The sequence below is a fragment of the Streptomyces sp. NPDC039480 genome, from assembly GCF_055597165.1.
Genome location: NZ_JBVITX010000005.1, coordinates 109,681 through 339,133, shown reverse-complemented (window position 1 = coordinate 339,133; position 229,453 = coordinate 109,681). Strand labels below are relative to the sequence as shown.

The 229,453-nt window shown below is 72.2% G+C and carries 189 protein-coding genes, 4 tRNA genes, 1 other RNA gene, 4 pseudogenes and 1 riboswitch (1 of these 199 cut by a window edge); of the genes and pseudogenes, 107 read left to right on the top strand and 91 right to left on the bottom strand.

From position 1 onward, the window contains the following. Window positions 1–282, top strand: the final stretch of a protein-coding gene (ddaH, locus tag ACZ56E_RS18455) for a dimethylargininase (RefSeq protein WP_471215292.1). Its footprint begins 552 nt before the window's first position; only the last 282 of its 834 coding nucleotides appear in the window; the start codon falls outside the window, past its left edge; its stop codon occupies window positions 280–282. Here ddaH and ACZ56E_RS18450 read toward each other — a convergent pair. Continuing rightward, window positions 279–2,279 (bottom strand): glycoside hydrolase, encoded by a 2,001-nt coding sequence (locus ACZ56E_RS18450; protein WP_471215290.1) that lies wholly within the window; start codon window positions 2,277–2,279, stop codon window positions 279–281. The genes ddaH and ACZ56E_RS18450 overlap by 4 nt on opposite strands. A 190-nt stretch (window positions 2,280–2,469) precedes the next feature. On the opposite strand from ACZ56E_RS18450, the gene ACZ56E_RS18445 reads away from it, so the two are divergent. Continuing rightward, complete coding sequence (locus tag ACZ56E_RS18445; RefSeq protein WP_471215287.1) at window positions 2,470–2,973, top strand: hypothetical protein; 504 nt, start codon at window positions 2,470–2,472, stop codon at window positions 2,971–2,973. A gap of 1 nt (window position 2,974) precedes the next feature. Here ACZ56E_RS18445 and ACZ56E_RS18440 read toward each other — a convergent pair whose 3' ends face one another. From ACZ56E_RS18440 to ACZ56E_RS18430, 3 genes are all read right to left on the bottom strand, one after another. Continuing rightward, window positions 2,975–3,991 carry a small ribosomal subunit Rsm22 family protein gene (locus ACZ56E_RS18440; RefSeq protein ID WP_471215285.1) on the bottom strand — a complete coding sequence of 339 codons (1,017 nt, stop codon included), beginning with the start codon at window positions 3,989–3,991 and terminating at the stop codon, window positions 2,975–2,977. 349 nt (window positions 3,992–4,340) lie between these two features. Further along, a complete protein-coding gene (locus ACZ56E_RS18435) occupies window positions 4,341–5,516 on the bottom strand; it encodes a serine hydrolase domain-containing protein (protein WP_471215283.1) in 1,176 nt (391 codons plus the stop codon). After that, window positions 5,471–6,760, bottom strand: a complete 1,290-nt coding sequence (locus tag ACZ56E_RS18430) for a multidrug effflux MFS transporter (protein WP_471215280.1) — start codon at window positions 6,758–6,760, stop codon at window positions 5,471–5,473. The genes ACZ56E_RS18435 and ACZ56E_RS18430 overlap by 46 nt, the downstream gene beginning before the upstream one ends. A 33-nt stretch (window positions 6,761–6,793) precedes the next feature. On the opposite strand from ACZ56E_RS18430, the pseudogene ACZ56E_RS18425 reads away from it, so the two are divergent. Beyond that, window positions 6,794–7,999 (top strand): annotated as a pseudogene (locus ACZ56E_RS18425) (glycosyltransferase); the annotation flags it as partial. Between the two features lie 1,055 nt (window positions 8,000–9,054). Here ACZ56E_RS18425 and ACZ56E_RS18420 read toward each other — a convergent pair. Continuing rightward, entirely contained in the window at window positions 9,055–10,689 is a 1,635-nt protein-coding gene (locus ACZ56E_RS18420; protein WP_471215279.1) for an alkaline phosphatase D family protein, read from the bottom strand. Window positions 10,690–10,822: 133 nt separating this feature from the next. Here ACZ56E_RS18420 and ACZ56E_RS18415 point away from each other — a divergent pair, with 133 nt between their 5' ends. Continuing rightward, window positions 10,823–11,596 carry an SDR family oxidoreductase gene (locus tag ACZ56E_RS18415; protein ID WP_471215277.1) on the top strand — a complete coding sequence of 258 codons (774 nt, stop codon included), beginning with the start codon at window positions 10,823–10,825 and terminating at the stop codon, window positions 11,594–11,596. A 141-nt stretch (window positions 11,597–11,737) separates the two neighbouring features. After that, window positions 11,738–12,208, top strand: a complete 471-nt coding sequence (locus ACZ56E_RS18410; protein WP_468600464.1) for a lamin tail domain-containing protein — start codon at window positions 11,738–11,740, stop codon at window positions 12,206–12,208. A gap of 54 nt (window positions 12,209–12,262) precedes the next feature. On the opposite strand, the gene ACZ56E_RS18405 is transcribed toward ACZ56E_RS18410, so the two are convergent. Continuing rightward, window positions 12,263–12,586: a nuclear transport factor 2-like protein gene (locus ACZ56E_RS18405; protein WP_471215275.1), complete on the bottom strand. Its 324-nt coding sequence runs from the start codon at window positions 12,584–12,586 to the stop codon at window positions 12,263–12,265. Between the two features lie 176 nt (window positions 12,587–12,762). On the opposite strand from ACZ56E_RS18405, the gene ACZ56E_RS18400 reads away from it, so the two are divergent. From ACZ56E_RS18400 to ACZ56E_RS18380, 5 genes and pseudogenes are all read left to right on the top strand, one after another. Next, window positions 12,763–13,317 (top strand): DoxX family protein, encoded by a 555-nt coding sequence (locus tag ACZ56E_RS18400; protein WP_471215273.1) that lies wholly within the window; start codon window positions 12,763–12,765, stop codon window positions 13,315–13,317. A 22-nt stretch (window positions 13,318–13,339) separates the two neighbouring features. Further along, window positions 13,340–13,780: a MazG-like family protein gene (locus ACZ56E_RS18395; protein ID WP_471215272.1), complete on the top strand. Its 441-nt coding sequence runs from the start codon at window positions 13,340–13,342 to the stop codon at window positions 13,778–13,780. Further along, entirely contained in the window at window positions 13,770–14,546 is a 777-nt protein-coding gene (locus ACZ56E_RS18390) for an SAM-dependent methyltransferase (protein ID WP_471215270.1), read from the top strand. Before ACZ56E_RS18395 ends, ACZ56E_RS18390 begins: the two co-directional genes overlap by 11 nt. A 30-nt stretch (window positions 14,547–14,576) precedes the next feature. After that, on the top strand, window positions 14,577–15,119 hold the full coding sequence (locus ACZ56E_RS18385) for an MOSC domain-containing protein (protein WP_471215269.1): 543 nt from the start codon (window positions 14,577–14,579) through the stop codon (window positions 15,117–15,119). A gap of 141 nt (window positions 15,120–15,260) precedes the next feature. After that, window positions 15,261–15,941: pseudogene (locus tag ACZ56E_RS18380) on the top strand (YqeB family protein); the annotation flags it as partial. An 86-nt stretch (window positions 15,942–16,027) separates the two neighbouring features. Here ACZ56E_RS18380 and ACZ56E_RS18375 read toward each other — a convergent pair. The 3 genes from ACZ56E_RS18375 to ACZ56E_RS18365 are packed head-to-tail and all read right to left on the bottom strand — an operon-like array spanning window position 16,028 to window position 27,911. After that, window positions 16,028–23,275, bottom strand: a complete 7,248-nt coding sequence (locus ACZ56E_RS18375; protein ID WP_471215268.1) for a MupA/Atu3671 family FMN-dependent luciferase-like monooxygenase — start codon at window positions 23,273–23,275, stop codon at window positions 16,028–16,030. Next, the gene (locus ACZ56E_RS18370; RefSeq protein ID WP_471215266.1) at window positions 23,272–26,613 is read right to left on the bottom strand and encodes a type I polyketide synthase; all 3,342 of its coding nucleotides are present in this window, start codon (window positions 26,611–26,613) and stop codon (window positions 23,272–23,274) included. The genes ACZ56E_RS18375 and ACZ56E_RS18370 overlap by 4 nt, the downstream gene beginning before the upstream one ends. Further along, window positions 26,610–27,911, bottom strand: coding sequence for an MFS transporter (locus ACZ56E_RS18365; protein WP_471215264.1), 1,302 nt, complete (start codon window positions 27,909–27,911; stop codon window positions 26,610–26,612). Before ACZ56E_RS18365 ends, ACZ56E_RS18370 begins: the two co-directional genes overlap by 4 nt. 258 nt (window positions 27,912–28,169) lie before the next feature. On the opposite strand from ACZ56E_RS18365, the gene ACZ56E_RS18360 reads away from it, so the two are divergent. After that, window positions 28,170–28,388: a response regulator transcription factor gene (locus ACZ56E_RS18360; RefSeq protein ID WP_468600484.1), complete on the top strand. Its 219-nt coding sequence runs from the start codon at window positions 28,170–28,172 to the stop codon at window positions 28,386–28,388. 43 nt (window positions 28,389–28,431) lie between these two features. Here the strand turns inward: ACZ56E_RS18360 and ACZ56E_RS18355 are convergent, their stop codons facing one another. Together ACZ56E_RS18355 and rnpB are read right to left on the bottom strand one after the other, a co-directional pair. After that, the gene (locus ACZ56E_RS18355) at window positions 28,432–29,811 is read right to left on the bottom strand and encodes a DEAD/DEAH box helicase (RefSeq protein ID WP_471215261.1); all 1,380 of its coding nucleotides are present in this window, start codon (window positions 29,809–29,811) and stop codon (window positions 28,432–28,434) included. Window positions 29,812–30,093: 282 nt separating this feature from the next. After that, an RNA gene (gene rnpB / locus ACZ56E_RS18350) (RNase P RNA component class A) lies at window positions 30,094–30,499 on the bottom strand. A gap of 148 nt (window positions 30,500–30,647) precedes the next feature. Between rnpB and ACZ56E_RS18345 the strand changes: the two genes are divergently transcribed. Both ACZ56E_RS18345 and ACZ56E_RS18340 read left to right on the top strand, forming a co-directional pair. Then, window positions 30,648–31,541, top strand: coding sequence for a MerR family transcriptional regulator (locus ACZ56E_RS18345; protein WP_471215259.1), 894 nt, complete (start codon window positions 30,648–30,650; stop codon window positions 31,539–31,541). Beyond that, on the top strand, window positions 31,538–32,209 hold the full coding sequence (locus tag ACZ56E_RS18340; RefSeq protein WP_471215257.1) for a hypothetical protein: 672 nt from the start codon (window positions 31,538–31,540) through the stop codon (window positions 32,207–32,209). The genes ACZ56E_RS18345 and ACZ56E_RS18340 overlap by 4 nt, the downstream gene beginning before the upstream one ends. Here ACZ56E_RS18340 and ACZ56E_RS18335 read toward each other — a convergent pair. Then, the gene (locus tag ACZ56E_RS18335) at window positions 32,191–33,633 is read right to left on the bottom strand and encodes an RNB domain-containing ribonuclease (RefSeq protein WP_471215254.1); all 1,443 of its coding nucleotides are present in this window, start codon (window positions 33,631–33,633) and stop codon (window positions 32,191–32,193) included. The two genes, ACZ56E_RS18340 and ACZ56E_RS18335, sit on opposite strands and share 19 nt — an antisense overlap. Before the next feature lie 700 nt (window positions 33,634–34,333). On the opposite strand from ACZ56E_RS18335, the gene yaaA reads away from it, so the two are divergent. Then, entirely contained in the window at window positions 34,334–35,140 is an 807-nt protein-coding gene (yaaA, locus tag ACZ56E_RS18330) for a peroxide stress protein YaaA (protein WP_471215252.1), read from the top strand. A 76-nt stretch (window positions 35,141–35,216) separates the two neighbouring features. Further along, the gene (gene eda, locus ACZ56E_RS18325) at window positions 35,217–35,834 is read left to right on the top strand and encodes a bifunctional 4-hydroxy-2-oxoglutarate aldolase/2-dehydro-3-deoxy-phosphogluconate aldolase (RefSeq protein WP_471215250.1); all 618 of its coding nucleotides are present in this window, start codon (window positions 35,217–35,219) and stop codon (window positions 35,832–35,834) included. Here eda and ACZ56E_RS18320 read toward each other — a convergent pair. The 3 genes from ACZ56E_RS18320 to ACZ56E_RS18310 are packed head-to-tail and all read right to left on the bottom strand — an operon-like array spanning window position 35,831 to window position 38,907. Continuing rightward, window positions 35,831–37,291: a bifunctional RNase H/acid phosphatase gene (locus ACZ56E_RS18320; protein WP_471215248.1), complete on the bottom strand. Its 1,461-nt coding sequence runs from the start codon at window positions 37,289–37,291 to the stop codon at window positions 35,831–35,833. The two genes, eda and ACZ56E_RS18320, sit on opposite strands and share 4 nt — an antisense overlap. A gap of 12 nt (window positions 37,292–37,303) precedes the next feature. Beyond that, window positions 37,304–38,047, bottom strand: a complete 744-nt coding sequence (locus ACZ56E_RS18315; protein WP_468601784.1) for a zinc ribbon domain-containing protein — start codon at window positions 38,045–38,047, stop codon at window positions 37,304–37,306. Beyond that, window positions 38,044–38,907, bottom strand: a complete 864-nt coding sequence (locus ACZ56E_RS18310; protein ID WP_471215245.1) for a Nif3-like dinuclear metal center hexameric protein — start codon at window positions 38,905–38,907, stop codon at window positions 38,044–38,046. Before ACZ56E_RS18310 ends, ACZ56E_RS18315 begins: the two co-directional genes overlap by 4 nt. Before the next feature lie 261 nt (window positions 38,908–39,168). Between ACZ56E_RS18310 and ACZ56E_RS18305 the strand changes: the two genes are divergently transcribed. After that, entirely contained in the window at window positions 39,169–40,398 is a 1,230-nt protein-coding gene (locus ACZ56E_RS18305) for a hypothetical protein (protein WP_471215243.1), read from the top strand. A gap of 44 nt (window positions 40,399–40,442) precedes the next feature. Then, window positions 40,443–40,616, top strand: a complete 174-nt coding sequence (locus ACZ56E_RS18300; protein ID WP_468600532.1) for a hypothetical protein — start codon at window positions 40,443–40,445, stop codon at window positions 40,614–40,616. 93 nt (window positions 40,617–40,709) lie between these two features. Here the strand turns inward: ACZ56E_RS18300 and ACZ56E_RS18295 are convergent, their stop codons facing one another. The 3 genes from ACZ56E_RS18295 to ACZ56E_RS18285 all read right to left on the bottom strand — a co-directional run bounded on the left by ACZ56E_RS18295 (window position 40,710) and on the right by ACZ56E_RS18285 (window position 43,701). After that, window positions 40,710–41,651: a 3-oxoacyl-ACP reductase gene (locus ACZ56E_RS18295; protein ID WP_471215241.1), complete on the bottom strand. Its 942-nt coding sequence runs from the start codon at window positions 41,649–41,651 to the stop codon at window positions 40,710–40,712. Between the two features lie 63 nt (window positions 41,652–41,714). Continuing rightward, window positions 41,715–42,791 carry a Zn-dependent alcohol dehydrogenase gene (locus tag ACZ56E_RS18290; RefSeq protein WP_471215239.1) on the bottom strand — a complete coding sequence of 359 codons (1,077 nt, stop codon included), beginning with the start codon at window positions 42,789–42,791 and terminating at the stop codon, window positions 41,715–41,717. A 55-nt stretch (window positions 42,792–42,846) separates the two neighbouring features. Next, window positions 42,847–43,701 (bottom strand): MaoC/PaaZ C-terminal domain-containing protein, encoded by an 855-nt coding sequence (locus tag ACZ56E_RS18285; protein ID WP_471215237.1) that lies wholly within the window; start codon window positions 43,699–43,701, stop codon window positions 42,847–42,849. A gap of 300 nt (window positions 43,702–44,001) precedes the next feature. Between ACZ56E_RS18285 and ACZ56E_RS18280 the strand changes: the two genes are divergently transcribed. From ACZ56E_RS18280 to ACZ56E_RS18270, 3 genes are all read left to right on the top strand, one after another. Further along, window positions 44,002–44,964: an ABC transporter ATP-binding protein gene (locus tag ACZ56E_RS18280; RefSeq protein ID WP_471215233.1), complete on the top strand. Its 963-nt coding sequence runs from the start codon at window positions 44,002–44,004 to the stop codon at window positions 44,962–44,964. After that, entirely contained in the window at window positions 44,964–45,683 is a 720-nt protein-coding gene (locus tag ACZ56E_RS18275) for an ABC transporter permease (protein WP_471215231.1), read from the top strand. Before ACZ56E_RS18280 ends, ACZ56E_RS18275 begins: the two co-directional genes overlap by 1 nt. A 68-nt stretch (window positions 45,684–45,751) precedes the next feature. Further along, window positions 45,752–46,990: a sensor histidine kinase gene (locus ACZ56E_RS18270; RefSeq protein ID WP_471215228.1), complete on the top strand. Its 1,239-nt coding sequence runs from the start codon at window positions 45,752–45,754 to the stop codon at window positions 46,988–46,990. Window positions 46,991–46,995: 5 nt separating this feature from the next. Here the strand turns inward: ACZ56E_RS18270 and ACZ56E_RS18265 are convergent, their stop codons facing one another. Then, a complete protein-coding gene (locus ACZ56E_RS18265) occupies window positions 46,996–47,406 on the bottom strand; it encodes a hypothetical protein (RefSeq protein ID WP_471215226.1) in 411 nt (136 codons plus the stop codon). Window positions 47,407–47,427: 21 nt separating this feature from the next. Between ACZ56E_RS18265 and ACZ56E_RS18260 the strand changes: the two genes are divergently transcribed. After that, window positions 47,428–48,060 (top strand): response regulator, encoded by a 633-nt coding sequence (locus ACZ56E_RS18260; protein ID WP_471215676.1) that lies wholly within the window; start codon window positions 47,428–47,430, stop codon window positions 48,058–48,060. Between the two features lie 34 nt (window positions 48,061–48,094). Here the strand turns inward: ACZ56E_RS18260 and ACZ56E_RS18255 are convergent, their stop codons facing one another. Continuing rightward, the gene (locus ACZ56E_RS18255; protein WP_471215224.1) at window positions 48,095–49,573 is read right to left on the bottom strand and encodes an MFS transporter; all 1,479 of its coding nucleotides are present in this window, start codon (window positions 49,571–49,573) and stop codon (window positions 48,095–48,097) included. Window positions 49,574–49,708: 135 nt separating this feature from the next. Further along, a complete protein-coding gene (locus tag ACZ56E_RS18250) occupies window positions 49,709–50,893 on the bottom strand; it encodes a lipid-transfer protein (protein WP_471215222.1) in 1,185 nt (394 codons plus the stop codon). Window positions 50,894–51,347: 454 nt separating this feature from the next. On the opposite strand from ACZ56E_RS18250, the gene ACZ56E_RS18245 reads away from it, so the two are divergent. The 5 genes from ACZ56E_RS18245 (at window position 51,348) to ACZ56E_RS18225 (ending at window position 57,097) form a co-directional block, all read left to right on the top strand. Next, the gene (locus tag ACZ56E_RS18245; RefSeq protein ID WP_471215220.1) at window positions 51,348–53,087 is read left to right on the top strand and encodes an MFS transporter; all 1,740 of its coding nucleotides are present in this window, start codon (window positions 51,348–51,350) and stop codon (window positions 53,085–53,087) included. A gap of 98 nt (window positions 53,088–53,185) precedes the next feature. After that, a complete protein-coding gene (locus tag ACZ56E_RS18240; protein ID WP_471215673.1) occupies window positions 53,186–53,836 on the top strand; it encodes a class I SAM-dependent methyltransferase in 651 nt (216 codons plus the stop codon). A gap of 52 nt (window positions 53,837–53,888) precedes the next feature. Then, on the top strand, window positions 53,889–54,914 hold the full coding sequence (locus tag ACZ56E_RS18235; RefSeq protein ID WP_471215217.1) for an N-acetylmuramoyl-L-alanine amidase: 1,026 nt from the start codon (window positions 53,889–53,891) through the stop codon (window positions 54,912–54,914). Window positions 54,915–55,095: 181 nt separating this feature from the next. Continuing rightward, on the top strand, window positions 55,096–55,968 hold the full coding sequence (locus ACZ56E_RS18230) for a hypothetical protein (protein ID WP_471215215.1): 873 nt from the start codon (window positions 55,096–55,098) through the stop codon (window positions 55,966–55,968). Window positions 55,969–56,086: 118 nt separating this feature from the next. Continuing rightward, window positions 56,087–57,097, top strand: coding sequence for an LLM class F420-dependent oxidoreductase (locus tag ACZ56E_RS18225; RefSeq protein ID WP_471215212.1), 1,011 nt, complete (start codon window positions 56,087–56,089; stop codon window positions 57,095–57,097). Between the two features lie 18 nt (window positions 57,098–57,115). Here ACZ56E_RS18225 and ACZ56E_RS18220 read toward each other — a convergent pair whose 3' ends face one another. Next, window positions 57,116–57,667: a hypothetical protein gene (locus ACZ56E_RS18220; RefSeq protein ID WP_468600559.1), complete on the bottom strand. Its 552-nt coding sequence runs from the start codon at window positions 57,665–57,667 to the stop codon at window positions 57,116–57,118. A 140-nt stretch (window positions 57,668–57,807) separates the two neighbouring features. Here ACZ56E_RS18220 and ACZ56E_RS18215 point away from each other — a divergent pair, with 140 nt between their 5' ends. Further along, the gene (locus ACZ56E_RS18215; RefSeq protein ID WP_398297226.1) at window positions 57,808–58,101 is read left to right on the top strand and encodes a hypothetical protein; all 294 of its coding nucleotides are present in this window, start codon (window positions 57,808–57,810) and stop codon (window positions 58,099–58,101) included. Here ACZ56E_RS18215 and ACZ56E_RS18210 read toward each other — a convergent pair. From ACZ56E_RS18210 to ACZ56E_RS18200, 3 genes are read right to left on the bottom strand one after another with little or no spacing between them, the layout of a single operon-like run. Further along, entirely contained in the window at window positions 58,095–59,189 is a 1,095-nt protein-coding gene (locus ACZ56E_RS18210) for a prenyltransferase/squalene oxidase repeat-containing protein (protein WP_471215205.1), read from the bottom strand. The two genes, ACZ56E_RS18215 and ACZ56E_RS18210, sit on opposite strands and share 7 nt — an antisense overlap. Continuing rightward, window positions 59,186–59,938: a class I SAM-dependent methyltransferase gene (locus ACZ56E_RS18205; RefSeq protein WP_471215201.1), complete on the bottom strand. Its 753-nt coding sequence runs from the start codon at window positions 59,936–59,938 to the stop codon at window positions 59,186–59,188. Before ACZ56E_RS18205 ends, ACZ56E_RS18210 begins: the two co-directional genes overlap by 4 nt. Beyond that, window positions 59,938–61,311 carry a glycosyltransferase family 4 protein gene (locus ACZ56E_RS18200; protein WP_471215198.1) on the bottom strand — a complete coding sequence of 458 codons (1,374 nt, stop codon included), beginning with the start codon at window positions 61,309–61,311 and terminating at the stop codon, window positions 59,938–59,940. Before ACZ56E_RS18200 ends, ACZ56E_RS18205 begins: the two co-directional genes overlap by 1 nt. A gap of 217 nt (window positions 61,312–61,528) precedes the next feature. Between ACZ56E_RS18200 and ACZ56E_RS18195 the strand changes: the two genes are divergently transcribed. Next, on the top strand, window positions 61,529–62,158 hold the full coding sequence (locus ACZ56E_RS18195) for a TetR family transcriptional regulator (RefSeq protein WP_468600567.1): 630 nt from the start codon (window positions 61,529–61,531) through the stop codon (window positions 62,156–62,158). A 47-nt stretch (window positions 62,159–62,205) separates the two neighbouring features. Here ACZ56E_RS18195 and ACZ56E_RS18190 read toward each other — a convergent pair whose 3' ends face one another. Next, a complete protein-coding gene (locus tag ACZ56E_RS18190; protein ID WP_471215193.1) occupies window positions 62,206–62,439 on the bottom strand; it encodes a ferredoxin in 234 nt (77 codons plus the stop codon). Continuing rightward, window positions 62,439–63,905 (bottom strand): aldehyde dehydrogenase, encoded by a 1,467-nt coding sequence (locus ACZ56E_RS18185; RefSeq protein WP_471215189.1) that lies wholly within the window; start codon window positions 63,903–63,905, stop codon window positions 62,439–62,441. The genes ACZ56E_RS18190 and ACZ56E_RS18185 overlap by 1 nt, the downstream gene beginning before the upstream one ends. Window positions 63,906–64,102: 197 nt before the next feature. Here ACZ56E_RS18185 and ACZ56E_RS18180 point away from each other — a divergent pair, with 197 nt between their 5' ends. The 7 genes and pseudogenes from ACZ56E_RS18180 to ACZ56E_RS18150 all read left to right on the top strand — a co-directional run bounded on the left by ACZ56E_RS18180 (window position 64,103) and on the right by ACZ56E_RS18150 (window position 72,835). Next, complete coding sequence (locus ACZ56E_RS18180; protein ID WP_471215185.1) at window positions 64,103–65,164, top strand: MBL fold metallo-hydrolase; 1,062 nt, start codon at window positions 64,103–64,105, stop codon at window positions 65,162–65,164. A 30-nt stretch (window positions 65,165–65,194) separates the two neighbouring features. After that, a riboswitch (cobalamin riboswitch) is annotated at window positions 65,195–65,292 on the top strand. A gap of 141 nt (window positions 65,293–65,433) precedes the next feature. Next, window positions 65,434–66,651, top strand: a complete 1,218-nt coding sequence (locus tag ACZ56E_RS18175) for a prenyltransferase/squalene oxidase repeat-containing protein (RefSeq protein ID WP_471215182.1) — start codon at window positions 65,434–65,436, stop codon at window positions 66,649–66,651. 35 nt (window positions 66,652–66,686) lie between these two features. Continuing rightward, window positions 66,687–67,316, top strand: a complete 630-nt coding sequence (locus ACZ56E_RS18170) for an SCO2322 family protein (protein ID WP_471215671.1) — start codon at window positions 66,687–66,689, stop codon at window positions 67,314–67,316. A gap of 40 nt (window positions 67,317–67,356) precedes the next feature. After that, window positions 67,357–68,475: pseudogene (locus ACZ56E_RS18165) on the top strand (energy-coupling factor transporter transmembrane component T); the annotation flags it as partial. Window positions 68,476–69,362: 887 nt separating this feature from the next. Next, window positions 69,363–71,183, top strand: a complete 1,821-nt coding sequence (locus tag ACZ56E_RS18160) for an ABC transporter ATP-binding protein (RefSeq protein ID WP_471215180.1) — start codon at window positions 69,363–69,365, stop codon at window positions 71,181–71,183. Continuing rightward, window positions 71,180–72,034, top strand: coding sequence for an ECF transporter S component (locus ACZ56E_RS18155; protein ID WP_471215178.1), 855 nt, complete (start codon window positions 71,180–71,182; stop codon window positions 72,032–72,034). Before ACZ56E_RS18160 ends, ACZ56E_RS18155 begins: the two co-directional genes overlap by 4 nt. Window positions 72,035–72,379: 345 nt before the next feature. Continuing rightward, on the top strand, window positions 72,380–72,835 hold the full coding sequence (locus ACZ56E_RS18150) for an aggregation-promoting factor C-terminal-like domain-containing protein (protein WP_468600581.1): 456 nt from the start codon (window positions 72,380–72,382) through the stop codon (window positions 72,833–72,835). A 110-nt stretch (window positions 72,836–72,945) separates the two neighbouring features. On the opposite strand, the gene ACZ56E_RS18145 is transcribed toward ACZ56E_RS18150, so the two are convergent. Further along, window positions 72,946–74,115, bottom strand: coding sequence for a steroid 3-ketoacyl-CoA thiolase (locus tag ACZ56E_RS18145; protein WP_468083312.1), 1,170 nt, complete (start codon window positions 74,113–74,115; stop codon window positions 72,946–72,948). A 276-nt stretch (window positions 74,116–74,391) separates the two neighbouring features. Here ACZ56E_RS18145 and ACZ56E_RS18140 point away from each other — a divergent pair, with 276 nt between their 5' ends. Beyond that, complete coding sequence (locus tag ACZ56E_RS18140; protein WP_471215176.1) at window positions 74,392–75,651, top strand: cytochrome P450; 1,260 nt, start codon at window positions 74,392–74,394, stop codon at window positions 75,649–75,651. 118 nt (window positions 75,652–75,769) lie between these two features. Next, window positions 75,770–77,401, top strand: a complete 1,632-nt coding sequence (locus ACZ56E_RS18135) for a hypothetical protein (protein WP_471215174.1) — start codon at window positions 75,770–75,772, stop codon at window positions 77,399–77,401. On the opposite strand, the gene ACZ56E_RS18130 is transcribed toward ACZ56E_RS18135, so the two are convergent. Next, window positions 77,352–79,409, bottom strand: coding sequence for a bifunctional glycosyltransferase 87/phosphatase PAP2 family protein (locus ACZ56E_RS18130; RefSeq protein ID WP_471215173.1), 2,058 nt, complete (start codon window positions 79,407–79,409; stop codon window positions 77,352–77,354). The two genes, ACZ56E_RS18135 and ACZ56E_RS18130, sit on opposite strands and share 50 nt — an antisense overlap. 503 nt (window positions 79,410–79,912) lie before the next feature. On the opposite strand from ACZ56E_RS18130, the gene proP reads away from it, so the two are divergent. Next, window positions 79,913–81,433 carry a glycine betaine/L-proline transporter ProP gene (proP, locus tag ACZ56E_RS18125; protein WP_471215669.1) on the top strand — a complete coding sequence of 507 codons (1,521 nt, stop codon included), beginning with the start codon at window positions 79,913–79,915 and terminating at the stop codon, window positions 81,431–81,433. Between the two features lie 670 nt (window positions 81,434–82,103). On the opposite strand, the gene ACZ56E_RS18120 is transcribed toward proP, so the two are convergent. Then, on the bottom strand, window positions 82,104–83,237 hold the full coding sequence (locus tag ACZ56E_RS18120; protein WP_471215171.1) for a serpin family protein: 1,134 nt from the start codon (window positions 83,235–83,237) through the stop codon (window positions 82,104–82,106). 116 nt (window positions 83,238–83,353) lie between these two features. On the opposite strand from ACZ56E_RS18120, the gene ACZ56E_RS18115 reads away from it, so the two are divergent. Then, window positions 83,354–84,031, top strand: a complete 678-nt coding sequence (locus tag ACZ56E_RS18115) for an O-methyltransferase (RefSeq protein ID WP_471215169.1) — start codon at window positions 83,354–83,356, stop codon at window positions 84,029–84,031. A gap of 42 nt (window positions 84,032–84,073) precedes the next feature. Here ACZ56E_RS18115 and ACZ56E_RS18110 read toward each other — a convergent pair whose 3' ends face one another. Then, the gene (locus ACZ56E_RS18110) at window positions 84,074–84,466 is read right to left on the bottom strand and encodes an FHA domain-containing protein (protein ID WP_471215167.1); all 393 of its coding nucleotides are present in this window, start codon (window positions 84,464–84,466) and stop codon (window positions 84,074–84,076) included. Window positions 84,467–84,591: 125 nt separating this feature from the next. Here ACZ56E_RS18110 and ACZ56E_RS18105 point away from each other — a divergent pair, with 125 nt between their 5' ends. The 4 genes from ACZ56E_RS18105 to ACZ56E_RS18090 all read left to right on the top strand — a co-directional run bounded on the left by ACZ56E_RS18105 (window position 84,592) and on the right by ACZ56E_RS18090 (window position 86,511). Beyond that, window positions 84,592–84,996, top strand: coding sequence for a DnaJ family domain-containing protein (locus ACZ56E_RS18105; protein WP_468600595.1), 405 nt, complete (start codon window positions 84,592–84,594; stop codon window positions 84,994–84,996). 131 nt (window positions 84,997–85,127) lie between these two features. Next, window positions 85,128–85,775, top strand: coding sequence for a hypothetical protein (locus ACZ56E_RS18100; RefSeq protein WP_471215165.1), 648 nt, complete (start codon window positions 85,128–85,130; stop codon window positions 85,773–85,775). Further along, the gene (locus ACZ56E_RS18095; protein ID WP_471215164.1) at window positions 85,768–86,172 is read left to right on the top strand and encodes a hypothetical protein; all 405 of its coding nucleotides are present in this window, start codon (window positions 85,768–85,770) and stop codon (window positions 86,170–86,172) included. The genes ACZ56E_RS18100 and ACZ56E_RS18095 overlap by 8 nt, the downstream gene beginning before the upstream one ends. Before the next feature lie 12 nt (window positions 86,173–86,184). Next, window positions 86,185–86,511, top strand: coding sequence for an antibiotic biosynthesis monooxygenase family protein (locus tag ACZ56E_RS18090; protein ID WP_468303909.1), 327 nt, complete (start codon window positions 86,185–86,187; stop codon window positions 86,509–86,511). A 94-nt stretch (window positions 86,512–86,605) separates the two neighbouring features. On the opposite strand, the gene ACZ56E_RS18085 is transcribed toward ACZ56E_RS18090, so the two are convergent. Beyond that, window positions 86,606–88,675, bottom strand: a complete 2,070-nt coding sequence (locus ACZ56E_RS18085; RefSeq protein ID WP_471215162.1) for a DHA2 family efflux MFS transporter permease subunit — start codon at window positions 88,673–88,675, stop codon at window positions 86,606–86,608. Between the two features lie 1,660 nt (window positions 88,676–90,335). On the opposite strand from ACZ56E_RS18085, the gene ACZ56E_RS18080 reads away from it, so the two are divergent. Next, window positions 90,336–91,130: a peptidoglycan-binding domain-containing protein gene (locus tag ACZ56E_RS18080; protein ID WP_471215160.1), complete on the top strand. Its 795-nt coding sequence runs from the start codon at window positions 90,336–90,338 to the stop codon at window positions 91,128–91,130. 50 nt (window positions 91,131–91,180) lie between these two features. Here the strand turns inward: ACZ56E_RS18080 and ACZ56E_RS18075 are convergent, their stop codons facing one another. Next, entirely contained in the window at window positions 91,181–91,864 is a 684-nt protein-coding gene (locus tag ACZ56E_RS18075; protein WP_471215158.1) for an HAD-IA family hydrolase, read from the bottom strand. Between the two features lie 205 nt (window positions 91,865–92,069). Further along, a complete protein-coding gene (locus tag ACZ56E_RS18070) occupies window positions 92,070–92,648 on the bottom strand; it encodes a TMEM165/GDT1 family protein (protein WP_471215156.1) in 579 nt (192 codons plus the stop codon). 560 nt (window positions 92,649–93,208) lie between these two features. Between ACZ56E_RS18070 and ACZ56E_RS18065 the strand changes: the two genes are divergently transcribed. The 4 genes from ACZ56E_RS18065 (at window position 93,209) to ACZ56E_RS18050 (ending at window position 98,344) form a co-directional block, all read left to right on the top strand. Next, on the top strand, window positions 93,209–93,862 hold the full coding sequence (locus ACZ56E_RS18065; protein ID WP_471215667.1) for an HNH endonuclease family protein: 654 nt from the start codon (window positions 93,209–93,211) through the stop codon (window positions 93,860–93,862). A 133-nt stretch (window positions 93,863–93,995) separates the two neighbouring features. Then, window positions 93,996–95,657 carry an alkaline phosphatase D family protein gene (locus ACZ56E_RS18060; protein ID WP_471215154.1) on the top strand — a complete coding sequence of 554 codons (1,662 nt, stop codon included), beginning with the start codon at window positions 93,996–93,998 and terminating at the stop codon, window positions 95,655–95,657. A 187-nt stretch (window positions 95,658–95,844) separates the two neighbouring features. Continuing rightward, window positions 95,845–97,806, top strand: a complete 1,962-nt coding sequence (locus ACZ56E_RS18055; RefSeq protein ID WP_471215152.1) for an FAD/NAD(P)-binding protein — start codon at window positions 95,845–95,847, stop codon at window positions 97,804–97,806. A gap of 79 nt (window positions 97,807–97,885) precedes the next feature. Further along, on the top strand, window positions 97,886–98,344 hold the full coding sequence (locus tag ACZ56E_RS18050; RefSeq protein ID WP_471215150.1) for a DoxX family protein: 459 nt from the start codon (window positions 97,886–97,888) through the stop codon (window positions 98,342–98,344). 61 nt (window positions 98,345–98,405) lie between these two features. On the opposite strand, the gene ACZ56E_RS18045 is transcribed toward ACZ56E_RS18050, so the two are convergent. Further along, entirely contained in the window at window positions 98,406–98,990 is a 585-nt protein-coding gene (locus ACZ56E_RS18045) for a superoxide dismutase family protein (protein ID WP_471215148.1), read from the bottom strand. A 252-nt stretch (window positions 98,991–99,242) separates the two neighbouring features. On the opposite strand from ACZ56E_RS18045, the gene ACZ56E_RS18040 reads away from it, so the two are divergent. Next, window positions 99,243–99,866 (top strand): DedA family protein, encoded by a 624-nt coding sequence (locus ACZ56E_RS18040; RefSeq protein ID WP_468600614.1) that lies wholly within the window; start codon window positions 99,243–99,245, stop codon window positions 99,864–99,866. A gap of 875 nt (window positions 99,867–100,741) precedes the next feature. Here the strand turns inward: ACZ56E_RS18040 and ACZ56E_RS18035 are convergent. Next, window positions 100,742–100,963: a DUF2277 domain-containing protein gene (locus ACZ56E_RS18035; RefSeq protein WP_062769581.1), complete on the bottom strand. Its 222-nt coding sequence runs from the start codon at window positions 100,961–100,963 to the stop codon at window positions 100,742–100,744. Window positions 100,964–101,102: 139 nt separating this feature from the next. On the opposite strand from ACZ56E_RS18035, the gene ACZ56E_RS18030 reads away from it, so the two are divergent. Together ACZ56E_RS18030 and ACZ56E_RS18025 are read left to right on the top strand one after the other, a co-directional pair. Then, complete coding sequence (locus tag ACZ56E_RS18030) at window positions 101,103–101,456, top strand: hypothetical protein (RefSeq protein ID WP_468600615.1); 354 nt, start codon at window positions 101,103–101,105, stop codon at window positions 101,454–101,456. A gap of 83 nt (window positions 101,457–101,539) precedes the next feature. Beyond that, window positions 101,540–101,836 (top strand): hypothetical protein, encoded by a 297-nt coding sequence (locus ACZ56E_RS18025; protein WP_468600616.1) that lies wholly within the window; start codon window positions 101,540–101,542, stop codon window positions 101,834–101,836. 87 nt (window positions 101,837–101,923) lie between these two features. Here ACZ56E_RS18025 and ACZ56E_RS18020 read toward each other — a convergent pair whose 3' ends face one another. Both ACZ56E_RS18020 and ACZ56E_RS18015 read right to left on the bottom strand, forming a co-directional pair. Beyond that, window positions 101,924–102,814 (bottom strand): DUF2382 domain-containing protein, encoded by an 891-nt coding sequence (locus ACZ56E_RS18020; protein ID WP_471215144.1) that lies wholly within the window; start codon window positions 102,812–102,814, stop codon window positions 101,924–101,926. A 296-nt stretch (window positions 102,815–103,110) separates the two neighbouring features. Further along, window positions 103,111–103,182: transfer RNA gene (locus ACZ56E_RS18015), tRNA-Val, on the bottom strand. A gap of 187 nt (window positions 103,183–103,369) precedes the next feature. On the opposite strand from ACZ56E_RS18015, the gene ACZ56E_RS18010 reads away from it, so the two are divergent. The 4 genes and pseudogenes from ACZ56E_RS18010 to ACZ56E_RS17995 all read left to right on the top strand — a co-directional run. Next, window positions 103,370–104,173 carry a DUF4097 family beta strand repeat-containing protein gene (locus ACZ56E_RS18010; protein ID WP_471215142.1) on the top strand — a complete coding sequence of 268 codons (804 nt, stop codon included), beginning with the start codon at window positions 103,370–103,372 and terminating at the stop codon, window positions 104,171–104,173. A gap of 79 nt (window positions 104,174–104,252) precedes the next feature. After that, the gene (locus tag ACZ56E_RS18005) at window positions 104,253–105,776 is read left to right on the top strand and encodes a hypothetical protein (RefSeq protein ID WP_471215140.1); all 1,524 of its coding nucleotides are present in this window, start codon (window positions 104,253–104,255) and stop codon (window positions 105,774–105,776) included. Between the two features lie 59 nt (window positions 105,777–105,835). After that, the gene (locus ACZ56E_RS18000) at window positions 105,836–106,471 is read left to right on the top strand and encodes a bifunctional 4-hydroxy-2-oxoglutarate aldolase/2-dehydro-3-deoxy-phosphogluconate aldolase (protein ID WP_471215138.1); all 636 of its coding nucleotides are present in this window, start codon (window positions 105,836–105,838) and stop codon (window positions 106,469–106,471) included. Window positions 106,472–106,641: 170 nt separating this feature from the next. Then, window positions 106,642–107,574 (top strand): annotated as a pseudogene (locus tag ACZ56E_RS17995) (sugar kinase); the annotation flags it as partial. A 587-nt stretch (window positions 107,575–108,161) separates the two neighbouring features. Here ACZ56E_RS17995 and ACZ56E_RS17990 read toward each other — a convergent pair. The 4 genes from ACZ56E_RS17990 to ACZ56E_RS17975 all read right to left on the bottom strand — a co-directional run bounded on the left by ACZ56E_RS17990 (window position 108,162) and on the right by ACZ56E_RS17975 (window position 113,445). After that, window positions 108,162–108,392, bottom strand: a complete 231-nt coding sequence (locus ACZ56E_RS17990) for an FmdB family zinc ribbon protein (protein ID WP_471215136.1) — start codon at window positions 108,390–108,392, stop codon at window positions 108,162–108,164. A 9-nt stretch (window positions 108,393–108,401) separates the two neighbouring features. Continuing rightward, window positions 108,402–109,205 carry an HAD family hydrolase gene (locus tag ACZ56E_RS17985; protein WP_471215664.1) on the bottom strand — a complete coding sequence of 268 codons (804 nt, stop codon included), beginning with the start codon at window positions 109,203–109,205 and terminating at the stop codon, window positions 108,402–108,404. Between the two features lie 5 nt (window positions 109,206–109,210). Further along, window positions 109,211–112,132, bottom strand: coding sequence for a phosphoribosyltransferase domain-containing protein (locus ACZ56E_RS17980; protein ID WP_471215134.1), 2,922 nt, complete (start codon window positions 112,130–112,132; stop codon window positions 109,211–109,213). Between the two features lie 128 nt (window positions 112,133–112,260). Continuing rightward, complete coding sequence (locus ACZ56E_RS17975) at window positions 112,261–113,445, bottom strand: HpcH/HpaI aldolase/citrate lyase family protein (protein ID WP_471215132.1); 1,185 nt, start codon at window positions 113,443–113,445, stop codon at window positions 112,261–112,263. 248 nt (window positions 113,446–113,693) lie between these two features. Between ACZ56E_RS17975 and ACZ56E_RS17970 the strand changes: the two genes are divergently transcribed. Further along, on the top strand, window positions 113,694–114,572 hold the full coding sequence (locus ACZ56E_RS17970; protein WP_471215130.1) for a TerD family protein: 879 nt from the start codon (window positions 113,694–113,696) through the stop codon (window positions 114,570–114,572). A 32-nt stretch (window positions 114,573–114,604) separates the two neighbouring features. On the opposite strand, the gene ACZ56E_RS17965 is transcribed toward ACZ56E_RS17970, so the two are convergent. From ACZ56E_RS17965 to ACZ56E_RS17940, 6 genes are all read right to left on the bottom strand, one after another. Next, window positions 114,605–115,345 (bottom strand): TerD family protein, encoded by a 741-nt coding sequence (locus ACZ56E_RS17965; protein ID WP_471215128.1) that lies wholly within the window; start codon window positions 115,343–115,345, stop codon window positions 114,605–114,607. A gap of 156 nt (window positions 115,346–115,501) precedes the next feature. Further along, complete coding sequence (locus tag ACZ56E_RS17960; protein WP_468600634.1) at window positions 115,502–116,644, bottom strand: DUF475 domain-containing protein; 1,143 nt, start codon at window positions 116,642–116,644, stop codon at window positions 115,502–115,504. 64 nt (window positions 116,645–116,708) lie between these two features. Beyond that, a complete protein-coding gene (locus tag ACZ56E_RS17955) occupies window positions 116,709–117,284 on the bottom strand; it encodes a TerD family protein (RefSeq protein ID WP_471215127.1) in 576 nt (191 codons plus the stop codon). A 131-nt stretch (window positions 117,285–117,415) separates the two neighbouring features. Further along, window positions 117,416–117,991 carry a TerD family protein gene (locus tag ACZ56E_RS17950; protein ID WP_362994506.1) on the bottom strand — a complete coding sequence of 192 codons (576 nt, stop codon included), beginning with the start codon at window positions 117,989–117,991 and terminating at the stop codon, window positions 117,416–117,418. Window positions 117,992–118,104: 113 nt separating this feature from the next. After that, a complete protein-coding gene (locus tag ACZ56E_RS17945) occupies window positions 118,105–118,563 on the bottom strand; it encodes a peroxiredoxin (RefSeq protein WP_468600638.1) in 459 nt (152 codons plus the stop codon). Between the two features lie 189 nt (window positions 118,564–118,752). After that, window positions 118,753–119,184: a DUF3052 domain-containing protein gene (locus ACZ56E_RS17940; protein ID WP_468600640.1), complete on the bottom strand. Its 432-nt coding sequence runs from the start codon at window positions 119,182–119,184 to the stop codon at window positions 118,753–118,755. Between the two features lie 368 nt (window positions 119,185–119,552). Here ACZ56E_RS17940 and aceE point away from each other — a divergent pair, with 368 nt between their 5' ends. Further along, a complete protein-coding gene (gene aceE / locus ACZ56E_RS17935) occupies window positions 119,553–122,285 on the top strand; it encodes a pyruvate dehydrogenase (acetyl-transferring), homodimeric type (protein WP_471215125.1) in 2,733 nt (910 codons plus the stop codon). 96 nt (window positions 122,286–122,381) lie between these two features. Then, window positions 122,382–123,206 (top strand): potassium channel family protein, encoded by an 825-nt coding sequence (locus ACZ56E_RS17930; protein ID WP_471215122.1) that lies wholly within the window; start codon window positions 122,382–122,384, stop codon window positions 123,204–123,206. 145 nt (window positions 123,207–123,351) lie between these two features. Here the strand turns inward: ACZ56E_RS17930 and ACZ56E_RS17925 are convergent, their stop codons facing one another. Beyond that, window positions 123,352–123,744 (bottom strand): peptidase inhibitor family I36 protein, encoded by a 393-nt coding sequence (locus ACZ56E_RS17925; protein ID WP_471215120.1) that lies wholly within the window; start codon window positions 123,742–123,744, stop codon window positions 123,352–123,354. Between the two features lie 218 nt (window positions 123,745–123,962). Further along, window positions 123,963–125,573 carry an MFS transporter gene (locus ACZ56E_RS17920; protein ID WP_471215118.1) on the bottom strand — a complete coding sequence of 537 codons (1,611 nt, stop codon included), beginning with the start codon at window positions 125,571–125,573 and terminating at the stop codon, window positions 123,963–123,965. 157 nt (window positions 125,574–125,730) lie between these two features. On the opposite strand from ACZ56E_RS17920, the gene ACZ56E_RS17915 reads away from it, so the two are divergent. From ACZ56E_RS17915 to ACZ56E_RS17905, 3 genes are all read left to right on the top strand, one after another. Next, a complete protein-coding gene (locus ACZ56E_RS17915; RefSeq protein ID WP_471215661.1) occupies window positions 125,731–126,393 on the top strand; it encodes a TetR family transcriptional regulator in 663 nt (220 codons plus the stop codon). Between the two features lie 152 nt (window positions 126,394–126,545). Then, window positions 126,546–127,757, top strand: a complete 1,212-nt coding sequence (locus tag ACZ56E_RS17910; RefSeq protein ID WP_471215116.1) for an alpha/beta hydrolase — start codon at window positions 126,546–126,548, stop codon at window positions 127,755–127,757. Window positions 127,758–127,832: 75 nt separating this feature from the next. Then, window positions 127,833–128,714 carry a DUF4429 domain-containing protein gene (locus ACZ56E_RS17905; RefSeq protein WP_471215114.1) on the top strand — a complete coding sequence of 294 codons (882 nt, stop codon included), beginning with the start codon at window positions 127,833–127,835 and terminating at the stop codon, window positions 128,712–128,714. Window positions 128,715–128,750: 36 nt separating this feature from the next. Here ACZ56E_RS17905 and ACZ56E_RS17900 read toward each other — a convergent pair whose 3' ends face one another. Together ACZ56E_RS17900 and ACZ56E_RS17895 are read right to left on the bottom strand one after the other, a co-directional pair. After that, window positions 128,751–129,767 (bottom strand): aldo/keto reductase, encoded by a 1,017-nt coding sequence (locus ACZ56E_RS17900; protein ID WP_471215113.1) that lies wholly within the window; start codon window positions 129,765–129,767, stop codon window positions 128,751–128,753. Window positions 129,768–129,772: 5 nt separating this feature from the next. After that, window positions 129,773–130,195, bottom strand: coding sequence for a MerR family transcriptional regulator (locus ACZ56E_RS17895; RefSeq protein WP_468600656.1), 423 nt, complete (start codon window positions 130,193–130,195; stop codon window positions 129,773–129,775). 114 nt (window positions 130,196–130,309) lie between these two features. Here ACZ56E_RS17895 and ACZ56E_RS17890 point away from each other — a divergent pair, with 114 nt between their 5' ends. Beyond that, a complete protein-coding gene (locus tag ACZ56E_RS17890) occupies window positions 130,310–131,131 on the top strand; it encodes a serine hydrolase domain-containing protein (RefSeq protein ID WP_468600658.1) in 822 nt (273 codons plus the stop codon). A gap of 53 nt (window positions 131,132–131,184) precedes the next feature. Here ACZ56E_RS17890 and ACZ56E_RS17885 read toward each other — a convergent pair whose 3' ends face one another. Further along, complete coding sequence (locus tag ACZ56E_RS17885) at window positions 131,185–131,847, bottom strand: pirin family protein (RefSeq protein WP_471215110.1); 663 nt, start codon at window positions 131,845–131,847, stop codon at window positions 131,185–131,187. Between the two features lie 163 nt (window positions 131,848–132,010). Between ACZ56E_RS17885 and fasR the strand changes: the two genes are divergently transcribed. The 5 genes from fasR to fabF all read left to right on the top strand — a co-directional run bounded on the left by fasR (window position 132,011) and on the right by fabF (window position 136,864). Then, complete coding sequence (fasR, locus tag ACZ56E_RS17880) at window positions 132,011–133,150, top strand: fatty acid biosynthesis transcriptional regulator FasR (RefSeq protein WP_362998357.1); 1,140 nt, start codon at window positions 132,011–132,013, stop codon at window positions 133,148–133,150. Between the two features lie 89 nt (window positions 133,151–133,239). Further along, window positions 133,240–134,151, top strand: a complete 912-nt coding sequence (locus ACZ56E_RS17875; protein WP_471215108.1) for an ACP S-malonyltransferase — start codon at window positions 133,240–133,242, stop codon at window positions 134,149–134,151. 28 nt (window positions 134,152–134,179) lie between these two features. Then, complete coding sequence (locus ACZ56E_RS17870; RefSeq protein WP_471215107.1) at window positions 134,180–135,184, top strand: beta-ketoacyl-ACP synthase 3; 1,005 nt, start codon at window positions 134,180–134,182, stop codon at window positions 135,182–135,184. A 98-nt stretch (window positions 135,185–135,282) separates the two neighbouring features. Then, window positions 135,283–135,531, top strand: coding sequence for an acyl carrier protein (locus ACZ56E_RS17865; protein WP_398297354.1), 249 nt, complete (start codon window positions 135,283–135,285; stop codon window positions 135,529–135,531). Between the two features lie 70 nt (window positions 135,532–135,601). Beyond that, entirely contained in the window at window positions 135,602–136,864 is a 1,263-nt protein-coding gene (fabF, locus tag ACZ56E_RS17860; protein WP_471215105.1) for a beta-ketoacyl-ACP synthase II, read from the top strand. A 57-nt stretch (window positions 136,865–136,921) separates the two neighbouring features. Here fabF and ACZ56E_RS17855 read toward each other — a convergent pair whose 3' ends face one another. Next, a complete protein-coding gene (locus ACZ56E_RS17855; RefSeq protein ID WP_398297358.1) occupies window positions 136,922–137,416 on the bottom strand; it encodes a DUF3145 domain-containing protein in 495 nt (164 codons plus the stop codon). A gap of 341 nt (window positions 137,417–137,757) precedes the next feature. Here ACZ56E_RS17855 and ACZ56E_RS17850 point away from each other — a divergent pair, with 341 nt between their 5' ends. Both ACZ56E_RS17850 and ACZ56E_RS17845 read left to right on the top strand, forming a co-directional pair. Beyond that, window positions 137,758–138,666 (top strand): SGNH/GDSL hydrolase family protein, encoded by a 909-nt coding sequence (locus ACZ56E_RS17850; RefSeq protein WP_471215103.1) that lies wholly within the window; start codon window positions 137,758–137,760, stop codon window positions 138,664–138,666. Window positions 138,667–138,711: 45 nt separating this feature from the next. Further along, on the top strand, window positions 138,712–139,701 hold the full coding sequence (locus ACZ56E_RS17845; protein WP_471215101.1) for an aldose epimerase family protein: 990 nt from the start codon (window positions 138,712–138,714) through the stop codon (window positions 139,699–139,701). Between the two features lie 21 nt (window positions 139,702–139,722). Here the strand turns inward: ACZ56E_RS17845 and ACZ56E_RS17840 are convergent, their stop codons facing one another. Continuing rightward, the gene (locus ACZ56E_RS17840; RefSeq protein WP_471215099.1) at window positions 139,723–142,164 is read right to left on the bottom strand and encodes a beta-glucosidase; all 2,442 of its coding nucleotides are present in this window, start codon (window positions 142,162–142,164) and stop codon (window positions 139,723–139,725) included. A 139-nt stretch (window positions 142,165–142,303) separates the two neighbouring features. On the opposite strand from ACZ56E_RS17840, the gene ACZ56E_RS17835 reads away from it, so the two are divergent. Beyond that, window positions 142,304–142,906, top strand: a complete 603-nt coding sequence (locus ACZ56E_RS17835) for a TetR/AcrR family transcriptional regulator (RefSeq protein ID WP_471215098.1) — start codon at window positions 142,304–142,306, stop codon at window positions 142,904–142,906. On the opposite strand, the gene ACZ56E_RS17830 is transcribed toward ACZ56E_RS17835, so the two are convergent. After that, window positions 142,844–143,248: a RidA family protein gene (locus tag ACZ56E_RS17830; RefSeq protein ID WP_471215097.1), complete on the bottom strand. Its 405-nt coding sequence runs from the start codon at window positions 143,246–143,248 to the stop codon at window positions 142,844–142,846. The genes ACZ56E_RS17835 and ACZ56E_RS17830 overlap by 63 nt on opposite strands. A 53-nt stretch (window positions 143,249–143,301) precedes the next feature. After that, window positions 143,302–144,120, bottom strand: coding sequence for an NAD(P)-dependent oxidoreductase (locus ACZ56E_RS17825; RefSeq protein WP_471215093.1), 819 nt, complete (start codon window positions 144,118–144,120; stop codon window positions 143,302–143,304). A 58-nt stretch (window positions 144,121–144,178) separates the two neighbouring features. Between ACZ56E_RS17825 and ACZ56E_RS17820 the strand changes: the two genes are divergently transcribed. From ACZ56E_RS17820 to ACZ56E_RS17810, 3 genes are all read left to right on the top strand, one after another. Continuing rightward, entirely contained in the window at window positions 144,179–145,141 is a 963-nt protein-coding gene (locus ACZ56E_RS17820) for a LysR family transcriptional regulator (protein ID WP_471215091.1), read from the top strand. An 82-nt stretch (window positions 145,142–145,223) separates the two neighbouring features. Beyond that, window positions 145,224–146,120: an aminoglycoside phosphotransferase family protein gene (locus ACZ56E_RS17815; RefSeq protein ID WP_471215659.1), complete on the top strand. Its 897-nt coding sequence runs from the start codon at window positions 145,224–145,226 to the stop codon at window positions 146,118–146,120. Window positions 146,121–146,249: 129 nt separating this feature from the next. Next, window positions 146,250–147,014, top strand: a complete 765-nt coding sequence (locus ACZ56E_RS17810; protein WP_471215656.1) for a hypothetical protein — start codon at window positions 146,250–146,252, stop codon at window positions 147,012–147,014. Window positions 147,015–147,066: 52 nt separating this feature from the next. Here ACZ56E_RS17810 and ACZ56E_RS17805 read toward each other — a convergent pair whose 3' ends face one another. Further along, entirely contained in the window at window positions 147,067–147,663 is a 597-nt protein-coding gene (locus ACZ56E_RS17805) for a TetR/AcrR family transcriptional regulator (RefSeq protein ID WP_471215087.1), read from the bottom strand. A 139-nt stretch (window positions 147,664–147,802) separates the two neighbouring features. On the opposite strand from ACZ56E_RS17805, the gene ACZ56E_RS17800 reads away from it, so the two are divergent. Continuing rightward, window positions 147,803–148,069 (top strand): hypothetical protein, encoded by a 267-nt coding sequence (locus ACZ56E_RS17800; RefSeq protein ID WP_471215083.1) that lies wholly within the window; start codon window positions 147,803–147,805, stop codon window positions 148,067–148,069. Between the two features lie 59 nt (window positions 148,070–148,128). After that, window positions 148,129–149,415 (top strand): pyroglutamyl-peptidase I, encoded by a 1,287-nt coding sequence (locus tag ACZ56E_RS17795; RefSeq protein WP_471215082.1) that lies wholly within the window; start codon window positions 148,129–148,131, stop codon window positions 149,413–149,415. On the opposite strand, the gene ACZ56E_RS17790 is transcribed toward ACZ56E_RS17795, so the two are convergent. After that, window positions 149,373–150,191, bottom strand: coding sequence for an EI24 domain-containing protein (locus ACZ56E_RS17790; RefSeq protein ID WP_471215079.1), 819 nt, complete (start codon window positions 150,189–150,191; stop codon window positions 149,373–149,375). The two genes, ACZ56E_RS17795 and ACZ56E_RS17790, sit on opposite strands and share 43 nt — an antisense overlap. Before the next feature lie 150 nt (window positions 150,192–150,341). Between ACZ56E_RS17790 and ACZ56E_RS17785 the strand changes: the two genes are divergently transcribed. Beyond that, window positions 150,342–152,924, top strand: a complete 2,583-nt coding sequence (locus tag ACZ56E_RS17785; RefSeq protein WP_471215077.1) for a M14 family zinc carboxypeptidase — start codon at window positions 150,342–150,344, stop codon at window positions 152,922–152,924. 74 nt (window positions 152,925–152,998) lie between these two features. After that, the gene (locus ACZ56E_RS17780; protein ID WP_471215075.1) at window positions 152,999–154,159 is read left to right on the top strand and encodes a serine hydrolase domain-containing protein; all 1,161 of its coding nucleotides are present in this window, start codon (window positions 152,999–153,001) and stop codon (window positions 154,157–154,159) included. 114 nt (window positions 154,160–154,273) lie between these two features. On the opposite strand, the gene ACZ56E_RS17775 is transcribed toward ACZ56E_RS17780, so the two are convergent. After that, the gene (locus tag ACZ56E_RS17775; RefSeq protein ID WP_384263452.1) at window positions 154,274–154,702 is read right to left on the bottom strand and encodes an organic hydroperoxide resistance protein; all 429 of its coding nucleotides are present in this window, start codon (window positions 154,700–154,702) and stop codon (window positions 154,274–154,276) included. 81 nt (window positions 154,703–154,783) lie between these two features. Next, complete coding sequence (locus ACZ56E_RS17770) at window positions 154,784–155,815, bottom strand: NADP-dependent oxidoreductase (protein WP_468600694.1); 1,032 nt, start codon at window positions 155,813–155,815, stop codon at window positions 154,784–154,786. A gap of 144 nt (window positions 155,816–155,959) precedes the next feature. On the opposite strand from ACZ56E_RS17770, the gene ACZ56E_RS17765 reads away from it, so the two are divergent. Further along, entirely contained in the window at window positions 155,960–156,415 is a 456-nt protein-coding gene (locus ACZ56E_RS17765) for a MarR family winged helix-turn-helix transcriptional regulator (RefSeq protein ID WP_471215072.1), read from the top strand. A gap of 422 nt (window positions 156,416–156,837) precedes the next feature. Here the strand turns inward: ACZ56E_RS17765 and ACZ56E_RS17760 are convergent, their stop codons facing one another. The 3 genes from ACZ56E_RS17760 to ACZ56E_RS17750 form a co-directional block, all read right to left on the bottom strand. After that, complete coding sequence (locus ACZ56E_RS17760) at window positions 156,838–157,506, bottom strand: SCO2400 family protein (protein ID WP_471215071.1); 669 nt, start codon at window positions 157,504–157,506, stop codon at window positions 156,838–156,840. A gap of 107 nt (window positions 157,507–157,613) precedes the next feature. After that, the gene (locus tag ACZ56E_RS17755; protein ID WP_471215070.1) at window positions 157,614–159,314 is read right to left on the bottom strand and encodes a PucR-like N-terminal domain-containing protein; all 1,701 of its coding nucleotides are present in this window, start codon (window positions 159,312–159,314) and stop codon (window positions 157,614–157,616) included. Window positions 159,315–159,320: 6 nt separating this feature from the next. Next, window positions 159,321–159,473, bottom strand: coding sequence for a hypothetical protein (locus tag ACZ56E_RS17750; RefSeq protein WP_471215069.1), 153 nt, complete (start codon window positions 159,471–159,473; stop codon window positions 159,321–159,323). A gap of 225 nt (window positions 159,474–159,698) precedes the next feature. On the opposite strand from ACZ56E_RS17750, the gene pgfA reads away from it, so the two are divergent. From pgfA to ACZ56E_RS17695, 11 genes are all read left to right on the top strand, one after another. Next, complete coding sequence (gene pgfA / locus ACZ56E_RS17745) at window positions 159,699–160,733, top strand: cell envelope lipid trafficking protein PgfA (protein ID WP_471215068.1); 1,035 nt, start codon at window positions 159,699–159,701, stop codon at window positions 160,731–160,733. 206 nt (window positions 160,734–160,939) lie between these two features. After that, window positions 160,940–162,115 carry a glycosyltransferase family 4 protein gene (locus ACZ56E_RS17740; protein WP_471215066.1) on the top strand — a complete coding sequence of 392 codons (1,176 nt, stop codon included), beginning with the start codon at window positions 160,940–160,942 and terminating at the stop codon, window positions 162,113–162,115. Then, the gene (locus ACZ56E_RS17735) at window positions 162,112–162,831 is read left to right on the top strand and encodes a class I SAM-dependent methyltransferase (protein WP_398297401.1); all 720 of its coding nucleotides are present in this window, start codon (window positions 162,112–162,114) and stop codon (window positions 162,829–162,831) included. The genes ACZ56E_RS17740 and ACZ56E_RS17735 overlap by 4 nt, the downstream gene beginning before the upstream one ends. Next, on the top strand, window positions 162,828–167,219 hold the full coding sequence (locus ACZ56E_RS17730; protein WP_471215065.1) for an alpha-(1->3)-arabinofuranosyltransferase: 4,392 nt from the start codon (window positions 162,828–162,830) through the stop codon (window positions 167,217–167,219). Before ACZ56E_RS17735 ends, ACZ56E_RS17730 begins: the two co-directional genes overlap by 4 nt. Continuing rightward, on the top strand, window positions 167,216–168,613 hold the full coding sequence (locus ACZ56E_RS17725) for a condensation protein (protein ID WP_471215063.1): 1,398 nt from the start codon (window positions 167,216–167,218) through the stop codon (window positions 168,611–168,613). The genes ACZ56E_RS17730 and ACZ56E_RS17725 overlap by 4 nt, the downstream gene beginning before the upstream one ends. Next, the gene (locus tag ACZ56E_RS17720) at window positions 168,610–169,347 is read left to right on the top strand and encodes a class I SAM-dependent methyltransferase (RefSeq protein WP_471215061.1); all 738 of its coding nucleotides are present in this window, start codon (window positions 168,610–168,612) and stop codon (window positions 169,345–169,347) included. Before ACZ56E_RS17725 ends, ACZ56E_RS17720 begins: the two co-directional genes overlap by 4 nt. A gap of 14 nt (window positions 169,348–169,361) precedes the next feature. After that, window positions 169,362–170,270, top strand: coding sequence for a DMT family protein (locus ACZ56E_RS17715; protein ID WP_471215059.1), 909 nt, complete (start codon window positions 169,362–169,364; stop codon window positions 170,268–170,270). Continuing rightward, window positions 170,267–170,494 carry a Trm112 family protein gene (locus ACZ56E_RS17710; RefSeq protein WP_365355986.1) on the top strand — a complete coding sequence of 76 codons (228 nt, stop codon included), beginning with the start codon at window positions 170,267–170,269 and terminating at the stop codon, window positions 170,492–170,494. Before ACZ56E_RS17715 ends, ACZ56E_RS17710 begins: the two co-directional genes overlap by 4 nt. 13 nt (window positions 170,495–170,507) lie before the next feature. Continuing rightward, window positions 170,508–171,311 (top strand): FkbM family methyltransferase, encoded by an 804-nt coding sequence (locus ACZ56E_RS17705; protein ID WP_471215058.1) that lies wholly within the window; start codon window positions 170,508–170,510, stop codon window positions 171,309–171,311. Next, window positions 171,292–171,888: a hypothetical protein gene (locus ACZ56E_RS17700; protein ID WP_471215057.1), complete on the top strand. Its 597-nt coding sequence runs from the start codon at window positions 171,292–171,294 to the stop codon at window positions 171,886–171,888. Before ACZ56E_RS17705 ends, ACZ56E_RS17700 begins: the two co-directional genes overlap by 20 nt. 138 nt (window positions 171,889–172,026) lie before the next feature. Continuing rightward, window positions 172,027–173,268, top strand: coding sequence for a beta-ketoacyl-[acyl-carrier-protein] synthase family protein (locus ACZ56E_RS17695; protein ID WP_471215055.1), 1,242 nt, complete (start codon window positions 172,027–172,029; stop codon window positions 173,266–173,268). Window positions 173,269–173,286: 18 nt separating this feature from the next. Here ACZ56E_RS17695 and ACZ56E_RS17690 read toward each other — a convergent pair whose 3' ends face one another. Then, the gene (locus tag ACZ56E_RS17690) at window positions 173,287–174,120 is read right to left on the bottom strand and encodes an ATP-grasp domain-containing protein (protein ID WP_471215654.1); all 834 of its coding nucleotides are present in this window, start codon (window positions 174,118–174,120) and stop codon (window positions 173,287–173,289) included. A gap of 186 nt (window positions 174,121–174,306) precedes the next feature. Between ACZ56E_RS17690 and ACZ56E_RS17685 the strand changes: the two genes are divergently transcribed. The 3 genes from ACZ56E_RS17685 (at window position 174,307) to ACZ56E_RS17675 (ending at window position 176,952) form a co-directional block, all read left to right on the top strand. Continuing rightward, on the top strand, window positions 174,307–175,212 hold the full coding sequence (locus ACZ56E_RS17685; RefSeq protein ID WP_471215053.1) for a LysR family transcriptional regulator: 906 nt from the start codon (window positions 174,307–174,309) through the stop codon (window positions 175,210–175,212). Window positions 175,213–175,312: 100 nt separating this feature from the next. Further along, window positions 175,313–175,882 (top strand): cysteine dioxygenase family protein, encoded by a 570-nt coding sequence (locus ACZ56E_RS17680; protein WP_468556338.1) that lies wholly within the window; start codon window positions 175,313–175,315, stop codon window positions 175,880–175,882. Then, window positions 175,882–176,952, top strand: coding sequence for a YeiH family protein (locus ACZ56E_RS17675; protein ID WP_471215051.1), 1,071 nt, complete (start codon window positions 175,882–175,884; stop codon window positions 176,950–176,952). Before ACZ56E_RS17680 ends, ACZ56E_RS17675 begins: the two co-directional genes overlap by 1 nt. A gap of 9 nt (window positions 176,953–176,961) precedes the next feature. Here the strand turns inward: ACZ56E_RS17675 and ACZ56E_RS17670 are convergent, their stop codons facing one another. From ACZ56E_RS17670 to ACZ56E_RS17660, 3 genes are all read right to left on the bottom strand, one after another. Continuing rightward, window positions 176,962–178,020, bottom strand: coding sequence for an esterase-like activity of phytase family protein (locus ACZ56E_RS17670; protein ID WP_471215050.1), 1,059 nt, complete (start codon window positions 178,018–178,020; stop codon window positions 176,962–176,964). 72 nt (window positions 178,021–178,092) lie between these two features. Then, the gene (locus ACZ56E_RS17665) at window positions 178,093–179,403 is read right to left on the bottom strand and encodes an acyltransferase family protein (RefSeq protein WP_471215049.1); all 1,311 of its coding nucleotides are present in this window, start codon (window positions 179,401–179,403) and stop codon (window positions 178,093–178,095) included. After that, window positions 179,400–181,805, bottom strand: a complete 2,406-nt coding sequence (locus ACZ56E_RS17660; RefSeq protein ID WP_471215048.1) for a glycosyltransferase — start codon at window positions 181,803–181,805, stop codon at window positions 179,400–179,402. The genes ACZ56E_RS17665 and ACZ56E_RS17660 overlap by 4 nt, the downstream gene beginning before the upstream one ends. 218 nt (window positions 181,806–182,023) lie before the next feature. On the opposite strand from ACZ56E_RS17660, the gene ACZ56E_RS17655 reads away from it, so the two are divergent. Then, window positions 182,024–183,562 (top strand): acyl-CoA synthetase, encoded by a 1,539-nt coding sequence (locus ACZ56E_RS17655; RefSeq protein ID WP_471215046.1) that lies wholly within the window; start codon window positions 182,024–182,026, stop codon window positions 183,560–183,562. 59 nt (window positions 183,563–183,621) lie between these two features. On the opposite strand, the gene ACZ56E_RS17650 is transcribed toward ACZ56E_RS17655, so the two are convergent. Next, window positions 183,622–187,410: a S8 family serine peptidase gene (locus ACZ56E_RS17650; protein ID WP_471215045.1), complete on the bottom strand. Its 3,789-nt coding sequence runs from the start codon at window positions 187,408–187,410 to the stop codon at window positions 183,622–183,624. Between the two features lie 1,213 nt (window positions 187,411–188,623). On the opposite strand from ACZ56E_RS17650, the gene ACZ56E_RS17645 reads away from it, so the two are divergent. Then, entirely contained in the window at window positions 188,624–188,947 is a 324-nt protein-coding gene (locus ACZ56E_RS17645; RefSeq protein WP_471215043.1) for a hypothetical protein, read from the top strand. Continuing rightward, window positions 188,947–190,815 (top strand): glycosyltransferase family 4 protein, encoded by a 1,869-nt coding sequence (locus ACZ56E_RS17640; RefSeq protein WP_471215041.1) that lies wholly within the window; start codon window positions 188,947–188,949, stop codon window positions 190,813–190,815. Before ACZ56E_RS17645 ends, ACZ56E_RS17640 begins: the two co-directional genes overlap by 1 nt. 728 nt (window positions 190,816–191,543) lie before the next feature. Here the strand turns inward: ACZ56E_RS17640 and ACZ56E_RS17635 are convergent. From ACZ56E_RS17635 to ACZ56E_RS17600, 8 genes are read right to left on the bottom strand one after another with little or no spacing between them, the layout of a single operon-like run. After that, the gene (locus ACZ56E_RS17635; protein ID WP_471215039.1) at window positions 191,544–192,059 is read right to left on the bottom strand and encodes a hypothetical protein; all 516 of its coding nucleotides are present in this window, start codon (window positions 192,057–192,059) and stop codon (window positions 191,544–191,546) included. Further along, window positions 192,056–193,759 carry a type IV secretory system conjugative DNA transfer family protein gene (locus ACZ56E_RS17630; protein WP_471215038.1) on the bottom strand — a complete coding sequence of 568 codons (1,704 nt, stop codon included), beginning with the start codon at window positions 193,757–193,759 and terminating at the stop codon, window positions 192,056–192,058. The genes ACZ56E_RS17635 and ACZ56E_RS17630 overlap by 4 nt, the downstream gene beginning before the upstream one ends. After that, entirely contained in the window at window positions 193,759–195,309 is a 1,551-nt protein-coding gene (locus ACZ56E_RS17625) for a type VI secretion protein (protein WP_471215036.1), read from the bottom strand. Before ACZ56E_RS17625 ends, ACZ56E_RS17630 begins: the two co-directional genes overlap by 1 nt. Then, window positions 195,309–196,832: an SCO6880 family protein gene (locus ACZ56E_RS17620; protein WP_471215034.1), complete on the bottom strand. Its 1,524-nt coding sequence runs from the start codon at window positions 196,830–196,832 to the stop codon at window positions 195,309–195,311. The genes ACZ56E_RS17625 and ACZ56E_RS17620 overlap by 1 nt, the downstream gene beginning before the upstream one ends. Window position 196,833: 1 nt before the next feature. Further along, a complete protein-coding gene (locus ACZ56E_RS17615) occupies window positions 196,834–198,774 on the bottom strand; it encodes a hypothetical protein (RefSeq protein WP_471215033.1) in 1,941 nt (646 codons plus the stop codon). Continuing rightward, window positions 198,764–199,549 (bottom strand): hypothetical protein, encoded by a 786-nt coding sequence (locus ACZ56E_RS17610; protein ID WP_471215031.1) that lies wholly within the window; start codon window positions 199,547–199,549, stop codon window positions 198,764–198,766. The genes ACZ56E_RS17615 and ACZ56E_RS17610 overlap by 11 nt, the downstream gene beginning before the upstream one ends. Before the next feature lie 2 nt (window positions 199,550–199,551). After that, window positions 199,552–199,968, bottom strand: a complete 417-nt coding sequence (locus ACZ56E_RS17605) for a hypothetical protein (RefSeq protein WP_471215029.1) — start codon at window positions 199,966–199,968, stop codon at window positions 199,552–199,554. A 10-nt stretch (window positions 199,969–199,978) separates the two neighbouring features. Beyond that, window positions 199,979–200,803 (bottom strand): hypothetical protein, encoded by an 825-nt coding sequence (locus ACZ56E_RS17600; protein WP_471215027.1) that lies wholly within the window; start codon window positions 200,801–200,803, stop codon window positions 199,979–199,981. A 323-nt stretch (window positions 200,804–201,126) separates the two neighbouring features. Here ACZ56E_RS17600 and ACZ56E_RS17595 point away from each other — a divergent pair, with 323 nt between their 5' ends. From ACZ56E_RS17595 to ACZ56E_RS17575, 5 genes are all read left to right on the top strand, one after another. After that, window positions 201,127–202,245, top strand: coding sequence for a C40 family peptidase (locus tag ACZ56E_RS17595; RefSeq protein ID WP_471215025.1), 1,119 nt, complete (start codon window positions 201,127–201,129; stop codon window positions 202,243–202,245). A gap of 29 nt (window positions 202,246–202,274) precedes the next feature. Further along, window positions 202,275–202,823: a hypothetical protein gene (locus ACZ56E_RS17590; RefSeq protein WP_471215023.1), complete on the top strand. Its 549-nt coding sequence runs from the start codon at window positions 202,275–202,277 to the stop codon at window positions 202,821–202,823. Window positions 202,824–202,837: 14 nt separating this feature from the next. Next, on the top strand, window positions 202,838–202,960 hold the full coding sequence (locus ACZ56E_RS17585) for a hypothetical protein (protein ID WP_471215021.1): 123 nt from the start codon (window positions 202,838–202,840) through the stop codon (window positions 202,958–202,960). Window positions 202,961–203,404: 444 nt separating this feature from the next. Beyond that, window positions 203,405–204,442, top strand: coding sequence for a rod shape-determining protein MreB (gene mreB / locus ACZ56E_RS17580; RefSeq protein ID WP_471215020.1), 1,038 nt, complete (start codon window positions 203,405–203,407; stop codon window positions 204,440–204,442). Between the two features lie 86 nt (window positions 204,443–204,528). Further along, window positions 204,529–206,361, top strand: coding sequence for a GAF domain-containing protein (locus ACZ56E_RS17575; protein ID WP_471215018.1), 1,833 nt, complete (start codon window positions 204,529–204,531; stop codon window positions 206,359–206,361). 47 nt (window positions 206,362–206,408) lie between these two features. Here ACZ56E_RS17575 and ACZ56E_RS17570 read toward each other — a convergent pair whose 3' ends face one another. The 3 genes from ACZ56E_RS17570 to ACZ56E_RS17560 all read right to left on the bottom strand — a co-directional run bounded on the left by ACZ56E_RS17570 (window position 206,409) and on the right by ACZ56E_RS17560 (window position 209,741). Then, on the bottom strand, window positions 206,409–208,370 hold the full coding sequence (locus ACZ56E_RS17570; protein ID WP_471215652.1) for an ABC transporter permease: 1,962 nt from the start codon (window positions 208,368–208,370) through the stop codon (window positions 206,409–206,411). Between the two features lie 59 nt (window positions 208,371–208,429). After that, window positions 208,430–209,227 carry a molybdate ABC transporter substrate-binding protein gene (gene modA, locus ACZ56E_RS17565; RefSeq protein ID WP_471215016.1) on the bottom strand — a complete coding sequence of 266 codons (798 nt, stop codon included), beginning with the start codon at window positions 209,225–209,227 and terminating at the stop codon, window positions 208,430–208,432. A 115-nt stretch (window positions 209,228–209,342) separates the two neighbouring features. After that, complete coding sequence (locus tag ACZ56E_RS17560; RefSeq protein WP_398298488.1) at window positions 209,343–209,741, bottom strand: molybdopterin-binding protein; 399 nt, start codon at window positions 209,739–209,741, stop codon at window positions 209,343–209,345. 161 nt (window positions 209,742–209,902) lie between these two features. On the opposite strand from ACZ56E_RS17560, the gene ACZ56E_RS17555 reads away from it, so the two are divergent. Further along, the gene (locus tag ACZ56E_RS17555; RefSeq protein WP_471215014.1) at window positions 209,903–210,970 is read left to right on the top strand and encodes a YihY/virulence factor BrkB family protein; all 1,068 of its coding nucleotides are present in this window, start codon (window positions 209,903–209,905) and stop codon (window positions 210,968–210,970) included. A gap of 119 nt (window positions 210,971–211,089) precedes the next feature. Here the strand turns inward: ACZ56E_RS17555 and ACZ56E_RS17550 are convergent. The 3 genes from ACZ56E_RS17550 to ACZ56E_RS17540 all read right to left on the bottom strand — a co-directional run bounded on the left by ACZ56E_RS17550 (window position 211,090) and on the right by ACZ56E_RS17540 (window position 211,525). After that, a tRNA-Ile gene (locus tag ACZ56E_RS17550) sits at window positions 211,090–211,166 on the bottom strand. A 208-nt stretch (window positions 211,167–211,374) separates the two neighbouring features. Beyond that, window positions 211,375–211,447, bottom strand: a tRNA-Asn gene (locus ACZ56E_RS17545). Window positions 211,448–211,452: 5 nt separating this feature from the next. Beyond that, window positions 211,453–211,525: transfer RNA gene (locus tag ACZ56E_RS17540), tRNA-Asn, on the bottom strand. A 185-nt stretch (window positions 211,526–211,710) separates the two neighbouring features. On the opposite strand from ACZ56E_RS17540, the gene ACZ56E_RS17535 reads away from it, so the two are divergent. The 4 genes from ACZ56E_RS17535 to ACZ56E_RS17520 all read left to right on the top strand — a co-directional run bounded on the left by ACZ56E_RS17535 (window position 211,711) and on the right by ACZ56E_RS17520 (window position 217,361). Further along, window positions 211,711–212,025: a YtxH domain-containing protein gene (locus ACZ56E_RS17535; protein ID WP_362996808.1), complete on the top strand. Its 315-nt coding sequence runs from the start codon at window positions 211,711–211,713 to the stop codon at window positions 212,023–212,025. A 96-nt stretch (window positions 212,026–212,121) separates the two neighbouring features. Further along, complete coding sequence (locus ACZ56E_RS17530; protein WP_471215012.1) at window positions 212,122–213,549, top strand: xylulokinase; 1,428 nt, start codon at window positions 212,122–212,124, stop codon at window positions 213,547–213,549. Window positions 213,550–213,705: 156 nt separating this feature from the next. Beyond that, window positions 213,706–215,439 carry an ABC transporter ATP-binding protein gene (locus ACZ56E_RS17525; protein WP_471215011.1) on the top strand — a complete coding sequence of 578 codons (1,734 nt, stop codon included), beginning with the start codon at window positions 213,706–213,708 and terminating at the stop codon, window positions 215,437–215,439. Next, window positions 215,439–217,361, top strand: coding sequence for an ABC transporter ATP-binding protein (locus tag ACZ56E_RS17520; protein WP_471215009.1), 1,923 nt, complete (start codon window positions 215,439–215,441; stop codon window positions 217,359–217,361). The genes ACZ56E_RS17525 and ACZ56E_RS17520 overlap by 1 nt, the downstream gene beginning before the upstream one ends. 28 nt (window positions 217,362–217,389) lie before the next feature. On the opposite strand, the gene ACZ56E_RS17515 is transcribed toward ACZ56E_RS17520, so the two are convergent. From ACZ56E_RS17515 to ACZ56E_RS17495, 5 genes are all read right to left on the bottom strand, one after another. Beyond that, complete coding sequence (locus ACZ56E_RS17515) at window positions 217,390–218,682, bottom strand: RNA polymerase sigma factor (RefSeq protein ID WP_471215007.1); 1,293 nt, start codon at window positions 218,680–218,682, stop codon at window positions 217,390–217,392. Between the two features lie 141 nt (window positions 218,683–218,823). Continuing rightward, window positions 218,824–220,722 carry a DNA primase gene (gene dnaG / locus ACZ56E_RS17510; protein WP_468600853.1) on the bottom strand — a complete coding sequence of 633 codons (1,899 nt, stop codon included), beginning with the start codon at window positions 220,720–220,722 and terminating at the stop codon, window positions 218,824–218,826. 43 nt (window positions 220,723–220,765) lie between these two features. Beyond that, window positions 220,766–222,028, bottom strand: coding sequence for an NAD(P)/FAD-dependent oxidoreductase (locus ACZ56E_RS17505; protein ID WP_468600855.1), 1,263 nt, complete (start codon window positions 222,026–222,028; stop codon window positions 220,766–220,768). A 180-nt stretch (window positions 222,029–222,208) separates the two neighbouring features. After that, window positions 222,209–223,552, bottom strand: coding sequence for a deoxyguanosinetriphosphate triphosphohydrolase (locus ACZ56E_RS17500; RefSeq protein ID WP_471215004.1), 1,344 nt, complete (start codon window positions 223,550–223,552; stop codon window positions 222,209–222,211). An 89-nt stretch (window positions 223,553–223,641) separates the two neighbouring features. Further along, window positions 223,642–224,556 (bottom strand): sirohydrochlorin chelatase, encoded by a 915-nt coding sequence (locus ACZ56E_RS17495; protein WP_471215002.1) that lies wholly within the window; start codon window positions 224,554–224,556, stop codon window positions 223,642–223,644. A 391-nt stretch (window positions 224,557–224,947) separates the two neighbouring features. Between ACZ56E_RS17495 and ACZ56E_RS17490 the strand changes: the two genes are divergently transcribed. Together ACZ56E_RS17490 and ACZ56E_RS17485 are read left to right on the top strand one after the other, a co-directional pair. Continuing rightward, window positions 224,948–225,565: a SanA/YdcF family protein gene (locus tag ACZ56E_RS17490; RefSeq protein WP_471215650.1), complete on the top strand. Its 618-nt coding sequence runs from the start codon at window positions 224,948–224,950 to the stop codon at window positions 225,563–225,565. A gap of 255 nt (window positions 225,566–225,820) precedes the next feature. Beyond that, window positions 225,821–227,914: a molybdopterin oxidoreductase family protein gene (locus ACZ56E_RS17485; protein ID WP_471215000.1), complete on the top strand. Its 2,094-nt coding sequence runs from the start codon at window positions 225,821–225,823 to the stop codon at window positions 227,912–227,914. A 36-nt stretch (window positions 227,915–227,950) separates the two neighbouring features. Here ACZ56E_RS17485 and ACZ56E_RS17480 read toward each other — a convergent pair whose 3' ends face one another. From ACZ56E_RS17480 to cutA, 3 genes are all read right to left on the bottom strand, one after another. Beyond that, window positions 227,951–228,184 (bottom strand): DUF6355 family natural product biosynthesis protein, encoded by a 234-nt coding sequence (locus tag ACZ56E_RS17480; RefSeq protein ID WP_471215648.1) that lies wholly within the window; start codon window positions 228,182–228,184, stop codon window positions 227,951–227,953. 256 nt (window positions 228,185–228,440) lie between these two features. Then, window positions 228,441–228,881, bottom strand: a complete 441-nt coding sequence (locus ACZ56E_RS17475) for a gamma-glutamylcyclotransferase family protein (RefSeq protein ID WP_471214998.1) — start codon at window positions 228,879–228,881, stop codon at window positions 228,441–228,443. Further along, window positions 228,878–229,213, bottom strand: coding sequence for a divalent-cation tolerance protein CutA (cutA, locus tag ACZ56E_RS17470; RefSeq protein WP_468600867.1), 336 nt, complete (start codon window positions 229,211–229,213; stop codon window positions 228,878–228,880). Before cutA ends, ACZ56E_RS17475 begins: the two co-directional genes overlap by 4 nt. Between the last annotated feature and the right edge of the window lie 240 nt (window positions 229,214–229,453).

Here is a 229,453-nt window from a genome sequence, read left to right as displayed (position 1 = left end):
GCGGCGGACGACGTCATGTACTACCCGCAGGCCTTCTCCCCCGGCAGCCGGGCGGTGCTGCGGCGGCTCTTCCCCGACGCGCTGATCGCCGAGGAGCCCGACGCCGAGGCGCTCGGGCTCAACGCCGTCTCCGACGGGCTCCACGTGCTGCTTCCACAGGCCGCGCTCGGCCTCTTCGACCCCCTGCGCGAGCGCGGCTACGAACCGATCGGGATGGACCTGACCGAGCTGCTCAAGGGCGGCGGCAGCGTGAAGTGCTGCACGCAGGAACTGCGGGGCTAGCCCTTCCGCAGCTCCGCCGGGCAGAGCCGGCGCGGCTTGTCGTCGCCCTTGAGGCGGGCGTCGGCACAGCCGCCCGGCAGTCCCCCGTACGCCTTGGTGCCGAAGTTGGCCGTCACCGTCAGCGTGCCCTTGCCGAAGACCGTGCGCTGGACGGTGCGGTCCTTGGTCAGCTGACGGAAAGAGGTGAGCTGTTCGGTGCCCGCGGCCTTGTGCAGGGGCGAGAAGTACTTCTGGAGGGCGGCCAGTTCGGCGCCGTGCTTCTTCAGCGAGGGGCCGTCGAGGACGTAGTTGAGGGGGGTGTTGTAGAGCATGGCGAGCAGGGCGCGGGGGGTCTTCTGGGCGGGCAGCTTCTCGTACGAGAGTTCCCAGCGCTCGGTGTTGACCAGCGAGCCGTGCAGCGCGGTCTCGTAGAGCGGGACGCGGTAGCGGGGGTCGTACATCGCCTTGGCCAGGCCGGCGGGCAGGTCGACCGGCTTGAAGAAGACGCCGGGCGCGTTCTCGGGGTAGTAGCCGCCCCACTTCTCGCGGTCCTTCTGGAGCTTCCACATGCCGTCGGCGACCGGGGTGCCGCCGCCGTGGTCGAAGGCGAGCGTCTTGTTCGCCCAGGCCTGCGCGGTCTCGGAGCCGAGGACGAGGCCCTTGTCGGCGATGCGCCGCATGCGCGCGAGGCGGTGCTCGCGGTCCTCGGCCTTGGTCATCCGGTGGCCCTTTCCGTGGTCGCGGAAGAGCTCGCCGGTGGCGTCGACGTCGAGGAAGTAGCTGTCGGCGCCGTTGGCGACCATGGAGCGGGTGCGGTCGGCGAGGTAGTGGTGCGTCTTCTCCGCCTTCTCGAAGGCGGACGAGCTGAGGTAGCAGCCGCGGCCGCCGAAGCCCGTCACCGGCTCGCCCTTGGCGTCACGGACGCAGAAGTCCGGGTGGACCGTGCCGGGCCAGACGGAGTTCGGGGCGTCGGCGGTCTTCGGGTCCTGGCCGTTGGCGAAGGAGTCGTAGGGGCCGATGAGGTACCCGGCCTTCTTCGCGGCGCCCACCGCCGCCTTGTCCGGGTACGGCTTCCCGTCGTAGCCGAGCCACATGCGGTCGACGCCCAGCTTGCGCAGCTCCTCGATCCCGGCGCGCTTGCGGGCGTCGCCCCAGGTGTAGGCGTGGAAGGCGCCGAGGAGCTGCCCGGTGGCGGGGTTCTTCGCGATCTTCCGCTTCAGGCTGCCGAGCCGGCCGCGTTCGGCGAGGTAGGAGCGGTAGTCGGCGGCGGGTGCGACGGCGTTGCCGTCGGTCAGGGCGAAGGTGACGGTGTAGTCGCGGGTGCCCTCTCCGCGGTCGAAGGTGTGCTCGGCGGTGGTGCGCAGCCGCCCTCCGGGGGCGGTGAAGCCGAGGCTCGTGCCGATGTCGGTGGGGGTGAGGTAGCTGACGCCTGCCCGCTTGCCGAGGGAGTAGCCCCACAGCGGCAGCGTCAGGCCTTCGCCCACGTCGACGGTGCTGCCCGCGAGTTCGCCCTCCCCCTTGGTCCAGAACGCGTCCTTGACGGGGATGTCCAGGCCCTCCCCGCGCGGGAGTTGGAGGGCGCTGGCGGCGGTGTCGGTGCCGGTGACGGGCCAGCTGACCGAGGTGTCGCGGTGGGCCTTCATGCTGAGGGAGAGGCGGCCGTGGTCGGTGCGGGCGGTCACGTCGATGCCGCGCTCGGGGTAGCTCCAGCGGGCCCGGCCGGTGCCGGTGCGGGTCACCGGGCCCGGCTTGCCGAGGTCGGTGCCGGCGGCGTCGGAGAGGGCGAGGTCGCGGCCGTCGCGGGTGCGGGCGCGGACGGCGAGCGTCGCGGTGTCGACGACGGCGGTGCCGCCCTTGACGGCGAGTTCGACGTGCCGGCCGTGCGGCGGCTCGGCTCCGGCGGTGAAGGCGTACGTGGTGGCTCCGGCGGCGACGACCGCGAGAGCGACGGACAGGGCGAGGAATCGGGTCTCCGACCGCCTGCGGGCGTGGCCGGGCGAACTGCTCTTGGTTGGCATGGAGATGTGGATAGTCGCCGCCTCTAAGAACCTTTTAAGAAGCGGGGCAGTTCAGCCACCTGGCCGAGGACGTGCTAACAATACGGGCGCACAGGTACGCAGACAGTCCTGTGCGAACGCGTCACCACAACCAAACAGTTGGGTCCACGGGGGCCCAGGGGGAAGAAGAGGTATCAGCGCAGTGAACCGTATGCGCACGTCCGCCGCAGTACTGGCCACCGCGGGGGCCCTGACCGCCGCTCAGCTCGGCCTCGCCGGGTCCGCGTCCGCCGCGTCCGGCCCGACCGCTCCGAAGGCCGCTCCGAAGGCGTCGGCGTCTCCGAGTGCCGTCTCCGGCTGCCCGATCGACATCGTGTACACCTCCCGTTTCCAGGTCGACCGGAACGGCTGGGTCACCAACGGGGGTCTGTACTTCGGCATCAAGAACAAGAGCACGAAGAGCTTCAAGAAGGTCAGCTTCACGGTGACCAACGTGAAGAACGTCCGCTTCGGCCGGGCGACGCCGAAGGGCGGCAAGGTCACCCACAAGACGTCCAAGACCGTCACCGTGTACGACAAGAGCCTGGCGGGCAAGGCCAAGCTCGGCGTCAAGGTGCGCACGCGCCTGCTGAACACCAGGTCCTACAAGGTGAAGTTCTCCGTGCGCGGCACGGGCTGGAACTGCGCCGTCAACCAGGGCACCTGGGGCGCGTGAGTCACTGCGCGGGCGGGGGCGGCCACGCGTCGCCCCAGTCCGCGTCGCGCGCCGCGCGGTAGAGGGGGCCGTGGCGCTTGGTCACGGTCTCCTTTCGCAGGGACTCCTCGACCCCGCACAGGTCGAGGAGCACCTGGCCCTTGCGGATCTGCGGGCGGCGCACCACGCGGGCGGGCGCGGGGTCCGGGTCGAAGCGGACCGCCGCGACGTAGCTGAACTTCTCGTCCTCGTACGCGAGGGAGCCGCCCTTGACCTGGCGGTGCAGGGACGACCTGCTGACCCGTGCCGAGAAGTGGCACCAGTCCGTGCCGGGTTCGATGGGGCACGCCGAGCTGTGCGGGCAGGGCGCGGCGATCCGGTAGCCCGCGGCGATCAGCCGGTCGCGTGCCTCGATGATCCGTCCGTAGCCGTCGGGGGTGCCGGGCTCGATGACGACGACGGCCTGGGTCGCCGCTTCGGCGGCGGCGTCGACGACGGAGCGGCGGTCGGCGTCCGTGAGCTCTCCGAGGACGTACGAGATGGTGACGAGAGCGGTGCTCTCGATGGTGAGCGTCGATCCGATACGGGAGCGCTGCCACTGTGCGGTGCTCAGCCCGGGTGTCGTCCCGGCCAATTCCTTCCCGAGTGCCAGCGCGGGCTCGGCCCAGTCCAGGACCGTCACCGGGCGTTCCCCCGCCCAGGTCGCCGCGACCGCCCAGGTCGCCGCGCCGGTCCCGCCGCCGACGTCCACGTGGCTGCCGGGCGCCCAGCCCTCGGACGCCGCGTCCGCGAGGGCGGCCAGCGCGGCACGGACGGCCTCGAAGGTCGCGGGCATGCGGTACGCGGCGTACGCGACGACGTCCGCGCGGTCGCGCAGGATCGGGGCGTCGGTCGGGGTGCGGCCCCGGTAGTTGGCGATCAGCCGGTCGACGGCCTGGGTCGCCTGCTTGGGCGGGAGACCGTCCAGGAGGCCGGCGAGCGCGGTGCGCAGGGTTTCGGCCGGGGGGTGGGGGGGTGCCGGGGGGATCGGGGCGTTCACCCGGTGATTCTACGGGGGCGCTGCGCTGGCGGGGGCGGGGCGCTGCGCTGGCGGGGCGGGGGCGGGGGCGGGCCTGAGCCGACCCGGCCCCCGGCCCCCGGCCCCGGCCTCCGGCCTCCGCGTCTGCCCCATGCCGCCCGTCTGGCGGGTGCGGGCCCGGGTGGGCTGGTCGCGCAGTTCCCCGCGCCCCTGGAACCTTCGGTGCCCGGCGCCGTCGCTCGTGCCCTCGCGTCTGCCCCATGGCGGCTGTCCGGCGGGTGCGGGCCCGGGTGGGCCGGTCGCGCAGTTCCCCGCGCCCCTGGGGCCTTCGGTGCCCGGCACCTTCCCGTGCCGGCCCCGTGCCCCCGCGCTAACGGCCCCGGGCCGCGCGGGCTAGGTGCGTGGCGGCTGTTGAGCGGGGGGTGTTGTTTGGGGGGCGGCGGCGGGGGTGGACCGTGTTGGCCAGGAGGATCAGGAATGTGTCCGTTGCCGGGTCGAGGGTGAGGGAGGTGCCGGTGAAACCCGTGTGGCCCGCCGCGCCGCGGCCCGCGAGTTCGCCCATGAACCAGGGCTGGTCGATGGCGAAGCCGAGGCCGTCGCCCGCCAGCATCAGCTCGACGAAGTCGGGGCCGAGGATCCGGGCCCTGCCGTACGAGCCGCCGCACAGCAGCGTGCGGCAGAGCACCGCGAGGTCGCGGGCGGTGGAGAAGAGGCCGGCGTGCCCGGCGACCCCGCCGAGCGCCCAGGCGTTCTCGTCGTGGACGGTGCCGCGCAGCATTCCGCGGTCGGCCTTCGCCCAGGGCCTGCGCTGGTCCTCCGTGGCCGCGGCGTCGGGGCACGGGCCGAAGCCGGTGGCGGTCATGCCGAGCGGGCGCGTGATGCCCTCGCGGATGAGCGCGTCGAGGGGGCGGCGGGTGAGGCGCTCCAGGATGTGCTGGAGCAGGAGCATGTTCAGGTCGGAGTAGACGTATGCGCCCGGCTCGGTGGCCGGGGCCTCCGCGCGCAGGGCCGCGAGGCGTGCGGCGGCGTCCGGGCAGTCGTACAGCGGCAGTTCGGGCCGCAGCCCCGAGGTGTGGGTGAGGAGCTGGCGGACGGTGAGGCCGTGCTCGGCGGCGGCCGTGAACTCGGGAACGTACGCCCCGACGAGCGCGTCGATGCCGAGCGTGCCGCGCTCCAGCTGCTGCACGGCGGCGATCGTCGTGAAGAGTTTGGTGAGGGACGCCAGGTCGAAGGGGGTGCTGGTGCGCGTCGGCACGCGCCACTCGCGGGGCAGCTCGACGCCGGCGTCGCTCTCCGGGTCGTACGAGGCGTACCGCACCGCCCAGCCCGCCGCCTCCTCCGCGGCGATCACGGGGCCGCGGCCGACGAGGACCACGGCGCCCGCGCACCAGGGGCGCGGCCCGCGCGTCAGGTCGCGCACCTCCGTGACGAGGCGGCCGATCTCGTCGGGGTCGAGGCCCGCGCGGTCCGGTGTGCCGGGGCGCAGGAGTCTTGGTGCGCTCAGTGGTCCGCCTCCTGGGTCGGCGTGTGCTGCCAGGGGCGGCACAGTCCCACGAAGCACGCGACGGCGGCCAGTGCGCAGACCAGTTGGACGACGGCCATCGGGACGGCGGTGTCCTCGCCGGCGATACCGACGAGCGGGGAGGCGACCGCGCCGATGAGGAAGGAGGAGGTGCCGAGCAGCGCGGAGGCGGAACCCGCGGCGTGCGGGGTGCGGATCAGCGCGAGCGACTGGGTGTTGGGCAGGGTGAGGCCCATCGACGACATGAGGACGAAGAGCCCGGCGGCGACGGGGAACAGGCCGACGTCGCCGAGGACGCCGGTCGTCATGAGCAGCAGGGCGATCGCGGCGGTCGTGATCATCGCGAGGCCGACGGCGAGGACCTTGTTGAGGCTGATCCGGCCGACCAGGACCTTGCCGTTGAGCTGGCCCGCGGCGATCAGTCCGATGGAGTTGACGCCGAAGAGGAGGCTGAAGGTCTGCGGGGACGCGCCGTAGATCTCCTGGATCACGAAGGGCGAGGCGGAGATGTACGCGAAGAGCGCGGCGAAGGCGAAGCCGCCCGCGATCATGTAGCCGGCGAAGACGCGGTCGGCGAGGAGCGACCTCATGGTGCGCAGCGCCTCGACGGTGCCGCCGCCGTGCCGCTTCTCGGGGGCGAGGGTCTCGGGCAGGCGGCGCCAGACGAGCAGGGTCAGCGCGGTGCCGACGACGGTGAGGACGACGAAGATGCCGCGCCAGTCGGTGAAGCGGAGGACCTGGCCGCCGATGAGGGGGGCGGCGACGGGGGCGACGCCGGAGATCAGCATCAGGGTGGAGAAGAAGCGGGCCATGGCCACGCCGTCGTACAGGTCGCGGACGACGGCGCGGGCGATGACGATGCCGGCGGCGCCCGCGAGTCCCTGGAGGAGGCGGAAGCCGATGAGGAGCTCGGCGGTGGGCGCGAAGGCGCAGGTCGCGGTGGCGATCACATAGACGAGCAGCCCGACGAGGAGAGGGCGGCGGCGGCCCCACCTGTCGCTCATCGGGCCGACGACGAGCTGGCCGAGCGCCATGCCGAGGAGGCAGGCGGTCAGGGTCAGCTGGATGGTGGCGGCCGGTGCGCTCAGGGCGTCGGTGACCTCCGGCAGCGCCGGTAGGTACATGTCCATGGAGAGCGCGGGGACGGCGGTGAGGCCGCCGAGGACGAGGGTGACGAGGGCTCCGGTACGACGGAGGGCGACGGGGCCGTGTGGCTCCGCCGCCTCTGTTATCCGGTTTTCTGCCGTTGTCTGCCCGCGCTCAGGCATCGCGCCCCTCCCGGTCGATCGGATCCGCCTTCCATGGTCGCAGCTCCCGGCGCGTGGTCGGGACGCATATATGACGCCGTAGGGGCCGGATATGTGACGTCAGCACGCTTCACTCGTTTAGCAACATCGCCGGGCAATTCGGGCCCCGGCTCCGACCGCCGATCTGGACAAGGCTCGATGCGAATCTCCTTTCTGCTGCAGAACGCCTATGGAATCGGTGGCACCATCCGCGCCACTTTCAATTCCGCCAGTGCCCTCGCCGAGCGGCACGACGTCGAGATCGTCAGCGTCTGGCGCCCGCGCGACCGGCCCAGTCTGCCGCTGGGCGGGAAGGTCCGGCTGCGGCACCTGATCGACAGCCGGCCGCACTCGCCGCGCAACGACCTGGGCCACGGGCTGCTGGGCGAAGCTACCTCGCTGGTGCCGCCCGCCGAGGCGCGGGGCGCGGGTTTCGACCGGCTCACCGACCGCCGGGTGGCCCAATTCCTGCGCCGTACCGACACCGACGTGGTGGTGGCGACCCGGCCGGGTCTGGTGATGTACCTTGCCGAGTTCGGCCGCGACCACTACCTGAAGGTCGGTCAGGAACACCGCGTGTACGGGACGCACGAGCCCGGGATCCGCGCCGCCCAGGACGCCGCGATCGCCTCCCTCGACGCGCACACCACCGTCACGGAGGCGGACGCCGTCACGCACCGCAGGCACCTCGCGGCCGCGGGCACCCCGATCGTGTCCGTCCCCAACGCCTCACCGCCGCCGCCCCTCACCACCGCGTCCGACGGCGAGGCCCGGCTCGTCATCGCCGGCGGGCGTCTCATCCCGGTGAAACGGTACGGCCTGCTGGTGGACGCCTTCGCGACCGTGGCCGCCGCGCACCCTGAGTGGAAGCTGCGGATCTACGGCCGCGGCCCCAAGCACGCGCCGCTGCGCGCCCGCATCGACGAACTGGGCCTGAGCGACCACGTCTTCCTGATGGGCGCCATCCCCTCCCTCGCCACCGAGTGGGCGAAGGGGTCGATCGCCGCCGTCACCTCGCGCGAGGAGTCGTTCGGGATGACCATCGTGGAGGCCATGCAGTGCGGCACCCCGGTGGTCGCCACCGACTGCCCCCACGGGCCCGCCGAGATCATCCGGGACGGCGAGGACGGCCTGCTCGTCCGCTCGGGCGACAGCGCGGCCGTCGCCCGGGGCCTGCTCAGGCTCATCGAGGACGCCGACCTGCGCCGCGCCATGGGCGGCGCCGCCCGGCGCAACGTCGAGCGGTACGCGCCCGACAACATCGCCCGGCGCTACGAGGAACTCTTCACCGAGCTGCGCGCCGCCTCCCCGCCCGCCCCGGTACCGCTCGACTGCCGGCTGCTGGCCGGTGCGGGGCGGGCCCGGGCGGCCGTCCGGCAGGCCGTGCGGCGGACCCTGCGCGGGGCGGGGCGGCGGCGTCCGGCGGGCCCGGCGCTGCGTCCGCGCTCGACCTGCGCCGTGAACGCGGCGGGCGATCTCGTCGTACGTCTGGACCGGGCCGGCATGCCCGGCACCGCGTTCACGCTGACGGCGACGCTCCGCGGCTCCGAGGGCCGGGACGACCGGCTGGTCGAGGTGCCGCTGCGACGGCCGGAGACCGACGACGAGCCCTGGACGGCCGTGCTGGAGCGCCGCGCCCACCCGCTCGCCGAGGGCCGCTGGGACTTCCACGTCGTCCGCTCCGACGACGGCGCGCGGCGCCGGGTCGCCGCCACGACGGTCGACCAGCGCGGCCTGCTGAGCCTGCGGGCCGCGCCGGACGCGCCGTTCGACTGGTGGATCCCCTACGCGACCGTCAAGAACAACCTCTCCGTGCGGGCCTGGCGCCGCCCCGCGCACGCGGAGGCCCACACGGTGACCACCGACGGGACGTCGTGCGCGGTCGAAGGGACGCTGTACGGCGCGGAGTTCGCTCCGGGGCAGTCACCCCGGCTCCTCGCCGTGCCGCGCCACGACCCCGCCGCCGCCTTCGAGGCCGATGTGACAACGTCGGGGAAGGACCGTTTCCGCTTCTCCCTGGCGTACTCCCGGGTGCCGGCCGCCGGCGAGGGCGCCGCCCCGGAGACGTGGGACCTGGCGCTGGCCCTGGCCCCCGGGGCCGAACCGGTCCGCCTGGCGCGCATCGTCGGTGACGTCGTCGCCCGCAAGCGGACCGACGTGTATCCGGCCGGGCACCTCGGCGAGGAGGCCGGTGCAGCCGTCTCCGTGCGGCCCTACTTCACCGTGAACAACGACCTGGCCCTGGCGCGCAGGACACCGCGGGAGTCCGCCGACGGCTACGCGGGCCGCAGCCCCGGGTCGCCCGCCTCCGTCACGAACGACGCCGCCGTCCTGATGGGGGCGCCCGGCGTCGTCACCGCCGACACCGTCTTGAAGTCCGCGCGCGCCGAGTCGGTGCCGAGGGCGACCGTCACGTAGCCGCGGCGGCCGTTGTAGAACTTCAGGTGCGGGTTGGCCTTGGTGTAGGTGTCCCAGTTGGCCGGCTTGTCCGCGCCGTCCTTGCCGCTGGCGATGGACGTGGCGACGATCTCCGTGCCGACGGTCTTCGAGGACGGGTCGTCGAAGTCGGCCTTGACGTCGAAGGCGTAGCCGACGTGCACGTCACCGGTGAGGACCATGAGGTTCTCGATGTCCGCGGAGCGCGCTCCGGCGAGGACCCGCTTCCGGGAGGCCCGGTAGCCGTCCCAGGCGTCCATGGAGAGCTTGGCCTGCGCGTTGAGGTCGAGCTTGCGCTGGGAGAAGGTGACCTGCTGCGGGACCACGTTCCACAGCGCGCGCGAGCGCCGCCAGCCGTCGATGAGCCAGCGCTCCTGCGTGGCGCCGGTGATGGTGCGCCTCGGGTCGTCCGTCTCGGGGCCCGGGACGTGCGCCTTGTCGCCGTACGCCTGGTCGGAGCGGTACTGCCGGGTGTCGAGGATGTCGAACTGGGCGAGGCGGCCCCACTTCACGCGCCGGTAGAGCCGCGCGTCGGGCCCGCTCGGCAGCTGTCCGCGGCGCAGCGGCTGGTTCTCCCAGTACGCGCGGTAGGCGGCGGCGCGGCGGAGCAGGAACTCGGCGGGCGGGTTGCCGTTCTCGTCGATGTCGTCGGCGTAGTTGTTCTCGGCCTCGTGGTCGTCCCAGGTGACGACGAAGGGGTGCGCGGCGTGGGCGGCGCGCAGGTCCGGGTCGGACTTGTAGAGGGCGTACCGCAGGCGGTAGTCCTCCAGGGTCTGCGTCTCCTTGTTGAAGTGGGCGGGCAGGGTGCGGTCGGTGTAGTTGCGGGCGCCGCCGACCGCGTTGACGGCGTATTCGTAGAGGTAGTCGCCGAGGTGGAAGACGACGTCGACGTCGTCCTGCGCCAGGTGCTTGTACACGGTGAAGTAGCCGTCGTGGTACGCCTGGCAGGAGACGGCGGCGAGGGTGAGGGCGCTGCTGCGGCTGCCGGTGGGCGGCGCGGTGCGGGTGCGGCCGGTCCCGCTCACCCAGCGGCCGGTCCTGAAGCGGAAGTAGTAGGTGCGGCCGGCGTCGAGGTGGTCGGCCTCGACGTGCACGGTGTGGTTGAACTCGGGGTGGGCGGTGACCTTGCCGCGTCTGGCGACGCGCCGGAACCTGGCGTCGTGGGCGAGCTCCCAGTCGACGGTGACGCGCTCGCGGGGCAGGCCGCCGTCGGGCTCGTACGGTGCGGGGGCGAGCCGGGTCCACAGCAGGACGGAGGAGGGCAGCGGGTCGCCGGACGCGACGCCGAGCGTGAAGGGGTTCTTGGTGATGCGGCGGGCGTCGAGCTCGGCGGCGCCCGCGACGCCCGCGGTGGGCAGGTTGGTGGCGAAGGCGAGCGTGGCGGCGGCGCCGGTGACGGTGAGGAACCTGCGGCGCCCCAAGTGGCGCGCGGCGGCACGGAGTTCCGGTGCGTGATGCTGGCCTGCGGGTGTCATGTGGCCCTCCCCTGACGATTGCTGTCAGGGGCATGTAAGTGGCGGGGGACGACGCAGGACTGTCGCGTACACAACAGCCGCATGGCGGGCGGATGATGTCCGCGTGGCCGGCCCTCCCGTACGCTGCGGGGCCATGAACGCTGAGCGAACTGCATCGCCGAAGACCGCCGTGGTGACCGGGGCCGGCTCCGGAATCGGCCGCTCCGTCGCCCTCGAACTGCTCGCCGCGGGGTGGTCCGTGGCGCTCGCGGGGCGCCGCACGGAGACGCTGGAGGAGACGGCCGCCCTAGCGCCGGAGGGGGGCGGCGGCGTCCTGTGCGTCCGCACGGACGTGTCGCGGCCCGAGGACGTCGCGGCGCTCTTCTCCCGGGTACGCGCGGACTTCGGGCGCCTGGACCTCCTCTTCAACAACGCCGGCACGTTCGGCCCCGGCGGTGTGCCGGTCGAGGAGCTGCCCTACGAGGCGTGGCGGCACGTCGTCGACACCAACCTGAACGGCGCGTTCCTGTGCGCGCAGGCGGCCTTCCGGCAGATGAAGGAGCAGGACCCGCAGGGCGGGCGGATCATCAACAACGGATCCATCTCGGCCCACGCCCCGCGCCCGAACTCGGTGGCGTACACGGCGACGAAGCACGCCCTCACGGGCCTGACGAAGTCACTGTCGCTGGACGGCAGGCCCTACCGGATCGCGGTCGGCCAGATCGACATCGGCAACGCCGCGACCGACATGACCGAGCGCATGCAGTCCGGCATCCTCCAGGCCAACGGGCAGCTGGCGACCGAGCCGGTGATGGACGTGGCGGACGTGGCGCGCACGGTGCGGCACATGGCGGAGCTGCCGCTGGAGGCCAACGTCCAGTTCGCGACGGTGCTCGCCACCAACATGCCGTACGTCGGGCGGGGTTGACGCACAGGCGGCCGGGGCGACGCACACGCGGGCCGGGGCCGATATCTGCACAAGTGGAATGGGGCATACCGCATCAAGGCCGGTCGGGGATCCCCGTATGCTCGGCTTCTCTCCACGAGAACTTCACACTTGGAGCACTCCTTGCGCATACGCACCACGGCCCCCGCCGTCCTCACCGCCACCGCCCTGTCGGTGGCCCTGCTCGCCGCGTCCCCCGCGTCGGCGGCGACGGCACGCCACCAGGGCGGGCTGCACCTCGGTTCCATCCAGTACGACAGCCCGGGCCGGGACACCCGCTCGAACGCCTCGCTGAACGCGGAGTGGGTGAACATCCACAACAACACCCGCTCGGCGATCCAGCTCAAGGGCTACAAGCTGAAGGACGACACCGGCTACACGTACACCTTCGGCAGCTACAACATCGGCGCCGGCAAGACCGTCAAGGTCCGCACCGGCAAGGGCACCAACGCCTCCGGCGTGCGCTACTGGGGCCGCACCAACTACGTCTGGAACAACACGGGCGACAAGGCGCGCCTCATCAAGCCGAGCGGCGCGCAGCAGGACTCCTGCTCATGGGCGCGGCTCGGCTCCGGTTCCGTCAGCTGTCACTGACCACCAGCTGTCACTGACCGCCGTCAGGCACTGACCACCACACCGGAACGGTGGTCAGGCCTGACCCGTCTCGAAGCGGGAGATCTTGCCGTCGTCGACGGTGAACCGCCACTTCGTGCGCATCTCGCCCCAGGTGTCGTTGCGGTACGAGACGATCAGCACGCGGCCGCCGTCCGACTCCGTCTCGACGTCCATGTGTCCGTTGGAGGAGAAGACCTCGCGGTCCGTCCAGTCCGCGACGTCCCGGTCGGAGCCGTCGTCCGACATGGTCGCGCCGGGCGCGAGCAGGGCTTCGAAGGCGGCCTTGTCGTGGGCGTTCACCGCGGCGACGAAGGACCGGACCGTGGGGTCGGAGAGACGGTTCACCTGAATACTCATGGGCTTACGGTCACACCGGTCGGCGCGCGTCGCCACCGGTGCCGTTCGCCCTCCCCCGGCCGCTCCCCGCGTATCACCCGGACGGACCGGCGGGCCGGGTGGCGCGGGCCGGTCCGGTGGACGGTGGAGGCGGACGTATCCGCCACCCCGCCGAGGGGCCGAACCGGGAGTTCCCCATGACCACCTGCTCGTGTCCGGACCGCCGAGACGTCGGGCTGCTGCTGCTCCGCGCGGGCACCGGCGGAGTGCTCGCCGCGCACGGCGCCCAGAAGCTGTTCGGCTGGTTCGGGGGCGGGGGCGTCGAGGGCACCGGCGCCTTCATGGAGTCCGTCGGCTACGCGCCGGGCAAGGTGAACGCCGTCGTGGCGGGGCTCGCCGAGGCGGGCGGCGGTGTGCTGCTCGCCCTCGGCCTCGCGACCCCCGCGGCGGGTTCGGCGGCGGCGGGCGCGATGGCCGGTGCCACGGCCGTGCACTCGCCGAACGGCTTCTTCAGCCAGGGCGGCGGCTACGAGTACCCGGCGTTCCTCGGCATGGTCTCCGCCGCGCTCGCCGTCACGGGGCCCGGCCGCTACTCCGCCGACCACGCCCTCGGCCACTCCCTGAACCGCGCCTGGATGGTCCCTGCCGCGCTCGCCGGCACGGCGGTCGGGGTGCTCGTGACGCTGGGAGCCCGGAAGAAGACCGTCCGGGCGGCGGGAGCAGGGGGCGAAGGCGGCTCGTCCGACGTGTAGCCGCCGTGGCAGGCTGCGGGGCATGGACGACGATCAGCGGGACGCGCCGGCGCCGGTGAGGGCCCCACAGGATGCGTGGGAGACCGTCGACCGCCTCTACGAGTGGCTGGATTCCCACAATCGCAGGGCGCCCCAAGAGGCGTTGCTGCTGCGGATGCTGAAGCTGTCGGAGGAGGTCGGCGAGGTCGCCCAAGCGGTCATCGGCGCCACCGGACAGAACCCGCGCAAGGGCACGACCCACACCTGGGACGACGTGCAGGCAGAACTCTGCGACGTCATCGTCACGGCCATGGTCGCCCTGCGCACCCTCACGCCGGACGCGGCGGACGTCTTGGCCACGCACCTGCGCCGCGTGGACCGGCGGGCGAGGGAGGGCGGGGACGGCTCGGGTGGCGGGGACGGCACCAAAAGCGCTGGCCAGGGCTCCGGTTGGCCGGTTAGCGTGCCGGAGCATGACCACTGATACCGATCTTCCCCCGCGCCTCACCCGTCTCACCTTCCACGGGCCGCTCTCCGAGGCCCGCGCGGACCGGCTGGTGGAGCGGCTGGCGGCGGCAGGTCCGCGTACCGTTCTCGACATCGGCTGCGGCTGGGGCGAGTTGATGTTGCGCGTCCTCGAAGCCGTGCCGGAGGCGACCGGTGTCGGTGTCGACCTCAAGGGTGAGGATCTGGCGCGCGGCCGCGAGAACGCCGTGGCGCGTGGGCTCGACGGCCGGGTCGTCTTCGCCGAGGAGTCGGCGACGGGCACCACCCGCGGCCCCGCCGACGTCGTGCTGTGCCTCGGCGCGAGCCAGGCCCTCAGCTCCGCCGAGCCGCCCCGGACGACGACCGAGGCGCTGCACGCCCTGCGCCGCCTGGTGAATCCGGGCGGCCGCGTCGTGCTCGGCGAGGGTTTCTGGCAGCGCGAGCCCACCGCCGGGGAGCTCGCCGCGATGTGGCCGGACGCCGACGCGGGCGAGCACCTGGCGCTGGGCGATCTGGTGGACGCGGCGATCGAGGCGGGGTTCCGCCCGCTGTGGGTGGAGACGGCGAGCGTCGAGGAGTGGGAGGACTTCGAGTCCGGCTACCGCTCCGACGTCGAGGAGTGGCTCGCCGCGCACCCCGGCCACGCGCTGGCCGCCGAGACCCGCGAACGCGTCGACGCACAGCGTTCCTCCTGGCTGCGCGGCTATCGCCGGGTGCTGGGCATCGCGTATTTGACCTTGGTGCCGGTCGAGCCGGTCGGCTGAGAGCGGCTGGGGTCGCGCACCATGGATGCCATGGACGCCATGGTCACTGCCGTCAGCAGCAACGGAACGTACTCCTTCTCCAAGCCGAACCGCGAGAGCGTCACGCTGCTCGCGGGCCTCGGCGTCGAGGGGGACGTACATGCCGGTACGAAGGTGAAGCACCGCTTCCGTGTCGCCAGGGATCCGGAGCAGCCGAACCTCCGCCAGGTCCACCTCATGCACGAGGAGCTCTTCGACGAGCTGGCGGACGACGGCTACGCCGTGGCGGCGGGCGAGCTCGGCGAGAACATCACCACGCGCGGCATCGACCTGCTCGGCCTGCCCGTGGGCGCGCTCCTGCACCTCGGTGACGAGGCCGTCGTCGAGGTCACGGGCCTGCGCAACCCGTGCCGCCAGATCGACGGCTTCCGGGCCGGTCTGATGAAGAAGGTCGTCGGCCGTGACGCGTCCGGGGGCGTCCGCCACAAGGCCGGCGTGATGAGCGTGGTCCTGCGGGGCGGCGAGGTCCGGCCCGGCGACGCGATCGGGATCGTCCTGCCGGAGGGCCCGCGCCGCCCGCTGAAGACGGTCTGACCCGGCACCCTTCCGCCCCCGCCCCCATCCCTGTGCCTACCGAAGTAGGGCCGCCACCGACTTTCGGCCGCTGTGCGGGGCCCCTGCCGGCTCCTAGCGTCCGTAGGGAAGACGGTCGGCACGGGGAACGGAGTCCATGGGATGGCTGGCAAAGAGCTCGTCGGGGCGCGGCGGGGCACGACCACGGAGCTCGGGCATCCGCGGGGGGATCTGCTGCTCCTGCTCGTGGGCCTGCCTCTTCTCGGGCTGCTGCTCGGCCTCGTCGTGCCGCGGCTCGCCCGCTGGGCCGCCGGGTCGCCGGTGCTGCCGTGGCGGGACGGCATCGAGTTCGTCGGCAGGCTCGACGCGCCCTGGCAGACCGCGCTCGTGATGGCGGCCGGCCTGGTGGCGGGGCTCGTCCTCGCCTTCCTGGCGATCGCCGAGACGGTGTCGATGAAGCTGACCGACGCGCGGGTGCACGTCGAACAGGACGGCGGGACGCGGACCTTCGAACGCGCCGCGATCTCGGCCGTCTTCCTCGACGGCAAGCATGTGGTGCTGCTCGGCACGGACTCCGGCGAGCTCGTGCGGGGCGAGCCCAGTGCGCGGGCCGCCGCGCTGGCCGCCGCGTTCCGCGCGCACGGCTACCCGTGGCGGGACGGCGACCCGCACGCGTCGCTGTTCCACCGCTGGATCCCCGGCACCCCGGACCTGCCCGCCGAGGTCCACGCGCTCCTCGCGGCACGCAAGGCCGCGCTGAAGCGGAACGCCCCGCGGGACGCCAGGGACCTGGTCGAGACGGTGCGGGGGCTCGGTTTCGTCGTACGCGACGAGGGGGCGGAGCAGTACTGGCGCCCCCTCGTCGGGGGTACGGGCGGAGCCGGGTCGGAAGACGAAGGGGGCCCGGTGACCGCGCCGACTGGACGATGTCACCGGCCGCCTGCGGGGGCGCCTCCGTCCCGTAGCGCCTCGGCCGTCTCCCTCGCCAGGAGTTCGACGTACGCGCCGGTCCAGGCCTCGACCGTGGTGCGGTCCCACAGGTCCGTCGAGTACTCCAGATAGCCGGAGAGCACGTCGCCCGTGGGGATCAGGCCGAAGTTGAACTCGGAGCGCGCGCCCGGGACCGCGAGATCCTCGACCGCCGTGGTCACGCCCGGCAGCTCGATCTCCGTCTCCAGGGAGCTCTGGTACTGGAACCCGAGCGGCAGCCGTTCGGGCACTCCCGTGCCCAGTGCGGCGCTCACGTCCGCCGCCACCGCGCGGATCGGCGCCGCGTGGTCGATGGCCCCGACCGCGCTGCGCGCCACCTGGTCCACCAGCGCCCCGAACGACGCGGCCTCGCCGCCCCGCACCCGCAGCGTGAAGGACGACACCGTGCAGGCCGCGAGGGCCTCGAACTCGCGCCGCTCGCGGTTGGCGTAGGAGATGCCGAGCACGACGTCAGGGCCCTCCCCCACCTCCGCGACAAGGCGTGCCAGCGCGGCCGCCGTCACGACGAAGGGCGTCGTGCGGTGCCGCCGCGCCAGCGCCTCGACGTCGGCGCGCACGGCCCGGTCCACGCTGAACAGGACCACGTCCCCGGCCCCGCTCAGCTCCGTCGGACGGGGCCTGTCCAGCGGCAGCGGCATGCTGAAGGGCGCGCCCTTCAGCTGACGCGTCCAGTAGTCGACAAGGCGGCCCTTGTCCTGCGTACGGCTCCGCTCGCGCTGCCAGCGCGCGTACTCGCCCGGCTGCGGCACGTCTTCCGGAAGGCCGTGCGGGGTGCCGGTGGCCGCCGCCCGGTAGAGCGCGGCGAGCTCCCGCAGCAGGACGCTGACCGACCAGCCGTCGCAGGCCGCGTGGTGCAGGACGAAGAGCAGCGACCACCGGTCGCGTCCGGTGCGCAGCAGGCGGAGGACCGGCGCGAGTTCCGCCTCGATGTCGAAGGGGGTCGCGGCCACGTCCGCGGCCGTGCGTTCCGCCTCCTCGTCGGCGGCGGCCTCCGAGCCGTGCCGTGCGAACAGATCCTCCTCGGGCAGCTCCACCGGCCGGGCCCGCAGCGCCTCCTGCCACCACTCCCCGCCGTCCGCCACGAAACGGGTGCGCAACGCCTCGTGCCGGGCGACGAGCTGTGTGAGCGCGGTCCGCAGGGCCGGTACGTCCAGGGCTCCCGTCAGGGTGAGCCGCATCGCCACGTTGTAGATCTGCGGGCGGGGGTGAGTGCGGTGCCGGGTGATGAAGGCGCCCTGCTGGGCGGTGACGGGGGCGCGTCCCAGGACGTCCGCCTCTCCCCCGGCGTCTCCTGCGAGGTACGCCGCCATCGCCCGCAGCGTCGGCTCCTCGTAGAAGCGTGCCACGGGGTACTCCGTGCCGAACTCCTCCCGCACAAGGTTCGCCAGCCGGATCGCCGTGATCGAGTGGCCGCCCAGCTCGAAGAAGGACGCGTCGGAACCGATCGACGCCGCGTCCACCTCGAACTCCGCCGCCCAGAGCCGCTTGAGACGGACTTCAAGGTCTGGTGCCGAGGGCGCGGAGGGTGCGGCGTGCGTCGGGGGTGGTGGGGCGGTGGAGGTGGTGAGGGCGGGGGTGGGGAGTGCGGTGCGGTTCACCTTGCCGTTGGGGGAGACGGGGAGTTCGGGGAGCACGGCCCAGGCGTGGGGCACCAGGTGGTCCGGGAGACGGGCCGCGAGTTCCGCCGTCAGACGGTCGGCCAGTTCCCGGTCCCTTGCCGGGGCGGGCGACGCGGGTACGACGTAGGCCGCGAGGTAGGCGGCGTCCCGGCGGTCGCGGTGGGCCAGGACGAGGGCGTCACGGATTCCCGGCAGGCCGTTGAGCAGGCGCGTGACCTCCTCGGGTTCGACGCGGTGGCCCCGTATCTTCACCTGGTCGTCGGCCCGGCCCCGGAACTCCAGCGTCCCGTCGCCGGTCCAGCGGACCAGGTCGCCCGTGCGGTACATCCGCCCTTCGGCGCCCAGCGGGTCGTCGACGAAGCGCTCCGCCGTGAGGTCCGGCCTGCCCAGGTATCCGGCGGCGACACCGGGTCCGCCGACGTACAGCTCCCCCACCTCACCGGCGGGCACCTCACGGCCGCGCTCGTCGAGCACCCGCAGGGTGACGTTGTCGACGGGGCGGCCGATCGGGACGGGGCCGTCGGACGGTTCCGGTTCCACTGTCGCGACCGTGCACAGGACGGTCACCTCGGTGGGGCCGTAGACGTTCACCGTCTCGTACGGGACGCCGGGGCGCGGGCGGGTGCGCAGTACGTCGCCGCCCAGCAACAGGTGCCGCAGCGGCGGCTGTTGCGGCTCGGGGAGCGTGAGGACCGCCTCGCCGAGCGCCGTCGGCAGGATGGAGAAGGTGATCCGCCGGTCCGCGTACCAGCGGGCCAGCGCCGCCGGGTCCTTGCGGACCGCCTCGTCGGCCACGACGACCGTGGCGCCCGCCGTCAGCGCCGGCCAGATCTCCAGCACGGCCGCGTCGAAGCCCTGGCTGCAGACGGCGGCACTGCGGTCGTCGGCGGTGAACCCGAACCGCTCGTGGTGCCACTGGCAGAGGTCCACGACGGCCCGGTGCGGGACGGCCACGCCCTTGGGGGTGCCGGTGCTGCCCGAGGTGTAGATGACGAAGCAGAGGGAGTCGGGGGTGGGCGGTGCCCCGGCTGAGCCGCTCAGGGGCGCCGGGGGCGTGTCAGTGATGGTGGCGTCGGTGGCGGTGGCTGCGGTGACGTCCAGCAGTGTCGTCCCGGTCGGCCATGTCGGTCGTACGCCCGCGTCTCCGGCCTGCGCCGCCCCGTCCACGACCACGATCCGCGCGCCGCTCTCCGCCAGGATGGTCTCGGCCCGCGCCCTGCCCTGTGCTGGGTCCAGCGGCACGTATCCGTGCCCCGACTTGAGGGCCGCGAGCATCGCGACGATCAGGTCGGCGCCGCGCGGCAGCCACAGTGCGACCGGCGCGCCGCCGCCGTCCGCGGTCCGCAGCGCGGCCGCCAGGCGCTCGGCACGGGCGTTCAACTCGCCGTACGTCAGCGTCACTTCGCCGCTGATCACCGCGGTGCGGTCCGGGGCGACCTCGGCCCACCGTGACGCCAGGGAGTCGACGGTGCTGCGCGTCCGCTGCCGGACGGGCCCCTGCCGCCACTCCCGCGGCACGGCGGCCGGCACGCTCCCGACCTTGGCCCCCACCGCCTCCGCGAGGACGTCGCGGAACGTCCCGAAGAGCGCGTCGACCGTCGCCTCGTCGAAGAGGTCGGTGTGGTACTCCAGATGGCAGCGGATGCCGTCGGGCCGGTCGGTGAAGTACACGCTGAGGTCCGTCAGCGCCTTGTCGGGCCCCGAGTCGAGCGGGGTCGCCCGCACGCCGGGCAGGTCGAAGCGGAACGGGTCGCCGGTCTCGAACTCGGCGAGCGTCTGGAAGACGGGCGTCCGGTCGAGCGTGCGGGCCGGCGCGAGCTCCCGTACGACCGCCTCGAACGGCACGTCCGCGTGGTCGTACGCGTCCAGGGCCACCCCTCGCACCCGGTCGAGGAGCGTGCCGAAGTCCGGGTCGCCGGAGAGGTCGAGGCGCAGCGCGAGGGTGTTGACGAAGAAGCCGACCACGTCCTCGTACTCGGGGGTGCGGTCGGACATCGGGGTGCCGATGACCAGGTCGTCCTGGCCGGTGACGCGGCGCAGTGCGGCCGCGTAGCCGGCGAGCAGGGTCATGAAGAGGGTGCTGCGGTGCTCGCGCGCGAACCGACGGATCCCGTTGGAGAGTTCGGGGTCGAGTGTGCGGAACAGGGCGCGGCCGTGGGAGGTCATGACGGCGGGCCGCGGCCGGTCGGTGGGCAGTCGCAGCACGGGCAGGTCGCCGTCCAGCGTCTTCTTCCAGTACGCGAGGTCCTCGGCCGCCTTCGGGCCGTCGAGCGCGGCGCGCTGCCCGCGGGCGTGATCGGCGTACGTACGGGCGAGGGCGGGGAGTTCCGGGGCCGGTGCGCCCGGCAGGTGGGCGCGGTACAGGGCGGAGACGTCGCGGGCGAGCACGGCGGCCGAGGCCGCGTCCATCACGATGTGGTGCAGGGAGAGGACGAGGACATGCCGCCGCTCACCGAGCCGGACGAGACGTGTGACGAACAGGGGGCCGTTCGCGAGGTCGAAGCGGCGCTCGCTCTCGGCCTTGAGCACGGCGGCGACGGGGTCGCCGGCCCCCGTGCCGTCGACGACCTCGAAGTCCACCTCGCCCGGCGGCAGTGTGAACTGCCGTGCTTCACCCGCCACTTCACGGAACACCGTGCGCAGCTGGTCATGCCGTTCGGCGAGGTCGGACAGGGCGGCGCGCAAAGCGGGGACGTCCAGCGGGCCTTCGAGCTCGATGGCCTTGGTCTCGTTGTACGCGGTACGGCCCGGCAGCATCCGCTCCAGGAACCAGACGCGCTGCTGACCGGGCGACAGGGGTGCCCCGCCGCCGTCGGTCACCGGCTCCGCGCCAGGAACCGGCTCCGGTTCAGGAGGCGCCACGTACGCCCGGCGCAGCCCGTCGAAGTGGGTCAGACCGTCCCGCAGCGCGGCGGGTGCGACGCCGAAGTCGACGAGTCCGACAATCTCGTCGGCGCCCGCGGCGCGCACCGCGTCCACGACGGGCCGCACGCTCTCGGGGCTGCCGATGAGGGCCCTCTGGTCGCAGTAGCGGTCGTAGGCGCGGCGGAAGACCACGTCCAGGTCGTCCTCGGTCATCGCCGACAGGTCGATCCGGTGGCCCAGGCTGTTGGCGACGTTGCCGAAGAGGGAGAGGGAGGAGCGCATGTACCGCGACAGCGGCTCGCGCGCCTCGGCACGGGCCGTCGCGTGGTCCTCGGCGAGGTAGGTGTGCAGCAGCACGGCCACGTGCCCGGCGTCCGGGTCCAGGCCGCACTCGGCGCGCGTGCGGCGGTAGAGGGCGATGTTGTCGCGGAGCTGCTCGACGCTCTGCGTCATGAGGTTGGTGACGATGCCCACGTCGTGGCGTGCGGCCAGCTCGTACGACGCCGGGTTGCCGACGACGGCCGTGTACATCGGCGGGTCGTCCTGGACGGGCCGGGGGAAAAGGCGCAGGTCGCTCTCGCCGTTCCCGGTGGTGCGGCGCACGGGCTCGCCGCGCCACAACTGCCTCACCTGCGCCACCTGTTCGTACATCATTTCCCGGTGCGAGCCGAAGCGCTCGGGGAAGAAGACGAAGTCGTCGGCGTTCCAGCCACTGGCGCAGCCGATGCCGATGCGGCCGCCGGAGAGGTTGTCGACCATCGACCACTCTTCGGCGACGCGGATCGGGTCGTGCAGCGGCAGCACCACCGAGCCCGCGTTGATGCGGACGCGGCTCGTCTCACGGGCGAGCGCGGCGGCGAGCACGACGGGGTTGGGGAAGAGACCGCCGAAGGAGTGGAAGTGCCGTTCGGGGATCCACAGGGAGTGGAAGCCGTTGCGGTCGGCGAACCGGGCCGTCTCCAGGAGGTGGTCGTACTTGCCGTGCCGGGGGCTCGCCTCGTCCTGCGGGTAGTCGCCGAAGAAGTAGACGCCGAAGTCGAGGGGGCGGGAGGTTTCCGGCTGCTCCTGCTGGAGGGCGGCCGCGCTGTTCCAGGCCATGGCCTGGGGCTTGGGCTTCGGTTCGGCCTTCGGCCTGGTCTGCGGCTTGGTGGAGGGCTTGGTGGGGCTGCCGAGAGGGAAGCCCGCCGCGCGCAGCTCGCGCAGGGAGTCCTTCACCGCGTCCACGATGAACTCGACGTCTCCGTCGGAGTGTTCGGTGGACAGGAAGAAGTTGCGCCACTCCCACACGTGCACGCCGCGCAGCATGAGGTGGTGGTAGAGCAGCTCCATGTCCGCGCGGTGCTCGAAGCGGAACATCGAGCCGAAGTGGCTCATGCTCAGGGCGAACCCCTCCGCCTCGAAGAAGGCGTTGAGTGTGGCGGCCATGGCGTCGGTGCGGGCGTTAAGGCGCTCCTGGAGCCGCGGACTGTGCTCCTTGAGGTGGGCGAGTACGGCACGGGTGGCGACCATCGACACCGGGTGCTGGATGTACGTACCGCCGAAGAACGTGGTGTCGGCGCGCGGGTAGCTGTCGTCACCGTACTGCCAGTGGCCGCCGTCGATGCCGTCCATGATGTCGGCACGGCCCGCGATGGCGCCGATGGGGAAGCCGCCGCCGAGGAGCTTGCCGTACGTGGCCAGGTCAGGCGTGACGCCGTAGAGCTCCTGGGCGCCGCGCGGCGCGGGGCGGAAGCCGGTCAGCATCTCGTCGAAGAGCAGCACGATGTTGTGCCGCCGCGTCAGTTCGCGCAGCCGGCGCACGAACTCGGCGGGCCGCAGCGAGGGGTGGCGGCTCTGCACCGGCTCCACGACGACCGCCGCGATGCCGGCGGCCTCCCGCTCGATGACGGCGAGGCTCTCCTCGCTGCCGTACGGCAGGACGAGCAGGTCGGCGACGGCGTTGTGCGGGACGCCCGCGGACATCGGCACGGTGGTGAGGCCGTCGCCGCCGGTGTGCGGGGAGCGGCCGAGCACGTTGTCGTTGTGGCCGTGGTAGGCGCCCTCGAAGGTGATGATGCGGGAGCGTCCGGTGGCGGCGCGGGCGAGCCGGATGGCCGCGGAGTTCGCCTCCGTACCGGAGTTGGCGAAGGCGACGCGCTCCATGCCGGTCAGCTCGGCGAGCAGTTCGGCGGCCTCGCCGGTCTCCACGTTGCGCGGGCCGAGCTGGATGCCGCGCGAGAGGTGCTCGCGGACCGCTTCGGTGACGAAGGCGGGCTCGTGGCCGAAGAGCAGGACGCCGAAGCCCATGGTGATGTCGACGTAGCGGTTGCCGTCGACGTCCTCCAGCCAGGAGCCCTTCGCCCGCCGCCCCGCGATGGGGTACAGCATCTCCTTCGTACTGCTGCGGAATCCGACCGCCGCCCTGCTGTCGGCGAGCACGCGGCGGTAGCGCTGGGTGATGCTCTTCGAGGTGGGCGTCTTGGCGGTGTAGCGGCGGACGAGGTCGTCCAGGTGGGCCCGCTGGCTGTCGGAGGCGTTGCCGCGGAGCATGCCGGAGCCGCGGGACACCTCCAGGCGGGGGCCGTGCTGGGCCGGGCGCGGCGCGGGAGTCTCCTCGGCCGCTGTCGTCGTCCCCATCTGCTCGGTGATGCGCCGCGAGAGCTCGGCCATCGCGGCGAGGTCCGCGTCGACCGCGGCGGAGACGGAGCCGGGGCGCGCGGTCATCGGTCCCCCCGCGCGGGCTGCGAGGGCTGCGTTGTCTGTGCCGTCTGTGCCGTCTGTGCCGCGAGCAGCTGGGAGAGCTGGCCCATGAGTTGCAGCTGCATTTGGGTGAGCTGGTGCACCTGGCGTACGAGGTCTTCGACCTCCTGCCGGGTGGCGTACTCCATGGACGCCACGGGGGCGGGGGCGGGTGGCGGGGCCGTGGGCGCCGCCTGGACCGGCGGCTCCGGCAGCGGCTCGGAGAACCGTTCGGATTGCGGCTCGGAGAACCGTTCGCGCTGCGGCTCGGAGAACCGTTCGCGCTGCGGCTCGCCGCGTCCCGCCCCCGCCTTCCCCGCGATGATCTCCGCGAGCCCCCGCGCCGTGCCCGCCTCCTCGAAGAGCTCCCGCATCGACACCTTGACCTGGTGCTCCTCCTCCAGCTCCCGGAGCACCCCGATCATCTGGAGCGAGTCCGCGCCGAGGTCGAAGAAGGAAGCGTCCTCGGCTATCTCGCTCGTGTCGTAGCTGAGGTGCTTCGCGGTGACCTTGATGATGTGCTGGAGCACGCGCTCGACCGCTGCCTCGTCCTGTGCCACTTCCGCCCCACCCCTTGCCGGTTGTTCGGGTTGTACGGGCCGGGGAAGGAAGTTCTCCGGCCCTGTCCAGTAGTCCTTGTGCTGGAATCGGTAGCCGGGCAGGGGGATCCTGCGCCCCGTCCCGCCCATGAAGGCCCGCCAGGCGACGGGCGCCCCGGCCCGGTACAGGCCGGCGGCCGCGTCCCACAGCGGTTCGAGGCCTGCGCCGCGCCGCAGCGACGGAAGGGCCGCCCGGCCGGGGAGCTCCCGGCGCGCGAGGCCGCTGAGCGTCGTGTGCGGGCCGATCTCGACCAGCGCGCCCACGCTGTCGTACGCCGCCGTCCCCAACTCCCGCAGTACGTCCGCGAAACGCACCGGCTCACGCGCCTGCCGTACGAAGTAGTCGGCGTCCGGCACCCAGCCGGGCGGCCGGGTTCGCCCGTCGAGACCGCTCACGAACGGCACGTCGGCGGGGCGCGGTCGCACGTCGGCGGCCAGCTGCCGCAGCCCGTCGAGTGCCGGGTCCATGAGGGCGGTGTGGAAGGCGTGCCGCACCGGGAGTTCCCGTGCGTGGACGCCGCGCTCGGCGAGCAGTTCCGTCAGCCGTTCCATGGCCGCCACCGGGCCCGCGAGCACCTGGTTGTGCTCGCCGTTGATGACGGCGAGCTCCACACCGGGCACCTCGGCGGCCAGCTTTGCCGCCGTGGCCGTGTCCGTCGGTACCGCGGCCATCGCGCCGGGCTCGCACCTGAGCCGCATGAGCCTGCCGCGGCCCGCGGTCAGCCGCAGCCCGTCCTCGATCGACAGCACGCCCGCCGCGTACAGCGCGCCGTACTCCCCCACGCTGTGCCCGGCCACGACGTCCGGCGCGATCCCGGCCTCCCGCCACAGGCGGACGAGCGCGCACTGCAGCGCGAAGAGCGCGGGCTGCGCCACCTCGGTGGGCCAGACCGGCTCCTCCTCGCCCGCTTCCCGGGGCCGGAGCAGCGGGCCGAGGAGGCTGTCGCCGCCGGTGCGTTCGGCGAACTGCCGCTCGCAGGCGTCCAGGACCTCGCGTACGACGGGAAAGCGCTCGTGGAGCGCGCGGGCCGCGCCCCGGTGGAGGCTGCCCTGCCCCGTGAAGAGGAACCCGGCGCCACCCGCGCCCGGTGTCCGGGGCCCGGGCCGTGCGAGCCAGTCGTCCAGGGCGCCGGTGAGCGCGGCCACGGTGTCGCCCCGCACGGCGATCCGGTGTTTGCGGTGGGCGCGGCCGAGGGCCTGGGTGGTCACGAGGTCGGCGAAGTTGGTCCCGGGGTGTGTGCGCAGGTGGTCGCGGAGGGCCGTGGCGTTGGCGGCGAGCGCGTCCTCGGTGTGGCCCGCGACCAGGAGGAGGCCCGGGGGCGGTGGGGCGTCGGCAGGCCGGGGCGGGGGCTCGGGGGCCTCTTCCAGGACGACGTGGACGTTGGTGCCGCCGACGCCGAACGAACTGACGCACGCCCGGCGCGGCACATCGCTCTTCGGCCACGGGCGGGCGGATTCGGGGATGTAGAACGGGCTGGCCGCGAGGTCGAGGGCGGGGTTGGGGCGGCGGAAGTTGGCCATCGGCGGGATGACGCCGTGCCGCAGTACGAGGAGGGCCTTGACCAGGCTCGCCAGGCCCGAACACACGTCGAGGTGACCGATGTTGGCCTTGACCGAGCCGAGCGCGCAGTACCCCGTACGGTCGGTGTCGGCGCGGAACGCGGCGGTGGCGCCCTCGAACTCGATGGGGTCGCCCTTGAACGTGCCGGTGCCGTGCGTCTCCAGGTAGCCGATGGTGCCCGCGTCGACGCCCGCCCGCGCCAGGGCTCGGCGGATCGCGCCGCGCTGGCCGTCGGCGCTGGGCGCGGTGAACGCCTTCTTGTCCGCGCCGTCGTTGTTGACCCCCCAGCCCCGGATGACGCCGTGGATGTGGTCGCCGTCCGCGAGAGCCCGGTCGAGGCGCTTGAGGACCACCGCCACGACGCCCGTGCCGCCGACCGTGCCGTCCGCGTCGGCGTCGAAGGGCCGCAGCCGGCCGCTCTTGGAGAGGATGGACCCCTTGACGTACTGGTAGCCGATCACCTGCGGCACGTGGAGTGCGGTGGCACCGGCGACAGCGATGTCACACTCTCCGGCGACCACGGACTGCGCCGCGAGGTGGACCGCGGTGAGCGAACTGGAGCATGCCGTCTGGACGTTGACGGCGGGGCCTGTGAGGCCGAGGCGGTAGGCGGCGCGGTTGGCGGTGAAGTCGGTGAAGTTGCCGATGGTGACCTGGAGTCCGGCGACCCAGTCCGCGAGGCCGCCCCGCAGGACGTTGTTCTGCAGATAGGTCTGGAGGGAGTAGAGGTGGTAGCCGGTGCTGGCGTACACGCCGACGTCGTGACCGCGGCCGTCCCGATCCGCGGCCGCCCCCTCGTCGCCGCCCGCGTACCCGGCGTTCTCCAGCGCGTGGTGCACGCACTCCAGGAACAGCCGCTGCTGCGGGTCGGTGATCCGGGCCTCGTGCGCGCTCATCCCGAAGAACCCGGCGTCGAACCCCGCGATGCCGTCGAGGACCCCGCTCGCCCCGACGAACTCCTCGGCCCGGTACGCCTCTTCGGGCACTCCGGCGGCGGCCAGCTCGGCGTCGGTGAAGCGGCGGATGCGGTCGGCGCCGTCGTGGATCGTGCGCCAGAACTCCTCCGGCGTGTCCGCGCCGGGCAGCCGGAAGGACATGCCGACGACGGCGACGGTGACGTCGGGGCCGGGGGCGGGGGTGGAGGCGGAGGCGGAGGTGGTCATCGGGGCTCACTCTCGCTTTTCACGGGGTTCCCGGGCTTCGTCGACGTGCCGCCCTCCGGCGGCGGTGCCGCCGTACCCCGTCGGCCCTGCCGCACCATGACGACGAACATCCCGAGGCACAGGGCGATCGCGAGACCGTGCAGCAGACCCACCACTTGGAACGGCGAGAAGTGGTCCAGGAGCGCACCGCTGACCAGCATCCCCAGGCCGAAGCCGGTGTTCTCGACCGACGCGGACAGCCCGAAGAGCCTGCCCCGCTGCTCGTCGGGGGCCGCCTGGAGGCGGGTGACGTACGCGATCTCGGTGAGTCCGTCGGCCATGCCCGCCACCAGGGCGGCCGCGACCGCCACCCCCGTGGGCAGTCCGGCGAAGACCACGATGAACGCGGCCGACATCACACACGCCCCGACCGCGAACGCCCGCTCCCCCGGCCCCTGCCGGCCGCCGCGCCCGCCCCACCGCCCGCACACCTGCTGCATGACGATGTTGCCGATGGCCCACGTGGCCCAGAACTGGCTGATGAACGTGGCCGGATGGGACGGGTCGAGGTCGCTGGAGTACACGGGCAGGGCCACGTTGTGGGACGACGACCCGAGGCCGTCGGCGGCCCGGAGCGCGATCATGAGGGCGAGGACGGGGGCGGCCCGCAACAGAAGCAGCGCCCCGGCCCCACGCCGCTCCGCCTTCCGCCCGGCGCCCTCTTTCCCACCGGAGCCCTCGGAGCCCGTGGAGTCTCCTGCCTCCGCCCTCGTACGGATCGGGAGCGAGAGCAGCACGCACGCGGAGACGGCGAAGGAGGCGGCGTCCAGGGAGATGGCGGCGACGTATCCCAGTTGGGCGACCACGACACCCGCGGAGGCGAAGCCGGCGATCATCGCGAGCGAACGCCCGGTCGCGAGCAGCGAGTTGGCGCGCAGCCGCAGATCGCTGCCGACGATCTCGGGGATGCTGCTGCGCAGCGCGACGCCCGACAGGGTCGAGCAGAAGCCGGTCACCACGGCCAGTACGTAGAGAAGCCCCGCCCGTCCCGCGTCGGGGGCGATCAGCAGCGCTATCATGGCGGCGCACTGCGTCAGATCGGCACCGACCATCAACCTCTTGCGGTCGTACGCCGAGACCAGCCGACCGCTCACAAAGCCGGACACGACGCTGGTCAGCAGGCGTACGGCCATGAAGATCCCCGCGGCCAGGGCGCTGTCGGTCACCTCGTAGACGAACACGTTCAGGGCGACCATGTTCAGGTAACTGCCGTACGCCGAGACGGCGTTACCCGCGACGAGCAGGCGAAAGTGGAGCAAGCGTTCCCCCCTGGTCCGCGCCGGGCTGCCATTCAGACCGTGTACGGCTGCCGCTCAGCCGAGACCGCCTTCACACTCGCCCGCACCGAAGCACGCCTACAGTCACCCGAATTGGGGACTTGACACCGTCGATGGCGCTCAGTAGCGCAGCGTTTCCCCTGGGTACGCGGGGATTCCTTTCTGTTTCTCCACGAGCGTGGTTAGATCACGTTGCGGCCACAGCCGCCGTACGTGTTGACAGTCCCTCCCGGAGGGAAGATGCCAGTAGACAGCCGCCCGCAGAACGCACCGGCGTTGTCCCACAGGGAGCGTCAGGTGTTGGCCCACATCGCGGCAGGCCTCTCCCACAAGCAGGTCGCCAGACGTCTGGGCATCAGCGTGCACACCGTGAGCACGTATCTGCGCCGCATCCGCAGCAAGCGCACCGCGCCCACGGTGGCCCATCTGATCCACCTCAGCCACACCGAGAACTGCTAGCGCCTGCCCGGCGGATCATGTCGCGGGGCGCGGGCCCGAGCCGTCAGCCGCCGCGCCGCACCCGGGCCGCCTTGCGGGCCTCCGCGAGCTTGCGGGCCTCGCTGCCCTTGCGGGACTTGCCGCCCGCACCGCCGCCACCCGTGCCGCGGGAGGCGTCCTTGCTGGAACCGAGGCCGCGGAACGGCGTGTTGACGTTCTTGGGGCGGGTCTCGGCGGGCCCGCGGTCGAGCGGGGTGCCCGAGGGAGCCTTCGCCCCGGTGATCCTGCTCAGCTCCGCCTCGCCCGAGCGCACCTTGGTGACCTTCGGCTCGATGCCGGCCTCCGCCATCAGCTCGCTCATCTCGCGGCGCTGGCCGGACAGCACCAGGGTGACCACACGGCCGGACTCGCCGGCCCTCGCGGTGCGGCCCGCGCGGTGCAGATAGTCCTTGGGGTCGGTCGGCGGGTCGACGTTCACCACCAGGTCGAGGTCGTCGACGTGCAGCCCGCGGGCCGCGACGTTCGTCGCCACGAGCGCGGTGACCTGGCCGCCCTTGAACTGCGCGAGGGTCCGGCTGCGCTGCGGCTGGGACTTGCCGCTGTGCAGGGCCGCGGCGTGCACTCCGCTGTCCCGCAGGTGCTTGGTGAGCCGGTCGACGGCGTGCTTGGTGTCGAGGAACAGCAGGACGCGGCCGTCGCGGGCGGCGATCTCCGTGGTGACGGCGTACCGGTCGGGGCCGTGGACGACCAGGACGTGGTGGTCCATCGTCGTGACCGCGCCCGCCGACGGGTCGACCGAGTGGACGACGGGGTCGTGGAGGTAGTCGCCGACCAGCTGGTCGACGTCACGGTCCAGGGTGGCCGAGAACAGCATCCGCTGACCGTCGGGGCGCACCTGGTCGAGGGCCTCGGTGACCTGCGGCAGGAAGCCCATGTCGCACATCTGGTCGGCCTCGTCGAGGACGGTGATCCGGACCCGCTCCAGACGGCAGGCCTTGCGCTCGATGAGGTCGTGCAGCCGGCCGGGGGTGGCGACGACGACCTCGGCGCCGTCGCGCAGCGCGGCGACCTGGCGGCCGATCGAGATGCCGCCGACGACGGTGGCGAGACGCAGCCGCAGCGCCTCGGCGTAGGGCGTGAGCGCCTCGGTGACCTGCTGCGCCAGCTCGCGGGTGGGCACGAGGACCAGCGCGAGGGGCTGCTTCGGCTCCGCTCGCCGCCCGGCGGTCCTGGCGAGCAGCGCCAGCCCGAAGGCGAGCGTTTTGCCGGACCCGGTGCGCCCACGCCCCAGGACGTCGCGTCCGGCGAGGGCGCTGGGGAGGGTGGCGGACTGGATGGGGAAGGGCTCGCGCACCCCAAGCCGGTCGAGCGCCCGCAACAGCTCACCGGGCAGCTCGAGCTCGGCGAAGGAGGAGGGGCGGTCGGGGGTGTCCTGGTGATTCACGGTGAGCCTTCCGGAGGGAAACGTGGGGGACGTACCGAGGAAGGCTCGGCAGGTGTCGAACGGCTGTCGCCGGGGCGCCCGGCGGCGGACGTGAACGGCTGTCCATCCGGACCCGGCACGGATGAAGGACCACGAATCCGCCACACCACCCTGACCGCCAGCCCTATGACCTGCGACTGACACCCCCGGGCCATGGCATACCGCCCACCCCTTACACCCTACCTCCCGGCACCCCTCCACCGGAGTGGCCTCCGCCGGACCGGACGAATGAGGCGAATGAGGCAGACGAGTCGGGCTGTACGCCGGGTTCTGTACCGCGGGTCCTCGCGGACGTCGCGGTGACGGCCATCCATCTAGGGCCGGCATTGCTGCCGGCCTCGTGCGGTCTACCCGCGGACTCGGGCGGGCAGCCCTCGAACGTCCGCGCAGAGCGCGTTTCACGGCGCTCCTTTTGACCTTGCTCCAGGTGGGGTTTACCTAGCCGCCTGAGTCACCTCAGGCGCTGGTGGTCTCTTACACCACCGTTTCACCCTTACCGGGGGCCGGAGCCCTCGGCGGTCTGTTCTCTGTGGCACTGTCCCGCGGGTCACCCCGGGTGGCCGTTAGCCACCACCTTGCCCTGTGGAGCCCGGACGTTCCTCGGGAAGGGCCCCCGAAGGGGTCTTCACGCGGCCGCCCGCCCGGCTCGTCTGCCGTGCCGACCATGGTACCCGGCGGGTCCACGGGCCGGACGCCACGCCCGACCTACCGCCGTCGCCGTCGCGCTCGTCCTCGCCCTTGCACTCGCCGTCGTGCGTGCTTGACCTTGCCGCAGCGTCAACGTTTCTACTGAGGTCATGCGGATCGGAGAACTCGCCGGCCTGGTCGGCGTCACCACGCGTGCCATCAGGCACTACCACCACCAGGGTCTGCTGCCGGAGCCCGAGCGGCGGCCCAACGGCTATCGCGAGTACGGGCTGCGGCACGCCGTCGTGCTGGCCCGCGTCCGGCGGCTGACCGAGCTCGGTCTGGGTCTCGCCGAGGTGCGGGACGTGCTCGCGGCCGACGCGGGCCGCGAGCTCGCCGAGGTCCTCACCGAACTGGACGCGGACCTCGCCCGGCAGGAGACCGCCATCCGGGAGCACAGGGCGCGGCTGCGGGCCCTGCTCGACGACGCGGAGCGCGGCCGCCTGTCGCCCGAGGGCCCCGTCTCCCCCGAACTGGCCGACTTCTTCGGCGAGATGGCCCGTGCGTCGGAGGGGCGGCAGGGCCCGGAGTCCGTGATGGCCGCGAAGGACCGCGAGTTCCTCGTCCTGCTCGACACCACCGCCTCGCCGGAGGACCGGGACGCCTTCCTCGCCGCGATGCGGCCGGCGCTCGGCACGCCCGGTGCGGTGGAGCGGGCCCACGAGGTGTACGCGCGGCTCGACGCCCTCGCCGAGGCCGACCTCGCCGCCCCCGGCACGGATGCCGCCGTGGACGAGGCAGCCCGAACCCTCGCCGACGCGCTGCCGGACTCGCTCCTGGCGGAGCTGGGGACCGAGGGCGCCGAGGCGCTCGCGGAGGGCCGCGGGAGCCGCGACGACGGGTTCCTCGAAGCGTTCTTCGCCGACCTCGCACCCGCGCAGGCCGAGGCCGTACGCCGCGCGATGCGGCTGCTGGTGCGCCGCGGAACAGAAGCGGACGAGAGGGCGGACGAGGGGTCGGGAGGGGCGGCGGAAGGGCCGGCGGAAGGGAGGGGGTCGGGATGAGTCCGCGAACAGGGGGTGCCTGGGTGGCGAAGGTCCTTCGGGCGGCCGTGCCCGCACCCCTTCGGCGGCTCGTCGGGCATGAGGTGCGCGTCCTGACCAGCCTCCTGATGTGGGTGGCCCGGCGGCAGCACGGGGTGCGTCCGGCGGTCGGCGACCGTGCCTTCGGGCACGCCCGCGGGCAGGCGGCGATCATGTACGGCCTGACCTTCGTCTGTGTCGTCGAGGCGTTCGGGATGTCCGTGCTGCTGCGGCACTGGCCGACCCTCCACGCCGTCGTGCTGGTCGTCGACGTCTACAGCGTGGTCCTGATGATCGGCATCCACGCCGCGTCCGTGACCCGCCCGCACGTGCTCTCGCGGGACGCACTGCGGGTGCGCCAGGGCGCGCACCGGGACCTGCGGATACCGCTGGCGCTGATCTCCGCCGTACGTGCCGAGCGCCTGTTCACGCACGAGGCCGCCGACGGCGTGCTCGACATGCCGGTCGCGTCGACGACCTCACTCACCCTGGAGCTCGCCCGGCCCGTCACCGACGTCGGCTTCCTGGGGAAGCGGCGCGAGGTGACGACGGTCCGGCTGCACGCGGACGACCCGGCCCAACTCCTCACGGCGCTGCGGGAACGCCTCGCGGCGCTCGACCGCAACCGCCCTCACACAGGGGCGAACTGAACCTTCGCCGTGCCGGGGTCGGCCTGGGTGAGCCGGACCCGCACCCGCTCCCCCAACGGCAACTCCGCCGAGCCGCCCACGACGCGGGCCACGATCGCCGGGTCGGTCAACTGCACGGTACCGGCGGCCGGTTCGCTCTCCTTCACGTCCACCACCACCGCGTCGAAGACCTCCCCGACCCGCTCCTTCAGCAGAGCGGCCTCGACGATGTCCACGCACTCCCGCTCCACGGTGTTGCCGCGCCGCGCCCCGTCCGCCATCTCCTTCGGCAGCTCGTCCAGGCCGGCGAGCACCCACTCCGGGGGCGGCGCGTCGGCGCAGGCCGCGAGGGCGAGCTCGGAGGCGTAACGGTCGACGAGGCGGCGCAGGGGGGCGGTGCAGTGAGCGTAGGGGGCGGCGACCGCGGCATGGGTGGTGAGCTCGGGGATCCTGCCACCGCTGAACGGTGTGTAGCCCGCGCCGCGCAGCAGCGTCGTGCACTCCTGGAGGAAGGCGGCGTGGTGCGGCTCGCGCGGGTCGAGGGAGCGTACGAGCCGTGCGTACGGCATGTGGTGGGGCCAGTCGATGTGCAGCGCCTTCGCGGTGCGGCGCAGCCGGCCCACGGCTCCGTCGGGGGCGCTCGGCAGCGTCCGCAGGATGCCCGCACCCGAGGCGATCATGAGCTCGGCGGCGGCCATGCCGGTGAGCAGGGAGATCTGCGCGTTCCAGCCGTCGGCGGGGAGCGGGGCGCGGAAGGCGAGTTCGTACGTTCCGTCGTGCTCGACGATCTCCTGCTCGGGCACGCCGAGCGAGATCCCGCCCCGCTCGACCTCTTGCCGCTCGCGGAGCAGCCCGATGTCCCGCAGCAGCGCGACCGGCTCCTCCGCGGTGCCGTCGTCGATGGCTTTCTGCACGCCTTCGTAGTCGAGCTTCGCCCGGCTGCGTACGAGGGCACGGCGCACGTCGGTCGCCACGGCACGCCCGTCCGCGTCGAGGTCGACGGTCCACAGCACGGCGGGACAGCTCTGGCCCGGCAGCAGGCTGGCGGCGCCCTCACTCAGCGCGGCGGGGTGCAGCGGGACCTTCCCGTCGGGGAAGTACAGGGTCGTGACCCGCCGGTGCGCCTCGGCGTCCAGCGGACCGCCCGGCGCGACATACGCGGCTACGTCCGCGATCGCGTACCTCACCCGGAAGCCGCCGCCGTCGCGCCGCGCCAGGTGCATGGCCTGGTCCAGGTCGACGGAGGTGGGCGGGTCGACGGTGAAGAGAGGGATGTCCGTGGCGTCGTACTCCGGCAGCCGGGGCGCGGCGGCGGCGCGCTCCGCCTCCGCGAGGACGTCGGCGGGGAAGTCGCCGGGCACGTCCAGTCTCGTACGCAGATCACGCAGCGCGGTGCGCAGCGGGGCGTCGGGGGTGGTGGGGATGTGGAGGTGGCGGCGGGGCATGTCCCGAGCGTAGGGCCGCGCCGGTCTTCCGGCACGCGCTTGCTCTTCTCTCATCGCCGGCCGTCCGCCGCTTCCGGGCCCGGGCCCGGGGCGGGTGGGCTCTGCCCCTGCGACGTCCCGCCGGGGTAGGGGCGGGTGGGTGGGTCTGTTCTGCGCCGTCCTGCGGGGGTAGGAGCCCCAAGCCCGCCGCTTCGCGGCGGATGCCTCCCACCCACCCGTTTGCCCCGCGCCGTTTCGCGGGGGTAGGGGCGGGTGGGCGGGTGTTCCCCCGCGACGTCTCGCGGGGGTCAGGGCGGGTGGGTGGGAATCACCCCGCGACATCCTGCGGGGGTAAGGGCGGGTGGGTGGGGGTACCCCCGCGACGTCCCGTGGGAGTGGGGCGGGTAGGCGGGTGGGCGCCCGCAGCGGCCCACCGAGGCATGGGCGGAGGTGCCCCCGCGACGGCCCACGGGAACGGGGCAAGGCCCGCCACCGGGCCGCAGCCGCCAGCGCGCCCGAGGGGACGTGGGGGTATGTGCGAACGGAGCACCGAGCCCACCATGGCGTCTTTGTTCGGGCAGCGCGGCGCAGGGATGGCGAGTACGCACATACCCCCGCGGCCCCGCCCCACAGAGGAAGCGTAGGCGCAGACGCCAGAAGTCGACCCGTACGCTTTTACAGGGGCCGCACCCCTCCCCCGTACCGCTTAAGGAGTCCGATCGTGCTCGTCCTGTTGCCGCCGTCCGAAGGCAAGGCTCCCTCCGGCCGAGGCGCGCCCCTCAAGCCGGAGTCCCTTTCACTGCCGGGGCTCGCCGACGCGCGGCAGACCGTTCTCGACGAGCTCGTCGAGCTGTGCGCCGCGGACGAGGAGAAGGCCCGCACCGTGCTCGGCCTCAGCGAAGGCCTGCGTGGCGAGGTCGCGAAGAACGCCGGGCTGCGCACGGCCGGCGCCCGCCCTGCCGGGGAGATCTACACCGGCGTGCTGTACGACGCCCTCGACCTCGCCTCCCTCGACGCCGCCGCCAAGCGCCGCGCCACCCGCTCGCTGCTGGTCTTCTCCGGTCTGTGGGGCGCCGTCGGCGTGGGCGACAAAATCCCCTCCTACCGCTGCTCGATGGGCGTGAAGCTGCCGGGCACCGGCGCCCTCGGCGCGTACTGGCGTACGCCGATGGCCTCCGTCATGCCCGACGCGGCCGGCGACGGACTCGTCCTGGACCTGCGGTCGTCCGCGTACGCGGCGGCGTGGAAGCCGAAGGGTGAGCTCGCCGGCCGGACGGCGACCGTACGTGTGCTGCACGCGCAGCTCGACGAGAAGACCGGCACCGAGAAGCGTTCCGTCGTGTCGCACTTCAACAAGGCGACGAAGGGCCGCATCGTCCGTTCCCTGCTGACCACGGGGACCGAGCCGAAGGACCCCGCCGAGCTGGTCGAGGCGCTGCGCGACCTGGGGCACGTGGTGGAGGCGGAGGCACCCGCCAAGCCGGGCAAGCCGTGGGCGCTGGACGTGGTGGTGCGGGAGATCCACTGACCGGCCCTGACTTAAAGGATTGCAGCATGTGCAATGGGCTTTGCGCATGCTGTTCCCGCCGGTGCAGGATGCCTTCATGACCTCCTCCGTACTGGACCTCGCCCCCGTCATCCCCGTAGTCGTCGTCTCGGACGTCGACGACGCCGTGCCCATGGCGCGGGCCCTGGTCGCGGGCGGGCTGCCCGCGATCGAGGTGACCCTGCGGACGCCGGTCGCGCTCGACGCGATCTCGGCGATCGCCGCCGAGGTGCCGGACGCGGTGGTCGGCGCGGGGACCGTCATCACGGCGCGGCACGTCTCCGACTCCGTGGCGGCGGGGGCCCGCTTCCTCGTCAGCCCCGGCTGGACGGAGTCGCTGCTGGCGGCGATGCAGGGCTCCGGCGTGCCGTTCCTGCCGGGCGTCTCGACGACCTCGGAGGTCGTGGCGCTCCTCGAACACGGCGTACAGGAGATGAAGTTCTTCCCGGCGGAGGCGGCCGGCGGCACCGCCTACCTGAAGTCGCTGGGCGCCCCGCTCCCCCAGGCCCGGTTCTGCCCGACGGGCGGGATCACGGCGGGCACCGCGCCGACGTACCTCGGGCTGAAGAACGTCGGCTGTGTGGGCGGCAGTTGGATGCTTCCCGCCGACGCGGTCGCGGCCAAGGACTGGGACCGCGTCGAGTCCCTGGCACGCGAGGCGGCGGCGCTGCGCTAGCGCAGGTGCGACGTGTCGTTCAGGAGGCGGAGCGAGGCGTTGCCGTCGGCGTAGTACGCCACGGCAGACACCGATGCCGCCGAGAGTTCCATGCGGAACAGGGACTCCGGCGGGGCGCCGAGCGCGAGCCGCACCAGCGTCTTGATGGGCGTGACGTGCGTGACGAGCAGGACCGTGCGTCCCGCGTACGCGCCGATCAGCCGGTCGCGCGCCGCCGAGACGCGGCGGGCGACCGCCGCGAAGGACTCGCCTCCCGGGGGTGCCGCGTCCGGGGACGCGAGCCAGGCGTTGAGCTCGTCGGGGTGGCGCTCGCGCGCCTCACCGAAGGTGAGTCCCTCCCAGGCCCCGAAGTCCGTTTCGCGCAGGTCCTCTTCGAGGTGTACGTCGAGTCCCAGGCGGGCGGCGACGATGCGGGCGGTCTCCTGGCAGCGCCTGAGCGGCGAGGAGACGACCTCCTGGATGGTGCCGCGCGCGGCAAACGCGGCCGCGGCCCGCTCGGCCTGCCCACGCCCCACGTCCGACAGGCCGGGATCGGACCCCCCGCTCCCGGAGAACCGCTTCTGCGGCGTGAGCGCGGTCTCACCGTGCCGCAACAGCACGAAGGTCGCGGGAGCACCGAGATCAGCGGCCGCGGCCCACCCCACAGGCGAAGCGGAAACATTCCGCGCCGCCCGAACATCGACGCGCTCCCCCGTGCCCGCCCCGGAGGCGGGAAGGGGCGCGCCGGAGGGCACCGGCTCGACGGCAGGCGCGGACGCGAAGGCGCCGTGCCCCGAAATGGAACCGCCCCGGGCCGAAGCGGAGGCATCCAAACCCTCAGCACCCCCGCCCGAAGCCGAAGCGCCCACAGGCGGAGTCGTCGTTCCGGCGGAAGTCTGGGTCCCCCGAGCCGCCGTCGCCAGGGCCGCGCGCGCCAGCGCCGCGCCCGCCGCCGCGTCGCCCGGCGGCGTCCCAGCCGCGTCACCCGGCTGGCCCGGCGCCCCCGCCGCCGCCCGCGCAGCGGACATGTCGAGGGCCGCCGTCGAGTTCGACGGCTCCCACTGCTTGCCCCGCTTGCCCGCGTCCATCGCCTCGTTGGCGAGTCGGTCCGCGTGTTTGTTGCGGTCGCGGGGGATCCACTCGTACGTCACCCGGGAGGCGGGGAAGACCCGTGCGGCCTCCGCCGCGAGCGGCTTCATGTCGGGGTGCTTGATCTTCCAGCGGCCCGACATCTGCTCGACGACGAGCTTGGAGTCCATGCGGACGTGCACCGAGGCGGCCGGGTCGAGCCGGTGGGCGGCCTTGAGGCCGGCCACCAGGCCCTTGTACTCCGCGACGTTGTTCGTCGCGACGCCGATGTACTCGGCGGCCTCCATCAGGGTCTCCCCCGTGGCCGCGTCGATGACGACCGAGCCGTAGCCCGCGGGCCCCGGGTTGCCCCGTGACCCGCCGTCGGCCTCGACGATGAACTCCCGCATCCCAGAGGGTCCTTACAGGCCGGACTCGGACGTACGGACCAGGATGCGGCGGCAGTTCTCGCACCGCAGCACGGTGTCCGGGGACGCCGCCTTCACTTCGTTGACCTCGGTGATGTTGAGCTCCAGACGGCAGCCCTCGCAGCGCCGCTGGTAGAGCTTGGCGGCACCGACGCCGCCCTCCTTCACGCGCAGCTTGTCGTACAGCTTCAGCAGGTCGGCCGGGATGGAGGCCGCCACGACCTCGCGCTCCTTGCCGACGGTCGCGGCCTCGCCGTCGATCTCCTCGAACGCGGCGTCACGCCGGCCCGTCGCGTCGTCGATCTTCGACTGGACCGAGGAGACCCGCTCGGTGAGCTCGGCGACCCGCTCCTGGGCGGACTCGCGGCGCTCCATGACCTCGAGGACGACGTCCTCCAGGTCACCCTGGCGCTTGGCGAGCGAGACGATCTCCTTCTGGAGGTTCTCCAGGTCCTTGGGGGAGGTGACCGCGCCGGAGTCGAGGCGCTGCTGGTCGCGGGCCGCGCGCTGACGGACCTGGTCGACGTCCTGCTCCGCCTTGGTCTGCTCGCGGGCGCAGTCGCTCTCCTCGGTCGTCGAGGCGACGAGCAGGTCACGCAGTTGCGTGAGGTCCTTGGTCAGCGACTCGATCTCGGCGTGCTCGGGCAGGGACTTCTTCTTGTGCGCGAGCTGCTGCAGGCGTACGTCCAGGGCCTGGACGTCGAGCAGTCGGATCTGGTCGGCGGGCGCGGCGTTCAGTTGGGGGCTCCAGAGGATTGAGAGGTGTCGGCAGAGGTGGACGCCGCGTGGGCGGTCCAGGGATCGGTGACCGTCTTCGAGACGTGGACGCGCAGTCCCCATCCGTTCCGGTCGGAAATCTCGTCGAGCTGGGCTGCGGCCAGCTCGCACCAGGGCCACTCGGTGGCCCAGTGCGCCGCGTCGAGCAGCGCGAGAGGCGTGCGTTCGCGGGCCTCGGACGCCGGGTGGTGGCGCAGGTCCGCGGTGAGGAAGGCGTCCACGCCGGCGGCGCGCACGTCGTCGAAGAGGCTGTCGCCGGAGCCGCCGCTGACCGCGACGGTACGGATCGGCGCGGCGGGGTCGCCGGCGACGCGGATGCCCTGCGCGGTGGCGGGCAGCCGCTTCGCGGCGCGCTCGGCCAGCTCGCTCAGGGTCAGGGGGTGGTCGAGTTCGCAGATCCGGCCGAGGCCGCGGCGGCCGTGCGGATCGGCGGGGTCCGGCACGAGGGGGCGTACGACGCGGAGGTCGAGGGCGCCCGCGAGGGCGTCGGAGACTCCGGGGTCGGCACGGTCGGCGTTGGTGTGCGCGACGTGCAGCGCGACGTCGTGCTTGATCAGCTCGTGGACGACGCGGCCCTTGAAGGTGGACGCCGCCACCGTCGTCGTACCCCGCAGATAGAGGGGGTGGTGGGTGACCAGGAGCTGGGCTCCCAGCGCGACCGCCTCGTCGGCGATCTCCTGGACGGGGTCGACGGCGAAGAGGACCCGGGAGACCTCCGCTTCGGGGTCTCCGCACACCGTGCCGACCGCGTCCCAGCTCTCGGCCAGTTCGGCGGGCCACAGGGCGTCGAGCGCGGCGATGACTTCAGACAGACGGGGCACGAAGAAAGGCTACCTTCCCGCCGCCCTCGGCATGTCGTGCGTCACTCGCCGCTACCGGACCACCACGGAGGGCCTCAGCAGGGGGCGCGCCGAGCCGCGCGAGCGACCGGCCGACGGCGCGGAAGAGCCCCGCGCAGCACAACCGCTCCCGCCCCCTCAGGCGAATCCGGACATCTCCACCCTTCTGTGTGAAGCGGACGCTCGTCGGTGCCACGTCAGTGCGTACGAAAACTAGCTTCGGGGCCGGAGGTGACACCCACGATGACAGCGCCACCAGCACCACCGGCGCCCCCGGCGCCGCCACCGACGCGGGCCCGCGCCCGCGTCCGTACCCCCGCCCGCGCCGCGGGGTGCACGATCGCGGCGGACGGGTCGTACGCCGCGCGCCTCGCCCGTGCCGCGGGCGCACCGGACTCCTGGTATCCCGAACGCTGGACCCTCGGCTCCGCCGAGCCGTACGCCGTGCCGCTGCCCGGCAACCAGCCGGAGGAGCCGGCCACGGAAGTGCTCCCGATGGCCGACGGCCGTGTCCTCATCCACCGCGTGGTGGGCGAGCGGCACACCTTCGCCCTGCTGTACCCGACGGGCCCGGCCACCGGTGAGGTGCCGCTGGGGGCCGTGGAGTGCGGCGAGCTGAGCCTGCTGCCGCCCGCGCCGGGCGGCACTCGCGCGTACGCCCTCGCACCCGGCGCGCGTGCCTCGGACGTCTGGCTGGTGGCGGGCGGCTCCTTCGGGCCGGAGCACCTCGCCGAGGTGCCCGGCCGGTGTTCGGGCGGCGTCTGGCTGGACGGCACGGACCGGCTGCTCGCCCTGGACCGCGAGCTGGACGGCCGCACCAAGACGGTCGCGGTGGACCTGGAGCGCGGCGGCGAGGTCTCCCCGCTGCTCCAGATCTCCGAGGACAGCGACGACCGGCTGCTGCTCGCCGACGCGGGCAGCGGCCTGCTCCTGATCCGCTCCGACGCCCCGGGCGAGCACCGCCTGGGCTGGGGCGTCCTCGGCGGTACGCGGCCGGTCCGCTTCCCCGAGAGCCTGCGGCTGCCGGGCCTGACGGCGACACCGTTCGCGATCCAGCCGGGGCAGGTGCTCACGCCGGAGTCCTGCGGGGTGGCGCTGCGGATCGACGGCCCGGCGGCAGGAGGCGGTGCGGGCCGCGGAAGCGGGGGCAGTTGGCTCGGGCTGTGGCGGCCGGCCCGGCGGCAGGTGCAGCAACTGGCCGCGCCGCCGGGGTGGTTGACCGGGTCGGGGTGGTGGACGCGGGACGGCACCCTGTGCCTGCCGTACGCGACGGGCGCGGTGCCGTGCGGAGTGGCCCGGGTGCGGGGCCCCGCACCCCCCGCCCCCGACCCCGCGCCCGCCTCCACATCCGCCCCCGCCCCCACCCCGGAACCCACCCCGCAGCCACCTCCGGCGCACCCCACGAAGCCCGCGGCGGCACGCCCCGTACCGCTGCAGCAGGCACCCCTCGGCGGGCGGACGGCGGGCGGTTAGACTCGCCCGGCTGTACGAACGATCTTCTTTACGGGGTGAATGGCTTGACTATGACCGAGACCGTCACGGAGACACAGCAGAACACCGCGCCACAGCGGCCGGCGACCGTGCCCACCGGCGCGCACGCCGGCGCCGGCAGGCACCGGGGACCGGTGGCCGAGCACGACGAGGCGACGGCGCCGCGGGGGCGGCACCGCAGGCAGGACCAGCAGTCCTGACACCGGGTGGCTCGTCGCAGAAAGGTCTCGCCCCACGCCGTCACGAGCGGCACGGGGCGGGGCCTTTCTCCGTCTCTCCGGCTCGGGGTGGGCTCAGCCCCGCTTGAGGCCCAGGACCTCCGCCGCCGCGAACGTCTCGTTCGCCGGGCGTTCCGCGTAGTAGGGGGAGAGCGCCCCGTCCAGCTCGTCGAAGGTGAACGTCTCCTTCGCCGCGTCGAACTTCGCCGCCACCTTGGGCCGCTCGACGACGGCCACCATGCCGCCGTGGACGACGAGCAGCTGGCCGTTGACCCGCCCCGCGGCGGGTGACGCCAAATACCCCACCAGCGGGGCGACATGCTCGGGCGCCAGCGGGTCGAGCCGTCCTTCCGACGGCTCCTCGAACCCGGCGAAGACGTCCTCCGTCATTCGCGTACGGGCCCGGGGGCAGATGGCGTTGGCGGTCACCCCGTACTTGGCGAGGGCCAGCGCCGTCGACGTCGTCAGGCCGACGATGCCGCCCTTCGCCGCCGCGTAGTTGGGCTGGCCCGCCGACCCGGCGAGGAAGGCCTCGGACGAGGTGTTGACGATCCGGCCGTGGACCGGGCCGCCCGCCGCCTTGGAGCGCTCGCGCCAGTGGGCCGACGCGAAGTGGGTGGTGTTGAAGTGGCCCTTGAGGTGGACGCGGATGACCGAGTCCCACTCGGACTCGCTCATCGAGAAGATCATCCGGTCCCGCAGGATGCCCGCGTTGTTGACCAGGATGTCGAGCTTTCCGTACGTCTCGACCGCCGACCGCACCAGACCGCGGGCCTGCTCGTGGTCCGCGACGTCGCCGGTGTGGGCGACGGCCTGCCCGCCCGCCGACCTGATCTCGGCCGCGACCTCCTCGGCGGGCGCCGCCGACGACTCACCCGAGCCGTCGCGCCCCGGCTGCCCGAAGTCGTTGACGACGACGCTCGCGCCGAGCCGGGCCAGTTCCAGCGCCTCGGCACGGCCGAGCCCGCGGCCCGCACCGGTGACGATCGCGGACAGACCCTCAAGTGGCAGTGACATCAAAGTCCTTCCGGAGCTGGTCCTGGCGAAACTGGGTCTTTGCGGAGGTAGGGCCTTGCGGGGTCAGATCTCTATGCAGGTGCGCAGCGCGACGCCCGTGCGCATCTGGTCCAGCGCCTCGTTGACCTCGGCGAGCTGCACGCGGTGCGTGATCATCCCCGTCAGGTCGATGCGTCCCGCCCGCCAGAGCGCGATGGCCCGCTCGTACGACGTGAGGACGTCCCCTCCGCCGTACATGGAGGGCAGGATGCGCTTCTCGTCGAAGAACAGCTCGAACATGTTGAGCTGGAGATGGTCGTCCATGGCGCCCGCGCCGACGACGCAGAGCGTGCCGCCGCGCCGCGTCGTCTCGTACGCCGTGCGGGTCGTGGCCGACTTGCCGACGACCTCGAAGACGTAGTCGAAGCCCTCGCCCGCGGTGATCCGCTGCTTGGCGTCGGCCAGTTCGTCGGGCGGCACCGCCTCCGTGGCGCCGAACGCGAGCGCCGCCTCCCTGCGCGACGCGACCGGGTCGACCGCGACGATCTGCGCCGCGCCCTTGAGCCGGGCGCCCTGGATCGCGGAGATGCCGACGCCGCCGCAGCCGATCACCGCGACCGACGAACCGACCGCCACGTCCGCGGTGTTGACGGCCGCGCCGAGCCCCGTCGTCACACCGCAGCCGATCAGCGCCGCGATGTCGAAGGGCACGTCGTCCGGGATCGGCACGGCGCACCCGGCGTCGACGACGACCTCCTCGGCGAACGTGCCGGTGCCCGCGAAACCGAAGACGTCACCGCCAGGGCGCTTGAAGTTGGGGGTGCCCGCGTTCATGAACCCGGCGAGACAGAGGTGGGTCTGGCCGCGTTTGCAGGCGGGGCAAGTGCCGCAGGCGGGCAGCCAGCAGAGGAGGACCCGGTCGCCCTGGGCGAGGCCGCTCACGCCGTCGCCGACGTCGACGATCTCGCCGGCGCCCTCGTGGCCGGGGACGAAGGGGGCGGGCTGCGGTAGCACACCGCTCATCGCCGAGATGTCGGAGTGGCAGAGCCCGGTCGCCCGGACCCGGATCTTCACCTTGCCGGGGCCGAAGCCCGCCGTCTCCAGGTCGTCGAGGACTTCGAGCTTCTCCTGGCCTGTCTCGTGCAGTACGGCTGCGCGCATGGTGCGGCTCCTCTCGTACGAAGACGTATTCGACGCCTCAGACGCGTTCGACGCCTCAGGCGTGTTCGACGACCGTGTCGGCGAGGACCGGCGCGTCGTCCCGCTCGACCGCCGTGACCGTGGCCTGGACGCGGCCCTCGGTGCGCCACATGCGGATCCGCAGCGTCTCGCCGGGGAAGACGACGCCGGTGAAGCGGGTGCTGTAGCCGCGGACGCGGGTCACGTCCCCGCCGAGCTGGGTGTCGACGACGGCCTTGAGCGTCATTCCGTAGGTGCACAGGCCGTGCAGGATCGGCTTGTCGAAGCCGGCGAGCGCGGCGAACTCGGGGTCGGCGTGCAGCGGGTTCCAGTCCCCGGAGAGGCGGTAGAGGAGCGCCTGGTCCTCGCGGACGGGGCGCTCGACCTCCAGGTGGGGGTCGCCCTCGGGTGCGGGCGCACGCGTGGAGGGCCCGCGATCGCCGCCGAATCCGCCCTCGCCGCGTACAAAGATCTGTGCGTCGCTCGTCCACAACGGGCCGTCGTCGTCGGCGACTTCGGAGCGCAGGACGAGGATCGCGGCCTTCCCCTTGTCGTAGACGGCGGCGACCCGGGAGGTGGTGACGGCCGCGCCCCTGACCGGGATGGGGCGGTGCAGCGTGATGCTCTGGCCGCCGTGCAGGACTGCGGCCAGGTCCACCTCGATGCCGGGTGCGGAGAGCCCGCCGACGACGCCCATGCCCGCGCCCGCGACGGTGGCGAAGCTGGGCAGGACGTGCAGCCGGGACTCCAGGGTGTAGCGCAGCTCGGCCGGGTCCGTGGCGGGCAGTCCGGCGCCGATGCCCAGGTGGTAGAGCTGGACGTCCTTGTGGTCCCAGGCGATCTCGGCGGACCGGGGCTCGGCGGCCATGGCCTTCTCGGCGTCGATGGGCATCGGGGGGCAGCTCCTTGGGCCGACGGGAGAAGACCTCGGTGCGACCGTCCGCACCGTCGGCCGCACCGAGGTCGTGACAGGGCCGGAGGCCGCTTTCGCGAACGGTCCGCGAACCGGCCGGTTCTAGAACGCGTTCCAGTCCGGCGAACCCATGTATAGCCGAGGCCCCAGCACTTGTGAACCCTCCTGACGCGACGTCAGATCCCGGACCCGCCGACCGGCGACGGTGACATTTGTACCGGCCGGGTCCGTACAACCGCATCTGCCGCCGCCCCGCCCCGGCTTCGTAGCGTCGTGGTCATGAAGAAGACATCAGTCGCAGCCATGACGAACGCATCGGAGGGCGGGCCCGCCGTGGCGTTCGAAGGCGCCGTCAAGACCTTCGGCGGGGTCCGCGCCGTGGACGGCGTCGACCTGCGGATCGGGCGGGGCGAGACCGTCGCGCTGCTCGGCCGCAACGGAGCGGGCAAGTCCACCACGCTCTCCCTCCTGCTCGGCCTGAACGACCCCGACGCGGGCACGGTCCGGCTCTTCGGCCGCTCCCCGGCGCACGCCGTGGCCGCCGGCCTGGTCGGCGCGATGCTGCAGGAGGGCCGCCAGGTGCCGCGCGTCACCGTCCGCGAACTGGTCTCCTTCGTGGCCCGGACGTACCCCCGGCCGATGTCCGTCGCCCGCGCCCTCGACCTCGCGGGCATCGCCGGACTCGCCGACCGGCGCGTGGACCGGCTGTCCGGGGGCCAGAGCCAGCGGGTGCGGTTCGCCGTGGCGCTGGTCGGCGACCCGGCGCTGCTCGTGCTGGACGAGCCGACCGCCGCCCTCGACGTAGAGGCCCGCAACGCCTTCTGGACCTCGATGCGCACCTACGCGCGGCGCGGCCACACCGTCCTCTTCTCCACCCACTACCTGGAGGAGGCCGAGGCGCACGCCGACCGGATCGTCGTCCTCGACCGCGGCAGGGTCGTCGCCGACGGCACCGGGGACCGGCTGCGGCGCGCCGCCGGCGGCAGCCTCGTCTCCGTCGACCTGGCGGGCGGCGGCACGGCCGGACTCGCCGAGCTGCCCGGGGTGCGCTCCCTGGAGGTGCGGGGCGGCCGGGCCCGGCTGCGTACCGACGACTCGGACGCGACGGTCCTCGCGCTCGCCTCGCTCGGCGCGATCCGGGGTCTCGAGGTCGCACCGGCCTCCCTGGACGACGCGTTCCTCGCCCTCACCTCCGACCGCCCGACAGCCTCCGCCTCCCCGACCGCTCTGGAGACCTTCTGATGCTCGCCTACCTCCGACTCGAGATCCGCAGGACGCTGCGGGACGCCGGCTATGTGATCTCGGCGGTCGCGATGCCGGTCATGATGTACCTGCTGTTCACCAACGTCGGCGGGGACGACGCGGACGCCTGGAAGACGCAGTCGATGATCGGCATGGCCGCGTACGGTGCGCTGGGCGCGGCCATGAACGCCGGCACCGGCGTCGCCGAGGACAAGTCCGTCGGCTGGCTGCGGCAGCTCAGGGTCACGCCGATGACCCCGCGCCAGGTCGTCGCGGGCCGGGCCCTGAACGGTTCGGTGACCGTGCTCCCCTCGATCGCCGCGGTATTCGTCGCGGGCGGCCTGGTCAACGGCGTACGCATGGACGCCTGGCAGTGGGCGGCGGCCACGCTGCTGCTGTGGCTCGGCTCGCTGCCGTTCACCTTCCTCGGGCTCGGCAACGGCTACCGCCTCACCGCCCAGTCCACCGGTGTCGTCAACGTCGCCTGCAACCTCGGCCTCGCGGTCCTCGGCGGCCTGTGGTTCCCGACCGTCCTGTTCCCCGACTGGCTGCGCACCGTCGCGGACTACACGCCCACCCACCGGTTCGCGGATCTCGGCGTCGCGGTGACCGAGCACGAGGCGCCGGGCCTCGTCACCGTGGCGGTCCTGCTCTGCTGGCTGCTCGCGTTCGGTTCGTACGCTGTTGTGTCGTACCGGCGGGCCGCGCGCACCGCGTGAGCCGTACGAGCCGTATGAGACGCGCGAGCCGTACGAGCCGTACGAGCCGGAGGACGAGGAACGTAGACATGCCCTGGAAGAACAAGGTCAGCTGCCGGATGCACGAGTGGCGGCGCGCCCGCCGGGCGTGGAAGTCCGAGTGGGCGGAGGCCAAGCCCGCCTGGCGCGCGAAGAAGAAGGCGGGCGAGATCCCTCCGCACGAGTTCGGTCCGCCCAACGGCTTCGCCCTGCTGCCCTGGCTGCTCATGGGCATGGGCGCCTTCTCGCACCTTTTCCAGGGCAAGACGCCCAACCCGTGGATCGCGGGCGTGGGCCTGCTCGCCTTCAACTCCCTCTACATCGCCGTCGTGTTCCGTGCCTTCGACAAGGAGAAGCGCACGGCACCCGCCACGTTCGGGGCCCTCGGCGCCCTGGCCGTGCTCACCGTCGCCCTCGCCGCGGGCTACGGCGGCAACTGGCTGATGTTCTTCCCCCTCCTCGGCCTCGCCACCGGAGCCGTCGTGCGGGGGCGCGGCCTCGGCCCCGTGGGGCTGGGCCTGAGCACGCTCGCCGGGGTCGTCGGCGGCTTCCGGGACGGCTGGGGTGCGGTGAACATCGCCTACGGCACGTTCCTCTCGACGATGGTGACCGCCGCGATCCTCTCCCTGTCCGAGGCCGTCCGTGAACTCCGCGCCACCCGCGAGGAACTGGCCCGTACCGCCGTCGAGAAGGAACGTCTCCGCTTCTCCCGGGACCTGCACGACCTGCTCGGCCACACGCTCTCCGTGATCGTGGTGAAGGCGGAGGCCACCCGCCGCCTTGCCCCCCGCGATCTGGACGCGGCGCTCGGCCAGGTCGCCGACATCGAGTCCGTCGGCCGACAGGCGCTCACCGAGATCCGCGAGGCCGTCACCGGCTACCGCGAGGGGAGCCTCGCCACGGAGCTCGACCGCGCCCGCGATCTGCTCGGCGCGGCGGGCATCGACACGGTCGTACGCCAGTCGGGCCCGCCCCTCGCCCCGCAGACCGCGGCGCTCCTCGGCTGGGTGGTCCGCGAGTGCGCCACGAACGTGGTACGCCATTCCGGCGCCACCCACTGCGAGATCGAGGTCACCGGCACCCCCGAACAGACCCGCCTGGACATCACGGACGACGGCCGCGGCGGGGGTGCCGGGGCACCCGGCACCGGCCTGAAGGGCCTGACCGAACGCCTCACGACAGCCGGCGGCTCCCTCACCTCGACCCCGACCCCCGGCACCGGCTTCCACGTCACAGCGATCCTCCCGGCCACCGAGGCGGCCCCCGCCCCCGCCAGGCAAGAGCGGTGAGCGGCTCACCACCCGGCCCTCAACTCGTCCTTGACCAGCGCCCGGAACCTCTCGGCCACGTCGTTCATCCTGGCCAGGTCCTCCTGGTCGGCGGCGGCACGCCACTCGTGGATGAACTCCCGGGCCTCGTCGCTGCCGAAGGTGAAGAGGCCGATCAGCGCATCGGCACTCATCTCGACCCGTCTCTCCGTGGTCCAGTAGGCGTCTCTCCGCTCCTTGAGGAGACGCGCACGCTGTTCCGCCTCCCGTGCCTGAGTGACCATGCGCTCGGTGTGCGATCTGCCCTGCGCACCGGTCAGCCAGGTGAAGACCACCCCTGTGATCCCGGCTGTGCCGGTGATGAGGGGCGTCAGCCATTCCCCGCCCATGCCGCCATGGTGCCGCCGGACGAGACGGCGCGCACCCACACCGGTCATACCCTGTTCCCCGTGAACGAGATGCCGCAGGACCACCGCCCCACCAGCTCCATCAGGGTTCTCCTCGCCGAGGATCAGGGCATGATGCGGGGTGCGCTCGCGCTGTTGCTCGGGCTCGAGGCGGACATCGAGGTCGTCGCGCAGGTCGGGGCGGGCGACGAGATCGTGGACGCGGCGCTGGCCGCCCGGCCGGACGTGGCGCTGCTCGACATCGAACTCCCGGGCCGCAGCGGCCTGGACGCCGCGGCCGAGCTGCGCGAGGAGTGCCCGGACTGCCGGGTCCTCATCCTCACCACCTTCGGCAGGCCCGGCTATCTGCGCCGGGCCATGGAAGCGGGCGCGGTCGGCTTCCTGGTCAAGGACGGGCCCGTCGAGGAGCTCGCCGAGGCGGTCCGGCGGGCGCTGCGGGGCGAGACGGTGATCGACCCGGCGCTCGCCGCGGCCGCGCTGAGCGCGGGTCCGAACCCCCTGACCGGCCGCGAGGCCGACGTCCTCAAGGCCTCCGTGGACGGCGCCACGGTCGCCGACATCGCGGGCAGGCTGCATCTGTCGGAGTCGACCGTACGGAACTATCTGTCCGCCGCGATCGGCAAGACGGGGACGCGGAACCGGATGGAGGCGGTGCGGGAGGCCCGGCAGCAGGGGTGGCTGTGACCCCCTGTCCCTCTCCCCTCACCCCCTCACCCCCTCAGTCCTGTGAGGAGCTTCGCTGCTTCGGCATCCACAGGAGCAGCACCACCACACCCGCCAGCAGAATGAACCCGCTCGTGCGGAACGCCATCGCGTATCCGTCCGTGAGCGCCTGCCGCGACGCCGAGCCGTTCATCTGCGCGGCGGCCACCGTGGACAGCACCGCGAGGCCGAGCGCGCCGCCCATCGTGCGGGAGGTGTTGACCAGGCCGGAGACGAGCCCCGCGTCGCCGGCCGCCGCGCCCGAGGTGGCGAGTGAGGCGAGCGGCGTCGTGGCGAGGCCCGCGCCGAGCATCATCGCCATGCCGGGCAGCAGGATCGACGTCACGTACGCCCCGTCGACCGTCATCGCGAGCGACTGCCAGCCGAAGCCCGCCGCGGCCACGAGGATGCCGAGGACGGAGACGCTCTTCGCGCCGATCACCGGCATCAGGCGCGGCGCGAGCATCGAGCCGAGGACGACGGTGAGCGAGGACGGCATGAGGGCGAGGCCCGCCTTCAGCGGGGAGTAACCGAGGACGTTCTGGGTGTAGAGCGTCATGAACATCCACATGGCGAACATGCCGCCGCCGCACACGAACATCGCGGCGTTCGCCGCCGACACCGTCCGCACCTTGAACAGCTTCAGCGGCATCAGCGGCGCCTTCGTGCGCGACTCCACCACGAGGAAGGCCGCGAGGAGCGCGAGCCCGGCGGCCAGGGGCACCAGGGTCGACGCGGCCGTCCAGCCCTTCTCCTCGGTCTGCACGATGCCGTACGCGAGGGTGGCGAGTCCGGCCGTGACGAGGACCGCGCCCGGCACGTCCAGGCGGCGCGTCCGGTCGGCCCTGCTCTCGGTGAGCCAGGCCAGGCCCGCGACGATCACCAGCGCGCCGACCGGCACGTTGATCAGGAGCACCCAGCGCCAGGAGAGCAGGTCGGTCAGGACGCCGCCGACCAGACCGCCCGCCGCGCCGCCGCCCGCGCCGACCGCCGACCAGACGCCGATGGCCCGCGCCCGCGCCGGGCCCTCGGGCACCGCGGAGGTGAGGATCGTCAGCGTCGACGGTGCGAGGACCGCGGCGCCGAGGCCCTGCACGGCCCGGGCCGCGAGGAGCTGCCACTCGGCCTGCGCGAGGCCGCCGCCGAGGGAGGCGGCGGTGAAGAGGCCGAGCCCCACGAGGAACATGCGCTTGCGTCCGAAGAGGTCCCCGGCCCGCCCGCCGAGCAGCATGAAACCGGCGAAGGCTATGGAGTACGCGTTGACGACCCACTGCAGACCGATGGCGCTCATGCCCAGGTCGGACCGCATCGACGGCAGCGCGGTGTTCACCACGGACACGTCGAGGACGACCAGGAACTGGCCGGCGCAGGCGGTGAGCAGGACCGCCCACACCGGGACGGGCTTCCGCGGCGAGCGAGCGGACCGGGAGGGGGAGGATACGGGGGCCGTACCGGCTGTGTAAGTGGTGGAGGGCGTCTGGACCATGACAGCCATCCTCTCAAGCGGAATTCGAGCGACGCATCGGGCGTTCGCTCCTTCCCCTCTGGTCCCAGAGGCCTAGGTCGAACGCCCCGCCGGTCGAACGCCCCGCCCGCCCCGCTACCCGCGAGGCAGCGTCACCACCGCCGCCTATCCGCGCAGCAGTGTCACCACCGCCGCCCCGCCGAGGCCGATGTTGTGCGCGAGCCCCACCCGCGCCCCCTCGACCTGGCGCGCCGCCGCCTCGCCGCGCAGCTGCCAGGTCAGCTCGGCGATCTGTGCGATGCCGGTCGCGCCCAGCGGGTGGCCCTTGGAGATGAGGCCGCCGGAGGGGTTCACGACCCAGCGTCCGCCGTACGTCGTCGCGCCGCTCTCGACGAGCTCTCCCGACTCGCCGGGCGCGCACATGCCGAGCGCCTCGTACGTCAGGAGTTCGTTGACGGAGAAGCAGTCGTGCAGCTCGACGACGTCCACGTCCTCGATGCCGAGCCCGGACCTCTCGTACACCTGGCGCGCCGCCTCCCGCGACATCGGCTGTCCGACGGCGTCGACGCAGGACCCGGAGGCGAAGGACTCACCGGTGTCGGTGGTCATGGCCTGGGCGGCGATCTCCACCGCGCGCCCCGCGAGGCCGTGCCGCTCCACGAACCGCTCCGAGACCACGACCGCCGCCGCCGAGCCGTCCGACGTCGGGGAGCACTGGAGCTTGGTGAGGGGGCGGTGGATGGTCCTGGCGGCGAGGATCTCGTCGACGGTGTACGCGTCCTGGAACTGGGCGTACGGATTGTTCACCGAGTGCCGGTGGTTCTTGGCGCCGACCGCGGCGAGCTGTGCCTCGGTAGTGCCGTACTTCTCCATGTGCTCGCGGGCCGCGTTGCCGAAGATCTGCGCGGTGGGCGGGGTCATCTCGAAGCCGTGGCGCGCGGCCATGACGCCGTAGTGGCGGGCGACGGGAGACGTCGCGAAGTCCCCCTCGCCCCCGCCTCCCAGCGCCCCGCGCGTCATCTTCTCGAAGCCCAGCGCGAGCACGCAGTCGCTGAGGCCGCCCTCGACGAACTGGCGGGCCAGCATGAGCGCGGTCGACCCCGTCGCGCAGTTGTTGTTGACGTTGTAGACGGGGATGCCGGTGAGGCCCAGTTCGTAGACGGCGCGCTGTCCTGCCGTCGAGGCCTGGAAGCAGTAGCCGACGGCGGCCTGCTCGATGCGGTCGTACGTGATGCCGGCGTCCGCGAGCGCCTTGTCGCCGGCCTCCTTCGCCATGTCCCAGTACTGCCAGTCCCGCGTCTCGGGCTTCTCGAACCGGGTCATCCCGACACCAACGACGTACGCCTTCACGAAAGTCCTCCAGTCATGGGACGGGTCACGGGATCAGTCACGGGGCAGACCGAGGATCCGCTCGGCGACGACGTTGAGCCGGACCTGTGTTGAGGCGGGGAGGCTGCCAGGGGCGTGGGGCCCTCCCCTGCGGATGCCGCGCGGGTGAGCCAGCCGCGGGTCGCCGATGCCAACTCCCCTTGTTCTCGCGTGATTTCGATGCCCATCGCGACCTCCCTGCGCATCCTCGCCGGTGGCAGCTGCCGGGACGGAGGCAGAGTAGAACACGTTGCAATCTGACGGAAGGTCAGGTGGGGTTGCCGTGCACGCGGGGGGCACCCCGGTAGCTGATGACTCGGTTAACAGCGGGTCAAGAATTCCCCTCGTACGACATCCGTCGGAATAGTCGCCCCGGGATACAGGTTCGACGTACAAGTACCTGCCGAACCCGACCTTCCGCCGGAGGCCCCCACCTATGTCGATGTCGACGACCCACCCACGCGGCATACGCGGAGTCGTCCCCGTACTCGCCTTCTCCGGCATCGTCGTCGCGGTCATGCAGACCCTGCTCGTGCCGGTCATCAAGGACCTGCCCGCACTGCTCGACACCTCGCCGTCGAACGCCACCTGGGTCATGACGTCGACCCTGCTCGCGGGCGCCGTCTCCACGCCGATCATGGGCCGCCTCGGCGACCTCTACGGCAAGCGGAAGATGCTGCTCAGCAGCCTCGCCGTGATGGTCGTCGGCTCACTGGTCTGCGGTTTCACCGACAACCTCATCGTGATGATCGTGGGCCGCGCCCTCCAGGGCTTCGCCATGGGCGCCATCCCGCTCGGCATCGGCCTGATGCGCGACGAGCTGCCCCGCGAGAAGCTCGGCTCGGCGATGGCCCTGATGAGCTCCTCCATCGGCGTCGGCGGCGGCCTCGCCCTCCCGCTCGCCGCGCTCACCGCGCAGCACGCCGACTGGCACGCCCTCTTCTTCGGCGCGGCGGGCCTCGGCGTCCTCGCCATCGTCCTGACCCTCGTCTTCGTCCCGGAGAGCCCGGTCCGCGCCCAGGGCACCTTCGACGTACTCGGCGCGTTCGGACTCTCCGCCGGCCTCGTCCTCTTCCTCCTCCCCATCACCAAGGGCAGCGACTGGGGCTGGTCCTCGGCCCTGACGCTCGGCCTCTTCGGCGCCGCCGCCGTCGTCCTCGTCCTGTGGGGCGTGATGGAGCTGCGCCTGAAGGCCCCGCTGGTGGACCTGCGCACCACGGCCCGCCGCTCGGTGCTCTTCACCAACCTCGCCTCGATCATGGTCGGTGTCGCCTTCTACGCCGTCTCGCTCGTCCTGCCCCAGCTCCTCCAGCTGCCCTCGGCGACCGGCTACGGCCTCGGCCAGTCGATGGTCGTCGCGGGCCTGTGCGTGATGCCGCTCGGCCTGACGATGATGTTCACCGCCCCGGTCTACGCCCGCCTCTCGGCGAAGTACGGCCCGAAGGTCACCCTCATCCTCGGCATGCTGATCATCGCGATCGGCTACGGCGCCGGCCTCGGCCTGATGAGCGCCGCCTGGCAGACCGTCGTCATCTCGGTGCTCCTCGGCGCGGGCATCGGCCTCGCCTACTCCTCACTGCCCGCCCTCATCATCGGCTCGGTCGACCCGTCCGAGACGGGCGCGGCCAACGGCCTCAACACGCTGATGCGCTCGATCGGCACGTCGGTGTCGAGCGCCGTGATCGGCATGGTCCTCGCCAACACCGCGGACCACGTCGGCGGCGTCGCCGTGCCCACCATGCACGGCTTCCGCGTCTCGTTCCTGATCGCCACGGGAGCGGTCGCCGTCGGCCTGCTCTTCGCCCTGCTGCTGCCCTCCGCACGCCGCTCCACGACCACGCAACTGCGGGCGAGCAGCGAGGAGGACGCCAACCTGGAGCGCGCCACCGAGGCGCTCGCCGGCTTCCACGGCCAGGTGCGGGACGCGGCCGGGACGCCCGTGCCCCGCGCGAAGGTGACGCTCATCGACCGCAGGGGGCAGCAGGCGGGCGCGGCCCTGACGGACGACGGCGGACAGTACGAGCTGGCGGTGCCCGGGGACGGTTCGTACGTCCTGGCGGTGCGCGCCGCGGGTCACGGGCCGCTGGCCTCGGCGGCGGCCCACCCCGGCGAGAACCGCCCGGTCCGGATGGACCTCGCCCTGCCGCGCGAGAGCGAGAGCGACGTCCCGGCCTGAGCGAGGCAACCGCCATGTACCCCCGTCACCACAGTGGCGGGGGTGCCGTGCATCATGAGCCGGACCACCCCACCCCCGCACACGCCCCGGAGGAAGCCATGGCCGCCGAGCCCAAGCCGGAGATTCTCGCCGCCTTCGAGGCCGCCAAGGGCTTCATGCCCCGCGACGAGGGGCTCGCGCTGTACGCGGCCGCGACGGAAGCCGCGGCGCTCGGCCTGCCCCTCCTGGAGGTCGGCACGTACTGCGGCCGCTCCACGATCCTGCTGGCGGACGCGGCCCGGCAGGCCGGCGTCGTCGCGATCACCGTGGACCACCACCGCGGCAGCGAGGAGCAGCAGCCCGGCTGGGAGTACCACGACCCGGAGACGGTGGACCCCGAGGTCGGCCGGATGGACACGCTGCCCACCTTCCGCCGCACGCTGCACAGGGCTGGCCTGGAGGACCACGTGATCGCGGTCGTCGGGCGCTCGCCGCAGGTGGCGAAGGCGTGGGGCGGCGCGCTCGGCCTGGTCTTCATCGACGGCGGCCACACGGACGAGCACGCCACGGCCGACTACGAGGGCTGGGCGCCGCACGTCGCGGAGGGCGGGCTGCTCGTCATCCACGACGTGTTCCCCGACCCGGTCGACATCATGACCGGGCAGGCGCCCTACCGCGTCTACCTCAGGGCCCTGGAGTCCGGCGCGTTCACCGAGACGGCGGTGACGGAGTCGCTGCGGGTGCTGCGCCGGACGGGTCCGGGGATCTGACCGTCGCCGCGTACCCGAGCGGGGATCCGGCCCCACGGATAGGCTCGCCCTCGTGTCGTACGTAGGTCCGGAATTCGATCCGTCCCAGCCGCCCAAGCGCCGCATCGGCCGTCCACTGACGGTGGCCGTCGCCGTGCTCGTACCGACGTGTCTGGCGGGCTGGCTCATCCACCAGGCGACGAGCGGGTCCGACGGGAACGAACCCGCGAGATCGCTGCCGGCGTCGTCGAGCGCGTCCGCCGGAAAGGACGCGTCCGCCTCCTCGGGAACCGGCGAGCCCGGCGGGCCCAGCAAGCCCGGCGGGGAGGAGGAAAAGGGTAAAGACGGCAAGAGCGGCAAGGGCGAGGGCGGCGACGACAACGATTCGGCCACGAAGACGCCCCCGCGCCGGCCCGCCGCCGACGGCCCCCTCAAGGGCAAGGTCGTCGTGGTCGACCCCGGCCACAACCCCGGGAACTTCCGTCACACGGCGGAGATCAATCGCCAGGTCGACATCGGGACGAACCACAAGGAGTGCGACACGACGGGCACGTCGACCAACGACGGCTACACCGAGGCGAAGTTCACCCTGGACGTCTCCCGTCGCCTGCGCGTCCTGCTCGAAAAGCAGGGCGCCACGGTCAAGTTCACCCAGGACGGCGACCGCCCCTGGGGCCCGTGCGTCGACGAGCGCGCCCGGATCGGCAACAAGGCCAACGCCGACGCGGTGGTCTCCATCCACGCCGACGGCTCAGGCGCCGGAAACCGCGGCTACCACGTGATCCTGCCCGCGAAGGTGAAGTCCGGCGCCGCCGACACCTCCGCGATCGTCGCCCCCTCCGCCGAGCTGGGCGAACGCATCGCCGGAGCCTTCGTGGGCGCGACCGGCAGCGCCCCCTCCAACTACGTCGGCGGCGGCACCGGCCTCGACGTCCGCAAGGACCTCGGCGGCCTCAATCTCTCCACCGTTCCCAAGGTGTTCATCGAGTGCGGCAACATGCGGGACGCGAAGGACGCGGCGCTGCTGAAGAGCGGCGAGTGGCGTCAGAAGGCGGCGCAGGGCATTTCTGAGGGAATCGCGGGATTCCTGCGGAAGTAGAGGTGAACGTCTTCGCGATGAAGCGTGGACGTCTTTATCCCGAGCAGACACCCCGCGTGTCCGGACGATATTGTCCTCCCTACGATGAGGGGCCACCCCCGCGCTTCGCGCACCGCGACACGAACGCGACTACGGCGACAGCGACGCCTCCACTGACGAGACGACTGACGAAGGACCTGAAGTGAATTTCCGCTCCCTCACTCGAGGCGACGGCGTGGTGATCGGAGCAGCGGTGTTGCTCTTCATTGCATCGTTCCTCGACACCCTTGACGCCGAAGGCGGCGACAGCGACAAGCTGCCGAACGCCTGGGACAACGGCAACCTGCTGCTCAGCGTGTACCTGCTCGGCATCATCGGTGCCGTACTCATCGTCGTGGGCCGCGCGCTGCCGCAGCAGCGCAAGGTCGCGGGCCTGGACCTCGGTCAGCTCGGTGTGGCGTTCGCCATCGCCGCCGCCTGGAGCTCGCTCGGCGCGATCTTCGACACCGACCAGTCCTATGGCTTCTACTTCGACCTCGGCGCCGGCGGCGGCGAATCGCCCGACGCCGGTGTCGGCCTCATCCTCGGCCTGATCGCCGCCCTCGTGCTCGCCGCCGGTGCGGTCGCGGGGCTGATCGTTCCTGCGCTGAAGGCGCCCCTCATGGGCGGCCCGAAGCCGATGGCCCCGCAGCCCTACGGCGGCCAGCCGCAGGGTGGCTACGGCTACCCGGGCGCCGGCGCGGGCCAGCCGCAGCCGGGTGCGCCCTACGGCGGTCAGCCGGGTCAGCCGCAGGGCGGCCAGTCCTTCGGGGGGCAGCCCCAGCCGCAGCCGCAGGCCGGGCAGACCCCGCCGCCCGCGCAGGCGCAGCCGGCCGGTGACTTCTCGCCGTTCTGGTTCGCCGTGCCGGTGCCGCGTCCGCTGTACGCGGAGGACGGCTCGCCCACGCCGATCGCCGAACTGGCGCCCGGCACCTGGTACTTGGCCGTCGAGCAGCGCGGACCCGGCCTGGTGGCCCAGACGCAGGACGGCCGTCGCGGCGTGCTGCAGGACACCACGGGGATCCAGCGCGGCTGATCCCACGCACTCGCGGTACCGCGGCCCCTCGCCCTTCCGGGCGGGGGGCCGTTGTCGTACAGTCCCTCCCTGACGTACCACCTCTGACGCACCGTCAGCCGACCACGGAGGCACGCCCATGCGGCTCGGGCTCGCACTCGGTTACTGGGGGCGTGGCCCCGATCCCGGGCACGTCGCCCTTGCCCAGGAAGCCGAGCGGCTCGGATACGACTCCGTGTGGACCGCCGAGGCGTGGGGCTCCGACGCCTTCACGCCGCTGACCTGGATCGCCGCGCAGACCTCGCGGATCAGGCTGGGGACGGCCGTCGTGCAGATGGCGGCGCGCTCCCCCGTGACCACCGCCATGCACGCGCTGACCCTGGACCACCTCTCCGGTGGGCGGTTGATGCTCGGTCTCGGGCTCTCCGGGCCGCAGGTGGTGGAGGGCTGGTACGGGCGGCCGTTTCCGAAGTCGCCGCTGACCGCGACGCGGGAGTACGTCGAGGTGATCCGGCAGGTCCTGCGGCGCGAGGGGCCGGTGGAGGTGGCGGGCCGCTTCCACACCCACCCGTACGACGGACCGGACGGCACCGGTCTCGGCAAGGCCCTCAAGTCGATCACCCACCCGCTCAGGGCCGGCCTGCCCGTGCTGCTCGGCGCCGAGGGGCCCAAGAACATCGCGCAGACCACGCGGATCGCGGACGGCTGGCTGCCGCTGTACTGGTCGCCGTTGCGGACGGATGTGTACGAGGCGTCGCTCACCGACGTCCCCGAGCGCTTCCTGATCGCCCCGATGGCCCGCGCCAAGGTCTGCGACGACGTCGCCGAGGGGCTGCTGCCCGTCAAGGCCATGCTCGGCTTCTACATCGGCGGAATGGGGCACTCCGCCCGCAACTTCCACGCCGATCTGATGGCCCGCATGGGGTACGAGGAGGAGGCCCGGCACATCCAGGAGCTGTTCCTCGCGGGGCGCAGGGAGGAGGCGGTCCTCGCCGTGCCCGACGCCTTCGCGGACGAGATCTCCCTGGTCGGGCCGCGGGCGCGGATCGCGGAGCGGCTCGAGCTGTGGCGCAAGGGCCCGGTGACGGACCTGCTCGTGCTCGCCCCGGACCCGCACACCTTGCGGGTCCTCGCCGAGCTCAACTCCTAGCGTCCGCGCCGGTGCGCGTCAGCCCTTCGCCAGCTCGCCCGCCGACGGCACCTTGTCCTTGACCTCGGCGCCCGCGCTGCTGCCCGCGCCCTTCACGTCCTTGATGATGTCGTCGAAGGAGTTCACGACCGAGTCCGTCCCCTCGCCCTTGCGGAGCTTGGAGGGGAGGTCCTTCAGGGCGTCGATGCCGGAGGTCAGCGGGGCCACCGCCTTGGAGAGGGTGGGGTCGCCCTTCGCGTTCTTCGTCGCGGCCTTCAGCCTGTTGTACGTGAACGCGCCCGCGAGGCCCGCCTTGACCAGGGCGAACTTGCGGCCGTTGGCGCCCTTCTTGAACTTGCCCGCGCGGTACGGCTTCACGATCCACTGGTAGGTCGCCCCCGCGGCGAGCCCCGCGTTGGCGACGAAGCGGGTCTTGGCGAACTTCTGCTTCTCGGCGCTGCTGCTGGTGGACGGCGCGGACGCGGTGGCGGTGTCCTCGCCGCTGCCGCCGCAGGCCGTCGCACCGGCCAGCAGGGTGCAGCAGAGCGTGAGGGAAACTCCGGCGCGGCGGACGGTTACGGTGCTGGGCACGGCAGGGCCTCCAGGCGTGGGCTGAGCGGGCGCGCGGAAGCGCGCGGACCTGCTCGCACCCTCACCCGGGCCGCCGTGCCCCGCCACCGGAGTGGACCCGAACGGGTTTCGAACGGCGGCTTCCCCGGTACCCGGAGGCCATGTCTCCCACGCGGAACTCCCACGGCAGCACCGCGGCACGGGTCATCGCGCTCGTCGCCGACATCATGGCCGCCATCCTCGGCCTGTGGATCCTGATGTACCTGCTGGACGCGAACCGCGCCAACGACCTCGTCCAGTTCATCCACGACGCGGCCCGCTGGCTGGCAGGCTGGTCCCACGACCTGTTCACATTCGATGAGACCTGGGCGAGGGTCGTCGCGGGCTACGGCCTCGCCGCCGTCGTCTACCTGTTCATCGGCCACGCGGTAGCGAACCGCCTGCGCCGCTACTGAGGCGACTGTCCGGGCGGCTCGCAGCACTCCGGAGCGAGCCCCCGCGGCAGGTGCTCGCCCGAGAAGACCGCGCAGGTCGCCTCGTCGCCGCCCAGGGCCGCCACCGCGAGGAGCAGGGAGCCCGCCGTCCAGGTGGTGAGTTCCTCGGGCCAGATCGCCTTGTCGTCGAAGACATAGCCCGTCCAGTACAGGCCCGACTCCGGGTCGCGCAGGTGCTGGATGGACTGGAGGATCTCCAGGGCGCGGTCGGACTCGCCCAGGATCCAGAGCGCGAGGGCCAGTTCGGCGCTCTCGCCGCCGGTGACCCACGGGTTCGGGACCACGCAGCGCACCCCGAGGCCGGGGACGACGAAGCGGTCCCAGCCCTCCTCTATCCGGGACTTGGCCTCCGCGCCGGTCAGCGCGCCACCGAGGACCGGGTAGTACCAGTCCATCGAATAGCGGTCCTTGTCGAGGAACCGCTCGGGGTGGCGGCGGATCGCGTGCCCGAGGGCGCCGGCCGCCAACTCCCAGTCGGGCTGCGGCTCGTCGCGCTGCTCGGCGATGGCGAGGGCGCAGCGCAGCGCCTGGTGGATGGAGGAGGAGCCGGTGAGGAGCGCGTCCGTGACGGGCGTGCCGTCGTCCTCCCGCTTCCAGCCGATCTGGCCGCCCGGCTGCTGCAGCGCCAGGACGAACTCGACGGCGGCGACCACGGCGGGCCACATGCGGTCGAGGAACGCCTCGTCGCCGGTGGAGAGGTAGTGGTGCCAGACGCCGACCGCGAGGTACGCGCAGAAGTTGGTCTCGCGGCCGCGGTCGGTGACGTCGTGCGGGTCGCCGTCGGCGTACGCCGCGTACCAGGAGCCGTCCGGGTTCTGGTGGCGGGCGAGCCACTCGTAGGCGCGCTCGGCGGCCGCGTGTTCGCCCGACGCGTCGAGCGCCATCGCGGCCTCGGTGTGGTCCCACGGGTCGAGGTGGTGGCCGCGGAACCACGGGATGGCGCCGTCCTCGCGCTGGACTGCGAGGATGCCGCGTACCGTCGCCGCTGCCTGACCGGCCGTCAGGACGCCGGGCAGGACGAGGTGTTCGGTCCGCTCCGGGCTCGTCACTTGGCGGCCGCCGCGGCGTCGGCCGAGGCCTTCGGCAGGTGCGGCTTGGTGGCGTAGGCGACGAAGCTCTTGCCGACCACGGGGTTGAGCAGCTGCTCGGCGACGCGGGTGGCGAGGGGCTTCTTCATGATGTCCCAGACCAGGAGCTTGTGGTACGCGCGCACCGGCAGCGCCTTGTCGTTGTCGACGCCGAACGCGCACTTGAGCCACCAGTACGGCGAGTGAAGCGCGTGCGCGTGGTGGGTGCCGTACGGCTTGAGGCCGGCTTCCTTCATCCGCCCGAGCAGCTCGTCCGCCTTGTAGATGCGGATGTGGCCGCCCTCGACCTCGTGGTAGGCGTCGGAGAGGGCCCAGCAGACCTTCTCGGGGCCGTAGCGCGGGACGGTCACCGCGATGCGGCCGCCCGGCTTGAGGACGCGGACCATCTCCGCGAGGACGCCCTTGTCGTCGGGGATGTGCTCCATGACCTCGGAGATGATCACGACGTCGAAGGACTCGTCGGGGAAGGGGAGGTTGAGCGCGTCGCCCTCCATCGCGGTGGCGGTCGCGCCCGCCGGTGCCTCGCCCGCCTCCTCCATCGCGGCGAACCACTTGGCGACCTCGCGGATCTCCTCGGTGTTCTGGTCGAGGGCCACCACCCGCGCGCCGCGCCGGTAGCACTCGAAGGCGTGCCGGCCCGCGCCGCAGCCCAGGTCGAGGACGCGGTCGCCCGCGGCGAGCGGGAAGCGGGTGAAGTCGACGGTCAGCATCAGCGATGGCTCCCGGAGTGCGTCGAGTACGTCGTGGTGGCCGCGGCGCGGCCGGGATTCGTGGTCGCGGCGCGGGCGATGGCCTCGCGGTAGCGGTCGGCGGTGCCCTTGGCGGCCTGGGCCCAGGTGAACTTGGCGAGGACCCGCTCCCGGCCCGCCGCGCCGAGCCGCGCCCGCAGCCCGGGGTCGCCGAGCAGCCGGTTAAGGCCGACCGCGAGGGCGCCCGCGTCGCCGGGCGGGACCGCGAGGCAGGTCTCGCCGTCGGGGCCCGCGACCTCCGGGATCGCGCCGCCGGTGGTGGCGAGGAGCGGGGTGCCGGTAGCCATCGCCTCGGCCGCGGGGAGCGAGAACCCCTCGTACAGCGAAGGAACGCAGGCGACCTGCGCCGAGCGGACGAGGTCGACGAGTTCGGCGTCGGTGATGCCCTTGACGAACTCGACGGCTCCTTCGAGGCCGTAGCGCTCGATGGCCTGGGCGACGGGCCCGTCCTCGGCGCGTTTGCCGACGACGACGAGGTGGGCGCCGGGGTGTTCGGCGCGGACCTTGGCGAGCGCCTCGACGAGGTGGACGAGGCCCTTGAGCGGCACGTCGGCGCTGGAGGTGGTCACGATCCGGCCCGGCACTTCCGGGACGGCCGGGTCCGGCGAGAAGAGGCCGGTGTCGGCGCCGATGTGGACGACGCTGATCCGGTCGTCGCGGACGCCGAGGTGGTCGATGATCTCCTGGCGGGAGGTGCCGGAGACGGTGAGGACCGAGGGCAGACGGCGCGCGACGCGCTTCTGCATGCGGGTGAACGCGTACCAGCGGCGGACGGAGGCGCGGCGCTTCCAGTCGGGCGCGGCGTCCAGCTCCAGCTGCCGGTCGACGGTGATGGGGTGGTGGATGGTGGTGACCAGGGGCGCGCCGAGGTCGCCGAGCAGGCCGTAGCCGAGGGTCTGGTTGTCGTGCACGACGTCGAAGTCGCCGCGCCGGGCGCGCAGATGCCGCCGGGCCCGCAGGCTGAACGTGACGGGTTCGGGGAAGCCGCCGGTCCACATCGTCGCCACTTCGAGGGCGTCGACCCAGTCGCGGTACTCGTCGCGCTTGGGCGTGCGGAAGGGGTCGGGCGAGCGGTAGAGGTCGAGGCTGGGCAGCTCGGTGAGCTTGAGCCCCGCCAGGCCCGGGCCCTCGTCCAGGACGGGATAGGGCTGCGCGCCGATCACTTCGACGCTGTGGCCGAGCCGGGCCAGTTCGCGCGAGAGATGGCGTACGTAGACGCCCTGTCCCCCGCAGAACGGGTTCCCTTTGTACGTGAGGAGAGCGATGCGCAACGGGCGCTCGCCGTCGGTGCCTGAGCCCTTTCGGGGGCCTGCCTCCATGGCCTCAGCGGTCACCTCTCGGCCCCCTTCTCCCTGCAGTTCTCCGCGAGGTTACGCCGGGACGGTAATCTAGAACAAGTTTCAGACTTGATCGCTGAATGATCGCTGGACGAGCTTTGAATCTACCGGCAGGTAGGCGAGGTGTAAGGCCCGGATCAGGTGATTCGCGCCACCACGGGGTCCCTGCCATGCTGTGCGATCTCGCGAGGCGTTCTTTCGGAGGGGCATCGACATGACAGCGGAAGTCAAGGCGGCGAACCCTGCGGCGCCGCCCCTCACCGAGCGCCAGGAGGCGCGCCGCCGCCGCATCCTGCACGCCAGCGCCCAACTGGCCAGCCGGGGCGGCTTCGACGCCGTGCAGATGCGCGAGGTCGCCGAGGCCGCCGGGGTCGCCCTCGGCACCCTCTACCGCTACTTCCCCTCCAAGGTCCATCTGCTGGTCGCCACCATGCAGGACCAGCTGCAGCACATGCACACGACCATCAGGAAGCGCCCGCCGGCCGGCGAGACGCCCGCCGAGCGCGTCGCGGAGACGCTGATGCGGGCCTTCCGCGCGCTGCAGCGCGAGCCGCATCTGGCGGACGCGATGGTGCGGGCCCTGACCTTCGCGGACCGCTCGGTGAGCCCCGAGGTCGACACGGTGTCCCGGCTGACGACGGCGATCATCCTGGACGCGATGGGGCTGACGGAGACGCCGACCGCGCAGCAGCTGTCCGCGGTGCGGGTCATCGAGCACACCTGGCACTCGGCGCTGATCACCTGGCTCTCGGGGCGGGCCTCGATCGCCCAGGTGAAGATCGACATCGAGACGGTGTGCAGACTCATCGACCTGACGGCGGAGACCCGTACGCCCGCGCCGTGATCGAGCCGAACAGGGCGCGGGCGTACGGCGGTCGGTGCTCGTCCGTCCTACTCCTCCGGCGGGAAGACGATCTCGCCGCCGTCCACGAGGGCGATCGTGATCGCCTCGACCGGGCAGCCCTCCGCGGCCTCCAGGATCTTTTCGTTGGCGTCGGTCTCGGCCGCGGTCGGGTGCGACTGGCGGGCGGTGTCCAGCTCGAAGCCGCCGGGCGCGGTGAGCACGCACATCCCGGAGCCGATGCACACCGACCGGTCGACCTCGACGTGCCAGCGGTCACCCATCAGGCGCCACTCCCCTCATAGCCGGCGGGGAGGTGGATCATCTTGTGCTCGAAGTACTCGCCGTACCCCTCGGGTCCGAACTCGCGGCCGAGGCCGGAGTTCTTGTAGCCGCCGAAGGGGCCGAGCATGTCGAGGCTGAAGGTGTTCACGGAGTACGTTCCGGTGCGCACCTGCCGCGCGATGTCGATGCCGTGCTCGACGTCGGCGGTCCATACGCTGCCGCTGAGCCCGTAGTCGGAGTCGTTGGCAATCTGCACCGCCTCGCTCTCCTCGCCGTACGGCAGCAGACAGATGACGGGCCCGAAGATCTCCTCGCGGGCGATGCGCATGGAGTTGTCGACGCCGCCGAACAGCGTCGGCTCGACGTACCAGCCCTGGTCGAGGCCGGGCGGCCGGCCGCCGCCCGCGAGGATCTTGGCGCCCTCCTCCTGGCCGATGCGGATGTAGTCGAGGGACCGCTGCTGCTGGCGGCGGGCGACCAGCGGGCCGAGTTCGGTGGCGGGGTCGAGGGGGTCGCCGACCTTCAGGGCGGACGCGGCGGCGGCGAAGGCCTCGGCGAACTCGTCGTAGCGGCTGCGCGGTACGAGGATGCGGGTCTGGGCCACACACGCCTGGCCGTTGATCATCCAGGCGAAGGGCGTGATGCCCGCGACCGCGCTCGCCGCGTCGGCGTCCGGCAGGACCACGGCGGCCGACTTGCCGCCCAGCTCCAGCGTCACGCGCGTCAGGTTGCGGGCGGCGACCTCCATGACGCGCTTGCCCGCGGCGACGGACCCGGTGAAGGAGACCTTGTCGACGTCGGGGTGCCCGACGAGGTACTCGCTCACCTCGCGGTCGGCGGAGACGATCGAGAGGACCCCCTCGGGCAGCCCCGCCTCCGCGGCGAGCTCGGCGAGGATGTACGCGTCGAGGGGCGCCTCCGGGGAGGTCTTGAGGATCACCGGGCAGCCGGCGAGCAGCGCGGGCGCCAGCTTGGCGGCGGCGGTGAACTGCGGGACGTTCCACGGCACGACGGCCGCGACGACGCCCATCGGCTCGCGCCGGACGAGGATCCTGCCGAGGACCCCGTCGCGCGTCTCCTCGTACCGGAAGTCGCGGGCGACGGTGATCGCGGCGTCCCACACCATCATCGCGGCGAGCGCCTGCACCATCACGCTGGAGGTGTAGGGGGTGCCGTTCTCGGTGCTGATGACGCGGGCGATCTCCTCGTGGCGTACCGCGAAGCCGTCCTTGATCCTGGTGATGACCTCGATGCGCTCGTCCAGGGTCATCCGCGGCCAGGGGCCGTGCTCGAAGGCCCTGCGGGCGGCGGCGACGGCCCGGTCGACGTCGGCGGGGGCCGCGTGCGGCACGCGCGCGAAGACCTCTCCGGTGTGCGGGGAGACGACATCGATGACGTCCTTGCCGAGCGGGTCCACCAACTCCCCGCCGATGAACAGCTGTCCGTGTTCCACGAGCTCGGTCATGGCTGACTGCCTCCTGGCGGGCGGTTCCTGACACCGTTTCAGAACTGATACCAGTTCTAGTTGGCGGAGTCCACGAGCGGAAGGGGCAACTCGCCTCGGAGTCGGCCGACTTGGGCGGCCATTGAAACTAGTTCTAGTTATAGTGGCGGCACCCGGCGACGACAGTGGCGGCACCCGGCGACGAGAGACGAGGCCCCATGACCCCGACCCCGCAGGTGACGGACCCGCCGGTGATCGAGCACGGCGGCGGCGTCTGGAGCATCAAGGTCCCGATCCCCGACAACCCCCTCGGCTTCACCCTCGTCCACCTCCTGGACACCGACGCGGGGCCCGTCCTCATCGACACCGGCTGGGACGACCCGACGTCCTGGGACACCCTCACCGCCGGGCTCGCCGCGTGCGGCGTCGCGGCCGACGATGTGCACGGCGTCGTCATCACCCACCACCACCCCGACCACCACGGGCTCTCCCAGCGGGTCAGGGACGCCTCCGGGGCGTGGGTCGCCATGCACGAGGCCGACGCGGCCGTGGTCCACCGCACCCGCTCCAGCCCGCCGGACCGCTGGTACGCGTACCTGGTCGACAAGCTCACGGCCGCCGGCGCCCCCGCCGACCACATCGCCCCGCTCGTCCGCGCCAGGGACGAGGGCCGCCCCCGCAAGCTCCCCGGCCTGGCGCCCGCCCTGCCCGACCGCTCCATCACCCCCGGCGAACTCCTCGCCCTGCCGGGACGCAGGCTGCGTGCGATCTGGACGCCCGGCCACACACCGGGCCACGTCTGCCTGCACCTGGAGGAGGACCACCCCACGGGCCTGCCCGGCAACGGCCGCCTCTTCTCCGGCGACCACCTGCTGCCCGGCATCACCCCGCACATCGGCCTGTACGAGGACCCCGACGCCGAGACTGCCACGGACCCCCTTGGTGACTACCTGGACTCCCTGGAGCGCGTCGGCCGCCTCGCCCCCGCCGAGATCCTGCCTGCCCACCAGCGCGCGTTCACCGACGCCCCCGCCCGCGTCCGCGAGCTCCTGGCCCACCACGAGGACCGCCTGACCGGACTCCTCGCCCTCCTCGCCGAGCCCCTCACCCCCTGGCAGATCGCCGCGTGCATGGAGTGGAACCGCCCCTGGGCCGAGATCCCCTACGCCTCGCGCAACATCGCGGTCTCGGAGGCCGAGGCTCATGTGCGGCGTCTGGTGAAGCTGGGGCGCGCGGAGGCCGTGGCGGGGAGCGATCCGGTCACGTTCGTGGCGGTGTGACCCGGGCCGCGCGCGGACCGGCCGGTAGAGTGGGCGCGTCGTCCTCACGTCCACGCAGGGGGAAGCCGGTGCGAATCCGGCGCTGACCCGCAGCCGTGAACCACGGAACGTGGTGAGCCGGAATGCCCAGCGGGACGTGACCGGCTCGCTTCATCGGGACCCCCGATGAGCGGCACCGTCGAGGTATACGGAGCCGGAGCCGCCCGGTAGCCGTGCTCGCACGCGCCGTGCCGCCCCGCTCCCCGCAGGGAGAGGCAACCCGCCGCATCATGAACGTTCGCCGCAGCGCCGCGGTCCTGGCCGCCGTCGCCGTGTTCGGCTCGGTGGCATCACCGGCCGCCTTCGCGGACGACGCAAAGCCGTCGCCCTCGACCGCGCTCCCCTCGGGCCTCTACGGCAAGGGTGACCCCAAGTTCGACGGCGTCTTCCGCCAGTCGTACGCCCTGCTCGCCCAGCACACCGGAGGCGTCAAGCCCGCCACGAAGGCCGTGGACTGGCTGACCGGTCAGCAGTGCGCGAGCGGCGGCTTCGCGGCCTACCGCGCCGACGCGAGCGAGCCGTGCGACTCCAAGACGCCGGTGGACAGCAACTCCACCGCCGCCGCCGTGCAGGCACTCGCCGCGCTCGGCCACCAGGACGCGACGGTCAAGAAGAGCGTCCAGTGGCTGAAGTCCGTGCAGAACCAGGACGGCGGCTGGGGCTACAACCCGGGCCTGCCCACCGACGCGAACTCCACCGGCATCGTGATCGGCGCCCTCGCCGCGGCGGGCCAGAACCCCGCGTCCGTGAAGTCCCAGGACGGCAAGTCCGCGTACGACGCGCTGCCGAAGCTCGTCATGGACTGCGACAAGGAGAAGGGCGCCTTCGGTCTCGCCGACGCCAAGTCCGGGAAGCTCGCGCCGAACGCCGACGCCACCGCGGCCGGTGTGCTCGGCAGCCTCGGCAAGGGCCTGGTCGTGTCGCCCCCCAAGAAGCGCGAGACCTCCGCGCCCAAGTGCGCGAAGCCGGACACCGCCGCGCAGGCCGCGAGCAACGGCACCGGCTATCTGCTGGACACCCTGGGCAAGACGGACGACCACCTGATCGGCGCCCCCGACGTGCCGGACGTCGGCAACACCACCGACGCCGTGGTCGCCCTCGCCGCCGCCGGGCAGCAGGAGCAGGCGAAGAAGTCCGCCGAGTGGCTCGCGAAGAACTCCGCGGACTGGGCGAAGAAGGGCGGCCCTGCCGCGTACGCCCAACTGGTCTTCGCCGCGCACGCGACCGGCATGGACCCGCGCGACTTCGGCGGCGCCGACCTCGTCAAGCAGCTGAACGCGCAGGGCCCGGCCCCGCAGGACGCGGACTCCTCCGCCGAGGCGGACGCGGACGACAAGAAGGACGACGACGGCGGCGTCAGCATCTGGTGGATCATCGGCGTCGGCATGGTCGCGGGCATCGGCATCGGCTTCCTGTACAGCGGCAACCGCAAGAAGCAGCAGCCGTGACGCGCGGCCGGGTGCGGCTCGGCGCGGCGGCGGGGATGTTCCTCGCCGCCCTGCTGACCCTCCTCGCCGTCGCGCCCGCCCAGGCCGCCGGCTACCGCTACTGGTCGTTCTGGGAGCGGGACGGCGACCAGTGGACGTACGCCAGCCAGGGGCCGGGCACCGCACGCCCCGAGGACGGTGACGTGCAGGGGTTCCGCTTCTCCGTCTCCGACGACTCCCAGGACTCCGCCCGGCCGCGCGGCCCCGCCGACTTCACGGACATCTGCGCGAGCACGCCCGCCGAGGACGGCCGCAAGCGGGTCGCGCTGGTCATCGACTTCGGCCTGCCGAAGGACGCGCCCAAGGGCGAGACACCGCCCGCGCCCCGGCGGGCCTGCGCGCAAGTCGCCCCCGACGCCACCAGCGCCGACGCACTCGCTTCCGTAGCCAAGCCGCTGCGCTACGACACCAAGGCACTGCTCTGCGCCATCGACGGCTACCCGAAGTCGGGCTGCGGCGAGCAGGTCTCCGGGGACGGCACCGACCGGCAGGAGACGACCACCGAGCGCGAACCCGACACGGACGAGGACGACGGCGGACCCTCCCTCGGCCTGATCGCCGGGATCGCCGCCGTCGCGCTGCTCGGCGGTGCCGGGATCTGGCAGGCCCGGCGCCGCCGCGGCTGAGCGGCCCCGAACCCCCGACGGACACGGACAGCAGAGCACCATGACCGACCACGGCAGCAGCGCGCCCGGACGCCTCCGGCGCCGCCTCGCCCCCGAGGCGCACCGGAGCAACGCCCTGCACCCGGGCGCCTGGTGGGTGTGGGCCATCGGCCTGGGCACCGCGGCGTCCCGCACGACCAATCCGCTGCTGCTCGGCCTGCTGATCGGCGTCGCCGGCTATGTGGTGGCGGCGCGGCGGACGTCGGCGCCGTGGGCGAAGTCGTACGGCGCGTTCGTGAAGCTGGGCCTGGTCGTCATCGCGATCCGCCTTGTCTTCGCGATCGTGCTCGGCTCACCCATCCCCGGCACGCACACCGTCGTCACCCTGCCCGAGGTGCCGCTGCCCGACTGGGCGAAGGGCGTGCGGATCGGCGGCCGCGTCACGGCAGAGGGCCTGGCCTTCGCGCTCTACGACGGGATCAGGCTGGCCGGCCTGCTCATCTGTGTCGGCGCCGCGAACGCCCTGGCGAGCCCGGCCCGGCTGCTCAAGTCGCTGCCGGGGGCGCTGTACGAGGTGGGGGTGGCGGTGGTCGTGGCGATGACCTTCGCCCCGAACCTCATTACCGACGTCCAGCGGCTGCGGGCGGCCCGGCGGCTGCGCGGCCGCCCCGACAGCGGAATCCGCGGACTCCTCCAGGTCGGCCTTCCCGTCCTGGAGGGCGCGCTGGAGCGGTCGGTCGCGCTGGCCGCCGCGATGGACGCGCGCGGCTTCGGGCGCACGGCGCCCGTCCCCGCGGGGATCCGCAGGACGACGGCCGTGCTGACACTCGGCGGCCTGATGGGCGTGTGCGTGGGGACGTACGGCCTCCTGACCGCGCAGGGCACCGTCTACGGCCTGCCCTTCCTGCTGGCCGGACTGCTCGCCGTCCTCACGGGCCTGCGACTCGGCGGCCGCCGCTCGGTACGCACCCGCTACCGTCCCGACCCGTGGGGCCCGCGCGCCTGGCTGGTCTCCGCATCCGGAATCGCGGTGGCGGGCCTCATGATCTGGTCCGCCTCCCACGACCCAACGGCACTGCACCCCGGCGTCGTCCCCCTACAAGCCCCGACGCTGCCGCTGTGGCCGGCGGCGGCGGTACTGATCGGACTACTTCCGGCGCTCGTGGCGCCGGTCCCGGCGGAGAACATGTCCCGTGGCGTTGGGGCTGCCGGGCGCGTCGGGGCCGCCGAGGCCACCGGGACCGTCGGGGCTGCCGGGGCTGCCGGGGCTGCCGGGGCCACCGGACCCGCCGAGGCCGCCGGATCTGTCGGGGCCACCGGTGCTGCCGGACCCGCCGAGGCCACCGGGGCCACCGGGGCCACCAGGGTCACCGGGGCTGCCGGGGCCACCGGGGCCACCGGGGCCGCCGGGCCCGCCGGTCGCGCCAGGCGGACCCCGGAGCACGCCGGCAACCCGGAGCCCGGAGACCCCGAAACGCCCGAAGCCCCCGACAAACCGGTTCCGGGACACGCCGACGATCCGACCCGGGAGCGCCGCGGCAAACCGGCCGCGACACAGGGCGCCGGACCGGGCCCGGAACACACCGACAACCCCACCCCGCAGCACCCCGGCAAACCGGGCTCCGAACACGCCGACAACCCGACCCCGGAACACCCCGGCAAACCGGCCGCGACACACACCGCCGGACCAGACCCAGAACACCCCGACAACCCGACCAACCCCGGCAAACCGGCCGCAGCACACGCCGCCGGACCAGACCCGGAACACACCGACAACCCCACCCCGGAACACCCCCGCAAACCGACCGCGGGGCACCCCGGCAAACCGGCCGCGACGCACGCCGCCGGACCGGGCTCGGAACACGCCGACAACCCCGCCCCGCAGCACCCCGGCGAACCGTCCACCCGGACCGGTGATCCGACCGCCCCAACCCCCGCCCGACCCGCAACCCCCGCCCCCGCACAACGGCCTTCTCCCGCCGCATGGCGCACAGCCCCCGCACGACGGGGCGGCGAGTCGACCACGCCCGCGCCCTCTACGCCCCCTACACCCCCCGAGGAGACCTCATGATCCGCTTCGAGGATGTGTCGGTGGCGTACGAGGGGGCCGCCGGGGACACCGTGCGCGGGGTCGATCTCACCGTTCCGGAGGGCGAGCTCGTGTTGCTTGTCGGGCCGTCCGGGGTCGGCAAGTCGACGCTGCTCGGGACCGTGAGCGGGCTCGTGCCGCACTTCACGGGAGGCACCCTGCGCGGCCGCGTGACCGTGGCGGGGCGCGACACCCGTACGCACAAGCCGCGCGAGCTCGCCGACGTCGTCGGGACCGTGGGCCAGGATCCGCTCTCGCACTTCGTGACCGACACCGTCGAGGACGAGCTGGCGTACGGCATGGAGTCGCTGGGGCTCGCCCCGGACGTGATGCGGCGGCGCGTCGAGGAGACCCTCGACCTGCTCGGCCTCGCCGACCTGCGCGACCGCCCCATCGCGACCCTGTCGGGCGGCCAGCAGCAGCGCGTCGCCATCGGCTCGGTCCTCACCCCGCACCCACAGGTCCTCGTCCTCGACGAGCCGACGTCCGCACTCGACCCGGCCGCCGCCGAAGAGGTCCTCGCCGTACTGCAACGGCTCGTCCACGACCTGGGCACCACGGTCCTGATGGCCGAGCACCGCCTGGAGCGGGTGGTGCAGTACGCGGACCAGGTGCTGCTCCTCGCCGCGCCGGGCGAGCCTCCGGTGCTCGGCGACCCGGCGACGCTGATGGCCCGCTCCCCCGTCTTCCCGCCGGTGGTAGCGCTCGGCCGCCTCGCGGGCTGGTCGCCGCTGCCGCTGACCGTCCGGGACGCGCGGCGCAGGGCGGGCGGGCTCCGGGAGCGGCTCGCGGCGGCCGGTCCGCCGCAGGACACGCCTGCCGAACCCGTCGCCGCGGGTGGGCTCCGCGAGCAGCTCGCGGCGGCCGGTCCGCCGCGGGACACGCCTGCCGAACCCGTCGCCGGGCAAGCCCCCGGCCTGTGGTCCCGGCTCCGCAAGGAACGTACGGCTCTTACACCTCGTACGTCTCGTACAACCCCTCGTACGTCTCGTATAACCCCTCGTACATCCGAAGCGGACACAGCCGCCGCCCGCGTCGAGCGCCTCGCCGTGCGCCGCGGCCGCGTCGAGGCGCTGCGCCGCGTCGACCTGACCGTCACGCCCGGCGAGACCGTCGCCCTGATGGGCCGCAACGGCGCCGGGAAGTCGACCCTTCTCTCCGCCCTCGTCGGCCTGCTGGAGCCCACCTCCGGCACGGTCCGGGTGGGCGGCGCGATCCCCCACCGCACGGCCCCGCGGCAGCTGATCCGGCACGTCGGCCTCGTCCCGCAGGAACCGCGCGACCTGCTGTACGCGGACACCGTGGCCGCCGAGTGCGCCGCCGCCGACCATGACGCCGACGCGCCACCGGGGACCTGCCGCGCCCTGGTGAGCGAGCTGCTGCCCGGCATCGCCGACGACACGCACCCCCGTGACCTCTCCGAGGGGCAGCGGCTCGCGCTCGCCCTCTCGATCGTCCTGGCCACACGGCCGCCCCTGCTCCTCCTGGACGAGCCGACCCGCGGCCTCGACTACGCGGCCAAGGCGCGGCTGGTCGGCATCCTGCGGGGGCTCGCCGCCGAGGGGCACGCGATCGTGCTGGCCACGCACGACGTGGAGCTGGCCGCCGAGATCGCCCACCGCGTGGTGATCCTCGCGGACGGCGAGGTCGTCGCGGACGGTCCGACCGAACAGATCGTCGTGTCGTCGCCGTCCTTCGCGCCGCAGGTCACGAAGATCCTCGCCCCGCAGGAGTGGCTGACGGTGGCGCAGGTGCGGCAGGCGCTGGCACCGGCACTGGACGAGGAGGGCGCGTCGTGAGGGCCGTGCGGAAGGACCCCCTCGCGCCGGACGGCCCGCGCCGGGTGCGGCCCATCCGGCTCGGCCTCCGCTCGGTCGCCGCGCTCGTGCTGGTCAGCGCGGTGGGCGTGGCCGCGTTCGGGTGGCCGCTGCTCGCGGACGGCGGTTCGGGGCTGAGCGATCACGCGCAGGACGCGCCGTGGCTGTTCGCGGCGCTGCTCCCGCTGCTGCTCGCCGTCGTGGTGGCGACCATCGCGGACGTCGGGCTCGACGCGAAGGCCATCGCGATGCTGGGCGTGCTGGCCGCGGCCGGTGCCGCGCTGCGGCCGCTGGGCGCGGGGACGGCGGGCATCGAGCCGATGTTCTTCCTGATGGTGCTGAGCGGCCGGGTGCTCGGGCCCGGCTTCGGGTTCGTGCTCGGGGCGGTGTCGATGTTCGCGTCGGCGCTGCTGACCGGTGGTGTCGGGCCGTGGATGCCGTTCCAGATGCTGTCGATGGGGTGGGTCTGCATGGGCGCGGGGCTGCTGCCGGGCCCCGACACCCTGCGCGGACGCCGTGAGCTGTGGCTGCTCGCGGCCTATGGAGCGGTCTCCTCCGTCCTGTACGGCACGGTGATGAACCTCCAGGGCTGGCCCTATCTCGCCGGCGGGGCCACCGGGGTGTCCTTCGTGCCGGGCGACCCGCTCGTGGACAACCTCGGCCGTTTCGTCGCGTACTGTCTGGCGACCTCGCTCGGCTGGGACCTGCCGCGGGCCGTGGTCACCGTGCTGCTGAGCCTCGCGCTCGGCCCCGCCGTCCTGAAGGCGCTCCGGCGGGCCACGCGCCGGGCGGCGTTCGAGGCGCCGGTCACATTCGAGGCCCCGAAAGCGTGAGGGAATCGACGCGGGCCGTCACATCGAGGTCCCGCGAGCGTGAGGCGGCCCACAGGACCTTGGTCCTCTACGAAAGAGGCCAGTAGCCCACACGTCTTGACGTACACGCATCAATACCCGCTCTGACCTGGGCATTGAGAGCCACGCCACACAATGGACATTTGGCGCGGGTGCGGCTTCCACTAGTAAACAGGGTCATTGCGGCGAGGGCTCGGGCCTGTTTCTCTGGATGAGTCGCAAGGCGCCGACAGCCCACCCGGGCCTCGGCGCCGCCGCATGTCCCCCACACTTCCGTGTGCCACGGCGTGCGCCGCGACCGCCCCGTTCCCCACCGGAAGGTCCTCTGTGTCCGCCTCGCTCATCCGCCGCATCGCTTCCCCGAAGAAGGCCATCACCGGCGGCCTCGTCGCCGCCGCCGCTTCCGGCATGGTCTTCGCCGCGGCCCCGGCCCAGGCAGCCACCCCGACCACCACGAAGGCCGCCGCCCCGGCCGCCGCCCCCGCCGCGGCGCCCGCCTCCGCCAAGGCGATCGCCAAGAAGATGATCCCGGACCCGGCGCAGTACGCCGCGTTCGACAAGATCGTCTCGCACGAGAGCGGCTGGAACCCGAGCGCGACCAACTCCTCGTCCGGCGCCTACGGCCTGGTCCAGGCCCTGCCCGGCTCGAAGATGGCCTCCGCGGGTGCCGACTGGAAGACCAACCCCGAGACCCAGATCGAGTGGGGCCTCAAGTACATGAACGAGCGCTACGGCAGCCCGACCGGCGCGTGGAGCCACTGGCAGGCCAACGGCTGGTACTGAGCGTTGCGACAGGCGCCTGAACGGTTCCACTGAGCACCGCAGAATCACCGGCTCCGCCGAGTTCGTCCTCAATCGCCGGACAGGCTGTTCCTGTCCGGCGATTCGTATGTCTACAGCCGCTGAATGATCGTCCCCGTCGCCACCGCCCCGCCCGCGCACATGGTGATGAGGGCGAACTCCTTGTCCCTGCGCTCCAGTTCGTGCAGGGCCGTCGTGATGAGGCGTGCCCCTGTCGCCCCGACCGGGTGGCCGAGGGCGATCGCTCCGCCGTTCACGTTGACCTTCTCGAGGTCCTGCTCGAAGACCTGCGCCCAGCTCAACACCACTGAGGCGAAGGCCTCATTGACCTCCACGATGTCGATGTCCTTCAGGGACATCCCCGCCTTGCCCAGCACCGCGCGCGTCGCGTCGACCGGTCCGTCCAGGTGGAAGTGCGGGTCGGCGCCGACGAGCGCCTGCGCGACGATGCGCGCCCGCGGCTTCAGCTTCAGGGCGCGCGCCATCCGCTTGGACGCCCACATGAGGGCGGCCGCGCCGTCCGATATCTGCGAGGAGTTGCCCGCGGTGTGCACGGCGGTCGGCATGACCGGTTTGAGGCCGCCGAGGCCCTCCATCGTGGTGTCGCGCAGCCCCTCGTCGCGGTCCACGAGCCGCCACATGCCCTGCCCTGCGGCCTGTTCCTCCTCCGTGGTGGGCACCTGCACGGCGAACGTCTCGCGTTTGAAGCGCTCCTCGGCCCAGGCGACGGCCGCCCGCTCCTGCGAGATGAGGCCGAGCGAGTCCACGTTCTCGCGGGTGAGGCCGCGTTTGCGGGCGATGCGCTCGGCGGCCTCGAACTGGTTGGGCAGGTCGACGTTCCACTCGTCGGGGAAGGGCTTGCCCGGTCCGTGCTTGGAGCCGGAGCCGAGCGGCACCCGCGACATCGCCTCGACGCCGCAGCTGATGCCGACGTCGATGACACCGGCCGCGACCATGTTGGCGACCATGTGGCTCGCCTGCTGCGAGGAGCCGCACTGGCAGTCCACGGTGGTGGCCGCGGTCTCGTACGGCAGCCCCATGGTGAGCCATGCCGTGCGCGCCGGGTTCATGGACTGCTCCCCGGCGTGCGTCACCGTGCCGCCGACGATCTGCTCGACGCAGTCGGCGTGGATGCCGGTGCGGCCGAGGAGTTCGCGGTAGGTCTCACCGAGCAGATAGGCGGGGTGGAGATTGGCGAGCGCGCCTCCGCGCTTGCCGATGGGCGTGCGCACTGCTTCGACGATGACGGGTTCCGCGGCCATGGGCTCGTCCTCCCTCTCCACGTCCCGCGAGCCGTCCCGGCGGCTCGCGAGTAGAACTAGTACGCGTTCTAGTTCCGTTCAGCAGTCTGCGGAGCGGAGCCCCGGTGCCGCAAGGGTCTTGCACGCACCTTGCGCAGGATCCGCACGCAACCGGACCCGCTCTGGGCCTTGCCTCTTGTAGAACCCGTTACTACCTTGCGGGCCAAACCTTCTGATGGACCGTCAGGACATCGTCCGGGCCGTCCGCCGGAACCCCGTTCACGCCTGGAGTTGCCGATGCCCTGTCCAGCGCTGCCCGACGGGTTCGACTTCACCGACCCCGACCTGATCCAGGACCGGATCCCCCTGCCGGAGTTCGCGCAGCTGCGGCGGACGGAGCCGGTGCACTGGGTGACCCAGCCGTACCGCATCTCCGGCTACGACGACGCGGGGTACTGGGCCGTCACGCGGCACGAGGACGTCAAGTACGTCTCCACGCACCCGGAGCTGTTCTCCACCAACGTCAACACCGCGATCATCCGCTTCAACGAGTCGATGGACCGGGACCGGATCGAGGTCCAGAAGCTGATCATGATCAACATGGACCCGCCCGAGCACACCCGCGTCCGGCAGATCGTGCAGCGCGGCTTCACGCCCCGCGCCATCCGGTCCCTGGAGGACGCGCTGCGCGCCCGCGCCCGCTCCATCGTCGAGACGGCGCTCGCCGGCGCGGCCGACGACGGCTCCTTCGACTTCGTGACGAACGTCGCCTCCGAGCTTCCGCTGCAGGCCATCGCCGAGCTGATCGGCGTGCCCCAGGCGGACCGCTCCAAGATCTTCGACTGGTCCAACAAGATGGCGGCGTACGACGATCCGGAGTACGCCATCACCGAGGAGATCGGCGCCGAGGCGGCCATGGAGATCGTCGCGTACGCGATGAACCTCGCCGCGGCCCGCAAGGAGTGCCCCGCCCAGGACATCGTCAGCCAGCTGGTGGCCGCCGAGGACGAGGGCAACCTCTCCTCCGACGAGTTCGGCTTCTTCGTGATCCTGCTGGCGGTGGCCGGCAACGAAACCACCCGCAACGCCATCACCCACGGCATGCACGCCTTCCTCACCCACCCGGACCAGTGGGAGCTCTACAAGCGCGAGCGCCCCGCCACGACGGCGGAGGAGATCGTGCGCTGGGCGACCCCGGTGGTCTCCTTCCAGCGGACGGCCACCCAGGACACCGAGCTCGGCGGCGCGCGGATCAAGAAGGGCGACCGGGTCGGCATCTTCTACTCCTCGGCCAACCACGACCCCGACGTGTTCGAGTCGCCGGAGAAGTTCGACATCGGCCGCGACCCGAATCCGCACCTCGGCTTCGGCGGCGGCGGCCCGCACTTCTGCCTCGGCAAGTCCCTCGCCGTCCTGGAGATCAACCTCATCTTCAACGCGATCGCCGACACCATGCCCGGCCTGCGCCTGACCGGCGACCCGCGCAGACTCCGCTCCGCCTGGCTCAACGGCGTCAAGGAGCTCCAGGTCAGCACCGGCCGCGCCGCCCGCCCATGAGCCGATAGAGCGCCATAAGGCGACCTATCAGGTCAATCACCTTTACGGAACCAACGTTTCCGTTGCATGAAGCGTCTTGAGAAGTGAACCTTGGCTTCCCAGGACACGAACGGAAACGGTGACCGTGGTCTCTGCCGACGTCTCGCTCGCCCCGTCCGGCACTGCGTCCACCGGCCGGAATCCCCCGCTCCGGCAGTTCCTCCGGCGCTATCGCGTACCGCTCCTGGCCACCGTCCCCACCCTTCCCCTGTACGCCGTGTGGGTGGCGTTCCTCGCCACGGGCGGCGGCGACCTCGCGGCGCAGGAGGCCTGGGCGCGGTTCGCCTCCGAGCATGGCACGGCCGCGTACAACCTCTTCTGGTACGGCGGCATGCACACCGCCAACTACAGCCTGATCTCGCCCTATCTGATGGCCGCCCTCGGCGTGAAGACCGTGACGGCGGTGTCGGGGATCGCGGGCGCCTGGCTGGTCGCCGTCCTGATCGAGCGCACCGGCATCCGCAGACCGCTGTGGCCCGCGGTGCTCGCCTCGCTCGCCGTCTGGTGCAACGTCGCATCCGGCCGTACGACGTTCGCGCTCGGTCTCGCCTTCGGCCTCGCCGCCTGTGTCGCCCTGGTGGGCCGCCGGCGCACGGTCGCCGCGGTGGCGTGCGCGGCCCTCGCCACCATGGGGTCCCCGGTGGCGGGGCTCTTCCTCGTCGTGGCGGGCGCCGGCTACTTCTTCGTACGCGACTGGGTGCGCTCCGCGGCGCTGATCCTGCCGCCGTTCGTCGTCGTCGCGGCGACCACGGTGCTCTTCCCGTTCACCGGCGAGCACCTGATGCCCTTCGACCGGATCTTCCCGCCGGTGCTGTTCAGCCTGGCCCTCATCATGGCGGGGCCGCGCGACTGGCGGGTGCTGCGGTGGGGCGCCGGTGTCTACGCGGCCGGCACCGTCCTCACGTACCTCATCCCCTCCCCGATCGGCACCAACGTCGAGCGGCTCGCGGAGCTGGTCGGTCCCGCCGTGCTGCTCGCCGCGCTGCTCGCCCCCGGCCTGAACCGGGCCCGGCGGATCACCCTGACGGTGGCGCTCGTGCTGTCCTCGGCCTGGGTGGCGCAGAAGACCCTCGACGACCTGCGGGTCTCCACGAAGGTGCCGAAGTGGGCGGTCGACACCCACGGCGTGGTGCGGGAGCTGGAGCGCCTGGAGGCCAACCGCACCCGCGTCGAGGTCGTGCCGACCCGCAACCACCGCGAGGCCACCGCCCTCGCCCCGTACGTGAACATGGCGCGCGGCTGGAACCGCCAGCTCGACATCGAGCGCGGCCGCCTCTTCTACGACGGGTCGTTCTCGGCGGCCAGCTACCGCAAGTGGCTCGACAAGTGGGCCGTCGGGTACGTCGTGCTGCCCGCGGGCAAGCCGGACGGCTTCGCCGAGGACGAGGCGGAGCTGGTGGCGAGCGGCCCGAAGTGGCTGGAACCGGTGTGGAAGGACGCGCACTGGCAGATCTTCCGGGTGAAGGACCCGGTGCCGCTGGTCTCGGAGCCCGCGGCCGTCGTCCGCTCCACGGGGTCGAACGTGGTGGTGCGGGTGCCCGAGCGCGGCTCGGTGACGGTACGCCTCGTGTACTCGCCGTGGCTCCGGGCGGAGGGCGCCTGTCTGAAGCGGCACGGCGAGTTCACGCGGCTGTCGGTGCCCGCGCCGGGCACCTACGAGATCAGCTCGGGGTACGGTCCTTCGCGGGGTCGTCCTTCGACGTGCCGGTGACCGGCTCCCTCACGGGCGTCTTGCGCGGCTGCCGGACCCGGGGCCCGGACAGCAGATAGGTGAGGCCGAAGCCCGCGCCCACGACGGCCGCGCCGCCCACCGCGTCCAGGATCCAGTGGTTGCCGGTGCCGACGATCGCGCAGACCGTGAAGAACGGGTGCAGCAGGCCGAGCGCCTTCATCCACCACCGGGGCGCGACGACCGCGATGATCAGGCCGCACCACAGCGACCAGCCGAAGTGCAGCGACGGCATCGCCGCGTACTGGTTGGTGAGCGCGGTCAGCGTGCCGTAGTCCGGCTGGGTGAAGTCCTGCACGCCGTGCACCGTGTCGATGAAGCCGAGCTCCGGCATCAGGCGCGGCGGGGCGAGCGGATAGGCCCAGAACCCGATGAGCGCGAGGACCGTCGCGAAGCCGAGCGCGGAGCGCGCCCAGCGGTAGTCGGCGGGGCGGCGCACATACAGCACCGCGAGGACGCTCAGCGGCACCAGGAAGTGGAACGACGTGTAGTAGAAGTTGAAGAAGTCCTCCATCCAGCCGGTCCGCGCCGTCAGATGGTTGAACCAGTGCTCGATGTCGATGAACAGGAACTGCTCGATCGCGTGGACCTGCTCGCCGTGCTGCTCGGCGGTGGCCCGGCCCCCGGAGATCGTGCCGCCCGTCGCCGCGAGCCTGACCTGCTGGTACGCGGAGTAGCCGACGCGGATCAGGAGCAGTTCGAGCAGGAGGTTCGGGCGGGTCACGACGCGCCGCCAGAACGGGACGAGCGGCACCCACTTCCAGCGCGCCGGGACGGGCGCCGCGTAGTCCGTGGGGATCGGGCTCCGGTACTGCGGGTGGGTCCGCGAGAGGAACGGCACGACGGTGGCCGCGGCGAGCGCCGCGATCAGCACGATGTTGTCCCTGATCGGCTCGGTGACCGGCATGTTCGGCAGCATCATCTTGGCGGGCAGCGTCGACACGAGGACGACGGCCACCGGCCACATGTACCGGTCGGACTGGCGCTTGCCGACCCGGCCGACCACCGCGAAGAGCACCCACAGGAGCTGGTGCTGCCAGGTCGTCGGCGAGACCGCGACCGCGACACAGCCGGTGATCGCGACGGCGAGGAGCAGCTGCCCGTCCCGCGCGTACCGCACGGCGCGGCGCAGGCCGACGACGACAAGGGCGGCGCTCAGGGCCAGGAAGAGCCCGATCTCCAGCGGCCCTTCGAGGCCTGCGCGGAGCAGCATGCCGTGCAGCGACTGATTGGCGTTGGCGTCCGGGTTCCCGCCCAGGCCCGCGCCGCCGAGGTGGTGGAACCAGTACGTCGACGAATCGCTCGGCATCGCCGCCCAGGCGAGCGCGGTGCAGGCGGCGAAGCCGGCGCCGGTGGACGCGGCGGCCTTCCTGCGTCCTGTGCACCAGAGCAGCGCGGCGAAGAGCAGCATGGTCGGCTGGAGGGCCGCGCCGATGCCGATGAGGACGCCGCTGGTCCGCTCGCCGCGGACCGCGAAGAGGCCGAGCAGGACGAGCAGCACGGGCAGGATGCTGGTCTGGCCGAGGTGCAGGGTGTTGCGGACCGGCAGCGACAGCATGAGCAGGCTGACCGCCACGGGGGCGGCGAGCAGGGAGGTGCGCCGGGTGACCGGCTGGGGCAGGGCGCGGGCGGCGATCAGGCCGAGCGCGACGACGAGGCCGAGCGTGCCGAAGGTCCAGGCCCAGCCGAGCGCCTGCTCGCCGGAGCGCGCGAGTGGCTTGAGGACGAGGCCAGCGAAGGGGGTGCCGGTGAACTTGTCCGCGTCGTAGAAGGAGCCCTTCACGTGCAGGACGCCCTCCGGCCCGATCCAGGTCTCCAGATCGGTGAGGCGCTCGCCCGCGGGGGTCCGCAGGACGTCGGTCGCCTGCCGGATCGCGAGGACGGCGGCGAGCAGCCAGAGGACGACGCGGGCCACTCCGATCCGCGACTCGGGTCCGCCGGCCGGCCCTGCTCCCAGGGCGCCGCCACTCCTGTGTTCAACGTTCGCCACGCCCCGTCGACCCTCCCGCCCCGTTCGTCCTGTCTGCGGCCTTGTCCAAGCCCCTCATGTGAGACGCACGCAACCACCATTTCACCTGGCAGCCACATCGCTTTCTATCGGCTTTCCGGGCACCGCGCCCGGCCGCGACCGCCGCCCGGGGCCGGTAATCGGCCCCCGACCTGCGGTTCCGGTGCAGCTCCTGTGCGGTTCGCGTGCGCTTGGCGTGCCGTACGCGTGCGGTTCCGCGCCGGGGCGGCGACATAGATCACATACAGACCTAGTCTCTCCTACCGGGCGAAAAGACGTTTGGCCTGGACAACGGCGGTTTCGGTGCGGTGTGCGGCCGCCCGGGCACCCACCGTAATGATGCCCCTTGCACCTATGGTCGCTTTTCGGGCCGCCCCGGTTTCCGGGTGCGGCCTTGTCCTTGTCGTCGACCGAAAGAGGCGAGCGAACCCTTGGCGAGCGCCACACCCGTCGCACTACGCAAGCCGGAGTCCTCGCAAGGACACCTGCCCGGAGCCGGGCCCGGCCCCCGGGGAGAAGCGGCTCAAGACGGCACCGCGGTTCAGGAGGTCACCGTCACCGACCCCGCGATGGTCAGGCGCGCGGTGAAGGCGGCCGCCCTCGGCAACGCGATGGAGTGGTTCGACTTCGGTGTCTACAGCTACATCGCCGTCACCCTGGGCAAGGTCTTCTTCCCCTCGGGCAACCCGACGGCCCAGCTGCTCTCCACCTTCGGCGCCTTCGCCGCGGCCTTCCTGATCAGGCCCCTCGGCGGCATGGTCTTCGGGCCGCTCGGCGACCGCGTGGGCCGCCAGAAGGTCCTCGCGCTGACCATGATCATGATGGCGGCGGGCACGTTCGCGATTGGCTTGATCCCTTCCTACGCGTCGATCGGCGTGTGGGCGCCGGTGCTGCTCCTCGCGGCGCGCCTGGTGCAGGGCTTCTCCACGGGCGGCGAGTACGCGGGTGCCTCCACCTTCATCGCCGAGTACGCCCCCGACAAGAAGCGGGGCTTCCTCGGCAGCTGGCTGGAGTTCGGCACGCTGGCGGGCTACATCGGCGGCGCGGGCCTCGTCACCCTGATGACGGCCCTGCTCTCCTCGGACGACCTGCTCTCCTGGGGCTGGCGCATCCCGTTCCTGATCGCGGGCCCGATGGGCCTGATCGGCCTCTACCTCCGCATGAAGCTGGAGGAGACCCCGGCCTTCGCCGCCGAGCTGGAGAAGGCCCACAAGGACGAGCAGACCCGGGCGAAGGTGCGCCTGCGTGACATGGTCACCGGCCAGTGGAAGGCGCTCCTCCTCTGCATGGGCCTGGTCCTGGTCTTCAACGTCACGGACTACATGCTGCTGTCGTACATGCCGAGCTATCTGACCAGCGAGCTCGAGTACGACGAGACGCACGGCCTGCTCGTCATCCTGGCCGTCATGGCCCTGATGATGTGCGCCCAGCCGTTCATGGGGGCGCTCACGGACCGCGTGGGCCGCCGCCCGGTGATCGCCGCGGGCTGCGCGGGTTTCCTGCTGCTCTCCGTCCCCGCCATGCTCCTGATCCGCGACGGCTCCCTGTGGGCGATCGCGCTGGGCCTCGGCGCGCTCGGCATGCTCCTGGTCTGCTTCACGGCCTCGATGCCGTCGACGCTCCCGGCCCTCTTCCCGACCAAGGTCCGCTACGGCTCCCTGTCCATCGGCTTCAACATCTCCGTCTCGGTCTTCGGCGGCACGACGCCGCTGGTCGTGACGGCACTGATCGGGGCGACGGGCGACAAGATGATGCCCGCGTACTACATGATGGCGGCGGCCGTGGTGGGCGGCATCGCCGTCTGGTACATGACGGAATCGGCCCGCACTCCACTCCCCGGCTCACCTCCGGCGGTAGAAACGGAGGCAGAGGCAAGGACCCTCAGGAACGCGGCCCTCTCCGACTCCACCGGTTCCGCCTCCGCCGGGTCCGCCGCACCCTCTGCCCTCTCCGGCTCCGCTGGCCTCTCTGGCTCCGCTGGCGCCTCTGGGTCGTCCCGCGTCTGAGGAGCGGGAGGCGGGGCGGGCCTCAGGAGGCCGGGCCGCGTGCCGGGGGCCGGCTCCCCCAGCTCCTCCCGCGCCTAAGGAGCGGGAGGCGGGGCGGGGCCTCGGGGGCCTAGCTCCTCCGGCTCCTCAGCCCCTCTAGCTCACCTCGCGTCTGAGGACCGGGAGGCCGGGCAGCACGCAGGGTCTGGCCCCTCCGGTCCCTCCACCTCCCCCGCGCCTGAGGAGCATGATGCGAGGCGGGGCCTCCGAAGGCCGGACCGCGCGCCGGGCCTGACTCCTCCGACTCCTCGACTCCCTCAGCTCCTCCCGCTCCCAGCTCCTCACCGTCTGAGGAGCCAGAGGTGCGGCGGGGCCTCGGGAGGCCGGGCCGCGTGCCGGGCCCTGGCCCCACCGACTCCTCGGCTCCTCCCGCATCTGAGGAGCGGCAGGTGCGGCGGGCCCCGGAAAACCGGGCCGCGTGCCGGGGCCTGGTCCCACCGGCCCCCCAGCCCTCCAGCTCCCCCCACGTCTGAGGGGCGGGGCCTCGAGAGGGCCGGGCAGCGTGCCGGGGGCGGGGCGGAGTTGTGGGTCCGGTGAGGTGCGGGGCCACCGTGGTCTCCGGCGAGACGGGCCGCCCGGGCCAAGCAAGTCGCCGAGCGGACGTCGGAACGGGGCCGTCGGAGGCGGAGGGTTACGGGCTGTTGGGGCGTCCCGCCTGCCAGCCCGTGAACAGCGGCACCTTCGCCGGCCCGTCGAGTACGACGACGCCGAAGGGGCGGTCGAAAGTGATCCGCTCCACGCGCCGTGGGCGATACGCCGCGCCGGCCGGCATCGGCACGGCCGTCACCGCCGCCGCCTCGACCCCCCGCTCCGCGATCTTCACGACCGCCTCCTGGACCACCTGGGATATCGCGAGCCGCTCCGGTGACATCCCGGAGAAATCGGCCGCGTCGCTCATCGCCCACCGCACGCCGAGCGCGGCCAGCTGGCCCGTCGCGTCGGTGCGCGTCCGCAGTGAGAAGCGGGGCAGGGCCATGAGGATCTGCTCGGCGTCGATCGGCGACCGCCGCTCGCGAGGCGCCCAGGCGAGCGGCAGCACGGCAGCGGGCCCGGCCCCCGGCTCCCCGAGGACGAAACGCACCCGTACCGGAGGCAGCCCGTCGCGCGACACGGCACACCGCATCTCGACGACACGCGCCCCCACCCTCGCGCCCGCGTCCACCGCCCACGCGTCCCCCGGCGCAACCCCCCGCCGCATCGTCGGCACCTGGTGCGCCACGCCCGCCGCGTCCGTGAAGAGGGCGTCCCGCGTGGCCGCCCCCTCGAAAGGGGTCTCCCAACGTGCCTTCAAGGCCAGTGCGTTGACCAAGAGGAGCAGCGTCTCCGGGGTGACGGTCACGGGCAGGCGCTCGATCATGCCGTCCGTGGCCTCCCGGACCCACGCGTCGGCACCGTCGACGTCCATGGGCCCGAAGCCGATGTCCGGCAACGCCTCCTCGTACTCCCGCAGGACCGGCACCCGGCTCCACACGCGCGTGGCGACGCCCAGCGCGTCCGTGGCCGCGAGGGCTCGCGCGCCGTCCGTCACGGCGCGGGCCGCCTCCGCCCCCGCGACACCGAGCAACCCCCGCAGCTCGTCAGCCGTCTCGCCACGGGCGCCCGCCGCGACCGAGGCCAGCGCGAGCCACATCCCGGCGGGCGAGCACACGAAGTCCCCCGAGCCGCCCGAGCCGTCGGCATCCCCGGCCGACCGCTCCACCTCGGGCAGCCACCGCTCGGCGAACCCCCGCACTGCTCCCCCGTACGCCACGACAACCCCCGTCATCACCAGAACCGCTGATCTTCACCCCCAGTATGCGAGCCCCCACTGACAATCCCCGCCGCCCGCCCTAGACTCCTTAGCGAAGCTAACTAGACAGTCGAAGGGAACGTGCACGCCGCATGAACCAACCCCAGTGGGACTCCGTCGACGACTACTTCACCGGCCTCCTCGCCCCCGCCGACGAGGCCCTGGCCGCCGCCCTGCGCGACAGCGACGCGGCCGGCCTGCCGCATATCAACGTCGCCCCGAACCAGGGCAAGCTGCTCCACCTCCTCGCCCAGACGCAGGGCGCCCGCCGCGTCCTGGAGATCGGCACCCTCGGCGGCTACAGCACCATCTGGCTGGCCCGCGCCCTGCCTGCCGACGGCCGCCTCATCACCCTCGAACACCGCCCCGAGCACGCCGACGTGGCCCGCGGCAACCTCGCCCGCGCCGGACTCGACAAGCTCGTCGAGGTGCGCGTCGGCCCGGCCCTCGACTCGCTCACCGCGCTCGGCGCCGAACACGCCGCGCGCCCCGAGCCCTTCGACCTCGTCTTCATCGACGCCGACAAGGCCAACAACGCGCACTACCTGGAGTGGTCGCTCAAGCTCACCCGCCCCGGCAGCCTGATCATCCTCGACAACGTCGTACGGGGCGGCGCCGTCACCGACGCCTCCAGCACCGATCCGAGCGTGCTCGGCACCCGGGCCGCCCTCGAACTCATCGCCGAGCACCCGAAGTTGAGCGGTACGGCGGTACAGACGGTCGGCGTCAAGGGGTACGACGGCTTCGCACTGGCCCGCGTACTGGCCTAGCGTGTACTGGCTCGGTGCGTACTGGCCTAGCGCGTACCGGCCTCAACCCTCGTGGTAGTAACCGATGTTCACGCTCCGCGGCCCCGACCTGTCCTGGATGACGATCTCCCCGGAGCCGCCCCGGGAGAGCGACGCCGCCCCTCCGTAGACGAGGGGCCGCGCCGCGCCCCCGGACACCACCCGCACCTCGGAGGCCGGATCGGGGTTCGAGCCGCGCAGCCACCGGACGGACCAGGCCCCGTCGGGCCCGCAGCGGAACTCCAGATGCGTACGCGACACGAAGAGCCAGTCGTCGGGCGTCACCAGACGGCACACGTTCCTGTCCCGTCCCACCCGCAGCACCGCACCCGGCTCGCTCGGCGTCTCGGCCATGAGCATGCCTGCGGTCGCGCCCGCGTCCGCCCCGGACACCGAGGCCATGGTCAGCTCCAGCACGTGGGTACGCTCCTTCAACTCGGGGCGGCGCGGCCGTCGTTGACGGGCCGCGGCCGGTGTGTCGCGCTGCCGCATCCTAAGCGCCTGCCCGTGCGGACGCACTGCCCTCCTGGGACAATGGGTCCATGACTGAGCGCAAGCCACCTGGAGTCGACTTCGAGTCCTGGATCGACAAGCAGATCCGTGAGGCGGAGGAGCGCGGGGACTTCGCCGCCCTGCCGGGCAGGGGCAAGCCACTCCCCGAGGGCCCCGACCCGACGTACGACGAAATGTGGTGGGTCAAGCGGAAGATGGCCCGTGAGGGCCTCTCCTATCTGTCCCCCACGCTCGCCCTGCGCAAGGAGGCCGAGGACACGCTGGTCGCGGCCGCCGAAGCCCCGTCCGAGCGCGTGGCACGCAGACTCGTGACGGAGCTCAACGAGAAGATCCGCGCCGCCCTGCGCACCCCGCCCCCGGGGCCGCCACTCGGCCTGGCCCCCTACGACGTCGACGAGGTGGCCCGCGACTGGCGGGAGCGCCATCAGGCCTGACCGGCCCGACTCGCCCTCGGGACCGGCCGTTTGACGCAACCTTTTCGGGCAACTCGATTCGAGGAACGGGTGTCGAGGCCCCAGGGTCTCGCGCCCCAGGCCGATCCCCGAGCCGAAAAGGGCACCCACCCATGTCCACAGTCCTGCTCATCGTTCTGATCGTGGTCGCCGTCGTCCTCGTCGCCGCCGCTTTCGCCGTACTGAGCCGCAAGCGGCAGGGCGCGGGCGGCGGTCTCAGGCGCCGCTTCGGGCCCGAGTACGACCGCGCGGTCGCCCGGCACGACGGCGACACCAAGGCCGCCGAGCGCGACCTCGGCGAGCGTGTGAAGCGGCACGGTTCGCTGCGCACGCGGCCGCTGGCGCCCGCCGCCCGCGAGGAGTACGCGGCGCGCTGGACTGTCGCCCAGGAACGTTTCGTCGACTCCCCCCGTGAGGCCCTGATCGAGGCCGACCGCCTCATCGCCGAGGTGGCGGGAGCCCGCGGCTTCCCCGACGCGGGCCACTACGAGGACCAGGTCGACGCGCTCTCCGTGCACCACGCCCACCACGTCCACGGCTACCGCAAGGTGCACCGCGCGGCGCTCGACACACCGGGCACCGACGACCACCACACCGGTGCCGGCACCGAGGAGATGCGCGCCACCATGATCGAGGCGCGGGCGCTCTTCGACGCCCTGGTGAAGGAGCAGCACACCGACAGCGACGCCGCGCACGACGGCAGGCACGGCACCCACAAGCGCTCGACCGGCATCACCCACAAGGGAGTTCAGCATGGCTGACGGGACCGTCCTCTTCCCGCCCGACGCACGCGACAAGCTGACGCTGCGCCTCCAGAACGCCGTCAACGGCTTCGTCGACGAACCGCGAGCCGCCGTCGAGAACGCCGACCGCGTCCTGGAGGAGACGATCGCCGACCTGACGCGCACCCTGGAGGAGCGCCGCCGCATCCTGCGTACGACGTGGCAGTCCCTGCCCGCGCAGGGCGCACCCGGCGAGCCCGCACCCACCTCCATCGACGCCACCCCGTCCGCCGCCTCCCGGCCCCACACCGGCGACACGGCCACCCCCGCCACCGGTGACACGGCCACAGGCAGCACGGCCACCGGCGACACGGAACAGCTCCGCCTGGCCCTGCGCGACTACCGCGAGACGGCAGAGCGCCTGCTGCGCCTGTGACACGCTGTCGGTATGAGCATCGTGAAGATCAACGCCCTCACCGTCCCCGACGAACAGCGCGAGATCCTGGAAAAGCGCTTCGCCTCCCGCGCGGGCGCGGTGGAGAACTCGGACGGCTTCGAGTGGTTCGAACTCCTCCGCCCCATCGAGGGCACGGACCAGTACCTGGTCTACACCCGCTGGCGTGACGAGGCCTCCTTCCAGGCGTGGATGGAGGGGCCCATGAAGGCCGCGCACCAGGGCGGCGGCGAGGGCGGCGACCGTCCGAAGCCCGCCGCCAGCGGGTCCTCGGTCTGGTCCTTCGAGGTCATCCAGCAGGCCGCGCCCAAGGGCGCGTAGCGTCCCGGCGGCAGACACCGTGCCCCCGTACCCGGATCGCTCCGGGGACGGGGGCACACCCGTGTGCGGGTCCCCTAGGTCACGGCTCGCAACGTCACGCCGCCCGCGCCACCGTCGATCCGTTGTGCGGGCGCTCCGACTCCGAGCCGCACAGTTCGGCGCTGAGTTCCTTGACCAGTTGGACCAGGTCGGTCGGGCGGTGGGGGCCCCACCAGTCGCCGAGGAGTTCGGACAGGGACTCCTCGCGGGCCGTGGCCAGCTTGGCGGCGACCTCGCGGCCCCGGTCGGTGAGGATCATCTCCAGGCCCTGGCGTTCGGCGAGGCGGCGCTCCTCGACCTGGCGGGCGGCCGCCGTGATGACGGTCAGCGGCACCGTGGTGCGTTCGGCGAGCACGCCGGGCTCGACGGAGCCGTGCCGGGCGACGCGCAGGAGCAGCCAGCTCGACGCGGGCAGCAGGTCGTAGCCGGCCCGCTCGGTGATCCTCTCGTAGATCTTGCGCCGCCCCTCGCGCGTCCCGAGCACCGAGAGCGCCCGCGCGCACTCGTCGTACGACGAACGCTCCACGGGGTTGCTGGCCAGCGTCTGGGTCGGGTCGGGTGCCGTGACCGAGGCGCGCAGCTTGTCCTCGCGCAGGAACCAGGCGAGGACGAAGGCGGCCAGGGCGACCGGCGCCGCGTACAGGAAGACGTCGGTGATCGACGAGGCGTACGCGTGCAGGGCGCTGGGCCGCAGGTCGGCGGGGAGCCGGGAGATGCCGCGCGGGTCGGCCTCCAGGGTGCTCACGCTGAGGCCGGGCGGCAGCTGCTGTCCGGCGAGGGCGTCGGTGAGTTTGTCGCCGAGCCGGTTGGTGAAGACGGTGCCGAAGATCGCGACGCCGAAGGAGGCGCCGATGGAGCGGAAGAACGTCGCGCCGGAGGTGGCGACGCCCAGGTCCTCGTAGCTGACGGCGTTCTGCACGATGAGGACGAGGACCTGCATGACCAGGCCGAGGCCCAGGCCGAAGACGAAGAAGTACGCGCTCATCTCGAAGGTGCCGCTGTTCTCGTTGAGCTGGTGGAGCAGGAGCAGGCCGAGTGTGGTGATGGCCGTGCCGGCGACCGGGAAGACCTTCCAGCGGCCCGTACGGCTGACGATCTGGCCGGAGGCGGTCGTCGACAGGAGCATGCCGGCCACCATCGGCAGCATGTGGACGCCCGACATCGTCGGCGAGACACCCTGCACGACCTGGAGGAACGTCGGCAGGTAGGTCATCGCGCCGAACATCGCGAAGCCCACGATGAAGCTGATGACGGCGGAGAGCGTGAAGGTGCGGATCCGGAACAGCTTCAGCGGGATCACCGGCTCCGCCGCCCGGCGCTCCACCGCCACGAAGGCGCAGGCCAGGACGACGCCGAGCACGGCGAGCCCGATGATCTGCGGCGAGCCCCAGGCCCATGTGGTGCCGCCGAGCGAGGCGACAAGGACCAGGCAGGTGGCGACGGACGCGATGAGGAACGTGCCGAGGTAGTCGATGGTGTGGCGGGTCCTGCGGACCGGGATGTGCAGGGTGGTGGCGATGACGGCGAGCGCGAGGACGCCGATGGGCAGGTTGATGTAGAAGACCCAGCGCCAGGAGAGGTGCTCGGTGAAGAGTCCGCCGAGCAGCGGTCCGAGGACGCTGGTCGCGCCGAACACCGCGCCGAACAGCCCCTGGTACTTGCCGCGTTCGCGCGGCGACACGAGGTCTCCGACGATCGCCATGGACAGCACCATGAGCCCGCCGCCGCCGAGGCCCTGCAGCGCGCGGAACCCGATGAGCTGCGGCATGTTCTGCGCCATGCCGCACAGCGCCGAGCCGACCAGGAAGATCACGATCGCGGTCTGGAACAGCTTCTTGCGGCCGTACTGGTCGCCGAGCTTGCCCCAGAGCGGGGTCGCGGCCGTCGCCGCCAGCATGTACGCGGTGACGACCCACGACAGGTGTTCCATGCCGCCGAGCTCGCTGACGATCGTCGGCAGAGCGGTGGAGACGATGGTCTGGTCGAGGGCCGCGAGGAGCATGCCGAGCAGCAGTGCGCCGATGGAGATCAGTACGTTTCCGGGGGGATGCCCGTTGCCGCCGGCGTGTGCCGGTCCGGGGCCGGGCCCCTCTCCTGCGGAGCGGGCGCTGACATCCTGCGACATGGACACCTCCTGGGGGTCCGTCGGGGCCGCGGGGCCGGCTGCTTCAGCCGGGTCACCTGTTCTCGCCGGGACTGTCGGGTCTGTGGAGGTCTACTGGGCCCGGTAAGCCCGGTAAGCCCGGTAAGCCCGGTGAGCCCGGTGAGCCTCCCGGGCCGATTGAGTCTGTTGATCACGTGGAGTCTGCTGAGCCCGTGGAGTCCGGGGAGTCCGTTGCGGCCTTCCCTTTCCATCCTGGTCCGTGTCTCCCGTTATGGCCTGTTGAAGCGAGGGTCTGCATAATCGCTGGAGCTCTCGGGGCGGGCGGGACACAGGAGGGGAGGAACGACCGGTGGCCGCACAGGACGAACGGCACGAGGGGTTACGGGACGGACGGGGCAGACAGGACGGTCTACGCTGCCCCACGTGCGGGGCCGCACCTCGTGAGCCCGGGGCCGCCGCCGCCTCGGCGTGCGGTTGCACGGCGGGGGCGGACGACGCGGCGGGAACGGTCGGAGCAGGGCCGGTCGACATGGGAGGCCCGGCGCGGGCGGGCGACGCCGCCGGCGCGGGCGGTCCGACAGGTCTGGGCAGCCCGGCAGGCGCGGGCAGCGCAGCAGGTCCGGTCGGCACGGGAGGCCCGCCAGGCCCCACAGGCGCGGCCAGTGCGGCAGGCACGGGCAGCGCAGCAGGCGCGGCCGACACGGCCAGCCCGCGAGAACGGGCACGGACGGGCAGCGCAGCGGGACGGGATGACACGGCCGGCCCGCCAAGCCCCACAGACCCAGCCAGCACGGCAGGCACCAGCACAGCAGGCACGGACGACACGGCTGGCCCGCCACGCCGGGCACGGGCAGGCGGCGCGGCAGGCCCGGGCAGCACAGCGGGTCCGGCCAGCACGGCCAGCCCGCCAAGCCCCGCAGACACGGGCAACGCGGAAGGCGCCAGCAGCACAGCGAGCGCGGTCCACACGGTCGGTCCGCCAGGCCGGGCGAGGGTGGGCGGCCCGGCAGGCGCGGGCGGCACAGCGGGTCCGGACGACACCGCTGACCCACCAGGCCGGGCACGGACAGGCGGCGCGGCAGACGCAGGCAGCACAGCAAGCCCGCACGAGACGGGCAGCCCGCCAAGCCCTCCAGACGTGGGCAACGCGGAAGGCACCAGCAGCCCAGCAAGCGCGGCCCACACCGCTGGCCCGCCAGGCCGGGCACGGGTGGGCGGCGCGGCAGACGCGGGCAGCCCGCCAAGCCCCACAGACGCAGCCAGCACGGAAGGCACCAGCAGCACAGCAGGCCCCGACGACACGGTCGGCCCACCAGGCCGGGCACGGACGGGCGGCGCGGCAGGCCCGGGCAGCACAGCAGGCGCGGACAACACAGCTGGCCCACCAAGCCGGGCACGGACGAGCAGCACAGCAGGCCCGGACGATACGGTCGGCCCGCCAGACCGGGCCCGGACGAGCGGCGCGGCAGGCGCGGGCAGCGCAGCGGGTCCCGTCGACACGGGAGGCCCGCCAAGCCCGGCACACGCGGGCAGCACAGCAAGCCCGGGCAGCGCAGCAAGCGCGACCAGCGCAGCAAGCCCGGTCGGTGCGGCTGGGCCGGTGAGTCTGGCGGGCGCGGGCGGCCCAGTGGAAGACGCCGTTGCCGGGGCCGGCGTGGTCGATGCCGGGGAGCGGACTCGTGTGCGGTCTGCTGAGGCCGCTGCTGCGGAGGACTTCGATCCGCTGCGTATACGGCCCTACGTCTCGCTGCCGGACCCCGACCCGGCCCATGCGGGGGCGAGTACGGCACCCCTGCCGGCCCAGCTGGCCCCGTCCTCCCGGTCGACCCAGCCGCCTCAGCCAAGCCCGGACGTCGGCACCCCGCCCGAGAATCCGGCCCGCAACCGGCGTTTCGCGCTGGTCGTCGGGGTGGGGGCGGCGGCAGTCGTCGTGGCCGTCACCGTCTTTGCGGTAGGGCTCCTCTCGGCCGCCACGGACGGGCCGGACCGGGATCGGGCGCTGCCGGGTGACGCGGCGGTGTCGGCGTACGCGGACCCGACGAAGCCCGCGCCGCCCTCGGCGAAGCGTTCCGTTTCGGCGTCCCTCTCGGGCACGCCCTCCGTCACCCCGAGCACACCGGGCGTGAAGGTGCCGCCGCCCTCGCCCACGCCCCCGCGCTCCGCGTCGCCGACACCCTCCGTCACGCCCTCGACCGCGCGTGCGACGGGCTCGGCCGGACCGTCTGCGTCACCGCCGCCCCGCACGGCGGCCGATGCCACGTTGAGGCCGGGCGACAAGGGGCCGCGCGTCGCCGAACTGCAGGGTCGGCTGGCGCAGCTCTACCTGTACGTGGGTGAGCGGGACGGCATTTACACGTCTCGGGTCACCGGCGCTGTGGCCCGCTACCAGTGGGCCCGTGGCCTCACGGACGACGCCCGGGGCGAGTACGGCCGCGAGACCCGCCGCAGCCTGGAGTCGGAGACCTCGGAGCCCTAGCCTCCGCGTCGGCCCCGCCCCGCGACCTCAGACCAACGTCAGCCGAAGGGTCAGCCGAACGTCAGACGGATCGACCCGTCCCCCGCGTCCGCGACCCCCACACCCGTCAAGTCGTTCACATGCACCGTCGGGCCGAACTCCGCGGCCCGGGGGCCGACGCCCACGACCCTCATGCCGGCCGCCTGGCCCGCGCGTATGCCCGCCTCTGAGTCCTCGAAGACCACGCAGTCCGCGGGGTCGAAACCGAGTGCCGCCGCCCCCTTGAGGAACCCCTCGGGGTCGGGCTTGCTCGCGCCCACGCTCTCCGCGGTCACCCGCACCTCGGGCAGCGCGAGCCCGGCGGCGGCCATGCGTCCGGTGGACAGGGGCACGTCGGCGGAGGTCACGAGCGCGTGCGGCAGGCGAAGGTCGGCCAGTGCGGCCAGGAACGCGGGCGCGCCCGGCACGGGCACGACGCCGTCCATGTCGGCGGTCTCCGCGGCGAGCATCTCGCGGTTCTCCGCGTAGTTCTCCGCCATGGGCCGCTCGGGCAGCAGCACCGCCATGGACGCGTAGCCCTGCCGCCCGTGGACGACCTTGATGACCTCGTCGAAGTCGAGCCCGTGCCGCGCGGCCCAGCGGCGCCAGCAGCGCTCGACGACGGCGTCGGAGTTCACGAGGGTGCCGTCCATGTCGAGGAGAACGGCCCGGGCGGTCAGGACGGGTGCGACGGGGTCGGCGGTCGTTGCCGTCATCGGGGTGCTCCAGAGCGCAGGGGCAGCGAAAGATCAAGGCGGCCCCGCCCGCCGGTCAGGGAGTACGGGCGGAGCCACTTTGTTCCTGCACGGTACAAAACGCGGGCCCCAAAAGCCAACGCCGCAGGTCAGACCGGTCAAGACCCGCAAAATGGACCTCGAGCCACGAGACGGCCGGGCCACCCCTCTCAGGCAATGGCCTCTCTCAGGCAATGGCCTCGTACAGGCTCCACACTCCGAGCCCCAGCATCAGCAGCGCCGCGATCTTCGTGATGAGCGCCAGCGGCACCCGCTTCATCAGCGCCTTCCCGCCGACGATGCCGAGTCCCGCGACCGCCCACAGCGCGAGCACCGCACCGAGACCGACGGAGAGCGGGTCGTCGTAGCGCGCCGCCATGTTCGCGGTCATGATCTGCGTCAGATCGCCGAACTCGGCGACCAGGATGAGCATGAAGCCCGCCCCGGAGACCTTCCAGAAGCTCTGGTCCTCGGGCTGCCTGACCTCTTCCTCCTCGCCGCCGCCCTTCAGGAGCAGCATCGCGGCGCCGCCGAGGAAGAGGACGCCCGTCAGCGCGTGGACCAGCTGCTGCGGCAGCAGGGTCAGGACGCTGCCCGCCGCGACGGCGAGCACCACGTGGACGACGAAGGCGGCCGCGACGCCGGCGAAGACGTACGAGGCGCGGTAGCGCGTGCCGAGGACGAGTCCGGCCAGCGCCGTCTTGTCCGGCAGCTCGGCAAGGAAGACGACGCCGAAGACGAGCGCCGTCACGCTGAAGCTGATCAAGGGTTCCTCAATCGGTCGGGGCCGCCCCACCGAGAGTGTTCCACCGCTTCGCGTACGACACCTCGGCACGGCAGCGCACACGGACGCACACGGGTGTGGACGTCTGGACGTACACGGGCGCGTACGTCGGCACTGCTTGCCGAAGGTCTCGCTGGCCTGCCCCGTGGGGCCTGCCTCCGGGCGCCGGCTCAGACGAGCTGAGCAGTATGTCGACGGTCCGGCGAAGAGCTACTCCCCTTCTGCGCCGTCCATCGTACGGGACGGCGCGCGGGACGCGACCAGGGACTTTCGGCCCGCGCCGGAGTGACCTGGATCACGGGGAGCGCGGGGACGTGGAGGCGCGGAGAAGCGCGCGGGAAAGCGCTGGAATGCGCCGCAATGCAACTTCCGTCCCCGCCAATGCACTTGACGCTTCGCCAGAACTATTGAAGTCGGCACCTGTTTGACGCGACCCTGTCACTAGACGCACATCCGTCCGTCACCACGACCCGCGACTCTGGCCGCCCCACCGGCCAACCGCCCCCCCCCACATCAAGGGAGTTCGCATGCCCGCAGTTCGCATGTCCGCTGTCTACGCGCGTCGATGCACCAGGCCCGCCTTCGCCGCCGCGGCCGTCGCCCTGGCCACCGCCGCCACCCTGCTCACCGGCACCTCCGCCCAGGCCGCTCCCCCCGCCCCGGTCGGCGCCGCCACGGCCCGCACCTACCTCGGCGAGCTCACCGTCAAGGCCGAGGGCTCGTCCGACGGCTACAGCCGCGACAAGTTCCCGCACTGGAAGACGCAGTCCGGCGCCTGCAACACGCGCGAGGTCGTCCTCAAGCGCGACGGCACGAACGTCCAGCAGGACGCGAGCTGCGCCGCCACCTCCGGCACCTGGAAGTCCCCCTACGACGGCGGCACCTGGACCGCCGCGTCCGACGTCGACATCGACCACGTCGTGCCGCTCTCCGAGGCGTGGAAGTCCGGCGCGAGCGGCTGGACCACCGCGCAGCGCGAGACCTTCGCCAACGACCTGGCCCAGCCCCAGCTGATCGCCGTCACCGACAACGTCAACCAGGCCAAGGGCGACCAGGACCCGGCGGAGTGGCTGCCGCCCACCACCTCGTACCACTGCTACTACGCCCGGATGTGGGTCGACGTGAAGCACCACTACAAGCTCTCGGTGAACACCGAGGAGAAGAGCGCCCTCACCTCGCTGCTCAACGGCTGCTGACAGCTGCGCGACGGCCGCTGAAACGATTCTTGATCGCCTGTGGCCGGGACGGATCCGACGTGTTGTCCCGGAACCGGCCCGCCCTCCCCCGTCGTTCCGTACCGTACGGGGCGACGGAGGAGGGTGATCACCTGTGGCACGGCTGCGCCTGGGTCCACTGCTGAGATACGTCGACGGCGCCACGGCGACCGTCTGGGTCGAGGCCGACCGGCCGTGCACCGCCGAGGTGCGGTGCGCGGACGGCGCGCGCGGCTCGGCGCGCACCTTCCAGATCGCCGGCCACCACTACGCGCTCGTCCCGGTCACCGGCCTGACCCCCGGCACCGAGACGGCGTACGAGGTGCGGCTCGGCGACGGCGCGGATGCCGTCGTCTGGCCCCTGCCCGAATCGCCCTACCCCGCGAGCACCATCCGCACCCCGGCGGAGCCCGGCGAAGGCCGCGCCGCCGAGCTGCGCGTCACCTTTGGCTCCTGCCGGTGGGCCGCGCCGCCGTCCGGCGAGCACGACCCCGTGGGGCCCGACGCCCTGGACACCCTCGCCGCCCGCATCGCGGCCGACCCGGCCGCCGAGCGCCCGGACGTCCTGCTGCTCCTGGGCGATCAGGTGTACGCGGACCAGACATCCAAGGCCACCCAGCGCTGGCTCGCCGCCCGCCGTGAGCTCGTCGAACCCCCGGGCGCCCAGGTCGCGGACTATGAGGAATACACCCACCTCTATGACGAGTCCTGGCTCGACCCGGAGATCCGCTGGCTGCTGTCCACCGTGCCCAGCAACATGATCTTCGACGACCACGACATCGTCGACGATTGGAACACCAGTGCGGCCTGGCTCGCCGAGATGCGGGCCACGCCCTGGTGGCGCGAGCGTGTCCTGAGCGGCCTGATGTCGTACTGGGTCTACCAGCACCTCGGCAATCTGCCGCCCGAGGAGCTGGCGCGCGACGCCCTCTACGCCTCCGTGTGCGCGACCCCGGACGGCACGGACGCCCTGCGCGCCTTCGCCGCCGCGGCCGACGCGGACCCCACCACCGCCCGCTGGAGCTACCGGCGGGACTTCGGCCGCGTACGCCTGCTGATGGTCGACACCCGCGCGGCCCGCGTCCTGGACGAGCGCGAGCGCGCCATGCTCGACGCCGACGAGGCCGACTGGCTGCGCGAGCAGGCGCTGGCGGACCCGGGCGCGTACGACCACCTCCTCATCGGCACCTCCCTGCCCTGGCTCCTCCCCCACCTCATCCACGACGCCGAGGGGTGGAACGCCGCGCTGTGCCGCGGCGAGCGCGGCGAGCGCTGGGCCCGCTTCGGCGAGGACCTGCGAAGACGCTCGGACCTGGAGCACTGGGCCGCCTTCCCCGCCTCCTTCGAAGCGCTCACCGCGCTGATCACGGAGGCGGGTTCGGGCCCGGCGGCGCCCGCCACGGTGTGCGTGCTCTCCGGCGACGTCCACCACGCCTACATCGCCGAGCCGAGCTGGCCCGCGGGCGACGGACCCGAGGCCCGGGTCCTCCAGCTCACCTGCTCCCCGGTGCACAACTCCATCCCCGCCTCCATAAAGCTCGGGTTCCGCTTCGGCTGGAGCCGGGTGGGGCGCGCGCTCGGCCGGCGCTTCGCGCGGCACGGCGGGGTGACGCAGGCGGGCATCGACTGGCGCAGGACGGGCGGGCCCTGGTTCGGCAACCAGCTGATGACGCTGACGCTGCGCGGCCGTTCGGCCCTGCTGCGGCTCGATCAGGCACGGGCGGTGCGCGGCGGGAGCGTACGCCTGGAGACGGCGGAGTCGACGCGGCTCTCGTGAGAGCCTGTGCCCTCGCCCCGGGCGTGACGAGTCCCACAGCCGGAAGTGGATCCTCCGGCAGGGGTTCGGCATCGGGGCCGCCGACGGCATGATGATGCCGGACCGATGCGGACCGCCTGGTTCCAGCGTTCCGGCGTTCGGCCTTCCAGCGTTCCAGCGTTCTCTATATGCCCCGGGAGTCACGCTTTTGTCTGCCCCTGCACCCGCGCCGCTCCCACCCGCACCATCCGGGACCGCGCCGCACGAGCCGGCCCTCGCCCTGGTCGGCGCGGGCCCCCGCGGCACCAGCGTGCTCGAACGGATCTGCGCGTCGGCGGCCGAACTCCTCGCGCCGGGGACGCGTCTGACGGTGCACGTCGTCGACCCCGCCCCGCCGGGCGCGGGCCGCGTCTGGCGCACGGCACAGCCCGCCGAGCTCCTGATGAACACCGTCGCGTCCCAGGTGACCCTCTTCACGGACGAGAGCGTCGACTGCTCGGGGCCGATACGACCGGGCCCGAGCCTGTACGAATGGGCGGCCGCCGGGCACGCGCCGGGGCTCGGGCCCGACGACTATCCGACCCGCGCCTGCTACGGCCGCTATCTGGAGTGGGTCTTCGCCGAGACAGTGCGCTGCGCCCCCGGCGCGATCCGCGTCCGGGTGCACGCGGCGCGCGCGGTGCGCCTGACCGGGCCGGCCGACGGGGCGCAGACCCTCGTACTGGACGACGGCCTCGAACTGACCGGCCTCGCGGCGGTCGTGCTCGCGCAGGGCCACCTGCCGACGGCGGGCACCCCGGAGCAGCGGCGCCTGACGGACCACGCGGCGCGGCACGGCCTGCGCCACTTCCCGCCCGCCAACCCCGCCGACCTGGACCTGTCCGCCGTCGCCCCCGGCGAGCGGGTGCTGCTGCGCGGGCTCGGCCTCAACTTCTTCGACCACATGGCGCTGCTCACCGAGGGCCGCGGCGGCCGGTACGTGCGAACGCCCGGCGGCGCGCTGCGGTATCAGTCCTCGGGCCGTGAGCCGCGGCTGTACGCGGGCTCGCGGCGCGGTGTCCCGCACCAGGCGCGCGGCGACAACGCGAAGGGCCCGTACGGGCGGCACGAGCCCGCAGTCCTGACCGATGACGTCGTGGCCCGCTTCCGCAAGCGCGCGGAGAGCGGGGACGCCCCCGACTTCCTCGACGAGATATGGCCGTTGATCGCGAAGGAGGTGGAGACGGTCTATTACGCGGCGCTGCTGGCGGGCCGGGGCGGCGGTCCGGCAGAGGTGAGCGACTTCCGGGGACGGTTTCTCGCCACCGGCCACCGAAGCCCCCAAGAGGCGGGCGTGCTGGGCGAGTTCGGCATCGCGGACGCCGACCGCTGGTCCTGGGACCGGCTCTCCCGGCCGCACCCGTCCCGCCCCTTCACCTCCGCGCGCGCCCACCGCGAGTGGCTTCTGGAGCGGCTGCGCGAGGACTCCGCGCAGGCCGCGCTCGGCAATGTCGCGGGGCCGCTGAAGGCCGCGCTCGACGTGCTGCGCGATCTGCGCAACGAGCTCCGCGGCATCGTCGACCACGGCGGCCTCTCCGGTGCCTCGCGCCGCGACCACCTCGACCGCTGGTACACGCCGCTCAACGCCTTCCTGTCCATCGGCCCGCCGCGCCGCCGCATCGAGGAGATGACGGCACTGATCGAGGCGGGGGTCCTTGAGGTGCTCGGGCCGCGCCTTTCCGTGCGGCCCGACGGCGGGGCCTTCCTCGCCCACTCCCCCGATGTGCCGGACTCCGCCATCCGTGTCACCACGCTGATCGAGGCCCGGCTGCCCGAGCCGGACCTGCGCCGCACCGGCGACGCACTGCTCGGAGAGCTCCTGGCGGACGGCGGATGCCGACCCCACGTGGTCGACGGCTACGAAACCGGAGGCCTGGACGTCACGCCGCGCCCCTACCACCTGATCGACCGTCAGGGTCGTGCCCAGCCGCGGAGGTTCGCGTTCGGGGTGCCCACCGAAGGGGTGCACTGGGTGACCGCGGCCGGTGCCAGGCCTGGCGTCGACTCGGTCACCCTGTCGGACGCGGACGCGGTGGCGCGGGCCGCGCTCCGCACGGCCGCCGGGGCCGGTGAGTCGCTTCCCGGGCCCCGGGCGGAGCCGAAGCGGAATCTTCGGCTGACCGAATGTTGAACTTGCAAGCACTAATTAGGTGCGCCTAATCTTGGGCCTCCGCTCGGTTACCGTCCCCCAACCGAAGGAGTCCCCCACCATGACTGGACGTCTCAACAGCGCCCAGCCCTACGCCCTCGGCCTGTTCCGCATAGTGATCGGCCTGCTCTTCGCCTGCCACGGAGCCGCCTCGCTCTTCGGCGTCCTCGGCGGCGCCGCGGGCGGCGGCACGATCGACGCCGGCACCTGGCCCGGCTGGTACGCGGCCGTCATCCAGCTCGTCGGCGGCGCGCTGGTCCTGCTGGGCCTCGGCACCCGGGCCGCCGCGTTCGTCTCGTCCGGCTCGATGGCGTACGCGTACTTCAAGGTCCACCAGCCGGAGGCGCTGTGGCCCATGGAGAACGGCGGCGAGGCCGCGGCGATCTTCTGCTGGGCCATGCTGCTGCTCGTCTTCACCGGGTCCGGCGCGTTCGGCCTCGACCGGTTCTTCGCCTCGCGGGGCGAGAGCGGGGCCGGTGGTAAGGACGCGGACTCGAAGGCCACGCCGGTAGCGGCCTGACCCGCACCCGGCACACAGGGCGGCGCCCCCTTCCTCACCCGGGGGCGCCGCTTTCCGTTTGTCACGCCCGGTCGCCCTTCGCGTGCCCCCGGGGCTCGAACGGCACCGTGAAGCACGCGGCCCGGTCGCCCGCGCCGCCCGGCTCGCGGTGCAGCACCACGGAGGCGGCCTCGCCGGGCCGGAAGCCCCAGCCGTGGACCGCGCGCGCCGATCCGGAGCCGTCCGCTCCGGCGGTGAAGTCCAGCCACACCTCGTTCTCCGGGTTGAGATAGGCCGGGTCCTTCGACGGCTGCACCGGGTCGACGCGGTGCTGATAGTGGCCGCCCGAATCCTCCGGTTCCGGGCCGCACGGCTTCCGGTGCACGTGCACGCCGTACGCGTGGCCCGGCTTCATGCCCCTGACCCGCAGGGTGACGGCCATGCCGCCGTCGACGCCGCGCTGCGCGACCTCGATCCACGACGCCGCGGGGACCAGTCTCTGGTCGTACGTCACCGCGGGCGAGGGGATGAAGGCGGTGGGCGGCGCGAACCGCGCCTCGACCCGCACCCCGGGGCTCCCGGCGGCCGCGCCACCGGTCACCCCCAACACGGCCACGGCCACGGCCGCCATGCCGCTCCCCACCCATGTCAGCACCCTCACCCTCATCACCGGCTCCGTCCCAGAGGCCATGCCGCCCATGTCCCGCTCGGGCGCTGACTCGTTCGTACGGGACTTCGGTGCCGTACGCCGCATCGGAGGAGGCAGCCGGGTGAACGTGACGTAGGGAACATCTAAACCCCCAGTGGATCTCTCGCCCGCCGCGCGGCGTACGCTGTACAGCTGTCACCAGGCCGCCCCTGCCGTTCCCCGAGACACAGCGGCAACGCGCTGCCAACCGGGGAGTAACGGGGAGTTACGGTGCTTGAGAGTGTGGGGGCCTTGACCGGCAGTCCGTGGATCTACGCGGTCGTCGCCCTGTCCGTCCTGTTCGACGTGTTCGTTCCTGTGCTGCCGAGCGGCGTCCTCGTCATCATGTCGGCCACGGCGGCCGCGGCGGCGGGAACCGGGGCGGGGCAGGTGCCGCACGGCGTCCCCGACATCCTGATGCTCACCCTCTGCGCGGCGACGGCCTCCGTGCTCGGCGACATGGTCGCCTTCCGCCTGGCCTGGCGCGGCGGCGAGCGCCTCGACCGCGCCATCGCCCGCTCCCGGCGCCTGACCACCGCGCAGGAACGACTCGGCACCGCGCTCGCGCGGGGCGGCGGCATCCTCGTCGTCATCGCGCGCTTCGCACCGGCGGGCCGCTCGATCGTCTCCCTCGGCGCGGGCGCGGCCCACCGCAAGCTCCGCGAGTTCCTCCCCTGGTCGGCCCTGGCCGGCCTGGCCTGGGCCGGCTACAGCGTCGCCCTCGGCTACTTCGGAGGCCAATGGCTCGGCGCGACGTGGCTCGCCACGGGTGTCTCCCTTCTGGCCCTGTTCGCGGCGGGGGCGGGGGCGGCGTTCTTGGTCCGCCGCCCGGGGTCGGCCGCAGCAAAGGCATAGGAACCCGCGTACCCCGCAGGGCCCGTGGCCCTCGGCTCCTGGGGCACCCACACCCACGCCCCTGCGCCCACCCCGACCGGGGCGGGCGAACGACGTCGGGGACCGGACGCGCACCCCGGGCCCTCGGCTACCGGGGCACCCACGCCCACACCCCTGCGCCCACCCCGACCGAGGTGGGCGAACGACGTCGGGGACCGGACGCGCACCCCGGGCCCTCGGCTACCGGGGCACCCACGCCCACACCCCTACGCCGACCCCGACCGAGGTGGGCGAACGACGTCGGGGACCGGACGCGCCCATGGCGCAGGCGGCAGGCCTGCGGCCTCGCAGCCCCGGAAACCCCACTCACGTCCCCGCCCCTCGCCCATCCCGACCGCCCGGCGGGCGTTCCTGGCACACCACCCAGGACCGGACGCAACAGAGGCATCAAAATCGCGCGGCCCGCACGAGCCTCCGGATCCTCGGAAACCACCCACGTTCCCGCCCCTCCGCCCACGGGCGCTCCTAATGCGCCATCGAGGCCGGACGCCGCCTGGGGCAGTTCCCGGCCCCGCCCGGGCGCCGGGCCCCCGAAAAGCCGCTCACGCCCCCCTCGGCCGACCGGGCGCGCACAACGCCGACCTGCCCCTGGGCAGCGGCGAGCGAAGGGGCAACCGCGTACAGGCTCAGCCACGACGACCAGCGCGCCCGGAGTCGTACGGCTTCGGCGGGGCAAGTTCTCGCGGCCGCTTCCCGCGATGCGCGCACGGGCGGGCGCGAAGGCGTCACCCGGCGCCCGGCGTCTGCCCGTCGCAGCCGGGGCCGCCCGGGTGCCCATGGCCGCCCTCGGCGGGTGGGAGTCCTGCCCCTGGGGCAGGCACGCGCCGCTGCGGCGGCTACGACGCGCGCGCCCCGCGTACTTCCAACCCCGCCAGCAGCTCCGCCGTCGCCTCCGCAACCGCGTCCACCGCTCGGTCGAACACCTCGCGGTTGTGTGCGGCCGGGGCGCGGAAGCCGGAGACCTTGCGTACGTACTGGAGTGCGGCGGCGCGGATCTCCTCCTCGGTGGCGTCCTCGGGGATGGCCGGTGGGCGGAGCGTCTTGATGCTTCGGCACATGACTCCAGCTTGCCACCGCCGGGGCGGCGTCGGGCCCCGCCGAGTCACCGGCGAAATCGAATCGCATCGTCACCGGCGGAATCGAATCGCATCGCCGGATCACTCGCACACGTAATTCGAACAGGAGTACCATTACGGCGTGCCCGCCACCCCAGCCCCCCATGACTTCCCGAGCGACCTCCTCGCCGGCCAGGAGGAACTGCACCAGGTCCGCTCCACGCTCCTGGCGCTGCTCAAACGCCTGCCCTGGTCCGTCGAGCCCCTCGACGGCTTCAGCGACACCGGCGGCTGGCGCAAAGTGGAGCGCCCCGCATCGCCCGGCTGGAGCCCCGACGAACAGGCCGAGGTCGAGAAACTGCGTACGCGGGAAAGGGAGTTGGCGGTCTTCGTGAGCTGCCACCGTTACTGGGAACAGGTCTCGGCGCCGGACGTCGTCGCCGCGCGGGCCCGCCTCAAGCACGCCCACGAGACACCGGACGAGTCCGCGCCGTAAAGCCATTGACAGGCGCAGAGCGCGGGCGTTGACTCCCTACCAGCCGCGCACAAGAGCCCCCTTCGAGCCACGGAGGTGCAGCCATGAACGTCTTGATAGTCGTCGCGATCCTGGCCCTCTTCGGCCTGGGCTTCGACCAACCTCTGCTGTGGCTGGCCGCAGCGGCACTCGCCTTCTACCTGGTGCGTTTCTACGAGGGCGGTTCGGCCGGCAAGAAGAGCGGTTCCGGGAGCGGCGGTAGCGGCACGAGCGCCGGAGGGGGAGCCGGCGCAGGTGGCGGCGGCTACCCGAAGACGTACCGCGACTACCGCATCCGCAAGGAACGCCAGGAGCGCTGGGACCGCCGATACCGCAGAACGCACCCCGGATCCGGCCGCTGAAATCCCCGCCGGGACGGCCGAAGAGCAGCGCCACGCGCAGGCCCCCCGCCGACGTCGGCGGGGGGCCTGCGCGCAACCGCAGCGGGGTCAGTGACGCGGCCCCTGCTTCCGGTCACGCCAGTCCTGGCCCTTCGCGTCGCCGCGCTCACCCTTCGCGCGCTCGAACTCGATCTGCTCCTTGCGCACGGAGTCGGAGACCTCCTGCGTCTCGGTGACCTTCTCGGTCTCCAGCCGCACGCGCTCGACCGGCACCGACTCCTTGCGGACGACGGGCTTCTCCGCGTGCAGGGTCACCTCGGTCTCGGCCTCGCCGATGTTGGACCGGGTCTGCTCGCCCTCACGGATGGGCTCGCGGACCACCCGGACCTCCTCGTGGGAGATGGGCACGGACGTCTTCACGTCCTCGGTGACGACCACCTTGCGCAGCCGGGCCCGCCCGACCACTTCCTCTTCCTTCCCCACGCGCAGCCGCTCCTCGGAGCGCACCATGTCCTCGGCCTTGCCGGTGTCGGCCGCACCGGCCCGGGTCGCGAACTCGCGCGAGCCACCCGCGCCCGCGCCGGCCATACCGGCACCGGCTCCGGCACCCGCCATGCCCGTCCCGGAGGTGGTACGCGTCTCGTTGCCGCCCGCCATGCCCCGCGTCGTCGCGTCGGGCCGCGCGAGCCCGTAGTGGGCGTAGAGCTCGTGCTCCTCACCCGGCTCCAGGTGCTGATCGGCGTCGATACGAGGGGCGTCCTTGACGGCCTCCTTCGTCGTCGCCACATGCAGCTTGTCCTCCTGACGGCGGGCGCCGGCCAGCGGAACGAAGCTCTGCTTCATACCGAAGAGACCAGTCTTGACGGTGATCCACTCGGGGCGGCCGGTGCGGTCGTCCAGATAGACCTGCTCGACACTGCCGATCTTCTCGCCGGTCCGGTCGTAGGCCGTCAGGCCCGCAAGCCCGTCGGGGTTGGTGAAGGCCTCGCCCTGCGTCATGGGTGATCACTCCCTTGGAGCGCGCGACAGGCGAAAATCGACTTTCGCCTCGGAGGACGCACGCCTCCCCTCCATCGCGCTCCGCCCGACGGCACACCGCAACCAGGAAAGTCACGCACCGTGCCCGGCCTCCCCGGTAAATGCCGCGCAGAGGCACGCCTGCGGCCATCGAACGGATCTGGCCGCCCCCCGGCCGATTAGCCCATTCGAGCTACCCCCCATGCGGCATGAAGAAGCCCCCCGGCCGATCACGGCTGGGGGGCCACAAGCAGGACTGCACCTGCTTCTTCACCCGGTGGGCGCGGACGGTTTCGAACCGCCGACATCCTCCTTGTAAGGGAGGCGCTCTACCCCTGAGCTACGCGCCCGGGACGAGTGGACAGCCTACCTTGCCGCAGGCAGTGCCCCGCAAACCCCTTCTTGTCACCGGTCGGGCGGGCGTCGACCCCGGGGGTTAACCCCACCCCTGATCCGGTGGCCGGCGGGATCCTCCCGGCTCGGGCGGCTCCGTAGAGTCTGACCGGCAGCACAAGATCACTTCAGGGGGAGCCCGTCATGACCGTCCGCACCCGTCGCCGTCCGCGCACCGCTCGCGCACTCGCCGCCGTCGGCGGGACCGCGGCCGTCGTCCTGCTCGTCGGCGGGTGCGGGGCCGACGCATCGGACGACACCGAACCGGAGCACCGGACGTTCGCGCTGACGGGCAAGACGCTGACCGTCGCCTCCAGCGACTCCACGCTCGAACTGGTCCCCGCCGGCAGTGACGCCAAGGACGTGCGGGTGACCCGGTGGTTCAAGGGCGAGACCATGCTGGGCGGCGACCCCAAGGTGACGTGGAAGATGGACGGGGACCGGCTCACGCTCGACATGGAGTGCTCCGGAGTCATCGCCAACTGCTCGGCCAAGCACCGCGTCGAGGTGCCGCGCGGGGTCGCGGTGACCGTCGAGAACAAGGACGGCTCGGTTACGGCGCGGGGGTTCAAGGACGCGCTGAAGGTACGTACGAAGGACGGTTCCGTCACCGTCAAGGACATCGCCGCACCACTCGACCTGCGCAGCTCCGACGGCTCCGTCACCGCGCGCCACATCACGTCGCGGCAGGTGGCCGTCGACTCCAAGGACGGTTCCGTACGGCTGGAACTGGCCGCCGTGCCCGACCGCGTGGAGGCCCGCAGCAAGGACGGCTCCGTCGACATAGCGGTGCCCGGTGCGAAGAGCGGGAAGAAGGTCGCGTACGACGTACGGACCGATGTCTCCGACGGCTCCGTCGACGTGTCCGTGCCGCGCGACGACAACAGCCCCCACCGCCTGTCCGTCCGCAGCGCCGACGGCAAAGTCACTGTGCGCAGCGCGAACTAACCGGCCCGTGTATTCGTCCTTAACCGGTGGGAGAATGTGACACCGGGCAGGGCGGATGAAACAGCACGGGAGAGGGATAGTGACGGCGACACCTTCGCAGCCGTACACACCGGACAGAACCGAGGCCGAGAGCACCACAGCAGCAGCGACAGCGCCAGCCACACCTACAGGAGACGTGCCGGGCTCGGTGCGTACGGCTCGTACTCGGCGCGGCCCCGCGCCTCGGCCCCGGCTCCGGTCCCGCGGGAGCGTGCGCCGCGTCGGCCCCCTCCGTGACGCCCTCCACTCCCTCGCCCTCGTCACCGCCGTCACCCTCTCCCTGCCGCTGCTCGCCGCCGCCGTACCGGCCGCGTTCGCGGGCGGCGGCACCCGCCGGTGGTTCGGCGGCCGCGGCGAGAGCGTGCGCGCCGAGGCGCAGGCCGCGAAGGACGACGCTGCCGCCGCCTTCTACGAACTGGACACCGCCCAGCGCGATCTGCGCATCTCGATAGAGACGATCGTGGCCGTGGACTCCTCGCCGGCGGCCCAGCGCGCCGTCTCGGACTTCGAGGCGATCGGGCGGCGCATCGACGAGGTCAGCCACCAGTACATCAGCGCGGTGGACGCCCATGACCTGGACCGGGACGACCTGGAGTCGTCGGTCGCGGCCCGTGCCAGGACCGAACTCACCGCCGCCAAGGCCGAGCTGGGCAAGGCCAAGCAGGATCTGGACCGCTTCCAGCAGGGGCTCGGCCCGCTGCTCGACAAGGCCGAGACCCAGCTGGCGCGGCTCGCCCCCGCGGTGGAGCGGGCCCGCCAGACGCTGCTCGCCGCGAGCAACGCCCTCGACGCCGTGCGGGCCGCGGGCCTCAAGGCCGACGACCTCGCCGCCCGGCTCGCCGCCCTCGGCCCCGAGCTGACCAAGCTCAACCAGGGCGCGGGCCGGCACGGCGTACCGGAGACGCTGCAGCGCGCCGACCGCGTCCTGCGCGATGCCGAAGCCGTGCGTGCCGAAGCCGAGCGGCTACCCGAGCGCGCCGCCGAGATCGACCGGCGGCTCGTGTCGCTGCGCACCCGCGCGCAGGCGCTGACCACGCGCAGCGGCCAGGTCGAACCCGTCCTCAGCGAGCTGCGGCGCAGGTTCTCCGCCGCCTGCTGGCAGGACCTGCAGCACGTCCCTGACCAGGCCGCGGACCACGTGCGCCAGGCCGAGGCCAAGCTGGCGGAGGCGCGGCAGGCCCGTGCGGAGCAGCGCTGGCCGGACGCCACCGCCCGGCTCTCCACGGTCCGCGCGCTGCTGAACTCCACGGACGAGGCGGTCTCGGCGGCCGGTGACCGCCTCCAGCGGCTGAACGCGGTGTCGAAGGACCCGCAGCAGGAGATCGACCGCACCCGCTTCGCGATCCGGGACGCACAGCGCCTGGCGATGGCGGGCCGCCAGACCCCCGAACCACGCCATGCCCGCCCGCTGGACGACTCCGTGGCCCGCCTGGACCGCGCGGTGGCCTCCCTGGAAGGCCGCCACCCCGACTACTGGCACTTCCTGACCGAGACCGAGGCGGTCCGCACGACCGTGGCACGCGTGGTCGCGCAGATCCGGGAGGAGCGGGGACAGGGGGCCTGAGAGCCTGCGCCCCAACCCCGGCCGGGGTACGGCTTGAACCACTGTGCGAATGTGGGGAGATGCGTGACTTCCCCACGGATCTCCGGGCGCGGCGCCTCGTCGCCATCGTGCGCGGCACCGATCCCGACGCCTCCTTCCGTACGGTCATGACACTCGTGGAGTCCGGCGTTCCGCTGGTCGAGGTCTCCCTCAGCGGCGCCGACGCGCTGGGCGTGCTGCGCCGGGCGCGGGCCGAACTCGGCGCGGACGCCTGGCTCGGCGCGGGCACGGTCCGCACCGCCGACGACGCGCGCCGGGCCGCCGAAGCGGGGGCCGACCTCATCGTCACGCCCGGGCTCGGCGCGGGCGTCGACGAGGGGGTGCGCCTCGGACTCCCGGTGCTCGGCGGGGTCCTCACGCCCACCGAGGTCATCGCGGCCGAGGCGGCGGGCGTGACGGCGCTGAAGGTCTTCCCGGCGTCGTCGATGGGCGGCCCCACGTATCTCAAGGCACTGCGCGCCCCCTTCCCCGACACGGACTTCGTGCCGGTCGGCGGGGTGGACGCGGTGGCCGCAGAGGCCTATCTGGCGTTCGGCGCGGTGGCGGTGGGCGTCGGCTCACCGCTGATCGGTGACGCGGCGGACGGCGGCGATCTGGGCGCGCTGCGGGACCGGGCGGCGGAGTTCGTGGAGGCCACGGCGGTGGCACCCCGATGAACACACCACCAACACCGCCCCCGCCCCCGAGCCCGACTCCGCCCCCGAGCTCGACTCCGCTTTCGCCCCCGACTTCGACCGCGGCCCCGACTCCGCCCTCGCCCCAATCTTCGACCTCGACCCCTACCCCACCCTCGCCCTCATCCCCGCCCCCGGCCCCGCCCCCCTGGGACGTCCTCACCCTCGGCGAGACCATGGTCGCCCTGCGCGGCAGCGGCCCCCTCAAGCTGGGCGGCTCGATGGACGTGTCGGTCGCGGGCGCCGAGAGCAATGTCGCGATCGGCCTGTCGCGGCTCGGCCACACCGTCCGCTGGGCGGGCGCGGTCGGCGACGACGAGGCCGGTGAGCTGGTCCTGCGCACGCTCCGCGCGGAGGGCGTCGACGTCACCGCGGCCACGCGCGACCCGCAGGCCCCGACGGGCCTTGTCCTCTTCGAGCCGCGGCTGCCGGACGTGACCCGCGTGCACTACTACCGGGCGGGGTCGGCGGGTTCCCGGCTCACCCCGGACGCGGTCGAGGCGGCCTTCGCCACCGCCGGGCCCCCGCGCGTCCTGCATCTGACGGGCATCACGCCGGCGCTCGGCCCGTCGGCGGCCGAGGCGTGTCGGCGCGCCCTGCGCCTCGCCCGCGAGCACGGCACCCAGGTCTGCCTGGACGTGAACTTCCGCTCCCGCTTGTGGAGTCCGGAGCAGGCGGCGACGGAGCTGCGCGAGTGGATCCCGTACGTCGACGTCCTCATCGCCTCCGACGACGAACTGCCGCTGTGCCTGCCGTCGGACGCCACGGAGAAGGGCCTCATCGACCGAGGCGTCCGCGAGGTCGTGGTCAAACTCGGCGCGGACGGCGCCACGGTCCACACCGCCGAGGGCGAACTCCACTCCCCCGCACGCGAGGTGCGGGCCGTCGACCCGGTGGGCGCGGGCGACGCGTTCGTCGCCGGCTACCTGTCGGCCCTGTTCGACGGCACGGACGTCCAGGACCGCCTGACCCGCGCGGTCACGACGGGCGCGTTCGCGGTAACGACCCCCGGCGACTGGGAAGGCGCCCCGACACGGTCGGAACTGGCCCTGCTGGGGGCGGGCGGGGGAACGGTGGTCCGCTAAGCCCTGCGGGGCTCTGGGCGTGCAGCCGCCCGGCGGGAGGGGGAGCCCGCCGGGGGGGGAGCCGGGGGTGGCAGCCGCGGGGGTGGAAGCCGCCGGGGCGCAGCCGCCGGGGGTGCAGCCGCGGGGGGCAACCGCCGGGGGCAGCCGCGGGGGGGGGCAACCGCCGGGGGCAGCCCCTCAGGGAAAGCGCCCGCAGGGCCGCTTTCAGGGGCGCGGGGAACTGCGCGCCCAGCCACACCCAGCCCGCAGACAAACCCCCCGCCCCACCCCAACGGCGCCCTCCCCCGCCGGGGCAGGCATCCGCGGGGGGGGCAGCCGTCGGAGGAAGCCCCGCAAGGAAAGCGCCCGCAGGCCCGCTTTCAGGGGCGCGGGGAACTGCGCGCCCAGCCACACCCAGCCCGCAGACAAACCCCCCGCCCCACCCCAACGGCGCCCTCCCCCGCCAGGGGAGGCATCCGCGGGGGAGGGATCCGCGGGCAGCCCCGCAAGGAAAGCGCCCGCAGGCCCGCTTTCAGGGGCGCGGGGAACTGCGCGCCCAGCCACACCCAGCCCGCAGACAAACCCCCCGCCCCACCCCAACGGCGCCCTCAGCCGCAACAACCCCCACCACAGCAACCACCACCACCGCCGCCGCCACCGCCCCCGCGAGCCGCAGGCGCCGACGCGGCGGCCGAACCCCCGACAGCCACAGTGGAAAGCAACTTCACCGTGTCCTCGTGCCCACCGGGGCACACCGCCGGATCGCCCGACTCGGCCATGGGACGGCTCAGCTCGAAGGTCTCACCACAGGACCGGCACCGGTATTCGTATCGAGGCATGGCCCCAGGCTATCGGGGCCCCACCGCCTCCAGGAACGCCCTGGCGATCTCCTCCCCCGCCGCGACCCCGCGCTCACCGAGCACCGTGAGGCCCGGCGCGACGAACCCCGTGTCGGCGAGCTCCCCGTGGCCGGGCCGCCAGGAGCGGTCCGCCGCGAGCAGCAGGTCCGCGTCGAGCAGCGAGTCCCCCGCCGCGAGGACCTCCGTCGCGCCGGCCCGCCGCGCGACCTCCCGTACCGCCGCGCTCTTGGTGAGCGGCTTCGGCACGGCGTAGAGCTTGCGGCCCTGCAGCGAGACGGTCCACCCGCGCTCCTCGGCCCAGACGGCGAGCTCCTTCACCCACTCCCCGGGCAGCAGCGCGCGCTCGACGACGAGGTACGCGAAGAGGTCCTCGGCGACGCGCTCCTTGAGCAGCCACGCCGGGTCGGCGGTGCGCACCAGGTGGGCGCGGACCTCGTCGAGCGTGGCGCACTCGGCGGCGAGCCGGCGGTCGACCGCCGCCCGCCAGTCGGGGTCGGAGACGCCGTCGACGAGCAGGTGCCCGCCGTTGGCGCAGATGGCGAACTCCGGTGCGGGGCCCGGCAGATGGATGCGCCCGTACTGTTCGCGGGTCCGGGTCGTGGTCGGCACGAAGACGGCCGTGCGGCCCAGCTCGTCGAGGAGTCCGGCGGCGGTCTCGGTGACGTACGACAGCGGCTTGCCCTCGTACACCTCGACGCAGAGCAGGCGCGGCGCCTCGGCGTCGGGCATGGCCAGGCCGAGGGCGGCGGTGGAGTAGATGAGGGTGCGGTCGAGATCGCTGGCGATCACCATGGTGCTCACTTGGCGGTCACCGCCCTGCCGTCCGCGCCCGTCGCGCCGCGCGTGTACTTGGGGTGGATCAACCCGACGCAGGTGTACGGGAGTTCGCCGACCTCCTCGACAGGCACACCCCTCTGCTCGGCGAGCAGGCGTACGTGGTCGAGGTCGGCCCCTGCGCCCGCGCGGGCCAGGATCTTCCAGGGGACGCGGCGAAGGAGGACGCGGGTCGTCTCGCCGACGCCCGGCTTGACGAGGTTCACGTCGTGGATGCCGTACTCCTCGCTGATGCGCTCGACGGCGGCCCAGCCCTCCCAGGTCGGCGCGCGGTCGGCGGAGAGCGCCTCCTTGACCTGCGCGTCCACCACGTCGTCGACCTCCGCGAAACGGCCCGCGATCGCGTCGATGAACTCGCCGGACACGTCCGCCTCCGCGAGCTCGCGGTAGAACTTCGCGCCGTGGAAGTCGTCCGGGCCGACCAGGTCCGCCCGGAGCACGGTGCGCGAAATCAGCCCGGACACCGTGGAGTTGAGGCAGGCGGAGGGGATGAGGAAGTCCTCGCGGGTGCCGAAGGTGCGGACGCACGAGCCGGGGTCGGCGAGCACGGCGATCTCCGCGCTGAACCCGACGGGGCCGCCCGTCGCCTCGAACTCCCGCACCGCGTCGGCCAGTTCGCGGGTGATCGCACCCTTGCCGGTCCAGCCGTCGACGAAGACGACGTCGGCCGGGTCGTGGTGGGCGGCGAGCCAGCGCAGCGCGTTGGCGTCGATGCCGCGGCCGCGCACGATCGACACGGCGTAGTGCGGCAGGTCGAGGCCGTGCCGGTGGGCGGCCCAGCGGCGCATCAGGACGCCGACCGGGGTGCCCGCGCGGGCCAGGGAGACCAGGACCGGACGCGGGGACCTCTCCGCGAGCACGGTCTCGGTGACGGTGCCGACGGCCTGCGCGATGCGGGCCGCGGACGTGTCGAGCGCGGCGCGGAACAGCTCCTGGTAGCGCTCGCTCGGCTGGAACTCGACGGGCAGCGACTCGGCGTAGTGCGCGCCACCGCTCTGTATCGCCTCCTCGCGCTCCTCCGTGGGGGCTTCGAGCGTGACGTCCGAGAGATCCTGGAGCAGCCAGCCGACGTCTTCGGGTGCGTACGAGGAGAAGACGGGGCCGCGAAGGGGCTCGGGAAGCATGCGGGACCTTTCAGGGACGCGCTCGGGTACGTAGGAGGGGACGACGGCCAGCAGGACGTGCCCGGTGTGTGCGGAGAGATGCGCCAACAGGCCGTCCGGGGCGTGCAGTTGCGGGGTGTCGGCGACCGAGTCCACGACCGCGACGACCGCGTCGAAACCGCCGCCCGCGACGTTGTACGCGTACCGCGTGCCGGGGCCGTCGGCGGGGTCGTCGTGCGCGGGGAAGGCGAGGCGGGTGCGTATCGCATAGCCGGGGTCGTCCACGGCGAGCACAGGCGACCGCGTCGTGGTCGAAAACCGCACCTCGCCCCCGCCCCGCACCACGCCACCGGCCGGCACCTCAGCACCGTCCCGCGCCGCGTCTCCGGTCCGCACCGCGTCTCCGGCCCGCGCCACGCCACCGGCCGGCACCTCGACACCGTCCTGCGCCTCAGCACCGTCCCGCGCCGCGTCTCCGCCCCGCACCGCGCCACCGGCCGGCATCTCGACACCGCCCCGCGCCTCAGCACCGTCCCGCGCCGCGCCTCCGCCCCGCACCGCGCCACCGGCCGGCATCTCGACACCGCCCCGCGCCTCAGCACCGTCCCGCGCCACGTCTCCGCCCCGCACCGCGCCACCGACCCGCGCCTCAGCACCGTCCCGCACCTCGCCACCGGCCCGCCCGGCGAGACCAGCCCGCCCGTCACCCCCGCCCCGCGCCTCGCCACCCGCCTGCTCGTCGGCCCCGGCCCGCGCCTCGGTGCCGACCCGCGCCCCTCCCCCGATCCTGCGCTCCAGCTCCACGCCCAGCGCGAGCGGGGCGTACATCAGCTCCTCGAAACCGAGGACGAGTACGCGGCGTGCCCCGGTCGGCAGGGCCTTCTCGATCTCGGCCGCCATGTCCGGCAGCGCCGCGTCCAGGGCGGCCCGGTGCGCCGGCGTGAACCCGTGGCGTCCGCCGTCGGGGACGCCCGCGGGCCAGCCGAGCTCGACGCGCGTGACAGGACCGTGTCCACCGTGTCCCCCGCCGGGCGGCGGACCGGGACGCGTCTCGTACTCGGCGACCAGCGCCTGCCCCTTCTCCAGGACGCCGTCGGGCAGCCGCACCGTGCCGGACGCCGTGGCGACGAGGTCGACGCGCGCGCCGATCTCGCGGGCGAAGTCGGCGAGCCGCCCCCGGTCCGCGGGCGAGCGCATGTCGACGAGCGCCACTATGACGTACCGCTCGCGGGGGAAGCGCTCGTGCAGGGCGCGGATGGTGTTGAGGACGGTGTTGCCGGTGGAGAACTCGTCGTCGACGAGGACCAGCGGTCCGCTCCCCGCGAGCAGCGCGGGGTCCTCGGGCAGCAGCAGGTGCGAGGTGGCGTGCGAGTGGGACTCCTCGAAGCCTCCCGCACGCTCGACACCGTCGACGGGGCGCCGGGTGGAGTGCAGATAAGGCGCGAGGGCGATGCCGTCGGCGACCGCGTGGCCGAGGCCCGTCGCGGTCTCCGCGTAGCCGAGGACGACGGCGCGCCGGGCCTCGTCGTCGCCGAGCAGCTCCCGCACGCGGACGCCGAGGTCGTGCCCGGCCGCGTACACGACCGAGGGGCGCTGGGGGACGTGCTTGCCCAGGACGTTCGACACCAGGAGGTGCGCCCGCTTGGGGTTGCGGCGCAGGGCGAGGCCGAGCAGGCCGCGCAGCGACGCGTCGCCGTCGAGCCCGACCCCGAGCCGCTCGGCGACCCAGGTCCCCGACCACGCCGTCGTCTCCGGCACCGCGTCTTCAGTCACGTACGTCATGTCCCTTACGTTCGTCGGCCGGGCAACCGGCTCGTTCATCGGCCGGGAAACCGGCACATTCGTCGGCCGGAGATCCGGCACCTTCGTCGGCCGGGAGTCCCGGCGGTCCGGCCGGGGAGTCCGGCCGGTCAAGCGGGAAGTCCCGCGGTGAGCAGCTCCACGAAGCCGATGTCCGCCTTGGCCACGCCGAAGACCTCGGCGCGCCGCAGGGTCCGCTCGGCCCAGGCGCGGTGCGGCTTCACCTCGTTCATCTTGTTCGTGTACGAGGAGCGCAGCACCCCGCCGCCGCCCCGCTCGGGCCGCAGGATGTCCTGGGCGTCGCTGAACTCCTCGTGGCTGACCACGGAGAGCGCGTGCACGGGCAGCACGTGCGAGGGGTGGATGCAGGTCTTGCCGAGCAGGCCGTTGGCGCGGTCGAGCTCGATCTCGCGGAGCAGCCCGTCCATGTCGTGCTCGATGAGGGCCTGGCGCAGCTCCTCAGCTCGGCTCTCCAGGAAGGGGCTGCGGCGCAGCTGCGGCTTGAACATCCGCTCCTGGACGCGGAAGTACTCCCACACCGGCCCGGTCACGGTGAAGCCCGTGCCGTCGGCCCTGCCGAGGACGTTGACGACGTCGGCGATGACGGAGGCGACGATCCGCACGTCGTACGCGGTCATGTCCGGCGGTCTGCGCAGTCCGTACGCCGAGCAGAAGTCGGTGACGCCGAGGCGCAGCGCGAGGACCCGGTCGCGATACTTGTCGACGGTGCGGGCGATGCCGGCGAGGGTCTCGGCGCGGCTCTCCAGGTGCAGCAGCTCGGGGGATTCCAGGACGGGCATGGCGAACAGCCGCCGCCCAGGCCCGGTGGACCCCGCCGCCAGCTCCGCCTCCGCGGCCACCACCGCCTCCAGGAACGGAACGCCCCGCTCCTCGGTGAACTTGGGCAGTACGAATCCGGACAACAGCCGGACGCTCGTCCCGAGCCTGCGGACGAGGTCGGTTATCTGCCCGGCGGCGCGGACCCGGATGAAGAGCAGCGGCGGCTCCACGTCCCGTTCCGCCAGGTCGGCGAACTGCCGGACCAGGTTCTCCTCGGCGTCGGCGACCTCGGAGTCGTCGATGGAGTCCTCCAGGCAGACGACCATGGAGATCACGCCGCGCCCGGCCTGCTTCATGATGTCGTCCGCGAGGCGGGGGCGGGTGGCCGGGCTGTACAGCGTGGCGCCCAGGGCGGACGCGAGCAGGTGGGGCGGGGAGCCCGCGGTGAAGGCACACGGCTCCCGGTGGAAGAGACGCTGACGCACCTCTGGGGCGATGTGCCCGAAATGACGCATGTGATTCCCCTGCTATCGCCTGTTTCATCGACGTGGGCCGTTTGGATGTGGCCGGTAATAGTACGTAGAGACGGGTGCCGGGGGTTCCCTCCGGGCATGAACTTCAGGTAACCCGGCCATGTCACACATGCTCACCACACCACCGTCGCACGTTCGCAGCATCCCGCAGGTCAGGAGCCTGATGGCGCGACCGGGACCTTCGGCCCCCCGCGTTGTCCCACCCGTGCGGGGGAAGGCAGGATGACCGTATGACGCACGCGATGTTGAAGGGGTCGAACGTCCCTCTCGAAGCCTCGTCCGTCCGCGCGGTGCTGCGCTGGGCTCCGGGCCAGGGCGTCCCCGACGTCGACGCGTCGGCGCTGCTGCTCGGCGGCGACGGCCGGGTCCGCTCCGACGAGGACTTCGTCTTCTACAACCAGCCCCGTCACCCCGGCGGCAAGGTGTGGCGGCTCGGCAAGAAGCGGGTCGCCAGGGGCCTCACCGACACGATCCAGACGGATCTGGCGGGTCTGGATCCGGCCGTGGACCGGGTGCTCCTCGCCGCGTCGGCCGAGGGCGTCTCCTTCGAGCATGTACCCGCGCTGCGGATCCTGCTCTTCGACGCCGCGGTCGCCGAGGGCGAGCCGCTGGCCTACTTCGACATCACGCCGCAGACCGGCGAGGAGACCGCGCTGATCTGCGGGGAGCTCTACCGCCGCGGTGAGGGCTGGAAGTTCCGCGCGCTCGGCGAGGGGTACTCCAACGGTCTGGAGGGGCTCGCCTCCGACTTCGGCATCTCTGTGGACGACTCGGATTCCGCGGCCCCGGATCCCGCGGCCGCACCCCCCTCGACGTCCTTCCCGCTGCCGCCCCAGCAGCCGGTACCGCAGCACCCCCAGCCCTCCGTCGCCCAGCCGGCCCCGCAGACGCCCCCGCAGCCGGCGTACGGCTATCCGCCCGAGCCGCCCCGCCACCCGGCGCCCCAGCCCGCCTACGGCTATCCGCCGGCGGCGGCCACCCAGCCCGCCCCGATCGCACCGCCGCCCCCGGTCGCCCAGCCGTCGTACGGCTATCCGCAGCCGGTGACGCCGATGCCGGACCCGAACTTCCGGCTGCCGCCGCAGGGGCCGCAGTTCCTGCCCCGCTGAGGGGGCTGGCCGGCCCGGTGGGTGCACGGGGCTCATCCCACCTTGGTCTTGTAGCCCCGGCCCCACTGCAGTCCCCAGCCGTACAGCCGGTCGAGCTCGGCCTGGAAGCCGTAGACGAACTTCACCTCGCGGCGCACGATCAGCTCGTCCTTCACGTTCTCGATGGAGACGACCGCGCAGGACCGGGCCTGCGGCTGCCGCTCGTCGAGGTCGATCTCGACGCGCGGGCCGTTGCTGGGGTAGAGCGTGACCTTCGCCTGCGTACGGTCGAAGGCCGGCGTCTGGTCGTAGATGTACGCGAAGACCAGGAGCCGCTTGATGGACTCGCGGTGGTCGAGGTTGACGTAGATGGTCTCGCCGGACGGTGAGCCGAACCGGTCGTCGCCGCTGAGCTTCACGAACGGCGGGCCGTTCAGGTCCCCGAAGAAGCTGCCGAGGGGCTGTACGACGCCCTTGGTGCCGTCCATGAGCTCGTAGAGGCAGCCGATGTCGAGGTCGACGTTGACCACGCCCTGGGTGTGCGCCTGGACCACGTCGGGCTGGAACAGTTTGAAGGGGTGCCGCAGCAGGCCGCCGCTCCGGGGCGGCTTGCCGATGAGGTCGGACGTACGCATCCGCCAGGACAGGTTGACGCGCAGATTGCCGGTGGCCGCGCCCTGTTTGGAGAGCGAGACCGTCGGGTGCCGTTTGGTGAGTTCGATGGAGTTGCTGGCGGCGCTGCCCGACTCGAAGTCCATCGAGCGCCCGCGCCACAGACCGTCCCAGAAGGACATTCCGCCCCCAAGTGCCCTTGTGTCGCCTACGAAACCGACGGGGCGGCCATGAGGACATCTCCTCGACGGCCGCCCCGCACAGAGCGTTCCTCACCCGGGCCGTCATCACACTCCGGGAACCGGAATCGGACAGCTCGGTGAGCGAATCAGTCAGTCTCAGACCCCTGAGGACACCTGGGTCTTGTCACCGCTCGCGTTCCCCTCGGCCGCTGCCAGCCTCCGGTTGCGCAGCACGGACGAGATGAAGGACCAGGCGATGAGGAGGACACCGACGGAGCCGGTGATGACCTCGTGGATCTCGTACTGGATGGTGACCAGGAGGATCACGGCGAGTGCGCCGATCGCGTAGTGCGCGCCGTGCTCCAGGTATACGTAGTCGTCGAGGGTGCCCTGGCGGACCAGGTAGACCGTGAGGGACCGGACGTACATGGCCCCGATACCGAGACCCAGCGCCATCAGCACGATGTCGTTGGTGACGGCGAAGGCGCCGATGACACCGTCGAAGGAGAAGGACGCGTCCAGGACCTCGAGGTAGAGGAACATGAAGAACGCCGCCTTGCCGGCCATCACGACGGCGGGGACCTTCTTGCCGGACCGCTTGGCCTCTTCCTCCTGCTCGTGCTCGCGCTCCTCTTCCTCCTCCAGCTTGTTCTCGAAGTAGCCGGAGAGACCGCCGACGACGAGATACGTGATCAGACCCGCGATGCCTGAGATGAGGACGGTCTGTGCCTTGTCCACATGCATGCCACCGTGCTGGTGGGCCTGGGTGGCGAAGGTCATCGCGGTGATCATGAGCACGATGAGGGCGATGCAGACCGACAGCATGTCGACCTTGCCGAGCTTGGCGAGCGGACGTTCGATCCAGCCGAGCCACTTGATGTCACGGTCCTCGAAAATGAAGTCGAGGAAGATCATCAGCAGGAACATGCCACCGAAGGCGGCGATCGACGGGTGGGCGTCGGTGACCAGCTGCTCGTACTTGTCCTTGTCGTTCAGGGCGAGGCGGACCGCCTCGATCGGGCCGGTCTTGGCGCTGATGGCCACGATCACGACGGGGAAGACCAGTCGCATACCGAAGACCGCGATCAGGACACCGATGGTGAGGAAGATCTTCTGCCAGAAGGCACTCATCTTCTTCAGGATTCCGGCGTTGACCACCGCGTTGTCGAAGGACAGCGAGATCTCGAGGACGGACAGGATCGCCACGACGCCGAAGCCGGTCCACCCCCCGTAGAACACCGCGGCGACAAGGCCGAGCGCGGTCACCGCGAACGACCAGCCGAAGGTTTTCAGAATCACTGGTTACCCAATCGTGTGTGTACGGGCTCCCGTTTAGCGGTCTCCCCCGCGCCGGTCCCCTGCTTTACGAAACGTTGACCCCGAAGTCTAGAGCGATACCACGCAGGCCAGACGCGTACCCCTGCCCGACGGCACGGAACTTCCACTCTTCCCCGTACCGATAGACCTCGCCGAAGATCATCGCGGTCTCCGTGGAGGCGTCCTCGCTGAGGTCGTAGCGCGCGAGCTCCTGGCCGTCCGCCTGGTTCACGACGCGGATGAACGCGTTGCTGACCTGGCCGAACGTCTGCCCTCTGTTGTCCGCGTCATGGATCGAGACGGGGAAGACGATCTTGTCGCAGCCGACCGGCACCTTGGAGAGGTCGATCAGGACCGACTCGTCGTCGCCGTCGCCCTCACCCGTGAGGTTGTCGCCGGTGTGCTCGACGGAGCCGTCGGGGCTCTTCAGATTGTTGTAGAAGACGAACCACTCGTCGCCCAGGACCCGGCCCGCCTTGCACAGCAGGGCGCTGGCGTCGAGGTCGAAGGGGGCGCCGGTGGTGGAGCGCGCGTCCCAGCCGAGGCCCACGAGGACCTGGGTGAGATCGGGTGCGGCCTTGGAGAGGGAGACATTGCCTCCCTTGGCGAGCGTGACGCCCATGGTGCTGGTCCTCCCCGTGGTGACGAGTGCCGTGCGCCCGCGGTGACGGGCGCACCAGGTGGTTGAGCACGTCCGGCGCCGCACCACGTGCGTGTGCGGCGCCGGACGGATGACGCGGGGGTGTGCTCGGCTCAGACGTTGACGCCGAAGTCCTGCGCGATGCCGCGCAGACCCGAGGCGTAGCCCTGGCCGACCGCGCGGAACTTCCACTCGGCGCCGTGGCGGTACAGCTCGCCGAAGACCATGGCGGTCTCCGTCGAGGCGTCCTCGGAGAGGTCGTACCGCGCGATCTCGGCGCCGCCCGCCTGGTTCACGACACGGATGAACGCGTTGCGGACCTGGCCGAACGACTGCTGGCGGTTCTCGGCGTCGTAGATCGAGACGGGGAAGACGACCTTCTCGACGTCGGCGGGGACCGCGGCCAGGTCGACCTTGATCACCTCGTCGTCGCCCTCGCCCTCACCGGTGGTGTTGTCACCGGTGTGCTCGACGGAGCCGTCGGGGCTCTTCAGGTTGTTGAAGAACACGAAGTTCTGGTCGCTGCTGACCTTGCCCTCCGCGTTCGTCAGGATCGCGCTGGCGTCGAGGTCGAAGTCCGTACCGGTGGTGGTGCGGACGTCCCAGCCGAGGCCGACCAGAACCGCGGTCAGGCCCGGCGCCTCCTTGCTCAGCGATACGTTGCCGCCCTTGCTGAGGCTGACTCCCACGAGTCCTCCCAATTGGTGTCCAGGGGCGGGGAGCCCCAAGCGTTGCGTTGCCATCGGATCAACGTGTGGATCCTAGTGACCGGTTCCCGGCCGCGAGCGAAAACGGGGCTTGCTCAGAGCGTTTCGAGAGCCTTGACGTACTCATTCAGGTCACGGGCGTCCGGCAGGCCGTTGACGACGCTCCAGCGCACCACGCCCTCCTTGTCGATGATGAAGGTGCCGCGCACCGCGCAGCCCTTCTCCTCGTCGAAGACGCCGTACGCGCGGGAGACCTCGCCGTGCGGCCAGAAGTCGGAGACCAGCGGGTACTCCAGGCCCTCCTGCTCGGCGAAGACGCGCAGCGTGTGGATGGAGTCGTTGGAGACGGCGAGCAGCTGGGTGTCGTCGTTGACGAACTTCGGCAGCTCGTCGCGGAGCGCGCAGAGCTCGCCGGTGCAGACGCCGGTGAACGCGAACGGGTAGAAGAGCAGCACCACGTTCTTCTCGCCGCGGAAGTCGGAGAGCCGCACGGTCCTGCCGTGGTTGTCCTTCAGCTCGAATTCCGGGGCCTTGGTGCCCACCTCGATCGCCATGAGTACGCATCCCTTCGACGGGGCCCCTCGGGTGGGGCCGTTCGGGTGACACCCACCCTACTTGCGGGGATCTACGCCTTTCGGGGTGCTCGGGGCACGCGTGAGGCCCCCGCCGACGGATGGTCGTCGGCGGGGGCCTCACGGTCGTTCTGCGGTGCCACTCTGCGGTCCGCCGGGGCGTCTGGCGCTCTAGCGCTTCTTGGCGGCGCCCTTGGGGGTGAGCAGCCGGCTGCCGTTCCAGTCCTTGCCGGCGTTGATGCTCTTGGTCTGGGAGAGGCCCGCTGTGGTGGCCGCCTCGCCGATCTCGCTCGGCTCGACGTACCCGTCACGACCGGTCTTCGGAGTGAGCAGCAGGATCGAGCCGCCTTCCTCCATGTAGGCGATGGCATCCACCAGCGCATCGGTCAGGTCCCCGTCGTCCTCACGGAACCAGAGCACCACGGCGTCAGCCACGTCGTCGTATTCCTCGTCGACGAGCTCGGAGCCAATGGTCTCTTCGATGACCTCGCGGAGCTCCTGATCGACGTCGTCGTCGTAGCCGATCTCCTGGACCACCTGGTCGGGCTGGAAACCAAGCCTTACGGCAAGGTTCGTCTCCGCGTGGTCCGCGGTCGCGCTCACGGATTGCCTCCTGATCATGTTTTTGGGAATGCCTGTCAGCCACGCGCGTGCGCGGGGCGTTGGCCGTAGTCCACACGGGCGGGACGGATCGCGCAAGTACCCGGCCGTCGAGACCGCCTAAACGGTGATGTTCCCGACCGTGTCGCCGCAACTGCCGCCACACCTGTACGAGGCCGAACGGCTCTGCGAAGCGGCTGGACACGTTGGGCGTATCGTTGCGATTTGGGCCGAGCCTACCCCAGGGTGGCCGGATGAGCGTCTCGGTTACCAATCGGTAGACATGACGTTTGCGTCCGCGAGGTACACGATGGGAAACGGTGCACGGCCAGGCACACCGCAGGCGAGAGCCCCAACAGCGAAGGAACAGCGTGGCTTCCGGATCCGATCGCAACCCGATCATCATTGGCGGCCTGCCGAGTCAGGTCCCGGACTTCGATCCCGAAGAGACCCAGGAGTGGCTCGACTCCCTCGACGCCGCGGTCGACGAACGCGGCCGCGAGCGGGCCCGCTACCTGATGCTCCGACTGATCGAGCGCGCCCGCGAAAAGCGCGTGGCCGTTCCCGAAATGCGCAGTACGGATTACGTCAACACCATCGCCACCAAGGACGAGCCGTTCTTCCCCGGCAACGAGGAAATCGAACGCAAGGTCCTGAACGCGACCCGCTGGAACGCCGCGGTGATGGTCTCCCGCGCCCAGCGCCCCGGCATCGGCGTCGGCGGCCACATCGCCACCTTCGCCTCCTCCGCCTCGCTCTACGACGTGGGCTTCAACCACTTCTTCCGCGGCAAGGACGAGGGCGACGGCGGCGACCAGATCTTCTTCCAGGGGCACGCGTCCCCCGGTATCTACGCCCGCGCCTTCCTCCTGGACCGGCTCTCCGAGCAGCAGCTCGACGCTTTCCGCCAGGAGAAGTCCAAGGCGCCCCACGGCCTCTCGTCGTATCCGCACCCCCGGCTGATGCCGGACTTCTGGGAGTTCCCGACCGTCTCCATGGGCCTCGGCCCGCTGGGCGCGATCTACCAGGCGCGGATGAACCGCTACATGGAGGCGCGCGGCATCGCCGACACCTCCAAGTCGCACGTCTGGGCCTACCTCGGCGACGGCGAGATGGACGAGCCCGAGTCGCTCGGTCAGCTCTCCATCGCCGCCCGCGAGGGCCTGGACAACCTCACCTTCGTCGTCAACTGCAACCTCCAGCGCCTCGACGGCCCGGTGCGCGGCAACGGCAAGATCATCCAGGAGCTGGAGTCGCAGTTCCGCGGCGCCGGCTGGAACGTCATCAAGCTGGTCTGGGACCGCAGCTGGGACCCGCTGCTCGCGCAGGACCGCGACGGCATCCTGGTCAACAAGCTGAACACCACCCCCGACGGCCAGTTCCAGACGTACGCCACCGAGACCGGCGCCTACATCCGCGAGCACTTCTTCGGCGACGACCACCGGCTGCGCGCCATGGTCGAGAACATGACCGACGAGCAGATCCTGCACCTGGGCCGCGGCGGTCACGACCACAAGAAGGTGTACGCGGCCTACGCGGCGGCCAAGGCCCACAAGGGCCAGCCGACGGTGATCCTCGCCCAGACGGTCAAGGGCTGGACCCTCGGCCCGAACTTCGAGGGCCGCAACGCCACGCACCAGATGAAGAAGCTGACGGTCGACGACCTCAAGGGCTTCCGGGACCGGCTGCACATCCCGATCACGGACAAGCAGCTGGAGGACGGCGCCCCGCCGTACTACCACCCGGGCCGGGACTCCGAAGAGATCCAGTACATGCACGACCGCCGCAAGGGCCTCGGCGGCTACGTCCCGACCCGCGTCGTGCGCGCCAAGCCCCTGCAGCTCCCCGAGGACAAGGCGTACGCGGCCGCGAAGAAGGGTTCGGGCCAGCAGTCGATCGCCACCACCATGGCGTTCGTCCGCATCCTGAAGGACCTCATGCGGGACAAGGAGATCGGCAAGCGCTTCGTGCTGATCGCCCCCGACGAGTACCGCACCTTCGGCATGGACGCGTTCTTCCCGAGTGCGAAGATCTACAACCCGCTCGGCCAGCAGTACGAGGCCGTGGACCGCGAACTGCTCCTCGCGTACAAGGAGTCCCCGACGGGCCAGATGCTGCACGACGGCATCTCGGAGGCGGGCTGCACGGCGTCCCTCATCGCCGCCGGTTCGGCCTACGCCACCCACGGCGAGCCGCTGATCCCCGTCTACGTCTTCTACTCGATGTTCGGTTTCCAGCGCACCGGCGACCAGTTCTGGCAGATGGCCGACCAGCTGTCGCGCGGTTTCGTCCTGGGTGCGACCGCCGGGCGCACGACCCTGACCGGCGAGGGCCTCCAGCACGCGGACGGCCACTCGCAGCTGCTCGCCTCCACGAACCCGGGCTGTGTCGCCTACGACCCCGCCTTCGGCTACGAGATCGCGCACATCGTCAAGGACGGCCTGCGCCGGATGTACGGCCCCGACAGCGAGGACGTCTTCTACTACCTCACCGTCTACAACGAGCCGATCCAGCACCCGGCCGAGCCCGCCGACGTGGACGTCGACGGCATCGTCAAGGGCATCTACCGCTTCAGGACCGGTGAGCAGGGTGCCATTCCGGCCCAGATCATCGCGTCCGGCGTCGCGGTGCCGTGGGCGGTCGAGGCCCAGCGGATCCTCGCCGCGGAGTGGAACGTCAAGGCGGACGTCTGGTCGGCGACCTCCTGGAACGAACTGCGCCGCGAGGCCGTGGACGTGGAGCGCCACAACCTCCTGCACCCCGACGAGGAGCAGCGCGTCCCCTACGTCACGCAGAAGCTGTCCGGCGCCGAAGGCCCGTTCGTGGCCGTCTCCGACTGGATGCGGAGCGTCCCCGACCAGATCTCCCGCTGGGTGCCCGGCACGTACCAGTCGCTGGGCGCGGACGGCTTCGGCTTCGCCGACACCCGCGGTGCGGCCCGCCGCTTCTTCCACATCGACGCGCAGTCGATCGTGGTCGGCGTGCTGACCGAGCTGGCCCGCGAGGGCAAGGTCGACCGCTCCGTCCTGAAGCAGGCGATCGACCGCTACCAGCTTCTCGACGTCACGGCCGCCGACCCGGGCGCGGCCGGCGGCGACGCGTAGCACTCCAGATACACAGCGCTCCAGATACACAGCGCTCCACCCGAAGGGCGGCGGGGTACGGTCCCGCCGTCCTTCGGCGTTTTCTACGATGCGCCCATGAAGGAAGAACCGGCGCAACCCGCACAGCTCCGCTGGGAGCGGCGCACCCAGCGCCCGCTCCTCGCGCTCGCGGTGGCGTTCGCCGTCGCCTACGCCGTGCCGATCGTGGTGCCCGACGCCGGCCGGGCCGTGACGAAGACCTGCTCGATGGTGGAGTGGTTCGTCTGGGGTGCGTTCGCCGTCGACTACGTCGTGCGTCTCCTCCTCGCCGAGCACCGCGGCCGGTTCGTGCGCACCCACTGGCTGGACCTGTGTGCCGTGCTCCTTCCGATGATTCAGCCGCTGCGGTTGCTGCGGCTCGTCGCCACGCTCACTCTGGTCGGCCGGCGGGCCCGGATGGCATCGCAGATCAGGCTGACGACGTATGTCGTGGGGTCGGTGGTCGGACTGTTGATGTTCGGCTCGCTGGCGGTCCTCTCCGTGGAGCGGGACGCACCGGACGGGAACATCAAGACGCTCGGCGACGCGGTGTGGTGGTCCTTCACCACGATGACGACCGTCGGCTACGGCGATCACGCGCCGACGACGGGCCTCGGCCGGGTGCTCGCGGTCGGTCTGATGCTGTCGGGCATCGCCCTGCTCGGTGTCGTCACCGCGAACATCGCGGCCTGGTTCATCGCCCGCTTCGAGAAGGACGATGCGGAGGAGCGGCGTCAGACAGCCGCGATCGAGGCATTGACAGCCGAGGTGAAGGCGCTGCGGGCGCAGGTGACGGCTCTGTCGGGTGCAGAGCCGGAGGTGGGTGCGGTGCCGGGAGTGGTGGGTGCCGAGCCGCAGGTGGGTGCGGTGCCCCGGCCAGGAGCGGGGAAGCCCGGCGGGTAGCCGGGGCTCCCCGTCCCGGTGAGCGGGGTGAAACGCTCCCCGAGTCCTGGAACATGCGGCGTCGCGCGATCCGGCCGACTCCGCGACCACGTACGGACGCGTGAGCCGGGGCGCTTGCGCGTGGTGTGTCCTCGGGTACCCCCGGTCAGCTCTCCCAGACCTTGAAAGCCCGGACGCGGTAGGGGGATTCGGGAGCCCAGGTGCCGCTGCCCGGATACGTGTTGAACTCGCCGGTCTCGGCGCACTCCGCCGACTGGTACACCGTCACGGGCCGCCCCGTGCGGTTGGCGACGGCCTCCGCGCTGCTCCCCTCCGGCAGCGCGATGCAGCTCTCGATGTCGATGTCCGACAGCTCGTACACATGACGGGGGCCGCGGAAGCCCGCCTTCTCCCAGAGGCAGAGCTCGCCGGCGCCGCAGCCGCGCAGTGTCGGCGGGGCGGCTGCCCCGGCGTGCGTGGGCGTGAGGACGACCGCGGCGAGTGCGGCCAGTACGGCGAGTGCGGTTGCGGTGACGGTCGCGAGTGTGGTCGTACGCATGGATCTTCAACCCCCGTGTGCTGTGGCGCCGTTGGCCACGTGTGCGGATCTTCTGTCTGCACTGTGGACCCGCCGGACCGGCCGTCGGAAGGGGTACGAATGTGCGTCACCCTGATAGGCGAAAGCCCCCCAGGTTCTCCCTGAGGGGCTTCCCCTGATACTCGCGGACTTCGACACTCGCGGACTTCGGCGTCGGTGCGAACTTCGGCGTCGGTGCCTCAGATGTGGCCCACGCCCGCGCCCGCCTCGGCGTTGACGCCGCGCTTGGTCAGGAACGCGACGAAGACCGCGGCCGCGGCGACTCCGGTGGCGACCAGGCAGGCCAGGCCCATGCCCGACATGAAGGTGTCGTGGGCGACCGAGGTGATCTGGTCGGCGACCGACGGCGGAGCCTTCGGCGGCACCGGCGCCACACCGACCTGGACGGCCTCGGCGGCCTTGTCGAGCTCGGCCTCGCTGAGCGGCGGAAGCTTCGCTTCGGCCCAGTTGTCGGGCAGGTCGCTGTCGACCTTCGACGCCATGACCGCGCCGAGGACGGCCGTGCCGAGGCTGCCGCCGATCTGCATCGCGGCCTGCTGGAGACCGCCGGCGACGCCGGAGAGCTCCATCGGCGCGTTGCCCACGATGACCTCCGTCGCGCCGACCATCACCGGAGCGAGGCCGAGGCCGAGGAGCGCGAACCAGATCGACATCAGACCGCTGCCCGTGCCCGCCTCCAGCGTCGACATGCCGTACATGGCGATGGCGGTGAAGAGCATGCCGCCGGCCAGCGGGATGCGCGGGCCCACCTTGGTGATCATCGCGCCCGCCAGCGGCGAGCCGATGATCATCATGCCGGTGAGCGGCAGCAGGTGCAGGCCGCTGTCCACGGGGCTCATCCCGTGCACGTTCTGCAGGTAGAAGGTGACGAAGAAGAGGCCGCCCATGAAGGCGATGGCCATGAGCACCATCAGGACCACGCCCGCGGAGAGCGGCACCGAGCGGAACAGGGCCAGCGGAATGAGCGGTTCCTTGACCTTCGACTCCCAGGCCGCGAAGAGCGCGAAGCTCAGTACGGAGGCGCCGATGAAGGTCCAGGTCAGGCCATCGCCCCAGCCCCACTCCGGGGCCTTGATGAGCGCCCAGACCAGGCAGAACATGGCCGCCGACAGGAGGGCGATGCCGACGACGTCGAAGGACTTCGGCGCGTTCTCCGCGCGGTGGTCCTTGAGGATGACCACGCCGAGCACCACAGCGATGATGCCGACCGGCACGTTGATGAAGAAGACGGACTGCCAGCTGACGTGCTGGACGAGGAGGCCGCCGAGGATCGGGCCGCCGGCCGTGGAGGCGCCGATCACCATGCCCCAGATGCCGATGGCCATGTTGAGCTTCTCGGCGGGGAACGTCGCCCGGAGCAATCCGAGCGCGGCGGGCATCAGGAGGGCGCCGAAGAGCCCCTGGAGCACCCGGAAGGCGACGACCAGCGGGATGGTGTCGGAGAGGCCGATGGCCCCCGAGGCGGCGGCGAAGCCCACCACGCCTATGAGGAAGGTCTGGCGGTGGCCGAAGCGGTCGCCCAGCTTGCCCGCGGTGATCAGCGCGACGGCGAGGGCGAGGAAGTAGCCGTTGGTGATCCACTGCACCTCGGCGAAGGTGGCGCCCAGGTCCTTCTGGATGGCCGGGTTGGCGATCGCCACGATGGTGCCGTCCAGGGCGACCATCATCACGCCGATCGCGACGGCGAAGAGCGTCAGCCAGGGGTGGCCGCGGAGCCCCTTGGCCGGGGCCGGAACGGAGACGGGCTCCGGCGCCTCGTCCGCCTTGTCGACGGTGGTCTGACTAGTCATGCGTTCGAGGTTAGTGACAGCGTCTGACAGTTGACAAACCATTTCACTAGTCGGTAACTGTCACGTGCCTCACAGGTAAGGTGAACTGGGCAAACGGCAGAAAGAGGACCATGGTGTGAAGACCACGCAGCGAGCGACGGACCCCCCGGAGACACGGCTGGAGACCGCCGAGGAGACTTCCCCGGAAACCTCCAGGCCAGGGCTGCGCGAGCGCAAGAAGCAGCGCACCCGGGACACCCTCCTGCGCGTGGCGCTCGAACTCTTCACCACCAAGGGGTACGAGGAGACGACCGTCGACGAGATCGCCGAGGCCGTCGACGTCTCCCAGCGCACGTTCTTCCGCTACTTCGCCAACAAGCAGGAAGCCGCCTTCGCGGTCCAGGAGATGGTGGAGGCCCGCTTCGTCCGGGCCCTGCGCGACCGCCCCGCCCACGAGGCCCCGCTGGTGGCGCTGCGCGGCGCCGTGCTCGGCGCCTGGGAGGCGATGGGCCAGTCCATCGAGGAGGTCGTCCCGGTCGAACTGCACATGCGGACCTACCAGATGATCGAGTCGACACCCGCCCTGCTCGCCGTCCACCTGCGCCGCTCCATCGAGATGGAGGACGAGGTCGCCCGCGTGATCGCCGAGCGCGAGGGGCTCGACGTGGACAGCGACCCGCGCCCGCGCGTGGCCGTGGCCGCCTTCAGCGGCGTCATGCGCGTGACGGGGCGACTGTGGGGCGCGGGCGAGGACACCAGCCCGGAGTCGATCCGCGACCTCACGGAGACCTACCTCGACCATCTGGGGCCCGCCCTGGCCGGGGAGTGGCGCGCCCCCTGAGGCAACCGGCCGGAGCCGTCCCTACGTTGAGCAGTCGCCTATACACCCTGGGTCGCTCAATGTGTCCGCTTCGCCTCAATTACCCCTACGGAAACGTGATCTGCCTCACGCGATGCACGGTAAACATCACGATTCTCCTAGGGTGTTCCGTAGTGACTTCCTTCGACTCATCCCCTCAACTCAACGCCTGGCGCGCGCTGCTCGCGCTCGCCGTCGTGTTCGTCATGCTCGCGACCACGGGCTGGACCGCCGTGCGCCACAACAGGGGCGACGCGTCGCCCCTGGAGGCCGCCCTCACCGCCTGGGAGAAGGGCAGCATCGACGGACGCGCGCTGCCCGACCCGGACGGCCCCGCGGGCCGGCTCGCCCACTTCTTCACCTCGCTCGACAAGCAGCAGCGCCACCGGCTCGCCGCCCGCTACCCGCTCGCGGTCGGCAACATGAACGGCGCGCCCGCCGAGCTCCGCTACCGCGCCAACCACATCGCGCTGGGGCAGGCCCGCAAGGTCGAGCGCCAGCGCATGCGCGACAACCGCCTCTCCCCGCTGGGGAAGCAGGAGGCCGAGCGCAGAATGAAGCGGTTCGGGGTGATGATGCGTCCCGGGCGACAGGTGCTCGCCTTCGATCCCATGGGCTCCGGGCGCATGGCCGAGGTCTTCGGGGACATGGACAAGGCCCGCCGGGTGTCGGTGGTCGTGCCCGGCGTCGACACGAACGTACTGACTTTCGAGCGGACGTTCCGCAAATACTCGGCGCCGGTGGGCATGGCGAAGGCGCTCTACCGCGAGGAGCGTGCGGTGAATCCCCGCGCGCGTACCGCCGTGATCGCCTGGGCCGACTACACCGCGCCCGTCGGGATCGGCGTGGACGCGGCGACGGCGATGCGCGCCGAGGACGGGGCCAAGCGCCTCGACTCCCTGGTGCGCGGCCTCCCCGGCCGCACTCCGGTCGCGCTGTACTGCCACAGCTACGGCTCCGTAGTGTGCGGTGTGGCCGCGCGGAAGCTGCCCCCGCGGGTCACGGACATCGCGGTGGCCGGCAGTCCGGGCATGCGCGCCGACTCGGCTTCGCATCTGGGGACGAAGGCCCGGGTCTGGGCGACCCGTGACGGCGACGACTGGATCCAGGACGTGCCGAACATGGAGATCGGCGGGCTCGGCCACGGTGCCGACCCGGTGGCCGTCGGCTTCGGCGCGCGAATCCTCTCCGCGGCCGGCGCGCGGGGCCACACCGGCTATTTCGAGCCGGGCACGGAGAGCCTCCGCAACTTCGCGGAAATCGGCACCGGTGCGTACCACTCGGTGCGGTGCGCGAGCGACGACGACGCCTGCCGGAAGGGTATTTCCGGCGCGGCGGCGGCCTGACGCGCGTAGAAATCGATGAAACAGCGGCCCGCCGCAGGAGGGACGGAGGCGCTCGTGCCGCCTACGATGAGCCGCATGGGTGATGTTCTGGCCGGATTTCATGCCGCCTGGGAGTTCGAGTCCGACTCCGTGCTCATCCGCTTCGAACGGGGAATCCGCACGCCGAAGCTCTTCCAGGCTCTCGGTGAACGGCGCATCCCCCATGAGGCGATCGCGGCGGTGACGCTCTCCCCCGGCAAACGCGGGACCGTGGTGCTGCACGCCGTGCCGAGACCGGGCGCCGATCCTCTGATGGAGGCCGCGGCGGGCCAGCTCAAGGAGGGCAGCGACCCGTACCGCCTGGTGCTGCCCGCGGAGCGGGAGACGCTCGCCGAGTACTACGCGGACGAGCTGCGGGCCCGGCTCGCGCCGGACGTCGGCGAGCCCGCGGACCGTTTCGTCGTGGCCGCCCCCGAGGCGCCCCTGCAGTTCAAGGCGTACGACGGGAAGGCGTCCTTCGACGGCAAGCTGGTCTCCTTCCGCTGGTTCTGGACGGGCGCGTCTTCGGCGAAGTGGAAGGCCGGGGACCAGAGCTTCCCCGTCACGGACCTGTGCGGCATCGAATGGCGCTCGCCGGAGGTCTTCGAGGGCCATCTGCGGCTGCTCCGCCGCGACACCCCGGTCCAGCAGCCGGGGCAGGCCGATCAGGACCCGGCGGCCGTCGTCTTCGGCCTGGGCTACGGCCCGGTCCACGAGTCGCTGCCGTTCGCCGCGTCGGTCCTCGCCGCGGTCCGCGCGTCGAGCCCGGCCCTGCTGCCCGACGGCGTCGGCGCGGGCGCTCCCGCGGTGCCGGTCGTGCGCCGCGATCCGGCGGACATCGCGGACCGCATCCGGCACCTCGGCGAGCTGCACCAGGCCGGCCTGCTCACGGACGACGAGTTCACGATGAAGAAGGCCGAGCTGCTTGCGGAGCTCTGACCGGGTGCCGCTCCCGCAGCTCCCGGCCGCTCCGCGCTACTCCCGGCCCGCCGAGGTGAAGGTCATGTCGGCGTAGCGGTTGCCCGCGACCTCGGCGGCGATCGGGTCGAGCAGGGCGAGGTCGTCGTCGGTGAGGGTGATGCGGGTGGCCGCGGTGTTCTCCTCGACGCGGGTGGGCCTGCGGGTGCCGGGGATCGGGACGACGGGGAGGCCGTGGACCGCGGCCCGCTGCTGGACCCAGGCCAGGGCGACCTGCCCGAGGCTCGCTCCGTGGGCGTCGGCGACGGAGCGGACCGGGGCCAGGAGCGCGGCGTTGGCGGTGGCGTTCTCGCCGGTGAAGCGGGGCTGCTGGCGGCGGAAGTCGTCCTCGCCGAGCTCCTTGTCCGCGTGGGTGAAGGAGCCGGTGAGGAAGCCGCGGCCGAGCGGGGAGTAGGGCACGAGGGCCACGCCGAGGTCGGCGGCCGCGGGGACCACGGTCCGCTCGATGTCGCGGCTGAAGAGCGACCATTCCGACTGGACCGCTGCGATGGGGTGGACGGCGTGCGCGGCGCGCAGCTCGGCGCCGGTGACCTCGCTCAGGCCGATGTGCTTGACCTTGCCCGCGGCGACGAGCTCGGACAGCGCGCCGACCGTCTCCTCGATGGGCACGTCCGGGTCGCGGCGGTGCATGTAGTAGAGGTCGACGACGTCCGTGCCGAGGCGGCGCAGGCTGGCGTCGATGCTGGCGCGGATGTACTCCGGGGAGTTGTCGATGCGCCGCTTCGTCGGTTCGGCCGGGTCGATGGCCAGGGCGAACTTGGTGGCGATGACGATCTCGTCGCGGTGTGCCTTGACGAAGGGGGCAAGGAACTCCTCGTTCTCGCCCATGCCGTAGACGTCGGCGGTGTCGTAGAGGGTGACGCCCAGTTCCAGGGCGCGGTCCAGAGTGGCCCTGGCCTCGCCGGCGTCCGTGGGGCCGTACGCGAAGCTCATGCCCATGCAGCCGAGGCCCTGGACGCCTACCTCCGGGCCTTCGCCGCCGAGTCGCACCTTCGTGATGTTTGTGTCCGTCATCGTGTTCAGGGCCTTTCCGACGCCCGCCGGGCGCCCGCGTATGTGTCGATCTTGTAGTCGAGGACGGCGAGGGTGTCCTGCAGCTCCGCGATGCGGGCGCGGACGTCGCGCCGGGTGCTCTCCAGGAGTTCCTGGCGCTCGGGGAAGGTGTGCTCGCCCTCGCGCACCAGTTCCGCGTAACGGACCATGTCCGCGACGGGCATCCCGGTCAGGCGCAGCTTGCCGACGAAGGCGAGCCAGTCCAGGTCGCGGCTGCTGTAGCGGCGCTGGCCCGTGTGGGAGCGGTCGATGTGCGGCATCAGGCCGATCCGCTCGTACCAGCGCAGGGTGTACGCGGAGAGGCCGGTACGGTCGGCGACTTCGCTGATCGTGTAGCGGTCCTCCCCGTTCGGGCGGGTTGCTGCGCTCCTGGTCTCCGTCACCGTCATGCCCACACGCTAGAACCTTGGAGTGCACTCCAGGCAAGCGGGAATCCGCGGCCACCGGCGGATGCGGAGACCCCTCGATGCGGCTGGACCCGGCGGGCGCTTAGGCTCGGGGGCATGCAGAGCCTGGCGTTGATCGAGAACTGGCCGGTCCCCACCGCTGCCGCGGCTGTCGTCCGTGCGGACGGCACCGTCGTCGGGACGCACGGCCCCACGGACCGGCGGTTCGCCCTCGCCTCGGTCACCAAGCCCGTCGCGGCGTACGCGGCCCTCGTGGCGTACGAGGAGGGGGCGATCGAGCTCGACGAGCCCGCCGGGCCCGAAGGGTCGACGGTGCGGCATCTGCTGGCACACACCAGCGGCCTCGCGTTCGACGAGCACCGGGTGACGTCGGCCCCGGGGACGCGGCGGCTGTACTCGAACGCGGGCTTCGAGGTGCTGGGCGATCACATCGCCAAGGCGACGGACATTCCCTTCGCGGAGTATCTGCGGCAGGCGGTGCTCGAGCCGCTCGGCATGACCGCGACCACGCTGGAGGGCGAGGGGTCGCCCGCCAAGGACGGGGTGTCCACGGTCGACGACCTGGTCAGGTTCGCCGCGGAGGTCCAGGCCCCCCGGCTGCTCGACGCGCGGACCGTGGCGGCGGCGATGACGGTGACGTACCCGGGCCTGAAGGGCGTCCTGCCGGGATACGGGCACCAGAATCCGAACGACTGGGGGCTCGGGTTCGAGATCCGGGACTCCAAGGCGCCGCACTGGACGGGGAGTTCCTCGTCGCCCCGGACCTTCGGGCACTTCGGGCAGGCGGGGACGTTCCTGTGGATCGACCCGGACGCGGGGGCCGCCTGTGTCGCCCTCACCGACCGGCCCTTCGGACCGTGGGCCGTCGAGGTGTGGCCCCCGTTCACGGACGCGGTGCTCGCCGAGCTGCGCGGGTGATCGGCCACCCGCTCCCCTAAGGGCCCAAAGGGCTTTACAGGGCCGTACAGGGCTCAAGGGGCGTCCGTCATCTCCCAGATCAGGAGTTCCGCCGCCTCCTCGGCCACCCCTTCCAGGCCCGCCTCCCCGCTGATCCGCGCCGAGTCGCCCGGCCCCAACCGCTCCCCCGCCAGGGCCACTTCGCCGCGCACCACATGGACGTACACGAAGGGCGCGGCCGGGACCGCGAGCCGCTCGCCCGCCGCCGGGCGGCGCACATGGAGCAGCGCCCCCGCGCCGGGCACCGCGTACGGCGTCGAGTCGGCGATGCCGCGCACCACTTCGTAGGCCGGGTCGCCGCCCGGGGCGAGAGGGGCGAGCCACATCTGGACGAAGACGAGCGGGGTCGCGCCGTCATTGCGTTCCACATGGCGGACGCCGCCCGCGGCGGACAGATGCTGCACGTCGCCGGGGCGGACCAGGGACGCGTTGCCCGTCGAGTCCCGGTGGGTGAGCTCGCCCTCGACGACCCAGGTGACGATCTCGGTGTGGCTGTGCGGGTGTTCGTCGAAGCCGGCGCCGGGGGCGAGGCGCTCTTCGTTGCAGGCCAGGACCGCGCCGAAGCGGAGGTTGTCGGGGTCGTAGTGAGGCCCGAAGGAGAAGGCGTGGCAGGACTCGATGCCGGCCGCGGTCTCCCCGCCGCGGTACCGGTCGCCGGAGCGCCGTACATCAATCACGCACCCCACCGTAGCCCCGGCACCGCACGTCCCCGCCCCGATAAGGCAGTCTTGTCCCGTGCCCGAACCCTCAGCGAACGAAGCCCATCAGGAGTCCCGCCGCGAATCCCGCCCGGAGTCCGGCCAGGACGCCCGCCGCTCCGCCCACGCCCACACCGCGACCCTGAAGCGTCTGGAGAAGTCGTCGGGGAGCCTCGCGGCGCAGGCCATCGCGCGGATGGACGAGACGCTGTCCTGGTACCGGGCGATGCCTCCGGAGAACCGCTCCTGGATCGGTCTGGTCGCGCAGGCCGGTATCGCCGCGTTCACCGAGTGGTTCCGGCACCCGGACGCCCCCCAGGCCATCTCCACCGATGTCTTCGGCACCGCTCCCCGCGAGCTGACCAGGGCGATCACCCTGCGCCAGACCGTGGAGATGGTGCGTACGACGATCGAGGTGATGGAGTCCGCGATCGACGAGGTCGCGGCCCCCGGCGACGAGTCCGTGCTGCGGGAGGCCCTGCTCGTCTACGCCCGCGAGATCGCCTTCGCCACCGCGCAGGTGTACGCGCAGGCCGCCGAGGCACGCGGTGCCTGGGACGCCCGCCTGGAGTCCCTGGTCGTGAACGCGGTGCTGTCCGGGGAGGCCGACGAGGGAGCCGTCTCGCGCGCCGCCGCGCTCGGCTGGAACTCCCCCGACCATGTGTGCGTGGTGCTCGGCACCGCCCCCGACGGCGACAGCGAGCTCACCGTCGAAGCCATCCGCCGCGCCGCCCGGCACGCGAAGCTGCAGGTCCTGACCGGTGTCCTCGGCACCCGCCTGGTCGTCATCGCGGGCGGCAACGACAATCCGCTGCATGTGGCGAAGTCCTTGATCGGGCCGTACGCCGCCGGTCCCGTGGTGGCCGGGCCGATCGTCCCCGACCTGCTCGCGGCGACCCGCTCCGCGCAGGCCGCGGCCGCCGGACTCAAGGCGTCCGCCGCCTGGCAGGACGCCCCGCGGCCGGTCCTCGCGGACGATCTGCTGCCGGAGCGCGCGATGGCGGGGGATCCGGCGGCCCGTGAGCAGCTGGTGGAGGAGATCTACAGACCGCTCGAGGAGGCGGGTTCCGCGCTCCTGGAGACGCTGAGTGTCTACCTGGAGCAGGCGAGCAGCCTCGAAGGGGCGGCCCGGATGCTCTTTGTTCATCCCAACACCGTGCGCTACCGGCTCCGACGTGTGACTGACGTCACCGGTTGGTCACCTTCCGATGTGCGCTCCGCGTTCACGCTGCGGATCGCGCTGATCCTGGGACGTCTGGCCGACGCGGATCTTCAATCGTAGGGTTTTGTCGAGCTCCTACAATTCCCCCAGCGGTTCTTCGTCCCTGTCCCCACGGGCGGCCCCCACCGTCCACAAGAGAGAGTGTAAGAGTGCTCGTACTCGTCGCTCCCGGCCAAGGCGCTCAGACGCCCGGCTTCCTGACCCCCTGGCTCGACCTCCCCGGCGCCGCCGACCGCATCGCCGCCTGGTCCGACGCCATCGGGCTCGACCTCGCCCATTACGGCACCCAGGCCGACGCGGACGCGATCCGCGACACGGCCGTGGCCCAGCCGCTGCTCGTGGCCGCCGGACTGCTCTCCGCCGCGGCACTCGGTGACATCACGCCGGGCGCCGTCGCCGGACACAGCGTCGGCGAGATCACCGCCGCCGCGTACGCCGGTGTGCTCACCGACGACGCCGCCCTGGGCTTCGTCCGCACCCGCGGCCTGGCGATGGCGGAGGCCGCCGCGGTCACGCGGACCGGTATGGCGGCGCTGCTCGGCGGCGACCCCGAGGTCACCGTCCCGCACCTGGAGAAGCTCGGCCTGACCCCGGCGAACGTGAACGGCGCAGGTCAGATCGTGGCAGCGGGTACGCTGGAACAGCTGGAGGCCCTGCAGGCCGACAAGCCCGAAGGTGTCCGCAAGGTCGTCGCCCTCAAGGTCGCGGGCGCGTTCCACACGGAGCACATGGCGCCCGCCGTGGCCAAGCTGGAGCAGGCCGCGGCCGGTCTCACCGCCGCCGACCCGACGATTCCGTACGTGTCGAACCGCGACGGCAGGACCGTCGACACCGGTGCCGACGTGATCTCCCGCCTGGTCGGCCAGGTCGCCAACCCGGTCCGCTGGGATCTGTGCATGGAGACCTTCCAGGAGCTCGGTGTGACGGCGCTGGTCGAGGTGTGCCCCGGTGGCACCCTGACCGGTCTGGCCAAGCGGGCCCTGAAGGGCGTGCAGACCCTCGCGGTGAAGACCCCCGACGACCTCGACGCGGCCCGCGCGCTCGTCGCCGAGCATTCCTGAGCCGACGACAGACAAGGAGCCGTAGCGCATGTCGAAGATCAAGGCCGGCAAGGGCCATCCGTACGCGCGGATCATGGGCGTCGGCGGCTACCGGCCCACCCGCGTCGTGCCGAACGAGGTCATCCTCGAGACGATCGACTCGTCCGACGAGTGGATCCGCTCCCGCTCCGGCATCGCGACCCGCCACTGGGCCTCCGACGAGGAGACCGTGGCCGCGATGTCGATCGAGGCGTCGGGCAAGGCGATCGCGGACGCGGGCATCACGCCCGCTCAGATCGGTGCCGTGATCGTCTCCACCGTCTCGCACTTCAAGCAGACCCCGGCCATCGCGACCGAGATCGCGGACAAGATCGGCGCGGGCAAGCCCGCCGCGTTCGACATCTCCGCGGGCTGCGCCGGCTTCGGCTACGGCCTGACGCTGGCCAAGGGCATGGTCGTCGACGGCTCCGCCGAGTACGTCCTGGTGATCGGCGTGGAGCGGCTGAGCGACCTCACCGACCTGCACGACCGCGCGACGGCCTTCCTCTTCGGGGACGGCGCGGGCGCCGTGGTCGTGGGCCCCGCCAAGGAGCCGATGATCGGCCCGACGGTCTGGGGCTCGGAGGGCGACAAGGCCGAGACGATCAAGCAGACCGAGTCCTGGGAGGTGTACCGCGACGGCGGTGCGCCCGCCAAGTTCCCCGCGATCACCCAGGAGGGCCAGGCGGTCTTCCGCTGGGCCGTGTTCGAGATGGCGAAGGTCGCCCAGCAGGCGCTGGACGCGGCCGGAATCACCGCGGACGACCTGGATGTCTTCATTCCGCACCAGGCCAACGAGCGGATCATCGACTCGATGGTGAAGACTCTGAAACTGCCCGAACACGTCACGGTCGCCCGTGACGTGCGCACCACCGGCAACACCTCGGCCGCCTCGATCCCGCTCGCGATGGAGCGGCTCCTGGCGACCGGCGAGGCGAAGAGCGGCGACACCGCGCTCGTCATCGGCTTCGGGGCGGGTCTCGTGTACGCCGCCACGGTCGTTACCCTCCCCTAGGCATCTCGTCCGGATCTTCCGATCCGTACAACTGTGCCCAGCCTGCCGCTGCCGCGGCGGGCGCCCCACCCTCTGGATCCACAAGAAGGAGCGCCAACATGGCCGCCACTGAGAAGGAGATCGTTGACGGTCTCGCCGAGATCGTGAACGAGATCGCCGGCATCCCGGTCGAGGACGTCCAGCTGGACAAGTCCTTCACCGACGACCTGGACGTCGACTCGCTGTCCATGGTCGAGGTCGTCGTCGCCGCCGAAGAGCGCTTCGACGTCAAGATCCCGGACGACGACGTCAAGAACCTCAAGACGGTCGGCGACGCGACCAAGTACATCCTCGAGCACCAGAGCTGACCCAGCTCGTGCTCAGTCGCCACCCGGCGGTGGCGCCGCTGATCCCCTCAACACCGTGGAGAATTTTCCTGTGAACTCGACCAATCGCACCGTGGTCGTCACCGGTATCGGCGCAACCACACCGCTGGGTGGCGACGCAGCCTCGACGTGGGAGGGCCTGCTCGCGGGCCGTTCCGGCGTCAGCACGCTGGAGCAGGACTGGGCAGCCGAGCTGCCGGTCCGCATCGCCGGTCAGATCGCCGTGGAGCCGGGCGAGGTCATCCCCCGCCCGCAGGCCCGCAAGCTGGACCGGTCGGCGCAGTTCGCGCTGATCGCGGCCAAGGAGGCCTGGGCGGACGCCGGCTACACCGCCAAGGCGGGCGAGGACACTTCGGTGGACCCGCACCGTCTCGGCGCGGTCATCGCGTCCGGCATCGGCGGCGTGACCACGCTCCTCGACCAGTACGACGTGCTCAAGGAGAAGGGCGTACGCCGCGTCTCCCCGCACACCGTGCCGATGCTGATGCCCAACTCCCCGGCGGCCAACGTCGGCATCGAGCTGGGCGCCCACGCGGGCGTCCACACCCCGGTGTCGGCCTGCGCCTCGGGCGCGGAGGCCATCGGCTACGCGATCGAGATGATCCGTACCGGCCGCGCCGACGTCGTCGTCGCGGGCGGCACGGAGGCGGCGATCCACCCGCTGCCCATCGTCGCGTTCGGCAACATGATGGCGATGTCCAAGAACAACGACGACCCGCAGGGCGCCTCGCGGCCCTACGACGCGGACCGCAACGGCTTCGTGCTCGGCGAGGGCGCCGGTGTGATCGTCCTTGAGTCCGAGGAGCACGCCAAGGCCCGCGGCGCGAAGATCTACGCGGAGGCCGTCGGCCAGGGCATCTCGGCCGACGCCCACCACATCACGCAGCCCGAGCCGTCCGGCAACGGCATCGCCGCGGCGCTGCAGAACCTGGTCGACACGACGGACCTCAAGCCCGCCGAGATCGTGCACGTGAACGCGCACGCGACCTCGACGCCGCAGGGTGACGTCGCGGAGATCAAGGCGCTGCGCAAGGCGTTCGGCGACGACGTGGACCACATGGCGATCTCCAGCACCAAGTCGATGACCGGTCACCTGCTCGGTGGCGCGGGCGGCGTGGAGACCGTGGCCACGGTCCTCGCGCTCAAGCACCGTGTCGCCCCGCCGACGATCAACATCGACAACCTCGACCCCGAGGTCGACGCGGACATCGTCCGCGGCGAGGCCCGTCCGCTGCCCGAGGGCACGATCGCGGCGCTGAACGACTCGTTCGGCTTCGGCGGCCACAACGTGGTCCTGGCGTTCCGCAGCGTCTGAGCCTTCCGCACGTAACGCGAAGGGGCCCCACCATTCGGTGGGGCCCCTTCGCGTAGGTCAGACCACTTGGTGCAGCCAGCGCACGGGTGCCCCCTCGCCCGCGTACCGGAAGGGCTCCAGCTCGTCGTCCCAGGGCTTGCCGAGGAGCTTGGCCAGCTCCGCCTCCAGGTTGCTCTCGCCGCGCTGCGAGCGGGCCAGGGCGGCGCGGAGCCGGTCCTCGGGGACCAGGATGTCGCCGTGGATGCCGGTCACGGCGTGGTAGATGCCGAGCTCGGGCGTGGCGCTGTAGCGCTCGCCCTCGGCGCTGGTGCAGGGCTCCGCCGTGACCTCGAAGCGCAGCAGATCCCAGCCGCGCAGGGCGGAGGCGAGCTTGGACGCGGTGCCCACCGAGCCCTGCCAGGAGAATTCGGATCTCCAGGTGCCCGGCGCGGCGGGCTGCCTGATCCAGTCGAGGCTCACACGCGCACCGAGCACGCCCGCGACAGCCCACTCGACGTGTGGGCACAGCGCGCGCGGAGCGGAGTGCACGTACAGAACTCCACGTGTCGTCACCGGGACCTCCAGTGTGGGTCGAGGTTCGCCTTCCCCAGCGGCCTCGCGCCCGTGCCGAGCAGTTTTCCCCAAATACTAGATAAACCTGGGAAAAGGGGACAGATGTGACGTGATGTAATTTAGCGGAACCACCGCAGCGGGGCGCCACCGGGTGGACCACCCGCCTGTCGCTGCCGTGACAGCAGTGGTCCGGCGGCTACGGGCCGAGGCTACCGTGCGGCGGCGCAAGGAGTGTGACGTACCGTCGGTCCGAAGGCCAGGAAACTCCGACCTTTCACCCGGCGGGGCGCAACCCCGGCCACCCGCACGACGTCACGTTGAACGACAGAGGGGAGCAGGGGATGCGGAACCGCAGGCACCGCTCACGTGCCGCCGTCGCCCTCGCGACGACGGCGCTTCTCTGCGGCGGTGCGCTCACCGCGTGCGACGCCCAGGGCGGCAACTCCGGGGCGCCCGGCGGCTCGTCCGCCCACAAGCCGTCCCCGAAACCCACTCCCGCCTGGGACACCTCGCCCCGCTCGCTGGCGGCCGTGGGCGACTCCATCACCCGCGGCTTCGACGCCTGCTCGGTGCTCTCCGACTGCCCCGAGGCGTCCTGGGCGACCGGCACCGACGCCGAGATCAACAGCCTGGCGACGCGGCTGCTCGGGAAGGGGCGCGCCGCCACGCACAGTTGGAACCACGCGAAGACCGGCGCCCGCATGGCGGATCTGACCGGGCAGGTCGAGGCGGCCGCCAGCGAGCGCCCCGAGCTGGTCACGGTGATGACGGGCGCCAACGACGCCTGCCGCTCGTCCGCCGCCGCGATGACGCCGGTCGCGCAGTTCCGCGCCGACTTCCAGAAGGCGATGCGCACCCTGCGCCGCGAGCTGCCGAAGGCGCAGGTGTACGTGGCGTCCGTGCCGGATCTGAAGCGGCTCTGGTCCCAGGGGCGGACCAATCCGCTGGGCAAGCAGGTGTGGAAGCTGGGCATCTGCGCCTCCATGCTGGCCGACCCGGACGACCTGGACGCGCGGGCGACGCAGCGGCGCGACGCGGTGCGGGACCGCGTGGTCGCGTACAACGAAGTCCTCAAAGAGGTGTGTGAGAAGGACCGGCGCTGCCGGCACGACGGCGGGGCGGTCTTCGACTACCGCTTCGACGGCGACCAGTTGAGCCACTGGGACTGGTTCCACCCCAGCAAGAACGGCCAGGCGCGGCTCGCCGAGATCGCCTACCGGCAGGTGACGTCGAAGAAGCCCGTGGCATAGCCGGAGGAGGGCGCTCCGGGCGGGGGCGCGGCTAGGGTCTCGATCATGCGCAGTGAACTCTTCGGGACGCTTCCCGACGGCAGCCCCGTCCACCGCTGGACGCTGGAGAGGGCCGGGGTGCGGGTGCGCGTCCTGTCGTACGGCGGGATCGTGCAGTCGGTGGAGGTCCCCGACCGGTCGGGGCGCGCGGCGCCCGTGGCGCTGGGCTTCGAGGGACTCGACGGTTATCTGGCGCATCCGGGGCCGTACTTCGGGGCGCTGGTGGGGCGGTACGCGAACCGGATCGCAGGCGGTTCCTTCGCCGTCGACGGGCGGACGTACGACCTCGCGCGGAACAACGGGCCCAACGCGCTGCACGGTGGCGAGCGCGGCTTCGACAAGCACGTCTGGGACGCGGAGCCTGCGGGCGGGCACGGGGTGCGGCTCTCGCGGGTCTCGCCCGACGGCGAGGAGGGCTATCCCGGGCGGCTCGCGGTCTCGGCGACGTACGCGCTGGACGAGGCGGGGGCGCTGCGGATCGCGTACGAGGCGACGACCGACGCGCCGACCGTCGTGAACCTCACCAACCACACGTACTGGAACCTCGCCGGGGCGGGGTCGGGCAGCGCGCTCGGGCACGAGGTGCGGATCGCGGCCTCCCGCTTCACGCCGACGGACGGCGCCGGGATTCCGACGGGGGCGTACGAGGACGTCGCGGGGACCCGGTTCGACTTCCGTGCGGCGCGCGGGGCCGGGCCCGGCTACGACCACAACTATGTGCTGGACAAGGGGGTCACGGCGGAGCCGGTCGAGGTGGCCGGGCTATGCGATCCCGGCTCCGGCCGGGTCCTGACCGTCGCGACGACGGAGCCGGGCCTCCAGCTCTACACAGCGGACCACTTCGCCCCGGAGCTGCCGTTCGTGCCCTGCGGCGGGATCGCGCTGGAGACCCAGCGGTTTCCCGACTCGCCGCACCGGCCGCACTTTCCTTCCGCGGTGCTGCGTCCTGGCGAGGTGTACGCGTCGGAGACGGTGTACGGCTTCTCGGTGCGGTGAGGTCGGGGGGTTCCTCTTCTGTCAGGCGGTCAAAGGGGTGCTCAGGCGGCGGTCCGTGACGGATCGGCCCGCCTCCACCTCGTACGAACCGGTCTGGAACACCCACGAGTTGGCGGTCTCGTCCCAGGTCTCGAAGGCGCGGCGCGGGAGGTCGACGGTGACCTCGACGCTCTCGCCGGGTGCCGCGTCGGCGCTCGCGAAGCCGGCCAGCCAGTGGGCGGGGCGGCTGCCGTCGTTGTCGGTGGGGGCCAGATAGACCTGGACGACCTCGTGGCCCGCGCGGTCCCCGGTGTTGCGGACGCGGACCGTGGCGGTCGTGCCGTCGACGGTGAGTGACTCGTACGTCCAGTCGGTGTAGCCGAGGCCGTGCCCGAAGGCGTAGGCGGGCGTGGCACCCGCCCTCTCCCAGGCGGGGTATCCGATGAACACGCCCTCTTCGTAGTGGAGTTCGCCGTCGACGGGGGTGGTCCGGGTGATGGGTGCGGATGCCAGGTCGCCCCATGTCGTGGGCAGTCGGCCGCCGGGCTCCTCGGTGCCGAGCAGGACGTCGGCGAGGGCGGCGCCGCCCTCCTGGCCGGGGAACCAGCCGATCAGCACGGCCGCGACGGCGTCGCGCCACGGGAGTTCCACCGGGGAGCCGGAGTTGACGACGACCACGGTGTTCGGGTTGGCGGCGGCCACCGCGCGGACCAGGTCGTCCTGGCGGCCCGGCAGTGCGAGGTCGCGGCGGTCGAAGCCCTCTGACTCGACGCTCTCGGTGGTGGCGACGACCACGACGGCGGTGTCGGCGGCGCGGGCCGCCTCGACGGCCTCGGCGATCAGCTCGTCGGCGGGGCGGCGCGGGCCGAGGTGGACGAGGGAGAACATGACGGCCGGCAGCGGGGCCGCGGGCTCCCGGCCGACCGCGTGGCGCAGGGAGATCTCGACGGGCTCGCCCGCGGTGAGCGCCACCTTGCCGCGCTCCACCGGCGAGCCGAAGAAGGCCTCGAAGGGGTCGGAGGCGGCGGCCGCCCCCTGGACGCCGTCGTAGAGGACCTCGCCGCCGACGGTGAGCGTGAAGGCGCCGAGGCCGCGCGTGCCGAACGCGTGGTCGCCGCTCTCGCGCGGCGTGAAGGTGCCGGTCACCTCGACGCTCGCCAGGGCCTCGTGGGTGACGCCCTCGGGCAGGTCGTCGCCGATCCACTGGACCTGGCCGGAGGGGAGGCTGCCCTCGCCGAGGACGGCGCCCGTGGCGTCGCGGCAGACCGCGCGGAGCTCGAACCCCTTGTCGGCGGGGGCGAGCTCGTCGCTGGGGTCGGCGCCGACAGCGTACGAGAGCGCGCCCTCGGGCAGGGCGGCGGTCAGGCCGTCGAGCGGGGAGACGACGTGGGCGGGGAAGACGGTGGCGGAGCCGCCGCCGAGGATTCGGGCGTCGCGGGCGGCGGCGCCGATGAGGGCGACGGTGCCGTCGCCGCGCAGCGGCAGGGTCCGGTTCTCGTTGCGCACGAGGACGAAGGAGCGGCGGGCGATCTCGCGGGCGAGGGCCTCGCCGTCGATCTCGGCGGGCAGGTCCCGCGGGGCGACGGCCGGTTCGGCGCCTTCGAGGACGCCGACGCGGGCGGCGAGGCGCAGGACGTTGCGGACGGCCTCGTCCAGGGTCTCTTCCGTGACCCGGCCCGCGCGGACGGCGGCGGCCAGTGGCTCGCCGTAGACGGTCCGGGGGCCCGGCATGGCGACGTCGAGGCCGCCCTCGATGGCGCCGGTGGTGGAGCGGGCGGCCATCCAGTCGGAGACGTTGTAGCCGTCGAAGCCCCACTCGCCGCGCAGGACGTCCTCGACGAGATACCGGTGCTCGGTCATCGTCACGCCGTTGACCTGGTTGTACGCGGTCATGATGCCCCACGGGTGGGCGTTGGCGACGATGGCTTCGAAGGGCGCCAGGTAGAGCTCGCGCAGGGCGCGCGGGGGCACCTTGTTGTCGACGGTGAAGCGGTCGGTCTCGGCGTCGTTGGCGACGAAGTGCTTGACGGTCGTGCCGACGCCGCCGGACTGGACGCCCCGCACATAGCCGGTGCCGATGACGCCCGTCAGGTACGGGTCCTCGCTGTACGCCTCGAAATGGCGGCCGCCGAGCGGGGAGCGGTGGAGGTTGACGGTGGGGGCGAGGAGGACGTGCACGCCCTTGCGGCGGGCCTCCTGCGCGAGCAGTGCGCCGGCGCGGCGGGCGAGCTCCTGGTCCCAGGTGGCGGCGAGGGCGGTCGGGGACGGCAGGGCGATGGACGGGTCGTCGGCGGTCCAGCGGACGCCGCGTACGCCGATCGGGCCGTCGGACATGACGAGGGACCCCAGGCCGATCTCCGGCAGGGGGTGCAGGGCCCACATGTTCCGGCCGCCGAGGAGGCGGGCCTTGGCGTCCAGGTCGAGCCTGCCGAGAGCGGCCTCGACGGCGGCCTCTCGGACCCGGGTCTGCTCGGTTTCCGCCATGGGGGCGCCTCCTCGTTCCGTCCGGTTCCTCCTCCATCGTGCATCCCGTACCTGTGAACCGGTAGGTTTCGTTATCCTGCCGTTACTCAAACATGTCGTACGGTCCTCCGAGCAAGGACGTACGGAAGGGGTGCCTGCCATGGCGGTCAGGGCCAGGGGTGAGGAGCGGCGCGCGGAGATCCTGCGGGCGGCGTTCGAGGTCATCGCCGAGCGCGGCTACCGGGGCGCGACCCTCGGGGCGGTGGCCGAGCGGGTCGGGCTCACCCAGCAGGGGCTGCTGCACCACTTCCCCACCAAGGAGGCGCTGCTGGTCGCCGTCCTGGAGGCCCGCGACCAGTGGGACGCGGTGCCGCGCGCCGAGTGGCGGCTCGATCTGCTCGGCTCGCTCGTCGAGTACAACGCGATGCGCCCCGGCATCGTGCAGACCTTCTCCGCCCTGCTCGGCGAGAGCGTCACGGACGGGCATCCGGCCCGCGCCTTCTTCGCGGGGCGGTACGAGGCGGTGCGCGAGAGCTTCACGGCGGTGCTGCGCGCCGAGTACGGGGACCGGCTGCCGGGCGGGCTCACCCCGGAGGCCGCCGCGCCGCTGATGGTGGCGGTGATGGACGGCCTGCAGTACCAGTGGCTGCTCGCCCCCGACACGGTGGACATGCCGGGGGCGTTCAGGAACTTCCTGCGGCTACTGGGCGGAGGCGCCGGGAGCGGCGACGGCGAGGGCGGCGACCACCTCGACCTCGACTAGCGCCCGCGGCGGGACGAGGCGCGCCACCGCGACGGTGGTGCTGGTGGGCGGGGTGCCGGTGAGGAACTCCTTGCGTACGGCCGCGTAGTCGGCGAAGCCGTCCATGTCGGTCAGGAACGTGCGGATGTTGATGATGTCGTCCAGTCCGGCGCCGTGGGCCTTGAGCAGCAGTTCCAGGGCCTCGAAGACGCCGCGGGTCTGGGTGGCCATGTCGTCGCCCTCGGCGCACTGCCCCGAGACGTACAACAGGACCCCGCCGTCGGCGTGTTCGACGCGGGCGACCTGCGAGTAGGGACCGAAGGGCTGCGGGGCGGCGGCGGGGTTGCCGATGGCGATCTGCACGGTGCGGGCTCCTTGTGTGGGCGTGGGGGTGGGCGCGGGGTGGGGCGGTGGCGTCAGGTGTCGTGCCGGGTGCGGATGTGGGTGACGGCGTGGGCGATGTCCTCGTGGACCACGTCGGGGTCGGCGGCCGCCGCCTCGAAGTGACCCAACATGGCGCTCACCGCCGGGAGTTGGGCGGCTTCCGTGGCGAGGGTGATGTCCTTGACGGCGAGATCGCTGCCGAAGTGCACGCCGGTCGCGAAGGCACGGGCGACGGCGCCGCCGAGCGGCCCTGCGGCGAGGGCCCCCTTTGCGGTGTCCTCGTCGAGGCCGAGTGCGTCGGCGAGCTTCATGGCCTCGGCGACCAGGGCGACTCCGCCGATGACGGCGGTGTTGACGACGAGCTTGAGCGCCGCGCCGGCGCCCAGGGCGCCGGTGCGGGTGACCGGGCCGAAGCGGGCGAGGACGTGCTCGACGCCCGTCACTTCGCCGCCCGCGAGAATGCCGAGCTCACCTGCGGCGGCCTTGTCGGTGCTGCCCATGACGGGGGCGTCGACGAGGGTGACGCCGTCCGGGACGCGCTCCGCCAACTCCCTCACCGTGTCCGGTCCGACGGTCGACATCTCCACCCAGTGGGCGCCGGGGCGGAGGGCGGGGAGGACGGCGCCGGCGACCTCGCGCACGGCTGCGGGCCCCGCGAGCATCGTGATGACGACGTCGGCTTCGCGGACGGCGTCGGCGGGGGTCGCGGCGGCCACGGCACCCTCCGCGACGAGGGTGTCCGCCTTCGCCGGTGAACGGTTCCAGACGGTCAACGGGTGCCCGGCCAACAGCAGTTGGCGCGCCATGGGTTCGCCCATGCGGCCGAGCCCGAGGAATGCGATCTTTTCCATGGGCCCGACGCTAGGCCCGGCCACGGGATGCGACAAGCGAATGTCTAGCATGCGAGCCATGCCGAATCCGCATGCTGCACGGGAGGCGTGGACCCCGGACCCACTGCCGCCCGACCTGTCGACCGTCTGGCTCCGCACCTTTCTGGAGGTGGCCCGGCACGGGTCGTTCACGGTGGCCGCGCGGGAGCTGGGGTGGACGCAGTCCGCCGTGTCGCGGCAGATCGCGGCGCTGGAGGCGGCACTCGGCGGCGCGCCGCTCTTCGACCGGCTGCCGCGCGGGGTGCGTCCGACGGCGTACGGCCGGGCGATGGCGCCGCACGCGCAGGAGCTGCTGTCCCGACTGCACGCCATGGGGCGGGAGTTGGCGGCGCTCCGGGACGCGTCGGGCGGGCTGCTGCGGGTCGGCGCGTTCGCGACGGCGGACGCGGGTCTGGTGCCGCGGGCGATCGCGGCGTTCCGGGCCCGCCACCCCGGCGTGGCCCTCACCCGCGAGGAGGGTCTGACGCCCGCGCTCCTGTCCCGGCTCGCGGAGGGCGAGCTCGACCTCGCGGTGGTGTCGACGACGGGCGGCGCACTGCCCGGCGACGCGTACGTGCTGCACCACCTGCTCGACGAGACGCTGTACGTCGCGCTGCCGGCGGGGCACGCGCTGGCGGGCGAGTCCGAGCTGCGGCTCCCGCAACTCGCGGCGGACGACTGGATCTCCGGCAGCCCCAGTGTCGAGGGCTCCCTCCTGGAGCCGGCCCTGCGCCACGGTTTCCGCCCTCGCGTCGCCCATGTCGTCGCCGAGTGGACGGCGAAACAGGGGTACGTGGCGGCGGGTCTCGGCGTGGCCCTGGTCCCGGCCCTCGCGGCGGAGGGCGTACGACCGGACATCGCGCTGGTCCCGGTGCGGGACGAAGGGGTGCCGCCGCGCACGGTGTACGCGGCGACGGCCCGGGACCGCGCTCCGGCACCGGCGACGCGACCGTTCCTGACGGCGCTGCGGGAGGCGGCCCGGCGGGCGGACTCTGTGGACTGAATTGGTTTGACCCCCGGACTCCTTGACGGCTTTCATTCGGGCCGGACCGGTGAGCCGAGGGGGACATGTGAGCAGCGGGAAGATGCACGCCGACGAAGCCGACATCGACGCGGGGCTGGTGCGGCGGCTGGTCGGCGCGCAGTTCCCCGCGTGGGCCGGGCTGCCCGTGGAGCGGGTCGAATCGGCCGGGACGTCCAACGCCATGTACCGGCTCGGCGCGGACATGGTGGTGCGGCTGCCGCGGGTGGCGGGCGCCGCCGAGGATGTGGAGCGGGAGCAGGTGTGGCTGCCCCGGCTGGCGCCCGTACTGCCGGTCGCCGTCCCGGTGCCGCTCGGGGAGGGCCGGCCGGGCGAGGGGTACCCGTACGCGTGGTCGGTGTTCCGCTGGCTCGACGGCACGACACCGGACGGCGACCGCCCGCTCGCGGAGCCCGCCCTGTTCGCCAAGGATGTCGCGGAGTTCGTGCTCGCCCTGCGCGAGGTGGACCCGGCCGGGGCGCCCGTCGCCTACCGCGGTGACCCGCTCGCCGGGCGCGACACCCACACCCGTGAGGTGATCGCCGGCCTGGGCGGCCTCGTCGACGAGCGGGCCGTGACCGCCGTGTGGGAGGCCGCCGTGCGCGCCCCGGCGTGGGAGGGCCCCGGCGTCTGGGTCCACGGTGACCTGCAGCCGGGCAACGTCCTCGTCGATGGGGGCGGCGGGGGCCGGCTCAGCGCCGTCATCGACTTCGGCTGCATGGGTACGGCGGATCCCGCGGTCGACCTGATCGCCGCGTGGTACCTGATGGACACCGAGGCCCGCCGCGCCTTCCGCGCCGCGCTCGGCCCGGCCGCCGACGACGCCATGTGGGCGCGCGGCCGGGGCTGGGCCCTCACGATCGCCGCCACGGAACTCGCGTACTACCAGGAGACGAACCCGGTGATGGCGAGCACGGCACGCCGCGTCATCGGCCGCCTGACGGAGCCCGGCGGGCTCTGATGCCCGATCGTGATCCACGGGGCACAACCCCGTGTGGATCCAGGCTGTCTGAAAGGCGCCGGAGGAGGGCTCTCCGGCGCCTTTCGGTGCAGAGATGTCGGTACAGATACAGAGATGATCGGGGATCAGGTGGGCAAGAAGGTCTGGAGAGCTGTCGTGGCGGGTGGCGCGGCGGCGGTGTTCACGGGCTTGGCCGCGGTGCCGGCCGGGGCGGCCGAGGGCGGGGTCTCCTTCACCCGCGTCCAGGTGAACGGCGGCAAGCCGATCGTGATCGGGGTGTCCAAGGAGGTCGCGGTCCCCACCTCCTTCCGGATGACGACCACCCACAAGTGGAAGTGGCCTGCGGTGTTCCTGTACCGCGGCGACACGAGTGAACGGCTGTGGCACGCCATCGAGACGAGCGACTGCCACGAGGCGGGCGCGGGCGTCTGCGACATCAAGGAGACGATGTACTTCGACCCCTCCGTGTGGGACATGCGCAACAGCGAGGCCGGCGCCTGGAAGGTCGCGGCCGAGGTGTCCTTCAAGGGTGGCGGCGGCGACACGGACGACAAGGGCATGACCGCCTACGTCAAGCGCAACTCCCGTCTCAGCGTGAACGCCGCGCCCGAGCCGGTGTCCAAGGGCAGGACCATCACCGTGACCGGGAAGGTCACGCGGGCCGACTGGGAGACGAAGAAGTACGTCTCCTACGGCAGCCGCCTGGTGACCCTGCAGTTCAAGGCCAGTGGAGCCACCTCCTACACCACGGTGAAGAAGGTGCGCGCCAACGGCTCGGGAGCCCTCAGGACGACCGTGAAGGCGTCCGAGACGGGGTCGTGGCGCTGGGTGTACTACGGCAACACCACGACTGGGGCGTCGACTTCGGCCGCGGACAGCGTCGTGGTGCGGTAGGGATCCGTCCGGGTTGTGGGGGGGTGCACGGGGCGCGGAGTCACCGTGCCCCCTACGCCCTCAGCCCCTCCGCGTACCTCTTCAGCATTCCCTGCGCCGACCTCGGCGTGTGGTGGCCCACCAGTACCTGGGCGGTGAGGCCGTCCGTCAGGGCCACCAGGGCGTGGGCCTCCGCGGAGGGGTCCAGTGCGGGGGTCAGCTCACCCGTGTCCTGGCCGTAGCCGATCAGCCAGACCAGGAGCTCGTGCAGTTTCGCGTACGTCTCGCGCAGCACCCTCGCCAGCTCCCCGCTCACCGCCGCGTGCGCGACGAACGCCCCCCAGACCCGCGCCTCCGTCTCGTCCTCAGGCTCGACGAGCGCCAGCGCGGACAGCGTGCGGTCCAGCAGGGTCACGGCCGACTCCGGGGTCCCCGACGCCGCGATGCGCGCCTTCGCCCGGTCACCGATCCGCTGCGAGATGCCCTCCAGGGCGAAGAGCAGCATCTCGTCCTTCGTGCGGAAGCACCGCTGCACCGCCCCCATTGACACCCCCGCCTCGGTCGCCACGTCGCGCAGGCTGACGGCCTCCATCCCGGAGCGGGCGATCAGGAGACACACCGCCTCGGCGATGCGGGCCCTGCGGTCCTCGTAGTCGACCTGCTTGGGCATGGTTCGCGTGCCTTTCCGCCGGGAGCAGGTGGTGTAGCACCCCCACGCTATTCGATGCGGTTGCATCATATCCCGCCTCCCGTGCATGATGTGATGCGACCGCATCGGAACGTGCACCGCAGTTGAGGAGACGAGACACGTGGACCGTCAGACCAAGGCCGAGACCGCGACCGCGACCGCGACCAAAAAGTCACCCGCCGGGCTTCTCGCCCTCTTCGGCTTCATCCTGCTCGTCCAGGGCTTCGGCTCCGCGATCACGGAAGCCGGCTGGGACTCCTCCTTCGGTGTCTCGGCTTTGCTGCGGGCGGCCGGCGCCCCCGGCTGGACCGACCTCGTGGTCGGAGCGGCCGGGTGTGCGCTGCTCGCGGCCGCGGCCCGCAGCCGGCTCATGCGGAAGCAGCCGTAGCGCTCGCCCCACGCGCCCCGCGATACTTCCGCCACCTCACCGGTTACGGAAGGACTCGCGTGCACACACGTCTTGGCGCCCTCGGCGTCGCCGCTCTGCTGGCCGGACTGGGAGTCGGATTCCCGGCCCCCGCCTCCGCCACCAACACCAGCACCCCTTCAACCCCCACCGCCCCCACCGTCGAAGAAGCGCGGCTCGACCGTGCCGCCCCTCAGGAGATCCTGCGGCGCAGCGGATTCGACACCGTCGCCCCGGAACTGGCGCGTGCGCTGGAACGGGCCCGCTCCTACGACCAGGCCCGGCGTCTCGTCGTACGCGAAGGGAAGTCCCTGTGGCGGCGGGCCGTCGACCGGGCGCAGGGGAAGCAGCAGGCGGGTCTCAGCAGAGACGACGACCGACCGCTGTACTGGGCCCGGCTCGGCATGACGCGGGAGCTGCGCCAGTGGGAGCCCACCCGCTTCTCACTCTCCGACCGCCAACGGGACCGGCTCATGGGCGTGTTGGAGACCTCGTCCCGCGGGCAGGACACCATCGGCTTCCCGCCCGGCCGGCAGGGCGGCGGACACGGAGGCGGAGACAGGCCCATCAAGCGCATCCTCGTCACCGGATTCGACCCCTTCACCCTCGACCGCGATGTCCGGATCAGCAATCCGTCGGGCGCCGCCGCGCTCGCCCTGGACGGCACGACCATCCGGACCGCCGACGGGCCCGCGCGCGTCGAGGCGATGGTCTTCCCCGTGCGCTGGGACGACTTCGCGGACGGCGCCGTGGAGCGGGCGCTGCGCCCGCACCTCCCCCGCGTCGACCTCTTCACCACCATCAGCCAGGGCCGCGTGGGCCGGTTCGACATCGAGCGGACCAACGGCGCCTGGCGCGGCGGCTTCGCGGACAACGAGAACCTGTCGCGCACCGGGACCGTGCCGGTGCGCGATCCCGCCACGCAGCCCCAGTGGACGTCGACGACTCTCCCGTACAAGGAGATCGTGGCGGCGAAGACGGGCCGTTTCCCCGCGTACGACAACACCTCGGTGACCGAGATACCGGCGGGCGGCACCGAGCCCGTGGTCCGGCCGGACGGGCCCACCGCGGGGTCGGCGGCGCGCGCGGGCGGCGGCGGGGACTATCTGTCGAACGAGATCGCCTACCGGGCGACGCTGCTGAGGGACCGCCTGGGGCTGCACGACCGGCTGCCCGGCGGGCATGTGCACACGCCCGTCCTGCAGTTCGGCGCGGGGAACACCGACCCGGCGACGGGGGCCGTCACCGATCCCGAGTTCGTACGGAACCGGCTGGACATCATCGCTCAGGTGCGGGGCATCCTGGGCGCCGCCATGTCATCGTCCTGACCGCCGGAGACGGCACGTGAGCCGTCTCCGTCCGTGCCGTTCTCGCCCAGCAGGTCCCGTGCCATCAGCGTCGCGCCCGCGACCGCGCCCGGCATCAGGAACACCGCGACGAACGGCACCAGGAAGGCGACGGCGAGCGGCGTCCCGAAGCCCCAGGCGAGCGTCTTGCGGGAGCGCAACAGGGCGAGCCTGTCGCGGAGTTCCACACCGCGGCGCTGCATGGCGACCGCGGTGAGCTCCTCGACCAGGAAGAAACCGGTCACGCAGAAGCCGATCACGGGGACGACGGTCTGGCCGGCGACCGGGATGAAGCCGAGCGCGAAGAGCAGCACGCCCCAGCACAGCGCGCGCACGACGATCCGCAGGCTGTCCCTCGCCGAGATCCACAGATCCCGCCAGAGCGGCAGCCCCGACTCGGGGGCGTGGCCGCACTCGGAGATGTCGACCTGTTCGGACAGCTTCTCGTAGAAGGGGTCCCCGATGAGCAGGGTCACCGCGGTGAAGGTGAGGACGGACAGCAGCAGCGCGAGGGCGAAGAGCAGGGCCGTCAGGAAGCCGCGGAACAGGCCGAGCCAGGGGGACGACCAGTCGTCGGCGAACGGCGTGGCCCAGCCGACGAGGTCGCTGCCCCACAGGGCGAGCGACACGAGCGCGCCCGCGTAGAGGACGAGCGTGATGAGGCCGGGCAGCAGCCCCCATCCGTACTGCTTGCCGTGCTGGGCGACCCAGCGCTGCCCCTTCATCAAGTAGCCGAAGCCCACACCCAGATCGCGCATGCGGCACACCTTAGCCGCAGGTGGGCGGGGGTTTGGTCCGCGGCGGTCGGCAGGACTGTCACAGGTGGTGCACAACTGCGGAACACAGCCCTCTTGTTGAACGGGTGGCGAACCGGTAAGACCTCGCTTACCGATCTCCCGGAGGTACGTATGGGTATATCCCGGCCATCCAGACCCGTTCTGCTCACCACCGCCGCCATCGCGGGCGCGCTGGCCCTCACCGCGCTCGCCCCGGGCAGCGCGACCGCCGATCCGACGCCGCGGCCCGCCGTCCGCGAGGGCTCGCCGCTCGACGCCGACCGGGCCGCCACGGCGCCGGAAGCGGCCGCCGAGCGCGCCCTCGGTGACAGGGGGAGCGCAGGGGACACGGGCCTCGGTGCCGACAAGGGCCGTGGCTATCCGCGTGAGCGGAAGCTCACCGCACCCCCGGAGAACCCTGCCGACAAGTCGATAAAGCTGGGGCTCACGCCGTACCACGGCATCGCCCCGAAGCTGAACGCCCTGCAGCGCATCGGCGACCGCGTGAGCGTGGAGATCGCGGGCCGTTCCGCGGGCGGGCACCAGCTGTACCTGGTGACGGTCACCGCTCCCGAGTCCGCGCGGGAGACGGCCCGGCAGGAGCGGATGCGCGAGCGCATCGAGGACTCCCCCGCGGCCGCCGCCCGGGACAAGGCGATCAGGTCCTCGTACAAGACGCCCGTCTTCATCAACAACAACATCCACGGCAACGAGTGGGAGGGCACCGACGCCGCCCTGAAGCTCATCGAGAAGCTGGCGAAGGCGAAGGACAGGAAGAGCCGGTCGCTGCTCGCGCACAACCGCCTCTACTTCAACGTCACCGCCAACCCCGACGGCCGTGTGGCGGGCACCCGCGCCAACGCCAACGGCTTCGACCTCAACCGCGACTTCGTCACCGCCTCGCAGCCCGAGACCCGCGCGGTGCGGCGGATCGCCGTCGCCAAGCAGCCCGCCGTCATGCTCGACCTGCACGGATACGTGAACGGCACGCTGATCGAGCCGACCACTCCCCCGCACGGCGAGAACTACGAGTACGACCTCTTCCTCAAGAACTCCTATGCCAACGCCCTCGGCATGGAGGCCGCCGTCAACGGGCTCGGCTACACCGAGGAGAAGGACGGCGTGAAGCCCGCCGTCATCCCCTTCCGGGACCAGGAGGAGGGCTGGGACGACTGGCCGCCGATCTTCACCCCGCAGTACATGCCGTTCCACGGCGCGGTCGCGACGCACACCATCGAGTTCCCGATGCAGGTGAACAACGCCGCGTACGACACGCAGCCGGTCGCGGAGCTGCGCCGCAGGGCCGCCGTCAACGTGGACATCGCGGGCGCCGCGATGCGTGCCACGCTCGACTGGACCGACCGCCACCGCACCTCCGTGATCGCCGACCAGATCGAGGTCTTCCGGCGGGGTGCGACGGGCGCGGAGCAGGTGCCGGTGTCGGAGGAGACCGTGCCGGGCGTGCCCGGGATCGGGCCGGAGGACGTGTACACGACCGAGTTCCCGCGCGCGTACGTCATTCCGGCGGGCGGCGCGCACGGTCAGCGTTCGGCGACGGCGGCGGCGCGGCTCGTGGACCATCTGGTCGCCAACGACGTGCGTGTGGAGCGGGCGAGCCACGGCTTCCGGCTCGGCGGGCGGACGTATCCGAAGGGGTCGTACGTCGTCGACATGCACCAGCCGAAGCGGGGCCTGGCCAATGTGCTGCTGGCCGACGGGCGGGACATCAGCGACAAGGTGTCGACGATGTACGACATCTCGGGGTGGAGCCTCGGCCGGCTGTGGGGCGCGAGCGTGGACTCCGTGAAGGGCGGTGACCTGGACGGTGTGCGCACGCGCGAGGTGCGTGCCGCGTCAGCGGTCGGATATGTGGCACCCCGCGGCGACCTGCGGCTGCGCTTGGACGACCCGCAGGAGATCGCGGCCGTCAACTACCTCCTGAATAAGGGTATTTCCGTACGTCGTGACCGTGACGGAAGTGTCGTCGTACCGTCGTCCGCGCGGCGTGCCGCGACCGTCGCCGCGAAGAAGTACGACGTCGCCTTCGATGCCACGAAGGCCAAGGGCGGTGCCGCGCTGCACCGCACGCGGGTCGCGGCGGCCGTCACGCCGGGTGAGCTGTTCGCGCTGCGGGAGATGAACTTCGACGTCGTGCCCGTGTCGACCGCCGTGCTCAACTCCGGCTTCGACTGGCGGAAGGCGGACGTCCTCTTCGTGTCGGCCGGGCTCGACCGCGGCAAGCTGAATCCGGCGGCCCGCGCCGGGCTCGACCGGTTCCTCGCCGGGGGCGGCGGTCTGGTCGGGCGGGGCGCGACCGGGGCCGCGCTGAACGCCGACGCCGGGCTGCTCGCCGTGCGGGCCGTCGAGGGCAACGGCGACGCCAACGGCGTGGTCCGGGTGGCCAACGCGGGCGGCACGGTCACCGGCGGTGCGCCGGACCACAGCTTCGTCTACTCGCCGTCGTGGTTCACCGACCTCGGCCCGGGTGTGCGCGTGGAGCAGAGGTACGGCGCCGGGAACCCGCTCGTCTCCGGGCACTGGCGGGCGCTGGAGGACGGCACCGGCGGCCCCGCGGACGCCGCGGGGCGCGCCTCCGTCGTGAGCGGCTCCGCCGGGGCCGCGGAGGTGGTGCTCTTCGGCACCGAGCCGCTCTTCCGTGACCATCCGAAGGGAGTGTTCCCGCAGGTCGGGCGGGCGCTGCTGAGCGTCGGCTGAGGCGGGAAATACCTTACGGGGCGCGGCGGTTGATCAGGTATCGATCATTTCGCCGCGCCCTGGAGGCTTTCCGTATGACGCGTGAGATCAGAGTGCAGGGCACTGTCGCCGACGGCTACGAGGCCGTGCGCGACGAGTTCACCGCCGTCCTCGCCGCCGAGGACCCCCACTACGCAGGGCAGTTGGCCGCGTACGTCAAGGGACGCAAGGTCGTCGACCTGTGGGTGGGGCCCGACACCGACGGCGACACGCTGTACGGGGTGTACTCGTCCACGAAGGGCGCGGCGCACCTCGTCGTCGCCCTGCTCGTCCAGGACGGCACGCTCGACCTGGACCGCGAAGTGGCGCACTACTGGCCGGAGTTCGCCGCCGGGGGCAAGGGCGCCGCGACGCTGCGAGAACTGCTCGCGCACCGGGTGGGCGTCGTGGGCGCCGACTCCGGTTTCACCCCCGAGGAGCTCGCCGACGACCGGGCGATCGCCGAGCGCCTGGCCGCGCAGCGCCCGTACTGGCGGCCCGGCACCGCCTTCGGCTACCACGCCCTGTCCATCGGGGCGCTCACCGGCGAGGTGGTGTTCCGCGTCACCGGCCGGACCCTGCGGGAACTGTACGAGGAGCGGGTGCGCGCCCCGCACGGCCTGGACTTCTTCATAGGGCTGCCCGAGGAGCACGAGGGGCGGTTCCGCTCCGTCCTGCCGATGGACCCGACGCCCGAGCAGCGGGCGCTCCTCGCGTCGCTGCCGACCGGCCCGCAGAACCTGGCCGCCATCGCCTTCAACCGCAACGCGGCGGAGCCCACCGACATCGAGGCACTGCCCAACTCCCGTGCGGTGCGCGCCAAGGGGCCCGCGTCGGCCGGCGGCGTGGCGTCCGCGCGCGGCCTCGCGGGGATGTACGCGGCGGCGGTCACCGGCATCGAAGGGGGCGAACCGCTCCTGACGGCGGACACCGTCGCCGAGTTCGGGCAGGTCCAGTCGGTGGGGTACGACCTGGTGGCGCGGGCGCACAAGGTCTTCGCGGTCGGCTTCCAGGCTCCCTCGGAGGTCTGGTACCCGTTCCTGGGCGCCGGCTCCATCGGGCACAGCGGCGTGGGCGGCTCGCAGGCGTTCGCCGACCCGCGCAGCGGCCTCGCGTACGGGTACACGCGGCGGCGGTTCGCGTTCCCGGGCGGCCCGGCGGCGGAGAACGAGCGTCTCGCGCGGGTGGTGCACGGGGCGGCGCTGGCAGTGGGCTGAGCGACGGATGGCCTCCGTGTACGACGGAGGGCTACGAAGGAGGGCTACGACGGAGGGCCGCACCCCTGGTTCGGGTGCGGCCCTCCGGCGTACGGACGAGCGGAGAGGTCCCGGTCAGGCGACCGAGAGCTCGACCTTGATGTTGCCGCGCGTGGCGTTCGAGTAGGGGCACACCTGGTGCGCCTTCTCGACCAGGGACTGCGCGGTGGCCGCGTCCACGTTCGGGATGGAGGCGGTGATCGCGACCTCCAGGCCGAAGCCGCCGGCCTCGTTCTGGCCGATGCCGACCTTGGCGGTCACGGTCGAGCCGGAGATGTCGGCGTTCTCCTTGCGGGCGACCACGCCGAGGGCGCCCTGGAAGCAGGCGCTGTAGCCGGCGGCGAAGAGCTGCTCGGGGTTGGTGCCCGCGCCGCTGCCGCCCATCTCCTTCGGCGGGTTCACGACGACGTCGAGCTTGCCGTCGTCGCTGGCGACGCGGCCGTCGCGGCCGTTCTCCGCGGTGGCTACGGCGGTGTACTTGACGTCGATCTTCTGGATGGACATACCTGCTCATTCCTCCTGAGACGAGACGTGGCGCGCGCCCACGACCACGGTTTCTGGAATCAGGTTATCGGATGCCGGAAATCATGCGAGGGAGACGATCATCTTTCCGGTGTTCTCGCCGCGGAGCATGCCGAGGAACGCGTCCACGCCGTTCTCCACGCCCTCGACGACCGTCTCGCGGTACTTGAGCTCGCCGGAGCGGATCCAGGCGCCGACCTCGCGGACGAACTCCGGCTGCAGCGCGGTGTGGTCCTGGACGAGCATGCCCGTCAGACGCAGGCGCTTGCCGATGACCAGGGCGAGGTTGCGGGGGGCCGGGGTCGGCTCGGTGTCGTTGTAGCCCGCGATCATGCCGCAGATCGTGACCCGGCCGTGCACGTTGAGGCGGCTGATGGCGGCCTCCAGGTGCTCGCCGCCGACGTTGTCGAAGTAGACGTCGATGCCGTCGGGGGCGGCCTCCTTGAGCTGCTCGGCGACCGGCTTGTCGTCCTTGTAGTTGAAGGCGGCGTCGAAGCCGTACTCCTCGACGAGCAGCTTCACCTTGTCGTCCGAGCCGGCCGAGCCGATGACGCGCGAGGCGCCCTTGAGCTTGGCGATCTGGCCGACCTGGCCGCCGACGGCGCCGGCCGCGCCGGAGACGAAGACGGCGTCGCCCTCCTTGAAGGAGGCCACCTCGAGGAGGCCCGCGTACGCGGTCAGGCCCGTCATGCCGAGGACGCCGAGGTAGGCGGAGAGGGGGGCGGCGTCGGGGTCGACCTTGGTGGCGTGCTGGGCGGGCACGGAGGCGTATTCGCGCCAGCCGGCGAAGTGCAGGACGTGGTCGCCGACCGCGAAGCCGTCGGCGTTCGACGCGACGACCTCGCCGACCGCGCCGCCCTCCATGGGCTTGTCGAGCTGGAACGGCGGGACGTACGACTTCACGTCGTTCATCCGGCCCCGCATGTACGGGTCCACCGAGAAGTGGAGGTTGCGGACGAGGACGCGGCCCTCGGCGGGGGCCTCGACGGGGACCTCGCGCAGCGCGAAGTCCTCCGGGACCGGCCAGCCGGAGGGGCGCCGCACGAGGTGCCATTCGCGGCTGACGGAGGGGAGCTGGTCGGGGGTGACGGACATGAGGGCGTCCTCCTATTGCGTGCTATTTGCGAGCTATTGCGTGGCAGAACGGGTGACGGGGTGGGGGGAGAAATACTTGAGGTTGTTAAACAACCATGCTCCTGAATATTTCATGATGTCAAGTAAGTGGGTAGCGTGGGGGTCATGGCCACGAATGCTCCTGACCCTCGCGTCCCCCGTGCCGACCCGCTGACACTCGAAGTCGTCGAGCTCATCGGCACGGTTGTGGCTCGCTATCACGAGGAGTACGAGGAGGCGGCCGCCGAGCATGCGCTGACCGGGGCGCAGGCGCGGGTCCTCGGGCTGCTCTCCCTCGAACCTATGCCCATGCGGCGCATCGCGCAGAAGCTGAAGTGTGAGCCGTCGAACATCACGGGGATCGTGGACCGGCTGGAGGCGCGGGGGCTTGTGGAGCGGCGGGGGGACGCCGGTGACCGGCGGGTGAAGCTGGTGGCGCCGACGGGGGCGGGGTTGGAGGTCGCCCGTCGCCTACGGGGGGCTCTGCGCTTTGCGCGGGAGCCGTTGGCGGAGTTGTCTCCTGCGGAGCGGGGGGTTTTGCGGGGGTTGTTGCGGAGGATGGTGGGGGAGGGGGAGGGGTGAGTGTTTCGGGGGCGGGTGGTGTGTCGGGTGCGGGTCTGATGTGGCTGGTCGCGCAGTTCCCCGCGCCCCTTAAAGGGCCCGTCTGTCCCGTGCGGGTCCGATGTGGTTGCTCGCGCCGTTCCCCGCGCCCCTTAAGAGGCCGTCTGTCCCGTGCGGGTCCGATGTGGTTGCTCGCGCCGTTCCCCGCGCCCCTTAAAGGGCCCGTCTGTCCCGTGCGGGTCTGATGTGGTTGCTCGCGCCGTTCCCCGCGCCCCTTAAGAGGCCGTCTGTCCCGTGCGGGTCTGATGTGGTTGCTCGCGCCGTTCCCCGCGCCCCTTAAGAGGCCGTCTGTCCCGTGCGGGTTCGATGGGGTTGGTCGCGCCGTTCTCCGCGCCCCTTGAGGGGCGCGTGCGTTTTGTTTTTTGTGGCCCTGGGTGGTGTTGCTACGTACACCACCAGAGGAAGCGGTCGCAGGTTTTGGTGGGGGTTGGGGTGGGGGGCGTTGGTTTTGGGGTGGGGGGCGTGGGGGTGGCGTTCGGGGGTGTGGGGGGTGGCTGTGTTGAGGGGGGTGTCTGCTCGGGGGCTGTTCCCGTTCCGTTCTCTGCTTCCGGGGCCTTCGTCCCTTCCGCCTTGGTGGTTTCCCGTCGCTCCTCGGCCTCGTCTTCCTTTCGGTTCTTGTTGGCGGCCTTGTCGGGCCGGTGCTTCGCGTTCGGCGACTCCGGCCTGGAGGGGGGCTTCGATGTGGCCGCCGCGTCCTCTGCCGTCGTGCCGGCGCCCGGCGCCGTGGTCTCCGTCGGGGACGGGGCGGATACCGTCGCCGGGTCCTCCTTGGCCAGTTCGGCGAGGCTCAGGCCGCCTGCCGCGAGGGCGAGGCCCGCGGTGATGAACAGGATCTTGCGGCGCCGGCGTCGGTGGGACCTTCGGCCGCGGGCACGGGAGCGGGAGCGGGAGCGCGAGGGTGACGCCTCGTGGGGGGTGTGGGGGCCGGTCGGTTCCGCGTGCGGCGCGGGGACGGACTGCGCAGAGTCCCGGCGCGCTTCGGCCGGGGCTCCGCACCCCGGGCAGGCGAGGGCGCCATTGAGGTGCCTGCGGCACGGGTGGCAGTAGTCCATGAGGCATGGAGGCTAGGCGCCACGCCGGTAACAGTGGAAGCGGGGGCTGTGAAAGTTGTGTGCGGAATCGAAAAGTCCGGTGGGTTCGACGGCGTGGCGCAGGCGCGTCATGCCCTGCCCAGCAGGCCTCTGAGACGCCGCGCCCGCAGCACCAGCTCCAGTTCGAATCGGCGGTCCGGGTCGTCCACCTCGTCGCCCCAGAGTTCCCTTATCTGGCGGAGGCGGTAACGGACCGTCTGCGGGTGGACCCCCAGGCGGGCCGCCACCTCGGGGGCGCCGCCGCGGGTTTCCAGCCATGCCAGGAGGGTTTCGGCGAGGCGGCGGCCGTGGGCCGGACCGCAGTGTTCCAGGGGGGCGAGACAGCGGCGGGCCAGGTCCTCGATCAGCTCCTCGGGCTGGAGCAGCACCAGCGCCTCGGTGTGCTCCGTGCAGTGCAGGACCTCACCGGAGGGCAACAGTCCGCGCTCCATGAGACGTACCGCCGCCTCCGCCCAGCGCAGCGACTTCGCGGCGTCGGCCAGGGCGACGGGCGGGCCGATGGCGCCGGACCAGCCGGTCATGGCGCGGCGCAGCAGCTCGGGCCGCCCCGCCGCTTCGGGGTCGGGCACCACCATGCGGGGCTGCTCGGCCTCCATGTCGAGCAGGACGCCCTCGCCGACGGCGGGCGCGACGGCCTCCCGCGCGGGGCGCAACAGGACGCCCACGGCGACGCGTTCGGGCAGCTGCCAGCCGACGCGGGCGGCGCGCTCGCCGAGGGCGTTGCCGAGGGCCGACGTCCTGCCGGAAGCGGAGGCCTTGCCGCCGGATGGCGGGCCCACGCCCGCCCCGGGTCCGTGTCCGGCCCCCGTGATGCTGTCGGAGCGCCGCTCGGAGAGCAGCAGCTCCATCAACTTGCGTTGCAGACGCAGGCGTTCGCCGGCCTCGCGGGCCGCCGCCTCCGCGTATCCGCGTACGGACTGGTCGACCAGGCCGTCCAGGTACTCGAAGCCCGACTCGGCGAGTTCGTACATGGCGGGCGGCGGGATCTCTATCTGCTGGCCGATCTCGGCGAGGCGGCGCCAGGCCAGTCGTACGCCCAGGCGGTAGATCGCCTGGAGCGAGTCGAGGCTGCGGCCGTGCAGGCCCTCGCCTCGGCCGAACTCCTGGAAGACCTCCAGGTGGTAGCGGGGCCTGCCCTCCTGGGACGCCAACTGCTGGACGAAGCCCTCCAGGGCGCGGCGGATGCCGATCAGTGCCATCGGCTCGCCGGAGTCGTCGAGGACGACGGGCAGGCCGGGGTACTCGGCGCGGATCTCGCGCAGGATGTCCTGGGCGAGCGCGGGCACCTCCTCCAGGGCGAGCGCGGCGAACTGCCGTACCTGCCGGGGCGGTACGTCACGCCAGGCGGAGCGGTGCGGGGAGGGGGGCGGGGGCGCGCCCTCCGCAGCCCGGTCGTGCGGAGCCCGCCCGTCCGGAGCCCGGTCGTGCGGACTCCGGTCGTGCGGACTCCGACCCTCCGGACTCCGAACCTCCGGAGCCCGACCCTCCGGGAACCCGGCGTCAGCCGTCCGGCCCTCCGCAGCCCGACCCTCCGGGAACCCGGCGTCAGCCGTCCGGCCGTCCGGAGCCCGGCCCTCCGGGAACCCGACGTCGGCCGTCCGGTCGTCCGGAGTCCGACCCTCCGGAGTCCGGTCGTCCGGGAACCCGGCGTCGGCCGTCCGACCCTCCGGAGCCCGGCCCTCCGGAAAGCCTGCGTCGGCCATCCGGCCATCCGGGAAGCTGTCGGCGGCCGTCCGGTCGCCGGACGGCTGTGCGCTGGTCGCGGCCACGGTCGCTCACTGCCCCCGCGCCGGGGTCTCGTAATGCACGAGCGGCGTGTTGGGCTGATCCGGTGTGGCGTCGAGGAGCGCGACGATGCCGAGCGCCGCGCCCACGGCGAGGAGCGCCCCGGCGGCGACGGTGAGTGAAGCGGAAAGCAGTCGGTGCATTGCGAGGGTCAGCCTCTCTGTCGGAGGTCGTCCCCACCCCGGGGCGCGCAGGCACTCGGCCGCCGGCAAGCTCCGGCCACAAAGTCCTGGTCGCACAGCCCGTGCCGGCCCCGTCCGGCAAGTGCTCAGTCTCTGCAATGCATTGACACTTCGTCAAGGGTGGGCCTACGTTCCCGGCCCATACGGCTCAGTAACACTTCTCCCGCCTCAGCCCAGGAGTGACCTATGCGCCGCACCGCCTCACCTCTGTCGCTGATCCTTCTCGGGCTCGGCGCGTTTCTTCTGGTCCTCGCGCCGATGCTGGCCTGGTACGTGGAGCCCCGAGCGAAACGCACGCCCGTGGACATCGACACCATCACGGTCTTCAAGGGCAAAGGAAGCTATTTCGACACCAAGAAGATCAAGACCGTCCACGACAAGAACCTCACGATCACCCGGCAGGTCCGCGGCGACGTCGCCGACAGCGAGGAGAGCGGAAGGGCCGTCTGGGACGTGGTGACCTCCGTCGATCCGGACAAGTCGCTGCCCGCCGCCAGCCCGCACGACTCGCTCCAGTGGACCCAGGAACGCTGGGTCACCGACCGGAGGACGAACAAGCCGGTGCACTGCTGCGACGAGGAGCCGTACTTCGAGGGCGAGGCCTATCTGAAGTTCCCCTTCGACGTCGAGAAGCGGTCCTACCGCTGGTGGGACAACACCTTGGGCGCGACCGTGCCGCTCACGTACAAGGGCACGAAGAAGATCCAGGGGTACGAGGGGTACCGCTTCACGGCCACTGTGAAGGCCACCAAGACGGGCACGCGCCAGGTGCCGGGGCGGATGGTCGGTCAGCCGAGGAAGAGCCAGGTCATCGCGGACGAGTACTACGCCAACCACGGCATCGAGCTCGTCGCGGACCGGCGCACCGGCCGGATCATCTACGCCGCCATCGGGCCCCGCAAGACGCTGCGGGCGCCGGGCTCGGACAAGGACGCGACGGTGCTGCTCGACAGCGAGCGGATCGCGTTCACGCCGGCCACGCAGAAGGCTCAGGTGAAGCTCGCCGACGACGACAGCAGTCGTCTTGAACTGGTCGGTGAGACGCTTCCGCTCGGTGCGGGCGTGCTGGGCGGGGTACTCGCGGTGGCGGGTGTCGTGCTCGTCGCGCGTGGGCGGCACGACGACGGGGCGAACGGCCCCGGACGGCACGGCGGTTCGGCGGAGCCCGGGAGTCCGAATCCGGACACGTCACCGACCGCCCTGCAGCCCAGCACGATGTGATGAAGCGTCAGCCCTTGAAAGCGCAAAAATTGTCACTTCGGTGAGTAGCCGCGAGGTACGGGGCGGCGAAAACTATCCACCCCCACCCACGCACAGCCCCGCACCACCCCGGCACCACCCCCGCAGCACTCCCCCATGACCCAGCAGGACCGTTCCGCCGACCGGACCCCCCACAGTTCCGCACCCTGAGACGAGTTGGAGCACGCATGCCCCAGCACGTACCGTCCTCGCTGCGCGCGGCCGCCCCACGCCGCGCGGAGCGCCTTCCGGCGCCTCCCCCACAACCGCGCCGGATCGTCTTCCTCGCCCACCGCGACCTCGGCAATCCGGCCGCGGGGGGCTCCGAACTCCTCGTCGACCGGCTCGCCGACGGGCTCAGCGGCCTCGGCCACCAGGTGACCCTGTTGTGCGGCGGGCCCGCCGCGTACCGCGACTACCGCGTGGTGTCCGCGGGCAGCGACCTGGGCCACTTCGTCCGGGCGCGCTCCGCGTTCACCCGGCAGGTCGGCGACTGCGACCTGCTCGTCGAGGTCTGCAACGGCATGCCGTACCTGGCGCCGCTGTGGCACCGCGGGCCCACCCTGTGCCTGGTCAACCACGTCCACACCGATCTGTGGGGGATGCGCTTCCAGGGCGCCCTCGCCCCCGCGGCGCGGCTCGGCCGCAAGCTCGAGCACTGGGCGCTGTCCGGCGCGCAGCGCGGCAATCTCCTCGTGGCGGTGTCGCCGTCGACGGCGACGGCGCTGCGGGCGATCGGCGTCGAGCGCGAGCGCATCCGCATCGTGCACAACGGCGTCGAGGAACCCGGGCCGCTGCACCCCCGCTCCGACGAGCCGTTGTTCCTCGCGATGGGGCGGCTCGTCGAGTACAAGCGCATCGATCTCCTGCTGCGGCTCTGGGAGCGGGTCAGACCCGTCACGGGCGGCCGTCTCGTGATCGTGGGCGACGGCCCCGAGCGGGGTCGGCTCGAACAACTCGCTGGCCCCGGCGTCGAGTTCAGGGGACATGTGTCCGAGGCGGAGAAGCACCGGCTGCTCTGCGAGGCGTGGCTGCTGCTGCATCCGTCGGCCGTGGAGGGCTGGGGTCTCGTCATCACCGAGGCGGCGACCCGCTTCACGCCGTCGATCGGCTTCGACGTGCCGGGGGTGCGCGACTCCGTCGAGGACGGCGTGACCGGGCTCCTCGCCCGCGGCGAGAGCTCCTTCGCCGCCGCCTGGTGCACCCTCGCCCTCAGCGCCGAGCGCCGCAGATCCCTCGGCAAGGCCGCCGGCGAGCGCGCCGCGCAGTTCCGCTGGGGCAACACGGTGCGGCAGTTCCAGGCGGTGGCGGCCGAGGCGGTCGCCGCCCACCACGCGGCCGGAATACCCCAGGGGTCTGCGTGAAGGACCCCTCGCTGCGCCGTTCCGCCACCCTCTTCCGGGCCTTCCTGCGCGAGCAGCAGGAACCCGAGCGGTGCTACACCCTCCTCGCCCGGGACGCCGCCGACCAGGTCGAGGCGTACGTACCGGTGAAGGACCGCGTCGTCGTCGACATCGGCGGTGGGGGCGGTTACTTCACCGAGGAGTTCCGGCGGCGCGGCGCGCAGTGCTTCCTCTTCGAGCCGGATCCGGCCGAGTTGGGGGCCAAGCCGCCCGAGGGTTCGGTGGTGGCAGACGGCTATCTGCTGCCGCTGGCGGACGGCGTCGCCGACGTCACGTTCTCCTCGAACGTCCTGGAGCACGTCGACGATCCGCAGACGTTCCTGAGCGAGATGGTCCGGGTCACCAGGCCCGGCGGTCTGATCTACGTCTCGTTCACCAACTGGCTCTCCCCGTGGGGCGGGCACGAGTGGGCGCCCTGGCACTATCTGGGCGCCGACCGGGCCCGCGCCCGCTATGAACGGCGTACCGGCAAGGCCGCGAAGCACACGCTCGGCGAGAACCTCTTCGCCCACCACGTCGGCACGACCCTGCGCGAGGTGCGGGGCCGCGACGACGTGGCCGTCGTATCGGCGCGTTCGCGCTACTGGCCGTTCCTGGCCGGGGCGATCACCAAGGTGCCGGGTGTGCGCGAGATCGCGACCTGGAATCTCCTTCTCATTCTCAGGCGGTGTCCATGACCACGGTCCAGGCCCCACCCCCGGCGGCCGTAAGACCCACGACCGATGCCCCTGAACCCTCGCGGGGGCCGCGCTCGCGGCGCTGGCTCCTCGGGTTCTGGGCCGTGGTGTTCGTGCTGTTCCTCGCGGTGAAACCCGGGCGGATGACGTTCGACACCAAGCTCGGTGTCGCCGTCGACCCCTGGCAGTTCCTCTCCGACCTCGGCCAGCTCTGGCACGACCGGGGCGGCTTCGGCGGCATCCAGGACCAGTACGTCGGCTATGTCTTCCCGATGCTGCCGTTCTACGGCCTGGCCGACCTGGTGCAGCTGCCGGTGTGGCTGGCCGAGCGGCTGTGGCTGTCGCTGATCGTGACGGCGGCGTTCTGGGGTGCGCTGCGGCTCGCCGAGCGCCTCGGCGTCGGCAGCCGTCCCAGCCGGCTGCTGGGCGCGGCGGTGTACGCGCTGTGGCCGACGTTCACCGTGGTGGTGGGGTCGACGTCGGCGGCCGCGCTGCCCGGCGCGGTGCTGCCGTGGGTGCTGCTCCCGCTCGCCGACGAGCGGATCAGCGCGCGCCTCGCCGCGTGCCGGTCGGCGCTGATCATCCCGTTCATGGGCGGTGTGAACGCGGCGGCGACGCTCGCCTCGCTGCTGCCGGTGGGCCTCTATCTCCTGTCCAGACCGAACGGCCCCCGTAAGAGAAAACTGATCACCTGGTGGGTGCCGGGCGTCATCCTGGCCACCGCCTGGTGGGTCGTGCCGCTCCTGATGCTCGGCATCTACGGCGAGAACTTCCTTCCCTACGTGGAGAATTCGGCCACCACGACGGGCACCATGTCGGCGACCGAGACGCTGCGCGGCGCCGGGAACTGGGTCGCGTACCTGCACTTCGGCGAGGCATGGCTGCCCGCGGGGTGGACGGTGGCGACGGCCGTCGTGACAATCGTCTGCTCGGCGCTTGCCGCGGCGCTCGGCCTCGCGGGCCTGGCGCGGCGCGATCTGCCGGAGCGGCGCTGGCTGGTCCTGACGGTCCTGTCCGTCGCCCTGGTCACGCTCGCCGGGTACGGCGGCGCGTTCGGGGCGCCCTTCCACGACACCGTCCAGTCGTGGCTGAACGGCGGTCTCGTGCCGTTCCGCAACATCTACAAGTTCCAGACGGGTCTGGCGCTCGCGCTGGTCTTCGGGCTGATGCACCTGGTGGGCGTGGCCTCCCAGGCGCGGGGCGCGCGGCCGGTGCGGGGGCGGCGTTTCGCGCCGCTGATCGCCGCGGCCCTGGTGCTGCCCGGTCTGGCCTGGCCGTACGTCAACGGCTCGATCCTGCAGCCCGGTTCGTTCCAGAAGCTGCCGACGTACTGGCAGGCGACGGCCGACTGGCTGGAGAAGTACTCCCCCGACTCCCGTGCCCTCGTCGTCCCCGCGACCGCGCACGGCATCTACACCTGGGGCTCGCCCATCGACCAGCCCCTGGACGTGCTCGCCGACTCGCGGTGGGCGCAGCGCGACTACGTGCCGTTCGGCACGCCGGGCAACCGCCGCGCGATGGACGCGGTCGAGCAGGCACTGATGACCGGCGGCGAAGTGCCGGGCCTGCGGGACTACTTGACGCGTGCCGGTCTCTACTACGTCGTCGTACGCAACGACCTCGACCCCGACCAGGTCGGCCACGTCCCGTCCGCGACGGTGAAGCGGACCCTGGAGGAGTCGGGCTTCAGCCGGGTCACGGGCCTCGGTCCGACGACGACCGGCGGGAAGATCGAGGACGACACCCCCATCCAGGTCGAGGGGCTCTATCCGCGCCAGCGCGCGGTCGAGATCTACGCCCCCGGCAAGGGCGCCGAGCGCCCCGGCCAGGCGGGCCTGAAGCCGGTGTCCAACACGGCGGTCGTCAGCGGCGGCCCCGAGTCCCTGCTGCCGCTCTCCGCCGACCCGTCGATGCGGGACCGCCCGGCCGTCCTGACCGGCGACAACCACCCGGGCATCGGGGCGCCCGGCCTGCAGGCGGTCGGTGACGGCCTGCGCCGCGCCGACACCCGCTTCGGCCTCGTCAACTCCAACACCTCCTACACGTACGGCCGCGACGAGCGGAACGCGGTCGACGCCGCGCAGGACCCCGGCAAGAAGCCGCACCAGATCCTGCCGACCAAGGGCATCGAGCACCAGACGACGGCGGAGCTGCGCGGCGCCAGGTCGGTCTCCGCGTCCAGCTACGGCAACTGGCTCTTCCACCTGCCGCAGTACGACCCGGTGAACGCGTTCGACGGGAACCCGGCCACGGCCTGGGCCGAGGGCGGCTCGGGGTCGGCGGACGGCGAGTGGATCAGGGCCGAGTTCAACTCGAAGGTCGCGGTCCCCTCCTCCTTCCGCGTCACGCCGCTGCCGCAGGACGGCGCGCGGTCGGCGCCCACCCGGGTGCGCGTGGAGACGGAGCGGGGCAGCGTCACCAGCGACCTCCGGCCGGACGGCACGGCCCAGCGGATCAAGGCCCGCCCTGGCACCACCGACTGGATCAAGATCACGATCGTGGACACCGAGGAGGCGCGCCCCGGCCTGGCCGGCGCGGGCTTCGCGGAGATCAGCATCCCCGACGTGCGCGTCACCAAGCTCCTCCAGCTCCCCACGGACGCGGAGAAGTCCACCGACGCCAGGGCGTCGACGTACTCCATGCACCGCTCGTCGGACCCGAGCGCCCTGTCCCCGGTGAACGCCGAGGCCGGTCTGCACCGCCGCTTCACGACGACGGGCGAGGGCGCGTACGAGTTCAAGGCGAGCGCGGTCGCCGTGCCGGGCGCCGAACTGGACGAGCTGCTGTACAAGGTGGCGCCGGAGCAGGAGCGGCAGATCATCGCGACGGCGGACTCCACGGCGCGGCTCGGCAACGGTCTGTCGCCGCGCAACCTCACCGACGGCGACCTGACGACGGGCTGGATCGCGGGCTCCGCGAACCGTCCCGTGATCCACCTCAAGTGGCCGGGTAAGCAGGCGGTGGGCGAGATCGTGCTGCCCGCCGCGGGCGGTCTCTCCACCCGCCCGGTGAAGATCGAGATCAGCTCGCCGGACGGCGCGGCGACCGCGGGCGTGGACGAGCACGGCAACGCCCGCTTCACCCCGATCACCACCGACGAGATGGACATCACCATCACGGAGACCGCGCCGCTCACGGTCCACAACCCCATGGCGGACGACGACCTCCAGCTGCCCGTGGGCCTCACCGAGGTGTACGTCCCCGCGCTCGACGAGTACCGCACCAAGCAGCCCGACCCGGCGGACCGCTTCTCGCTGCCCTGCGGCCAGGGTCCGACGATGTCGATCGACGGCGAGCTGTACGAGACGAGCGCCAAGGGCAGGGTCCGTGACCTCACCGAACGGCGTCCGGTCGACATCACGCTCTGCCAGGAGGGCGAGAAGTCCTCGGCCGTCCGGCTCGGCGCGGGCGCGCACAGCCTGGAGACGGGGGACGCGGGCCCGCTGGCCGTCATGGACGCGTCGCTGACCCACGGCACGCCGGGCGAGGTCGACACGGCCACCCGCGACCTGAAGATCAAGGACTGGCTCGGCGACCGCCGCGAGGTGACGGTCGGCTCGGGAGCGGCCTCGTACCTCACGACGTACGAGAACGTGAACGACGGCTGGAAGGCGACCCTCAACGGCAAGGAGCTCACCTCGGTGCGGCTCGACGGCTGGCAGCAGGGCTGGCTGGTGCCGAACGGCGAGGGCGGCACGGTCAAGCTGACCTACGAGCCGTCGCAGATCTACGAGATCGGGCTGATCCTGGCCGGCGTCGGCGTCCTCGCCCTGGCGGGCCTCGTCCTGGTCCTCTCGCGGCGCCGCGACACCGACCCGGACGCCCCGGCCGGCCCGCCGCCCGCCCCCGGCGTCATCCTCGGCACGGTGGCGCTCACGCTGGTGGCCGTCGTGATCGCAGGGCCGTTCGCCCTGCTCGTCCCGGCGCTCGCGCTCCTCGCCTGGTGGCGTCACGCGCTCCTGGTGCCGGTCGCGTTCCTGGCGATGGCGGCCGCGGGCATCGCGGCGGCGACGGGAGCCGGCGAGACCCTCTCGGCGGACGAGGGAGCGTTCGGCCCGGTGGCCCAACTCTTCGCTCTCATCGCGCTGTTCGCCGCGCTGGTGACGGTACGGCAGACACGGCACCGCACCACGGATACGTTGGAGTACGGCCCGGTCCCGCCCTACCCGCCCGCGCCGGGGCCCGCCCCCGCGACGCCCCCGCTGCCCCGCCGCACGCGGGGCGGCCCGGACACCGCACCGGAAGCGCCCCGGCACGACGCGGGCCCGACCGTCTCGGCCCGCGGGCCGGCGGCGGCCCAGCCGGAGCCCGCACCGCCGGGCCGCAGGGCGATGCGTCTCGCGCGCCGCGGGCGGAAGTCCACGACAGGAGAAGGCACCCAGCGATGACCGCACTGGAACATCCGGCACGGCGCGCGGACGGCCCCGGGCGGCCGCCTGCGCGCGTGCCGTTCCCCGTCGTCGACGAGGTCTCCCGGCACTGCCTCCAGGAGGAGGAGCCGGAGACCGTGCACATCGAGGTGCACCTGCCGGGCACCCCGGACCAGGACCGCCTCAGGACCGCGTTCGCCGAGGCCCTGCGCCGCCACCCCCGCATCCTGATGCGGGAGGCGCGGGGCCCCTGGTACCGCCGCCGCTACGAGTGGGAGCTGACGGCGGACCCGGACGTGGAGGTCGTGACGTTCCCGCCCGCCGAACCGGACGCCCTCAAACGCGCCCGCGAGCGCGCCCTGGCCGAGGCGCCCCCGCTGACGTCCTCGCCGCCGATCCGCCTGGAGGTGGTGAAGCCGCACCCAGCGGAGGGCGCACCGGAGACCGAGGACCGGGGTTCCGTCCTCTTCCTCACCATCAACCACACCGCCCTCGACGGCCCGGCCTGCCTGCGCGTCCTGGCGACGGCCGCGGAGCTCTACGGCGGCCGGGACAACTCCCCGGCGGCCCCGCCGTCCCGTGCGCCCGCCGGACCACAGGCGGTACAGGAACAGCTGCCGGCCGACGCCCCGTCGGCCCTGTCGCCCCCGGCCCGGGTCGCGAAGGGCTCGCCCGAGCCCTCCCCCGGCAACGGCATGCTCGTCGCGGAGCTCCCGGTGCCGCGCCGGCCCAAGGGCTCGCCGTTCACCGTGAACGACCAGCTCATGGTCGCCACCGCGCTGATGATCGCCCACTGGAACCGCGAACACGGCGCCCGGCCCCGCCCCTTCCGCATCACGATGCCCGTCGACGACCGCCCCCGCGACGCCACCATGCCGATCGGCAACGGCACCCGTCTCGTCGAAGTCCCCTTCGGCGCCGCCGAGTTGGCCTCGCGCGACTGGACCCCGGAGGCCACCCGCGACCTGCTGCGCCGCACCTCCGAACGCACCCGCGCCCTCAAGGCCCTGCCCCGCCCCCAACTGGGCCGCGGCGCGGCGCTCCTGACCGCACCCGTCCTGCCCGTCACCCTCAGGGCCGCCGCCACCCGCAGGCTGCGCAGGGCCGCCGCGCCCTGGACGTCGACGACGCTCCTCAGCAACATCGGCCGCGTCCCGTACGCCCTGGACTTCGGCGACGCGGGCCGCGCGCACGCCGTGTGGTTCTCCGCGCCGGCCCGGCTGCCCCGCGGCCTCACCGTGACGACGGCCTCGACGGCGGGCCGGCTGCACCTCGCCCTGCGCTGGTCGAAGACGCTGCTCAGCCACGGCGACGGCGCCCACCTGCGCGACCTCTTCGAGCACTACCTCCACGCGACGGAGCACACCGAGCCCGGCGGACCCGCCGCGAAGAAGAAGGAGGGGCCCAAGTGACCACCACGACCACCCAACGCCCCGCAGAACTGCGGGACTTCTACGAGAACCCGGCCGTCCCCGTCGCGTCCGGCGACGCCCGCAGCCTCCGCCAGGCCCGTATCCTCGCCGCCGCGCTCGGCCCCGCCACCGCCCGCACCGCCACGGTCCTCGACATCGGCTGCGGGGACGGCACGGCCGCGGCGACCGCGGCACCGCTCCTCGCGGGACACCGCGTCATCGGCGTGGACTGGTCGCAGGACGCCCTGAAGCGCGCCCACGCCCGGCTCCCGTACGTCGTGCGCGGTGAACTCTCCGACGGCGGGCTGCCGTTCGCCGACGGGGCCGCCGACGCCGTGCTGTTCAGCGAGGTCGTCGAACACCTCGTCGACCCGGACAGCGCCCTCGACGAGCTGCGCAGGGTGCTGCGACCAGGAGGGCACCTGATGCTCTCCACCCCCAACCTCGCCGCCTGGTACAACCGCGGCCTGCTCCTCGCCGGGGTGCAGCCCGTCTTCTCCGAGGTCAGCCTGCGCGCCATCCACGGCCGCCCCGGCAAGGAGGTCGTGGGGCACCTGCGGCTGTACACGGCCCGCGCCCTGCGCGAGTTCGTCGCGGCCGCCGGCTTCGAGGTCGTACGCCTGTCCGGCGCCCCCTTCCACGGCGTACCGCGCCCGCTGCGCGCCCTGGACCGCCTCGCCTGCGCCGTGCCGAGCGCCGCCTCGATCCTCCTGCTGCACGCCCGAAAGGCCTGACCATGTGGTGGGGCGTGGCCGCGGCACTGATCGCGAACCTGCTCTACAGCACCGGCTTCGTCCTGGAGAAGCGGGCGCTGACGGCCATGCCGTCGGTCAGCGTCCGCAAACCCGCCCAGCTGCTGCGGCAGGTGCTCGGCAGCTGGCTGTGGATCGGCGGCTCGCTGTCCCTCGCGGCGGGCTTCGCCGCCCAGCTGGCCGTCTACCGCACCCTGCCGATCGCCGCCGCCCAGGGCATCTTCGTGTCGGGCCTGGTCCTCCTGCTGCTGCTCTCGTCCGTCCTGCTCGGCGAGCGGACCTCGGGTCGCGAGCGGTACGCGGTCGCCGGGATCCTGCTCGCCCTGCTCATGGTGGTGCTCTCCCTCAGCGAGGACAGCGACACGGTCGGCCGCGACGCGCCCGTGGCGCTCATCCTCACGGTGTGCCTGCCGTCGCTCGCGGCGGGCGTCTGGCTGTACGGCTCCGCGGAGCGCCGCGCCAGGCACCGGCACCGCATGCCGACGGCGGGCGTCGAGTACGGCGTCGCCGTGGGCCTGCTGTACGGCGTGAGCTCACTGGCGATCAAGGGCGTGTCGAGCCATCTGACGACGGAGGACATCGGCGGCGCGCTCGGCGACCTGCTGCGCTCGCCCTACCCCTACCTGCTGCTGTTCACCGGCGCGTTCGGCCTGGTCATGTCGCAGGCCGCCCTGCAGCGCTGCCGGGCGTCACTGATCGTCCCGGTGTGCACGACGGTGACGTCCCTGTTCACCGCGGTGCTCGGCACGCTCGCCTTCGGTGAGGCGCTGCCGCACGAACCGGTGCGCCTGACGCTGCGGATCGCGGGCACCGTCCTCGCCGTGTCCGTGCTCATCGCCATGCCGAAGCACGACGGCACCACTCCCCGACCCTCGACCGCTCCCAAGGAGTTGACCAGCGGATGAACCCCGACGACCCGCTGCTGAAGATCCTCGCCTGCCCGCTCGACAAGGGCCCGCTGCACCTGCTGTCCGCCGAGGAGCCCCTCGTACCGGAGGAGTCGCTGTACAACCCGCGGCTGCGCCGCCGCTACCCCGTCGTCGACGGCATACCGCAGCTGCTGCCCTCCTCCGGCGAGCAGGTCCCGGAAGACGCGCACGAACAGCTGCTCAAACGGATGTCCCCATGACGAGAGGGTGCCCATGACCTTCGCCGCCCGCGTGGCGCCCTATGTCCCCGACCGTCTGATCGCCTCCCTGGCCCGGCTGGTCTACCCCCGCTTCGAGCCGGAGCTGGCACGGCTCGGCGACCTCTGCCCGCCGGGCTGCGGCACCGCCGTGGACGTCGGCGGCTGGTACGGCCCGTGGTCGCGGCGGCTCGCCTCGCGCGCGCACCGCGTCGTGACCGTCGAGCCGGTGCCGCACCTGGCGCGGCTGCTCTCCGCCAGCACGCCCGGCAACGTCCGGGTGATCCAGGCCGCGGCGACGGACCGCCCTGGCACGGCCCGGCTCTGGCTGCCGCGCGGCGACCGCGGTGAACGGGGTGTGTCGTCCCTCGTCCGCCGCGACATCCACGACGTCGCCGTGGACGTGCCGTGCGTGACCCTGGACGGGCTCGGCCTGCGGGACGTCCACTTCGTCAAGATCGACGTGGACGGCAACGAACTGCCGGTGCTGCGCGGCGCACACGAGCTGATCACCCGCGACCATCCGGCGATCTTCATCGAGCTGGAGTCCCGCATCCAGCCGATCGCCCCGATCGTGGAGCTCCTGACCCGCGGCCACGGCTACCGGGGCTGGGTGCTGCCGCACGACACGTGGCTGCCGCTCGCCTCCTTCGACCTGGAGGCCCACCAGTCCGGCACGTCGTACGTCGTGTCGCAGGGCCTGCTGCGCCGGGTCCTCACGCCGAGGCACCCGCGGTACGTCAACTCCGTCCTGTTCCTTCCCGACGGTCACCGCCCCGGAGCGCTCGAGGTGCGCGACGATGGGGTGCATGCCCGCTAGCTCTTCGTTCGACGCCCTGGACTTCCAGCTGGTCCTGCTGCGCCGGATGGCCGACCACAACGCCGACCTGGTGGAGGACGCCCGGCACGAACTGGGCGTCTCCGTCGCGGACATGCGGGAGGCCAACCGCCGCTGGCAGGCGATGACCCGCTCCGCGCGCTCCCGCGGCGCCGCGTCCCGGTACCGCTCGGTCCTCGGCGTCCCGGAGTCGTCCGTCCGCCGCCGGATCGGCGATCTGGAGTGCGAGGCGCTGCTCTGGCCGGTGCCGCTTTGGCCCGACCTGCGCTTCGAGGTGCTCCTCGCGCCGAACGGGGCGGTGTGGAACGAGTGGCTGGTGCGGGCGCCCGGGGTGCCGGGCCCCGAGCTCCGTACGCTCGACGACCTGACGCCCTGGTCGTGCACGGTCGACGAGGCGGCGCGCGCCTTCGCTCCGGCGCGCCCGATGGAGGGGTCGGCGCCGACGCGGTGGGGCCTCGCGTTCGAAGCGCCGGACGCCGACGGTCAACGGCAGCCGTGTGTCGCGGAGTTCACCTGGGGGCTGCTCCAACGTTCGTTCGGTACCCGCGGGCAACCGTGACTTGCCGCGCGGTGACGCGTTCCCCACGTGTCCGTCGCGAACAAGGAGCGGTACCGACGTGGAAGTCACCGAGCGTGCAACGATTCTCTTGAAGAAGAACCCCCCGCAGTCCGCCGTGCGCCAGAAGGCAGTCGCGGCATGACGGGGGCGGCACGGGAGCCCGTCGCGGCCGCGGTGACGGGTCTCGGTCTGGTGACCGCCGCTGGCATCGGCGTGAAGGACACCTGGCACCAGGTCACCACCGCCACCGCCCCCCGCGGTGTGCGGCGGCCCGACGCGCTGCGGGACCTGCCCTGCGACTTCATGTACACCATCGACGACCTCGACATCGACGCCGTGCTCGGAGTGGCGAGCCACCGGCTGATGGACCGCTTCGCGCAGCTGGCCGTCGTCGCCGCACGGGAGGCCGTGGCGGACGCGGGGCTCGGCCCGGACGTCTGGGACAGCACCCGGGTCGCGGTGGTCGTCGGCTCGGCCCACGGCGGCCTCGACTTCTACGCCGAGCAGCACGCCACGCTCACCGAGCGCGGCGCCCGCCGGGTGTCGCCGAGGCTGGCGCCGCTGAGCGTGGTCAACGGAGCGGCCGGCAGCGTCGCCAGGGACCTCGGCACGCGCGGCCCGAGCCTCGCGGTGGCCACCGCCTGCTCCTCCGGCACCGACGCGATCGGCACGGCGCTGCACCTGCTGCGCGCCGGGGCCTGCGACATCGCCGTCGCGGGCGGCGCGGAGTCCATGTGCACCCGGGCGGTCTTCGCCGGTACGTGCAACGCGAAGGCGCTGTCCTCGCGCACCGAGGACCCCGCCGGCGCCTGCCGTCCGTTCGACGTCGACAGGGACGGCTTCGTCGTGGGGGAAGGCGCCGGGATGCTGGTCCTGGAGCGCGCGGAACACGCGAGGGCCCGGGGCGCCAGGTCGCGGGCCGCCGTCCGCGGGTACGGGGCCACCACCTCCAGTGAGGCCTCCTCCCCCGTCGCGCCGAGCGAGGCCGGCGTCGAGCTGGCGCTGCGCGCCGCGCTGGCCGACGCGGCGGTGGCCCCGGGCGACATCGGTCACGTCAACGCGCACGGCACCTCCACCGTCATGAACGACCTGGTGGAAGGCGCCGTGCTGCACCGCGTGCTGGGCGAGGGCCCGCTGGTGACCTCCACCAAGTCCATGACCGGGCACACGCTGGGCGCCGCCGGCGGTATCGAGGCGGCCTTCACCGTCCTCGCCCTGGAGGAGCAGCTGGTGCCGGGCACGGTCAATCTCCGTATGCAGGACCCGCGCATCCCCGTCGAGGTGGCCGGGACGACCAGAGGTGCCCGTCTGGACTGTGCGGTGACCACCTCGCTCGGCTTCGGCGGGCACAACTCCGTGCTCGTCCTCGCCCGCGCCTGAGACTTTCGCGGGGAGGCGTTACAGCGCCGCCTTGTGGATGAGCTCCGCGACGCGGGGCAGCGAGCCGGGGTGCACGGTGAGGAAGAGGTTGGGCTCGACGAGTTCGAGTTCCATGACGTGCGGGCCGCCGTCGGCGCCGTCGACGAGGTCCACGCGCGCGTACAGCAGCTCCGGCGAGCCCGGGACCGCCGCCAACGCCCGCTCGGCGACGTCGAGTTCGGCCTCGGTGGGCTGCCAGGGGCGCAGGTCCGGGTGGGGCGTCTTCGCCGCGTCGTACGCCGTGTCGGGCGCGAGCACCGCGCCCTTCTGGACGGCGTGCAGGAACCGTCCGCCGCAGAACACGAGGGCGCGCTCGCCGGTGACGTCTATTCGCCGCATGTAGGGCTGCACCATGGCGGTGAAGCCCTCCTCGTGCATGCGCGCCAGGTGCGCCAGTGCGGTCTCCCGCTCGTCCGCGCGGTAGCGGGCGGCGTATCGCGCCCCGGCCCCGGAGGTCGGCTTGACCACGAATTCCCCGTCCATGGCGGGGAGCGCCGCGGCGTCGCCGGGGGCGCGGTAGTACGTCGGGACGACGGGCACGCCGGCCTCGGCGAGCTCGCCGAGGTAGCGCTTGTCGGTGTTCCACCGGACGACGTCCGCGGGGTTGGCGAGCCGTGTCAGCCGGGCGCACCGCTCGGCCCACGCCACGTACTCCCCGGCACGCCAGCTGTAGTCCCACGTCGACCTGATCACCGCGAGGTCGAACCCGGACCAGTCGACGTCCGGGTCGTCCCAGCCGACGATGTGGGGCTCGGCTCCGCAGTCGCCGAGAGCCCGCGCGAGGGACGGCAGGTCGCGGTCGTGGTCGGGCATCGGCCGACGGGTGACCAGTGCGATGCGGGGGCTTGCCACAGGGACTCCTTGTTCGTACGCGGTCACAGCCCCCGCAGGCTAACAACCGCGCCACACATGCCTCGGGGGAAGAAGCCGTGTGCCCCGGAGGCAAAAGCCGCGCACCGGCCTTGTTCGCCGCCTCCAACATCTGCTTATGATTCAGCGGTGTTCGATTCACGGCACATCAGGACGTTCCACGAGGTGGTCCGGGCCGGTTCGTACTCGGCGGCCGCCCGCTCGCTCGGCTATACGCAGCCGGCGATCACCCAGCAGATGAAGGCTCTCGAACGGTCCGTCGGCACCCCGCTGTTCACCCGCGTCGGCCGCCGCATGCGGCTGACGGAGGCGGGCGAGGCGCTGTCGCGGCACGCGGGGATCATCCTGGACGACATCTCCGCCGCCCAGCAGCAGATGAACGCGATCACGCGGCTGCGCTCGGGCCGGGTGCGGGTCTGCGCGTTCCCGAGCGCCAACGCGACCCTCATCCCCGAAGCCCTGGCCCGGCTCGCGTCCGGACACCCGGGCGTGCGCGTGGAGCTCCTGGAGGACGAGCCGCCCGAATCGCTGCGGCGCGTGGTGCGCGGCGAGTGCGACATCACGCTCGCCTTCACCTACCCCGGCCTGCACGACGAGGTGCCGGAGGAGCTGGCGGAGATCCCGCTCCTGGAGGACCAGCTGACCGTGCTGCTGCCCACCGGGCACCGGATGGCGCGCCAGCGGTCGGTCCGGCTCGCCGAGCTGGCGGAGGAGCGGTGGATCGCGGGCTGCCCACGCTGCCGGGCCAACTTCCTGCACGAGTGCGCCGAGCTGGGCTTCGCGCCCGACATCGCCTTCACCACCGACGACAACCTGGTGGTGCAGAGCCTGGTCGCCGAGGGGCTCGGCATCGCGATGATGCCGGGCCTCGTCCTGAACTTCCTCTGCCACCGGAAGGTGACGGGCCGCGCCCTCGACCCCGCGTCGCGGCGCCAGGTGTCGGCGTACGTCCTCAAGGACCATCTGCGGATCCCGGCCACCGCCCTGGTCCTCGACGAGCTGCGGACCGTGGCCGCCCACCGCGTCGGCTGCTGACCTCCCGCGATCTCGTGCCGCGCCATCCATAAGCGGATGTTGGGGGGTTGCCAAAAGACTGTCGTTGGACGTGATGGATCGGCGGCGCGACGCTGCCCGTATGAGCACTCCGACCGCGTACCGGGCCGCCCGGACCACAGAGCGCCTCGACTCCCTCGTCGCCGACGTGCGCGAGGCGGTGGGGCGCGGCCTGCCCCCCGACCTGACCGCGTACCTGGTCGGCGAGCGGCTGGCCCCCCACCTCGGCACCGCCGACCTGCTCACCGACGAGCAGTGCGAGGGCGACCCCGACCACTACCGCCAGCACGTCCTGCACGCCGAGCACGACGGCAGCTTCTCGATCGTGGCGCTCGTCTGGCTGCCGGGGCAGCGGACCTCCGTCCACGACCACGTGTCGTGGTGCGTCACGGGTGTCCACGAGGGCGAGGAGCGCGAGCGCCGCTACCGGCTGGTGCCCGCCGCCGAGAACGGCGGCGCCGCGCGGCTCGTCGCCACGGAGGACGTCGTCAACCCGCAGGGCGCGGTCTGCGGCTTCGCGCCGCCCGGCGACATCCACCGGGTGTGGAACGCCTGTGGCAGCCGTGCGATATCGATCCACATATACGGCGCGGACATCGCCCGCCTGGGCAGCAGCGTCCGCCGGGTGTACGAGCTCCCGGCCGACCGGTAATGGCCCTCCTCGGCGAACGCCCGAAGTCCCGGACGGCGCGGGCCGCCGCACCCCTCGCCCGCCCGCCCCGCAAGCTGCCCGGCCTGGCCCTTGCCGTGCTGGGCGTCGCCGTGGCCTGGGGCGTCCACCGGCTGGTGCCCGGCGTGCCGATGCTCACCGCCGCCGTGGTCCTGGGTATCGTCGCCGCCCATCTGCCCGGCGCCGCGCACGCGTTCGTACGCGGTCCTGGCAAGACCGGACTGACGTTCGCGGGGAAGCGGCTGATGCGCGTCGGCATCGTGCTGCTCGGTCTGAAGCTGAGTCTGGACGACGTGCTCGGGCTCGGCTGGGCCTCGGTCGCGATGGTGCTCTGCGTCGTCGCGGTCACCTTCTTCGGCACCTGGTGGCTGGGCCGCCGCATGGGGCTGTCCGGCGACCAGCCGCTCCTGATCGCCACCGGCTACTCGATCTGCGGCGCGTCCGCGATCGGCGCGGTCAGCGAGGTGTCCGAGAGCGACGAGCGGGACACGGCCACCTCGGTGGCTCTGGTCACCCTGTGCGGCACGCTGGCGATCGCCGTACTCCCCCTCCTGCAACATCCGTTGGGACTCAGCGACGCGGAGTTCGGGCGGTGGGTCGGGGCGAGCGTGCACGACGTGGGGCAGGTCGTGGCGACCGCGCAGACCGCGGGCGCGGGGGCGCTCGGCGACGCGGTCCTGGTCAAGCTGATGCGGGTCGCGCTGCTCGCGCCGCTCGTCGCGGCGGTGGCCCTCTCGGTACGGGCCCGCAGGCGGATCCCGGCTTCCGCCGCCGAGACCACGGGCACCAAGCGGCCGCCCCTCGTACCGCTCTTCGTCGCCGGCTTCCTGGCCATGGTGGCCCTGCGCACCACCGGGTGGCTGCCCGGCGGGGCGCTCGACGTGGCCCACACGGCGCAGGAACTCCTCCTGGCCGCTGCCCTGTTCGGCCTGGGCAGCGCGGTCGACCTGCCGTCCCTGACCCGCACGGGCGGCCGGGTGGCAGCACTCGGGCTCGTCTCGTGGGGCGTGATCGCGGGGGTGTCGTACGCGGGTGTGGTGCTGACCCACTGAGGACCCGGGTCATGGGCGGGGCAGCGTGACCCGGACGTCGTACAGGCGGGTGATCTGCTGCGGCAGTTCGTTGTCGTCGCTGACGAGCAGCAGGCGGAGGCGGTCGCGGCCCGGGCCGTGCGGGCGGCCCGTCACCGTCATCCCCTCGATGTTGTCGATCAGGGGGTTGTTGCCGGGCGGCAGATTCGAGGGCGCTCCCAGCGAGGGGCAGTCGGAGAGGTCGGCGAGGAGGGTCTTGCGCAGCGCGCGGGTGCCCGTGCCGAGGTTCTCCACGCCGGTCACGTCCTCGGCGCCGCGCGGGTCCGCGACGTACAGCCGTACGTCGATGAGGAAGTCCGGGGTGAACCCCCGCTCCAGGACGAGGAACCTGCCGTCCCCCGTCGGCGCGAGCTCGACGAGCCCCATGCCGGGGTCGACGGGGTACGCGAGCTGTCGCCCGAGCGTGAACTCGGCTTTTGGCGACGGGCGTTGCCAGGTCTGTACGCGGTTCAGGGTGCGGCCCGCCGAGTCCGTCCCGTCGCCCGCCAGCGGGCCCTCCATCCCGGCGACCAGGGTGCGGCCGCCGGGCAGCAGAGTGAGGCTCTCGAAGGTCTGGTTCAGCCGGGCGCGGCCCGCGGGGGCGACCCGCAGGGTCTGCGGCACCGGCAACCGGCCGAGCAGGGCGCCGTCCCTGCCGTATCTGAGGACGGCGGGGCCCCGCTCGTCCGACACCAGGCGGCTGCCGTCACGCTCCACGGCCAGGCCCTCCGAGTCCAGCGCGGCCCCGGCCTCGTCGGCGAGCGGCAGCCGGGCCGTGGCCCTCGGATACTTCCCGCGCACGTCGAGCCGGAGGAGGGCCGAGCGGTCGGAGACGGCGCTGACCGAGCCGTCGCGTTCGACGGCGAGCGCGGAGAGGCCGCCGACGAGCCGGCCGTCGACCTCCGTCTTGTTCAGCGCGTCGGAGTACCGGGTGACGGAGACGTTCGGCGAGCAGGAGCCGCCCGTGGGCGCGGCGGCGGACGCGACGGTCGTGCCCGAGACCAGCAGCGCGGTGCTCGCCGCGAGGCTCACTGTCGTACGGAATCCCATGGGGTGCCCCCTGGCCGGGAGAGTGCGTGACGGGACGTCAGTACAGCAGTGTCCGGTGAAGATGCGAACAACTCAGCGCGTCGAAGCGGCCCCGGCCCCGGGCTCGGCCACGGCTCCGGTCCCGGGCGCGGCCTTGGCCTCGGGATAGAAGTCCCGCGCCCTCCCCCTGGCATCCTTCGCCCTGCCCAGCAGCCCCGCCGGATACTCCACGAGCCAGTAGCTCGCCGTCCCGGCCGCCGGCGCCACGAGGAGCACGACGAGCACCGCGACCGGGAAGCCGGACTGCGACGACGGCAGCACACCCGACGCGTCGAGCCGCAGCAGCACCGGCTCGTGCCAGATGTAGAGGCTGTAGCTGACGAGGCCCACCGCCGTGGCCCAGCGGGCCCGCAACAGGCCGTGCCACCGCACGCGTGGCCGCTCCCGGTGCCGGATGTGCAGGGTCGCGTACAGGAGGGCGGACCACAGCACGGAGGCGATCGGGTGGTAGAAGGTGTGCGCGAAGTTCTCCGGGGCGGAGAGGTACGAGAGGGTGAGCAGGCCGGCCAGTGCCGCGGCCGCCAGGGCACTCGCCCACCGGGCCCGCAGCCTGCCCCGGTCGTCGCCCAGCGCCGTCAGGAGCACCGCGAGGGCCATGCCCGCCGCGAAGCCGCCGAAGCGGGCCTGCGGGCCGAAGTACACGGGCCAGTCGGTGTGCGGCACGCCGAGGACGTAGTGCGCGCAGGAGATCCAGGCGAGCGGCGCCGCGAAGAGGACCGCGCAGCCCGCCGCGCACAGCACCACCCTGGCCCGCCGGGTCCGCAGCCTCCGGCAGGCGCGCACCGCGAGCGGGCCGAGCGCCACCAGGACCAGGTAGAAGGCGACCTCCAGCGACAGCGACCAGCTCGGGCCGAGCGTGTAGAAGATCCGCTCCCGGTCGAAGACGTGCGTGAACGTGAGGTGTTCGAGCAGGTCCCGCCAGTCGCCCGGCAGGGTCGGATTGCGCGTCGACCACACGGCGAGGACCGCGAGGAAGTACACCGGCAGGATGCGGATCGCGCGCCGGAAGAGGAAGACCCGGCCCGGCCTGACCGAGCCGTCGTCGCCGTCGACGGCGGCCCGCGCGTACGACAGCGTGAGCAGGTACGCCGACATCACGAAGAACAGGTCGATCACTTCGAGGGAGAGCAGCGCGCCGACGTACGGGTTGTCGACCGGCGGGTGGGAGCCCGCCGCGTCGTAGGTGTAGTACTGCTGCCAGACGTGGAAGACGACGGTGCTGAGTGCGGCCAGGCCGCGGAGACCCTGGAGTTCGGGCGCGCGCCGGCGGTTCTGCGGCTGTCGGCGGTCCGGTGCCGTCGGCACGGAGGTCTCAGGGGTCTCGGCGGCGATGAGCGAGGTCACGAGCCCCCTCCCGGACCGGCCGGCTCAGCGGCGGCGGTGACAGAGACGGCGGCGCGCGGCGTGACCCGCCACTGCCGGTCGCCCAGCGCCTCCTTCAGATGGGCGGCACGCGCCACCATGTTCTTGAAGTGGGTGTAGAAGAACGTCGTCACGAGCAGATAGCGCCAGAACCAGCTTTTGCGGCGCCGGAGTTCGGGCACCGCGAGCCGCCAGGCGAACGCCGCCTGTACCAGGCCCGCCGACATCGTGACGGCCGCCGCGACCAGGCAGACGGGCACCGCCCAGTCGAGCCGGTCGGCGCCGCCCGCGCGCCACGCGGCGTGCAGCAGGATCGGCAGGATCTGCAGCGTCAGCCACGGCTGGATCTCGCGCCAGCCGAGCAGCACGAACAGGCCGGTCTTCTGGCGGCGGGTGAACACCGGCGAGCGCAGTCCGCGCCACAGGTGCCTGAGCGAGACCTGGAGCCAGCCCTGCGCCCAGCGCGACCGCTGGTTCCACAGGGGCTTCAGCATCGTGGGGGCGAGTTCGCGCGAGACGATCGTGCGGTCGGTGGCGATGCGCGCGCCCTCGCCGAGGGCCCGCAGGGTGGAGTCGATGTCCTCGGTCAGCATCGAGCCGTGCATCCGCGTCCTGGCCAGCAGGTCGGTGCGCCAGAAGCCGTTGGAGCCGCCGAAGACCCCGAAGCCGTAGAGCCGGGTGCGGCCGGGGTGGCTGACCGCGTAGATCGCCTCGAACTCGACGCCCACCAGCTCGGCGACCCACGAGCTCTCGCCGTTGCGTATGACGCAGTGGCCCTGCACCACGTCGTAGCCGTTGGACAGCCAGTCCCAGGCGTGCCGGAAGGCGTCGGCGGCCGGATGGTGGTCGGCGTCGAAGATGCCGACGAACTCGCCGCGCACCCGCGTCACGGCCGCGTTGAGGTTCTGCGCCTTGGACGTGCTGCCCGCCACCGGAAGCAGCACCAGGCGCGGATCGCGCCGCGCGATCTCCCGCAGCGTCTCCTCGACGGGCAGCGGGTGCGGGGTGTTGTAGGCGAGGACGATCTCCAGCTCGTTGGGGTAGTCGAGGCGCAGGAACGACTCGACGGTGTCGACGATCGTCGCCGCCTCGTTCGGCAGGTACGCCGCGATGACCGCGCTCGCCACCGGGTACGGCTGCCCGGGGGCGGCCGGGCGCGGCTTCGCGTCGAGCGAGAAGAGGCATTCGAGGACGATGAGCAGGGCGGATGCGACGAGGCCCGCGACGACCACCCAGTACGCGACGGCGGCCGCGTCCCAGCCCATGGCGTACGCCTGTTGGTACAGGGCGAACGGCACGCCCACGCCGAGGGCCAGCATCAGGATCGGCGAGAGCAGCGGCGTCACCGCCGTGAGCAGGCCGCGCAGGCCGGGGCGCGCGCGGCGGTGACCGTGCGCGGCGGCGGTCCGCATCCACGGTTCGTAGCGCACGGGCCGCAGGTCGCGGTGGCGCAGCGCCTCCTCGGCGGCGTCCCGCGCGTGTTCGGCGGCGCGTTCGCTCGCGCCCTCGCCGGTGCGGGCGGACAGCGGGACCCAGCCGACGGCAGGGGTGAGCCGGACGTTCTCGTCGGCGACGACGAACCGGGTGCCCGCGACGGAGGACGCGAACTCCCGCAGGCTCGCGGTCGCCGTCTCCTCGTCGACGCCCGGCATCAGGACGAGGAGGCGGCCTTCCTCGTCCCATCCGAGCCGGTCGCAGACGTTGCCGAGACGCTCGCCGACCTGGGCGAGCCGTTCGGCGACCTCACGTCGCACGCGCGGTCCGAGCCGGGTCTCCAGGGCCTCGGTCTCGGCAACGCGGACCACGGCGAGGACACCGCCGCGCCGGGCGGCGGCGGGCCGCTGGAGTTCGCGGTCGAGTTCGGCCATGAAGTGCGGCGCCGAGTACAGGCCGGTGCGCGGGTCGAGGAGCAACTGGTCGACGGGGACGGGGACCCGGTGCAGTTTGGCGGCGATGCGGGCGGACAGCTCGTCCGGGTCGGACGCCTCCGACACACAGTCGTCGGCGCCGTGCCGCAGGAGTTCGGCGACCGTCGCGGGGGCGCGGGCCGCCGTCACCATGACCAGCGGCAGCGCCTGGCCCGCCGGGTCGGCGCGCACCTCGCTGATGACGTCGCGGCCCTGCCGGCGCCCGTCGGGGCCGTCGTCCAGGGCGACGATCGCGTCCGGCGGCGCCTGCCTGACCTGGCGGCGCACCTCGCCGGGGACGGCGTGCGTGACCTCGTGGCCGGTGTGGCGGAGGGTGCGGGTGAGCTGTTCGCGGCCGGGTCCTGGGGCGCCGACCGCGAGGACGTGGGGGCGGTGGTGGGGGTGATGGGGATGATGGGGGTGGGGTTCGACGTGCGGGCGGGGTGAGGCGTCGGGGTGTTTCAGGGCATCGGACATGAAGGTGGTCAAGGTGGTCCCATCCTGTTCGGATCGTGGGGGGAGGACCGGATTACCGACGTGCTGGTGGCTGACCGGGCAGTGACGGACAGCCACATCAGCCTCAGTGATCACTGTGACACCGCACCTTCAGGGGCGTAACACTCTCATTACGCCCCGGTGCAGAGACTGCACATGCTCTGCACGCACCACCCGACGGACTTCGAGGAGTACGACACGTGGATCCCCTCTTCCCGGCCCTCAACACCGCGCGCGGCGAGGCCCTCCGGTTCGGCGACCGCTCGCTGACCTACCCCGAACTGGCCGCTCTGGCAGGCTCGTTGGCGCTGCGACTGCGCGACGAGAGCCGCGTCGCCGTGTGGGCGACGCCGTCCCTGGAGACGGCCGTCGGCGTGGTCTCCGCGCTGCTCGCCGGGGTGCCTGCCGTGCCGCTCAACCCGAAGTCGGGCGACTCCGAGCTCTCGCACATCCTGCGCGACAGCACGCCGTCGCTGGTGCTCGTCGAGCCCGGCGTCGCCCTGCCGCCCGCCCTGGCCGACGTGGAACGGTACGACGTCGGCGTACGGCCGGACGGCGCGGCCCGCGCGGCAGACGCGGCCGCCGAACGACTGGCGGGCGCGACCGCCCAAGGCCCAGCAGGCGCGCCCGACCCCGAATCCCCCGCCTTGATCGTCTACACCTCGGGCACGACGGGCCCGCCCAAGGGCGCCGTCCTGCCGCGCCGCGCGATCGCCACCACGCTGGACGCCCTGGCGGACGCCTGGCAGTGGACCGGCGACGACGTCCTCGTGCACGGCCTGCCCCTGTTCCATGTGCACGGCCTGATCCTCGGCACGCTCGGCCCGCTGCGGCGCGGCGGCTCCGTGCGGCACCTCGGCCGGTTCGGCACCGAGGGCGTGACGCGCGAGCTCGGCTCCGGGGCGACGATGCTGTTCGGGGTACCGACGATGTACCACCGGATCGCCGAGGCCCTGCCGGACGACCCGGAGCTGGCGAAGGCGCTGGCCGGGGCGCGGCTCCTGGTGTCCGGCTCGGCGGCGCTCCCGGTCCACGACCACGAGCGCATCGCGGCCGCCACGGGCCGGCGCGTCATCGAGCGGTACGGCATGACGGAGACCCTCATGAACACGAGCGTGCGGGCCGACGGGGAGCCCCGCGCGGGCGCGGTCGGCGTACCGCTGCCGGGCGTCGAACTGCGGCTGGTGGACGAGGCGGGCGAGGAGATCACGGCGGACGGCCCCGGGGCGGACGGCGGGATCGCGGCGGACGGTGGCGCCGAGGCGGTCGGTGAGATCCAGGTGCGCGGCCCCAACCTGTTCACGGAGTACCTGAACCGCCCCGACGCGACCGCGGCGGCCTTCGCGCCCGGCGGCTGGTTCCGCACCGGCGACATGGCCGTACGGGACGCCGACGGCTATGTCCGCATCGTCGGCCGCAAGGCCACCGACCTCATCAAGAGCGGCGGCTACAAGATCGGCGCGGGTGAGATCGAGAACGCGCTCCTCGAACACGCCGGGGTGCGGGAGGCCGCCGTCACCGGCGAGCCGGACCCCGACCTGGGCGAGCGGATCGTGGCGTGGGTGGTCCCCGCCGACCCGCAGGCGCCGCCCACCGCCGGGGAGTTGGCGGACCATGTGGCGTCCAGCCTGGCTCCGCACAAGCGGCCGCGGGTGGTGCGGTATCTGGAGGCGCTGCCGCGGAACGACATGGGGAAGATCATGAAGCGGGCCCTGGAATCGAGCCCCACCGGCGACTGACGAAGAGGGCCTGGGGTGGGGCCCGTGTCCGTGAACGACACGGGCCCCACCCCGGAGGGCTACTTCACCCCCACCGCCCGGATGATCTCCTGGGAGACGACCCCGCCCCGGTCGTCGGAAGCAGAGGCACGCAACGACACGGACCCGGCATCACGAGGAACCATCAACTCCCCCTCCCAGGCAGCCTTCTTGCCGTCCCGATCCAGGGGCACCTCCTTCCACGTCGCCCCCTCGTCGTACGAGACGGACAGCTTCCCGCCCCCGATGGCACCCGTGTCCGGCGCCCCCTTCACGTACTCCGCGAAGATCCCGACCGGCACGGTCCGCCCGCCGCGCACGTCGCCCGACAGGGACGTGTCGACGTCAAACCCGAGGTTGAGGAGCGGCAGGTACGTCTTCTTGTCCGCCGGCGTCTCCTTGGACCGGAAGGTCCACTCCGCGTGGCCCTTCGTCGCGAGGTGCCACCTCTCGGGGTCGAGGGTCGTGTCGGTCACGACCTTGTACGTCCGCTCCGCGGGATCCGCGTCCCACACGTACACGCCCGAGCTCTTGCGCCGGTCGGCGCTCACCCCGTCCACGAACACCTCGCTGACCTGCGTCATCGAGTCCTCGCTCCAGACGTCGCCGAAGCCGGTGTGGTCGGGGCCCGAGTCGCCCCAGCCGGGCACGTTGAACGCCAGGTCGTTCCCGCTGCGCGTCTGGCCCCAGCCGAGGCCGGTGCCGAGCCAGGGGTGCAGCACCGGCTTGAACCAGTTCAACTCCACCTGCCTGCCGCCCCGGTAGGCGACGAGGCCGCTGCGCTCCTCCAGCGCGCCGGGCCCGGTGGACACGGACTCGTGCCACAGCTGGCCCTTGCCCGTGGAGACGTACTCCGTCCGCTCGGCCGGGTAGTCGATCTTCTCCTGGAAGCCGAGGCCGACGGGGAAGGTGTCGGTGATGGAGTAGCGGAACTCGCTGCCCGCCGCGGGCTTCACCGCGTGGAACTTCGTGTCGAGCACGCCCAGTTCCCGCTTACCGGGCTCATAGGCGAGGTTCTTCGGTACGGCCCCCTCGTGCCCCTCGGAGAGGTCGTACACATAGGGGGTGTTGAGGGTGCCGGTGCTCTCGGCCTTCTTGCCCGCCTTCGCCGCCGCGATCAGCCGGGCCCCGTCGGCGGCGTCGACCGTGGCGATCTGAAGGGGCCGGTCGCCGTTGTCGCCGGTGCCGAACCAGGCATTCAGCCTCCCTGCCCTGCCGTCCGTCACGAACAGCGCAGCCGCGCCCGCGTCCTGCGCGGCCTGCCCGAGCCGCTCCGGCGTGACCGCGTCCGTGCGGCGCACGACGACGGCCTTGCCACGGACGTCCTTGCCCTCGTACGCGGCCGGGGTGCCGTCGCCCGCGTCCACAAGCGCCCACTTCCGCCGCCCCTCGGCGATGGTCCCGCCGGGCTGGGCGACGGCCTCGCGCAGGCCCTTCACCTCCACGAGGGGCTTCCCGAGCCGCCATACGGTGCGGTATTCGAAGCTGCCCTCGGTGACCTTCTCGGTCGGCGCGGCGAAGACGCTGTCGTACTTCACGGGCACTTGAACGGCGCCCATCAGATCGGCGCCGCCGGCCTTCCTGTCGTACTCCATCAGCAGCTGCCTGGTCTCGGTGCGCCGGTCCACGTCGGCCGTGATCTCGCGCAGCTTCCGCCCGTCCAGGGTGATGGTGCGGTCCCGGTCGAGGCGGATCTCCGGGTCGGCGAGGAACCCGAGGCCGAGGGAGTCCTCTCCCTTGCTGCCGCGCACGTCGAGGAAGGTCGACAGGGCATACGTGCCCGGCTGAAGGCGCAGCTTCAGGGTGCCGGAGTCGCCGACGGCGGCCGGGAACGGGTCGACGCCCCCGGCGAGCCGCTGCACCACGAGGTCGGCGGGGGCGGCGGCACCGGCACGGTCCTTGACGTGCACGGTGAGCGTGTACCGCTCCTCCTCCTTGACCAGCCCGAACGCGGTGTGCGCGACCTTCTTGCCGCCGACGCTCGCGACGACGGCGCCACTGGTCTTCCCGACGGGCGCCCGCGCGCCGTCGCCGGTGACGGTGGTGGAGGCGGTGCCGTGGGCGGGGACGGTGAGGGTGGAGTGGGCGAGCGTGACGACGCCGTCGGCGGCGCCTTGGACGTCGAGGCTCAACTCGACCTTTTCGGAGGTGGAGTTCGCGTACGTAATGGTCCTGTCGACCGGCTCATTGTCTTCGTAGGGCCAGCCGTAGAAGCCGAGGTCGGCGCTGCCGGTCGCGGTGACGGGCGCGTCGACGGCGTCGGGCACGCTGACCCGGCCCGCCCCCAAGTCGTACGCCGACGCGTCGAGTTGTGTCGCGGTGGACATCAGGGCGTCCTTGAGCCGCGCGCCCGTCCAGTCGGGGTGTTGCTCGGCGAGCAGGGCGGCGACGCCCGCGACGTGCGGGGCCGCCATCGACGTACCGCTCATCTCGGTGTAGAGGCCGTCGCCTTCGGCGAGTTGGGAGCGGGCGGCGAGGATGTCGACGCCGGGGGCCGACAGGTCGGGCTTGAGCGCGTGGTCACCGGCGCGCGGGCCCCGGCTCGTGAAGTACGCGGCCTCGTCGGCGGAGTCGACGGCGCCGACGGTCAGCGCCGAGTCGGCGGCGCCGGGCGAGCCGATGGAGGAGGGCGCGCCGGTGTTCCCCGCCGCGACGACGAAGAGGGCGCCGGTCTCCTTGGAGAGGGAGTTCACGGCGGCGGCCATCGGGTCGGTGCCGTCACTGGCCTCCTGCGAGCCGAGGCTCATCGACACGATCTCGGCGTCGACGTCCTTCGCCGCCCACTCCATGCCCGCGATGATCTCGGATTCGCTGCCGAAGCCCTCGTCGCTGAGCACCTTGCCGACGGCGAGCGAGGCGCCGGGCGCGACGCCCTTCTCCTTGCCGCCGTCGGACGCGGCGCCGCTGCCGCCGACGGTGGAGGCGACGTGCGTCCCGTGTCCGTTGCGGTCGGCGACCTCCTCGCCGGGTATGAAACTCCTGGACTCCGCGACGCGCCCCTCGAGGTCCGGATGCCCGGTGTCGAAGCCGGTGTCCAGGACGGCGACCTTGACGCCCTTGCCCGTGAGGCCGGCCTCCCAGGCCTTCGGGGTGCCGATCTGCGCGTTGCTCTGCGCCAGGTCCGCGTGGACGCGCCCGTCGAGCCACACCTTGTCGATGCGGGGCGTCTTTGACGTCTTCGCCACCTTCGCCGCCCTCGCCGTCTTCACCGCCCTCGCCGTCTGCTTGCGCAGGGAGCGCCACAGTGCGCTCGGCTGCTCCGCGGTGACGGCGACGCCCTCGATGCTCTCCAGGGAGCGCACCTTGTCGACCCCGCGCGGCAGCTCGCGGGCGCCCCGGGCCTTCTTGTCGTAGGTGACGATGAGGGGCAACCCGCCACCCGCCTCCCCCCGCTCCGCGGACGCGAGCCCCTGCCGGATCAGCTCGGTCACGTCGAACAGCCGCTCGTCGAGGACACCGGAGCGGAGATACGGCCGCGCCTCGTCCGGTACGACGGTGAGGTGCCCGTCCGCCAGCTGACTCCTCACCGCCCCGCTCGCCCCGGCGGGCCGGTCGACGGTGACGGCCTGTCGGCCACCGGGGAGCCGGGTGACGGTGACCTTGTCGCCGGTGATGAGGGTGACGGTGTGGTGGGCGCCGGGGGCAGGGGCGGGGTCGGCCGCGGCCTCGGGACCATCGTTGGCCACGGCGCCGCCCTGCCCGGCGGGAAGCAGGGCGAACGCGAGACCGGCGGCGGCCACGAGCGCGGCTCTTCTCCGCACGGGGGCGCCGCTCCACACAGGGGCACCGCTCCGCACGGGGGCGCTGCGCCACACGGGGGCTCTGTTCATAGGCTGCCTCTCTTCGTCGGCCCCGGGCAGGGGTGGTGCCCGAGTGCTGCGAAAAGTCTCAGCGTCCTTGTGTTGCAGGGAAGTTGATGGGGCGTGGCGGAAAGCCGCCAGGGCACGTATCCGCCAGTCAAAGGGCCTCGCGCAGCGATGGCACGACCCGGTCGGGGACTTGGGGCCCAACAGATCGACCGGAAGGACTGCCGGTGATCGTGGACAATCGTCCGGCCCGAGGGGACGGCCCAGGGAGCGGACCGGTTCCGGCGTGAGTACGAAGGCTCGGGCACGCACGGACGTACGCGTACTTGCTGGTGGGCCATCTGCGGTGAGTGTCTCGGGTTTCCGGCAGCGGAAGCCCGGATCTTGAGTGTTACTGGGCATCGTCGGGGCAGAGGTGCGCCTGCCGCTGCCGGCGTGACCCGCGTGAGTCGGGCAGGCGAAGGTGCCACCGTTCCGCGGGCGGTCCTCAACTATGGGGCCCCGGTGAGCAGTGTCATGGCACGACCCGCCGCTACACCCTGCTGCGCAGCATTGGTCCGGACAGCATCCCACCGTACGAGATGAACCGGCCCACCAGCACCGTCATCACCCACCGCTGCAACGGCCGCCCCCAGCGCCTTGAGCTGACGGACGTGCCCCTTCGCGAAGGCCCCTTCGCTGGTGTCCCTCTGGACCACCTGGAGCGGTACCCCCTGGACCTCCGTACTCATAATGATCAGGAAAGAGAGGTGGCGCAAGGTGACATGAACGCCACATCAGGCACGGCCATCGCGCAGCCCGTAGATCGCCGCTCCACAGCCATGGAGGCGTGCGCACCGGCGCGGCTGACCCCCATGGGTGCCGCACACCCGCCTGCCGGGAAAAGTGACCCGCGTTTTGGTCGTCGCCTGCATTGCCGAGTGGACGATGGTGGTCGCCGGCCTCGATCTGGCAGGCGGACACACTCAGGCGCAAGAGCGGTGCGGCGAGGAGACGGCCCGGCGAGAGGCCTGACGGGAAACTCCCGTTCTCATGGACGATCTGGCCCCCATCAAGGTCATCGAATATGACTATTTCGGTGCCGCCGACTTCACATACATGATGATCTACAGAGGGCTGTGCCGTCATCCGGCGCTTGGACGCTGGGGGCGACGAGTCTGCGGGCGCCTGCTGATGGCATCGGCATCGCACCATCACGTCCTGTCACCCACACATGCCGAAGCGAAGGATTGTTCTCATGACCGAATTGGACCCCAGGCAACACATGCTGAGCAGCCGCCGGTACCTGCGGGACGCCTCTGGAACGGTTGTATCCCGGCCCGTCAGCTTTACGGAGGAGGCGGCGGAGCAGCGCGAAAACCTGTCCGGCAGGCTCGATGACGCGCGCGTGACCATCACCGGCACCGAAGCACTGGCAAGCGCGGCCCTGTTGAAGGAGTTCGCCGCCCGGCTGCGGCATGACCTCGCGCACGGAGCGGCTTCCTCGGGCGCCGAAGAACTCGCGCAGGTGACCAGCGACCTCGCTGAACGCATGGCCAACGCCGGTGGGCTCGTCGACTGATGCGCGTTCTCACTCTCTCCACGGCCTGGGCAGGCCACAGCGGTGGCGTCACCGTCAACCGCGAACTGTCCATCGCTCTCGCTGACATGGGCCACGACGTCACCGCACGCGTCAGCGTGCCCAGCCCTCCGCACTCCCGTGTCCAGGTGCAGGGCCTCGAACCTGTCCTGGGCGTCCCTGATGAACGCGGGCAATTGCTGCGAGCAGACGGCTTGCCGCGTAACATCGACGTCATCGTCGGGCATGGACGCTTCACCGGCGGAGCCGCCTCTTACCTGCGCGACCAGTTCTACCCGCAGGCAAAAGTTGTGCACATAGTGCATGCCCTCACCGACGAGTTGGACCGGCTCCGGGACGACCCGCTGCAGGCGACCGAGCATGCCAACACCGAGAGACGCCTCATTGGGCAGGCCGACATCGCCATGGGCCTCGGACCGCTGCTCACCGACGACGCGGCGCGCCTGGCACGCATGTCCCCAACTCCCCCACTGGTGGCCGAGATGCCACCCGGCGTTGTCTTGGGCGACCCACCCGCACCATCACCATTGCAGTCCCGGCTCAACCTTCTCTTGTTCGGTCGGGCCGATGACCCGCTGAAGGGAGCGCGCCTGGCGGCCCAGGCTGCTGGCCGGCTCCGCGCCGAGGGCGTCGACCTCCAACTGACCGTGCTGGGAGCACAACCAGCACAGATACACGCCCAGGAACGAGCCTTGTCAGATATCGCTCAGTTTCCCGTCAAAGTCAAGCCGTTCACTCCGGACCGTGCCCTGATCGAGGCAGAGATTCGTGGAGCCGACATGGTTCTCATGCCATCGAGACATGAAGGGTTCGGCCTGGTCGCCACTGAAGCCGCAGGATTCGGCGTAGCCGTCGCGGTGGCCAGCAACACCGGCGCCGGTCTGTTCTTCAGCGATGCCCGCCGAATACCTCCTCACTTGGGCCAGCCGTGCGTCGTTCAAGCGACCCCGAATGCCGACGACCAGCAACTGGTACCGCTGTGGGCCCAACACATCAAGGAACGACTCAGTCCTGACGCATTGGCCCAGACCCGTGCCCGGGCACGGGAACTGCAGGACTTCCTCGGCCAGAACTACACCTGGAAGCATTCAGCCCAGGCCATGGACACAAGCATTACTCAGCTGGCGACCGGAACGGCCAGAAGCACCACTACGGCTGCCAGATCTTGGTCTGTCACAGCCACGGCCAGCCAGCGCCAGCGGCCGACGTCCGCTCAGCAGCCGCCTACTCTTCCGGATGCGGCCGTACAGCCGGATCTCAGCACCGGGACAGCGGACGACCGGCGCAACGAGGCCACCGAGCGATCAGCCCCCGCACGGAGCGACCGCGGCCTACCGCCCTACAGCAACCCGCAGGAGTCGACTAGCGGCAGCACGACGGAACCTGCGCAGGCCTGGGCGGCGTACGACGATGCTCAACTCGCTGCGCTCCAAGAGCGCAGTCAGCGCGCTGGGGAAGCGGCCGTGGAGCGGACCCGCGAGCTGCTGCAGCAGCATGTCGCGCTGCGTACCGCTTATGAAGAATACGACGGAGGGCCCGTAGCTGCCCAGCTGCGCGCCCAGGGCGCCGACGCTGAGGCCATCGAGCGGGCCAGGTCCGTAGCCTGGCAGGACGTCACTTACGCCCAGAAGGCGGCAGCCGACACCCGCACCGTGGGCGAGGTGGCAGCCCACCAGGCACAGGCGATCGGCAACGAACTCCAGCGGCGCGCCGCTATGCCCCTTCATCAGCGCCAGGCCGAGGAAGCTGCTCGCCAAGCCCTCGCTCCGCAGCAGCGCTCCTCCACGCCCATGACACCTCCGCATCCCGGTCCACAACAGCGCTCTCCCGGCACGGGCCAATCGCTGTAGGCTGCCGCCCCGCCGCGGCGGGACCAGTTCGGGGTGCCCCTCCAAGTGGGCACTCCGGGGGCCCCACCTCGGCGATTCCTTCTGCATCGCGTCGGTCTCCTGCAGTGCCACCGCTTATACGGCCCCAGTTCCTGATGTTCCCGCTCAGCGACGGCTGGCCCCCTTGCATCAGCTCGGCTGTCACGAACCACTACGTTCTGCCCGATCCGGATGCCAGCCACAGTGATGGGTGATCAGAGTGCGGTCACATTACGGGGGCTTCACCGGCGCTGAACACTCGGCGCCTCGACTACGAGTGCGGCCACGGCGTGGACCGTGGCCCGGCAAGGGCCCGGGGCGGGTGATGGACTGGACCCGTCGTCATTGCCGTTCGGAGTCCTCGGTTTGCTGCTCGACAGGGGACAGGTGGCTTCGGCGACGCAGTTCACTCTCTGCGCGGCGACAGAGGGGCTTCTACTCGCCGGGTATGTCGGCTTCCGGCACTGTGGTGGTACTGCAGGAGAGGCGGGGGCTCGAGGCTCATGGGGGCGGCAGGGGGCGCCGCCGTCTCGTTCTGTGCGTTCTCGTCCGGCGTCGGCGCCACAGCGACAGGGACCTTCCGCTTCCCAGCCGAGGCACGGCGCCTGCCTACAGAGCGGTTCTCCTTCTCGTCCCGGGCCTCCGGTTCAGCACATGTCCCGAGGCCGTGAAGCGACTGGTCATCTCCCTTCCTCCCTTCCACTGCAGCACTACAGCGGCGGGCCGACGGCGGCGGCCCGCCGCTGGAATTCGGCATGGGCCGGGTGGCAGGCGTGGGCGGTGGTGTCCTCGGAGGTCGCCAGGTACAGGTCGAAGGCCTCGCGCGCGCCGGGCCGCGGCGGGGGCGGCGGGGGCGGGTCCTGGTGCCCGGAGATGCAGGCGGGCAGCTTGAGTTCGGGCCGCAGTGCCCGCAGCGTGTTGATCCACTCGGCTTCGGCGAGCTCGCGGCCGGCGCCCGGTTCTCCGGCATAGGTGCGCACCCAGCCCACGTAGAGCGCGGTGAGGACCTCGCGCACCGGCCGGTGCTTGTACCAGCACTCCGGGATGTCGTTGTGCAGCTCGAAGGTGTGGCGCAGCCAGGTGACCCACCCGGCCAGCTCGCGCAGGCGGGCGCGCCGCTCCGGCGGCTCCATCGCGTCCCACACCCAGTACTGCGCCTGCGGTGCCGGTGCCGCGGCGGGCGGAGTGGGCCACAGGTCGGCGGGCTTGTCCAGGGCATCGCTCACGGCCCCGCCCCCGGTCCGGACTTGTGCAGTGTGACGGCCGGGGCCGCCTCGGCGAGCAACTGCTTGAGGTCCTTGTCGCGGTAGGTGACCCGCATCCGCACTTTGATCGGCGGCTTGTTGGAGTACTGCGCGATGGCGGTGAAGTCCTCCAGCTGCTGCAGGGAATGGATGGGGGCGAGGTCGGTTTCGGTGGGGGTGGTGTTGGTGGACAGCTCGCCGCGCGAGCGGCCGTGCGAGGTGCGGCCGACCTCGGTGCGGCCGTAGAGGCTGCTGAAGTAGCGCAGCGTCTCCAGGTCACCGCAGCCGGGCAGCAGCATGCGCAGGCCGCTGGCGGACATCACCGTGTTTGCCTTCTGCAGGCCCAGGCGTTCGCGCAGCTGGGACAGGTCGTGCCAGATCGTCAACAGGACGATGCCCATGCCGCGCCCGGTAGTCAGGATGTTGGGCAGGCGCGGATAGCGCAGCACGTTCCCGGCCTCGTCGATCATCACGCCCAGGGCGGGATCGAGGGCCTTGCCGGTCTGGTTGTAGCGCGCCTCGGCTCCGTGGATCACCGAGGCGATGATCGAGGTGAACAGCGGGGCGAAGCGCTCGGCGTCACTGGGGTTCGCGATCATGCAGATGGTGCCGTTGCGGTCCAGGAGCTCTTCGACGGTGAAGTCTGTGCCCGCGCAGGACTCGCGGACCTCCTCGTCGGCGTAGACGCGGGCGAGCACGTTCAGGCTGAACTGGATGGAGCCGATGCCGTCCTCGTGAAGCCGCAGCCAGGGCGAGGCGTAGTCGTCGGCGACCTCGTCGAAGCCGTGCTGCTGGAGCACCGAGCGGACGTGGTCGACGGCGTCCTTGCCCAGGGAGAGCCAGCGGCGCATGGCGCTGACGCCGCCGCCGGAGAGGTTGGCGGCCAGCAGCACGCCCTTGAGGACGCTCTTGGCCTGGTCGACCCAGGGGGCGGCGCGTTTGTCCTCGCCGGAGGAGGAGGCCTCGGCCATCCAGGCGGCCATCCGGTCGGCGGCGCGGGCATCGGTGCAGTAGTCCACCGGGGACCAGCGGTGCGCCTCTCGGCCGGGCACCCCGGCCGGGGCGATCACCCACACCGGCCCCAGGGCGGCGCGGCGGGCGTAGATGACGTCCAGGTCGGCGCCCTTGGTGGTGGTCACGACCAGCGGGCCCTGCCATTCGGCGGCGTTGGGCAGCACCAGGCCGGTGGTCTTGCTGCTGCCGGGCATGCCGAAAACCACGGCGGAAATGTTCGGCTCGGCGCCCACGATCTTCTTGGTGTGCGTGCCGCGCCCGGCGGTGAGCCGGCCCGCGCGCTGGGCGGGGTCCTGCTGGGCGGCGAGCTTGCGCTCCACCGTGGCGCCGCCCCACTGCGCTCCGCCGGTGCGGCCGCTGCGGTTGAGGGCGGTGACCGCCTTGAGGGCGAGGGCGAACAGTCCCACCAGCAAGACGACGGTGAGCAGGTAGAACAGCCAGGCGGGCGGCGCGGGGGAGTACACCGCGGCGGGCCCGCGCACCACGCCCAACAGGGCGGTCTCGGGGATGCTGGCGGTGCGCTGGGCCCAGCCGCGGCCGGAGAGCGCGGCGGCCAGCGGGCCGGCCAGGAGCACCGATCCGCCGACGGCGACGGCCAGCCCGGCGCCGTAGGCGGCCAGCAGGGAGTTGTCGTCCAGGCCGCCGGCGGCGGCGGGCTTGTCAGCCATTACAGCGCCATCTTCTCGTCGGTCTCGAAGAGCTGTTCCTCGGTGTGGGAGAGGACCAGTTGCACCGCGTGGCCGCCGCCGCGCCCCACCTTCCACAGCGCGCGGCCGCGCTGTCCGGCGCCCCAGGAGCCGATCAGGTCGCATTCGGCATCGGTGAGGCCGATCGCCTCCCGGGTGATCTGCAGCGGGCGGGTGTCCTGCGCGAGCTGGATGCGCGTCTCGCAGCTGGAGATCAGATCCTTGGCGATGTTGACGGCCTCGGACCCCGAGGCGCCCACGGACTCGAAGTCCGAGAGCCGGTGGGTGGCCAGCAGCTGGATGGTGCCGGTGGCGCGGGACAGCCGCAGGTCGGCGTCGATCTTCTTGACCTGGGAGGCGCCGCCCGAGCGCATCTGCCGCCACAGCTCGTCGCGCACCACGATCCACGGGCGGTGGCCGGGCCGGTCGATGGCGGCCTGGGCCCAGGAGCTGACGCAGGTGAGCACCATGGCGACGGTCTCGTCGCCGTACTGCTCCAGGGCGGAGACGTCCACCGACTGGATCGGGGCGTCCCAATCCAGGCCGATGGAGGTCTGCTGGTCGAACAGGCCGCCCAGATGTCCGTTGACCATGCCGCCCAGCGCCGAGCGGATCGATTCCATCTGCTCGCGGGTGCGCTGGACCTCGCTGTCGCGTACCCGCAGCTCGTCGGCCATGGCGCGGGTGGGATCGCGCAGCTTGTCGTAGACCAGCGGCAGGGTGGGCACGTCCAGCCGGGTCTGGCCGTGCAGCTCGCCGGTGACCTCGCGCACCGCGACGTCCAAGGCCTCCTCCTCCTGCGGCTGCAGGTTGCGGCGCAGCTGGAGCTCCAGCAAGGCCTTGAGGAGAGTCAGGCGGCGGCGGTGGATCTCACGCAGGCGGCCGCGGAGCTCCGCCGGGTCCTTGATCTGGTCCAGGCCCTGGCCCAGCGGTCCGGCGTCCAGCGGGTTCAGGCGGCCGGGGAGGCCGGGGCCCAGCCGGACCGGCTCGACGCCGAGGTGGCGGCACAGCCCGGCGTACTCTCCTTTCACATCTCCGGCGATCAGCGTGCGGTGGCCGAACGCCATCAGCCGGAAGCACAGCGCCTTGACGTGCGCGCTCTTGCCGGAGCCGGGGATCCCGGTGAGCATCACGTTGGGGTTGGTGACCAGTCCTTGCTGCACCCAGGCCGCCGGGTGCGCGGAGAAGGCCTCCGTCGTCAGGGTGTTCTGCCCGATGTAGGCGCCGATCGGCGGCAGACTCGCGGCGTGCAGGAAGGGGTAGGCGCCGGCGGCGTTGGCGGTGTCCGCGCGCACCACCTCGACCCGGGGCAGCGAGGCGGCCCGGCCCGCATAGGAGTGGGCCCAGCCCTTCTTGGGGGCCACCCGCATCACCGACTCGGCGTCCTCCAGGCGCTGAGCGCTGCGCTGGTCACGGGCGCTGAGCCGGGGCGCCGGCACCGGCGCCGGGCGCTGATCGAGCCCAGTGGCCTCGCCGATCCCGGCGGCCTTGAGCAGGGTGTCATCGCTGGGGCGGCGTTTGAGCAGTGCCATCAGAAACCGATCCTCCGCTCCGGCAGGCCCTGCCCCAGGGGCAGAGCGGCCGCGGCGAAGCCGACGTCCTGGGCGCCCCACATGCGGCGCAACTCCAGTCCGGAGGCGGCCGCGTCGGCCTGCAACTCGGCGCAGGCCGTCTCCAGCTCGGACAGGTCGGTGACGGTCACCGCCAGGACGGCGGTCAGCCGCACCACGCCCTGCCCGGAGGCCCGGGCGCTGTCCTGGGCCCGGGCGATCATCGCTTCGCGGCGCTCGTCCTCCGACTCGTCCTGGCCGGTCTTGGAGCGCAGCTTGCGGGCGGACTCCCGCTTGGCCTTCTCGCGCGCCAGGTCCTGGCGGGCACGTCGCGGGCCGACCGGCTCGTAGATAATGCTCAGCGAGCGGCGGGCGTTTTGCCGGGGCCGCAGCACCGGCTGCAGGAAGGTGGCGTACACGTCCGCCTGCGGCCAGGTGCGCACCTGGTAGGAGACGGTCCAGGCGCCGTCGTGCTGGTAGGTGCCCATGGCGGTCTCGGCGTAGGCCGGGCCGGCCAGCTCGCTGGGCACGCCGGCCTCGACGCCCTGCCAGTCGGGTGCCTGGGCGGCGGCGTTGCGGGTGGCGAGCATGAGCTGAGCCTCGGGGTCGTAGGCGGTGCGAACCGCCTGGGCGAGCGCGCGCGGGGCGAGCCACTCGACGACCTGCAGGCTGGCGGAGCTGAGCGCGCCGTGCATCGCGTGCAGTTCGCGCACCAGGACCGCGGCCGCGCCGACCTGGCCGCCGCCAGCGCCCTTGATGGCCAGCCGGGCCCGGGCGGAGGACAGGGTGATCGACAGGTAGGTCTCGCGGGTGGTGGCGGCCGGGCCCGCTCCCTCCATCAGCTCGGTCAGGGCGCTGACCGCCTGGGGCGGGGCCTCGGCGGCCAGGTGCCGTTCGGTCCAGTTGCGCAGCGCGGCGCCGTCGTCGGGCAGGCACCGCTGGTGGACGGCGATGCGCACCACCGGGGAGTCCTCGGTGCAGTACGAGCGCAGGAAGGCCGCCCAGGAGGCGACCCGGGTGGCCTGCTTCTCGCTGTCGATGAGCGCGAGCCCGGGGAAGGTGATCTTGGCGACGGCGGTGTAGGTGCCGGCCACCGGGTCGTGGGAGATGCCCAGGGCGCTGCCCAGCCCGTCTGAGGCCTCCAGGAACCGTAGCCGGGCCAGCACTCCGGGGAGGTCCATGGGCTGCTGGCCGCTGGTGCGGGAGCGGGGCGCGAAGGCGCCGGACATGAAAATGTTGCGCTTGGTGGCCACGGCGATCTGATGCCTCACTGCGAGAAAGATCCATTCGTCGGCGCTCAGGCCGAGGACCCGCCCGAAGGCGAGTGCGAACAACAACAACGCCAGGGGGACGCACACGAGCACGGCCGTCCAGCTGCTGAGGTTGATCGGCAGTAGCAGGAGCCCGGAGCCGCCCGCGACCAACACGAAGCCGATCCCGGACAGGCGGCCCATGAAGCCGCTGCGCTCGGACTGCCAGCCGCCGTAGGTGACCGGTTGGGCCATCTCAGGACTCCTTTGCAGGCGGGGGAGGCCCAAGCGGGGTCGGGCTGGGGGCGGTTGAGCCTGGGGCGCGCGGGGGCGGCACGCTCTCCTGTAGGCCGGGGTTGTCCTGCGGGGCCGGGGCGGCGCCCGCCCCGCTGCGGCGGGCGAGGACGACGTGGCGGCCGCCGGCGGACCCGTGGTCCAGCCCAGCGTTCGCGGCCGTGTTGGCCATGCCCGACTCGAGGGTGTCCTTGCCCGCGCCCACCACCTGCAGTCCCAGGCCCAGCGGGCCGGCGACCTTGCTGCCGAAGCGCCCGACGGCGCCCTTCGCGCCGGTGCTGGGCGTGCTGTTGAAGCTGCTGCCGCCCGAGGCGTTGGAGCCGCTGGCAGCGGTCTGGGTGGCGTCCTTCTCCAGGGCCCGGGTGTAGGCGGGGCCCCCGCCGACGGCTCCGGCGCCGCCCAGCTCGGGGCGGTAGCCGCCCGATCCGGAGGCAGCCGACGAGCCGATCGAGCTGAGCAGTCCGCTGGCCACGGACGAGCCACCGCCGTTGGAGGTGAAGGTCATGAACTTGGCCAGCACCGGCCAGGCACAGGCGGCCAGGATGAAGATGATCAGGCCGACCAGCACGTTCTGGACGCCCTTGCCCTGGGACATGGCGAAGAACCCGATGCTGAAAACCAGGACGATGGACGGTTTCATCAAAATGAGGGCGATCAGCGCGTCGCGGGCCTTGGGCCACCAGTCCTGCGTCGCGTCGGAGAGCTGCCCGGCCAGCACGATGGGCATCGTGGCCACCAGGATCATGATCCCGGCCTGGCGCAGCAGGACCTCAAGCCACAGGGCGGCGATGGCCAGGATGCACACGATGCCGATCACGATGACCACCGCCACGGCGGCCGGGGCGACACCGCTGCCGGTGATGAGGGCGCCGCCTGCGGTGGCGCCGCCTCCGCCGCCGGTGATCAGGCCGCCGAACATCGTGCCCAGCTGGGTCTGCATGGCCTTGGCGGCGTCCTCCTGGCCCGACCCGCCGCCGTCGAAGCTGTAGTTGATGATCCAGGTGGAGACGGCATCGGACCAGGTCAGGGCGGTTTGCACGGCGACCCAGTACACGGAGGAGATGACCGCCCACTTCGCCAGGCCGGCCAGCGCGGTGGCCGCCGGACCACCCTGGTGGCTGATGGAGACCTTCCCGAACTGCAGCAGCAGCAGGAACGTGGCGATCACTGCGGACAGCGCGGTCGCAATGCCGGTGACCTTGCCGACCCCGGTGTCATCCAGGTCGATCACCGAGGACTTGTTGAAGATGTCGGCGAAGCCCTCCAGCAGCCACACGGTGGCGTTGCCGATGTACTGGGCGGCCTCTTCCAGCGCGTCCCGGGCGATCTCGGAAATCTTGTCGCCGACCCAGTCGGCGAGATCGCGGTTCTTGAGGCTGCCGTGTTCGCCGCTGGCCAGCTGCAGGCAGGCCTTGAACGGCACGCCCTTGTCGACGCACTTGGTCAGGCTCTTGTCGTACTTCTCGACCATCTCGGCGTCGTACTTGTCCTCGCGGACGCCTTCGCGGGCGTCCTTGCGCCACTTGGCGAGCCGTTCCTTCTCGCGCTTCTTGGCCTCCGGGCCCCCGCACTGCTTGCTGTCGATCTCGCACGGGTCGACGCGGCCGGGGCTCTCATCGACGTTCTCGACGCAGGTCTCACCCTTGGCATGGCCGTTCTGCTGGGCGTTGTAGAGGGAGTCGACGTTGCACCAGTTGTTGTCCTTGTCGACGCCGACCCGGTCCCCCTTCCACTCATCGGGGTAGGACTTGTCGTCCTTGGGTCCCCAGTCCACGTGCCAGTCGTCCCAGCGGTCGGCGGCCACAGCCACCGGTGCGGTGGCCAGCCCGCCGCCCGCGGAGAGGAACAGTGCCAGCAGCGCCACGATCAGGCATCCGGCACGGCGCATGCGGTCAGTCCGCATGCCGCACCTGCCACCAGCCGTCCTGCCACGCCGGGGCGGAGTCGGGGGCATAGGTCACGGGGAAGTCCCGCTTCTTCCACAGCTCGGGCTCGTTGGTGAACTTCCAGGCCCCGTCCTGCCACTTGATGACGAAGTCGACCGTCTCGCCCTTGAGCGGTTCCTTGTCGGTGCCGCCGTCGGCCTTGCTGGCGTAGCGGTCGTAGTCGAGCCAGACGTTGAGCACGTCCCCGTGCTCCGTGCCCGGGGCGGGGATGGAGCGGACGCGGGCGGCGTTCACCGACGTGGTGAAGGTGACGCCGGCGGGTGCTCCGCCGGAGGGGGGCAGGCCGGTGTCCTCGCGCAGCTCCCGGACGGCGGAGACCTGCTCGTCGGCGAACTCGGGGGCGTCGGGGGAGGTCACCGCGTCGAGCTGCTGGCGCGCCTTCTGGTCGTCGAGGAAGGCGTACTCCTCCCAGAAGGTGACCACGGCGGAGATCCCGCCGTCCGTGGTGTGCGGGAAGCCGGTGGAGACGCCGTCCTTCTGCCCGGTGGGCTTGCTCAGCTTGACCTTGTTGCCCTTCTCCGGCGTCATGTCCGGGTACATCAGCTCCTTGGACTTGGACGCACCGGGCCGCGGGCTGGAGCTGGCGGCGGGCTTGCCGCTGTCGTTCTTCGTGTCGTCGTCGCCGAGCACCGCGTACGCGGTCAGTGCTCCGCCCACCAGCGCTCCGGCGGTGAGCACGCCGATCCCGACGAGGGTGAGCCTGGCCCGGCGGGCCTTGCGGTCGTGATCCACCGTCAGCCGCCGTCAGTCATGTTGAAGAAGGCCAGCACCAGCGCCGAGGTGACGCCGATGCCGCCGGCGCCGAGCAGCGACCAGAGGATGCCCTGCTTGCCGCGGGCGGCGAGCGCGGCGCGCTCACTGTTGTGGCCCACCGCCACCGCGGCCCAGCCGAGCAGGCCGCCCATCACCGCGCCGGCCAGGCCCAGCCCCGCCGTCCAGTTCAGGATGTTCTGCACGGGCTTATCGACTTCCTGGGGCATGTCCGGCGTGACGTTGGGCACCGGCTTGTCCGGGGCGGCCAGCAGCGAGCCGTCCGCGCCACTGGCCGCCAGGTGGGCATCGGCTGCCGCACCGGGCGTGTGGGCATCGGCCAGGGCGTGCCACTGCGGGTCGGCGGCAACGGCGTGCAGGAAGGTCAAGATCTGGCTCATTGATTCCTCGTCAAAGGGCAGGAACGGCAACGGAAAGCGGAGCGGGCTGGGGCGCCGCGGGCAGCGGCCGGCCCCACACGGTGTGCGCCGCGGCGAGCACGGCACGGGTCAGCTGATCGGCCGCCTGCCCGGTGCGCGCTCGCACCCGGGGCAGTCCGGCCAGCCCGTGCGCCCGCAGCTGCGGGTCGTAGGGCATCTGGATGACGGCGGACACGCGGGCGGTGAGCATCGTGGCCCCAGCCCGGACCACCGCCGGCGGACGGCCATCGCCGGTGGAGACCAGCACGACGACGGTGCGCTGCAGCGGCAGGCCTTCGGCGTGCAGCGCCATCACGGCCTGCTGCAGGGCATGAATGCCGGTGGCATTTGCATCGGCGCACAACACAGGCAACGAACAGGGCAGTTCGAACCAGCCACGCGTGTGGCCCAGCTCGCCCTGACAGCGGGCGGTGAGCAGGTCATGCGTGAGCGGGTGCGCGGTGTCGGCGATCACGCTCTGCCAGCCGCCGAGCGCACCCAGCTGATACCACGCGGCCGGGTCCTGCGGCAGGGCCAGCGGCGGGGCGTGCCACTCCCGCGCATCGGTGAGCACCTGCCAGTGCCCGCCGCCCGAGGCGGCCTGGGCGGCGGCAGCCTGTCGCACACGTGTCCTGGTCAGCGGCTGGTCGGCAGGAAGTGCGGGCAGTCCCCCCGCCTCCTGGCCGTTCACCTGGGGCGGCCAGGGTGAGGACAGCCGCGGCGCCAGGTCCAAGACCACGGCGCGGCCCTGCGCGGCCAGCCGGTCGGCCAGCAGCGCGGTCACGGTCGAGCGTCCGCTACCGCCGGTGGCGGCCATGACCGGCACCACCAGGCGCGCCTCCCCGGGCAAGACCGGCGCTGCTACAAGTTTCTTCCCCACATTCCCCCCGCAAGCCGCCACGACGTTTGCATGGGTTAATACCCCTGGTCAATGCATTCGCCACGGATCCTTAGCCGGACCCTACACTCCCAACAGGCGTCGCCCTCAAGGGGGTTACGGTCGTCGCATTAGAAGCGGTGATGCCATAGTGTCACGGGAGATCACGCATTGATTCGGACCTTGGTTCCTATCTGAGGGCTCCGAATTCCTGGTTTGGGGGAGCAAACCAGAAGGCAGGTCAGAAGGGGGTCAGGGGACAGATGAAGGTCAAGCGCTGGCTGATCGCCGTGGCGGCCGGCCTCGTGATGACGCCCGTGGCTCTCGGCCTCGGTCTGGTGCTGTTCATCGCCACGTTCCAGGACGACGAAGAGGGCGGCGGCTTCACCGTCGACCCGGCCGGCGGTGGGCTGCGCATCGGCAACGGCGGGGTCCCCGCCGCCTACGCCACGCTGATCACCGAAGCTGCGGCCGCGTGTAGCGAAGGCCTGTCGCCCGGTGTGCTGGCGGCTCAGCTCAAGCAGGAGAGCAACTTCAATCCCCGCGCGCAGTCCTACCAGTACGTGAACGGCGTGAAGAAGCCGCTGGCCCTGGGGATCGCCCAGTTCATCCCCAGCACCTGGGCCTCCTCCGGCATCGACGGCGACGGGGACGGGGACAAAGACGTGTGGGACCCCAAGGACGCGATCCCCTCGCAGGGCCGGATGATGTGCAAGCTGCTCGCGACGGCCAAGAAGCATCCCGAATACAGCGGCAGCCCCATTGAAAAGGCCCTGGCCGCCTACAACGCCGGGTGGGGACGCGTGGTCGAGTTCGGCGGGGTGCCGCCCCGGTCGTTCGCCGCCGGGCAGACCTACAACTACGTCAAGAACATCCTGGCCATGAGCGCCCGCTTCTCCGCCCCCCGCGGCAGCGCCAGTGCCGTACTGCCCGCCGGCTACGAACTGCCCGACGGCACCCCCAAGAAGGTCAAGATCGCCGTCGCCTGGGCCCTGAAGCAGCGCGGCGGCTGGTACCAGCTCGGGGGCACCTGCACCGACGCCCACGGCAAGAACCCCGCCCACTGGTGCGACTGTTCCTCGCTGATGCAGCAGGCCTACAACAAGGCCGGTGTCGACATCCCGCGCGTCACCTACGACCAGGTCAAGGTGGGCCGCCGCGTCAGCATGGACAAGCCCAAGCCCGGCGACCTCGTCTTCAACGCCGGCTCCGACGGCAGCGAGGCCCGCCCCGGCCACGTCGGCATGTACATCGGGCACAACATGATCGTCGAGGCACCGCGGACCGGGATAAAGACCCGCGTGGTCACCTATGACAGCTGGCGCAAGTCCACCAGCGCACTGACCCGCATCACCTCAGTCCGGCGGGTGGTGAACTGGTGAGCGCCGTACCACTGCAAGGAGTTCAGCCGATGCACGATGAGGTCCTCTACCACCCCTGGGGCGAGGTGACGCCGCAGTTCTGGACCGCTCCCGCCCCCGGCGAGCTGGTGACCGAGGCGGCGACCGACACTTTCCGTGCCCGGCTGATAGAGATCGCGAGCGCCGCCGAGAGCGGACGCCCGCACGATGCCGTCGCGCTGGCCGTTGAGCTGGAGAAAGAGATCGTCACCGCGCACGGAGAGGCGCACCTGCACACCGTCCAGGTCCGCGAAGTACGCGGCTATCTGGCCGCCCTGACAGGGGATCACGCTGCGGGCCTGGCCTGGTATCTGCACTGCGCCCGGGCCCGCGCCTCCCTCCAGGGCCGCAGCCACCCCGACGTCACCGACGCGACGTTCCGCGCCTTCGAGATGTGGCGCTCCATGCCCGCCTCCGACCACAGCTATCTCCTGGGTCAGGACCTGCTGGCCATGGCCGGCGACATCCACGGTGCCGACTCCCAGGCCGTCTGGCACATCCGGCGCCGCCTGCACCAAGAGGCCCTGCCGTCCGCGGCCGCCTCTTCGAATCCGGGCTGACCCACGGTCAGCCCTTGTGCGGCTTCACCCTCGCCCCCCTCGACGTGCTGGCCCGCGAAGCCGACCTGCGGGCGACGGGACGCCTCCTGTACGAGACATACCAGGGCTCGGCGGCCAATCTGGTGAGCCGGGCGTAGAGCCCCGCACGACAGGTCACCGCTCCGAAAGCGGTCCTCACCACCCTGGAGTCTGCCGTCCCTCGACTTCGGGCCTGGCCGCCTCCGCGTCAGCGCCTGGCGCCGCCGAGCTGGTGCCTTTCGTTGCCCGCCCAATGCAAGAACCGACCTGCTCGTCCCTCGGGCCGCCCACAGCCTGCCGGGACGGCAGGGCCGTGCCGTCAAGCACACCGGAGTACAGGGCGGTGGCTCTCACCGTCGTCGGGCCCACACGCACGGTCGGCTTCGTGCGCGCGTTCATCGGGATCGTCCTTAGCGCCTGAGGGGCCATCACCAAAGACCACCCGTGCGGCGGCACCCCGCCCGGCTCAACCCAGCGCGCGAGGCGCGCGCGTGCGCCGCACGATGCGAGACAGGACCGCCGTCCGGCGGTCCATACGGTCTGCGCTCTCGGGAGGACCTGCCATGACCGTCAGTCTGGAGCAGTTGCGCCGCTGCCACATCGCCGTCGACATGGGTGCCGCGAGGACCCGGGTGTTCGTGAAGGGCGCGGGTCTCGTCGTCGACGAGCCGAGCGCCGCCGCCGTGAACACCCGGACGGGCGCGCTCATCGCGGTCGGCCAGTTCGCCGAGCAGATGACGGGGCGTACGCCGGGCTACATCCGCGTGGTCCGTCCCGTCTCCGGCGGCACCGTCGTCGACATCGAGATGGCCCAGCGCATGCTGCGGCACCTGCTCGGCGAGAAGCTGCGCCGCACTCTGCGCCGCAAGCCCCGGCTGCGTGCCGCCGCCTGCACCCCGCACGACGCGGACCCGCTGGCGCAGCGCGCCGCCGTGGAGACGATGGTCGGGCTCGGCGCACGCCGCGTGGAGCTGGTGGACACGCTCATCGCGGCGGCTGTCGGCTGCGGACTCCCCGTGGAGCGCCCCGAGGCGACGATGATCCTCGTCTGCGGCGCCGCCACGACGCAGGTCGCGGTCCTCTCGCTCGGTTCGATCGTGACGGCGGAACGCGTTCCCGTGGGCGGCGAGGCCATCGACAACGCGATCGTGCAGCACCTGCGCCACCAGCACGAACTGATGCTGCCCTCCCAGTCCGTACGCCCCCTCCAGCTCGCCCTGCGCGGCAACGGCCTCACCCCGCAGGGGCCCGAGTCCACGGAGATCCACGGCAGGGACGTCGCGACGGGCGTGGCCCGCTCGGTCCAGGTGGACACGGCCGCGGTCCGCGAGGCGATCCACACCCCGCTCACCGCCGTCCTCGACGGCATCGGCAAGGTGCTGCGCGACTGCCCGCCGGACCTGGTGGCCGACCTCGCGGACCGCGGCATCATGCTGGTCGGCGGCAGCGCGCTGCTCCCCGGCCTCGACCAGATGCTTCGGGACGCGACCGGAATGCCGGTACATATCGCGGAACGGCCGGATGTGTGCGCCGTACTGGGACTTGGTGCGATGCTGGAGGGCAAGATCCAGCCACTGGTCCTGGACCCGCTGTCAGGCTGACGGCAAGAGGCCGCGACTGCCACCGCCATTGAGCACGGAATACAAAATACGAAATACGGCATACGAAATACGGAGTACGTCGATACGTGACGGAGACGCCCGAAGGAACGGACGCGCCGCCCCCCTCGCTGCAGCCGATCCTGGAGGCGGTCCTCAGCGTCGGCACGGACCTCGAACTCCGCGCGACGCTCCAGCACATCGTGGACGGCGCGGCGCGGCTGACCGGGGCGGGCCTCGGCACGCTCTCCGTCGACGCCTCCGCAGGTCAGGAGGGGCCGACGGAACTGTTCGTGGCGGGCGGCCCCGGCCGCTTCCCCGAAGGCGTGCCGAAGGTGCACCCGGAGGGAACCAAGGACGGCACCGTCGTCCAAGTACCCATCCACGTCCACGACGAGCCCTTCGGCACGCTGCTGCTCGCCCGCAAGGAGGGCGGCGGCCCCTTCACCGATGAGGACCGCCAGCTCCTGCGGATCCTGGCGAGCCAGGCGGGCATCTCCATCGGCAACGCCCGCCTGTTCGAGGCGGCCCGCCAACGGGAGCGCTGGATCGAGGGCGCCGCGGCCGTCACCACGGCCCTCCTCACCGGCGAGACCGCACCCGACGCACTGATGACGGTCGCGGACCGGGCAAGAATCCTCGCGGGCGCGGCAGCGGGGGTCATCCTGCAGCCCACAGAAGCAGGCGGCATGCGCATCGTCGCAGCCGCCACAGACGGCGAACCCCACGGCTGGGGCGCCTCGGCCCGAGAGCGCGCGGGGGGCGGCCGCGATGCGGACACACGGAGGCCAACCGCCGCCACGACGAGCGTCGGAACAGCAGATGGTGCGGCGGCGAGCGAGAGGGCGACAGGTGCCAGGACGGCAAGCGACCGTCCTGCGAGCGATGGCACGGCGGGCGCCGGGACGGCCAGCGACGGCACCGCGAACACCGGGACGAGGGGCGACGCCACGACGAACGCCGCAACGGCGAACCACAGCACGGCAGGCCACGCCCCCACGAGCACCCGCACCCCCGGCCACGAAGTAGCGACCGCCAGTAGCCCCACCCCCCGCACCCCCGCCCCCCACTCCCACCCCAACGACCTCATCGGCACCACCATCGAGCCCGGGAGTGCCGTGCTCGCGCAGTTGCTCGGGGGTGAGCCCGTGTTCATCGAGGACTCGGCCACCGATCCGCGTATGACGACGCACGTACGGGCCCGATTCGGGCCCAGCATGATGCTGCCCCTGCAAGCGGGAGGCCGGCTCATCGGCACGCTCGCGCTGCCCCGCCGCCGCGGCGCCCCCGCCTACACCTCCGCCGAGCGGCTCCTCGCCACGCAGTTCGCCTCGCAGGCCGCCGTCGCCCTCGTACTGGCCGACGCCCAGCAGAGCCGCGAACGCCTCGCGGTCTTCGAGGACCGCGACCGCATCGCCCGCGACCTGCACGACCTCGTCGTCCAGCGCCTCTTCGCCACCGGCATGATGCTGGAGTCGACCCGCCGCAGGGCCCGGTCGACCACGGTCGAGTCCACCCTCGATCGCGCCGTCGACGAGCTGGAATCCACCATCCAGGAGGTCCGTACGGCGATCTTCGCGCTCCAGCAACCACCCGCCGACGCCCCGGCCACCTTCCGCGGCAAGGTCCTGCGTGAGACGGCGGGCGCCGCCGCGGTCCTCGGCATCCAGCCGTCGGTGCACTTCGCCGGCGCCGTCGACACCCGCGTCACGGACCCGGCGGCCGGCCACCTGCTGGCCGCCCTGCGCCGTTCCCTCGCCGCCACCTCCCGCCGCACCGGCGTCTCCCGCGTCGACGTGACGGTCGACGCGCGGGCGACACTGCCCGACGGCCGCGAGGGCGTGCGCCTGACGGTGTACGACGACGGGGACACGGACGGCGTGGAGGCGGGCACGACCGTGACGTGGCAGGCCCCGCTGTAGCCCGGCGCTCCAAGGCACCCCCGCACACAGCAAGCCCCCTTGCCCCCTCAGAGCACCACCACAGACACCTCCGTCGCCTTCACGCTCGTCCACACCTCCACCCCGTCCGCGAGCCCCAGCTCCACGGCCGCCTGCGGAGTGATCTCGGCGACGAGGTCGGGCGCCGCACGGGAGGTGATGAGGACGCGGAGGCGGCTCCCTGCGGTGGTGATCTCCCGTACCGTTCCGGGCCACACGTTGCGAGGGCTGCCCGTCGGCTTCTCGCGGTGCACGGACACGGCCTCCGGCGCGATGACGGCGAGCGCCCGCGCCCCGGCCGGCGGCGGATCGGCGACGACCAGCCGCCCCTCCCCCGCCAGCGCGAGCGCGCCGTCGGCGGCCACCGTGCCGGGCCAGGCGTTGCGGCCGAGCATGCGGGCCACCCAGGGCGAACGCGGATGCCGGGTCACCTCGGCGGGCGGCGCGTCCTGCAACGTACGCCCGTCGTCGAGCACCAGGACCCGGTCGGCCAGCGAGACCGCCTCGACGGGGTCGTGCGTGACGATGAGGCAGACCCCGCCGAACCCGTCGAGGTGGCGGCGCAGGGTGTGGCGGACGTGGGCGCGGGTGGTCTGGTCGAGCGCGGCGAGCGGCTCGTCGAGGAGCAGCAGCCGGGGCCTGGCCGCCAGCGCCCGCGCCAGCGCGACCCGTTGGGCCTGCCCGCCGGAGAGCTGGGCGGGCCTGCGGTGCGCGAGGTGCCCGACGCCGAGCCGGTCGAGCCAGGCCTGCGCCTCGCGGCGGGCTCGGGCGCGCCGGACGCCCTGCGCGCGCAGCCCGTACGCGGTGTTGCCGAGCGCGTTCAGGTGCGGGAAGAGCGCGCCTTCCTGGGGCACCCAGGCGACCCCGCGCCGGTGCGGCGGCAGCGCGGTGACGTCGCGTTCACCGAGCCGCAGCTGTGCGTGGGCGCGCGGGGTGAGGCCGAGGAGGGCGCGCAGGAGTGTGGTCTTGCCCGCGCCGTTGGGTCCGACGACGGCGATGGTGGTGCCGGGGTCGGCGTCGAGGGTGAGCTGGTTGTGGCCGGTGACGTCGGCGTGCAGGGCCCACTTCTCCAGAGGCCCGGCCCCCTCAGTGGGTGACTCGGCCGGCTCCGACAACGGGGACGCGGGCGCCGCCGCGCTCTCCTCACCCTCCCCCGACTCACCCTCCCCCGACCCGTCACGCACCGGCTCCCGCGCGCGCCCCGGAGCCCCCGCCGTCCACCGCCCCCGCAGCCCGACGAGCACGGCCATCGCGATGGCGAGCAGCAGCAGCGACAGCGAGGTCGCGGCCTCCGGCGAGTCCTGGAGCAGCAGATACACCTGGAGCGGCAGGGTCTGCGTCGTGCCCGGCAGATTGCCCGCGAAGGTGATCGTGGCCCCGAACTCGCCGAGCGCGCGCGCCCAGGTCAGCGCGGCCCCCGCGGCGAGCCCGGGGGCGACCATCGGCAGGGTGACGGTGAGGAACACCCGTACCGGAGAGGCCCCGAGCGACGCCGCGGTCTCCTCGAAGCCGGGCCGCAGCCCGCCCAGCGCACCTTCCAGGCTGATGACGAGGAAGGGCATGGCGACGAACGTCGCCGCGACCACCGCACCCGACGTGTGGAAGGGCAGCACGATCCCGAAGGTGTCCTCGAGCCACGGCCCGAGCAGCCCGCGCCGCCCGAACCCGAGGAGCAGCGCGACACCGCCGACGGTGGGCGGCAGCACCATGGGCAGCAGCACGAGGGACCGTACGAGCGCCTTCCCCCGGAACTCCACCCGCGCGAGCAGCCAGGCCAGCGGCACCCCGAGCAGCAGCGAGAGCCCGAGCGCCCAGAACGACACGACCAGCGAGAGCTTCAGCGCCTCGGTGACCCCGGGAGCCGTCAGATGGCTCCCGAGGTCGCCCCACTCGGTCCGGGCGAGGATGCCGACGAGCGGCATCAGCAGGAAGGCGACGGCGAGCAGGGCGGGCAGAGCCAGCGTGAGCGGCGGACGCCCACGCGTCCGCATACGACGGCTGGTGCCGGTGCGGAGACCGAGGCGGGTACGGAGATCGGGTCGGCTGCGGGTCACGGCTTCTGGAAGCCTGCGTCCCGCAGCATCTTCTGCGCCTCGGCCGTGCTGAGCCACTTCACGAAGGCGGCAGCCGCGTCCTCGTTCTCGGACCCCTTGAGCGTCGCGGCCGGGTAGGAGGCGACGGCGTTCTGCGCGTCGGGAATCTCCACGGCGTCGACCTTGCCCGGCGCGGCGGCGGCATCGGTCCGGTACACGATCCCCGCGTCGGCCTCGCCCAGCTCGACCTTGCTGAGAACGGAACGGACGTTGGCTTCCTTGGAGACGGGCTTCACCGTGACGCCCTGCTTGTCGAGAACCTGCTTGCTGTACCGCCCGACGGGCACGGTGTCATCGGCGAGTACGACCTTCAGCTTGCTGTCGCCCAGATCCTTCAGCCCCTTCACCTTCTCCGGATTGCCCTCACGGGTGGCGATGACGAGCCGGTTCTTGGCGATGACGGTGGGCTTGCCGGTCTCCCCCTTCAGCCCGTCCATGGTCTTGGTGTCGGCGGTGACCAGCACATCGGCGGGAGCGCCCTGCTTGACCTGCGCGGCAAGCTCCTGCGACCCGGCGGCGGAAACGGTGATCTTCGTCCCCGGGTGCTCCTTCTCGTACGCCTTCTCGGCAGTGGCGAAGACATCGGTGAGGGAGGAGGCGGCAAGAACGGTAAGGCTCACGTCTTTCCCTCCACTGTCCTTCTCATTCCCACTGTCGTCGTCACTCCCGCAGGCGGCGAGCGGAACGAGCAGGGCGACGGTGGCGGCAGCGGCGACGGTACGACGCACGGTACGGCCGGAGAACTTCGGGGACATGGCACGGCTCCTAGCGAATGACGAACACGGACAACGCGACGCGCTCAGACACAAACTCACTCAGACACGGACTTACTCAGACACGGACTCGCTCACTCGCGCACGGACCACTCACTCACGCACGATCGATATGCACGCTGGTCGACTTGACCCGAGCGGTGGCTTCCACGCCCACCTCCAGGCCGAGCTCCTCCACGGCCTCCCGGGTCAGCAACGAGACCAGCCGGTGCGGTCCGGCCTGAATCTCGACCTGCGCGGCGACGTCACCGAGCTTCACGGCGGTGACGATCCCGGGAAAGGCGTTACGCGCGGAGGTGTACGGAACGTCCTCCTCCCCGCCACCCCCGGCCTGCCCCACCTCGACGGAGAAGGCGGCGAGATCCCGCCCGTCGATGAGCCGCCGCCCACCCTCGTCCCGATGCGTGGCGACCCGCCCGGCATCGGCCCAGCGGCGAGCGGTATCGGGACTGACCCCGAGCAGACGGGCGGCCTGCCCGATTGTGTAGGACTGCATATGCGACAAGATAAGCGCGATCGCCTCGCATTTGTAAAAGTTGAGGCGCTTCTCCATGGCAGCTGCGCCCACACGTCCTCCACCCTGGAGGAACCTCCAAGCCCCAGCACGCCCACCCCCCAGCAGGCATACGCCGCCCGAACCGGTCAACTCGCCTCCGCATGGCACTCTTCGGCAGGGACAAACACGTGCACGGCGAGAACGAGCCGGCCTCCGGCAGGGCCGAGCCGGCCATCGGCAGTGGCCCGGGGCCGGAGGTCGAGCGGGCCGCCCCGGACGAGCCCACCGAGCTGCCCGCGCGCTCCTGGTGGTCGGTCCTGAAGCGCACCGGCAAGGAGTTCATGGACGACGACCTGGCCGACCGGGCCGCCGCCCTGACGTACTACGGCGTCCTCTCCCTCTTTCCGGCGTTGCTGGTCCTCGTCTCCATCCTGGGTGTGATCGGTGAGTCGGCGACCCGCACGGTCCTCGACAACCTTCAGAAGCTGGCCCCCGGACCGGTGCGCGACCTGCTCGGTGACGCGGTGCGGCAGCTCGGGGACAGCGGCGGCACCAGCGGCGTGATGGCGATCGTGAGCCTGGTGCTCGCGGTCTGGTCGGCCTCCGGTTACGTGGCGGCGTTCATCCGCACCTCCAACGCCGTCTACGACCTTCCCGAGGGCCGCCCGGTGTGGAAGCTGACCCCGCTCCGCATCGCCCTGACCGTGGTCCTCATGATCCTGCTCGCCGTCAGCGCGGTGATCGTGGTCTTCACGGGACCGCTGGCCGAGCGGGCCGGTGACGCGATCGGCGTGGGCGACGCGGCGCTGACCGCCTGGTCCATCGCCAAGTGGCCGGTCCTGCTCGTCCTCGTGATCGTGATGATCGGCCTGCTCTTCTGGCGCGCCCCGAACGTCCGAGGACCCGGCTTCCGCTGGCTGAGCCCCGGCAGCGCCCTCGCGGTCCTGCTCTGGCTGCTCGCCTCCGGCGGCTTCGCGCTGTACGTCGCCAATTTCGCCTCGTACAACAAGACGTACGGGACCCTCGCCGGTGTCGTCGTCTTCCTGATCTGGCTCTGGCTCTCGAACCTGGCCATCCTGCTCGGCCTCGAATTCGACGCGGAGCTGGCCCGCCAGCGGGCGATCTCCGGCGGCATGCCCCCGGAGGAGGAGCCCTACGTGGAGCCCCGCGACACCCGCAAGTGGCCGCGCCGCCGCAAGGGCCGCCCGGCGACCTCGCCGGACGCCTGAGGTCGGACGCCTGAGATCGGACGTCTGATGTCGGACGTCCGACGGCACGAAAAAGGCCCCCGCCGTCGGCGGGGGCCTTACGTCGCCCCTGCTTAAAACGTTCCTGCATGGGCAACACATGGTGGGGCGGGTGGGACTCGAACCCACGGCCGACGGATTATGAGTCCGCTGCTCTAACCGGCTGAGCTACCGCCCCTAACGGCGCGTCGCGCACATTTGTGCGCGCCGTCTGCCGCAGCATAGCCGCTCATACGATCTCCTGCTTCGGATGGTCGGCATCGCACGACCATGAGGACCGCAGGGCTGCCCGCGTGGTTCCACGAGGCGCGGAACCCGTGCGGAACCAGTGCGGAACCGTACGAAGAAGGACCCCCGACAGACATCTCGAGGGTCCTTCTGTACAGCTCTCCCGACTGGACTCGAACCAGTAACCTGCCGGTTAACAGCCGGCTGCTCTGCCAATTGAGCTACAGGAGACCGAGCTCCCCCGACTGGACTCGAACCAGTAACCTGCCGGTTAACAGCCGGCTGCTCTGCCAATTGAGCTACAGGGGATCGTCTCGTTGCATCGAACGCACCTACCTGGGAACTCTCCGGGCGGCGCGCGCTCGCTGCGACACATACATTAGCGCAAGCAGGGGGGTGCTCCGCCAATCGGTATCCCTCGGGCGATCAGCAGGCGAGCGACAGACGCGTGACAGATACGAGTGACAGACGTGCGAAGCCGACGCAAGGGAAGGGTGGCAGCCATGCGGTACCGGCTCACATTCGTGGCGGGACTGGCCCTCGGGTACGTGCTCGGGACCCGGGCCGGACGCGAGCGCTATGAGCAGTTGCGGAAGTCCGCCCGCGAGATCTCGCAGAACCCGGCGGTGCGCAACACCGTGGAGTCCGCGACCCAGCAGGGGCGCGAGGTGGCGGGCAAGGCCTTCCACACGGTCTCCGAGAAGGTCGGGGACAAGATGCCCGAATCGGTCGCCGACCGGGTCCGGTCCCTGCGCGAGCGCGGACCGGGCGGCGGCACCGAGGACGACTGGGGCACGAGCAACACGTAGGCAGGACTGCGCGAGAGCGCGGTTCGGCCGGGTCACGGATCACGGAGAGCGAACAGAGGTACGGGACACGTCCCTCGGTGCGGCAGAATTCCAGGCATGGGGATAGTCGCAGGGTTGGACAGTTCGCCCGATTTCACGCGCATCGTGGTCTGTGACACGGACACGGGCGCCGTGCTCAAGCAGGGGTACGCCCCTCATCCGCTGGAGAGCGCCGAGAGCGGCAGGCCCTCCGATGTCGATCCACAGGCCTGGCTGCTCTCCCTCGGCGAAGCCGCGGGCGGCGGGCTCCTCGAAGGCGTGCAGGCCATCGGCGTGTCCGCCCAGCAGAACGCGCTCGTACCGCTCGACCAGCACGGCAACACCGTGCGGCCCGCGCTCGTCGGCAACGACCGGCGGGCGCAGGTGTCCGCCGTCGACCTCATCGACCGGCTCGGCAGCCGCGAGGCCTGGGCGCAGGCCGTGGGGTGCGTGCCGCAGTCGGCGCACCCCGTGACGAAGCTGCGCTGGCTGGCGAAGACCGAGCCGGAGGCGGCGCGGCACGTGGCGGGGCTGCTGCAGGCGCCCGACTGGCTGGTGTGGCAGCTCCTCGGCAGGCCGGCCCGGCGCACGACCGACCGGGGCGGCGCGTCGGGCACCGGCTACTGGTCGGCGGCGACCGGCTCCTACCGCCCCGACCTCGTCGAACTGGCCCTGGGGCACCAGGCGATGCTGCCCGAGGTGATCGGACCCGCCGAGGCCGCGGGGACGACGCCCGAGGGGCTGCTGATCTCCGCGGGCACGGGCGAGACGATGGCGGCGGCCTTCGGACTCGGGGTGCGGCAGGGCGACGCCGTGGTGTCGCTCGGCGCCTCCGGTTCGGTGATGGCCGTGCACCACGAGGCCCTGACCGACGGGCGCGGCATCATCACCTCGCTCGCGGACGCCACCGGTATGCATCTGCCGGTCGTCCACACGGCGAACGCCGTGCGGGTGCTGCGGGGCACCGCCGAGATGCTCGGCCTCGCCGACCTGGAGGAGCTCTCCGCGCTCGCCATGAAGTCGACGCCGGGCGCGCACGGCCTGGTGCTCCTCCCGTATCTGGAGGGCGAGAAGACGCCGAACCTGCCGCACGCGGCGGGGACGCTGACCGGCCTTCGGCGCGAGTCGATGAAGCCGGAGCACCTGGCGCGGGCGGCCTTCGAGGGCATGCTGTGCGGGCTCGGGGACGCGCTCGACGTCCTGCGGGCGCGGGGGGTCGAGGTCCGGCGGGTGTTCCTGCTCGGCGCCGCCGCGGAGCTGCCCGCCGTGCAGGCCGCGGCGCCGATGCTGTTCGGTACGCAGGTCGTGGTGCCGCAGCCCGCCGACTATGCCGCGATCGGTGCGGCACGGCAGGCCGCGTGGGCGCTGACGGGTCAACTGCCGCACTGGCAGGGGGCCGCGGCGCAGATCTTCGAGCCCGGTGAGGAGCTCGCGGTGGGCCAGGCGGTGCGGCAGCAGCACGCGACGGTACGGGAGCAGACGCATCCCGGCGCCTTCGGCTACTGATCCGCCCGCTTTGTTCTTGAGTGGGCCCAGTTCTTGACCGGGGCTGAAATTTGACCCGGTCATGGGTTAATCGGTTGCACGGCCCTGGGTCGGGTGCCGGAGTATGGGAGCGACCTCGCCCAACTTGCCGTCACCCGACTCCTCGAGAGACCGAGCGTGCTCATACGACTCCTGCGGACGTACCTGCGTCCGTACCACAAACCCATCGCCTTGCTGGTGCTGCTGCAGTTCCTGCAGACCTGCGCCGCCCTCTACCTGCCCAGCCTGAACGCCGACATCATTGACAACGGTGTCGTCCAGGGAGACACCGGCTACATCCTCGCGTTCGGCGGCATCATGATCGCCGTCACCGTCGTGCAGATGGTGTGCAACGTCGGCGCCGTCTTCTACGGCGCGCGGACCGCCGCGGCCCTCGGCCGGGATGTGCGGGCCGCCGTCTTCGACCGGGTGCAGTCCTTCTCCGCACGCGAAGTGGGCCAGTTCGGCGCCCCGACGCTGATCACGCGGACCACCAACGACGTCCAGCAGGTGCAGATGCTGGTCCTGATGTCGTTCACGCTGATGGTGTCGGCGCCCATCATGTGCGTCGGCGGCATCGTCATGGCGCTCGGTCTCGACGTGCCGCTCTCCACGGTCCTGGTCGCCGTCGTGCCCGTCCTCGGCATCAGCGTCAGTCTGATCGTGCGGCGACTGCGGCCCCTGTTCCGCACCATGCAGGAGCGGCTCGACACCGTGAACCGGGTCCTTCGCGAGCAGATCACCGGCAACCGCGTCATCCGCGCCTTCGTCAGGGACACGTACGAGAAGGAGCGCTTCCGCAAGGCCAACGCCGATCTGACCGACGTGTCGCTCGGCACCGGCAAGCTGCTCGCGCTGATGTTCCCGATCGTCATGACCGTCGTGAACATCTCCTCGATCGCGGTGGTGTGGTTCGGCGCGCACCGCATCGACAGCGGCGGCATGCAGATCGGCGCGCTCACCGCGTTCCTCACCTATCTGATGCAGATCGTGATGTCCGTGATGATGGCCACCTTCATGTTCATGATGGTGCCGCGCGCGGAGGTCTGCGCCGAGCGCATCGAGGAGGTCCTGGACACCGAGAGCAGCGTGGTGCCGCCGCCCGCCCCGGTGCACGAGCTGCGCAGCCACGGCCACCTGGAGATCCGGGACGCCGGCTTCCGCTACCCGGGCGCCGAGGAGCCCGTCCTCAAGTCGATCCACCTGGTGGCCCGCCCCGGCGAGACGACCGCCGTCATCGGGTCGACCGGCAGCGGCAAGTCGACGCTGCTCGGCCTCGTGCCGCGACTCATCGACGCGACCGAGGGCGAGGTGCTGGTCGGCGGCGTGGACGTGGGCACCCTCGATCCCGTCCTGCTCGCGAAGACCGTCAGCCTCGTCCCGCAGAAGCCGTACCTCTTCGCCGGCACCGTGGCGACCAACCTGCGCTACGGCAACCCGGACGCCACCGACGAGGAGCTGTGGCACGCCCTCGAGGTCGCCCAGGCCAAGGAGTTCGTCGAGGGCCTGGAGGAAGGGCTCGACGCGCCGATCGCCCAGGGCGGCACGAATGTCTCCGGTGGCCAGCGCCAGCGCCTGTCCATCGCGCGGACCCTCGTGCAACGCCCGGAGATCTACCTCTTCGACGACTCGTTCTCCGCGCTCGACTACGCCACCGACGCGGCGCTGCGGTCCGCGCTCGGCCGGGAGACCGCCGGGGCGACCGTCGTCATCGTCGCCCAGCGCGTGTCGACCATCCGGGACGCCGACCGCATCGTGGTCCTCGACGAGGGCCGGGTCGTGGGCACGGGCCGCCATCACGAGCTGATGGAGACCAATGAGACCTACCGGGAGATCGTGCTCTCCCAGCTGACGGAAGCGGAGGCCGCGTAATGCCCCCTGGCATCGGTGGACCGATGATGGGGCCGGACTCCCGGTCCATGGACTTCAAGGGCTCGGGCAAGCGGCTGCTCGCGCAGTTCAGGCCCGAGCGCGCCACGATGTACGGGATGCTCGTGGCCGGCGTCCTGAGCGTCGCCCTCTCCGTGCTCGGCCCGAAGATCCTCGGCCGCGCGACCGACCTGCTCTTCGCGGGCATCGTCGGCCGTGACATGCCCGCGGGGACGACGAAGGAACAGGCCCTCGACGGTCTGCGCGCCAAGGGCGAGGGCGGCATGGCCGACATGCTCTCCGGCGTCGACTTCACCCCCGGCAAGGGCATCGACTTCGGCGCGGTGGGCGAGGTCCTGCTGCTCGCCCTCGGCACGTTCGTGGTGGCGGGGCTGCTGATGGCCGTGGCGACGCGGCTCTCGAACCGCGCCATCAACCGGACCGTCTTCCGGCTGCGCGGCGACGTACAGGCGAAGCTGTCGCGGCTGCCGCTGGCGTACTTCGACAAGCGGCAGCGCGGCGAGGTGCTGAGCCGCGCCACGAACGACCTCGACAACATCAACCAGACGCTGCAGCAGACGATGGGCCAGCTCATCAACTCGCTGCTGACCATCATCGGCGTCCTGGTGATGATGTTCTGGGTGTCGCCGCTGCTCGCGCTGGTGGCGCTGGTCACGGTCCCGCTGTCGTTCTACGTGGCGACGAAGGTCGGCAAGCGGTCGCAGCCGCAGTTCGTGCAGCAGTGGAAGACCACCGGCGCGCTCAACGCCCACGTCGAGGAGATGTACACCGGGCACGCCCTGGTGAAGGTCTTCGGTCGGCAGGAGGAGTCGGCGAAGGCGTTCGCCGAGCAGAACGAGCAGCTGTACGAGGCCGGGTTCAAGGCACAGTTCAACAGCGGTGTCATGCAGCCGCTGATGTACTTCATCTCGAATCTGAACTACGTGCTGGTCGCCGTGGTGGGCGGCCTCCGGGTGGCCTCCGGGTCGCTGTCGATCGGTGACGTGCAGGCCTTCATCCAGTACTCGCGGCAGTTCTCGATGCCGCTCACGCAGGTCGCCTCGATGGCGAACCTGGTGCAGTCGGGTGTGGCGTCCGCCGAGCGGGTCTTCGACATCCTCGACGCGCCGGAGCAGGAGGCCGACCCGGTGCCCGGCGAGCGGCCCGCGAAGCTGCGCGGGCGCGTCGGGATGGAGCATGTGTCCTTCCGGTACGAGGAGGACAAGCCGCTCATCGAGGACCTCTCCCTGGTCGTCGATCCCGGCCACACGGTCGCCATCGTCGGACCGACCGGCGCGGGCAAGACGACGCTGGTCAACCTGCTGATGCGGTTCTACGAAGTGACGGGCGGGCGCATCACGCTCGACGGCGTCGACATCGCGGACATGTCGCGGGACGAGCTGCGGTCCGGCATCGGCATGGTGCTCCAGGACACCTGGCTGTTCGGCGGCACCATCGCGGAGAACATCGCGTACGGCGCGGCGAAGGACGTCACGCGCGAGGAGATCGAGGAGGCGGCGCGCGCCGCCCACGCGGACCGTTTCGTGCGGACGCTCCCCGACGGGTACGACACGGTCATCGACGACGACGGCACGGGCGTGAGCGCGGGCGAGAAGCAGCTCATCACCATCGCGCGGGCGTTCCTCTCCGACCCGGTGATCCTGGTGCTCGACGAGGCGACGAGTTCCGTCGACACCCGCACCGAGGTGCTGATCCAGAAGGCGATGGCCCGCCTCGCGCACGGGCGCACGAGCTTCGTCATCGCGCACCGGCTCTCCACGATCCGGGACGCCGACACGATCCTGGTCATGGAGAACGGGGCGATCGTGGAGCAGGGCACGCACGATGCGCTGCTGGCCGCGGACGGGGCGTACGCACGGTTGTACGCGGCGCAGTTCGCGCAGGCAGTGGCCGAGGTCGACTAAGGCTACGCGGGCCTGCCGGGGGGCTGCCTCAGTCGAGGTAGCCCCTGAGCTGGTCCGCGAAGGCGTGGTCCCGGAGTTTGTTCAGGGTCTTGGACTCGATCTGCCGGATGCGTTCGCGGGTCACACCGAAGATCCGGCCGATCTCCTCCAGGGTGCGGGGCCTGCCGTCCGCGAGGCCGTAGCGCAGCTGGACCACCTTGCGCTCCCGCTCGCCGAGCGTGGAGAGGACCGCTTCCAGGTGCTCGCGCAGGAGCAGGAACGCCGCCGACTCCACGGGGCTCGCGGCGTCGCCGTCCTCGATGAGGTCGCCGAGCGCGACGTCGTCCTCCTCGCCGACGGGCGCGTGCAGCGACACGGGCTCCTGGGCCAGGCGCAGGACCTCGCTGACGCGCTCGTGCGGCAGGTCCAGGTGGGCGGCGACCTCTTCGGGCGTGGGCTCGTAGCCCCGCTCCTGGAGCATGCGGCGCTGGACGCGTACGACACGGTTGATGAGCTCCACGACGTGCACCGGCACGCGGATGGTGCGGGCCTGGTCCGCGAGGGCGCGGGACATGGCCTGGCGGATCCACCAGGTCGCGTACGTCGAGAACTTGTAGCCCCGGGCGTAGTCGAACTTCTCGACCGCCCTGATCAGGCCGAGGTTGCCCTCCTGGACGAGGTCGAGCATGGTGAGGCCGCGGCCCACGTACCGCTTGGCGACGGAGACGACCAGGCGGAGGTTGGCCTCGATGAGGCGGCGCTTCGCCATGCGGCCCACGACGACCAGCTTGTCGAGGTCCAGGGCGAGTTGGGAGTCCAGGTCGGGGGTGTTGCTCAGCTTCTCCTCGGCGAAGAGGCCGGCCTCGACGGCGCGGGCCAGCTCCACCTCCTCCGCGGCGGTGAGCAGCGGGATCCGCCCGATCTCGCGCAGGTACTGGCGGAACAGGTCGGACGAGGGGCCGCCGGTGTCGGCGCGGCTGCGGGGCGTGGGGAGGTCGAGCGTCTCGGGCTCCAGGGCCTCGGGGGCCTCCGGAATCTCCTGTACCGCCTGGGGCTCCGCCGCTTCGGGCTCGCCCTGCGCCTCCGGGTGCCGGGTGGCTCGGCTCTGCGGCGGGACCGCCTCCAGGACGTTCGTATCCGCATCCGCGCGCGCGGCGGTGTCGGTCTGGGTGAGGGTCTGGGTCTGCACGGGGGCGACCTCCAGGGTGATCGCTGCTGAGGCGTGCGGCAACGGGAGAGGGACGACGGCCTCGCCGCTGTCCGTCCCGGACACGATGTGTGGAACCGCGGGGGTGTCGGACCCGCTGTCGGCGGGTCGGCCGCGCTCCGAGGACTCAGGCACCGGAACCCAGTGTGGGGCACGACACACGGCCGCCACGAGGGGCGTGCGGTGACTTTTTGAGTCCGGTCCGTGACCGCGTGGTTACCCGACGGGTAACCCTCAGCCGCTCGGCTGAACCTCCCGGCGGCCGCCGGGGTCGCCTCAGAGCGCTTCCGCGCCCCGCTCGCGCAGCGCCTGGCCGTACTGCTGGAGGACCCACAACTCGCTCTGGACCGCCGCCAGATGCTGCGGGTCGCCGCCCGCGCCGAGCCGGGCGAGGCTGCCCTGGACGTCCCGGATGCGGCGGTCGACGGCGCGCAGCCTGACCTGGACCAGCTGCATGCCCGCGTACATCTCGTCGACGGTCTTGCGGAGGATCGCCTCGACGGCGAGCTCGGTGACCATGGAGCGGACCGCGTTGTCGGGCGCGGCTTCGCGGACGCGGACGAGGTACTCCTGCGGGTCCTGCGCGCCCTGCTCGGCGCCGCCCGCCTCCTCGATGGCGCGGCGCACCGCGGCGTAGGGCGGGGCGGTGAACTCGTCCAGGCCGTACGCGTCGAAGGCCGGGGAGACCAACTGCGGGTACTGCAGGGCCAGTTTGAGCAACTCGCGCTCGGTGCGGTGGGCGGGACTGCGCAGGTTGAGCGCGGGGCCGCTGAAGCCCTGGGGCGCGGCCTCGTACGCCGGGGAGGAGCGCTGCGGGGCGGGGGCCGGGCCCCGGCCGCCGCGGTCGCGGGCCCAGCGGGCCAGCTGCGCGACGCGCTTGACGACGAACTGCGTGTCGAGGATGCCGAGCATGCCGGCGAGCTGCACGGCGACCTCGTGCTGCGCGCCGCTGTTCTTGATGCGGGCCACCACGGGGGCGGCCTCGTCCAGGGCGGCGGCGCGGCCGGCGGGGGTCTCCAGGTCGTAGCGCGAGACGATCTGGCGGAGCGCGAACTCGAAGAGCGGCGTGCGCGGTTCGACCAGGTCGGCGACTGCGCCGTCGCCCTTGGCGAGGCGCAGGTCGCAGGGGTCCATGCCGTCGGGGGCGATCGCGATGTACGTCTCTGCGGCGAACTTCTGGTCGTCCTCGAAGGCGCGCAGGGCCGCCTTCTGGCCGGCCGCGTCGCCGTCGAAGGTGAAGATCACCCGGGCCGAGCCGTTGTCCATCAGGAGACGGCGGAGGATCTTGATGTGGTCGCCGCCGAAGGCCGTGCCGCAGGTCGCGATGGCGGTGGTGATGCCCGCGAGGTGGCAGGCCATCACGTCCGTGTACCCCTCGACGACGACGGCGCGGCTGGACTTGGCGATCTCCTTTTTGGCGAGATCGATTCCGTACAGGACCTGGGACTTCTTGTAGATCGGCGTCTCGGGCGTGTTCAGGTACTTCGGGCCGTTGTCGTCGTCGCGGAGCTTGCGGGCGCCGAAGCCGACCACTTCGCCGCCGATGTCGCGGATCGGCCACATGAGGCGGCCGCGGAAGCGGTCGATGGGGCCGCGGCGGCCCTCCTGGGAGAGGCCGGAGAGGGTCAGCTCCTTGTCGCTGAAGCCCTTGCCGCGCAGATAGCGGGTGAGGTGGTCCCAGCCCGCGGGGCTGTACCCCACGCCGAAGTGCGCGGCCGCGGTCTGGTCGAAGCCGCGCTCGGCGAGGAACTTGCGGCCGATCTCGGCCTCGGCGCTCTCCAGCTGGTCCACGTAGAACTGGGCGGCGATCTTGTGGGCCTCGACGAGGCGGATGCGCTCGCCGCGCTGGTGCGAGGGGTTGTAGCCACCCTCTTCGTAGCGGAGCGTGATGCCTGCCTGGGCGGCGAGGCGCTCGACCGTCTCGGAGAACGTGAGGTGGTCGATCTTCATCACGAAGGCGATCGTGTCGCCGCCTTCCTGGCAGCCGAAGCAGTGGAAGAGACCCTTGCTCGGGCTGACCTGGAAGGACGGTGACTTCTCGTCGTGGAAGGGGCACAGACCCTTGAGGTTTCCACCCCCCGCGTTGCGCAGCTGGAGGTAGTCGGAGACCACGGCGTCGATCGGGACCGCGTCCCGAACCGCCTTCACGTCCTCGTCATTGATCCTGCCTGCCACGTACGAATACTACGGCGCGCCTGTGACACTCCCGCCCGGCCGGTCACGTCAGGAGCGACGCCAGGGGGGTCGACGGGTCCGCGAGGGCGTCGGGGTCGGGGCGGGCGCCCCGCCGGATGAGCTCCTGCACGGTCTCCGTGACGTCCCACACATTCACGTTCATCCCCGCGAGGACCTGCCCTTCGCGCAGCCAGAAGGCGACGAACTCGCGCTTGCCGGTGTCACCGCGGACCACCACTTGGTCGTACGTGCCCGGGGGCGCCCAGCCCGAGTACTCCAGGCCCACGTCGTACTGGTCGGAGAAGAAGTAGGGCACGCGGTCGTACGTGACGTCCTGGCCGAGCATGGCGCGGGCTGCGGCGGGGCCGCCGTTGAGGGCGTTGGCCCAGTGCTCCACGCGCAGGCTCGTGTCGAAGAGCGCGTGGTGGACGGCGGCCACGTCGCCCGCGGCGTGGATGTCGGGGTCGGAGGTGCGCAGCGACGCGTCGACGGCGATGCCGCCGCCTTCGGCGCGGTCGACCAGGTCGAGGCCTGCGGCCTCGGCGAGGGCCGTGCGCGGGGCCGCGCCGATCGCGGCGAGCACGTCGTGCGCGGGGTGCTCCTCGCCGTCGTCCGTGCGGGCGGCGAGGACCATGCCGTCCTGGCCGACGATCTCGGTGAGGCGGGCCCCGAAGTGGAAGCGGACGCCGTGCTCGGCGTGCAGGTCGGCGAACATCTGGCCGACCTCGGGACCGAGGACGGCGTGCAGCGGCGTCGGCTCGGGCTCGACGACGGTGACCTCCGCGCCGTACTCCCGGGCGGCCGCCGCGATCTCCAGGCCGATCCAGCCGGCGCCCGCGATCACCAGGTGGCCGTTGTCCCTGCCCAGGGCTGCGAGGACGTGCCGCAGCCGGTCGGCGTGCGCGAGGCGGCGCAGGTGGTGGACGCCCGCGAGGTCGGTGCCCGGGACGTCGAGGCGGCGCGGCTCGGCGCCGGTGACAAGGAGCAGTTTGTCGTAGCGGATGACGGTGCCGTCGCCGAGGCGCACGGCCTTCGCTTCGCGGTCGACGGCGACGACGGTCTGGCCCAGGTGCAGTTCGACGTCCGCCTGCGCGTACCACCCCGGTTCGTGCACGAAGACGCTGTCGCGCTCCTCCTTGCCGAGGAGGTACCCCTTGGAGAGGGGCGGGCGCTCGTAGGGGTGGTCCCGCTCGTCGCCGATGAGGATCACCCGGCCGGTGAACCCTTCGGAGCGCAGGGTCTCGGCCGCCTTGGCGCCGGCCAGACCTCCTCCGACAATGACGAACGTCTGATCCGCGTCGACCACTTGATGCCTCCTTGCCCGGGGTACCGGGGGTGTCCCCCGGAAGAACACAGCGTTGCCCTTCGGCCTTGCCGCACCAGGGAGCGTCCCGCACAGAGCGTGATGCGGGAAGGGGGCGTGAGCTCGACTGGCCACATTTCGTCACGCCCTGTGGTCACTCCATGGTCACTTACCGTTGTTTCATCAAAGTCTCGCCGTCAGCCGGGTGTGCAGGGCGCGGGCCGCGGCGTCGGTGAGGGACGCGATCTGGTCGACCACGACGCGCTGGGCGGCGCGGTCGTCGGGCGCCGCGTCGTACAGCGCGCGGAACTGCGGGTCGAGTCCGTCGGGTGCGCGCGTGGTGAGTGCCTCGGCGAGCTCGGCGACGACGACGCGCTGGTCCGCGCGGAGCCGCTCCTGGGCGGGGCGCTGCATCACATAGCGGTCGGCGACGGCCTTCAGTACGGCGCATTCGTGTCGTGCCGCGCGGGGGACGACGAGCTCCGCGCCGTACCGCGTGAGGGGACCCGTGCCGTACCGCGCACGGGTGGCGCTCTCCGCGGCCAGGCAGAAGCGGCCGATGAGCTGGCTGGTGGCGTCCTTCAACCGGGCCTGCGCGACGGCCGATCCGTCGTATCCGTGCGGCCACCACTCCTGGTCCAGGAGGCGGTCGAGCGCCTGGGCGAGCTCTTCGGGGTCGGTGTCCGAAGGGACGTAACGCCCGAGTGCGACGGCGTAGATGTCCTGGCGCTCGGGCTCGGCGTGCAACGCGTTCGGATCGATGTGGCCGGCGTGCAGGCCGTCTTCGAAGTCGTGCACCGAGTACGCGACGTCGTCGGACCAGTCCATGACCTGTGCCTCGAAACAGATGCGCTGTCCCGGGGCCTCCTTGCGGACCCAGTCGAAGACGGGCCGGTCATCTTCGTAGACACCGAATTTAGGGGATGCCGGGTCGGCGGGGTGGGCGCCGCGCGGCCAGGGGTACTTGGTGGCGGCGTCGAGGGCGGCCCGGGTGAGGTTGAGACCGACGCTGACGAGGTCGCCGGTGGACTCGGAGCGGATGAAGCGCTTCGGCTCGATGCGGGTGAGGAGCCTGAGCGACTGGGCGTTGCCCTCGAAGCCGCCGCAGTCCGCCGCCACTTCGTTCAGCGCCTGTTCGCCGTTGTGCCCGAACGGGGGGTGGCCGAGGTCGTGGGAGAGGCAGGCCGTCTCGACCAGGTCGGGGTCGCAGCCCAGGGCGGCGCCCAGCTCGCGGCCCACCTGGGCGCACTCCAGGGAGTGCGTCAGCCGGGTGCGGGCGCTGGCGTCCCAGGCCTGGCTCCTGGTGCCGGGCGTGACGACCTGGGTCTTTCCGGCGAGGCGGCGCAGCGCCGCGGAGTGCAGGACGCGCGCGCGGTCGCGCTGGAAGGCCGTGCGCCCCGGCCGCTTGTCGGGCTCGGCGGCCCACCGCTCGACGGCCGCGTCGTCGTAGGCGCTGTAGACGCTGTGGACGCCTTGGGCGGTGCGGGCCTCGGGTCGCGCGTTCGGTGCTGAGCCTGTGCCTTCCATGCACCGACAGTAGACGCAAGCAGTGACAAACAGGGATCTGGCCCCTTGGATTCGGCCTCCCTCGTCCGTCCTCCCTCGTCTGTCCTCCGTCAGACGCTGGTGAGCCGCCGCCGGACCGGTGCCGGGGTGGTGCGTGCCTGGTCGTAGCGGTGCAGGACGAGGCGGGCGAGTGCCGGGTGGGGGCCGAGGGGGGCCGCGGCGATCCAGGGTGCGGCGGCCGCGGTCTGGGTGGCGAAGCGGCCGGGCGCGGTGAAGTAGGCGGCGACGGCGGTGCGGGTCCGGCCGTCCGCGGCGAGGGCTTCGAGCGCCTCCGGGACGGTGCGGGCGCAGGCCGGGGTGGGCGCGGCGTAGGCGGGCAGGACGGGGACGCCCAGGCGTTCGGCGAGCAGCCCGGCGGCGGTCTCCGTGTCGGCGGCCGACTCGGGGTCGCGGGAGCCCGCGGCGGCGAGGACCACCGCGTGCCTGCGCCGCGCGCCCGCGCCCCGGGGCCGCTCGGGCCATCCGGCCTGGACGAGCCGGGCGTGCAGCGCCTCGGCGAGCAGCGGGTGGGGGCCGAGCGGGGCGGCGACGCGGGTGTCGAGGTGGGGCGCGCCCTCGGCGGCCGCCGGCACGTCGCGCTTGACGTGCTGGCCACGGCCGAGGAGCAGCGGCACGAGCACGGCGGAGCCGGACCGCTGCGCCGCGAGGGTCTCGGTGAGCAGCGGTTCGTTCAGCTCGATGTGGCCGAGCCGGACGGTGAGGCCGGGGCGTTGCTCGCGGATCCGCTCGGCGAGGGCCGTGACGGTGGTGAGGGCGCGCGGGTCGCGGCTGCCGTGGGCGACGAGGACGAGCGTGGGGCGGGGGTCGGGACGTGGGGTGTGGCGCGGGGCGGGGCGGCGGCTGCCGTCGGGTGAGACGAGGCTGAGCTGGGTGCCGAGCTGGCTGTTGATGCGGTCCATGATCTGCGCCGTACTGTCGAGGTGAGTGCTGCCGGACTCGTCGCGAAGAGCGGTCGACGGCGTCATGAATTGAGGATGGCGGGGACATATTGCGGACGCGTTGCGCGCCCGTGACGACTGTTTTCAACGGGCTCACGGTGGACCGCGGGGCGCTGCCAGGGCGGGGTCGGGGTGTTCTCGGGGATGTTCTCGGGGGTGTTCTCGGGGGTGTTTCGGGGACACGGGTCACTGACGTGGCCGGTGGGCGGGTCTACGGTTGTGGCATTGATCGGATCGGGGGAGATCCGACGGGCACGGGGGCGGATCACTCATGGAGAGACACGGGGACGGCGACGGGACGGCGCGCCGGAGGGACGACCCGCGACCGTGGCGGCGACTGCGATTCCGACAGCCTCACTGGCTGCGGCTGCGGCTGCCGCGGTCACGGCGGGGGCAGCGGCGTGCGGTGCAGGCGGTGATGGCGCTGTGCGTGCTGGCGCTGCTGCCCGCGACCTGGCTGTTCGTGACGACGGACGGCAAGGTGGGCTCGGTCGCGGACGCGCCGCGCACCCGGGTCGCGGTGGTCTTCGGCGCCGGGCTGTGGAAGGGCGAGCCGTCGCCGTATCTGGCGCACCGGCTCGACGCGGCGGCGGAGTTGTACCGCACGGGGCGAATAGAGGTCGTGCTCGTCACGGGCGACAACAGCCGCGAGGACTACGACGAGCCGGACGCCATGCGCGCCTATCTCAAGGAACACGGCGTGCCGGGCCGCCGCATAGTGAGTGACTACGCAGGATTCGACACCTGGGACTCCTGCGTCCGCGCCAAGAAGATCTTCGGCGTGGACCGTGCGGTGCTGATCAGCCAGGGCTTCCACATACGCAGAGCGGTCGCGCTGTGCGACGCGGCGGGAGTCTCGTCGTACGGGGTCGCGGTGGACGCCGTACACGACACGACCTGGTACTACGGCGGCGCCCGGGAAATCTTCGCGGCAGGCAAGGCAGCCCTCGACGCAACATTCCACCCGGACCCCCACTTCCTGGGCCCCGAGGAACCATCCATAACCCAAGCCCTGACGACCCACCGCGCCCCGTAAAGGACGCAAGAACCGACGCGCCCCATCAGGATCGCAAGAACCGGCGCGCCCCGTCAGGGGCGCGGGGAACTGCGCGACCAGCCAAGAACAACCCGCACCCGGCAACGCTCAGATCCAGGCAGACGAGAAGCCATGGAGCGAAACGGCACAAGGAGGGAGGCCTCACCGCAGGGTGCGGGCACGACTGAGATGGGGTTACCGCACGCGTAACACGCGAACGCAGGACACGTAACAAGCCCGACGCACGCTGACCCCATGCACACCACGGCGACTTCGACCCACTGCCCGTACTGCGCGCTGCAATGCGGGATGGCCCTCACCAAGGGCCCCCAAGGTGTGGAGGTCGTCGAGCGGCCGGACTTCCCCGTCAACAAGGGAGCCCTGTGCGGCAAGGGCCGCACAGCTCCCGCCGTGCTCTCCTCCCGGGTGCGTCTGACCGAGCCACTCGTCCGATCCCACGCCACGGGCAGGCTCACGCCGGCCACCTGGGAGGAGGCCCTTGACCGGATCGCCGGCGAGCTCACCCGCACTCGTGCGGAACACGGCGCGGACGCGTGCGGGGTGTTCGGCGGGGGCGGCCTGACGAACGAGAAGGCGTACGCGCTGGGCAAGTTCGCGAGGGTGGCGCTGGGCACGTCGCAGATCGACTACAACGGACGGTTCTGCATGTCGTCGGCCGCGGCCGCCGGGCAGCGGGCGTTCGGGCTCGACCGGGGGCTGCCGTTCCCGCTGGCGGACATCCCGCGCACCGGCTGCGTGATCCTCGTCGGGTCGAACCTCGCCGAGACGATGCCGCCCGCCTTGCGGTATCTGACCGAGCTCAGGGCGAACGGCGGCACGCTGATCGTCGTGGACCCCCGGCGGACCAGGACGGCCGAGCAGGCCGACCTGCACCTGGCGCCGAGGCCCGGCACGGATCTCGCCCTGGCGCTCGGGCTGCTGCACCTGGTCGTGGCCGAGGGCCGGACGGACGAGGCGTTCATCGAGGAGCGGACGAGTGGATGGGAGGAGGCGCGGGCGGCGGCGATGGCGCACTGGCCGGAGCATGTCGAGCGGATCACCGGTGTGGCGGTGCCCGAGCTGCGGGAGGCCGTGCGTCTCTTCTGCGACGTCGACAACGCGATGGTGCTCACCGCGCGCGGGCCGGAGCAGCAGTCCAAGGGCACGGACACGGTGGGGGCGTGGATCAACCTGTGTCTCGCCACGGGGCGCGCGGGGCGGCCGCTGTCCGGGTACGGCTGCCTGACGGGGCAGGGCAACGGCCAGGGTGGGCGCGAACACGGTCAGAAGGCGGACCAGTTGCCGGGTTACCGCAAGCTGACCGATCCGGCGGCGCGGGCCCATGTGGCGGAGGTCTGGGGGGTGGACCCGGACTCGCTGCCGGGGCCGGGGCGGTCGGCGTACGAGTTGTTGGATGCGTTGGGCGGGGACATCAAGACGTTGCTCCTGATGGGCTCGAACCCGGTGGTCTCCGCGCCGCGGGCGGCGCATGTGGAGGAGAGGCTGCGGTCGCTCGACTTCCTCGCGGTGGCGGATGTGGTGCTGTCCGAGACGGCTCGGCTCGCGGACGTGGTGCTGCCGGTGACGCAGTGGGCGGAGGAGACCGGGACGGTGACGAACCTGGAGGGGAGGGTGCTGTTGCGGCGGCAGGCCGTGTCCGCGCCGGACGGGGTCCGCAGTGACCTCGACGTGCTGCACGGGCTCGCGGAGCGCCTCGGCCACGGGAAGGGGTTCCCCACCGAACCGGAGGAGGTCTTCGAGGAGTTGCGGCGGGCGAGCGCGGGCGGGTCCGCGGACTACTCGGGGATCAGCTACGAGCGGTTGCGGGCGGACGGCGGGGAGGGAGTGTTCTGGCCGTGCCCCGCGGGGCCGGAGTCCGCGGGTACGCCGCGGCTGTTCCTCGACCGGTTCGCGACCGAGGACGGGCGGGCGCGTTTCGTGCCGGTGGCGCACCGGGATGCCGGGGAGGAGCCGGACGCGGAGTATCCGGTGCTGCTCACCACGGGGCGGGTGCTCGCGCAGTACCAGTCCGGGGCCCAGACGCGGCGCGTCGACGAGCTCAACTCTGCCGCTCCGGGGCCCTTCGTGGAGCTGCATCCGAGGCTCGCCGCGCGTCTGGGGGTCGGGGAGGACGATCCGGTCGCCGTCGTCTCTCGGCGGGGCCGCGCGGTGGCTCCGGCGAGGGTCACGACGGCGATCCGCGCCGACACGGTCTTCATGCCGTTCCACTGGCCGGGCGAGGGGCGGGCCAACACCCTGACGAATCCGGCGCTGGATCCCGTGTCACGGATGCCGGAGTTCAAGGTGTGCGCGGTGCGGTTGGAGCGGGCGGAGCGGGCCCGGGACTGAGTGCCCGAAGCCCGCCGACGCGAGACTGAGAGGAGATCAGCAGGTGCGGCCGATGTACCAGGCGCCGTCCACGTCACCGGCCTCGCCGATCCAGGTGACGCCCGGGCCGACACACTTGATCGTGTTGGGACCCCAGTCGTCGATCTCGATGAGGATCTTCGAGCCGTCGCTCGTGCAGTGGTTGTAGTAGGCGTCGCTGTGGGTCTCGTAGAACCCGCAGGGGTTCATGACGGCCGCCGGCTCGGCGGAGGCCGAGGACGTCAGGGTCATGCCGAGGCCGAGGGTCAGGGCGCCGATGAGGGCCGGCAGGGAACGGCGTACTCGCATAGGGCGATTCCTTCTGGGACAGGGTGCTCGCGCACCGCCTCGCGCACCAGCAGGTGCACACGGAGAGCTTGGCGGTGCTCACAGAGCGTAGTCGCGTCAACTCGCTCGCACGAGTGATTCGGATCACCGGATCGGGTGGATACGCGTTTGAGCTGCGGATTCGCTCGGGTGGGGCGAACGCCGCCGGGTGGGGCGGGAGTTACCTCCCGAGGCGGTGTACGGCCCAGTCCCCGCCGTCGATCACCGTCCCGGAGGCGCGGAGCCCGGCCGCGACGCGCGGGCCCGCGACATAGACCCAGGCGGGCACCGCCGACCCGTCGGGGCGGAGTGCGCCGCGTACGACTCGTTCGTAGAGGTTGCGGGGGTCGCCCGGGCGGTACTCCTCCAGGAGGTCGAGGGCGGTCAGGAGCCGGTCGTACGCGGTGGGCAGCGCGGTCAGCAACTCCCCGTGCACCGGGCCGCCGCCGGGTTCCTCGACGAGGTAGGGGTAGCCGGGGCCCTCGTAGAGGACGGCGTCCGGGAGCCGGGCCGGTGCCTGCGCGGCGATGCGGCCGCCGAGATGGGCGGCGTGGTTCCGCTCCCCCGGGCGCAGCGTGCCGTACACGAAGAACGGCAGCCGGGCCCCGGCACGTGAGGTCACTCGGTGGTCTCCCGCTCCACCCACTCCAGGTAGGCGGCGCTGCCCCGCACCACGGGGGTCGCGATGATCTCCGGGGTGTCGTAGTCGTGGGCGGCGTGGAGCCATGCCTCGAGGGCGGCGTAGCGGCCGGGCGTCGTCTTGAACAGCACCTGCCACTCGTGGGCGGTCTCCAGCGCGCCTTCCCACCGGTACACGGACGTGACGGGTCCGGCGATCTGCGCGCAGGCCGCGACGCGCGCCCGCACCGCGCCGCCCGCGAGGTCCCGCGCCTTGTCCTCGGCGTCCGTCGTGGTCAGTACGGTCAGCGCGCGCACGTTCGGTTCGTCGTCCATACGCCGATTGTGCACAGCGCGGCACAGCACAGCTGTGGCCAGGGGCGAGTGCCCAGGTCGAAGGTCCTGAACATGGCGTTCTGGGTGGGCTTGGGGGCAGTTGTTACACAACCTCCGGGCATCCGTGATGGACGGTTCCTACCTTCGAGAGCGGTGGCCGGTCCGGTCCCTCTGTCGAATCCCCGTCGCAGTCCCCGGACCGGCCACCACCAGCGCCCCAGCTCCCCCAGCGCCCCTGTT

Coding starts and splice junctions, on each gene's coding strand:
- ACZ56E_RS18450 (WP_471215290.1), bottom strand. CDS start 2,279: ATGCCAACCAAGAGCAGTTCGCCCGGCCACGCCCGCAGGCGGTCGGAG.
- ACZ56E_RS18445 (WP_471215287.1), top strand. CDS start 2,470: ATGCGCACGTCCGCCGCAGTACTGGCCACCGCGGGGGCCCTGACCGCC.
- ACZ56E_RS18430 (WP_471215280.1), bottom strand. CDS start 6,760: ATGCCTGAGCGCGGGCAGACAACGGCAGAAAACCGGATAACAGAGGCG.
- ACZ56E_RS18420 (WP_471215279.1), bottom strand. CDS start 10,689: ATGACACCCGCAGGCCAGCATCACGCACCGGAACTCCGTGCCGCCGCG.
- ACZ56E_RS18415 (WP_471215277.1), top strand. CDS start 10,823: ATGAACGCTGAGCGAACTGCATCGCCGAAGACCGCCGTGGTGACCGGG.
- ACZ56E_RS18405 (WP_471215275.1), bottom strand. CDS start 12,586: ATGAGTATTCAGGTGAACCGTCTCTCCGACCCCACGGTCCGGTCCTTC.
- ACZ56E_RS18400 (WP_471215273.1), top strand. CDS start 12,763: ATGACCACCTGCTCGTGTCCGGACCGCCGAGACGTCGGGCTGCTGCTG.
- ACZ56E_RS18395 (WP_471215272.1), top strand. CDS start 13,340: ATGGACGACGATCAGCGGGACGCGCCGGCGCCGGTGAGGGCCCCACAG.
- ACZ56E_RS18390 (WP_471215270.1), top strand. CDS start 13,770: ATGACCACTGATACCGATCTTCCCCCGCGCCTCACCCGTCTCACCTTC.
- ACZ56E_RS18385 (WP_471215269.1), top strand. CDS start 14,577: ATGGACGCCATGGTCACTGCCGTCAGCAGCAACGGAACGTACTCCTTC.
- ACZ56E_RS18375 (WP_471215268.1), bottom strand. CDS start 23,275: ATGACCGCGCGCCCCGGCTCCGTCTCCGCCGCGGTCGACGCGGACCTC.
- ACZ56E_RS18370 (WP_471215266.1), bottom strand. CDS start 26,613: ATGACCACCTCCGCCTCCGCCTCCACCCCCGCCCCCGGCCCCGACGTC.
- ACZ56E_RS18360 (WP_468600484.1), top strand. CDS start 28,170: ATGCCAGTAGACAGCCGCCCGCAGAACGCACCGGCGTTGTCCCACAGG.
- ACZ56E_RS18345 (WP_471215259.1), top strand. CDS start 30,648: ATGCGGATCGGAGAACTCGCCGGCCTGGTCGGCGTCACCACGCGTGCC.
- ACZ56E_RS18340 (WP_471215257.1), top strand. CDS start 31,538: ATGAGTCCGCGAACAGGGGGTGCCTGGGTGGCGAAGGTCCTTCGGGCG.
- ACZ56E_RS18335 (WP_471215254.1), bottom strand. CDS start 33,633: ATGCCCCGCCGCCACCTCCACATCCCCACCACCCCCGACGCCCCGCTG.
- eda (WP_471215250.1), top strand. CDS start 35,217: ATGACCTCCTCCGTACTGGACCTCGCCCCCGTCATCCCCGTAGTCGTC.
- ACZ56E_RS18320 (WP_471215248.1), bottom strand. CDS start 37,291: ATGCGGGAGTTCATCGTCGAGGCCGACGGCGGGTCACGGGGCAACCCG.
- ACZ56E_RS18305 (WP_471215243.1), top strand. CDS start 39,169: ATGACAGCGCCACCAGCACCACCGGCGCCCCCGGCGCCGCCACCGACG.
- ACZ56E_RS18295 (WP_471215241.1), bottom strand. CDS start 41,651: ATGTCACTGCCACTTGAGGGTCTGTCCGCGATCGTCACCGGTGCGGGC.
- ACZ56E_RS18290 (WP_471215239.1), bottom strand. CDS start 42,791: ATGCGCGCAGCCGTACTGCACGAGACAGGCCAGGAGAAGCTCGAAGTC.
- ACZ56E_RS18285 (WP_471215237.1), bottom strand. CDS start 43,701: ATGCCCATCGACGCCGAGAAGGCCATGGCCGCCGAGCCCCGGTCCGCC.
- ACZ56E_RS18280 (WP_471215233.1), top strand. CDS start 44,002: ATGAAGAAGACATCAGTCGCAGCCATGACGAACGCATCGGAGGGCGGG.
- ACZ56E_RS18275 (WP_471215231.1), top strand. CDS start 44,964: ATGCTCGCCTACCTCCGACTCGAGATCCGCAGGACGCTGCGGGACGCC.
- ACZ56E_RS18270 (WP_471215228.1), top strand. CDS start 45,752: ATGCCCTGGAAGAACAAGGTCAGCTGCCGGATGCACGAGTGGCGGCGC.
- ACZ56E_RS18265 (WP_471215226.1), bottom strand. CDS start 47,406: ATGACCGGTGTGGGTGCGCGCCGTCTCGTCCGGCGGCACCATGGCGGC.
- ACZ56E_RS18260 (WP_471215676.1), top strand. CDS start 47,428: ATGCCGCAGGACCACCGCCCCACCAGCTCCATCAGGGTTCTCCTCGCC.
- ACZ56E_RS18255 (WP_471215224.1), bottom strand. CDS start 49,573: ATGGCTGTCATGGTCCAGACGCCCTCCACCACTTACACAGCCGGTACG.
- ACZ56E_RS18245 (WP_471215220.1), top strand. CDS start 51,348: ATGTCGATGTCGACGACCCACCCACGCGGCATACGCGGAGTCGTCCCC.
- ACZ56E_RS18240 (WP_471215673.1), top strand. CDS start 53,186: ATGGCCGCCGAGCCCAAGCCGGAGATTCTCGCCGCCTTCGAGGCCGCC.
- ACZ56E_RS18225 (WP_471215212.1), top strand. CDS start 56,087: ATGCGGCTCGGGCTCGCACTCGGTTACTGGGGGCGTGGCCCCGATCCC.
- ACZ56E_RS18215 (WP_398297226.1), top strand. CDS start 57,808: ATGTCTCCCACGCGGAACTCCCACGGCAGCACCGCGGCACGGGTCATC.
- ACZ56E_RS18205 (WP_471215201.1), bottom strand. CDS start 59,938: ATGCTGACCGTCGACTTCACCCGCTTCCCGCTCGCCGCGGGCGACCGC.
- ACZ56E_RS18195 (WP_468600567.1), top strand. CDS start 61,529: ATGACAGCGGAAGTCAAGGCGGCGAACCCTGCGGCGCCGCCCCTCACC.
- ACZ56E_RS18190 (WP_471215193.1), bottom strand. CDS start 62,439: ATGGGTGACCGCTGGCACGTCGAGGTCGACCGGTCGGTGTGCATCGGC.
- ACZ56E_RS18185 (WP_471215189.1), bottom strand. CDS start 63,905: ATGACCGAGCTCGTGGAACACGGACAGCTGTTCATCGGCGGGGAGTTG.
- ACZ56E_RS18180 (WP_471215185.1), top strand. CDS start 64,103: ATGACCCCGACCCCGCAGGTGACGGACCCGCCGGTGATCGAGCACGGC.
- ACZ56E_RS18175 (WP_471215182.1), top strand. CDS start 65,434: ATGAACGTTCGCCGCAGCGCCGCGGTCCTGGCCGCCGTCGCCGTGTTC.
- ACZ56E_RS18170 (WP_471215671.1), top strand. CDS start 66,687: ATGTTCCTCGCCGCCCTGCTGACCCTCCTCGCCGTCGCGCCCGCCCAG.
- ACZ56E_RS18160 (WP_471215180.1), top strand. CDS start 69,363: ATGATCCGCTTCGAGGATGTGTCGGTGGCGTACGAGGGGGCCGCCGGG.
- ACZ56E_RS18145 (WP_468083312.1), bottom strand. CDS start 74,115: ATGGCCGCGGAACCCGTCATCGTCGAAGCAGTGCGCACGCCCATCGGC.
- ACZ56E_RS18140 (WP_471215176.1), top strand. CDS start 74,392: ATGCCCTGTCCAGCGCTGCCCGACGGGTTCGACTTCACCGACCCCGAC.
- ACZ56E_RS18120 (WP_471215171.1), bottom strand. CDS start 83,237: ATGACGGGGGTTGTCGTGGCGTACGGGGGAGCAGTGCGGGGGTTCGCC.
- ACZ56E_RS18115 (WP_471215169.1), top strand. CDS start 83,354: ATGAACCAACCCCAGTGGGACTCCGTCGACGACTACTTCACCGGCCTC.
- ACZ56E_RS18105 (WP_468600595.1), top strand. CDS start 84,592: ATGACTGAGCGCAAGCCACCTGGAGTCGACTTCGAGTCCTGGATCGAC.
- ACZ56E_RS18100 (WP_471215165.1), top strand. CDS start 85,128: ATGTCCACAGTCCTGCTCATCGTTCTGATCGTGGTCGCCGTCGTCCTC.
- ACZ56E_RS18095 (WP_471215164.1), top strand. CDS start 85,768: ATGGCTGACGGGACCGTCCTCTTCCCGCCCGACGCACGCGACAAGCTG.
- ACZ56E_RS18090 (WP_468303909.1), top strand. CDS start 86,185: ATGAGCATCGTGAAGATCAACGCCCTCACCGTCCCCGACGAACAGCGC.
- ACZ56E_RS18085 (WP_471215162.1), bottom strand. CDS start 88,675: ATGTCGCAGGATGTCAGCGCCCGCTCCGCAGGAGAGGGGCCCGGCCCC.
- ACZ56E_RS18075 (WP_471215158.1), bottom strand. CDS start 91,864: ATGACGGCAACGACCGCCGACCCCGTCGCACCCGTCCTGACCGCCCGG.
- ACZ56E_RS18065 (WP_471215667.1), top strand. CDS start 93,209: ATGTCCGCTGTCTACGCGCGTCGATGCACCAGGCCCGCCTTCGCCGCC.
- ACZ56E_RS18050 (WP_471215150.1), top strand. CDS start 97,886: ATGACTGGACGTCTCAACAGCGCCCAGCCCTACGCCCTCGGCCTGTTC.
- ACZ56E_RS18045 (WP_471215148.1), bottom strand. CDS start 98,990: ATGAGGGTGAGGGTGCTGACATGGGTGGGGAGCGGCATGGCGGCCGTG.
- ACZ56E_RS18035 (WP_062769581.1), bottom strand. CDS start 100,963: ATGTGCCGAAGCATCAAGACGCTCCGCCCACCGGCCATCCCCGAGGAC.
- ACZ56E_RS18025 (WP_468600616.1), top strand. CDS start 101,540: ATGAACGTCTTGATAGTCGTCGCGATCCTGGCCCTCTTCGGCCTGGGC.
- ACZ56E_RS18020 (WP_471215144.1), bottom strand. CDS start 102,814: ATGACGCAGGGCGAGGCCTTCACCAACCCCGACGGGCTTGCGGGCCTG.
- ACZ56E_RS18010 (WP_471215142.1), top strand. CDS start 103,370: ATGACCGTCCGCACCCGTCGCCGTCCGCGCACCGCTCGCGCACTCGCC.
- ACZ56E_RS18000 (WP_471215138.1), top strand. CDS start 105,836: ATGCGTGACTTCCCCACGGATCTCCGGGCGCGGCGCCTCGTCGCCATC.
- ACZ56E_RS17990 (WP_471215136.1), bottom strand. CDS start 108,392: ATGCCTCGATACGAATACCGGTGCCGGTCCTGTGGTGAGACCTTCGAG.
- ACZ56E_RS17985 (WP_471215664.1), bottom strand. CDS start 109,205: ATGGTGATCGCCAGCGATCTCGACCGCACCCTCATCTACTCCACCGCC.
- ACZ56E_RS17980 (WP_471215134.1), bottom strand. CDS start 112,132: ATGACGTACGTGACTGAAGACGCGGTGCCGGAGACGACGGCGTGGTCG.
- ACZ56E_RS17975 (WP_471215132.1), bottom strand. CDS start 113,445: ATGCGTCATTTCGGGCACATCGCCCCAGAGGTGCGTCAGCGTCTCTTC.
- ACZ56E_RS17970 (WP_471215130.1), top strand. CDS start 113,694: ATGACGCACGCGATGTTGAAGGGGTCGAACGTCCCTCTCGAAGCCTCG.
- ACZ56E_RS17965 (WP_471215128.1), bottom strand. CDS start 115,345: ATGTCCTTCTGGGACGGTCTGTGGCGCGGGCGCTCGATGGACTTCGAG.
- ACZ56E_RS17955 (WP_471215127.1), bottom strand. CDS start 117,284: ATGGGCGTCACGCTCGCCAAGGGAGGCAATGTCTCCCTCTCCAAGGCC.
- ACZ56E_RS17945 (WP_468600638.1), bottom strand. CDS start 118,563: ATGGCGATCGAGGTGGGCACCAAGGCCCCGGAATTCGAGCTGAAGGAC.
- ACZ56E_RS17930 (WP_471215122.1), top strand. CDS start 122,382: ATGAAGGAAGAACCGGCGCAACCCGCACAGCTCCGCTGGGAGCGGCGC.
- ACZ56E_RS17925 (WP_471215120.1), bottom strand. CDS start 123,744: ATGCGTACGACCACACTCGCGACCGTCACCGCAACCGCACTCGCCGTA.
- ACZ56E_RS17920 (WP_471215118.1), bottom strand. CDS start 125,573: ATGACTAGTCAGACCACCGTCGACAAGGCGGACGAGGCGCCGGAGCCC.
- ACZ56E_RS17905 (WP_471215114.1), top strand. CDS start 127,833: ATGGGTGATGTTCTGGCCGGATTTCATGCCGCCTGGGAGTTCGAGTCC.
- ACZ56E_RS17900 (WP_471215113.1), bottom strand. CDS start 129,767: ATGACGGACACAAACATCACGAAGGTGCGACTCGGCGGCGAAGGCCCG.
- ACZ56E_RS17895 (WP_468600656.1), bottom strand. CDS start 130,195: ATGACGGTGACGGAGACCAGGAGCGCAGCAACCCGCCCGAACGGGGAG.
- ACZ56E_RS17890 (WP_468600658.1), top strand. CDS start 130,310: ATGCAGAGCCTGGCGTTGATCGAGAACTGGCCGGTCCCCACCGCTGCC.
- ACZ56E_RS17870 (WP_471215107.1), top strand. CDS start 134,180: ATGTCGAAGATCAAGGCCGGCAAGGGCCATCCGTACGCGCGGATCATG.
- ACZ56E_RS17865 (WP_398297354.1), top strand. CDS start 135,283: ATGGCCGCCACTGAGAAGGAGATCGTTGACGGTCTCGCCGAGATCGTG.
- ACZ56E_RS17850 (WP_471215103.1), top strand. CDS start 137,758: ATGCGGAACCGCAGGCACCGCTCACGTGCCGCCGTCGCCCTCGCGACG.
- ACZ56E_RS17845 (WP_471215101.1), top strand. CDS start 138,712: ATGCGCAGTGAACTCTTCGGGACGCTTCCCGACGGCAGCCCCGTCCAC.
- ACZ56E_RS17840 (WP_471215099.1), bottom strand. CDS start 142,164: ATGGCGGAAACCGAGCAGACCCGGGTCCGAGAGGCCGCCGTCGAGGCC.
- ACZ56E_RS17835 (WP_471215098.1), top strand. CDS start 142,304: ATGGCGGTCAGGGCCAGGGGTGAGGAGCGGCGCGCGGAGATCCTGCGG.
- ACZ56E_RS17825 (WP_471215093.1), bottom strand. CDS start 144,120: ATGGAAAAGATCGCATTCCTCGGGCTCGGCCGCATGGGCGAACCCATG.
- ACZ56E_RS17820 (WP_471215091.1), top strand. CDS start 144,179: ATGCCGAATCCGCATGCTGCACGGGAGGCGTGGACCCCGGACCCACTG.
- ACZ56E_RS17815 (WP_471215659.1), top strand. CDS start 145,224: ATGCACGCCGACGAAGCCGACATCGACGCGGGGCTGGTGCGGCGGCTG.
- ACZ56E_RS17805 (WP_471215087.1), bottom strand. CDS start 147,663: ATGCCCAAGCAGGTCGACTACGAGGACCGCAGGGCCCGCATCGCCGAG.
- ACZ56E_RS17790 (WP_471215079.1), bottom strand. CDS start 150,191: ATGCGCGATCTGGGTGTGGGCTTCGGCTACTTGATGAAGGGGCAGCGC.
- ACZ56E_RS17785 (WP_471215077.1), top strand. CDS start 150,342: ATGGGTATATCCCGGCCATCCAGACCCGTTCTGCTCACCACCGCCGCC.
- ACZ56E_RS17780 (WP_471215075.1), top strand. CDS start 152,999: ATGACGCGTGAGATCAGAGTGCAGGGCACTGTCGCCGACGGCTACGAG.
- ACZ56E_RS17775 (WP_384263452.1), bottom strand. CDS start 154,702: ATGTCCATCCAGAAGATCGACGTCAAGTACACCGCCGTAGCCACCGCG.
- ACZ56E_RS17770 (WP_468600694.1), bottom strand. CDS start 155,815: ATGTCCGTCACCCCCGACCAGCTCCCCTCCGTCAGCCGCGAATGGCAC.
- ACZ56E_RS17765 (WP_471215072.1), top strand. CDS start 155,960: ATGGCCACGAATGCTCCTGACCCTCGCGTCCCCCGTGCCGACCCGCTG.
- ACZ56E_RS17760 (WP_471215071.1), bottom strand. CDS start 157,506: ATGGACTACTGCCACCCGTGCCGCAGGCACCTCAATGGCGCCCTCGCC.
- ACZ56E_RS17750 (WP_471215069.1), bottom strand. CDS start 159,473: ATGCACCGACTGCTTTCCGCTTCACTCACCGTCGCCGCCGGGGCGCTC.
- pgfA (WP_471215068.1), top strand. CDS start 159,699: ATGCGCCGCACCGCCTCACCTCTGTCGCTGATCCTTCTCGGGCTCGGC.
- ACZ56E_RS17740 (WP_471215066.1), top strand. CDS start 160,940: ATGCCCCAGCACGTACCGTCCTCGCTGCGCGCGGCCGCCCCACGCCGC.
- ACZ56E_RS17730 (WP_471215065.1), top strand. CDS start 162,828: ATGACCACGGTCCAGGCCCCACCCCCGGCGGCCGTAAGACCCACGACC.
- ACZ56E_RS17725 (WP_471215063.1), top strand. CDS start 167,216: ATGACCGCACTGGAACATCCGGCACGGCGCGCGGACGGCCCCGGGCGG.
- ACZ56E_RS17710 (WP_365355986.1), top strand. CDS start 170,267: ATGAACCCCGACGACCCGCTGCTGAAGATCCTCGCCTGCCCGCTCGAC.
- ACZ56E_RS17705 (WP_471215058.1), top strand. CDS start 170,508: ATGACCTTCGCCGCCCGCGTGGCGCCCTATGTCCCCGACCGTCTGATC.
- ACZ56E_RS17700 (WP_471215057.1), top strand. CDS start 171,292: ATGGGGTGCATGCCCGCTAGCTCTTCGTTCGACGCCCTGGACTTCCAG.
- ACZ56E_RS17695 (WP_471215055.1), top strand. CDS start 172,027: ATGACGGGGGCGGCACGGGAGCCCGTCGCGGCCGCGGTGACGGGTCTC.
- ACZ56E_RS17690 (WP_471215654.1), bottom strand. CDS start 174,120: ATGCCCGACCACGACCGCGACCTGCCGTCCCTCGCGCGGGCTCTCGGC.
- ACZ56E_RS17680 (WP_468556338.1), top strand. CDS start 175,313: ATGAGCACTCCGACCGCGTACCGGGCCGCCCGGACCACAGAGCGCCTC.
- ACZ56E_RS17675 (WP_471215051.1), top strand. CDS start 175,882: ATGGCCCTCCTCGGCGAACGCCCGAAGTCCCGGACGGCGCGGGCCGCC.
- ACZ56E_RS17670 (WP_471215050.1), bottom strand. CDS start 178,020: ATGGGATTCCGTACGACAGTGAGCCTCGCGGCGAGCACCGCGCTGCTG.
- ACZ56E_RS17660 (WP_471215048.1), bottom strand. CDS start 181,805: ATGTCCGATGCCCTGAAACACCCCGACGCCTCACCCCGCCCGCACGTC.
- ACZ56E_RS17650 (WP_471215045.1), bottom strand. CDS start 187,410: ATGAACAGAGCCCCCGTGTGGCGCAGCGCCCCCGTGCGGAGCGGTGCC.
- ACZ56E_RS17645 (WP_471215043.1), top strand. CDS start 188,624: ATGACCGAATTGGACCCCAGGCAACACATGCTGAGCAGCCGCCGGTAC.
- ACZ56E_RS17640 (WP_471215041.1), top strand. CDS start 188,947: ATGCGCGTTCTCACTCTCTCCACGGCCTGGGCAGGCCACAGCGGTGGC.
- ACZ56E_RS17630 (WP_471215038.1), bottom strand. CDS start 193,759: ATGGCTGACAAGCCCGCCGCCGCCGGCGGCCTGGACGACAACTCCCTG.
- ACZ56E_RS17625 (WP_471215036.1), bottom strand. CDS start 195,309: ATGGCACTGCTCAAACGCCGCCCCAGCGATGACACCCTGCTCAAGGCC.
- ACZ56E_RS17620 (WP_471215034.1), bottom strand. CDS start 196,832: ATGGCCCAACCGGTCACCTACGGCGGCTGGCAGTCCGAGCGCAGCGGC.
- ACZ56E_RS17615 (WP_471215033.1), bottom strand. CDS start 198,774: ATGCGGACTGACCGCATGCGCCGTGCCGGATGCCTGATCGTGGCGCTG.
- ACZ56E_RS17605 (WP_471215029.1), bottom strand. CDS start 199,968: ATGAGCCAGATCTTGACCTTCCTGCACGCCGTTGCCGCCGACCCGCAG.
- ACZ56E_RS17600 (WP_471215027.1), bottom strand. CDS start 200,803: ATGGCCGCCACCGGCGGTAGCGGACGCTCGACCGTGACCGCGCTGCTG.
- ACZ56E_RS17595 (WP_471215025.1), top strand. CDS start 201,127: ATGAAGGTCAAGCGCTGGCTGATCGCCGTGGCGGCCGGCCTCGTGATG.
- ACZ56E_RS17590 (WP_471215023.1), top strand. CDS start 202,275: ATGCACGATGAGGTCCTCTACCACCCCTGGGGCGAGGTGACGCCGCAG.
- mreB (WP_471215020.1), top strand. CDS start 203,405: ATGACCGTCAGTCTGGAGCAGTTGCGCCGCTGCCACATCGCCGTCGAC.
- ACZ56E_RS17570 (WP_471215652.1), bottom strand. CDS start 208,370: ATGCGGACGCGTGGGCGTCCGCCGCTCACGCTGGCTCTGCCCGCCCTG.
- modA (WP_471215016.1), bottom strand. CDS start 209,227: ATGTCCCCGAAGTTCTCCGGCCGTACCGTGCGTCGTACCGTCGCCGCT.
- ACZ56E_RS17560 (WP_398298488.1), bottom strand. CDS start 209,741: ATGCAGTCCTACACAATCGGGCAGGCCGCCCGTCTGCTCGGGGTCAGT.
- ACZ56E_RS17555 (WP_471215014.1), top strand. CDS start 209,903: ATGGCACTCTTCGGCAGGGACAAACACGTGCACGGCGAGAACGAGCCG.
- ACZ56E_RS17530 (WP_471215012.1), top strand. CDS start 212,122: ATGGGGATAGTCGCAGGGTTGGACAGTTCGCCCGATTTCACGCGCATC.
- ACZ56E_RS17520 (WP_471215009.1), top strand. CDS start 215,439: ATGCCCCCTGGCATCGGTGGACCGATGATGGGGCCGGACTCCCGGTCC.
- ACZ56E_RS17500 (WP_471215004.1), bottom strand. CDS start 223,552: ATGGAAGGCACAGGCTCAGCACCGAACGCGCGACCCGAGGCCCGCACC.
- ACZ56E_RS17495 (WP_471215002.1), bottom strand. CDS start 224,556: ATGACGCCGTCGACCGCTCTTCGCGACGAGTCCGGCAGCACTCACCTC.
- ACZ56E_RS17490 (WP_471215650.1), top strand. CDS start 224,948: ATGGCGCTGTGCGTGCTGGCGCTGCTGCCCGCGACCTGGCTGTTCGTG.
- ACZ56E_RS17485 (WP_471215000.1), top strand. CDS start 225,821: ATGCACACCACGGCGACTTCGACCCACTGCCCGTACTGCGCGCTGCAA.
- ACZ56E_RS17480 (WP_471215648.1), bottom strand. CDS start 228,184: ATGACCCTGACGTCCTCGGCCTCCGCCGAGCCGGCGGCCGTCATGAAC.
- cutA (WP_468600867.1), bottom strand. CDS start 229,213: ATGGACGACGAACCGAACGTGCGCGCGCTGACCGTACTGACCACGACG.